We start from the raw sequence: 226,736 nt of genomic DNA, 5'->3' as shown, positions 1-226,736 counted from the left end.
GCAGTCGCGCGACCTGGTGTTGAACGTGATGACGCCGGCGCAGCGCGAGGAGTTCGAAAAGACCCACGAGTGCAACTTCGCCATCGGCGTGGCCGGCGTGGGCCGCTTCCGTGTCAGCTGCTTCTACCAGCGCAACCAGGTCGGCATGGTGCTGCGTCGCATCGAGACGCGCATCCCGACCATCGAGGAGCTGAACCTGCCGCCGGTCATCAAGACGCTGGCGATGACCAAGCGCGGCATCATCCTGTTCGTCGGCGCCACCGGCACCGGCAAGTCGACGTCGCTGGCGGCGATGATCGGCTACCGCAACCAGAATTCGACCGGTCACATCATCACGATCGAGGACCCGATCGAATTCGTGCACAAGCACGAAGGCTGCATCATCACCCAGCGCGAGGTCGGCATCGACACCGACAGCTGGGAAGCGGCGCTGAAGAACACGCTGCGCCAGGCGCCTGACGTCATCATGATCGGCGAGGTGCGCACCCGCGAGGGCATGGACCACGCCATCGCCTTCGCCGAAACCGGCCACCTGGTGTTGTGCACGCTGCACGCCAACAACGCCAATCAGGCGATGGACCGCATCATCAACTTCTTCCCGGAAGACCGCCGCACGCAGTTGCTGATGGACCTGTCGCTCAACCTAAAGGGCGTGGTCGCGCAGCAGTTGATTCCCACCCCGGACGGCAAGGCACGCCGCGTGGCGATGGAAATCCTGCTGGGTACGCCGCTGGTGCAGGACTACATCCGCGACGGCGAGGTGCACAAGCTGAAGGAAGTGATGAAGGAGTCCACCAACCTCGGCATGAAGACCTTCGACCAGGCCCTGTTCGAGCTGTACCAGGCCGGCGAGATCAGCTACGAGGACGCGCTGCGCTTCGCCGACTCGCAGAACGAAGTGCGCCTGCGCATCAAGCTGGCCCAGGGCGGCGACGCCCGCACGCTGGCGCAGGGTCTGGATGGCGTGGAGATCGCGGAAGTCCGCTGATCCAGCATGCCCGGCTGCAACCAGGAAGGGGCGGGCGACCGCCCCTTTTTTTGGCTGAGAAGCAGCGTAGGTCGCGTCGCGGCTGGCGTGCCGGGCACTGCCATCAAGGCAAATAGCCTCGACGCCAAGGCTCGTTGCCTTGTCATCGACTCTCAATGCCTTGCTGCGCTGGGCTGAAAGCCTCGACGCCGAGCAAAATAGCCTCGTCATGGCACAGTAGAGCCTTCCCATCGAAGCAAGTTGCTCTGTCATGGAACATAAGCGCCTTGCCTTCGAGGTAACGTGCTTTGCCGCCGCACCAGAATAGGTCGATGGCGAGGCAATCTTGCTTGCTGTCTCGTGGGAGTTTTCAGGTGTCGAAGGATTGCAGTGAACAAGCCCAGTAAGCCATTCGATCCTAGTCATGAGGATATCTCGCCGGGAGACATCTACGAAGACGTCTTCTTCCATCCATGCCTATGCATCGGGGTGGAGCAGGGTGCTGCGTGGGGGATATCCCTGATCGACGGTTCCCAGCCCCGTACCGTCGATCTCGGGGTCAGTGGCGTTCGCAAACTGACCGTCCAGCAGGCTTGGGAATGGAAACTCAGGGGGCCGGATGCCATCGCGAAGGAGTGGACGGAAACACTTGGCCTGGATGACGTTGAATGAACGCGTGTCCGCATTGCGCCGAGAAGAGCATCAGCATGTGGCGCAAGGTCACGGCGACGCCGTTCTGGCCTGCCATCTGCCGTCGCTGCGACAAGGCCAGCCATGTGTCGGTCTGGAGTGGGGTTCTTGCTACGGTCGCCACGGAGGTGCTGCTTCTGGTGGGAATGGTCGTGGTCATCCTGTACGGCGGCGCATACGGTCTGCTGGTGTCTTCGGTCGGTGTAATTGCATTGTTCGTCTTGCTTGCGCGGCTGTTTCCGCTTGTCCCGGCCAGGTATGAAGTGCGGGAGGTGCGCCGCCGGACGGTACGGCACACCACTATTCTCGCGGGCGTCGTGGTCCTGGTGTCCGCAGCCCTGATGCTGGCGATCCGCTAGGTAGGACAGTACAAGCGATGGAGGAGGGGAGTCTTCAGGCCTTCCTGCACGCCAAACTGGTGACTTCCGGCACCTAAGTTCCCGCGACACCGGCCGGAAGATGTTCCTGACCCGGCATGGTGTCGGAATTCCAGGAACCCCTCCGTGATCACGCAGATACTCACGCACACCCCGCTCTGGGTCTTTGCCCTGTTCTCCGGACTGGTCTACCTGGGTTACGTCCAGAGCAGGACGCGGCAGGTCTCGCGCAACCGGCTGATCCTATTGCCGGTCGCGATGCTGGGCTGGTCGCTGTACTCGGTGTGGTCGACCTTCGATGCGCATCTCACGTCGCTGGTCGCGTGGGCCTGCGCGTGGGGTGCCGTGGTGGCCATCAGCCTCGCTCGTGGACCGTCGCGCACCGCGTCCTACGACGCAGCGACCGCGCAGTTCACGGTGGCCGGCAGTTGGCTGCCGCTGGCGCCGATGATGGGCATCTTCTTCTTCAAGTACGCGGTGGCCGTGGCCCATGCCATCAAGCCTGGCGTCCTCGACACGACGATGGCGGTGGCCATGGTTTCCGCAACGTACGGACTTTTCAGCGGGTTGTTCATGGCGCGTGCCGTGCGCGTGTTGGGAACGATGAAGGGACAGCGCCTGGTCGAGCGCAGCGCCTGAATAGAAACGCAGGATGGGTTGAGCCGAAGGCGATCCCATCATGAAGAACCGACGAGTCAGCCGATGATGGGTATCGCCTTCGGCTCAACCCATCCTGCAAAGGCGCTGGTTCAGGCCTTCATGCTGCCGGTGTCCAGCCAGCGCTGGTGCCACGACAGCGCTTCCGGCAGCAGGTGCGGGGTGTGCTTGCCGTAGCTGTGGTGCAGGGCGCGGTCGAAATAATCCTGCAGCGCGTCGTGGTAATCCGGATGCGCGCAGTTGGCGATCAGCAGGCGGGCGCGCTGCTTTGGCGTAAGGCCGCGCAGGTCGGCCAGGCCCTGTTCGGTGACGATGACCGAAACGTCGTGTTCGGTGTGGTCCACATGGCTGACCATCGGCACCAGTGCGGAAATGCTGCCGCCCTTGGCGGTGCTGGGACTCAGGAACACCGACATGAACCCGTTGCGCGCGAAGTCGCCCGAGCCGCCGATGCCGTTCTGGATGCGGCTGCCCATCACGTGGGTGGAATTGACATTGCCGTAGAGGTCGGCCTCGATCATCCCGTTCATGCCGATGCAGCCCAGGCGGCGCACGAGTTCCGGATGGTTCGACATTTCCTGCGTGCGCAGGATGATGCGCTCGCGGTAGAAGGCGATGTCGCGCTTGAACGCTTCATTCGCCTCGGGGCTGAGGGCGAAGCCCGTGCATGACGCCACGTCCAGCACGCCGTCGCGCAGCAGGTCGAGCATGCCGTCCTGGATCACCTCGGTGAATGCGGTCAATCCACGGAAGCCGCTTTTTGCCAGCCCCGCGAGCACGGCGTTGGGGATATTGCCGACGCCGGACTGCAGCGGCAGCAGGTTCGGCGGCAGGCGGCCCAGCGCGACTTCGTGCTTCAGGAAGTCGATCAGGTGCCCGGCGATGCGCTCGCTGGTGCCGTCGATGGGCGTGAACGGACTGTTGCGGTCGGGGCCGTGCGTGCGGACGACCGCGACGATCTTGTCCGGATCGCAGCGCAGCGCAGTGTCGCCGATGCGGTCGTGCACATGTTCCAGCGGGATCGGCTTGCGGTGCGGCGGCAGCGCGGTGCCGTAGTAGATGTCGTGCATCCCTTCGATGTCGGCGGGCTGCCAGTCGTTGACCTCGACGATGACCTTCTTCGCCAGGTCCAGCCACGTCTTGTTGTTGCCGACCGAGGTGGACGGCACCAGCGTGCCGTCTTCGCGGATGGCGGAGACCTCGATCACCGCGGTATCTATGGGGCCGTAGAAGCCGAACCACACGTGCTGCGCGACATGGCTCAAGTGGATGTCGATGTAGTCCAGCGTGCCCTCGTTGATGCGCTTGCGTGCGTCCGGATCACTCTGGAACGGCATGCGCAGTGCGATGGCGTCGGCCTTGGCGAGGGCGCCGTCCAGCTCCGGAGCCGTCGATGCACCGGTCATCAGCTTGATCTGGAAGGGCAGGCCGGCCGAGTGGGCTTGTTCGATGCGCGTCGCCAACGCCAGCGGCACCGCCTTGGGATAGCCGGAGCCGGTGAAGCCGCTCATGGCGACGGTCTCGCCGGGCTGGATGAGGCTGGCGGCGTGCTCGGCGCTGATTACGCGGCCGCGCAGGCCGGCGTGGCGGATACGGTCTTCGTGCATCGGGAGGGGCATCGGCTTGGCGAAACGACGATTATCGCCCGCAGGGTGGCGCGGCAGCATACGACCATTGTGGCGCGCGCGGATTGCGCCGGATCAATGCCCCGCGGCTGCCATCCACGGCGGGCGCTGCTTCGATGCACGCTTGAAGGCCGGGCAGTCCGCGCGGTGCGCGCCCGGCAGGTAGCCCAGGCTCATCAGGAATTCGTTGGTGATCTCGCCGCCGGTGAAGCGGAAGGTCTTCTTGAACAGCCTGACCCAGTCGGCCTTCGGCAGCGGATGGTGCGCATCCAGCCACGCGGCGAAGCTGCCGTGCGTCTTGCGAAGTTGCTGGATCACCTGCGCGTTGTGGATCGCGGCCTCGACCTTCAACCGGTTGCGGATGATGCCGGGGTCGGCGAGCAGGCGGGTGCGGTCCTTGTCGCCGTACCGGGCGACCTTGTCCACATCGAAGCCGCTGTAGGCGGTGCGGAAGCCCTCGCGCTTCTTCAGCATCGTTTCCCAGCTCAGGCCGGCCTGGTTGATCTCCAGCAGCAGGCGTTCGAACAGCACGGCTTCGTCGCGTTGCGGGAAGCCGTACTCCCGGTCGTGGTAGGGGCCGTGCAGGGGATGGCCGGGAGCGATGTCGCAATAGCCTGACATGGGCGGATATCCTGAAAAGAGAGGCCGATTCTAGGGCGTGTTGCGGACAGCACGTGTCCGCGCAGGCGCGGCATGCGCGGCGGCGGGCTAGAATGGCGGCCATGCACGATGTCGCCACGCCCCTGGCCAACCAACTGCTGATCGCCTCGCCGGCGCTGTCCGATCCGAATTTCGCCCGTGCCGTCACCCTGATCTGCCAGCACGACGACGAAGGCGCCATGGGCGTGGTCGTCAACCGCCCCTCCGAATACACGCTGGGCGAGGTGCTGCGGCAGATGAACCTCGCCTCGCACGATCCGCGGCTGGACGAGCAGATCGTGCTGGCGGGCGGACCGGTGCACCCGGAGCGCGGCTTCGTGTTGCACGACAGTGCCCGCGCCTGGGAATCCACGCTGGAAGTCGCCAGCGGCCTGTACCTGACCACCTCGCGCGACATCCTCGAAGCGATGGCGGAAGGCGAGGGGCCGGCGAATGTCGTGGTGGCGCTGGGCTGCGCAGGCTGGGGTGCTGGTCAACTGGAATACGAACTGGGCGAGAACAGCTGGCTGACCGCACCGGCGGACGCCGAACTGCTGTTCACCGTGCCGCTGGAACAGCGCTGGCAGGCGGCCGGTCAGCGCATCGGCGTCGACATGACCCGGTTGACGGATTACAGCGGCCACGCATGAGTGCGCGCGCGCCGACGTCGCGTCTACGCCCGCCGTCGCAGGATGGCGCGGCCCGTATCGAACGGAGGCACTGGTCATGAAGCTGGATGGCACCGTACTGGGATTCGACGTGGGTTCCCGCCGCATCGGCGTCGCCGTCGGCAGCGCCTTCGGCACCGGCGCGCGTGCGCTGGCGGTGATCGACGTGCATGGCCATGGCCCCGACTGGCCGGCGATCGACAGGCTGCACGCGGAGTGGAAGCCCGATGGCCTGGTGGTCGGCGACCCGATGACATTGGAGGGCGGCGACCAGCCGATTCGCAAGCGCGCCCATGCCTTCGCACGCGAGCTGCGTGCGCGCTACCAGTTGCCGGTGGTGCTGGTGGACGAACGCACCAGTTCGGTGGAGGCGGCGGAACGCTTCGCGCTGGACCGTGCCGAAGGCCGCAAGCGCCGCCGCGACGCTGCCGCGCTCGATGCCGTGGCGGCCGCCGTGATCATCGAGCGCTGGCTGGCCGCACCGCAAGACGCCACTCTCCTGACCTGATTCTTTCCCGACGACGCCCCATGACCCCACAACTCGATTCGGCTGGACGCCTGCAGCACCTGTTGACCCTCGATGGCCTGCCGCGCGAGACGCTGTGCCGGCTGATCGATCGCGCCGGCCAGATCCGCGACGCCGCGCTCGGGCGCACGCCGCGGCGGCAGGTGCTGGACGGCACCACCGTGTGCACGCTCTTCTTCGAACCGTCCACGCGTACGCGCAGTTCGTTCCACATCGCCGCGCAGCGGCTGGGGGCGGACGTGGTGAATGTCGATGCCTCCACCTCGTCCACCCGCAAGGGCGAAACCGCACGCGACACGCTGCGCAACCTGGAGGCGATGGGCGTGCGCGGTTTCATCGTCCGCCACGCGGAAGACGGCGCGGTCGCCGCGCTGGCCGCCGAGGCGGGCGAGGGCACGGCGCTGATCAATGCCGGCGATGGCCGCAGCGCGCACCCGACCCAGGGGCTGCTGGACGTGCTGACGATCCGCCAGGCCAAGGGAGCCGACTTCTCGCGCCTGAAGGTGTTGATGGTCGGCGATGTGAACCACTCGCGCGTGGCGCGTTCGGACCTGCATGCATTGAAGACGCTGGGTGCGGGCGAGATCCGCGTCTGCGGTCCGCAGTCGCTGCTGCCGGACGACGGCACTCTGGCGGGCTGCGAGGTCGGGCAGGACTTCGATGCGATGCTGGACGGCGTCGACGTGGTGATGATGCTGCGCCTGCAGCGCGAGCGCATGGAAGAAGGGCTGGTCGCGTCGATCGAGGACTACCACCGCGATTACGGACTCACCGCCATGCGCCTGGCGCGTGCCGCGAAGGATGCGGTGGTGCTGCACCCCGGGCCGATCAACCGCGGCGTGGAAATCACCGACGAGGTGGCCGACGGCCCGCAGTCGCTGGTGCTGCGCCAGGTCAGCAACGGTGTCGCCATCCGCATGGCGGTGCTGGAGATGCTGCTGGGCTGAGGGGTGTCGTTACGTTGCGCACGCGATGTCTGCTCGATGTGCGACGAGTATCCGGATACCGTCATCCAGGCCCAGGCCGGGACCCAATGCCGGTGGTTCTTCAGTCGAGCCGCGCCCTTGGCGCTTTGTCGGGGTGGATAAAGTCGCTGGGTCCCGGCCTGCGCCGGGATGGCGGGTTCATTCTTTGCGAGGCGAGTGTGATCAAGGCCGTTTCGCGCCCGCATCCGCGGGTCACTCCGGCGCGGCGATCACGCGGTCCTTGCCTGCCTGCTTGGCCTGGTACATGGCGCGGTCGGCGCGGGCCAGCAGTTCGTCCTGCGATTCGCCCGGGTGCCAGCGCGCCACGCCGGCACTGAAGGTCACCAGGATGCCGCGGCCGTCGTAGACCAGCGGCTTGTGCGCCAGCCGGTCGCGCAGGCGCTCCAGCGTGCCCATGGCTTCCAGGAAGCTGGTTTCCGGCAGCAGCAGCACGAATTCCTCGCCGCCGAAACGCGCCACCGCGTCGGTGGCACGCAGGGTGGCGCGCGCCAGCGTCACGACGTGGCACAGCGCCGCGTCGCCACCGAGGTGTCCGTGCGCGGCATTGATGTGGCGGAAGTCGTCGAGGTCCAGCAGCGCCAGGCTCAGCGTCTGGCCGCTGCGCAGGGCACGCACCGATTCGCGCTTGAACAGTTCGTCGAAGCCGCGGCGGTTCAGCGCTTCGGTCAGCTGGTCCACGCGCACCAGTTCGGAGACCGACTGCAGTTCCTGTTCGAGGTCCTGCACGCGCCGTTCGGCTTCCTCCACCTCGCGCCGCGCTTCCATCAGGCTGTCGCGGGCACGCAGCGCCTGCGCCTGCACCTGCGCGGTGTCTTCCAGGATGTCCTCCATCCGCTTGCCCAGTTCGGCGATGCTGCGGCTGTCGCGCACGGCCTGCGCGTGGAAGCTGATGCGGTCGTGGAATTCGCCGGTGCTGCTGGCCATCCCATCGAGCCGCTCGACGAAGGTCACCATCATCTCCTTCATCGACGCCTTCGATTCGGCCAGGCCCTGCTTCAGCAGGCCCTGCTTGTAGATGACTTCGCGCAGGCCGGCGCGGGTCTGCTCCAGCGCGGTGCGGTCGAGCGGACCGGCGAGCAACTGGCGCACGGCGCCGATCTGGTCCTGCAGCCAACTGCCGTCCTCGATCAGCTCGCCGACGTTCTCCAGCAGCAGGTCGAACAGGCTGCGCATCAGCTCTTGCGCGTCGTCCACCTCGTGCGTGCGCTGCCCGACCTGCAGGCAGAGCTCGCGCAGGTCGGTGTCGAGGTCGCCGATGGGCTGGTTGGCCTGCCACTGCCGCACCCGGTCCGCCAGCGCGTGTGCCTGGGGCAGCAGCGCGCCATCGTCGCGCAGCAGGTGTTCCATGCCGCCGACCAGCAGGTGGTGCAGCAGGTCGCGGAGCTGTTCGGCTTCGCCGGCCAGTGGTTCGTCCTGGATCGTGCGGATGTATTTGTCGATCAGCTGCCGCAGCGCGCGGCCGTAACGCGGCCAGTCGCCTTCGGCGTGCGCGGACTGCAACCGCTCTCCCATGCCGTGCAGTTCGCCGGGCAGGCCGGCGACACCGTCGGCGAAGGCGGACAGCAGGGTGGCGGGTTCCTCCGCGTGCACGAACAATGCCTGCAGCTGCGCGCTGCTGATCGCCGGCCGCTGGCTCGAGGTCTTGGTCGTGGCGAGTTCGCGCGATGCGGGCGCGACGGCCTCGCGGCGACGCGGCCACAGCCGCCGCAGGCCACCAGCAATACCGGAATTGTCATCGGCCACGTCAGCCATCGCGTGTCGCTCTCACGGCCATGGGCGGATGCCCGTCGGCCACCAGGGATGCCGTGTTATCGGCCGCGATGGGGGATGGTTGAGGGAAGCCGGGCGTGCCGGGGTGGTGGGAGGCGGGAAGCGTGACGCAGGCCGCGTGGTATCAGCCGGCGCCGGACGGGAAGCGGACGCGCGCTTCCTCGATGATGGCCAGCTGGGCCGCGGCCTCCTGGTGGCCGGTCGCGGCGGCGGCGCGGACCTGGTCCAGCGACGGGTGCGACACGATCAACAGCAGGTTGCCGCACTGCGGGCAGGCGTAATCGGTGACTGCGTCATGCAGTTCCATGGCCATCGCACGGCTGTCGCCCTGCCAGCCGCAGGCGCAGGCCAGTTCGCGCTCGCGCCAGCCGGCGATGAAGTAGTCGGGGACGAGTTCGGCCACGGCTCAGTGCCCGCGCTTCTGCGCGAACAGCCAGTCCCACATCGGCGTGTAAGCGTACGTGGCATCCCAACTGTTGTGGTTGGCGTCGGGGAATTCGGTATAGCGCGCATCACGTGCGCCGGCGGCCTTCAGGGCGGCACCCATGCGGCGCGACTGCGACGGCGGCACCACGTTGTCCTGGCCGCCATGGAAGATCCACACCGGGATGTCTTTCAGCCGCTGCGCGGTGGCGGCGAACGGGTCGGCGGCATTGCCGACACTGTGCGCGCGCAGGCCCGGACGCGCATCCGTCCAGTCCACGGTGATGCCACCGCAGACCGGCACCAGCGCGGCGAAGCGGGTGGGTTGCTGCAATGCCAGTTCCCAGGTGCCGTAGCCGCCCATCGACATGCCGGTCAGTGAGACGCGGTCCGGATCGCCGTTGAATTCGCGCATCGCCGCGTCCAGCGTCGCAAAGGCGATCGGCCCCGCGACTTCGGTCCATTCGGTATCGTCCGGCGCCTGCGGGAACACCACCACGCCCGGGAACGTATCGGCATGCTGGCGCAGGTACGGTCCCAGGCCGGCCATCGTCTGCTTCACGCCATCGTCGCCGCGCTCGCCGGAGCCGTTGAGGAACAGCACCACCGGCGGCTTGCCGCCGCGGAAGCGCGCGGCCGGCACGAACACCTGGTAACGGTAGGTCTTGCCTTCCAGCGCGACCTCACGCGAGACGAACTCGCCGGTCGGGTTCATGGAGGACGTGGTGGCGCAGGCGGTCATCAGGATCAGCAGCAGGCCCAGGCAGGCGGTGGCGAGAAAGCGCATGGCGGTCGCGGTCCAAGGGTAACGGGCGGCAGCATACCCCGTGGCGCCGGTCCACCGCGTCAGCGCTTCGGGTCGGGAGGTGGCATCTCGTCGCGCATCCGCATGAAGCGGGCGAAGCGCGGCAGCCCGGTCGAGGTGAGGCCGTTGTAGCGATAGGTCAGCCATGTGCCGGGTGGCGGTGGCCTGGCCCGTTGGGCGTCGGTGAAGCCGGTGCCGAGGCGGAAGCTGCGCCCGTCCGGTGTGCGCACCTGCAGTGCGCCCATCATGCCTGCGTACTTGCCCTTGCCGGGCAGGTGCGCGACGACCTGCGCCTCCGCGTCCTCATGCGGCTTGTACTTCAGCAGGTCTTCGCTGCGTCCCGCACGATAGAACGCGTCGCGTCGATGCAGCATCAGGCCTTCGCCCCCGGCGGCGACCACGCGGGCCAGTTCCGCATCCAGTGCCGCAGCGGTATCGAAGCGTCGTTGTGGAATCGTCTGCAGGTGCGTGTTGCCTGCGGCCGAGGTCATGGAACGCATGCGTACGACGCGCTCGGCGAACGGTCCCGGATGCGTCGGCAGGTCGAAGACCATGAAGCGCACGTCGCGCCAGGCCTGCGCATCGGTGCCGACGCGGCGGACAAGGGCACTGACGTCGTCGAAGCGGCCACGCGCGATCCACAGTTCACCCTCCATCGGGTCGATCGGCCAGCCGCGCGTGAAGGCCGACGGCGCCGCGATCCGTGCGCCGCCGCGGGTCCACAGTGCCCGGCCATCCCAACGGGCGCGCACGCCGTCCAGCTTTTCGCTGACCAGGAAGGCGTCGACGGGGACACCTTCGCGATACGTGGTCGCCAGCATCGGATCGGGCAGTGGCGCCGACAGGCCAGGCCAGGCCAGCGAGCAGAGAAGGAGGAAGAGCAGCAGGCGCATGGCAGACAGTGGGGCCGAGGGGTGTCCAGCGTCGTGCCTGTGGAGGGACGTCCGGAATCAGCACCTGCCGTTGCGATGCGTAGGAAAGCCCGCATCGGCGATGTCGGCGCTCATGCCGTCGGGCCGTGCGTATTGCCGGAAAGGCCGCCCCGCGCCGCATGGCGGCCCCGTCCCTTAGAATCACGCCTCCACGCCAGGGAAAGGTCGGGCAAGGTCGCACGACCCAAGGCGTGGAGCGCATCACCACGAGAAAATGGGGAATTACTACATGAAGATGGATATCAGGACCGGCTGCGCCTGTGCAGCCCTGTTGGTCGCGTTGGCGTGGTCGTCCGATGCGGACGCCCAGCGCTCTCCGTGGTGGGAGCGGCAGAAGGCGGCGACCGCCGAGTCGACCGGGACTCCCGCCCAGGGACAACCCGCAGTGCCGGCCGCGCAGGCGCCGCAGTACACGCCCGCGGTGCAGCGGGAAACGATCGAAGGACCCGCCTATACATACGTGGAAGCGGGCATCGGCCGCGCGGACGTGGATCTTTACGAAGTGGATGAAAGCGTCGACGGCGGCTACATCCGGGGATCGGTGGCAGTGACCGACAACCTGTACGTGTTTGGTGGTTACGACCAGGTATCGGAAACCTGGAGCCTCGATGCAGAGAGGCTGAAGGCCACGATCGACCAGACCGAACTGGGCCTGGGAGCGAGCCTTTCCCTGTCGCCGCGCGCCGATTTCATCAGCGAGCTGTCGTTGGTGCGGCTGGGCGTCAAGCTGGATTACGACGATGCCGCCAGCGGCGACAGCCTGAGCGGCAGCGACCACGTGTATGCCGGCAAGCTGATGCTGGGCATCCGTGCCCGGCCGGTGTCCGGTCTGGAGCTGTGGGCGAAAGCGGGTTACCTGCGCGTGGACGACAACCTGGTGGTCGACCATTCCATGATCGGCAACCTGGGCCTCCAGTACCGCGTGACCCCGACGTGGGGGCTGGTCGGTGAAGCGGAGTTCTACGAGGACGTGCGCTTCTATCGCCTGGGCGTGCGCGCCAGCTTCTGAGTAGGGCGACGGCGCCCGTCTTCCTGACGGCCTGACCGGGACCGCATGCGGTCCCGGTTTCGTTTCCACCCCATGGTGGCCGGCCTAGTGCAGCAGGATCAGCGTGGCCAGGCCGAGGAAGCAGAAGAAGCCCATCACGTCGGTCACGGCGGTGACGACGACGGTACCGGCGACGGCGGGGTCGATGTTCATGCGCTTCAGCAGCAGCGGCAGCAGCACGCCGGCGGTGGCGGCGGCGCAGAAGTTGATGATCAGCGCGAGCGCGATCACCAGCGACAACAGCGGATTGCGGAACCAGGCGAATGCGATCACGCCGACGATGCCGCCGATCAGCAGGCCGTTGATCAGCGCGACGCGGATTTCCTTCCACAGCAGGATGCGCGCATTGCTGGAACCCACTTGCCCCAGCGCCAGACCGCGCACCATCAGCGTCAGCACCTGCACCGCCGCATTGCCGCCGATGCCGGCGACGATGGGCATCAGCACGGCCAGCGCAACGATCTTCTCCAGCGTCACTTCGAACTGGCCGATGACCGTCGCCGCCATGAACGCGGTGAACAGGTTGATGCCCAACCACACCACGCGGCCACGCACGGCACGCTTGACGGGCGAGAACAGGTCCTCGTCCTCGTCCAGGCCGGCGGCGCCCAGCGCCTGGTGCTCGGCCTGCTCGCGGATGATGTCGACCACGTCGTCGATGGTGATGCGGCCGAGCAGGATGTTGTTGTCGTCCACGACCGGTGCCGACACCCAGTCGTGGTCGGAGAACTGGCGTGCCACTTCCTGCGCGCTCTCGCCCACGTCGATGGCCGGCTGCTCGTCGTCGATCAGCCGGTTGATCGGCGTGGTGTCCTCGTGCGTGACCAGCGCGGCCAGCGGCACGCGGCCCAGGTACTGGTGGCGGCGGCTGACCACGTAAAGGTGATCGGTGTGGTCGGGCAGTTCGCCGCGCAGGCGCAGGTAGCGCAGCACCACGTCGACATTGACGTCGGCACGCACGGTGACCACGTCCGGGTTCATCAGGCGGCCGGCGGTGTCCTCCGCGTACGACAGCACCTGCTCCAGGCGCTCGCGATTCTCCCGGTCCATCGACTTGAGGACTTCGTCGATGACGGTGTCGGGCAGGTCTTCGACCAGGTCCGCGAGATCGTCGATGTCGAGGTCCTCGACCGCGGCCACGATCTCGTCGGTGTCCATGTCCGCCAGCAGGCTCTCGCGCACTTCGTCGCCGACATGCACCAGCACCTCGCCGTCGTCCTCGGGATCGACCAGTCCCCACACGACCTCGCGCTTGCCGGGCGGCAGCGATTCCAGCAGGTTGCCGATCTCCGCAGGCGACAAGGTGTTGACCAGCCGGCGCACGGGACCCAGCCGACCGCTGTCGAGCGCGTCGGAGAGCAGGCGCAACTGACGTGCGGTCTTGTCGTGGCGGATGGTCTCGACCATTCGGTACTCCGGAATGGGGCCGATCCGTCAGGCGGATGCGACCGGGGCATCAGGTGTTCATTGCGCCATTATCGCCCGGGCCGCGAGTTATGGACACCCTCTGGAAGCGCAGTGGGGAGGTGCAGTGGGAGCGACGTGAGTCGCGATGAGGCTTTCCCGGTGGCCCATCGCGACTCACGTCGCTCCCACCTCGGGCTTCCACTCCGGGGGTGGGTGGTCAGCTCGCGGTAGCGGCCTTCAACCAGCGCTCGATGCCGGCACGGTCGCGTGCCTGCAGCAGCTTTTCGGTGCGTGCCTGCAGGGCGGCGAGATCCACATCGCGGATCGCCTTGCGCAGTTCCAGCAGCGTGGCCGGATGCAGGCTGAATTCGCGCAGGCCCAGTGCCAGCAGCATCGGCGCGAGGGTGGCGTCGCCGGCGATCTCGCCGCACATCGCCACGGGAATGCCGTGCTCGGCGCCGGTACGGATCACGTGCCTGAGCAAGCGCAATACGCCGGGGTGGAAGGGCGAATAGAGTTCGCCGAGCGCATCGTTGTTGCGGTCCGCGGCCAGCAGGTACTGCACCAGGTCGTTGGTGCCGATGGAGACGAAGTCCACCACGTCGACGAACCCGTGCAGGGCGATCGCCGCGGCGGGCACCTCGATCATCGCGCCGAGTTCGACCTGCCCGGCGATCTCGTGCCCCTGCTTGCGCAACTGCAGCGCGACGCGCCGGAGCCGGCGACGGACCTCGAGGATTTCCTCGCGGCTGCTGACCATCGGCACCAGGATGCGCACGGGTCCATAACCTGATGCGCGCAGGATGGCGCGCAGTTGGGTATCGAACACGCCCGCATGCGCCAGCGACAGGCGCACGCCACGCAGGCCGAGCGCCGGGTTGTCCTCGTCGCTGACGACCAGGCCGGCCCGGTCCGCCTTGTCGGCGCCCAGGTCGAGGGTGCGGATGGTCACCGGCCGCCCTCCCATGCCGAGCACAAGGTCGCGGTAGACCTGGAACTGCTGCTCTTCGCTGGGCAGCTCGCGCTGCTGCAGGAACAGGAATTCGGTGCGGTACAGGCCCACGCCGGTGGCGCCGAGGGTATGGGCGTTCGCCACGTCCTCCAGCGACTCCGCGTTGGCCCACAGGGCGATGTCGACGCCGTCGCGGGTGCGGCTGGGCTTGGAACGCAGGCGGCCGAGCTCGCGGGCTTCGCGTGCGGCGTCGCGCAATCGTTCGCGGTAGCGGCGCAGGTCGTCCGGGTCGGGATTGACCACGACCACGCCGGTGGCGCCATCGACCAGCAGCACGTCGCCATCGTTGATCTTCTGCAGTGCCTGCGCATTCCCCACCACCAAAGGCAGGTGCAGGCTGCGCGCCAGGATGGCGCTGTGCGAAAGTGTGCTGCCGGCGGCGGTGACCACGGCGACGACGCCGTGCTGCTGGAGTTCCGCCAGTTCCGACGGCGCCACGTTGTCGCTGACCAGGATCTCGCCGGCCACCGCGGGCGCGTCGGGCGCGCGCTGGTGCAGGTGCGCATGGATACGGCCGATCACATGGTCCAGGTCGTCCATGCGGCTCTTGAGGTACGCGTCGTCCATGCCATCGAAGACGGCGGCGAGCCGGTCGCGCTGCAACCGCAGCGCGTAGTCGGCCGCGTAGCGGCCGGTGCGGATCAGTTCGTCGAGGCCATGCAGCAGTTCGGGATCGTCCAGCAGCAGGGCATGCAGGTCGAGGAACTCGCCGACTTCCTTCGCCAGCGCGCCATGCAGGCGCGTGCGCAAGCGGTGCATCTCGCCGCGGGTGGCATCGACGGCGGCATGCAGCCGGGTGACCTCATCGTCGACCTGGTCCGCGCGGATGTGCTGCTCGGCGACCTCCAGCACGTGCGGCAGCCGGACCCGGGCGCGTCCCAGCGCGCTGCCGCGCGAAGCCCCATGGCCCGGCAGCAGCGCCCGCATCAGGATTCCTCGTCGAACCGCCGCTCGAACAGCGAGACGACTTCCTGCATGGCGGCGGCTTCCTCCTCGCCCTCGATGCGGACGGTGACCGGGGTGCCCTGGCCGGCGGCGAGCAGCATGACGCCCATGATGCTTTTCGCATTCACCTCACGGCCCTTGGCCGCCAGCGTGGCGTTGCAGCGGAAACCGGACAGCGTCTGTACCAGCTTGGCGGTGGCCCGCGCATGCAGCCCGAGGCGGTTGGAAATGATGAGTTCGCGTTCAAGCATCGTCGTGAATGACTCCATTGCGTGCGCCCGCCGCGGCCGTGGCGGGCAGGTCGTCCAGTCCCTGTTCCGGATAGTTCATCACCCTCAGCAGCATGGGCAGGCTGAGCGCCGAGACGCGGCGCACCGGCGTGCCCAGGCGGGCCAGCTTGCCGGCGAGGTTGCTGGGGCTGGCGCCGTAGAGATCCGTCAGCACCAGCACCCCGTCGCCGCCGTCCACACGCCGAAGCGCCGCCGACGCCTGCGGCAGCAGGACGTCCAGGTCGGCATCGAACGGCACCTCGAAGGCCTCCGCCTTCAAGGGCAGTTGCCGCAGCAGCGCGGTGGCGACGGTCAGGATCGCCGCACCTACGCCAGGATGAGTCACAAGAAGAATGCCACAGGCCATGCCGAACGTTAACAGACGGGCATGACGCGCTGGAAGCCGCGTCGGTGGAACGGAGCGGGTGGGGTCGGGTCACTTTCCCCGACCGGAGGCGCGGGCCGGCTCAGTCCAGTTCGCGGTGGAAGGTGGCGACCTCTTCCCAGCCCTGGTCGCGGGCATGCCGTGCGAGGGTTTCGGCCAGGTAGACCGAGCGGTGCTTGCCACCGGTGCAGCCGAACGCGATGGTCACGTAGCTGCGGGTTTCACCGCGCAGGCGTGGCAACCAGGTGTCGAGGAAGCCGCTGACCTGGCCGACGTACTCGGCCACGTCCGGCTGCGCATCCAGGAAGGCTCTCACCTTCGGGTCGCGACCGGCGTAGGGGCGCAGGTCCGGGTTCCAGTGCGGGTTGGGCAGCACGCGGGCGTCGAACACGAAGTCCGCATCCGCCGGCACGCCACGCTTGTAGGCGAAGGATTCGAACAGCAGCGAGAGCTGCGTGCCCTTGTTGAAGGCGAACTCGGCGATGATCCGGCGCCGCAGCTGGTGCACGTTGAGCTGGCTGGTGTCGATGACGACGTCGGCTTCGTCGCGCAGCGGCTGGACGATGGTGCGTTCCTGGCGGATCGCCTCCTGCAGCGACAGGCCGCCATGGCCAAGCGGATGGCGGCGGCGCGTGTCGGAGTAGCGCCGCAGCAGTACCTCGTCGTCGGCGTCGAAGAAGATCAGCCGCCCTTCCAGCCCGAGCTGCGCCAGCGCCGCGCGCCATTGCGCCAGCTTGGACAGGTCGCTGTGGCGGCTGCGCACGTCGATGCCCACCGCGATCTTCGGCGGCAGTTCGTCCTCGCGCACCAGGCTGCGGACGAACGACGGCAGCAGGTCCACCGGCAGGTTGTCGACGCAGTAGTAGTCGAGGTCTTCGAAGGTCTTCAGCGCCACCGACTTGCCGGAACCGGACAGCCCGCTGACGATCACCACCGTGGCGGGCGTGGCCATGCCGCTGTCCTCTCGCGCCGGTGCGTCTCCCGTCTGCGTCATGGCGTGCTGCGCTCGAGCAGGTTGCTGTGGCGGGCGATGAACATCGCGGCCGGGTCGATGCCCTTGGTGCGCAGGATGTGCAGGCGGGTGGCGGCTTCGGTCAGCACGGCCAGGTTGCGGCCCGGCATGACGGGCAGGGTGATCAGCGGCACGTCCAGGTCCAGCACGTGGCGCGTGCCGGAATCACCGGTCAGCCGTTCGTAGCCATGCGGATTGGGTTCGGTCATCGGCCGGGTCAGGTGCACGATCAGGCGCAGGTACTTGTTCTTCTTCACCGCGGTGTCGCCGAACATCTCGCGCACGTTCAGCACGCCCAGTCCGCGCACCTCCAGCAGGTCCTGCAGCAGTTCGGGGCAGGTGCCGTCCAGCACGTCCGGCGCGATCTGGGTGAACTCGGGTGCGTCGTCGGCGACCAGGCGATGGCCGCGGCTCAGCAGTTCCAGCGCCAGTTCGCTCTTGCCGGAGCCGGCCTCGCCGGTGATCAGTACGCCGATGGAGTAGATCTCCATGAAGACGCCATGCAGCGTGACTCGCGGGGCCAGCGTGCGTGCGAGGTGGTAGGAGAGGTGGTTGAGCAGTTCGTGGCCGCGCTTGGGCGATGCCCACAGCGGGGTGTCGTTCTCATTGGCGGCTTCGCGCAGGTCTTCCGGGCAGGATTGGCTTTTGCTGATCACCAGTGCCAGCGGCTTCGCCTGCACGATCTTCTCGATCGTCTCCCAGCGCTGGCGCGAGTCGAGCGAGTCCAGCCACGTCAGTTCTTCGGTGCCGAGGATCTGCACCTTGTTGGGATAGACCGCATTGAGGTAACCGGCCAGCGACGGGCGGCGCGAGACCGTGTCGCCGGATTCCAGCACGCGCTTCTCGCCCTTCTGTCCCGCCAGCCAGCGCAGTGCCAGCTTGTCCTTCTGCTGATCGAACAGTTCACGGGCGGTGATGCTGGTGTTCATCATGCGAAGGCAACCGACGGGGAAGGGAGGGCATCGCAGGCGGGGTGCGAGGAGCGCCGACGCAGCGTCGGCTGCGTCGGCTGCGTCGCCCGGGATGCAGCGCGTACGAGTGTAATGTCCCTGTCCGACGTGCGCGACCCGCGGGGCGTGGCGGCCATGCGCCGCGCCGGTGTCGCCTTGACGTGCGAAGGGCCGCTCCGCATCGCGAAGCGGCCCTTCGCACGGTATCAACCGATCAGTTCGCCGCGCATGCTGTGGCGCTGGACGTCGGTGCGTTTTTCCTTGTGCTTGACCAGCAGGCGGTCGAGCTTGTCGGCCAGGATGTCGATGGCCGCATACATCGTCTGCGCGCCGGCATCGGCATGCAGGGTGCGCCCGGACACGTTGACCGTGGCCTCGGCAAGGTAATCGGGTTTGCGGGTTCCCAGTTGCGTACGGACTTCGCAGGGTTGCTCGAAGTGGCGCTCCAACCGCTTCAGTTTGGTTTCAACGTATTCGCGCAAGGCGGGAGTGACTTCGATTTCATGGCCGTAAGTCTCGATACGCATGTGTGCCTCCTTCTGGTCGGTAGAACCGCGCTTGGCGCGGAGAGCGTGTCATGTGACAACGCGGCAGGGGTCTGGGTTCCGGCGATTCTCCTTTACGGGTTGCAAGGGAAGGCGATGCCTTCGAGGACAAGATGGACCCGTCCGCGGCAACTATCAACCGTTGCGGCGTGTTTTTTTGCGCGAAGGACAGGGGTGTTAGAAAAGCGTTTCGCGCGTGCGGAACGGAGTCACGGAACAGGTGCGACGCGTGGGCGCTTCAGGCGATGCGCACGCGTTCGTGCGAGGACAGGATGTTGAGGGCCTCGCGGTACTTTGCGACGGTGCGGCGGGCCACCGGAATGCCGGACGCCTTGAGCAGGTCGGCCAACTTCGCGTCGGACAGCGGCTTGCGCGGGTTCTCGCCGTCGACCAGCCGCCGGATCATCGCCTGGATGGCGGTGCTCGACGCCTCGCCGCCGCCGTCGGTATCGATGCCCGACGCGAAGAAGGCGCGCATCGGCAGCGTGCCGCGTGGTGTCCGCACGTACTTGCGGGCGATGGCGCGCGACACGGTTGATTCGTGAAGGCCAACCTCTTCGGCCACGTCCCGCAGGGTCAGCGGTCGCAGCGCCTGTTCGCCGAACTCGAGGAAACCCGCCTGCTGGTGCAGCAGGCAGCGCATGACCTTGAGCAGCGTGTCGCCGCGCGCCTCGACGCTCTTGAGCAGCCAGCGGGCTTCCTGCAACTGCGTCTTGAGGTAACCGGCATCGCGGTCGCCGCACTGCCGGATCATCTGTTCGTACCCGCGGTGGATCGTGATGCGCGGCAACGTGTTGCCCGCCAACGCCGCACGCCAGATGCCGCGTTGGCGCCAGACGACGCAGTCGGGCACCACGTAGGTGTCGTGCGACAGGTCGCCGATCTGCGCGCCCGGCTTGGGGTCGAGCGTGCGCAGCAGCTGCACGGCTTCCTCCATCTCGGCCACGGGGCGTTTCATTTCCTGCGCCAGTCCCGCCACGCCGCTGCGCGGAAGGCGCTCGAGTGCGGTGTCGGCGATCTGCAGCGCCAGCGCCCTGCCGGGCGTGTCGTCGCTCAGCACGGCCAGTTGCAGGTGCAGGCATTCGCCCAGCGTGCGGGCGGCGATACCGACCGGATCGAAACGTTGCACCTGCCGCAGGACGATGAGGATTTCGTCCTCCTGCGCCTCGACATCCGGGCGCAACGCCTGGGCGATCGACGCCAACGGTTCGCGAAGGTAGCCGTCGTCTTCCAGCGCATCGATCAGGGTGGCGCCGATGCGGCGGTCGCGCGGGGACAGGTGGGACAGATGGAGTTGCCACAGCAGATGGCCATGCAGTGTGTCGGCCTCCGCCACGCGTTCCGCGGGACTGCCGCCATCATCGTCGTCGAACGAGCCGCCACCGCCGGACGACGTCCACGGCCCCTCATCGGGCGACCAGTCGTCGCGATCATCGCCAGCATCCTGTTCGACCTGCTGCACCGGCTCGGCGGGCGGCTGATCGTCGTCGTTGCCCCGGACCTGTGCGGGTTCTTCCTCGGGTTCGCTCCAGTCGAGCAGCGGATTGGTTTCAACCGCCTCGGTCAGTTCGATCTCGAGTTCGGCGGTGGACATCTGCAGCAGCCGGATGGCCTGACGCAACTGCGGCGTCATGACCAGATGCTGTCCCAGCGATGTCTGCAGGCGTGGCTTCATTCCCGACCTTGGAACCCGTGAGGCGGCCGACCGCCGCCGACGGGGATCACAGGCGGAAGGTTTCGCCCAGATAGACCCGGCGTACGTCCGGATTGGCCAGCAACGCGTCCGGGGCCCCCTGCGCCAGAACGCTACCGGCATTGAGGATATACGCCCGGTCGCAGATTCCCAAGGTTTCGCGCACGTTGTGGTCGGTGATAAGCACGCCGATGCCGCGGTCCTTGAGGTGCTTGACGATGCGCTGGATCTCGCCGACCGAGATCGGATCGACGCCGGCGAACGGCTCGTCCAGCAGCATCAGCCGCGGGCGCGCGGCCAGCGCACGTGCGATTTCCACGCGCCGGCGCTCGCCACCCGACAGGCTGGCGCCGAGCTGGTCGGCGACATGGGTCACCTGCAGTTCGTCCATCAGCGAACTCAGTTCGCGCTCGATGCCGGCCTTGTCCAGGTCCTCGCGCAGTTCCAGCACCAGGCGGATGTTGTCGGCGACGCTGAGCTTGCGGAAGACCGAAGGCTCCTGCGGCAGGTAGCCCACGCCGAGCTTGGCGCGCTGGTACATGGGCTGCGCGGTGATGTCCTGGCCGTCCAGTTCGATGCTGCCGGCGTCGGCGGCCACCAGGCCGACGATCATGTAGAAGCAGGTGGTCTTGCCGGCACCGTTCGGACCCAGCAGGCCGACCACTTCGCCCGGCTGCAGGGTCAGGCCGAAGTCGGCGACGACTTCGCGCTGCTTGTAGCGCTTGCGCAGTCCCTTCGCGGTCAACATCAGTTCTTGCCCTGCGCCGGCTGCGCGGCTTTCGGCTGGATCACGGTGCGGACGCGGGTGCCGTCGCCGCCGCTCTGCATGTTGCCGCTCTTGGTGTTGTAGACCATGCGCTGGCCGCTGTTGGAGCCGCGGTCGGACTTCACCGTGTAGTTGCCGATGAAGGTGATGGTTTCTGTCTTCATGTCGTATTCGACGCGGTCGGCCTGCGCGTCCATCCAGGTACCGTCGTCCATCTGCTGCCGCATCTTCACCTGCTTGCCGGTGAAGATGGAGCGCGAGATCTCGCCGTCGGCCATGTGGATCTCGGCCGCGGCGGACTTGATCTCCAGCGAGCCCTGGGTGACCACCACGCCGCCGCCCAGCAAGGTCTTGCCATTGCCTTCCATGTTGCCGTTCTGGCTGCCGGAATCGATGGTCATCGCCTGGTTGCGGTCGGTGGACTTGGCCACGGCGCCGGCGGCGGGCAGCAGGAGCAGCAGTGCGGCACTAGCGAGCAGAGCGCGGTTCATAGATGGATCTCACCTGGGATTTGAATGTGTATTCCTTGGTCTTGAGGTTCGTCTCAAAACCGCGCCCGCTCAGTCTGGAGCCGGGCTGCGTGACGGTCACCACGTCGTCGGTCTGGGCGAGGTCGCGATCGGGAAAGACGTTGAGCGTCTCCGTCCGGAACTCCGCCTTGCGCGCGCTGCCTTCGGGCGACACGCCGTGCACGTCGCCCTTCAGGCGCAACTCCTCGCCTTTCGCACTGAGCCAGCCGGTCTTCGAGCGCAGCTCCCACGAACGGCCCTGCTCTTCAGGCAGCAGGAACAGCGGGGTGGTGATGGTGTACGTCTCGTCCTGCGGATTGCGCGCCATTTCCGGCGCCCGCACCGCGACGGCCTCGGTACCTTCGCCATTGAGGGCGATCATCTCGAAATCGCGCATCACGTAGTCCGAGCGGTCGGCGACCACCCGGTTGGGCGGGGGGACATCGCGGTTCTTCCAGGCCGACCAGCCGCTGACGATGGCCGCGAGCAGCAACACCAGGCCCAGCGTGGTGCGCCAGCTCATGCCATCCCGCCTTCGAACGTGGGCGCATGCCCCTGCGTCCCCAGCAACAGGTCGCAGGCCTCGCGCGCCGCGCCCTGGCCGCCGGAGCGCCGGGTGCGCCAGTGCGCGTGCTGCGCCGTCCAGGGGTGGGCGTCGGCCGGGGCGATGGCCAGGCCCACGGCGCGGAACGGCGGCACGTCGGGCAGGTCGTCGCCCATGAAGGCGACCGCCTCCAGTCCGATGCCCAGCCCGGCGCCGAGTTCGCGCACCTTGGCCAGCTTGTCCTTGACGCCGGTGAAAACCTGCACGCCCAGCTCGCGGCCACGGGCGACCGCGACGGTTCCGCCGCGTGCGGTGACAAAGGCCACCTCGATGCCGGCGCGCTTCAGCAGCACTAGGCCCTGGCCGTCCTGCACGTGGAAGGCCTTCTGTTCGCGGCCTTCGCCGTCCAGGTACAAGCGGCCGTCGGTCAGCGTGCCGTCCACGTCGAAGCAGGCCAGCCGGATGCGTGCGGCGCGGGCCAGCACGTCATCGGTCAGGTCGTGGAGATGGCGGAGAGACATGGGGACAGGATGGGATCCGAAAGGGAGTGCGGCAAGGGCGGACGGCGGCGAACCCTTGCGGGTTACACCACGCGGGCACGCAACAGGTCGTGAATGTTGAGGGCGCCGACCGGGCGTTGCTCATCGTCGACGACGACCAGGCCGCTGATCTTGTGGGTCTCCATCAGGCGCGCGGCCTCGACGGCCAACTGGTCGGCATGGATGGTCTTGGGCTGGCGCGTCATGACATCGACGATGCGGGCCGCGCGGACATCCAGCGCGGGGTTGTCGAGCGTGCGGCGCAGGTCGCCGTCGGTGAACAGCCCGGCCAGGTGGCCTTCGGCATCGATCACGGCGGTCATGCCCAGGCGCTTGCGGCTCATTTCCACCAGCGCGTCGCTGAGGGTCGCATCCACCCGCACGCGCGGCACGTCGTCGCCGGCATGCATGACATCGGTGATGTGCAGCAGCAGGCGGCGACCGAGGCTGCCGGCAGGATGGGAGCGGGCGAAGTCGTCGGCGGTGAAGCCGCGCGCGTCCAGCAGTGCCACCGCCAGTGCATCGCCCATCGCCAGCGAGGCGGTGGTGCTGCTGGTCGGCGCCAGGTCCAGCGGGCACGCCTCGGCGGGAACGCTGACATCGAGGTGGACATCGCTTTCGCGGGCGAGGGTGGACTGGGGGCGCCCGGTCATGCCGATGACCGTGTTGCCCTGGCGCTTGAGGACGGGCAACAACATCAGCACTTCGTCCGACTCGCCCGAATACGACAAGGCCAGCACCACGTCGGCGTCGGTGATCATGCCCAGGTCGCCATGCCCGGCTTCGCCCGGATGCACGTAGAACGCGGGCGTGCCGGTGGAGGCCAGCGTCGCGGCGATCTTGCGGGCCACGTGCCCGGACTTGCCCATGCCGGTGCAGACCACGCGGCCGGGACTGGCCAGGATGGCCTGGCAGGCGGCGGAAAACGCGTCGTCGATACGGGCTGCCAGCGCGTCCAGCGCACGCGCCTCGATCTCGACGACCCGACGGCCGCTGGCCGCCAGGCTGGCGGGCGACACGGACGGCGTCAGGGGCAGTGGCTGGGACATGCGGACGGGGCGCCGGCGGGTAGAATGGCCGGGTATTTTATTAGGAAAGCCCGTTGGACGCCGAAACCATCCGTAAACTGATCGAATCCGGCCTGCCAGGCGCCCGTGCCGACGTGCAGGGCGACGATGGCGTCCATTTCGAGGCGACCGTGGTGTCCGACGCCTTCCGCGGCAAGCTGCCGCTGGCCCGGCACCGCATGGTGTACGCCACGCTGGGCGAATTGATGGGTGGCGCCATCCATGCATTGCAGCTGAAGACCGTCACACCCGACGAGGCCGGCACCGCGCGCTGAGGCCTTCCCTCACGGCCGCCCGGTTCCCGCCTCGCCCTCCACCCGTCCTTCCATTCCGGATTTCCATGCAGAAGATCATCGTCACCGGTGGCAACACGCTCAACGGCGAAGTCACCATCTCCGGCGCCAAGAACGCCGTGCTTCCCATCCTGTGCGCGACGCTGCTGGCGGACGCGCCGGTGGAGATCACCAACGTGCCGCACCTGCACGACGTGGTGACCACCATCAAGCTGCTGGGCGAACTCGGCGCCGGCATCACCATCGACGAGGGCACGCTGGCGAAGGGGCGCGGCATCACCGTCGATCCCACCACCGTCAGCCGTTTCGTCGCGCCGTACGAGCTGGTGAAGACCATGCGCGCCTCGATCCTCGTGCTCGGCCCGCTGGTGGCGCGCCACGGCGCTGCGGTGGTGTCGCTGCCCGGCGGCTGTGCGATCGGTTCGCGCCCGGTCGACCAGCACATCAAGGGCCTGCAGGCGCTGGGCGCGGAGATCACCGTCGAGAACGGCTACATCAAGGCGCGTGCGGCACGCCTGAAGGGCGCGCGTTTCGTGTTCGACATGGTCACCGTGACCGGCACCGAGAACGTCATGGCCGCCGCCACGCTGGCCGAAGGCACCACGGTGCTGGAGAACGCGGCGATGGAACCCGAAGTCACCGACCTGGCCGAATGCCTCAACGCGCTGGGCGCGAAGATCGAAGGCGCGGGTACCTCGCGCATCGTCATCCACGGCGTGGAGCGGCTGGGTGGCGGTCGTCATTCGGTGGTGCCCGACCGCATCGAGACCGGCACGTTCCTGGTCGCGGCGGCGATGACCGGCGGCAAGGTCACCGCGCGCAATGCACGTCCCGACACCCTGGAAGCGGTGCTCGACAAGCTCACCGAAGCCGGCGCGAAGATCGAGACCACCGCCGACAGCATCACGCTGGACATGCAGGGCAAGCGTCCGAAGGCGGTCAGCCTGACCACCGCACCGTACCCGGCGTTCCCGACCGACATGCAGGCACAGTTCATGGCATTGAACTGCGTGGCCGACGGCGTGGGCGTGATCAACGAGACGATCTTCGAAAACCGCTTCATGCACGTCAACGAACTGCTGCGCCTGGGCGCCTACATCCGGGTCGAGGGCCACACCGCCATCGTGCGGGGCGTGGAGCGGCTGGGTGGTGCGCCGGTGATGGCGACCGACCTGCGCGCGTCGGCGTCGCTGATCCTCGCCGGCCTGGTGGCCAATGAGGACACCACGATCGACCGCATCTACCACCTCGACCGCGGCTACGAGAACATCGAGGAGAAGCTGGGCGGCCTGGGCGCGAAGATCAGGCGCGTGTCGTGAGGAAGTCCGATCCCGCGCTTTCGGGGATCCGTCCACGCTTTCCGCTGCGCCGCAGGATCCTGCTGGGCATCGTGGCGGCACTGCTCGTGCTGGTGGCCTGGCTGCACTACACCGGCTCGGCGGCCACGCACGGCATCACCACCCGCGACATGGACTGGAACGGCGACGGCACGGTGACGCAGGGCGAGATCGCACAGGCCATCTTCACCGTGGTGGTGGAACAGAAGCAGGACGGCAATCGCCAGTGCAACACCTTCGCGTGGCGCAATGGCAGCGGGACCATCCGCATGGATTGCAAGACGGTGTTCCAGCCCGACGCGGAATGAAAAAGCCCGGCATTCGCCGGGCTTTTTCATTCCCGACTCAACGCCAGGAAGTCAGTTGCAGGCGGAAGACCTCGCTGCCGTCTTCGCGCTGCACGATGCGCACCGGCGCAGGCACGCCGGCGGCGATCCAGGCGGTGGTCTGCTTCCCGCCCGCGCTCTGCACGACCTTCGTCGTGTCCAGGGCACGACCACCCACCGTGATCTTCTCGCGACCGGCGACGCGGTAGGTCATCGACTTGGCCTTGCCGTTCTCCAGCAGGCGGTAGTTCATCGACGTGCGGCCAAAACCCACGTCGCGGACGAGCGCCAGATTGACCAGCAATGCGTCCATGTCGCCGGGCTGCATCGCCACCGGACCGGCCCGCTGCGGTTTCACGTCACCGGTCCAGCGCGCCTGCAGGCCCTTCCAGTTGTAGTGCGTGACGACGGACCGCGTCTTCATCAGGTAGGTCGAACGGTCGCTGCCTCCCAGCGGCCGATAACGACCCGCGGCATCCTCGAACACGGTGGCCTGGCTCAGGTTGGCCATCGCGTTGCGGATGCCCATCGAATACGTCCAGCGGTTGCCCTGCTGCGACAGCGACATCGCGCCGCTTGCGGAAATGCCCTTGAAGGAGGCGTCGTACCGGGCGGTGAACGGCTCCAGCGCGTGGGCTGGCGCGGCGATCACCGCCAGCATGGCGGCGGCGATCGCCGGCAGGGCGGACGTCCTTGTCATTGCAGGAGTTCCCTTGAAAGATCAGCGCCAGGACTTGAGCGTCAGGTCGATGGTGTCCTGTCCCTTCTCGCGCTGCAGGATGCGTGCGGGCACCGGCGCATCGGCCACCACCCAGACGATGGTCTGCCTGTCGCCGTCGGTGCGGACCACCTTGGTGGCTTCCTGGGATTTGCCGCCGATGGTGATGCGTTCCTTGCCGGCGACCTGGTAGGTCATCGCCTTGGCGCGCCCGTTCTCCACCATCCGGTAGGTCAGCGGCTTGCCGGCGGCCACGTCGCGCACGATGGCCAGGTTGACCAGCAGGGCATCCAGGTCGCCCGCCGCCAGCTTCACCGGGCCGGCGCGGTCGGGCTTCACGTCGCCGTTCCACGTGGCCTGCGCCTTGCCCCAGTCGTAGACCGTGTTGACGGTCTTCTTCTTGATCAGCAGGCGCGAGCTGTCGCTGCTGCTCAGCGGCCGCATGCGTCCTTCCTGCACGTCGAAGACGGTCTTCTGGCTCAGATCGACGGCCTGGTTGCGCACGGACAGCGAGTACTGCCAGCGGTTGCCGGCTTGCGGCGCCACCGACATCTGGCCTTCGCCAACCATGCCCAGGGCGCTGGCGCTGTATTGCGCCGTGAATGCCTCGACGGCGAGCGCGGGGACGCTCGCACCCGCCAGGAGCGCGGCGGCGAGCAGCAGGCGTGGAGTGGGGAACGCGGTCTTCTTCATGTCAGGGTGCTCCTTGGTATTCGACCAGGCGGAGATCCACGCCGTCCTGACCGTTCTCCCGTTGCAGGATGCGCACGGGAGTGGGGACGCCATCGGCGACCCAGAAGATGGTTTCGTCGTTGCCGCCATTGGCGCGGCTTACGCGCAGGGCGCTGTAGCTGAGGTCCTCGACGGTCACCGTTTCGGGTTCGGGCGACACGACGTACTGGTACTCGCGGATACGCCCGTTGTCCACCACGCGGTAATCGAGTCGCCTGCCCGGCGCTGCGTCGCGGATCACCGCCAGATTCATCAGCAGCGCGCTCATGTCGCCGGGCTGCAGGGACAGGGGGGCGCGGCGGTTCTTCTTGATGTCGCCCTGCCACTGGGCCGTGTGGCTGCCCCAGTCGTAGGTGCCGACCATTTTCTTGCCCATGAACAGCGCATGGCGGACCGTGGCCTGGCTGAGCGGACGGAATTGCCCGCCTGTTGCATCGAAGACGGTGCTCTGCTCGATGTTCAGGCCGGCCAGCCGCGCGAAGCCGCGCGTGCCCTTCACGTTCAGGTCGATCTGCCACTGCCCGCCGCTTTTCGGCGCGACTTTCATGCTGGCGCTGCCGGCCAGCTTGCCTTCGTTGTAGGCCTGATAGCTGGCCACGAACGGCTCCAGCGCCAGCGCGGGCGCAGTGGGTCCGGCCAGAAGCACCAGGCCGAGGAGCAGGGGGCGGAGAGGGGCAAGCATCAAGGGACGCGCGAAGGTCAGGGCAGCAAACGGTCGGCTGAATCTAGGGACAGCGCATTTAATAGGGGCTGACCGTGACAGAGCGTGATGTCGCCCTGTTCAGCCAATTGGCCGGTGCTCGCCAGCGCCAGCACCGCCAGCAGCAGGGCGTGCTCCCGCGGCAGCAGACGCGCGGCCAGCGCTTCGGGGGTATCGCCCGGCAGGATCGGCACCCTTACCTGGGCGATCACCGTGCCGGCATCCAATTCAGGAATCACGAAATGGACGCTGGCGCCGTGTTCGCTGTCGCCCGCCTCGATGGCACGGGCATGGGTGTGCAGTCCACGGTACCGGGGCAGCAGCGATGGGTGGATATTGAGCAGGCGGCCGCGGAAGCGCGCGATGAAAGCCTCGCCAAGGATGCGCATGTAGCCCGCGCACACCACCCAGTCCGGGCGGGCGGCGGCGACTGCGTCCGACAGTGCGGTTTCGTAGGCGGCGCGATCGGGAAATGCGGAAGGCCGCGCACTCCAGCGCCGGGCCGGTGGTACCTGCTGCAGGGCGGGCGCGGTCGGCTTGTCGGAGAACACGCCCACGACTTCCGCGTCCAGCATGCCCTCGCGGATCGCATCCAGGATCGCCTGCAGATTGCTGCCGCGACCGGACGCCAGCACGGCGATGCGCGCCGTCATGCCATGCTCCCGCGCCGTTCGGCACGCGCCAGCGGCCACGCCAGCAGCGCGCCGAGCGTGGCAAGCAGCATGTCGGCGTGCGCGTCCCACCCATCGCCCTGCTGGCCGTTGTACGACTCGGCCGCCTCCGGGGACATCGTCAGTGCGATGCCCCATTCCAGCCATTCGTACACCAGGCTGGTGCACATGATCAGCATCACCGCCAGCCCGAAGGCCTGCCCGGGCGACAGCATCGGCCAGCGCTGGCGCAGCCAGTGCCAGACGGCGGGCGTGAAGCACACGCCGTAGCTCAGGTGGATGAAACGGTCGAAGTGGTTGCGCTGCCAGCCGAACGCCTCCGCCGGCGACCAGCCGGTCGCTGCCTGCAGCCAGGCGTCGTAGGGCACGTAGGAATACAGCCAGCGCGCGCCGATGCAGTGCGCGACGATGAAGGCGCAGATCAGTGCGAAGTGCACCGGCCGCAGCGGCCAGCGGCGGTCATGCCACCACAGCCAGGCCAGGCCGAGCACGGTCAGGCTGCTGTGCATGGCCTGTTCGATCGGCCAGCGCGGCGCGATCCAGCTGGCGGCGAACACCGCCAGCGTCAACCCGAAGGCGATCGCCTTGCTGCGCGGCATGCCGCGCTCAGCCGATGCGGACGCGTTCGCCGCCGCTGGCGGTGACGACTTCGCCGATCTGCCAATGGGTCAGCTGCAGACGGGCCAGGTCGGACTTCACCGCGGCCAGCTGGTCGGGCGCGACCACCAGCACGAAGCCGATGCCGCAGTTGAAGGTGCGCCACATCTCGGCGTCCGCCACGGCGCCTTCGCGCTGCAGCCAGTCGAACACCGGCGGCAGCGTCCACGCGCTGGCGTCGATCTGCAGGCCCAGGCCTTCCGGGATGACGCGGATGATGTTTTCGGTCAGGCCACCGCCGGTGATATGGGCCATGCCATGCAGGTCGTGCGCCTGCAGCAGTTCCAGGATCGGCTTCACGTACAGCGTGGTCGGCGCCATCAGCGCATCGGCCAACTTCACGCCGCCCACATCGAGATCGGCCGGCCGGCCGGCGCGGTCGTAGATGCGCCGCACCAGCGAATAGCCATTGGAATGCGGGCCACTGGAGGCGATGCCGACCAGCACGTCGCCGGCACGGACCTTGGCGCCGTCCAGCAGGCGGGATTTCTCCACCGCCGCCACGCAGAAGCCGGCCAGGTCGTATTCGCCCGGGCCGTACATGTCGGGCATCTCGGCGGTTTCGCCCCCGATCAGTGCGCAGCCGGACAGCTCGCAGCCCTTGGCGATGCCGCCGACCACGGCGACCGTGGTGTCCACGTCCAGCTTGCCGGTGGCGAAGTAGTCGAGGAAAAACAGCGGCTCGGCACCCTGCACCAGCACGTCGTTGACGCACATGGCGACCAGGTCGATGCCGATGGTGTCGTGGCGGCCCAGCTGCTGGGCCAGCTTCAGCTTGGTGCCCACGCCGTCGGTGCCGGAGACCAGCACCGGCTCGCGGTACTTGCCCGACAGATCGAACAGCGCGCCGAAGCCGCCCAGTCCACCCATCACTTCCGGCCGGAAGCTGCGCTTCACCAGCGGCTTGATGCGTTCGACCAGTTCGTTGCCGGCGTCGATGTCGACACCCGCGTCGCGATAGGTCATCGGGGTGGGGGCGGAAGGCGTCGGCTGGGTCACGGGCGGTCGTCGGCGGGGCAAGAGGCGTGATTTTAAAGGAATCGGCGCGCCGAGCGACCGTCCTGAACGGGTGCCGTTGGCGGTATCGGGTCATTCGGGCAACAATTCGCCGGGTCTGTAGAGCTCAAGGACGCTCGATGCGCCGGATCCCAGGTATCGCACTCGCCACCGCACTGCTGGTGGCGGCACTGACCACGACACCCGCCGTGCAGGCGCAGTCCGGCCTGCGCACGGAAGGCGACGCGGTGTCCGCGCGCGGGCTGTACCAGGCGGAAGTGCCGGTCAACGGCCAGGGCGAGGCGGAGCGCCAGGGCGGCTTCGCGCGCGCGCTGGGCACCGTGCTCGGCAAGCTGTCGGGCGACCGTTCCGCGATGTCGCGTCCGGGCGTCGGCGCGGAACTGCGCAATGCCAAGGACTACGTGGACGGCTACGACTACCGCCAGGACCAGGGCACGTCGGCCACCGGCGCGCCGACGTTCCGCACCACGCTGGTGGTGCGCTTCGACGAAGACCAGGTCAACGGGCTGGCCGGCGCACTTGGCCTGCCGGTGTGGCCGCAGCCGCGTCCCAAGCCGGTGGTCTGGCTGGCGATCAACGATGGCAGCGGGCCGCGCCTGGTCGGATTGCCGCAGTCCAATGCCGCGCGACCGCTGCTCAACCGCGCGATTGAACGCGGTTATGGCCTGGGCCTGCCGGCCGGCGGCGCGGCGGAGCAGGCGCTGGTCGGCGCCATCTGGCGCCAGGACACGGCTGCGGTCGCGCGGGCATCGGCGCGGTACAGCCCGCCGATGCAGCTCATCGGCAAGCTGTACCGCGATGCCAAGGGCGGCTGGACGGTGGACTGGGTGTTCGTCGATGCCGGCAAGGTGCTGGCGAAGTGGTCGGTGACCGACGCCGATGCGCGCCGCGCGATGGCGTCCGGTGCCGACGGCACCGCCGATGCCCTGGTGAAGCGATACGGCAAGCGCGGCAGTGCAGGCCCGGCCGGCACCTACCGCGTGCTGTTCACCGGTATCCGCACCACCGACGATTACCTGCGCCTCACCGGCCACCTGCAGAAGATGGCCGTGGTCCGTCGCATCACCCCGGTGCGCGCCAGCGGCGACGTGCTGGAACTCGATCTGGAACTGGTCTCGGGCCTGGCGGGCTTCCGTCGCACCATGGGTGACGAGGCTCCCTTCACCGGCGGTGAAGGCGAGCCGCCCGCCTACCAGATGCGCTGACACAAGGACGCTGCATGGACCTTTCTTCCACGCCAGCCGGCACGCTGGCCCGCCGATGGCAATGGCTGCTGATCGCACTGATCGTCGGCTGGCTCATCTGGCTGCTGGCGCCGGTGCTGACGCCGTTCGTGTGCGCCGCACTGCTGGGCTGGCTGGGCGATCCGTGGGTGGATCGGCTGGAGCGCAGCGGTCGTTCGCGCACCACCGCCGTGGTGCTGGTGTTCACGCTGATGCTGCTGTTGCTGACGCTCGCGCTGGTACTGCTGGTGCCGATGATCGAGCGGCAGGTGGTCACGGTGATCGAGTCGTTGCCGGCCTATCGCGACTGGTTCGTGCAGACGGCATTGCCGTGGGTGGAGCGACGCACCGGGCTGGAACTGGTCGCGTGGCTCGATCCCGACCGCCTGACCGAATGGGTACGGAGCCACTGGCAGCAGGCCGGTGGCGTGGCCGCCACGCTGTTCGGCTATTTCTCGCGTTCGGGCTTCGCCGTGATGGCGTGGGTCGCCAACCTGGTGTTGCTGCCGATCCTGACGTTCTACTTCCTGCGCGACTGGGACGTCCTGGTCGAACGCATCGCGGCGCTGGTGCCGCGCGACCACATCGCCACCGTCACGCGGCTGGCGCTGGAATCGAACGAAGTCCTCGGGGCGTTCCTGCGCGGTCAGTTCCTGGTGATGCTGGCGCTGGGCGCGATCTACGCCATCGGCCTGTCGGTCGTCGGCCTGAAGGTCGGTCTGCTGGTCGGCATCATCGCAGGCCTGATCAGCTTCGTCCCGTACCTGGGTACCGCGACGGGCATCGTGCTCGGCGTGATCGCGGCACTCGTGCAATCCGGCGGCGACTGGTCGCTGGTGGCACTGGTGATGGGCGTGTTCGTGATCGGCCAGATGCTGGAAGGCTATGTGCTGACGCCGCGCATCGTCGGCGACCGCATCGGCCTGCACCCGGTGGCGGTGATCTTCGCCATCATGGCGGGCGGACAATTGTTCGGTTTTCTCGGCATGCTGCTGGCCTTGCCGATCGCCGCGATCGCCAACGTGCTGCTGCGGTTCGCGCACGAGCGCTACACGCAGAGCCGCCTGTATGCCGGTGATCGGCCGTCGATCGTGCTGGATTCCTACCTCGACAAGGGCAGCCTCGAACAGGCATCGCCTCGCGCCGATTCCGATACGCCGTGAGCCGCGACGAGCAGGGCGCGGGCCTGGGTCCGCAGTTGCCGCTGGCGCTGCGGTATCCGCCGGACCAGCGCTTCGACAGTTTCATCGCGCCCCCCGAAGGCGCCTTGCCGGCGTTGTCGGCGCTGGCCGCGACGACAGGCGCGGACTGGGTGTACCTGTCCGGTGCGTCCAGGACCGGCAAGACGCATCTCGCGCTTGCGGTGTGTGCGGCGGCCGAGCAACAGGGAAGGCGCGCCGCCTACCTGCCGCTGACGGCGGCGGCAGGACGCGTGCGCGATGCGCTCGATGCGCTGGAAGGCCATGACGTCGTCGCGCTGGATGGACTGGACGCGATCGCGGGTGCCCGCGAGGACGAAGTCGCGCTGTTCGACTTCCACAATCGCGCCAGGACTTCGGGATTGAACGTGCTGTACACCGCGCGCGGCATTCCCGACGTCATCGGCCTGGTGCTGCCCGACCTGCGTTCGCGCCTGCAACAGTGCCTGCGCTTCACGCTGGATCCGCTCGACGATGAAGGCCGCCGCGATGTGTTGCGCGATCGCGCGCAGCGGCGCGGCCTGGTGCTGGAGGATGCCGCGCTGGACTGGCTGCTGACGCGCACCGACCGCGACCTGGGCGCGCTCGTCGCACTGTTGGACCGGCTGGATCGCGCGTCGCTCGCGGCCCAGCGCAGGATCACCGTGCCGTTCCTGCGGCAGGTGCTGTAAGCGCGGGTCGTGCCAGAGACGTGCTTCCAGGGCGGACCGAAGAGCGATGCTCTCCTCGGAATGTCGTCAGCGCGCCACTAAGTCAGGCCGCCGCGCAGCCTCGTTTCCAGTTCGGCCAGCCGTTGCGGCGTGCCGACGTCGGTCCAGCGCCCCGCATGACGTTCGCCGCGGATGCTGTCCCCATCCATGTGCGCTCGCAGGATCGGGGCAAGACGGAAGCGCGGCTTTCCATTGGCGGTGATGCCCGCGTGGTCGTCTACATGGTTTCGCCAATCATCCAGCAGCGCGGCCCTGTAAACACCGATGCCGGCGTAGGTCAGACGATTCTTGCCTTCCTTGCGGACGTTGCCGGCGTCATCCAGGGCGAAGTCTCCGTTCGTGGCATAGCCGGGTGGATCGATCATCACAAGATGCGCCAGTCCCGCCGGCTCACGTGGCAGTCGGGCGAAATCGAAGTCGGTCCAGATGTCGCCGTTCACCAGCAGGAACGGCGCCTCGCCGAGGACCGGGCGCGCGTTGAGCATGCCGCCGCCGGTTTCAAGCGGCGTATCGCCTTCGTGCAGGTAGTGCAGTCGCAGGCCCCAGCGCGCGCCGTCGCCGAGCACGGCAGGAAAACGGTCGGCCAGCCAGCTGGTGTTGACCACGACGTCTTCCACGCCCAGCGCCGCGAGTTTTTCCAGATGCCAGACGATCAACGGCTTGCCGCCCGCCTCGATCAGCGGCTTGGGCGTGTGGTCGGTCAGCGGGCGCATGCGCTCGCCGAGGCCCGCCGCGAAAATGAGGGCCTTCATGCGATTTCACCGCGGGCATGCAGCACGGGCTTGACGCGGGCGTCGAGCAGGGTGCGCAGGCCGGCCAGTTCCGGATACCGCGGCAGCACCTCGTCCAGGTAGCGGATGAAGCGCGGCACGTCGGGCAGATAGCGGGTCTTGCCGTCGCGGTAGTGCAGGCGCGAGAAGATGCCGAGGATCTTCAGGTGCCGCTGGATGCCCATCCAGTCGGCATCGCGCAGGAAGACCTTGAGTTCGGGTACCGGTACGCCGGCACGCGTGGCGCGCGCGTGGTAACGGGCCAGCCACCCATCCACGCGTTCGATCGGCCAGCTCAGGAACGCGTCCTTGAACAGGCTCATCGCATCGTAGGCCACGGGTCCACGCACGCAGTCCTGGAAATCGAGCACGGCCGGGCCGGGCGTCACCGGCATCAGGTTGCGCGGCATGAAATCGCGGTGCGTCAGCACGCGCGCCTGCGTCAGCGCGTTGTCCATCAGGCGGCGCTGCGCCAGTTCCAGTCCGTCGGTCTCGCCACAGTCCAGCGTCAGGCCGAGATGACGGCGCAGGAACCATTCGTCGAACAAGCCGGCATCGCGCTGCAGCAGCGCCTCGCCGAACTCGCCCATGCCGTCCGGAGGCGCGATGGCCTGCAGGCGCAGCAGCTGTTCGATGGCGGCGTCGAACCAGGTGTCGGCGTTGTCCTCGCTGATCACGTGCGCGAGCGTCGGACCGCCGAGATCCTCCAGCAGCAGGAAGCCGAGGTCGACGTCGATGGCCAGGACTTCCGGGACGCGCACGTCGCCGCCCATCAGCAATTCGCGCATCGCCAGCCACGGCCGGACGTCCTCCAGACCGGGCGGCGAGTCCATCACGATCCGGCCTGGCCCGTCGCCCAGGCTGCGCCAGTAGCTGCGGTAGCCGGCATCCATCGAGGCGCGTTCGAGCTGCGCATAGGGGTCGCCGAGCGCGCCGCGCGCCCATTCCAGGCGCTGGGCACCGCGCCCGGAAGGGTCCTGAATCGTAGGGTTCATGCAGGGGCGACCACACACAGGCGACAAAGGCCTACAGGGTAAACTGGCGCCCTACCGACTTGCGAGGCTTGCATGGCCAAACTCCAACCCGTGCTGCTCTCCGGTGGCTCCGGCACGCGCCTGTGGCCGCTGTCGCGCGAGGCTTATCCGAAGCAGTTCCTGCCGCTGGCCGGCGACGACACGATGGTGCAGGCGACGTGGCGTCGTGTCGCGGCCATCGCCGATCTCGCTCCCCTCGTGGTCGCGAACGAGGAACACCGCTTCCTGGTCGCCGAACAACTGCGCCAGGTCGGCGCGCCGGAACCGGCCATCCTGCTAGAGCCGGTCGGACGCAATACCGCCCCGGCGATCGCCGCTGCGGCGTTGCAGGCGATGGCGGATGGTGCGGATCCGTTGCTGCTGGTGCTGCCTTCCGACCACGTGGTCCGCGACGACGCCGGGTTCCGGCGCGCGGTACATGAGGCGTCGGCGGCGGCGGAGGCCGGTGCGCTGGTCACCTTCGGCATCGTGCCCGATGCGCCGGAAACGGGCTTCGGCTACATCCAGGCGGACGTCGGTGAAGGCCTGCGCAAGGTCTCCCGCTTCGTCGAAAAGCCCGATGCCGCCACTGCGCAGTCCTACCTCGATGCCGGCGGCTATTACTGGAACAGCGGCATGTTCCTGTTCCGTGCCAGCCGGTATCTCGAGGAACTCGCACGCTTCCGTCCCGACATCGTCGAAGCGGTGCGGGCAGCGCACGCAACCGCGCGGCACGACGGCGATTTCATCCGGCTGGACAAGGACGCCTTCGCGGCCTGTCCCTCCGATTCCATCGACTACGCGGTCTTCGAGAAGACCGGCCACGCGATGGTGCTGCCGGTCGACATCGGCTGGAACGACGTCGGCAGCTGGTCGGCGCTGTGGGATGTCGCGGAGCGCGATGCCGACGGCAATGCGCACCATGGCGACGTGATCGCCGTCGACAGCCGCAACAGCTATGCCTACGCGCAGCGCCTGGTCGCGCTGGTGGGCGTCGACGACATCGTGGTGGTCGAAACCGACGATGCCGTGCTGGTCGCGCGCAAGGACAGGGTGCAGGAGGTCAAGCAGGTGGTCGCACGCCTGAAGCAGGAGCAGCGGAGCCAGGCCGTCCTGCATCGCGAAGTGCATCGTCCGTGGGGCAGTTACGACTCGGTCGACAACGGCAGCCGGCATCAGGTGAAGCGCATCAAGGTCAAGCCGGGCGCGGCGCTCAGCCTGCAGATGCACCATCACCGCGCCGAGCACTGGATCGTGGTCAGCGGCACCGCCAAGGTGACGCGCGGCGACGAGACGCTGCTGCTGTCGGAGAACGAAAGCACCTACATCCCGCTGGGCGTGAAGCACCGCCTCGAGAATCCAGGCAAGGTGCCGCTCGAGCTGATCGAAGTGCAGTCCGGCAGCTATCTGGGCGAAGACGACATCGTGCGCTTCGAGGACGTCTACGGCCGCAGCCAGTAAGGCGGCCTGCGGTCAGGGCGTGGACGTCACGCGGCGCCAGACTTCGCGCTCGACGCGCTTGCCGTCTTCATGGCGTTCCAGCGTCCAGGTATCGCCTTCGAGCGTGTAGCGGAAGCGGTAGCTGCCGCCCTCGGTCACCGGGTAGGACGCCATGCGTGGCGTCTCCACATACGTGTCGGCGTCGGCCGTGAACGTCCCCGAGCCACCCGCCCAGAAGCGCCCGTCCTGCGAGGTGGTGAAGGAAAAGTGGCCATCCGCCAGCAGCTTGGTGCCCTGCAGCTTCAGGCTGCCGTAGTCCTTTTCCTGACCTTGTTCGTCGACGAAGCTGCCCGACGCAAGGCGCCATGCGCCGTCGAGGGGCGATGACGCCGCTGCAGGGGCTGCCAGCAGGCAGGACATGGCGAGGATCGGGCGAAACAGGGCCATGGGTACGAAGCTCCCGGACGGTGGTGGAGAAAAAAGAATGCCCCCATGCGGGGGCATTCGATCGCGTTGCCGCACATGGGCGTCAGCGCTTCTTCCGGACCATCGCATAGATCACCAGCAGCACGATGGCGCCGACGACGGCGGCGATGAAGCCCGCCGGTTCGCCGGGACCGTACCAGCCAAGCTGGACGCCGACGAAGCGCGCCAGCAGCGCGCCCAGAATGCCGAGCACGATGGTCATGAAGAAGCCGAGCTTGTCGTTGCCGGGCTTGATCGCCCGTGCGAGCAGGCCGGCCAGGAAGCCGATCAGCAAGGTCCAGAGGATGCCGCCGCCAAAGATCTGTTCCATTGAAACGCTCCGGTTATGAGGATGTGGGGCGATGCGCAGCGTAACCCAGCTGTCAGCGGAGTGGGGCAGCGGCAGGCAGAGGTGGGGAGACCGGATCCGGACGTTGTGGGAGCGACGCAAGTCGCGATGAGCTTTCCAGTGACGGCTCCATCGCGACTTGCGTCGCTCCCACAAGTACGCTAGACCTTCATGAGCCGTTGTGAGCATGAGGCCGGAACCGAAGAAGGCCGGGTCGCCCCGGCCTCCATCGCGGTTCAACCGGCGCACTGGCATCAGCAGCAGCCGTGATCGCCGTGCTGTTCGCCACCCGCCACCGCGGCCACGCCCGTGGTCTCGCCACGCACGCTGGCGGCGTGGTGTTCGGCGATCACGCGCGCGACGCAGGCGGTGACTTTCTTGCCCATCGGGATGTGCAGGAACTCGTTCGGGCCGTGCGCGTTGGAATGCGGACCCAGCACGCCGGTGATCATGAACTGCGCACCGGGGAACTTCTCGCCCAGCATGCCCATGAAGGGAATGGTGCCGCCTTCGCCCATGTACATCGCCGGCTTGCCGAAGAACTCGCGGCTGGACGCGTCGATAGCGTTTTCCAGCCACGGCGACATCGCCGGTGCATTCCAGCCGGTGCTGGCCTTCTCCAGATCCAGGCTGACCTGCGCGCCGTTCGGCGGGTCCTGTTCCAGCAGGTCCTTCAACAGCTGGCCGGCCTGCTTGCCTTCCAGCGTCGGCGGCAGCCGCAGCGACAGCTTCACCGAGGTGTACGGGCGCAGCACGTTGCCGGCGGACGACAGTGGCGGCATGCCATCCACGCCGGTCACCGACAGCGCCGGGCGCCAGGTGCGGTTGAGCACCAGTTCGGCCAGGTCTTCCGCCATCGGCGTCATGCCGGGCAGGAACGGGAACTTGTCGAACACCGCCGTATCCAGCACGCGCGCCGCTTCCTTCGCCTGCGCCAGCCGGGCGTCGGGAATCTCGGCCTGCAGGCCATCCGGCAGGATGCGGCCGGTCTGTTCGTCCTCCAGTCGCGACAGCAGCTGACGCAGCAGGCGGAAGCTCGAAGGCACAACGCCGGACGCGTCGCCCGAGTGCACACCTTCCTCCAGCACCTTGACGGTGAAGTTGCCGCCGGCCAGGCCACGCAGCGAGGTGGTGCACCACAACTGCTCGTAGTTGCCGCAACCCGAATCCAGGCAGACCACCAGCGACGGCTTGCCGATGCGGTCGGCCAGATGGTCCACGTAGGCGGGCAGGTCGTAGCTGCCGGATTCCTCACAGGCCTCGATCAGCACCACGCAGCGCGCATGCGGCACGCCCTGCTGCTGCAACGCCTGGATGGCGGCCAGCGAACCGAAGATCGCGTAACCGTCGTCGGCGCCGCCGCGGCCATACAGCTTGTCGCCCTTGATCACCGGCACCCACGGGCCGAGGTCGTCGTCCCAGCCGGTCATCTCAGGCTGTTTGTCCAGGTGGCCGTACAGCAGCACGGTGTCGGCGCCGGTCTCCGGGCCGCTGGCCGGGATTTCGATGAGGATCAACGGCGTGCGGCCCTCCAGGCGCACCACCTCCACCTGCATGCCGGGCACGGACTGCGCCTTCGCCCAGCGCTCCATCAGCTGCACGGCCTGCTCCATGTAGCCGTTGGCCACCCAGTCCTTGTCGAACATCGGCGACTTGTTCGGGATGCGGATGTATTCGACCAGTTGCGGAACGATGTCGTCATCCCACTTCTCTGCAACGTAGCGGTCGACTTTGGCGGTATCCATGGCAACTCCGGGCACTGAAAGACAGGCCGTCATTCTACGCCCTGGACAGGGGTAGGACTTTTCCTACAAACACTCGCGGCGTTTACGGGCAGATTCTCCCGCGTACGGGCGATACCTTGCTCCCTGTCGGAGTTGGACACTTTCCCTACCGTCGCAGGCCAAGGGCCATGTGCGGAAACATGAAGGATGCCGCGACGCATCCCTCATGCATGGAGAGTCCAATGCCACAAGGAGAGTCGTCATGAAGTCGTTCATCCACATCGTGTTTGCCGCCGCCCTGTCGCTGCTGTTCGCCGTGCAGGCGATGGCCGCGGAGAAGGTCAACATCAACACCGCCGATGCGGCCGCGCTGGATCGCGTGCTTATCGGCGTGGGGCCGGCCAAGGCCGCCGCCATCATCGAGTACCGCAAGGCCAACGGGCCGTTCAAGAGCGCCGAGGAACTGGCGATGGTGAAGGGCATCGGCCTGAGCACCATCGAGCAGAACCGCGACCGCATCGAACTGCGCACCGGCACCGCACCGGCGGGCAAGCCGGCAGGAAAGCCGGCGGCTGCCGCAGCGACGCCCGCCAAGCCGGTGGCGCGACGCTGATCGAATCCCGTGCCGGGCGCCTCCACAGGACGTGGGACGCCGGGTACAGGGGCAGGATGCCAGGGGAGACAGGCAGGAAGCCGACAAGGACGTATCCACACCGCGCAGGACGCGCAAAGGTCGGGAGCAGGCAGGAGGGCCTGCTGCTGGCAGGATGCCGACACGGAGGTGGACATCGCCCGGGCGTGCAGGATGCGCGTCCGGGCGATGTCGTTTCTGCGCCCCGCAGCTCGCCTCACGGCGGACGGGCTAGAATCGCGCCGCGTCCCGACAGGTCCACCCCATGCCCGCATCGTCGCGCCTCATTCCCGCAAACGAGTACCGGCGGGAGCGCTGGAAGAATGGTCTCGGTTGGACGCGCGAGATCGTGCGGGTGCCGGACAACGAGACATGGGACTGGCGGCTGTCGATCGCTGAAATCGAGCGCGACGCGGCGTTTTCCTCGTTTGCCGGCATCGACCGTGAACTGGTGTTGCTTGGTGGGAATGGCCTGCGCCTGAAGTTCGGCGACGGGCGCGTGGTCGAACTGATGCCGCCGCACGATCGTCTGCGCTTTGCCGGCGAGGAGGTCGTCACGGGTGAACTGGTCGACGGCATGACGCACGATTTCAACCTGATGTGGCGGCGCGACCGTGTCCGCACGGAGTTGCTGCATCGTCCGCTGGTGGGTCCGATGCTCTTCTTTACCGAGCCGGGCGTGCACTGGGTTGTCCATCTGATTGCCGGACAGGCGGTATTCGATGCGGCCAGCGGCCTTGGCCATCTCTGGAGTGGCGACACCGCCCTGCTGATGCCCGGAGATGCGCGCACGCGTCATGCGCTCCAGGGCGGGGGCGAGCTGCTGGTCATCCGCATCGAGGATGTCGCCGGCTGACGGTTCCGTTTCAGTAGACGTCGCGGCGATAGCGGCCGTTGCCGCGCAGTTCCTCGACGCGTTCATCGCCAAGGATGCTGCGGAGCGCGGCATCCACGTCGGGAGCCATGCCGGCCAGGCTGCCGCAGACATATATTGCGGCCCCGCGTTCGATCCATTGCCGCAGCCGGTCGGCCTGTGCGAGCAAGGCGTGCTGGACGTAGCGGAGTTCGCCGCCATCCCGGGAAAACGCCAGGTCGAGGTGCTCAAGCGTTCCTTGGGCCTGCCAGGCGAGCAGTTCATCGGCATGGAAGAAATCATGCGTACGCTGGCGCTCGCCGAACAGCAGCCAGTTGTGCGTAGCTCCTGCTTGCGTTCTGGTCTTGAGATGGGCGCGCAAACCGGCGAGGCCCGTACCGTTGCCGATCAGGATCATCGGCGTTTCGGCGGCAGGCGGGTGGAAATTGGGGTTGGGTCGGATACGCAGGGCGATGGAATCTCCAGGTCGTGCATGCGTGCAAAGCCAGCCGCTGCCCAGGCCCGGCGTGCCATCCGTGCGTCGCATCAACCGCACCAGCAGATGCAGTGCGCCATCGGAGGGGAGCGAGGCGATCGAGTATTCGCGATGCGGAAGCGGCGTGCATGCGTCCGCCAGCGCCTGCGCGTCCGCGAATCCCGATGTTGAAGTCAGGTCAGGCCAGTGGCTGCATGCCAGCACGGTTGCGAGTGCCTGCGCTTCGCCATGCCAGTGGACCTGCACATCGCCGGCCATGCCGAGGCGATGCAGGCAATCCGCGACGAACCCTTCGGCATGCCGCGGCCCGATTTCGGCGATGTCGCCCGCGGTCCAGTGGGGCAGGGTGTCGTCGGTGGGTTCAAGCGCGAGATGGAAGACGGGGCCGCCCAGGCTTCCCGGATTCAGCTCCCGCCGTTCGCGCAGACACCACGACGCGTAACGAGGCGCCGACCAGTCCGGCGCCTCGTCGCCGTTGCCGAGTTGCCCGATGTGGTGTTGCCAGTGGCGCAAGGCACTGTCGTCCGCATTGTCGACTTCCACCAGATCGAACAGCGAACGCGCGTTCTGGCGCCGCAACCAGTCATCCAGCCGGTGCCCGAAGGCGCAGAACTGCGTGTATTCGCGGTCGCCCAATGCAAGCACGGCATATTGCAGATTGGCCAGTGACAGTGGCTTCGACATGACCTGGCGAACGAAACCAAGCACAGGGTCGGGCGGGTCACCCTCGCCGGTGGTGCTGACCACGAACAGGACACGCGCAATGCCTTGAAGCCGCGCCGCATCCAGGTGCTCCAGCCCCGCGCGCTGCACCGTCACGCCACTGTGCCGGAGCGACGCGGCGGTCATGTCGGCCAGTTCCATCGCGAAGCCGGTCTGGCTGGCATGCACCACCCACACCGCATCCGGTTCGACGAGTGCCGTCGGTTGCGTCGCCTGTTCGCGCACGCGTGCGCGATGCAGGAATGCGGCCACGAGTCCGGCGTAGGCCAGTACCGCGATGATGGCGGCGTAGCCCCGCATCGCCGATGGCGTCGCCTGCCACCAATCGCCTTCGTGCAGGCCGGCGAACCACCCTGCGCATGCGGCGAGCAGCAGCATGACGCAGGCGTTGCCTATTGCGGGGGCGATACTGCGGGGCGGGGCGGTGGGCGAAGTGCTCATGCCGCCAGGTGCGCTTCGAAGGCAGGCGTCATCGTTTCCCGCAAGCCGTCGGCGGTGCGTTGCAGGAAGCGCGCAGCCAGCCCGTTGCGAACGGCGAACGCATGACCGGCGACGGTACCCATGACGGTGAGCGCGGTGGCCCAGGCATCGGCATGCATGGCATCGGAGGCCACCACGGTGACTGCGGCGGCGGCATCGGTGACCGGCTCGCCGCTGCGCGGATCGATCGTGTGCGAATAGCGTCGTCCATCCTGCGCATAGGCATGCCAGCGGTCACCGGAGGTAGCGACGGCCACGCCATCGAGCGCCAGCACGCGCGGCTCCAGTGCTTCGCTGTCGGCCTCCTCGTCCGGCGAGGATTCCACGAGGACGCGCCACGGCTGTCCGTCGCCCTTGCGGCCATGGCCGTAGAGTTCTCCCCCGACCTCGACCAGGGCGGCGTGGATGCCACGACGGCGCAGCAGGTCGGCGACGACATCCACTCCGTAGCCCTTGGCGATCGCCGAAAGGTCCAGCATCACGCCGCCCGGCTGGCGGATGCGACGCTGTGCTGGATCGAACCGCAGGTGCTGCCAGCCCACGCGCGAACGCGCCTCGACCAGGTACACCTCGGCCGGCCGGCCCCGGTGGGCGGCATGCGCGCCGAAGCCCCATGCCGCCACCAGCGGCGACACGGTGGGATCGAATGTCCCTTCGCTGGCGGATGCGATGTCGAGTGCTGCCGTGAGCACCCGCAGGACATCGTCCTTCAGCGCGAACCAGTCCCCCGCCGCGCAGCGGTTGAAACGCATGATGTCCGCGTCCGCCTCCCACGTACTCATCTGCGCGACCACCTGGTCGAGGCGCGCTTGCACGGCATCGTGCAAGGCATGCGCGTCGATGCGGGTCGCATGGGTGTACTGGACGGACCAGGTCGTGCCCATGGTCTTCCCGTGCAACGCATGCACGGGCGCCGCGAATGCAGGAGGCGAAGAGAGGGAGATGTTCATGTGCGGTGCACGCCGCCGGACAGGCGCCCGGCGGCACGAGGCTGCCTTACTGGGGCAGCACTTCCAGCGTGGCGACGTAGCTCAGCCGACGCTGCTTGGCCTGCGGGACCGTGGTCTTCCCGTCCTGCGTGCCGGTTTCCAGCCAGTACATGCCGGCTTCGGGCCAGGTCACGCTGAACTGGCCAGCGGCATCGGTGGTGACCTTGATCTCTTCCTGGGCGTTGCGATAGCGCGTACCGCCGCGGGTGATCTCGAACTCCAGGCCCGCCGCAGGCTTGCCGTCCACGAGCAGCTTGAACGTGGCGGCTTCGCCGGCGAACAGGTCGTTCGGGTGGGTGACCGGCAGCAGCTCGATGCCTTCGCCCGTCGCCTTCAGCGCGGTGTCGTTCGGCGAGCCGTTGGTCACGAAGGTTTCGACGCGGCCGATCGACTGCGAGACCTGGAGATTCTTCGCATCCTTCGGCACCTTGGTCGCCAGGTCCTCCGGCTTCGCGCCACGCAGGCCGCCCGGCTTGCCGTCGGCGCCGTCCCAGCGAACCGTCAGGCCCTTGTTGACCGTGGCGATGCGGTAGGTGCCCTGCTGCGTCAGTTCGACGTCGAACACGGTGCGGTACTTGCCGGTGGCCACGTTCTGGGCGTCGACGGTGCTGCCATCCGGCGCGGTGATGACCAGGCCTTCGGTACGCAGCGGCACGTGGTTGAAGTAGAAAAGGTCGTTGGACACGGCGGCATCCACGGTGATCCACGGATGGGCGCCGGCGATGACGGTCTGCGACGGCTGCAGCCATGCCTTGTGCGCCAGCGCGGTGGCGGGAATGACGGAGGCCAGGGCGATGGCCACGGCAAGGGAACGCTTCATCGGAATCTCCAGCTCGGTACGTGGAAGGGGATCAGGGTTTGACGGTCAGCGTGACGGCACCGAGTTCGGTGCTGCCCTGCGTCTTGCCCGATTGCGGCGCGCCCTTGGCGGGCCAGGTGAAGGGGATCTTCAGCAGCTCACGCCCACCCACTTCACGCGCGGCTTCGACGACCAGCGTGTAGTCGCCCGGCGCCAGCTTCGCCAGATGCTGCTTGTCGGTGAAGCTCAGCGCATGCTTGCCGGTGGGCTTGGTCGGGCCGGTGATGCCATCCACCGGTACCTGCAGCGAGCGTCCGGACTTTCGCCACCACTGGCGCAGGTCGGGCAGCCACTTGGTGCCATGGCCTTCGGAGTTGCTGGTCTGCTGGTACCAGACGGAGAGGTTGGCGGCGACCTTCTGGTCGGCGCCTTCGATCCACACCGCGACGTAGGGGCGGTGGTACTCGGCCACGTCGAGCTTGGGGATCTCGACATTGATGTCCAGCGTGGCGGCGTAGGCCGGCGTGGCCAGCAGGCCGCTGAGCGCGATGGTCAGCGTGGTGTGGACGGCGATCTTCGACATGCGAGGTTCCGGATGGGGGAGGGAGTCAGTGGATGAAAAGCAGCGCGATCAGCAGCGGCACCAGCAGGCCCAGGCCGACCATCGGCCAGGTCATGCGGCGCTGCCGTCCGTGCAGGTAGAGCAGGAACAGGCCGGTGATGCAGAACACCAGGCAGGCCACGGCGAAGATGTCGAGGAACCATCCCCATGCCGGGCCGGCATTGCGGCCCTTGTGCAGATCGTTGAAGTAGGAAATCCAGCCGCGCTCGGTGCGTTCGTACTCGACCGCGCCCGTCTCCCGATCGATGTTCAACCACGCATCGGTACCCGGCCCGGGCATCGAGAGATAGACCTCCATGTCCGACCACTCCGCTTCACGCCGACCGATCGAAACGGACAGTTCGCCCTCCAGCCAGCCGACCACGGTGGGAGGCAGCGGCGCATTGCCTTCCTGGCGATCGCCCAGGGCCGCCAGCACGCCAGCCGGCAGCGTGGCCGTGAGGTTGCTGACGGCGGGCTTGGCCTCGATCTTCGACGCGTGGTTCAGCGTGATTCCCGTGATCGCGAACAGCAGCATGCCGATCAGGCAGACCGCCGAACTGATCCAGTGCCACTGATGCAGCGTGCGCAGCCAGAAGCCGCGGCGTTGTTGCTGGATCGCAGGAGAGGCGGAAGAGGACAACGGCGGTCTCGACGCAGGGTGGAGCGGTTCGCCATTACATCACGAATGAGAATGGCTCTCAATTGAGGGGGGGGTGTTCCCCTCCCGCGAGGGAGGGAAACGCCTGTCGGCATCAGAAGTTGACGTTGAAGCTCAGCCACACGTTCCGGGCCTTGTCCTTGTTGTTGTAGTCGTCGAGCGAGGTCGGCGTCCACGTACCGTCCCCGTTGTCGGCGAACGTCGTCCGGTAGCTGGTGAAGTCGCGGTCCAGCAGGTTGTTGATGCGCGCGTTGATCGTGAGCCAGTCGGTGGCCTTGTACGACGCGCCCAGGTGGAACACCTCGTAATCCTTCCAGTACAGGTGCTCACCCGTGGTCGCATCCACGCCGCGATAGCGCTTGGAACGCACTTCGGCCGTCAGGAACACGTTGAACCTGTCCGTTGCCGCCCAGTCCAGCGTGGCATTCGCCATGTGCTTGGCGCTGTTGCCCAGCGGCTGGCCCCGTGACGGGCCGCTCTTCTGCTCGCTGTCGGTGTAGGTGTAGTTGGCGCGGAAGCCGAAGCGGTCGCTGATCTCCCAGCGTCCCGCCAGTTCCGCACCCTGCACGACGGCTTCATCGATGTTGACGGGTACGTTGCCGGCGACGTACCCGATGTCGGCGTACTCGCCGGTCGGGCACGCCAGCGCCAGGCCGATGCCGCAGGCTTCGGTGGAGAGCTTGTCGTCGAACTCGTTGCGGAACACGGTCGCATTGAAGTTGTGCCCGTCCGGATGCTGCCAGTACACGGCAAGTTCGGTGCTGGTGCTGGTTTCCGGCTGCAGGTCCGGATTGCCGAACAACGGCGTGGTGCCCTGCCCGCCGAAGCCGGTGATGCCGTTGTACAGCTGGGTGGTCTTGGGTGTCTTGAAGCCGGTGCTGATGCCGCCCTTCACGGTCCACTGTTCATTCACGGTGTAGACGCCGTAGAGGCGCGGACTGATCTGGTCGCCGAACACGTCATGGTCGTCGTAGCGCACGCCGGCGGTGACCGCCAGGGGCTTGATCACATACCAGGTGTCCTCGGCGAACACCGAGTGCATGTTGTGCTCCTGCACCGCGCTGGGCGTACCGGCCTCCATGCCGAAGACGCCGTCCTCCAGTTCGCCGCGGATCACCTGCGCACCGACCACGGATGTGTGTTCGCCGCGCCACTGCCAAGGCAGGTCGAGCTTGGCATCCAGCGTGTACTGGCGGCTTTCCAGCGTGCGCTTGGGACGTGGCAGGAAGGTGGATTCCGCCAGCGCACGACGGTCGGCCAGGCTCATGCCGGCGTACTGGCCCGTGCCGTCGAACATCGCCAGCAGTTGCTCGCGCTCGCTCACCGTGAACGGCAGCGTGCGGCCATCGTTGTTGGTGGCGATGTGGGCCAGCGAGACCAGGCTGTTGCCGAAAGACCACTTGCCTTCATGCGTCAACGACCAGCTTTCGCGGGTGAACTCCTGCGTGGGGCCATAGCCCACGCGCGGGTTGGCGCGGCGGCCCCACGTGCCGCCATTGGCGCGGCATGCGGCTGCATTGGCCCCGGCCGCGCCCAGGCATGCATTGCCTGCCATCCAGATGCTGGCGATGCTGTCCACGGTGCCGACCGGGTACTCCTCCACACCGGCATCGTTGATCTTCGTGCTGTTGTCGTACTCCTGCCTGGAGGTGTCGTAGTCCAGGGTCAGGCTCTGATTGTCGGCAGGCATCCATTCCAGACTGAAACCGCCGGCCTTGTTGGTGTTGTCGACGGTCTTGCCGCCAACGCCGAAGCCCAGCACACGGGTATGCGTCACGCCGGATGGATCCGTCGCCGGGGCATACACGGGGTTGGAGGCGTCGCGTTCGTACCAGCTGCCGCGCGCGCTGAAGTTCAGGGTGCCCGCGACGAGAGGCCCCGTGACATAGACATCCACGGTGGCGTCGTCGCCGAACTGGTCGTCGGTTTCGATGGTGCGGCCGAGCGTGATCGAGCCGCTCCAGTTGTCCAGGTTGCGCTTGGTGATGACGTTGATCACGCCCCCCATGGCATCCGCGCCGTAGAGCGTTGAGGCAGGTCCCCGGATCACTTCGATGCGTTCGATCGCATCCAGTGGCGGAATGTGGTTGAACTGGTTGCCGCCGAAGTTGTTCGGGTAGATGTCGCCGTGGTTGTTCTGGCGCTTGCCGTTGACCAGGATCAGCGTGTAGTCCGATCCCATGCCACGCATGGAGATGGTGCCCTGGCCGGTCTTGTCGCGTGTCTCGCCGACGTCGACGCCCTCCAGGTCGCGCACCGCGTCGAGCAACGTCATGTACGGTCGCTTGGCCAGTTCTTCGCGCGTGATCACGCTGATGCTGGCGGGCGCATCGGTGATCTTCTGCTCGAAGCCGGCCGCGGTCACGACCACGGTGTCGAAATCGGTGGCATCGGCCGCACCATTCGGCGACACCTGCGCGAAGACAGGGGCCGAGGTAAGGGCGAGCAAGGCGATGGCAAGGCGATGGCGGCGCAGGCGCAGGCGGCCTCGCCCGGAGAAGCGGGTCTGGGTCATGGGATTCACGGAAGGGGGAGAAACGGAAGGCGTGGTGCAAGCATCGGCGCTTGCACGAACGGGATCAGCGGAAGGCGTCCGGCAATGCGCCGGACACGGACGTCAGGCGACGCGCGGAGGTGCCTGGCCCGGATGCAGGCGCAAGAGGGAGTCTTCGCGACGCATGCCCGACATTGAGTCGTCAGGCAGCGGCACGTACAGCGTCGGCGGCGCCTTGCCCGTGTTGCGGAGATGGAAGGCCAGCGGTCGTGCGGGATCTGCAACTGGTGCCGTCCGGACCAGCAAGGCTTTCACGCGGGGCTTCTTGGCCGGCGATAGGTGATGCGTTGGCGGCTGCGGAGGATCGTCCTCAGTCAGCTGCTGGACGCCGCTGCCGGCGAAGGTCTCCGCATCCTGTTGATCGCCGCCTCGCCGTAGCGCGGCGACAGACACCACCATCACCAGGGCGCACAGGAATACCGTCCAGACCGCCACGCGCCACCCTGCACGTGCGCGAATCGGCGCACGTTCATGAGGGCAGACAATGGTCGAAGGGTGGCGCACGTCGATCCCCGGAGCGGCCTTGGCGGCCGCTGAACGGGACCATTGTAGTTGAGAATACTTATCAAGTGCAAACAGGGATGAGTCCTATTTGCGAGGTCGTCAGACCTCCGTCCATTGCCTGAGAAGGTTGTGGTACACGCCGGTGAGCTGCACCAGCGCAGGATGCTCCGGAACGTCCTGGGTCAGTCGGCGGATGGATACGTCCAGCTCGAACATCAGCCGGCGCTGGCTGTCGTCGCGCACCATGCTCTGCATCCAGAAGAACGAGGCGACACGCGCGCCTCGCGTCACCGGCGTGACCTTGTGCAGGCTGGTGCCGGGATAGAGCACCATGTGGCCGGCCGGCAACTTCACGCTCTGCGTGCCGAAGGTGTCCTCGATGATCAGTTCGCCGCCGTCGTACTCGTCGGGGGCGCTGAGGAAGAGGGTGGCCGACAGATCGGTGCGTACCGGATCCACGCCGCCACGGCTGCGGTCGTAGCGGATGGCGTTGTCGACGTGGTAGCCGAAGGACTGGCCTCCGCCGTACCGGTTGAACAGCGGCGGATAGATGCGTCTGGGCAGGGCGGCCGAAAAGAACGTGCTGTTGCGTGCCAGTGCATCCAGTACCAGTGCGCCGATCTCGCGTGCCGCAGGAGCGTCTTCGGGCAGTTGCGCATTGTCCTTGGCTTTCGCCGACTGATAGCCGGCGGTGATGCGACCGTCGGCCCAGTTGGCGGCGTCGAGCGCGGCCCGCGCCTGCGCGACCTGGGCGGGAGTGAGGACATCGGGAATCGCCAGCAGCATATCGGTCCACCTCGCAACAGGAACGCCCCGCCCATTCTGCACGGGCGGGGCGCATAGGGACTACGGCATCATGCGGATCAGAACTTGAACGTCGCGGTCAGCACGGCAGAGCGCTCATCGCCGGGCGTCGCCCAGCCGTTGTTGCGGATGCGCGTGTAGTACTCCTTGTCGAACAGGTTGTTGACGTTCAACTGCAGTCCGATCCGGCGGTTGAGCTGGTAACCGACCATGGCGCGGTGGGTCACGTAGTCGGGCGACTTGTACAGCACTGCCGGCGTGGTGTTGGTGATCGGGCTGGTGGTCGGCAGGACGTTGTTGTTGAGATGGATCTCACCGAGGTAAGTGACGCCATAGCCGAGCGTCCAGCTTCCCAGTTGATAGGTCGTCCACAGATTGGCCGAGTGCTCGGGTGTAGCCGTCAACGGATTGCCCTTGAGAGGATCCGGGAAGTGGGTGCTGTTGGCGCAGTTCACGTTGTCCACGTTGACTGGAGCGCCATTGAGCAGGTGGTTGTTGGGATTGGCGGCGCAGTAGTCCGATACGCCGTTGAGGACTTCGCTGTCCAGATAGGTGTAGTTGGCGAAGACCGACCACTCGCGCGTGATGTTGCCGGCGATGCCCAGAGCCAGCCCTTGCACGCGCGCTTTGCCGTCCAGTTGCTGTTCGCCAGAAGGATTCAGAGGGTTGATGGGATCGGCGACCTTGTAGTTCTGTCGCTCATTGCGGAACAGTGCTGCTGTCAGCGCCAGGTGGTTGTCCAGCAGATCCCACTTGGTACCCAGCTCGATGTTCACCGCAGTTTCCGGATCCACATCGCAGGTCTGTACGGTGCAGGCGCCGTTGACCGACGCCTTGGAGGGCGTCTTGGCATTGGCGTACGACAGATAGATCGAGCTGTTGTCTGTGGGCTTGAACACCAGGCCGGCACGGTAAGAGAAAAGGTCGTCTTCGTTCCGGAACGTGGTTCCCTTGCCCAGGACATTCCCGATGCCGCTGTTGTCAGGATTCGGATTGCCTGTCGTAGGCGCGGTGTACAGCTTGATGTTCCACGTGGCCGTATCGCCTTCGTTGTGTTCATAACGCGCGCCGAGGTTCAGCGATACGCGCTCACCGAACTTCAGCGTGTCGAACATGTAGACCGCCTGATTGCTCAACGTGCCCTCCGTTCGACCGGTCAGGGTGTAGTTGACCGGGCCGGTCCAGGTCGAGTCGGGATTGTGGAGATCCATCCTCGGCAGCGTCGCGGGAACACCGGCGGACGTGCGCAGCAGGCTGCCGACATCCAGATCAAACGTTTCGCGCGAGAAGGACACGCCGGTAATCAATGCATGCTCTACCGCGCCCGTGCTGAAACGGGTGGTGAGGTCGGTCTGGCTGATGGCGATCGCATTGCTCGTATCGCGCGAGTAGCCGCGCGGGCCGCTTGGTTGGTAAGTGCCTGCGGGCGTGCATGTTGCGCCGGTGGCGGGATTGATGCCGTTTGCCAGGCACCATGTGCCCTGGGTGGCGTCCACCACCGAGAGTTGATCGACCTTCTGGAAGCGGGCGAGGCTGCGCAAGGTGGTCGCGCTGCCGAAATCGCGCTCAAGCAAGCCGGTCACCATGTCCACATCGATCTCCTGCGTGTCGATGTTGTGGTAGCCGTAGTAGTTGCTGGTATCCACGCCGGGCAGCGGACCCTTGTTGAACGCGTTCATGTAGTACGGCACGCCGTACTGCGGCAGATTCTCATCGTGCTGGTGGAAATAGCTCAGCGTCAGCCGGGTGTCCGAGCCGATGCCGAAGGCCACGGAAGGCGCGAAGCCCCAGCGCTTGAACTCTTCGAAGTCCCGGCCCGGTGCGTCGTTCTGGTGCGCCATCGCATTGAGGCGCACGGCAACCCCGTTGTCGAGAGAAAAATTGCTGTCGGCGGTCGCACGCCCGTAGCCGTCCGTGCCGGCGCCGACCGTATAGGTCTGGAACGCGCCTTCGCGGGCGGACTTGCTGACGAGGTTGATGTTGCCGCCGACCGAACCTGCGCCGGACATGGCCGAGTTGGCGCCATTGATGAGTTCGATGGCGTCCAGGTTGAAATTGTCGGTACGCGTGTATTGCGCGCTGTCGCGTACGCCGTCGGTGGTGATGTCGCTGCTGGCGGTGAAGCCGCGGAGGTTGATGCTGTCCCCATAACCGCCGCCGCCTTCGCCGGCGCCGAAGGTGATGCCGGGCAGTGTGCTGAGCACGTCGCGCAGGCCGAGCAGGTTCTGCTGCGCCATGACTTCGCTGGTGACCACGGTGATCGTCTGTGGCGTGTCGACCAGTGCCTCGGTGTATTTCGGCGAACTGGCCTTGCGCACGCGCTCGCCGTGGACTTCGACGGTATCGAGCTGTTTGGCCTGGCCCCCGGCTTCGGCGGGCGCGTCGCCGGTGGGCGCGGCAAGTACTGGAGTGCTGATCGCCAGCATCAATGCGGCGGCAAGCGGGGAATAACGAAGGTTCATGAGCATCCTCAAGGTGATGGAAGCACCCGTTGGCGATGGCTGGCGGGGGATAAGGGAACGATCTCTGGCGCGGCTGCCGTCGAACGACGACAGTGGCGGGCAGAACGGATCGCGGAACGTGGTCGCGCGCGTCAGCGGCGTGCGGGTTCTCAGGCCTGGCGCGGGGGGCCGCGACCCAGCGGTGCGGTGCGGCGTGCGGCGCGGACAGGCCCGTGGAAGGGCCTTGGCTGGCATGGCGCCAGCCCGGCGGCCCGGATGCGATAGCCACCCAGCGAGGTCCCGGGTTCGGTTTCGCTGGCGGCCAAGCCGGGCTCGTGGATAAGCGGGGTCGGCGGCGCCATCAGGCAGGGGGCAGCGTTGTCGTCGGCCTGGCTTGGCGCGTCGATCGCCGTCAATGCTGCGGATAGTGGCGGGGCTGAATGTCCCGACCCGGCGGGGTTCTTGCCTGCGACCGTCGCGACACCCATCACCAGCAACGCCATCGCCAGCAACAGGCGTGTGGCGATCCGGAGGCGGATGGAGGGCTGAGGGGCCAAGGGGCTCTGGGCGTGAGGCTGCGACAGGGCGTCGCAGGCGGGGCGCCAGAATAATGAGAATTATTCGCGATTACAACAAAGAATTCACACGCGCATCCGACGCAGGCGAGTCGGCTCGAACCGCCTACTCCCGGTCATCGCGGGTCCAGATCCCGCCGTGCTCGTGCTTGGTCGGAAACTTCGCCACGGGCGAATACGCAGGCGCGCACAGGGCGCGGCCGTCGCGGACATCGAAACGGGCGCCATGCAGGACGCACTCAATGCTGGCCTCGCCCGCGTCGAAGCTGCCCGAGGACAACTCGAAATCCTCGTGGCTGCACTTGTCTTCCAGCGCAAACAGGCTGCCGTCGTGGTTGAAGACGACGATGGGCGTGCCGGTGACTTCATCGAACACGGTCTTCATTTCACCGGGCAGCAGTTCGCCGGTGGCGCAGACGAAGGTCCATGCCCCGCTCACGGGGAGACTCCCGACAGCGATTTTTCCAGCACTTCGAAACACAGGTCGTCCCGCTTGGGGATGCCGTAGCGCTTGTCGCCATAGGGGAACGGCTTCTTGATGCCGGTCCGGGCGTAGCCGCGACGCTCGTAGAACGCGATCAGTTCGTCGCGGATGTCGATCACGGTCATCCGCATGGCCGGCAGTCGCCATTCTTCCCGGGCGACGCGTTCCGCCTCGGTCAACGCGGCCTTGCCGACGCCACCGCCCTGCAGGTCGGGCCGGACCGCGAACATGCCGAAGTAGCCGGCACCTTCCTCTTCTGCAACATGGGCGCACGCGACCAGCACGCCATCGCGCTCGATAAGCAGGATGCGGCTGCCGGGACGGTCGATGTCGCGACGGAGGACGTCGGCATCGATACGCTGGCCGTCCAGCATGTCGGCTTCGGTGGTCCACCCCTGCTTGCTGACATCGCCGCGGTATGCGGACGTCACCAGTTCGACCAGGGAGGGGATGTCGTCGGCCGTGGCGGCGCGGAAGGCGAGTGTGCTCATGCCGCGATTTTACGGAAAACCGGATTGGCGTGGACGCTGCGTCAGGCCAGCAGGCTGCGGGCCTTCTTCAGGGCGGCGACGAAGCGCTCCACTTCCTCATGCGTGTTGTAGAACGCGAACGAGGCGCGCAGGGTCGCTGCCACGCCGTAGAACTGCAGCAGCGGATGGGCGCAGTGCTGGCCGGAACGGACGGCGACACCTTCCAGGTCCAGCAGCGTCGCCAGGTCGTGCGCATGCGCGCCTTCGATCAGGAACGAGATGACCGCCGCCTTGTCCGGCGCGCGGCCGAAGACGCGCAGGCCGTCGATCCGGTCGAGTTCTTCGGTGGCATGCGCGAGCAGTTCGGCTTCGCGTGCCTCCACGTTCGCCATGCCCAATGCGCTTAGGTAGTCCACGGCGGCGCCCAGGCCGATGAAGCCGGCGATGTTCGGCGTACCGGCCTCGAACTTGTGCGGCGCGTCGTTGAACACGGTGCCGTCGAAGCTGACTTCCTTGATCATTTCGCCGCCGCCGATGAAAGGCGGCATGGCCTGCAGGTGTTCCCTGCGCGCCCACAGCGCGCCGGTGCCGGTGGGGCCGCACATCTTGTGGCCGGTCAGCGCGTAAAAGTCGCAGCCGATCGCCGCGATGTCGACGGTACGGTGCGGCACGGCCTGCGAGCCATCCACCACAGTGACGATGCCGCGCTTGCGTGCCTCGCGGCAGATCTCGCGCACCGGGTTCACCGTACCCAGCACGTTCGAGGTATGGGTGATGGCCAGCAACTTCACGTCGCCGCTCATCGCTGCATGCAGCGCATCCAGGTCGAGGGTGCCGTCTTCGTGGATCTCGGCGACCTTGATCGTGGCACCCGTGCGCTGCGCGACCAGTTGCCAGGGCACGATGTTGGCGTGGTGCTCCATGCGCGACACGAGGATCGTGTCGCCAGCCTTCAACCGCGGCAGCGCCCACGAATACGCCACCAGGTTGATCGCGAAGGTCGTGCCGCTGCACAGCACCAGTTCGTCCGGCCGCACGTTGAGGAAGCGCGCCAGCTGCCTGCGCGCGCCTTCGTACGCCTCGGTCGCCTCGGTGCCCAGCGTGTGCACGGCGCGGCTGACGTTGGCGTTGTGCAGGCGGTAGAAATCATCCACGGCCTGGATGACCGACGCCGGTTTCTGCCCCGTGTTCGCGCTGTCCAGATAGACCAGCGGCTTGCCGTTGACCTGCCGCGTCAACAACGGGAAGTCGGCGCGCACGCGATTCCAGTCGATGGCGGCATCCGCGCCCGCCGAGGCGCCGGCTTCGTGCTTCATGCGACGCCCAGCGTCGCGAGCGCGGCGTCCACGCGCGCGACCAGCAGGTCGCGCAGGCCGGTGTCCTCGATGGCGGACAGCGGTTCGCGGCAGAACGCGGCGGTCAGCAACTGTTGCGCTTCCGCCTGCGGCAGGCCGCGCGAGCGCAGGTAGAACAGCGCATTGGTTTCCAGCTGGCCGACGGTGGCGCCGTGCGCCGCCTTCACTTCGTCGGCATGGATCTCCAGCACCGGCTGCGTATCGATCTCCGCGTTGGCCGACAGCAGCAGGTTCTTGTTCGACAGCGCCGCATCGGTACCGTCCGCGCCTTCACGGATCAGGATGCCACCGTGGAAGACGGCACGACCGCGGTCCGCACCCAGGCCACGCCACGTCAGCTCACAGGCGGTGTCCCGCCCGATGTGGTCGATGCCGAGCCGTGTGTCGACATGGCGACGGCCATGCGCAAGCAAGACGCCGTTGGCCACCAGGCGTGCGTTGTCGCCTTCAAGCCGGACGTTGAGCTCGTGACGGGACAGGGCGCCGCCGAGCTCCAGGTCCACGCGACGGTATTCGCTGTCGCGTGCCAGCACGGCATCGGTACGCAGCAGCGTGGTGGCGCGTTCGCTGTCGGACTCGATGCGGGCGTGCGTCAGGCGTGCATCCTTGGCCAGGTGCACATGGCTGAGGGCGTTGATGAAGTGGGCGTGGCCGTCGATGGCCAGATGGTGTTCGACCACCGTCAGTGCGGCACCGGCACGCAGTTCGATCAGGTTGCGCAGGTGCCAGGCGCGATCCACGCCATCGCCGGTGCCGATGAACACCAGATGCAGCGGCCGGTCGCTGCGCATGCCCGGTTCGGCGCGCAGCAATACGCCTTCGGTCGCCAGAGCAGCGTTGAGGCGCGCAAACACTTCGTCCGTGCGCTCGAAACGGCGCTGCAGGAAGCGCGCCGCATCGCCGCCTTCGGCGAGCGCCTCCGACAGCAACTGCAGGCTGACGCCATCCGGCAGGTCGGTCGTCAGCGACAGCGCCACCGAGTAGCGGCCGTTGACGAAGACCGCGCGCGGCGCGGGAATGTCCGCCAGCAGCATCGGGTCCAATAACGGTAGCGCGTCGACGGCGGCGAAGCTGCGACGCTCCAGCTGCCGCAGCGAGGTGTACTTCCAGGCCTCGGTGCGCGGGCCTGGCAGGCCATCACGCAGCGCTTCATCAAGCACGGTGCGACGTGCGGCATCGCCGTGGAAGGTGGAAGCCAGTGAATCGAGCAAGATGTTCATGCTGTCACGGAGAAGAAGATGGGCGTCATCCCGGCGCAGGCCGGGACCCAGTGCCTTTGCCCGTAGTGCATCCGGAACCCAGTCGATAAAGTCGCTGGGTCCCGGCTTGCGCCGGGATGACGGCGGTAAGCGCGCAGGGCGATGGTCGGACTCACGCTGCCGGCTCCGGCGCGACACGGTCCTTGATCCATGCATAGCCGTGCTCTTCCAGCTCCAGCGCCAGTTCGGGGCCGCCGCTCTCGACGATGCGTCCGCCGGCCAGCACATGCACCACGTCGGGCTTGATGTAGTCCAGCAGACGCTGGTAGTGGGTGATGACGAGGAAGGCGCGCTCCGGCGAGCGCAGCGCGTTGACGCCGTCGGCGACGTTCTTCAGCGCATCGATGTCGAGGCCGCTGTCGGTTTCGTCGAGGATCGCCAGCTTCGGCTCCAGCACGGCGAGCTGGAAGATCTCGTTGCGCTTCTTCTCGCCGCCGCTGAAGCCTTCGTTGACGCCACGGTGCAGCAACTCGTCCTTCAGGTGCAGCACGGCCAGCTTCTCGCGCACCAGTTTGAGGAACTGCATCGAATCCAGTTCCGGCTCGCCACGCGCCTTGCGCTGGGCATTCAGTGCGGCGCGCAGGAAGTAGGTGTTGTTCACGCCGGGAATTTCGACCGGATACTGGAACGCCAGGAACACACCGGCGGCAGCGCGCTCTTCCGGCGCCAGGTCCAGCAGCGGCTTGCCATCGAATTCGACGCTGCCGGCGGTGACTTCGTAGCCTTCGCGACCGGCCAGGATATTGCCCAGCGTGGACTTGCCGGCGCCGTTGGGGCCCATGATGGCGTGCACTTCACCGGGCTTCACGTCCAGCGAGAGGCCTTTCAGGATGTCCTTGCCGGCGACGCTGGCGTGGAGGTTGTCGATCTTCAGCATGTTCGTTCCGATTCGTTGATCTGCTCCCTCCTCCGCTTGCGGGGGAGGGCTGGGGTGGGGGCATCACGGTACGTCCGCCCCCATCCGCCCTTCGGGCACCTTCCCCCGCAGGCGGGGGAGGGGTTTGGTTTCGTCAGCCGACGCTGCCTTCCAGCGACACTTCCAGCAGTTTCTTGGCTTCCACCGCGAATTCCATCGGCAGTTCGCGGAAGACCTGCTTGCAAAAGCCGTCGACGATCATGCTGACGGCGTCTTCCTGGCCGATGCCGCGCGCGCGGCAATAGAACATCTGGTCGTCGCTGATCTTCGAGGTGGTGGCCTCGTGCTCCAGCGTCGCCGTCGGGTTCTTCACCTCGATGTAGGGGAAGGTGTGGGCGCCGCACTGCTTGCCGATCAGCAGGCTGTCGCACTGCGTGTGGTTGCGCGCGCCATCGGCATTGCGGTCCACCTTCACCAGGCCGCGATAGGTGTTCTGGCCACGGCCGGCGCTGATGCCCTTGCTGACGATCTTCGACTTGGTGCGCTTGCCGATGTGGATCATCTTGGTGCCGGTATCGGCCTGCTGGCGATGGTGGGTCAGCGCGACCGAGTGGAACTCGCCCACGGAGTCGTCGCCGAGCAGCACGCAGGACGGATACTTCCAGGTGATCGCCGAGCCGGTTTCAACCTGCGTCCACACCACCTTGCTGCGGGCGCCACGGCATTCGGCGCGCTTGGTGACGAAGTTGTAGATGCCGCCACGGCCTTCCTCGTCGCCGGGGTACCAGTTCTGCACGGTGCTGTACTTGATGTCGGCATCTTCCAGCGCCACCAGTTCCACCACGGCGGCATGCAGCTGGTTCTCGTCGCGCATCGGCGCGGTGCAGCCTTCGAGGTAGGACACCGACGCCTTGTCTTCGCAGATGATCAGCGTGCGCTCGAACTGTCCGGTGTGGCCGGCGTTGATGCGGAAGTAGGTGCTCAGCTCCATCGGGCAGCGCACGCCCTTGGGAATGAACACGAAGCTGCCGTCGGAGAACACCGCCGAGTTCAGCGCGGCGAAGTAGTTGTCGCCGACCGGCACCACGCTGCCAAGGTACTGCTTGACCAGTTCCGGGTGCTCCTTGACGGCCTCGCTCATCGAGCAGAACACGATGCCCTTCTCGGCCAGTTCCTTGCGGAACGTCGTGCCGACGGACACCGAATCGAACACGGCGTCTACCGCCACGCCGGCCAGCTTGGCGCGCTCGTGCAGCGGTACGCCCAGCTTGTCGTAGGTGTCCAGCAGTTCCTGCGGCACTTCATCCAGCGAGGCGTACTTGGCCTTCGGCGCGGAGTAGTAGCTGATGGCCTGGAAGTCGATCGGCGCGATCTTCAGCTTGGCCCAGTGCGGTACCGGCATGGTCAGCCAGTGGCGGTAGGCCGCCAGGCGCCATTCGGTCATCCATTCCGGCTCGTCCTTCTTGGCGGACAGGGCGCGCACCACGTCCTCGTCCAGGCCGGGCGGCAGCGAATCGGATTCGATGTCGGTGATGAAGCCGGCGTCGTAGCGACGTCCCAGCTGTTCCAGGATTTCAGCGTTCTCGGTGGCCATCGGGCTGCCTACGGTTCAGCGGGTCGCGACCTGCACGGCGATGGGTCGCCTGCGCACGTCGTCGGAAGAGGGGGGTGGAGCGATCATCTGCGCCAGCGTGAAGCCTCGCAGGGCATCGGACACCACGTCGTTGATCAGCCGCCAGTTGGCGCGCGCACCGCATTTCTGCGCGATGCCGCACTGGCTTTCGCTCTGGCTGCACTCGGTCATCGCCAGCGGACCTTCCATGGCCTCGACGATCTCCACCAGGCTGATCTCGGCGGCGTCGCGGCTCAGGCGGTAGCCGCCGTGCACGCCACGCAGGCCTTCCACCAGTCCGGCCTGGGCCAGCGGCTTGAGCACCTTGCTGACGGTGGGCGTCTCCAGGCCGGAGTGCTCGGCCAGGTCGGATGCGCTGAGCACCTCGCCCGGACGGGCGGCGAGCACGGTCAGGACCACGGTGGCGTAGTCGGTGAGTTTGGTGACACGGAGCATCGGGGAGGGGGTGGTCCGGAAAACGTACCGAAATTGTACGCTTTTGTTCTGTCCGGCTCAAACCCGCGGGGATTTCCCCGTTCAGCCGCGTCGATGCGGCTGACGAATGTCACCCGCGATGGCTGACGGCTGCGACTGATGCCGCCCCGCCGCGATCCGGAAGATGGGCTGCGTCCACTCCCGGACGGTCAGCGACCCCAAGGCATTCGCCATGAACACCTCCCACGCGCACACCGAATCCACTTCCGCCGGCCACGGTGTCGACCAACGCTTCCTGTGGCGCGTATTGCTGGCGGCGGGCGGCATCTATCTGGCGGTCAAGCTGTTCCGCGGCCTGGGCGGCCTGTTCTGGACCGTGTTCGGCCTGGCGTTCGGTCTGGTCTGGATGCTCAACGGCCGCGGTTTCCCGTGGTGAATCCGGCCCGGTCGCTCATTTCGCGACCGGCGCTTCGGGGACCGCCGGCAGCACCATGTTGAAGTAGGGCGCGGGCGGGGTCTTGCCTGGTGGCAGCGCCTCGGGTGCCGGCTGGCCCGCCGGTCCCAGCGCATGCACGAAGCGGTAGATCGCGCGGCGGTCGTCTTCGCTCATGGCGCGCACGGCGAAGTCCGGCATCATCGGTCGCGTACGCAGGGTGGCGCTGTATTCCAGCCACTGCGCTTCGGTCAGCTGTTGCATGCGCAGGCGCAGGTTGCTGGCGTACGTGGTGCCCCACGGGCCATGGAAGCCCATCGGCGAACCCGTCAGCCACGCGTCCTTGGCCAGGGTGCCGCCCGACTCCCCGTACCCGGGCGTGTGGCAGTCGTTGCAGCCGCTGATGCGCATCAGGTATTCGCCGCGTGCCAGCAGGTCGGCGTTGGAGGCCGTCGGCGCGGGCAGCGGCGCCACCGTGCGAGGGGTCTCGGACTGGCAGGCAGCCAGCACCAGCGTCAAGGCGATGAGCGGCAAGGAACGCGTCGGCTGCATGGCGAAGGCTCTGCACGGGGGATTGCGGCTTTGAACGCACCGTCCCGCAGCAACCGGCCACCGTGCGGGGGCCGCGATGCAGCCCGCGGATTTGGGAATCCCGCTGGCATCGGCGAGAATCCCGCCTCCACTTCCCCTCTGGATGCCGCATGCCCCGCAAGATCGAAGCCCGTCAATCCGACATCCACGGCAACGGCGTGTTCGCCATCGCCCCGATCGAGAAGGGCGAGCGCGTGGTGGAATACAAGGGCAAGCGCCGCACCCACGACGAAGTGGACGAGGACGACACCGGCGACGCCGACTCGGGCCATACCTTCCTGTTCACGCTCAACGACGACTACGTCATCGACGCGAATCACAAGGGCAACAAGGCGCGCTGGATCAACCACAGCTGCGATCCGAACTGCGAAGCCGTCATCGAAGAGCACGACGGCAAGAACCGCAAGAAGGACAAGGTGTTCATCGAGACGATCCGCGCGATCAAGCCCGGCGAGGAACTGACCTACAACTACGGCATCGTGCTGGCCGAGCCGCATACCGCCCGCCTGAAGAAGATCTGGGCCTGCCGTTGCGGCAGCAAGAAGTGCACCGGAACGATGCTGCAACCCAAGAAAGGCCGCTGAGCTTCCGGCGCGTCGTTCTCCAGGCACGGATGCCACAGGAAGCCAGAAGGTTGAAATGACCGAAGGCAGGTGTGGCCCGTGCCTTCCGCCGCTACTTTGCGCGCACCGGACCACCACCCGCCTGCCATGACCCTCTCCCGTTTCACCGGCCTGCTCGCGCTGGCCCTGCCGTGTACTGCCTTTGCCGTCGAGATCGATGGCCGCATCGATCCTGCCGAATGGCAGGACGCGCGCCACATCACCGACTTCCGCAAGACCCAGCCGCTGACCGGCGAACCAGGCTCGCTGCCGACCGAGGCCTGGATCCTGGCCACGCCGGATGGTCTGGCCATCGCTTTCCGCGCCACGCATCCGGCCAGCGTGCCGCGCACGCGGCAGAAGGTGCAGCGCGACTTCGACGCACAGGTCGACCGCGTCAACGCCTTCATCGACTTCGACGGCGACGGCCGCACCGGCTATGCCTTCACCGTCAGTTCCACCGGCGGCATCTCCGACGAGATCATCACCAACGAAAACCGGTTCAGCAACGACTGGGACGGGCAGTGGCGCCACGCCGTCAGCGAGGACGAGCAGGGCTGGTCGGTGGAACTGCTGATTCCGTGGCATACCGCGCCGATGCGAGACGGCACCGATGGCCAGCGCACCCTGAAGGTCTTCCTGGCGCGCGTCATCGGCGCCACCGGCGAACGCATGGCGTGGCCGCAGGCGAGCTTCGAGCGCCCGCGCTTCCTCTCCGACTTCGCGCCGGTCACGGTGCCACGCTACGACCAGTCGCTGCTCGCCATCACGCCCTATGTGTCGGGGTTGTACGACAACGTCGGCGGGCGCGGGGACTTCAATGCCGGCGCCGACCTGTTCTGGAAGCCGAACGGACGCTTCCAGCTGACTGCGACCGTGAAGCCCGACTTCGGTCAGGTCGAGGCCGACGACCTGGTGGTCAACTTCAGCGCCACCGAGACCTTCATCAGCGACAAGCGCCCCTTCTTCACCGAGAACCAGGGCATCTTCGAACTGACCACGCCGTCGGACGACAGCCAGCAGCTGTATACGCGGCGCGTCGGCAGCACCGGCGACATCACCGCGGCGGTGAAGTTGAACGGCAGCCTGGGCCAGGTGAACTACGGCCTGTTTTCCGCCGACGAGAATGGCGCCACCGGTCGCCGCTACCACGCGTTGCGCGTGGTGCGCGATTTCGACAAGCAGAACCTCGGCGCCATGCTGACCCGCGTGGACGATCCATGGCGCGACCGCGACGCCACCGTGCTGGGCGTGGACCACAACTGGCGGCCCACCGCACGCTGGAACGTGCGCACGCGCCTGCTCGCCAGCCGCATCGAACAGGCAGGCGGCGAGGTCGACGATGTCGGCGCCACCGTGTGGGCCGATTACGAGATGGACGGGGGATGGCGCCAGCAGTGGATTGCCATGCACTTCGGCAACGACCTGCAGCTCAACGATTTCGGCTATCTGTCGCGCAACAGCACCAACTACCTGCACTGGGAAGTACGCAAGCGTTTCACTGGCCTGCCGGACGACTCGCGCTATTCGTCGAAGGACTGGCGCTGGCGTGTCAGCAGCAGCCACAACAACCACGGCGACAAGCTCAACGACCAGTTCCGCGTGAGCCGCGAAGGGCAGCTGCGCAACGGCAGCTACGAGTACGCGCAGATCAACGTCAACAGCGCCGGCCTGACCGACACGCTGCTGCGCGGCAACGGCGTGGTGAGGCTGCCGTCGAACTTCAACACCTATTTCGAGTACGAGCGGCCACGCCAGGGCGACTGGGCGCACGAGACGGAAATGGAGATCGTCAGCGGGGGCCTGGCGGGCAACCGCAAGCTGGGCGGCGGAGGCGGTTACACCGGGACGTACTTCATCAACGATGCCTTCAGTCTCTACGGCGGCTTCTACGCGCTGTACACGCCAGACTGGCTGGTCTGGCAGCGCGAGAACCTGGTGGGCGGCTTCCAGCGCCGGCAGGTCAGCCTGGATGCGGGCGTGGACTGGGTGATGTCGGACCGCCACGAACTGCGGGTGAAGATGCAGGCGATCGCCCTCGATGCGCGCGTGCAGGATGCGTGGCGCTTCGATCCGCTGGGCCATGCGCTGGCCGCGTCCGATACGGTGGAAGACTTCAGCGTGCGCAACCTGGGTTTCCAGGTGCGCTACCGCTACGAACTCGCACCGCTGTCCTACCTGTACGTGGTCTATGCCCGCGGCGGTTACGAGCGGCGCACCGGCACCGACGGCATGGACGACCTGCTGCAGGACAGCTTCCGGCTGCGCGACGACGAGCAACTCGTGGTCAAGCTGAGCTACCGCTTCGAGATCTGACGGGGCGGTTTCAGCGAGTGACGGCGGGTTGCAGCGTGATCACCACCTGGCCGTCGTCGATGCGCACCGCGTCGGCGGCCAGCGTACCCGGCACCTGCGCCAGGTCATCATCGGTCAGCCGGTACAGGGGGCGCGTGTTGGCGTACTCGCGGATCAGGTCCTGCAGTGCCTCGCGCGAACCGCCGGGCAGGCCACGCCCGGCTGCGCCGGTCCCGATGTGTTCCAGCACCGGGTCCACCAGGTGCAGGCCGCGCGTGCCGGGGTCGTAGCGCAGGCCGCTGCTGACCACCACGTTGCCGTTCTCCAGGCGATCGCCGTTGGCCAGCACCACGGCGTAGTTCATCCGCAGGTTCAGCCGTTCGCCCGGCACCGGGATGCGCACCTGCGGATCGCTCAGCGTGATCGATGCGAAGCCTTCCAGCAGCGCATGTTCCACCGGGAAGCCGCTGCCGGCCGCGGCTTGCAGCTGGGTGGCATTGAAGCGCAGCACGTTGCCGGCATCGGCGAAGGCCATCGGCGGCAGCGACACCAGGGCGAGCAGGGCGAGTCGGGAGAACAGGGATTTCATCGGGGATTGCCTCATTGCAGGTGGATGACCACGCGGCCGTTCTCGATCTGCGTGCTGCCGATCCGCTTGCTGGCCGGCAGGCGTTGCAGGATGTCGTTGTCGATGCGGTAGACCGGTTCGCTGCGTGCGTACTCGGCCAGCACCGTGTTGACCAGCTGGCGCGTGCCGCCGGACATCAGCGAACCCGATCCCGGCACGTCGACCGACAGGATCTCCGGGTTGTCCAGGTGCAGGCCGCGCGTGGCAGGGTCGTAGCGCAGGCGGCTGGCGAGCGCGAAATGACCGCGGCTCACGTCGCGTGCGCCCAGCGCACTGACGCCGATGTCGAAGTCCAGGCGCAGGCGGTCGTCGTTCGACGGCATGCTCAGGCGCGGATTGGTCAGTGTGGCGGACACCAGTCCACCGAGCTTGTCGAACTCGCGCGGGAAACTCTGGTTGAGGTAGCGCTGCAGTTGCGGCTGGGTGAAGTTGATCTGGTTGCCGAACAGGCCGGTGACCGTGTTGAGCGTTTCGCAGCCGGCAAGGGCGAGCGTGGCGGTGGTGGCGAGGGCGACGACCAGGAAGCGGCGGCGGGTGCGCATGGAAGGCTCCGTGACGGATCGCCGCACCATAGCGGGCGGTGCCTGTCCGACGGCTAACCGGGGAGCGACGGATCGTCGTGCCAGCGCTGCTTGCGCTCTGCGGTGCAGTGCCACCATGGCGCCGGTCCACCGCCTTCCATGAAGCGCACGGCGGCAATGAAGCAATCGCAGAGGCAGGGGTCGTGGCGCTGGCCGGTGGCGGCGTTGACGCGCCGATAGAGCGCATGCGGATCCTGGCCGACGAGCTGATGCGGCTGGACGATGCCGATGCCGCGCAGGTCGCTGGCGGTGGACGGGCCGACGTTGGGGATGTCTTCGAGGTCCCGGGCGTCGTCGGGGTGGCGTGCTTTCATCGCGCCAGCCTGCGAAAGCTCGATCGTGGTGTCAGCTGGCGGCGCGCCCGCGTTCCTTCAGTGCCGCCATGAAGGTGTCCATGTGCGGCCGCAACGGCGCGAACACATCGTCGGTGTCCTTGCGATGGTCGACCATCAGCCCGCCCAGCAACTGGGTGCCGATGACCAGCGCGGCACGCTCGTCGCCGCTGAACCCGCGCTGGCGCTGGACGTTCTCGAGGATGCGCATCCAGTCGTCGTGACAGGCGTGTTCGAACTCGATGGTGCAGCGGCCGCTGCAGGGCAGGCCGTCGCGCTCGATCGGCGTGACCGTGATGCGGTAGCGGTGGGTGTCGTTGGGCATGGCGGCAGGCGCGGAAGCGGTTGGGGGATGCCCTCAAGATAGGCGCGCGCGATGGAGTGGACGAGGTCCGTCGCCGCGATGGACTGTTCCGTCGAACGTCGCCGCGGTTCAGTCAGCGGATCGCGCCGGCCTTGAACAGCGGCAGCGGGTCGTGGGCGCCATCACGACCATAGATTCCGTAGTGCAGATGCGGTGGCGTGCCCCGCGCATTGCCGGTCGTGCCGACGAAGCCCAGGACGTGGCCTGGCTGCACCACCTGCCCGGTCGCCAGCGCAGCCGCCCAGTCGTCGAGGTGCGCGTAGTAATGCCGCTCTCGGCCCGGGCCGAGGACCCACACCTGCCTGCCACCGAGGCCGCCCTCGCGCACGGAGACCACCAGCCCGCGCGTGGCGCTGACGACCGGCGTGCCGCGCTTGGCGAAGATGTCCACGCCCTGGTGCGTGCGGTCGGTGCCGCGTGGCGCGCCGAACGTGTCCGCGATCTGCCGCGCACGCACACCTTGCACGGGCACTGGAAGTGCGAGCGGCGGTGGTGCGCGTGAGATATCCCACAACATGCGTGCGGACGCCATGAAAGGCTGGCCACACGCCCAGGCGAGCAGTACGACGAGTACCGCCAGCCACAGCAGCGACCACGCCAGGCGTCGCAGGCGGAGGGCGGCCGCTCGCATCGCGCGGATCAGGCCTGCGACTGCGGCAGTTGGCTTTCCAGCCGTGCTTTCAGCGCGGGGTCCAGCTTCAGCTGCTTCGCCAGTTCGTCCAGGTAGGCCCGTTCCATGAAGTTCTGTTCATCGGCCACCAGCAGGCTGGCCAGGTACATTTCGGAGGCGATCTCGGGCGTGCTGCCGGCGCGCGCGACTTCGGCCGGGTCCAGTGGCTTCTCCAGTTCGGCATGCATCCACTGCTGCAGGTCGGCATCGGTGCCGACGCGGGAGAATTCGCCTTCGATCACCTCACGCTCGCGTGCATCGATGTGGCCGTCGGCCTTCGCCGCAGCGACCAGCGCCTTGAGGATGGCCTGGCTGTGCAACTCGGCCTGCGGCGGCGGCAGGCGGTCGACGGTCTGCGGCGTGGCGCCGGCGGCGAATCCGCCCTGTTGCTGCCTGTACTCGCCATAGGCGCGGTAGGCCATCACGCCGATCGCGGCCAGGCCCCCGTACGTGGCCAACTTGCGCGTGGTCTTGTGCTTGCCCAGCAGCAGGCCGAGCGCGCCACCGCTGATCGCGCCCTTGCCGAAATCGGCATTGAGCACACTGCCGGTGCCGCTGGAGGATTTCAGCAGATGGTCGAGGAAGCCCTGGATCTTCATGCGTGGCGCACCTTGCGTAGGGGATGAAGGACTATCTGCGGGCGCGCCTGGCGGTTCGCAATAGTGACCGATGGCACGCCAAAAAAAACGGGACGGCATGGCCGTCCCGTTCGGGTCACGCGAGGTGCGCAGCGATCAGGCTGCGGCGTCCTTCAGCTTCTTCAGCGGACGGACCTTGACCTTCACCGTGGCCGGCTTGGCGGCGAACCACTGCTCTTCCTTGGTGAACGGGTTGATGCCCTTGCGCTTCGGCTTGGCCGGCACATTGACGGCCGTGATCTTCAGCAGGCCCGGCAGCGTGAAGGCGCCAGCGCCCTTCTTGTTGACGGAGGCGTGCACGGCGCTTTCCAGCGAGGCCAGCACGGCGCGGACGTCCTTGGCGGCAACGGCGGTGGCTTCGGCGATGTGGGCGACGAGGCCCGACTTGCTCAGCGCTTCCTTGATCGGCTTCGGCGCGGCCGGCTTGGCGGCGGCCTTCGGTGCAGCTTTCTTGGCGGCCTTCTTCGGCGCGGCCTTCTTGGTGCTCTTTGCCATGTGTCCTGTCTCTACTGTCGAGTGGTTGGGTAATCGGGCCGATCGCATCGGCAAGCGAAATGTAGGGCAAAGAACTGGCGGCGCCAAGAGCAGGAAGCCCCTGAAATGCCTTTTTTTTCGCTTTTTTCCCGTTTTTCCGTCGCCGCGCGTCGGAAATCGCCTGTCGGCATGACGAAATCACCTCGCGTGCACGTGCGGCAAGCGGTATCCGCCACGGTCGGCCGCGACCGGATGCCGCACCCCTGCGACGCTCAATCGTCCTCGTGCCGCGGCTTGTACGCCTCCACCAGTTTCTGCTGCACGCCGGGCGGCACGGGTTCGTAGTGGCTGAAATCCAGGCGGTAGCGGCCCTGGCCGGCGGTCATCGACTTCAGTTCCGCCGCGTAGCCTTCCAGCTCCGCCAGCGGCACCTGCGCCTTCACCACGATCTCGCCGCGCGCGGCATCGGTGCCGTTGATGCGTGCGCGCTTGCCGGCCAGGCTGCCGGTGATGTCGCCCACCTGCGTTTCGGGCACCGTGACTTCCAGGTCGACCACCGGCTCCAGCACCTGCGGCCGCGCCTTGGCGATGGCGTCGAGGAAGGCTTTCTTGCCGGCAGCGACGAAGGCGACTTCCTTGCTGTCCACCGCATGGTGCTTGCCGTCGTGGACGACCACCCGGATGTCCTGCAACGGATAGCCGGCCACCGCGCCGCTCCCCAGCACCTGCCGCACGCCTTTCTCCACCGCCGGCAGGAACTGGCCCGGAATGGTGCCGCCCTTCACTTCGTCGACGAATTCGAACCCACTGCCGCGCGGCAGCGGTTCGATGCGCAGGGACACTTCACCGAACTGTCCCGCGCCGCCGGTCTGCTTCTTGTGGCGATGGTGGCCCTCCGCCCTGGCGCCGATGGTCTCGCGGTAGGCGATGCGCGGCGGTCGCGTCTTCACTTCCACCCCATGCCGTTCCTTCAGCCGCTCCAGCATCACCCGCAGGTGCAGGTCGGACAGCCCGCGGATGACGGTTTCGTTCAGCTCGGGCTGGTGTTCGACGACGAAGGCAGGATCCTCTTCGGCCAGCTTCTGCAGGGCGATGGACAGCTTCTGCTCCTGCCCCTTGCTGGCGGCCTCGATCGCCAGCCCGAACATCGGTTTCGGGAAGGACACCGGCGCCAGGTGGATATGGTCCTCGTCGTGGCTGTCGTGCAGCACCGCATCGAAGTGCAGGTCGTCGACCTTGGCCACGGCGGCGATGTCGCCGGGGATGGCCTGGTCGACCTCCACATGGTCCTTGCCCTTGAGTTTGAACAGGTGGCCGACCTTGAACGGCTTCTTGCCGTCGTCGACGAACAGTTGCGTGTCCTTCTTCAGCGTGCCCTGGTAGACGCGGAAGATGCCGAGCTTGCCGACGAAGGGGTCGTTGACGATCTTGAAGACGTCGGCGATGACGTGCGCGCGCGGGTCGGGAACGGCCTCGATCGGTTGCGTACCGCTGCCGTTGGACTTCACGAAGGGCGGCGGATTCGCTTCGGCGGGATTCGGGAACAGGCGCTCGGCCACGTCCAGCAGTTCCTTCACGCCGACGCCGGTGCGCGCGGAGGCGAAGCACACCGGCACCAGATGTCCTTCGCGCAGGCACTGCTCGAACGCATCGTGCAACTCGTCGCCGGACAGGCCGCCTTCGCCGAGGTCCAGGTAGTGCGCCATCGCGGTCTCGTTGACCTCGACCACCTGGTCGATGATCTTCTGGTGCCAGTCCGCGACCGCCCCGAGATCCGAGTCGCCGGTCGATTGCCAGAAGCAGTCGATCACGGCCTTGCCGCCCTGTGCGGGCAGGTTGAGCGGCAGCACTTCCGCGCCGAATTCCTCGCGCAGCGCCGCCAGCACGCCGGCCGCATCGGCGCTTTCGTTGTCGATCTTGTTGATGACGATGGCGCGGCACAGGCCGCGTTCGCGGGCACGCTCCATCAGGCGGCGCGTGCCATGGGCCACGCCGGTGTCGGCATCGACGACGATCAGTGCGGTTTCCACGGCGGAGAACGCCGACAGCGCGGGGCCGCGGAATTCCGGATAGCCGGGCGTGTCGATCAGGTTGACGTGCATGCCGCCGTGATCGGTGCTGGCGATGGCGGTGTCGATGGAATGGCCGCGGGTCTTTTCGATCGGATCGTGGTCCGACACGGTGGTGCCGCGCTCGATGGTGCCTGCCACCTGGAGGGCGCCGCCGGCATGCAGCAGGGCTTCGAACAAGGTTGTTTTGCCGGCGCCGGGGTGGCCCGCCAGGGCCACGTTGCGGATCTGTTGTGTGCTGTACGACATGAGGCCGTTCCTCCCGAGGGTTGGGGTCGAAGGGCCGTCATGGCTGTCCGGGCTGAGCGCATCCCGTGAGCGTGGCGCTCGGCGGGCGGTCATGGCGGACGGCCAGCATCGGCATGCGTCCGGGCGGGGTCAAGCCGCACTGCGGTACATGCCGTGAACATCCGCGGGTGTACCCTGCGCATCCCTTGACCCGATGGAGCACGACCATGGCTTTGAAGCGTTATGCGGATGCGGTGTGGAGCGGCGATCTGCAGTCCGGCAAAGGCACCTTGAGCACGCCGCAGAGCGGCCTGTTCGAAGGACAGAACTATTCCTTCAAGACACGCTTCGGCGACGAGAAGGGCACCAACCCGGAAGAACTGCTGGCGGCGGCGCATGCCGGCTGCTTCACCATGGCGCTGTCGGCGGTGCTGGGCAAGGCCGGCTTCACCGCGGACAGGCTGCAGACGCGCGCCGAGGCGACGATGGAGCCGGGGATGGATCCGGGACCGACGGTCACCGCGATCAAGCTGACCGTGTCGGCCAGCGTGCCGGGCATCAGCGCGGCGCAGTTCGAGGAGATCGCCCAGCAGGCCAAGGCGGGTTGCGTGATTTCGCGCGCGCTGTCGGTGCCGGTATCGCTGGAGGCAACGCTGCTTTGACGGGAATCCGGGCCGCGCTGCTGGTGCATGGCGCCGGTGGCGGCGGCTGGGAATGGAATGTGTGGCGGGGCGTATTCGAGGCGGCCGGTATCGCGGCTGTCGCGCCCGATCTGCAACCGGTGGCCGCGGGACTCGCGTCCACCGTTTTCGATGATTATGTACGGCAAGCTCGCGAGGCGCTGCTCGCGTTGCCGCGACCGCGCGTGGTGGTCGGTGCCAGCCTGGGCGGGCTTCTGGCGCTCCATGTCGCGGACGCGGCCGATGCGGTGGTGCTGGTGAATCCGCTGCCGCCCGCGCCCTGGCATTCGTCGCTCGTGCCGCGTGCCTGGCCGGACATCGTGCGCTGGCAGCGGCATGCGCGCCTCGATGGCACACGCCGCGCACTGCCGGATACCGACGAAGCGACGGCCTTGTTCGCCTTCCGCCACTGGCGCGATGAATCCGGTGCCGTGCTGCGCCATGCGTACGCCGGTACCGATGCCGCACGCCCGGCGTGTCCGGTGCTGTTCGTGCTGTCCCGGGCGGATGACGACATCCCGTCGGCGGTTCCAGTGGCGATGTCGGCCGCCTGGGACTCCGATGTGCTGCAAACGGTTTCTCCGTCCCACGTCGGGCCGTTGCTGGACCTGCATGCGTCCGGCATCGCCGCACAAGCTGTCGAATGGCTAAACCGTGCCGGGCCTGCGGACTGAGTTCAGCCCGATTTCACCCGGCGGGGCCGAGCATGCGCCCACGCCACTCCGGCGTGGGGAGTACCCGACATGAAGCGTCTTTCCGCCGCCGTGGTGGCCGTGGGCCTGCTGGTTACCGGCGTGGCATCCGCGCAGTCCTCGCGGCACTACGGCACGTCCGACCGGTACGGCGACGAACCCTATTACGACTATGCGCGCGTGGTGCGCGTGGATCCCGTCATCGATGGCGGCTATCGCGATATGCGAAGCACGACGTCGCAGCAGTGCTACTACCGCGATGCAGACGATGTCTATGCCCGCGACGGTTATCGCGAGGACGCCTACGGCAATCGCGGCTACGGCGACGTGTACGACAATGGCGACTATCGCGGTGCCTACGGGCAGGACCGCTACGGCGAGCGCCGCGTGTCCAATGGCGGCACGGAAGCCGGCCGCACGGTGGCGACGGTGATCGGCGGCATTGCCGGTGCGGTGCTCGGCAGCAAGGTCGGCGACGGCAGTGGCCGTTATGTCGGTACCGCGGTCGGCTCGATGGTCGGCGGCATGGCGGGGCGGTCGGTCTACGACAACTCCCAGCGCAACCGCCAGGTGCAGCGTGGCCGGGTGCGCGTCTGTGATCCGGTGCCGGTGAACGATGGTCGGTATGGTGACGACTATTACGGCGACGGGCGCGTCTCCGGCTATGACGTGACCTATGAATACGGTGGCCGCACCTACCGTACCCGCACCGACCATCACCCCGGCGACCGCATGCGCGTGCGCGTGGACGTACGTCCCGAATGAGGTCCGCGTTTGGCGGGAGCCCTGGGCGGTAGCCGGGGAAGTGCCGCGACGAGGGGCCGCAAGGCCCCTTTTTTGTGGGCGTTGCCGTCATGCGCGCCACCGCGCATAGTCCTGCGCTGGATCAACGCAGGAGTGCGGCATGCGGCGTCTGGCTTGGGGAATGGGCGGGTTGCTGGTGTGTGCGGGTGCCGTGCAGGCGCAGGTGCAGGTGATCACGGCGGCACGCGTGCATACCTCCGATCCCGCACGACCGGTGGCGGACGCGATGGCGTGGGATGCGCAGGGGCGCATTCTCGCGGTCGGTAGCGCCGGCGAATTGCAGGCACGCTATCCGGATGCGACACGTATCGACGCCGCCGGCAAGACGGTGATTCCCGGCCTGATCGATGCGCACGGCCACGTCATGGGCCTGGGCTACGCGCTGATGCGTGCGGACCTGGTGGATGCGCAGGACAAGGCCGACGTGATCGCGCGCCTGCGCGCCTTCGAGAAGCAACTGCCGCCGGACGCCTGGTTGCTGGGCGGCGGCTGGGACCAGAACGACTGGCCGGAAAAGACCTTCCCGACCGCTGCCGATCTCGACGCTGCGTTCCCCGATCGTCCCGTCTGGCTCGAGCGCGTCGACGGCCATGCCGGCTGGGCCAACAGCGCGGCCCTGCGTGCGGTGACGGCGAAGGCCACACGCCCACTGGATGGCGACTGGCAGCCGGAAGGTGGACGCATCGAGCGCGTCGATGGCAGGCCGAGCGGTGTATTCGTCGACGCGGCGATGTCGCTGGTCAACGCCGTGGTACCGGCGCCCGATGCGACCTACCGTCGGCAGGCGCTGGAGAAGGCGACGCAGGCCGCCGTGCGCAACGGCCTGACCGGCGTGCACGACATGGGCGTGTCGCGCGAGGACCTGGCACTGATGAAGCAGTTCGCCGACGAAGATCGCCTGCCGCTGCGCATCGACGCCTATGCCGACGGCGATGGCGCCGCGCTGGCCGACCTGTGCGCGCAGGGGCCGTACCGCCATGCTGGCGGCCGCCTGCAGATGCGCGGTGTCAAACTTTATGCCGACGGCGCGCTGGGTAGTCGCGGTGCCGCGCTGCTGGAGGACTACAGCGACGATCCCGGCAACCGTGGCCTGCTGGTGACCGAGCCGACGGCGCTGGAGGCCGCCATGCGCAAGGCGCGCGACTGCAAGGTACAGGTGGCGACGCATGCGATCGGCGACCGCGGCAACCGTCTGGTGATGGATGCGTATCAGCGCGTGCTGGGCGATACCGCGAAGACCGACCACCGCTGGCGCATCGAACACGCGCAGGTGGTGGCGCCTGAAGAGTTCCCGCGCTTCGCCGCGCTTGGCGTGATCGCCTCGATGCAGCCGACGCATGCGACCTCGGACATGCCATGGGCGCAAGACCGGCTTGGACCGGTGCGCATCACCGGCGCCTACGCCTGGCAGCGTTTGCAGGCCAGTGGCGTGAAGCTGGCACTCGGCTCGGATTTTCCGGTGGAATCGGTCGATCCGCGTCGCGGGCTGCATGCAGCGGTGACAAGGCAGGACGGCAAGGATCACCCCGACGGCGGGTGGATGCCGGACCAGCGGCTGAGCGCTGCCGAGGCATTGCGCGGATTCACCGCGGATGCCGCATGGGCAGGGCACGACGAGAAAGCGGTGGGCCGGCTCGCGCCTGGTCTGCGCGCGGATTTCGTCATCCTCGACGAGGATCCGCTGGCGATTCCCGGCGAACAGCTCGATGACCTGCATGTCCGCTCGACCTGGGTGGACGGCGAGCCGGTCTACCAGGCGAAGTAGATCTCTGGCTTCTGTAGGAGCGACGTAAGTCGCGACCGTGCAGTCGAACGCATCCGGGACAGGGCTGAACTGCATGCGCTTGTCCCATGAGTCTGCAGCAGAGAGGGTCCGCGGTCGCGACTTACGTCGCTCCTACAAAAAACCGGATGCCGCTACCAGTCGATCTCACCGGTCACGATGGTGCGCACATGGCCGCCAGACCAGACGTCGCCCGCATCGTCCACGCGCAGTTGAAGGCGTGCGTCGTAGCCGACTTCGCGGCCCTGGCTGACGATATAGCGGCCGTCGCGACCGGGCAGCGCGTCGCGCGAGGCCAGCCAGGCGGCCAGCGTGGCGTTGGCGGCGCCGGACGCGGCATCCTCGAAGGCAGCAGGTGCACCCACGAAAGCGCGTACCGCCAGGTCGTACTCCTGGCCCGGCGTGCGTGCGTAGGCGCACACGCCCATGCTGTCGGTGGCCTTGGCGAGCGCGCTGATGGCGTCCCAGTCCGGTGTGGCGCCACGCAGGGCGGCTTCGTCGCGTACCTCGGCCAGCCACCAGCGGCGACCGCCATCCATCAGCGCGGTCGGCAATTCACCGGCCGGCAGGCAGGCGAGGGCGGCGCGCAACACGTTGTCTTCGGCCGGATCGCCGATCTTCACCACGTGGGCGCGTGGCGTGCGAACGGCGATGGTGCGGTCGATGCCTTCGCCCTCCACGCGCAGCGGCAGTACGCCAACCGCGCCTTCCTGCATCAGCAGGTCGTCGACCGGCGTGGCGAGACCGGCACCGAGCACGACATGCGCCGTGCCGACGCTCGGATGTCCGGCGAACGGCACTTCGCGGCGTGGACTGAACATGCGCACGGCATAGCTCGCGCCCGGCTGCGTGGGGGCGAACACGAAGGTGGTTTCCGGCAGGCGCGTCCAGCGGGCGATGGCCTGCATGGCGGCGTCATCCAGGCCGGCGGCATCGAGCACGACGGCCAACGGGTTGCCGGCGCCGGGGCGATCGGCGAAGACGTCCAGCTGGACGTAGCGGCGGAGGGTCATGGGGATGTTGTTGCGTGGGGGCCGCGCAGCTTACCAAGTCGTGGACCGGTGACGGCGGGTCTCGCCGGCCCTCGCTCCTCCGGCAGGACGGTCGGGTGTTCGTTGCAAGCGGTACGGTCCGGTCGTGTCCGGGAGCTTGGGCTAGAATCGACGGCTCACGCCCGAAGGGTTCGGGCATACCTCGCCAACCTATCCATGCCCTCTGCCACCCCCGCGTCCGATCGTTGGATCGTCCTCAAGTTCGGCGGCACCTCGGTGTCGCGTCGCCATCGCTGGAACACGATCGGCACGCTGGCGAAGAAACGCGCGGAGGAGAGCGACGCCCGCATCCTCGTGGTGGTCTCGGCACTGTCCGGCGTGACCAATGAGCTGACCGCGATCGCCGACGGCGCCGCGGACAGCGCCGAGCGCGTGGCGACGCTGGAGCAACGGCATCGCGAATTCATCGCCGAACTGGAACTCGATCCGGATACGGTGCTGGGCGACCGTCTCACTGCGCTCCGCAACCTGCTGGCCGATCCGCGAGCGGCCACCCGCTCGCTGGATTGGCAGGCCGAGGTGCTGGGGCAGGGCGAACTGCTGTCCTCGACGATCGGTGTCGCCTACCTGCGCGCGCAGGGCCTGGACTTCGGCTGGGTCGATGCGCGCCACTGGCTGCAGGCCAACTTCCTGCCCAACCAGAGTCCGTGGGCGCAGCGGCTGTCGGTGTCGTGCAACACCGCGCCCGACCAGGACTGGCGCCGCGCGTTCGCCGGCCAGGCGAGCCGGATGCTGCTGACGCAGGGCTTCATCTCGCGCCATGCGGACGGCGGCACCGCCATCCTCGGCCGCGGTGGTTCGGATACCTCGGCCGCCTATTTCGGTGCGCTGCTCGGTGCGCAGCGCGTGGAAATCTGGACCGACGTGCCCGGCATGTTCAGCGCCAACCCGCGTGAAGTGCCCGACGCGCGCCTGCTGACGCGCCTGGACTATTACGAAGCGCAGGAAATCGCGACCACCGGCGCCAAGGTGCTGCATCCGCGTTCCATCAAGCCCTGCCGCGACGCGGGCGTGGCGATGGCGATCCTCGACACCGAGCGCCCCGAACTGCCCGGTACCACCATCGATGGCACCGCACTGACCGTGCCCGGCGTGAAGGCCGTCAGCCGCCGCAACGGCATCGTGCTGGTGTCGATGGAAGGCATCGGCATGTGGCAGCAGGTCGGCTTCCTGGCCGACGTGTTCGCGCGTTTCAAGAAGCATGGCCTGTCGGTGGACCTGATCGGTTCGTCGGAGACCAATGTCACCGTGTCGCTGGATCCCAGCGAGAACCTGGTGAATACCGACGTGCTGGCCGCGCTGTCGGCCGACCTGGCGGAGATCTGCCGGGTCAAGGTGATCGCGCCGTGCACGGCGATCACCCTGGTCGGCCGCGGCATGCGCTCGCTGCTGCACAAGCTGTCCGACGTCTGGGCGATGTTCGGCCGCGAGCGCGTGCACCTGATCTCGCAGTCGTCGAACGACCTGAACCTGACCTTCGTCATCGACGAGGCCGACGCCGATGGCATGCTGCCGCTGCTGCACGAGGCGCTGATCGACAGCGGTGCGATGCCGGCCGACGAAACCAGCGTGTTCGGCCCCAGCTGGCGCGAGATCAACGGTGCCGTGCGTCATCGCGGCGTGCGCTGGTGGAACGCTGCGCATGCCCGCGAACGGCTGCTGTCGCTGGCGCAGGCCGGTACGCCGCGCTACGTGTATGACGTCGACGTGGTGCGTGCCCGTGCCCGGGCGTTGGCGGGCATTGCGGCCGTCAACCGCCGTTTCTTCGCGATCAAGGCCAACTCCCACCCGGACATCCTGCGCGCGCTGGTGGACGAGGGCTTCGGCCTGGAATGCGTGTCGCGAGGCGAACTGGAGCACGTGTTCGCGGTGGCGCCGTCGCTGCCGATGGAGCGCGTGCTGTTCACGCCGAGTTTCGCGCCGCGCGCCGAATACGCCTTCGCGCTGGAGCGTGGCATCAACGTCACCCTCGACAACGTCGAAGCATTGCAGCGGTGGCCGGAGGTGTTCCGTGGCCGCCGCCTGTGGCTGCGCGTGGACCTGGGGCGCGGCGATGGCCACCACGACAAGGTGAAGACCGGCGGCAAGAGTTCGAAGTTCGGGCTGCCGCTGGCCAAGCTGGATGAGTTCCTCGCGGCCGCGCGCACGCTGGATGTGCGCATCGTAGGCCTGCACGCCCATCTGGGCAGTGGCGTGGAAAGTCCGCAGCACTGGAACCAGATCGCCGACGAGCTGGGCGGACTGGCCGACCAGATCGGCACCATCGAGACCATCGACATCGGCGGCGGCCTGCCGATTCCGTATGCGGAAGGCGACGAACCGTTCGATCTGGTGGCATGGGGCGAAGGCCTGGCTGCGATCAAGGCGGCCTATCCGGCATACCAGCTGGTGATCGAACCCGGGCGTTACCTGGTGGCGGAGTCGGGTGTGCTGCTGGCGCAGGTCACGCAAGTGGTCGAGAAGCTCGGCATCCGCCGCGTCGGCAGCGATGCCGGCATGCATACGCTGATCCGCCCCGCGCTGTACGACGCCTGGCACGACGTGGCCAACCTGTCGCGGTTGGACGACACGGCGCAGGAACCGTTCGATGTGGTCGGCCCCATCTGCGAGTCGAGCGACATCTTCGGCAAGCGCCGCAAGCTGTCCTCGGCGACGGCGGAAGGCGATGTGCTGCTGTTCTCCGATGCCGGCGCGTACGGCTTCGTGATGGCGAGCCACTACAACCTGCGTGGCCTGCCGGCGGAAGACGTGATCGAAGGAGTATCCGGCGATGTCGCCACGGGCTGAATTCATCGGATCCAGCCTGCTGGTCGCGACGGTGCTGACGGTCGGCGTCGCGCTGCTGCTGGGCGCGGAGCGTCAAGCCGGTATGCGTGACGTGGCATCCGCGCTGCGCATCGCGCCCGCAGCGCTGCTGTCGGCAGGCATGGGTGCATGGTTCGCCACCCGCTGGCATGCACGCGCCTTGTCGACTGGCCGGCACTGGAAGGCAGGTGGCATGACGCTGCGCACCTTGCTGCTGGTGTTCCTGCTGTTCCCGGTGGCGCTCGTTGTCTGGGCGCTGGTCGCCCTGGCCATCGACCAGTTGGCTGCCGCGAGTCCCGGCAATCCACGGGAAACCCTGGCGTGGTTGCCCGTCATCATTTTCTATGGCTCGCTGGCCGCACTCGTGTTCGGCGCCGCGCCCGCTTTCATCCTTGAATACTTCGCCTGCCGGCGCTACCTGCGGCGCCAGGCCGTTCCTTCCACGGATCACGCATGACGAACTTCGACAAATCCACCATCCGCACCTTCCGTTTCGTCCGCTGTTCCTTCGAGGCGGAAACGGGTGTCGCGCGGCTGGTGTACGCCTTCGATGAAGGCCCGGAGCTGACGGAAACCGTCACGATTCCCGGCGCGCCTTTCACCCTCGACGCCACTCGGGCGCAGGCGGTCGAACAGGCGGTGCGGTTGCTGCACCTGATCACCGGCGTCAGCTACTACAAGGCGGCGGTGCCGAACGAGATCCGCATCGACGGATATGCCATCGATGCAGCGACGGCGGTGCTGCTGGAACAGGTCTACGTGCACGGGCTGGGCGAGTTCGCCTACCGCAATGGTCTGAGCCTGCACGGTCGCGTGCGCTTCCCGGTCGGTGCGCCGCCGCAGCCGGCCGCATCCGCCACAGGGCTGGGTGCGCATGCGCTGGTCGCCATCGGCGGCGGCAAGGATTCGCTGGTCAGCATCGAGGCGTTGCGTGGTGCCGGCGTTGACCAGACGGTGACGTGGATCGGCGGTTCGCAGCTGATCGCCGCCTGCGCCGCGCGCACCGGCCTGCCGACGCTCAACATCGGCCGCGCGCTGGCGCCGGAGTTGTTCGAGTACAACCGCCAGGGTGCGTGGAACGGGCATATCCCGGTCACCGCGATCAATTCGGCCATCATGGTGCTGGCCGCGCTGCTGCACGGCGTTGACCAGGTGGTGTTTTCCAACGAGCGCTCGGCCAGTTACGGCAGCATGATCCCCGGCACTGGCGAGGTGAACCACCAGTGGTCGAAGGGCTGGGCCTTCGAGCAGGCGTTCGGCGAGTACGTGCAGTCGCATGTCGCTGCCGACCTGCATTACTACTCGCTGCTGCGTCCGCTGTCGGAACTGGCGGTGGCGCGGCAGTTCGCGCGCACCGACCACTACGACGCGCATTTCTCCAGCTGCAACCGCAACTTCCACCTGCTCGGCGAACGCCCGACCAACCGCTGGTGCGGCGTGTGTCCGAAGTGCCACTTCGTGTTCCTCGCGCTGGCGCCATTCATGCCCAAGCCGCGCCTGGTCGGCATCTTCGGCCGCAACCTGCTGGATGACATGAACCAGACGGCAGGCTTCGACGCGCTGCTGGAGTACCAGGACCACAAGCCGTTCGAATGCGTCGGCGAAGGCCAGGAATCGCGCGCGGCGATGGCGACGCTCGGAGACCGGCCGGAATGGCGCGAGGACGCGATCGTCGCGCGCTTCAACCACGAGATCCGCCCGCAGCTCGACGCGGCGGAGCTGGCGGTGGCGCCGCTGCTCGAGATCGCCGGCGAGCACCGGATTCCCGCCGCGCTGTGGGAGCGCCTGCGTGCGAATTTCGCAGCTTGAGGGCAGGCGTGTCGCCCTGTGGGGCTGGGGTCGTGAAGGCCGTGCCGCGCATCACGCAGTCCGTTCGCGTCTCGCTTCGCTGCCGCTGACGCTGTTCTGCAGCGAGACCGAAGCGGTCGACGCCGCTGCGCTGGGCGATGCGCATCTCTTCATTGAAACGCTAGTGACCGGCGAGCGGTTGTCGGCGTTCGAGATCGTCATCAAGTCGCCGGGCATCAGCCCCAACAGCCCTGCGGCGCTGTCCGCTGCTGCATCGGGCACGCGCTTCATCGGTGGCACCGGGCTGTGGTTCGCCGAACATGCGGGCGACGACGGTGTCGTTCCGCATACGTTCTGCGTGACCGGCACCAAGGGAAAGAGCACGACGACATCGCTGCTCGCGCATCTGCTGCGCGCGTCGGGTCGTCGCACGGCATTGGTCGGCAATATCGGCGTGCCGCTGCTGGAAGTGCTGGATCCGCAGCCGGCGCCGAACGCGTGGGCCATCGAACTGTCGAGCTACCAGACCGGCGATGTCGCGACGAGCGGTGCACGGCCCGATGTGGCAGTGGTGCTGAACCTGTTTCCCGAGCACCTGGACTGGCACGGCAGCGAGGCGCGCTACATCGAGGACAAGCTGAAGCTGGTCACGGAGGCGCATCCGCGCATCGCCGTGCTCAATGCGGCTGATCCGCGGCTGGCTGCCCTCGACCTGCCGCGCAGCGAGCTACGCTGGTTCAACCGCGCGGATGGCTGGCACCTGCGCGGGGATGATCTCTATCGCGGCGACGTATTCGTGATGGATACGCGTCCGCTGCCGTTGCCGGGCCGCCACAACCGCAGCAATCTCTGCGCGGTGCTGGCCGCGCTGGAAGCAACGGGCATCGATGCGCTGCCGTTGGCGGCGCATGCGCAGTCGTTCCGGCCGCTGCCGAACCGGCTGCAGTCGATGGGCGCGCGCGACGGCATCATCTGGGTCAACGACTCCATCAGCACCACGCCGCATGCCACGCTGGCGGCGCTCGACTGCTTCACGGGACGGCGCATCGCGCTGCTGGTCGGCGGCCACGACCGTGGCGTGGACTGGTCGGATTTCGCGGCACGGATGCGGGTGCATGCGCCGCATGCCATCGTCACGATGGGCGCCAACGGACCTCGCATCCACGAGTTGCTGGCGCCGGTGGCGCAGGAAGCGGGTTTCGCACTGATCGCCGCAGAGACGTTGCCGTCGGCGGTGAAGGCTGCGCGTGCCGCCCTGGGGGGCGAGGGCGTTGTCCTGTTGTCGCCAGGAGCGCCCAGCTTCGGCCAATACAAGGACTACGTGGCGCGCGGCCGTCATTTCGCTGAACTGGCGGGTTTCGATCCGGACGCCATCACGGCGATTCCCGGCCTCGGCATCGCCTGACGTCACTTGCCGTCGACGCCATCGCAAGCATCCGGTCTTACACTCGGCAGATCCCCCACGAGGAGCCTGCCATGCGCAGCCTGTTAATGCCCTGCCTGCTGTCCCTGCTGTGGTCGCCCGCGCTGTTCGCGGCACCCGTCGCCAAGCCGGTCGAGTGGAAGATCGGCAGCGATACCTTCTCGGGCTACCTCGTCTACGACGACAGCGTGACGAAGCCACGCCCGGGGCTGGTGATGGTACCCAACTGGAAAGGCGTCAACGACGCCGCCATCGAGAAGGCGCACCTCGTCGCCGGCGACGACTATGTGGTGCTGGTCGCCGATGTTTACGGCAAGGGCATCCGTCCGAAGACCGACGCCGAGGCCGGCCCGGTCGCCACGGCGATGCGTGCCGACCGCCCGAAACTGCGTGCACGCGTGCAGAAGGCGGTCGAGGTGCTGAAGCAGCAACCGGCCACGCTGGTGGATCACGCGCGGATCGGCGCGTTCGGCTATTGCTTCGGCGGCAGCACGGTCCTGGAACTCGTGCGCGCGGGCGATGCGCTGTCCGGCGTGGTCAGCCTGCATGGCGGACTGGCCACCGATCTGCCCGCAACGGGCGCAGTGAAGGCGCCCGTCCTGGTGCTCAACGGCGGCGACGATACCTATGTCTCGGCAACGGAAATCACCGCTTTCCAGGACGAGATGCGCAAGGCGGGAGCGGACTGGCAGTTCGTCAACTTCAGCGGCGCGGTGCATTGCTTCGCCGAGTCCGACGCACAGAATCCGCCGGGTTGCGTCTACCACGAGCGCTCGGCCAAACGCGCTTACCGGATGATGGCGGATTTCTTCGGGGACATGTTCGCGAAGTGACGCGTCGCGCGGGTCAGTGCCCGCGCTCTACCGCGTAGCGCGCCAGGCCGCGCAGTGCGGCCAGCGCATCGGATTCGGGCAGGCCATCGAGGGCCTGCTCGGCCAGGGTGGCGTAGGCATGCGCGCGTTCTCGGCTGTACGCCAGGCCGCCGGTCGCGTGGATGGCGGCGAGGACCTCAGGCATGGCATCCGCCTCGCCTTCCTGCACGATGGTGCGCAGGCGGTCCGCCGTTGCGGCATCGGAGTGGCGGATCGCGTGGATCAGCGGCAGGGTCGCCTTGCCTTCGGCCAGGTCGTCGCCCAGGTTCTTGCCCAGCGCGTTGGCATCGGCGGTGTAATCGAGCACGTCGTCGGCGATCTGGAAGGCGTAGCCCAGCGCCATGCCGTAGTCGTAGAGCTTTTTCTGGATGTCCCGACCGGCGTCCGATGCCAGCGCGCCCAGCTGCGTGCCGGCGGCGAACAGGACGGCCGTCTTGCGCTCGATCACGCGCAGGTAGGCGGCTTCGTCGGTATCCGGATTGTGGACATGCAGCAGCTGCAGCACTTCGCCTTCGGCGATGCGATTGGTGGTGTCCGCCAGCAGGCGCATCACGTCCATGCGGTCCAGTTCCACCATCAGCTGGAAGCTGCGCGAATACAGGAAGTCGCCGACCAGCACGCTGGGCGCGTTGCCCCATAGCGCATTGGCGGTGCTGCGGCCGCGGCGCAGGTCGGATTCGTCCACCACGTCGTCATGCAGCAGGGTGGAGGTGTGGATGAATTCGACGATGGCCGCAAGCTGGTGGTGGTCCTGCGTGGTCGGGCCGCAGGCCTGGCCGGCCAACACCACCAGCATCGGTCGAAGGCGCTTGCCGCCGGCGGAAATGATGTGGTCGGCGATCTGGTTGATCAGCACGACGTCCGAGGCCAGCCTGGCCCGGATCAGGGCGTCGACCGCCGCCATGTCGGGGGTGGCGAGCGACTGGATCCCGGGCAGGGCCAGGGCGGGGCGGGAGGATTCGACGACAGGCATGGGACAAGGGGCCGGGAAGTCCCTGAATTATAGGCGCTGGGCGCGGCAATACCCTACATGTGAGCCGGCTTGGGGCCGATGGCGGAGGCCCGGCGGGTATACTCCCATGGTCTATGCCCGCGCTCGGCGGGCATCCCTGAACGGATATCGATATGGCCCGCGGCATCAATAAAGTCATCCTGGTCGGCAACCTCGGCAACGACCCCGAAACCCGCTATACCCAAGGCGGCATGGCGATCACCCGGATCAGCCTGGCCACGACCAGCGTGCGCAAGGACAAGGACGGCAACCAGCAGGAGCGCACCGAATGGCACCGCGTGGTGTTCTTCGGCAAGCTCGGCGAGATCGCTGGCGAGTACCTGCGCAAGGGCAGCTCGGTGTACGTCGAGGGCTCGATCCGCTACGACAAGTACACCGGCCAGGACGGGCAGGAGAAATATTCCACCGACATCATCGCCGACGAGATGCAGATGCTGGGCGGCCGCGAAGGTGGCGGAGGTGGCTCCAGTGGCGGCGACCGCCCGGCCCGCGCGCCGCGACAGGATTACGGCAACCAGGGCGGTGGTGGCGGCGGGCAGCGTCGCCAGGCGCCAGCGCCAGCCTCGCAGCCGGCGCCGATGGATGACTTCGCGGATGACGATATTCCGTTCTGATCCGCCATCGGTCCGTAGTAGCGATTTGACTCGAATCTGGCGTGGTTAGGATTAATTTCAGAAGGAGCAATACATGCCGACTTGGCTTGTGACCGGCGGCGCCGGTTTCATCGGTGGTAATTTTGTGCTGCGCGCGGTTGCGAGCGGCGTCAAGGTGATCAATCTCGACGCGCTGACGTACGCCGGCAATCTGGATACGTTGGCATCCATCCAGGACAGCGCCTCACATGTCTTCGTGCAAGGGGACATAGGGGATCGCGAGCTCGTGGCACGGCTTCTCGCTGAGCATCAGCCCGATGCCGTAGTGAACTTTGCCGCGGAAAGCCATGTCGACCGATCCATTGACGGTCCCGGTGCGTTCATCCAGACCAATGTGGTCGGCACGCTGGGTTTGCTGGAATCGGCGCGCGACTACTGGAAGGCGCTGGAAGGTGAGCGCCGCGAGCGGTTCCGTTTCCTGCATGTGTCCACCGACGAGGTCTACGGCTCCCTCGGAGACACGGGCAAATTCACGGAGACCACGCCGTACGCCCCCAATTCGCCCTACTCGGCATCGAAGGCGGCGTCGGATCACTTGGTCCGTGCGTTCCACCACACGTATGGGTTGCCGGTCCTGACGACCAACTGCTCCAACAACTACGGTCCGTATCACTTCCCCGAGAAGCTGATACCCCTGATCATCGCGCGCGCACTGGCGGGTGAACCCCTGCCGGTGTACGGCGACGGCAAGAATATCCGTGATTGGCTGTTCGTCGGCGATCACTGCAGCGCGATCCGCAGGGTCCTCGAGAAGGGCCGTATCGGTGAAACGTACAACGTCGGCGGCAATGCCGAAATGCAGAATATCGAGGTCGTGCACACGATCTGTGCGTTGCTTGACGCGCGCGTGCCCCGCGACGACGGACTGCCGCGTAGCAGCCAGATCACCTTCGTCGCTGATCGGCCGGGGCATGATCGCCGCTACGCGATCGACGCCTCCAAGCTGCGCGACGAGCTGGGTTGGGAGCCGGCGTACAGCTTCGAGAAGGGTATTGCCGAAACGGTCGAGTGGTACCTGTCCAACCAGGACTGGGTGAAGCGCGTCCTGGATGGCAGCTATCGCCTGGAACGTATCGGCACTGCAGCCTGAGGAGTTGGCAAGACTTATGACGACACGCAAGGGCATCATCCTCGCGGGCGGCTCCGGTACCCGTCTTTATCCGTTGACACAGGCCATCAGCAAGCAACTGCTGCCTGTCTACGACAAACCGATGATCTACTACCCGCTCAGCGTGCTGATGCTGGCCGGCATCCGTGAAGTGCTGGTGATCAATACCCCGCACGAGCAGGCCCTCTTCAAGGCGTTGCTCGGCGATGGGTCACAGTGGGGCATGGATATCCAGTACGCGGTGCAGCCGAGCCCGGATGGATTGGCGCAGGCGTACCTGATCGGGCGGGATTTCGTGGGTGGGAAGCCCAGTTGCCTGGTGCTGGGCGACAACATCTTTTACGGGCATGGTTTCACCGACATGTTGCGGAAGGCCGATGCGCAGGCCGAGGGCGCTACCGTGTTCGGATACTGGGTCAACGACCCGGAACGTTATGGCGTGGCGGAGTTCGACGGAAGCGGACGGGTGGTCGGCATCGAAGAGAAGCCGCTTGTGCCGCGCTCCAACTACGCCGTTACCGGCCTGTATTTCTACGACGGTCGAGCAAGCGATTACGCTGCGTCACTGAAGCCTTCGCCGCGTGGAGAACTGGAGATCACCGACCTCAATCGGCTATATCTCGATGCGGGGAGCCTGCACCTGCAGCCCTTGGGTCGCGGGCATGCGTGGCTCGATACGGGTACGCACCAGTCGCTGCTCGAAGCCTCGAACTTCATCGAGACCATCGAGGCTCGGCAGGGATTGCGCGTCTGCTGTCCCGAAGAAATCGCCTTTGGCAACGACTGGATTGATGCCGCCCAAGTGGAGAAGCTAGCGGCACCGCTGGCCAAGAACGGATACGGTCAATATCTGTTGTCGCTGGTCGCACGGGGTGTCGTGCGATGAAGGTGATTGAAACCAGGCTGCCGGGCTGCGTCGTCATCGAGCCCGCGGTGTTCGGTGACGAGCGCGGCTTCTTCTTCGAAACCTGGAACGCCGAACGTTTCGGTGAGCGCGGATTGCCGACGACGTTCGTCCAGAGCAACGTGTCTTCGTCGTCCCGTGGCGTGCTGCGCGGCCTGCATTACCAGTGGCCGAACCCGCAGGGCAAGCTGGTCAGCGTGCTCGAGGGCGAAGTCTATGACGTCGCCGTCGACATCCGCCGCGGGTCGCCCACGTTCGGTCAGTGGGAAGCGGTGATGCTGAGCGCCGGGAACAAGCGCCAGCTCTGGATTCCCGAGGGATTCGCGCATGGCTTTGCGGTCGTCTCGGAGCGCGCAGTATTCAGCTATCTCTGTACTGCCGTCTATGACAAGGTCGCCGACGCGGGGGTCCGCTGGGATGATCCCGCCATCGGCGTCGACTGGCCGGTCAGCGCCCCTCAACTGTCCGGGAAGGATGAAGCGGCTCCCCTGCTGGCGGATGTTCCGCTCGATCGGTTGCCGGTGTTCATGCCATGACCATCCTGCTGCTGGGGGCCAATGGCCAGGTCGGCCATGAGCTCAGGCGCAGCCTTGCATCGCGGGGGAATCTGGTGGCGACGACGCGATCCGGCGAACTGCCGGACGGCGAGCGTTGCGAGATCGCAGACTTCGACCAACCCGCAACCCTTGCCGCGCTGGTGGAGCGCATCGCGCCCACGCTGGTCGTCAATGCTGCCGCGTACACGGCCGTGGACAAGGCCGAAGACGATGAGGCTGCCGCGTTCCGGGCGAACGCGGAAGCCCCGGGTGTGCTGGCGAAAGCCTGCGCGTCGCTCGGTATTCCGCTGGTGCACTACTCGACCGACTACGTGTTCGACGGGCAGGGGACGCGCCCTTATCGTGAAGACGATGCCACCGCGCCATTGGGGGTCTACGGGGCCAGCAAGCTGGCTGGCGAAGAGGCGGTGCGAGCAGCGGGAGGCGACCACCTGATCCTCCGGACGGCATGGGTGTACGGTGCGCGCGGACACAACTTCCTGCGCACCATGGTGCGCTTGGGGGCGGAACGGGATGAGCTGCGCGTGGTGGCCGACCAGGTCGGCACGCCAACGCCCGCCTACCTGATCGCCGATACGACCGCTCGCCTGCTCGGCACCCATGAACAGGCACGGGGCACGCTGCATCTGACCGCCTCCGGCGCCACCTCCTGGCATGGCTTCGCCGAGGCCATCGTCACCGGTGCTGCCGCGCGCGGACTGCTGGCGCGGGCACCACGCGTCACGCCGATCACGACCGCGGACTTTCCGACGCGTGCACAGCGCCCCGCGTATTCGCGCATGGAGGTGGCCAGGCTCGAGTCCGTGCTGGGTGAGCCGATGCCGGGCTGGCAGACAGGGCTGGACCACGTGCTGGACCAGATGGCGTCGCGCTAGCCCTTGGGACAAACGCACGCCGGTCCAGCACACCGAGCTGATGGAGCGTCGCCTCAAGGCAGCGGGCATTCCGGTTGAGACGCTGTACTACAAGACCGAGGGGCACGGCTTCTACAAGCTGGAGCACCAGAAGGCGTACTACACGAAGCTGCTCGCGTTCTTCAGCAGGCATCTCGGCGGCGCGACTGCGAAGTAGCGCCGGTCTTCGGATGTGCAATCCCGCAACGGCGCCTTCGGGCGCCGTTGCTTTTCATGCGCGGCGCATCATCCGCTTCAGCAGGGGAGAGGCCGCCAGCGCGATCGCGCCGCATCCCAGTCCGATCCACATCATCAGCCAGAACAGGTCGGCATAGCCGGCAGCGGCCTGTGCGAGATCCCAGGTTCCACCTTCCGGTACATCGAGCGCGGCCAGCTTGCCGAACTGCGCGGCCAGCGTTTCCGAAAACGCGGTGGCGAGCAGCCACATGCCCATCATCAGGCCGACCACGCGCGGCACCGACAGTTCGGTGACGGCGGCGAGGCTGACCGGTGCCAGGCACATCTCGCCGACCTCCAGCAGCAGGTAGGCCAGCACCAGCCACCACACGCTGGCCATCACGCCGGTGTCGCCGACCTGCTGCGCGGCGAGCGCGAGTGGCACGAACGACAGACCGCCGAACACGAGACCCAGCGCGCCCTTCAGCGGTTTGGGGGGATCACGTCCACGCCTGGCGAGCGCGGCCCACAGCCACGCGAAGACGGGTGCCAGCACTACCAGGAACAGTGCGCCGAGATAGGTCAGCGAGCCGGCCGTCTGCGGCAGCACGACCGAGTCGCGCAGGACCAGCAGCACCATGACGGTGGCGGTCGCCAGGAATATGGTTCGAGGAAGCGGCGAGCCTGCATGACGTTCGCTGGCCCGCACGGCGATGACGAAGGCGATCGGCATTGCCAGCAAACCCCAGGTTGACCACGGTGCCGTGCCGACAAACAGACGCGCGTTCTCCAACAGGCCGTCCGACCACACCAGGACGCCTGGCGCATGCACCAGCGACGGGAACAGGTCCTTGGTCAGCAGGCGGTCGGTGAACATCACCCACGAGCCATAGGTCTGCTCGTACAGGGTGAAGAACACCAGGCACATGAAGATCATCGCCATCAGCGCGAGCATCTGCCGCCGCTGCGTCGCGGTGCATTGCGTGGTGATGAACCAGGTGAACCAGCCGAGTACCAGCATCAGCACGACGAGCATCAGCACCAGCGCCAGCGACAACTCGCCGCCCAGCGCGAACGCACCGTTCGCTGCGGCCCACATCAGCCAGGCGACGGGCAGCACGCCCAGCAATGCGCCCAGATAGATGGCCCATTCACGGGGTACGCCGAGCCATGGCGTGCGCAACATCGCCGGCGATGGCGGTTCCGCGTGACCCTGCAGGTAGCGCTGGCCCCATAGGAACATCGCCAAGCCCAGCAGCATGCCGATGCCGGCCGCGCCGAACCCGTACTTCCAGCCCAGCGTTTCGCCCAGGTAACCGCACACCAGCGAGGCCAGCAGAGCGCCGAGGTTGATGCCGGCATAGAACAGGCTGAAGCCGCCATCGCGGCGCGGATCGTCCGGCGGGTACAGGCGGCCGACGATGCCGGTGATGTTCGGTTTCAGGAAGCCCACGCCCATGACGATCAGCGCCAGCGACAGGTACATGGTGCGCAGCGCACCTTCATCGCGCGTCACCACGCCGCCGTCGGACACCGCGGCCACGCCCTCGAGTGCCATGCCCGCGTGGCCGGCAACCAGCAGCAGCCCACCGAAGACCACGGCCTTGCGCATGCCCAGCCAGCGGTCGGCCAGCAGGCCGCCGATCACCGGGATGCAGTAGACCAGGCCGCCGTAGGCGCCGATCAGGTCATAGCCGGCGCCATCGGCGAACAGGTGGTATTTGGTCAGGTAGAGCAGCAGCAGCGCCTTCATCCCGTAGAAGGAGAAGCGCTCCCACATCTCGGTGAAGAAGCAGACGTAGACACCCTTGGGGTGGCCGAGGAAGTCGTCGCGGCCGGGAACGGCGGGGGAAAGAACGCTCAAGCACCGCTCCGGGCAAGGAAAATCCGTGGCGAGTATAGCGGCCGGTCCGGGAGGCCCTGCGGCAGCTGGACTTGCCGGGCAGCGGACGCTAGCGTGTCCGCTTTCCGCCTTTCGGGAACACGCAATGACTCCGCCGGAGACCCCGCAACTTACCTTCCGTGCCGTCGTGCTGGCCATCGTGCTGGCCGTCGTGCTGTCGGCCGCCAACGCCTACCTGGGTCTGTTCGCCGGCCTGACCGTGGCCACCGCCATTCCGGCGGCCGTCGTCTCGATGGGCGTGCTGCGCCTGCTCGGCGGCGGCACCATCCTGGAGAACAACATCGTGCAGACCGGCGCGTCGGCCGGTTCCTCGATCGCGGCGGGCGTCATCTTCACCATCCCCGCGCTGATCATCCTGGGCTACTGGCAGGACTTCCAGTATTCGTGGGTGCTGGCCATCGCCGGCCTCGGCGGCCTGCTGGGCGTTCTGTTCTCGGTCCCGCTGCGCCGCTCGATGATCGTCGAGGAGCCGCTGCCGTTCCCCGAGGGCAAGGCCGCGGCCGAAGTGCTCAAGGCCGGCGAGAATCCCGGTCCGGGCCTGAAGATCCTGGCCTTCTCCGCCGCCATCGGCGCCGTATTGAAGGTCGCCGCGTACAGCGGCATGCGCCTGATCCCGGATACCGCCGCAGGCGCGGGTTTCTTCGGCAAGTACCTCGGCTACCTGGGCACCAACCTGTCGCCGGCGCTGCTCGGCGTGGGCTACATCGTCGGCCTGAACATCGGCATCGTGGTGCTGTCGGGCAGCATCCTGTCCTGGCATATCGCCATCCCGCTGTACCACATGTTCTTCATGGGGACGGATCCGGCCCTGGCGCAGAGCATCGCCGGTGCAGGTGCGGAGGACATCGCCGGCGCCATCTGGTCGGCCAAGATCCGTTACCTCGGTGTGGGCGCCATGCTGATCGGTGGCGTGTGGACGCTGTTCTCGCTGCGCAAGTCGCTGCTGTCGGGCGTGAAGAGCGGCATCGCCGCCGCGCGCGCGGGTTCGGGCGGCTCCGAAGTGGCCGAAACCGACCGCGACTTGCCGATGAAATGGATGCTGGTGGCGCTGGTCATCTTCGTGTTGCCGCTGCTGCTGCTGTACCAGGCCATCGTCGGCATGTGGCATGTCAGCATTCCGATGGCGATCATCATGATCGTCGCCGGCTTCCTGTTCGTGTCGGTGTCCGCGTATCTCGCCGGCCTGGTCGGCTCGTCCAACAACCCGGTGTCGGGAATCACCATCGCCACCATCCTGTTCGCTTCGGTCGTGCTGCTGTTGCTGCTCGGCGAGAGTGGACGCATGGCAGTCGGTGCCGGCGGCGCACCGCTGGGCGCGGTGGCCGCGATCATGATCGGCGCGGTGGTGTGTTGCGCCGCCGCGGTGGGCGGCGACAACCTGCAGGATCTCAAGGCGGGGTACATCGTGGGTGCAACGCCGTGGAAGCAGCAGCTGATGCTCGGCATCGGCGCGTTCTCCTGCGCGCTGATCATGGCGCCGGTGCTGAACATCCTGTCCGAGGCCTACGGTATCGGCGCACCCACGGCCGAGCATCCCAATCCGCTTTCGGCGCCACAGGCCACGCTGATGGCGTCCGTCGCCAAGGGTCTGTTCGGCGGTGAGCTGCCGTGGGGCATCATCGGCATCGGTGCGGTGATCGGCGCGGTCATCATCGCCATCGATGAAGCGCTCAAAGCCAAGGGCAGCAGCTTCCGCGTGCCGGTACTCGCTGCGGCCATCGGCATCTACCTGCCGCTGGAGCTGATGGTGCCGATCTTCCTGGGCGGCCTGCTGGCCTACCTGGTGGAGAAGCGCCACGGCATGGTGGGGACCAAGGACGAAGAGGCGCGCGATCGCATCCATCGTCCGGGCACGCTGTTCGCCGCCGGCCTGATCACCGGCGAGGCGCTGATGGGCATCGCGGTGGGCGTTGCCATCTATGCCACCAAGGACCGCGACGTGCTGGTGCTGCCGGAGGCCTTCCAGCAGGGCGAGATCGTCGGCCTGGTGGTGCTGGCCATCGTCGGCTGGCTGCTCTACCGCACCGGCGCCAAGTCGAAGGCGCCGGGCGAGGTCGAGCCAGGCCCCAAGTGAACTGACACACGGCGCAAAGACGTGACCTGACGCCTTTGCGCCGCGGCGCGCTTAGCGCCTACCATCGGGGTTTCCCTGTTGCCGGAGCCCCGGATGAAGCTGAAATCCGCCCTGTTGCCCCTTTGCCTGCTGGCGGCGCTGCCGTCGCTGGCCGCCGCCCGCGGCCTGGACGTGCGCGATCTGCAGAAGCTGGACCGTGTGTCGTCGCCCACGCTGTCGCCGGATGGCAGCACCGTGGTGTTCGCCAAGCGCGTCGTCGATGCCGACGTGGTGAAAGCCAGCAGCAGCCTGTGGATCCGCAACCTGCTGACGCGCGACCTGGCACCGCCGAAGCGGCTGACCCCGGAAGGCTGGAGCGTCAATTCGCCCTCGTTCTCCCCGGATGGCAAGACCGTCTATTTCCTCAGCGCCAAGTCCGGCACGCAGCAGCTGTACGCGCTGCCGGTCGCCGGCGGCACACCGCGCCAGCTGACCGACTTCGCGCTGGACGTGGCCAGCTACAAGCTCTCGCCGGACGGTGCGCGCGTGCTGTTCAGCACGGACACCTTCGCCGACTGCAAGGCCGACTTCGCCTGCACGAAGAAGCAGCTGGACGACACCGCCGCGAAGAAGAGCACCGGCGTGGTCTACGACGGCCTGTTCGTGCGCCACTGGGACACGTGGTCGGACGGCCGCCGCAGTCGCCTGTTCGTCGCCGCGCTGCCGACAGCCAAAGGCAAGCCCGTCGCCAGTGCGACCTCGCTGACGGATACGCTGGATGGCGACGCGCCGTCCAAGCCGTTCGGTGGCAATGACGAGTACACCTGGTCGCCGGATGGCGCCTCGGTCGTCGCTGCTGTCCGTGTGGCCGGCAAGGGTGAAGCCTGGTCGACCAACTTCGACCTGTACCAGATCGCCGCCGACGGCAGCAGCGCGCCGGTGAACCTGACGGCGTCCAATCCCGCCTGGGACACCGGGCCGGTCTTCAGCGCCGATGGCAAGACGTTGTTCTACCGCGCGATGAAGCGCCCGGGTTTCGAAGCCGACCGCTACGGCTTGATGTCGATGGACTTGGACAACGGGAAAGTCCGCGAGATCGCACCGGAGTGGGATCGCTCCGCCGATGGCATCGTGCTGTCGCAGGACGGCGCCACGATCTATACCAGCGCGCAACATGTCGGCCAACATCCGCTGTTCGCCGTCGACATCGCCAGCGGTGCGGTCAAGCAGGTGGTGGGCGAGGGCAGCGTCTCGGCCTTCGATATCGCCGGCGACACGCTCGCGCTGACCCGCAACACGCTGAAGAGCGGCGACCAGCTGTTCACCACCAGCCTCGGCGGCGCACCGCTGCGCGCGATCACGCCCAGCGCCGGCGACGTGCTGGCGGACGTGAAGTTCGGCGACTACGAGCAGTTCAACTTCAAGGGCTGGAACAACGAGACCGTGCACGGCTACGTGGTCAAGCCGCACGACTACGTGGAAGGCAAGCAGTACCCGGTCGCGTTCCTGATCCATGGCGGCCCGCAGGGCAGCTTCGGCGATGGATGGAGCTATCGCTGGAATCCGCAAACCTATGCGGGCCAGGGCTATGCGGTGGTGATGATCGATTTCCACGGTTCCACCGGCTACGGTCAGGCGTTCACCGATGCGATCAGCCAGCACTGGGGCGACCGCCCGCTGGAAGACCTGCAGAAGGGCTGGGCGGCGGCGCAGAAGAAGTACACGTTCCTCGACGGCGAGAATGCTTGCGCGCTGGGCGCCAGCTACGGCGGCTACATGATCAACTGGATCGCGGGCAACTGGAACGAGCCGTGGAAGTGCCTGGTCAACCACGACGGCGTGTTCGACACCCGCTCGATGGGCTACGTGACCGAAGAGCTGTGGTTCACCGAGTGGGAGAACGGCGGCACGCCGTTCGATGCGCCGAAGAACTACGAGAAGTACAACCCGGTCAACCATGTCGCCAAGTGGCGCGTGCCGATGCTGGTGGTGCAGGGCGAGAAGGACTACCGCGTGCCGGTGGACCAGGGCCTTTCCACGTTCACCGCGCTGCAGCGCAAGGGCATCGAGTCGAAGCTGCTGTACTTCCCCGACGAGAACCACTGGGTGCTCAAGCCGCAGAACAGCATCCTGTGGCACGACACCGTCAACGCCTGGCTGAAGCAGCACATCGGCCGTTGAGCCATCGGGAGGGCCGGCGGGTGCCGGCCCTCTTTCCTGAACCCGACGGAGATACCCGCCGATGGCGATCGAATCCACTACGCCTGCCGATCCCGCACTCATCACCAACGACATCGTCCTGTTCGGCCTGATCGCCGGTACGCTGGGACTGATTTTCTGGCTCTCAAGCGGCCCGACACCGTTCTGGAAGAAATTCTTCACCTGGGTGCCAGCGTTGCTGCTGTGCTATTTCGTCCCGGCGCTGTACAACACGGTCGGCCTGATCGACGGCGAGAACAACAGCCTCTACAACCCGGTGGCCAGCCGCGTGCTGCTGCCGGCGGCGCTGGTGCTGCTCACCCTGTCGGTCGACCTGAAAGGCATAGCGAAGCTCGGCCCCAAGCTGCTGTTCGTGTTCTGTGCGGGCACGCTCGGTATCGTGCTGGGCGCCATCGTGTCGTTCCAGCTGATGGAATGGCTGCACCCGCCGGCGGTGGCCGGCGATACCTGGAAGGGCATGGCGGCACTGTCCGGCAGCTGGATCGGCGGCGGCGCCAACATGGTCGCCATCCGCGAGGTCTATGCGGTCGACGCCACGCTGTTCGGTCAGTTCGCTGTGGTCGACGTGGCCATCGCCAGCACCTGGATGGCCACGTTGCTGTTCCTGGCCAACCGGGCACCCCAGATCGACGCCCGTAGCGGTGCCGACACCAAGGCGCTGGACGAGATGCAGGCGCGCATTGCGGCTTACGAAGCGGCCAATTCCCGGATTCCCAGCCTCTCCGACCTGATGGTCATTATCGGCGTCGCGTTCGGCATCGTCGGGCTGGCGCATGCGATTGCCACGCCGCTGGCGGCGTGGTTCGCTGCCAACGTGGCCAACGCGGCGCAGTTCAGCCTGGACTCGTCGTTCGTATGGGTCATCGTGCTGTCCACGCTCTCGGGCTTGGGATTGAGCGCGACGCGGGCGAGGCAACTGGAGAATGCGGGTGCCTCGCGACTGGGAACGGTGTTCCTGTATTTCCTGATCGCCTGCATCGGCATGCAGATGGACTTCCTGAAGCTGGCCAGCCGCCCCGAGTTGCTCGCCATCGGCCTGATCTGGATGCTCACCCACATCCTGGTGATCTGGGTGGCCGCCAAGCTGGTGCGCGCGCCGCTGTTCTATTTCGCGGTCGGTTCGCAGGGCAACATCGGCGCCGCCGCATCCGCGCCCGTGGTCGCGGCGGCGTTCCATCCGAGCCTGGCGCCGGTAGGCGTGCTGCTCGGCACCGTGGGTTATGCCACGGGCACCGTGATCGCCTATGGCCTGGGCCAGATCCTTCGGTTGATGGCCGGGCAGTAGCCCGGTGGCCTGTGGTCTGGCGGTGCGCCGCGCATCGCCGGACCTCTCTTCCCGCGGCGAACTCGAACCAGCGGGATTTCTTGCATGGCCACGCCTTCCGACGCCGTTTCGACGGCGGTGATCCAGAACGACATCGTGCTGTTCGGCCTCATCGCCGCCACGCTGGGCCTGGTGTTCTGGTTGTCCAGCGGCCCCACGCCGTTCTGGAAGAAGTTCTTCACCTGGGTGCCGGCGCTGCTGCTGTGCTATTTCATCCCGGGTATCTACAACAGCGTCGGCCTGATCGATGGCAGTGCGAGCGCGCTCTACAACCCGGTGGCCAGCCGCGTGCTGTTGCCGGCCGCGCTGGTGCTGCTCACGCTGACCATCGACCTGCGGGGCGTGCTGCGGTTGGGGCCGAAGCTGCTGGCGATGTACGCGGCCGCTTCGGTCAGCATCATGCTTGGCGCGTTCGTCGCCTTCTGGATCATGAGCCTGCTGCACCCGGCCACCGTCGCCGGCGATACCTGGGGCGGCATGGCGGCCCTGGCCGGCAGCTGGATCGGTGGCGGCGCGAACATGCTGGCGATGAAGGAGATCTTCGCGGTCGACGAGACCACCTTCGGCCAGTTCGTGGTCGTGGACGTGGGCGTGGGCTATGTGTGGATGGCGGTGCTGATCTTCCTCGCCAACCGGGCGTCGGCGATCGACGCGCGCACCGGTGCGGACACGCGCGCGATCGAGGCGCTGCAGGAGCGGCTGGCCAGCTACCAGAAGCAGCACGAGCGGATCCCGTCGCTGACCGACCTGATGGTGATCATCGGCATCGCCTTCGGCACGGTAGGCCTGTGCCATGCCATCGCGGGGCCGGCCTCGGCGTGGTTCGCGCAGAACGTGTCCTGGGCGCGGCAGGTCAGCCTGCACGAGCCGTTCGTGTGGGTGGTGGTGCTGTCGACGCTCATCGGCCTGGGCCTGAGCCTGACCCGCGCGCGCACGCTGGATGGCGCCGGCGCCTCGAAGATCGGCACCCTGTTCCTGTACATCCTCATCGCCTGCATCGGGATGCAGATGGATATCGGCTCGCTGGCCAGCAAGCCCTGGCTGCTGGCGCTGGGCCTGATCTGGATCATCGTCCACATCGTGCTGCTGGCACTGGTCGGCAGGCTGTTGCGGGTGCCGTTCTTCTATTTCGCCATGGGATCGCAGAGCAACATCGGCGGCCCGGCTTCGGCGCCGGTGGTGGCGGCGGTGTTCCATCCCTCGCTGGCGCCGGTCGGCGCGTTGCTGGGTGCGCTGGGCTATGCGACCGGCACCGTGGCGGCGTATGTCGTCGGCGTAGTGCTGCGCGGGATGGCGGGGCAGGGCTGATGCAAGCTCTTCTGTAGGAGCGACGTAAGTCGCGACCGGAAACATCAACGTCGCGACTTACCGGTGTCGGCATGCCGACACCACTCCTACAGGAGGACGATAAAAAAAGGGCGAAGCCGATGGCTTCGCCCTTTCTGTTGTACCTGACCGGTTCCGGTCAGCAACAGCGGAACCCGCTCTTGCCGCCGAACCGCGCTTCCTGACGTTCCCGGAAGAACGTCTTGTAGTCCATCGGCTCGCGGTCGGGATGCTTCTCCAGGATGTGCCGGACGTAGTTGTCGTAGTCCGGCACGCCGCAGCACAGCCGTGCCGTCTGTACCAGCCTCCGCCACACACGCTTGTGCGTGGCGAAGTGCGAGAGCGGGACGAGTTCCGTACCCATGGCTTACAGCCACACCTTCTGCTGTTCTTCCGTCAGTGCGACATACGGCGACTCGCGGTCGGTGCGTTCGCTGCTGCGGCGGGCCTTGAGGATCGCCTTGACCGCGTAGAACAGCACGCTGAACACCACGAAAAGGAACAGCACCGTCAACGCGGTGTTGACGTAGCTGTTGATCACCACCTGGTGCATCTGGCTCATGCTCTTGGCCGCGCCGAGCAGCTGGCCGTCGACGATGGACGCCTGGTACTTCTTGGCCTGTGCGACGAAGCCGACTGCCGGGTTGCTGTCGAAGATCTTGATCAGGCCCGCGTAGGTCGTGCAGATCAGCAACCAGATCGCCGGCACGACGGTGACCCAGGCGTAGCGGTCGCGCTTCATCTTGAACAGCACCACCGTGCATAGCATCAGCGCGATGCCCGCAAGCATCTGGTTGGCGATGCCGAACAGCGGCCACAGGGTGTTAATGCCGCCCAGCGGATCCACCACGCCCTGGTAGAGGAAGTACCCCCACAGGGCGACGCAGCCGGCGGTACCGATGACGTTCGCGCCCCAGGAATCCGTCCTGCGCAGCGGCGGAATGAAGTTGCCCAGCAGGTCCTGCAGCATGAAGCGGCCGGCACGCGTGCCCGCATCCACCGCGGTCAGGATGAACAGCGCTTCGAACAGGATGGCGAAGTGGTACCAGAACGCCATCATCGCGTCGCCGCCGGGCAGGGCGTCGTGCAGGATCACCGCGATGCCGACCGCCAGCGTGGGAGCGCCACCGGCACGCGAGATGATGGTGTGCTCACCGATGTTGTGAGCCGTCTGCTCCAGCATTTCCGGCGTCACCACGAAGCCCCAGCTGCTGACCTTGGCGGCCACGTCGACCGCGGTCGTGCCGATGGCGGCTGCGGGGCTGTTCATGGCGAAGTACACGCCCGGCTCGATGATCGAGGCCGCGACCAGCGCCATGATGGCGACGAACGATTCCATAAGCATGCCGCCGTAACCGATGTAGCGGGCATGGGTCTCATTGGCCAGCAGCTTGGGCGTGGTGCCCGAGCTGATCAGCGCGTGGAAGCCCGACACGGCGCCGCAGGCGATGGTGATGAACAGGAACGGGAACAGGCCGCCCTTCCAGACCGGGCCATCGCCGGTGCTGGCGAATTGGGTGAAGGCCGGCATCTTCAGCGAGGTCACCTCCGGGCTGGCGATGACGATGCCGATGGCCAGCGCCACGATCACGCCGATCTTGAGGAAGGTCGACAGGTAATCGCGCGGTGCCAGCAGCAGCCACACGGGCAGCACGGCCGCGACGAAGCCGTAGCCGATCAGCATCCAGGTGATCTGGGTGCCGGTGAAGGTGAAGGCCGGGCCCCAGGTGGGGTGCGCGCCGACCTTGCCGCCGAACCAGATGGCGAGCAGCAGCAGGACGATGCCGACCACCGAGATCTCGCCGATCTTGCCCGGGCGGATGTAGCGCATGTAGATGCCCATGAAGATCGCGATGGGCATCGTGGCGATCACCGTGAACATGCCCCACGGACTTTCCGCCAGCGCCTTCACCACGATCATCGCCAGCACCGCCAGGATGATGATCATGATCAGGAAGGCACCGAACAGCGCGATGGTGCCGGCCACCTGGCCCATTTCCTCGCGCACCAGGTCGCCGAGCGAGCGGCCATTGCGGCGGCTGGAGATGAACAGGACCATGAAGTCCTGCACCGCGCCCGCCAGCACCACGCCGGCGATCAGCCACAGCATGCCGGGCAGGTAGCCCATCTGTGCGGCCAGTACCGGGCCGACCAGCGGGCCGGCGCCGGCAATGGCGGCGAAGTGATGGCCGAACAGCACGTGCTTGTTGGTGGGCACGTAGTCCAGGCCGTCGTTGTTCAGGTGCGCCGGCGTGGCCCGAGTGGGGTCCAGCCCCATCACGTTCTTCGCGATGTACAGGCTGTAGTAGCGGTAGGCGACCAGGTAGATGGACACCGCCGCCACGACGATCCACAACGCACTGATCTGTTCGCCCTGACGCAGCGCCACCACGCCCAGGCATACCGCACCGAGCAGCGCGAGCGCGGCCCAGCCGATCTTGGAAAAACCGTTCATTCGGGAACCCTCCGGCAAGTCGTGCCAAGGGTCACCCCATGCAGGAGGCCGGTCAATCCGTAATGCCGGATTCAGCCTTCGACTTTGGTCGCAGTCCGCCGGCGTACTGGCGTCAGAGCCAGCGCGCGCGCTTGAACAGCCGGTACAGGCCGAAGCAGGCCAGTGCCACGCCGGCGATCAGCATCGGGTAGGCGAAGCGTCCGCCCAGTTCAGGCATGTGCTCGAAGTTCATGCCGTACCAGCTGGTGATCAGCGTGGGCGCGGCGAGCAGGGCGGCCCAGGCACCCAGGCGCTTGACGATCTCGCCCTGCGCCAGCGTCACCAGCGACAGGTTGACGCTGAGCGCGGTGGTCAGCATCTCGCGCATCGTGTCGGTGTATTCGTTGACGCGCAGCACGTGGTCCTGCACGTCGCGGAAGTACAGCCGCACTTCCTCGGGGATCAGCGCGCTCTGCGAGCGCGTCAGTTGCGCCAGCACGTCCTGCAGCGGCGCGACCGCGAGCCGCATCTGGGTGAGTTCGCGCTTCAGCTCGTACAGCTTCACCACCGTCACCCGCCGGTAGGTGTCGGCGAAGATGTCCTTCTCCAGCGTGTCCAGGGTCCGCTTGAACTGGTCGATGATCGGCCGGTAGTTGTCGACGATGTAGTCCAGCACCGCATACAGCCCGTACGACGGCCCGAGTGCCAGCAGGTCCGGCTCGCGCTGCACGCGTTCGCGCACCGGCGCGTACGACAGCGAGGCGCCATGGCGGACCGTCACCAGATAGCGCGGACCGAGGAAGGCATGCGTCTCGCCGAACTTGATGCGGTCGTCCACCACCTGCGCCGTATGCACCGCCACGAACAGCGAGTTGCCGTAGGCCTCCAGCTTCGGACGCTGATGCGCGTTCTGCGCGTCCTCGACGGCGAGGTCGTGCAGGCAGAACTCCTCCTGCAGCTTCTCCAGGATCGCGTCGGCCGGCTCGTACAGACCCACCCAGATGAAGCTGCCGTCGTCGACGGCGAGCACATCGCTGATCTCGTCCAGGCCGATATCGCGCCGCTTGCCATCCTTGTCGTAGACCACGCAGTTGATCACGCACTGCGGCAGCGCGGGCTTGGTATCGACGGCGGCGAGATCATTCATGGCGGGAATCGTGCGCCACGGGGCCGCATCCGACAAGCCCGCGCCTCTCCTGTAGGAGCGACGTGAGTCGCGACCACGACAATGACAAGCCTTGATGGCCCGTCACGCACGGATCCTGTGGAAGGCGCATCGGCGCTTCCTCAGGATCCGTGCTGCGTCAGTTCGCCTGGTTGTTCCATTTCTGCGGTCGCGACTCACGTCGCTCCTACAGAAAGCCGCATCGTCATTGCGCCACGAACCGGATCGCCTGGCCGCCACCCGGCGCCAGCGTTAGCGTCAGGGTATCGCCACGGGTAACGCTGCGCTCCTCGATCACGATGTCCTGCGGCGCGGTCTTCCAGTTGGCCTTGTCGCCGTCGCGGTAGATCTGCGCGGTGTAGCGGCGGCCCTCGTCGAGGAAGGTCAGGGGCACGCTCAGGGTGCGGCCATCCTCGTCGGTCAGCGAACCGAGATACCAGTTGTCGCCGCCACGCTCCTTGCGGGCGATGGTGACGTAGTCGCCGACTTCGCCGTTCAGCACGCGGGTGTCGTCCCAGTCGACCGGCACGTCCTTGATGAACTGGAACGGCACCGGGTTCTTCTCGTAGTTCTCCAGCAGGTCGGCCGCCATCTGCAGCGGGCTGTAGATCGCCACGTACAGCGACAGTTGCTTGGCCCAGGTGGTGGCGATGCCGTCGGTGGAGCGCGTCTTCATGCCGAAGATGCCGGGTGTGTAGTCCATCGGGCCGGCCAGCAGGCGGGTGAACACCAGGTTGGCTTCGTGCTCGGGCGGATTGCCGGGCTGCCCCCACGCGCTGAACTCCATGCCGCGCGCACCCTCGCGGGTGATCCAGTTCGGATAGGTGCGGCGCAGGCCGCTGTCCTTGATCGGTTCGTGCGGGTTGACGGAGATATGGCGCTTGGCCGCTTCGGTCACGACCTTCATGTGGTGGCGGGCCATGTCCTGCCCTTCGTGCCACGCGTAGTGGCGCTTGCCGTCGGTGCCGGTGACCTTGGCCTGGCTGGCATCGGCGACATAGCCGGTCTTCACCGCCGGCACGCCGACGCGCTGGTACAGGTCGAAGGCGTCGCCCAACTGCGTCTCGTAGTGCGCGGCGTTGCCCGAGGTCTCGTGGTGGCCGATCAGCACCACGCCCTTGGATTTCGCATAGGCCGCCAGCGCGGGCAGGTCGAAATCCGGATACGACTTGGTGAAGCTGAAGTCCTCGCCGTTGCCGAACCAGTCGCCGTCCCAGCCCACGTTCCAGCCCTCGACCAGCACGCCGCCGAAGCCGTGCTTGGCGGCGAAGTCGATGTGCTTGCGGACGTTCTCGTTGGTGGCGCCGTGCTTCGGGCCGGAGGCCCAGCTCTTCAGGTCCAGGTGCATTTCCCACCACACGCCGACGTACTTCATCGGCTTCACCCACGACACGTCGCCCAGTGCATTCGGCTCGTTGAGGTTCAGCGTCAACGCGGACATCGCCAGGCCGGCCGCGTCGTCGCTCAGCAGCAGCGTGCGCCACGGCGTATCGAACGGCGCCGCACGCACCACCTTGCCTTCGCCGATGCCCGGCGTCAGGTCTGCCTTCAGGCGGCGGTCCTCGACGCGGGTCAGGTTCATGCCGCTGTAGTCGACCAGTGCGGCCTCATGGATGGACAGATGGGTGCCGTCTTCGAACTTGAAGGTGATCGGCGTCTGCGCGTCGCCGACTTGCTGCACCGGCGTGCGGTGGTACAGGTACTCCTCGCGGTTCCATTCGCCGGCCGGGATCCACCACGCCGTCGCATCGCGCGCCAGCGAGAACTCGGTCAGTTCCTCGCCGATCTTCACCTGCTCCAGGCCGGCCTGCTTCGGGAAGCGGTAGCGGAAACCGACGCCGTCGTCGAACACGCGGAACACCACGTCGAACTGGCGGAACGGCTTGGCCTTTTCCTTCAGCGTGACGGTCAGTTCGTTGTAGTGGTTGCGGATGAAGCGGCGCTCGCCCCAGGGCTGCTCCCAGGTCTCGTCGAAGCTGCGCGTGCGCGGCTGCACGATCTCGATGTTGCGTTCGAACTTCGGCGCATCCAGCAGCAGGAAGCCCAGGCGCGACGGGGTGATGACCGGTTGGCCCTTGCGCGAAACCGCGTAGGCGGGACGGCCATCGTTGTCGGTGGACAGCTCGACGACGATGGAGCCGTCAGGCGAGGCGACGCGTGGGCCGGGTCCGGCATGCGCCGATGCGGCGACGGCGAACACGACCAGCGTGGAGAGGAAACGGAGCATGCGACCCTCGCGATAGGCAGAGGGCCGCATCGTGCGTGGCGTGGCTCAGTGCGACAAGCGTCGCGGCATGAATACGTATGCAAGCGCCAAGTGGATCGGCAGCAGCAGGGCGATCCAGGTCTGGTTGTATTGCAGGCGTAACGGCAGCCAGTGCAGGAACCACGCTACCAGCGCGCCCACCGCAATGGCCACCAGCAGCCATCCGAACCACACCGGCGGCGTGCGGCGGCGCAACACGGCGATTGCGCCGGGAATCAGCAGCACGCACAGCGGGTTCAGCAGCAACAGATTGCGGTTGGCCCATGCGGCCCAGTGCTCGGTGAAGCCCCACAGATAGACCAGCAGCGCGCCGCCGATGAAGCAGACCAGCCAGAATGGCAACGCGATGGCCGTGATCGCACGCGGCCAGCGCCGGCCGGCCAGTACGATGGCGATGGCGATCAGTACACCGGCACCCAGCCACGGCAGCCAGCGGCGCGGCGTTTCCGCAGGTTCGGCGGCAATGCGGTGCGGCAGCAACTGCATGTCGGACTGCACCAGCGGGCGTCCGGCCGCGTTCTTGGCTTCACGCAGGCTGTCGGCCAGCCGCATCGGCACGTAGGCCTCTTCCCAGCGCGACATCGGCTTGTCGGCATTCGGGCCGAGGCCCAGGTCGAAGCCCAGCCACATCCATGTCGCCGGTGATGCCAGGCGCACCGCCTCGCTGCGGAACGTGTTGCCGCGCGAGCGGCCCGCGAGCTGAGACTTCAGCCTGCCGCCGAGCGCGGCATCCAGCGCGTCGCGCACCTGCGTCGAACAGTTGGAGGTGAAGTAGTCGTAGCGGTAGCGCGCGTTCTCGGGCTTGGCCCGCTCGGCCAAGGCGTCCGCCAGGGCTTGCGCCTGCGCTGGCTCGATGTCCAGCCACTGCAGCGACACGCCGCGCCCGCTGTCGCGGTACTGCATCAGGTCCTGTTCGAACGGCAGTGCGACCAGGTAATACATCATGTGGCCGAGGGCGAAGTTGCCGACGAAGTCCGCTTCGCCCGGATCGAAGAAGCCGAAGTTGTACGAGATCGCATCGCCGCTGGCGGGATCGACCACGACGATCGCGTTGTGGCCGAAGCGCTCGAAGAAGACCTCGCCCGGCGCCATCGTCGCCACGCCGATCCGCGGCGCCGCCCATGCCGCCGACGCCAGCAGCCACAGCACGCCCAGCAGTGCCAGGCGCGCGGCCGCGTTACGCATCGGCCAGCACTCCGACGTGGAAGGCGTGCACGCGGCGGGCATCGGCGCGGGCGACGCGGAACATGAAGCGGCCCAGCGTCAGTTCCTCGCCGGTTTCCGGCAGGTGGCCGATGGCCGCGGTGATCAGACCGCCGACGGTGTCGTACTCGTCGTCGAGGAAGTCGGCGCCGAAACGGTCGTTGAAGTCGGCGATCGGCGTCAGCGCATCGACCACAAACTGGCCGTCGGCCTGCGCCGCGATCAGCGCCGCGCCGTCCTCGGCCTCGTCGTGCTCGTCGTCGATCTCGCCGACGATCTGCTCCAGCACGTCCTCGATGGTGACCAGGCCGGCCACGCCGCCGTATTCGTCGACGACGATCGCCATGTGGTTGCGCGACAGCCGGAATTCCTTCAGCAGCAGGTTGAGCTTCTTCGATTCCGGAATCAGTACCGCCGGCCGCAGCAGTTCGCGCACGCTGCCCGGCCCGTTGTCGGCGACGACGCCGCGCAGCAGGTCCTTGGCCAGCAGGATGCCGAGGATCTCGTCCTTGTTCTCGCCGTGCACCGGGAAGCGGGAGTGGCCGGATTCCACCACGTCCCTCATCAGGTCGAGGAAGCGCGCCTCCACCGGCAGCGAGACCATCTGCGCGCGCGGCACCATGACGTCGCCCACGGTGAGGTCGGCGACCGCAATGGCGCCTTCCATCATCTTGAGGGTGTCGCCCGCGATCAGGCCGTCGGACTGCGCGTCGCGCAGGATGGCCACCAGGTCGTCGCGTGTGCTGGGTTCGCCGGAGAACGCCGAACTGAGGCGGTCCAGCCAGGTGCGCCGTTTCTCCGACGGTTTGTCGGAGCCTTCCGGCGCGAGGGTACTGTCGTCTTCTGACATCTCGGGGGAATGTGCGCCCTGCGGGGGGCGTGGCGGCCAGTCTAACCCGGTTGGGTGCCGGACGCAGGCGGAGCGGCGCCCTGGGGCGGTGCGTCCTCGTCCCCGGTTCCGTCGTCCTCTTCCGGCAGGTCCAGGCTGTAGGTGCAGCCCACCAGCGTCTTGCCGGGATGCGAGGACACGTTGCTGACGTTCAGCACGATCGACTCGATCAGGACCTTGCCGGAGTCCGCGTCGCGGATTTCCTCGCGGTGCAGTTCCTTGCCGAACATCGCCTTGGCCGGTGTATCGATGGCGGTCTCGAGGTCCAGTTGCCTGGCCAGCGGGCGCGGGTCGGGCAGGTCGAGCAGCGCCATGATGCTGCTGCCGGAAAAGGCGATGTGGTCGCTGTCATGGCCAAAGACGCGGATCGGCGTCGCCAGCCGGTATTCGCTCATGAACATGTTCGCCTGCGGCAGCGGTTCCCAGCCCAGCACGGCAGCGGTGAGCGGGCTTTCCAGTGCCGGCGCGAGCGCGGTGAACCCGGCGATGTCGCCACGGCATTCGATCAGGGTGGCCAGGTCGGCCGGAGCCTCCTGGGCGGCCGCATTCCACGACACGGCGAGCGCCAGGCACGGTGCGAGCAGCAACCACTTCAACATGCCGTCACTCGTCCGCATACGGGTCGGCGATGCCGAGGTCGGCCAGGATTTCGCGTTCCAGCTGTTCCATGCATTCGGCTTCCTTGTCGTCTTCGTGGTCCCAGCCGAGCAGGTGCAGGGCACCGTGCACCGTCATGTGCGCGTAGTGCGACGCCAGCGGCTTCTTCTGTTCCTTCGCCTCGCGCGCGACCACCGGCGCACAGATCACCAGGTCGCCGAGCAGCGGCATCTTCACGCCCTTCGGCAACTTGACGCCCTCGGCCATCTCGGCCGGGAAGCTGAGCACGTTGGTCGCGTAGTCGCGGCCACGGTAATGCCGGTTGAGCGCGCGACCTTCCTTGCTGTCGACGATGCGGATGGCGAGATCCGCTTCGCGGATGCGGCCCTTCAGCGCTGCGGCCACCCACTTGCGGAAGCTCACCGCGGACGGAATGCCGGCACGCGGCAGCGCGTAGTTCACGGCGACTTCGAGACGGACAGGACCTTGGGTCATGGGGTGTGGTCAGCGTAGGGGAATCAGACGGTGCCGGACTCCGTTTCCGGATCCTTGCCGTCACGCGCATCGTAAGCCCGCACGATCTTTGCCACCAGCGGATGACGCACCACGTCTCGGCTGGTGAAGAAATTGAACGAGATGCCGTCCACGCCGCGCAGTACCTCCAGCGCGTCCTTGAGGCCCGATTTCTGGTGCTTGGGCAGGTCGATCTGGGTCAGGTCACCGGTGACGACGGCGGTGCTGCCGTAGCCGATGCGCGTCAGGAACATCTTCATCTGTTCGATGGTGGTGTTCTGCGCTTCGTCGAGGATGACGAAGGCATCGTTGAGCGTGCGCCCGCGCATGTAGGCCAGCGGTGCGATCTCGATGACGTTCTTCTCCAGCAGCTTGACCACCTTTTCCACGCCCAGCATTTCGTACAACGCGTCGTACAGCGGGCGCAGGTAGGGATCGACCTTCTGGGTCAGGTCGCCGGGCAGGAAGCCGAGCTTCTCGCCGGCCTCCACCGCCGGGCGCACCAGGATCAGGCGCTGCACGCGTGATTCGTTCAGCGCCTCGACCGCGCTGGCGACGGCGAGGAAGGTCTTGCCGGTGCCGGCCGGGCCGATGCCGAAATTGATGTCGTGGGTGGCGATGGCATGCAGGTACTTCGCCTGGTTGGCGCCACGGCCGCGCACGGTGCCGCGCTTGACCTTGATGGCGACATCCTGCGGCTGGTAGTCCGCATCGGCGATGCGGTCGACGTTGGCCGCGTTCAGGCGCAGGTGGATGGCTTCGCTGTCGAAGGTCTCGCTGGCGGTTTCCTCATACAGCGCGTGCAGCAGCTTCTCCGCGGCGGCGGCGGACTTCTCAGGCCCGGTGACGCGGAAGATGGCGCCGCGGTTGGCGATCTCCACGCCCAGGCGCAGTTCGATCTGGCGCAGGTGCGCGTCGAACGGCCCGGCCAGGTTGGCGAGGCGCTCGACGTTCTCGGGCTGCAGGGTGAATTCGTGTTGGCTGGGGGCAGTCATGGGGCGGGGCAGGGACTCGTTGCGTGAAATCAATGGCGGGTCTGGTCGTCCGCGTCGTCGACCGGCCACTGGTGGAAAACGTAGACCTCGTCATCGACGAGGGCCTGGTCGAAGTGTTCGCCTTCGGGCGCGTCGTGGCGTTCGATCTGCAATGGCTCGTCCTCCACCGCGATGACCTCCCACCCCTGTTCGCGGACGAACTCGACCGCGCGTCGCATCGGATCCGCGGCGAAGCCGGGTTGCAGGTAGCAGGTGACGAAGGCGCCACCGGCTTCGGCGAAATCGGGGCTGTCGGGCAGCGGACGGGCTTCCAGAGTGAACACCCACACGCGCGGGCTATCGAAGGAAATGGCGGCGATTCCTGGCAGCACAAGGCGGGCGAGCAGCGTAACCCGGGCCTGTGGCAGGGAACAGCCGGCCCGTTCGTCGGAGCGGTCTTGAAATTTAATTAATTCATAAATTAAATAAGCACATGAAGACCTCCAGATCCGCCACCGTGGATCGGCCGCGATCCTCCACGCCCCCCTCCGCAAAGAAGCCATCCGCCACGCCGCGCAAGCGTGCGCGCGGCCGTCGCCCGACCGCGGAGTCCGCCGACCTGCGCGCCACGCTGCTCGATGCCGCGCTTGCCTGCTTCGTCAGGAAGGGCATCGCCGCAAGCTCGCTGCGCGACATCGCCAGCGAAGCCCATGTCACGCCGGCGCTGGTGCATTACTACTTCGGCGACAAGGCGCAGCTGCAGCAGGCGGTGGTGGCCGAGCGCCTGCTGCCGGTGGTGGCGCAGATGCGTGCGCCGGTGATGCAGGCAGGCGAAGGCGATGTCGCCGCGCTGGTCGCAGGCTTCGTGCACGGCATCGGCGGCGTGGTCGCGCAGCATCCCTGGTTGCCGACGCTGTGGGTGCGCGAAATCCTCTGCGAAGGCGGCGCGCTGCGCGAGATGATGATCAAGCAGGTCGGCCCGATGCTGCCGAAGATGATGGCGGGGCGCTTTGCGGCCGCGCAGCAGGCAGGCCAGCTCAATCCGGACCTCGATCCGCGGCTGCTGATGGTGTCGCTGATCGGGCTGACCATGTTCCCGATGGCGAGCGCGCCGATCTGGCGCCAGCTGTTCGGCGCCGACGACATCGACTTCAACGACCTGCGCCGGCACACGCTGGTGCTGCTGGACCGAGGACTGGAGCTGGACCATGCGGAATGAACTGACGGGTGCAGCCCTTGCGGCCGCAATGTTCCTGCTGGCCGGCTGCAAGGCCGAGGCGCCGCGGGCGCTGGGTACGCTGGAATGGGACCGGGTGACGCTGCCGTCGCCGGTCGCGGAGAAGATCGTGCGCATCGACGTGCGCGAAGGCCAGCAGGTCGCTGCTGGCGCCCCCTTGCTCCAACTGGAACTCACGCGCACGCAGTCGCAGCTGGCCGCCGCGCAGGCGCAGGCGACGCAGAGCCGCGAGGCGTTGGCGGAACTGCGCGCCGGTCCGCGCAGCGAGGACATCGCGCAGGCGCGCGCCAGCCTGGCCGCCGCGCAGGCACAGGCGCGCGATGCCGATGCCTATTACGCACGCCTGCAGCCGCTGGGGCGCCAGCAACTGGTCGCCGCGTCCGAGGTGGATCGCGCGCGCGCGGCATCGCAGAGTGCGCAGGCGCAGGTGCGACTGGCGCAAGCGGCGCTGCTGGAACTGGAGCGCGGCACGCGCAGCGAGCAGGTCGCGCAGGGCGAGGCGGCCGTCGCTTCCGCCGACGCGCAGGCCAGCGTGCAGGCCGTGACGCTGGACAAGCTCAATGTCGTTGCGCCGCGTGCGGGCCGCATCGACAGCCTGCCGTACAAGCTGGGTGACCAGCCTGCCATGGGTGCGCCACTGGCGGTGCTGCTGGTCGGTGAAGCCCCGTATGCGCGTGTCTACCTGCCACAGGCGCTGCGCAATCGGCTCAAGGTCGGCGACGCGGTGCAGGTGCGGCTGGACGGGCAGGACAAGACGTACGGCGGCCAAGTGCGGATGATCCGCAGCGAACCCAGCTTCACCCCGTACTTCGCGCTGACCGGCCAGGACGCGGCGCGGCTCAGCTATCTGGCCGAGATCAGCCTGGGCAGTGAAGCGGCCGACCTGCCGGTCGGTGCGCCGCTGCAGGTGGTGTCCGATGGCGACGAATGACGACAGCCTCGCGATCCGCGTGCGCGGACTGACCAAGCGCTTCGGCGCGCTGGTCGCCGTCAATGCCGTCGATCTGGACGTCCCGAAGCGCAACGTCTACGGCTTCCTCGGTCCGAACGGCTCCGGCAAGTCCACCACCATCCGCATGCTGTGCGGCCTGTTGACACCGACGGCGGGCGAGATCGATGTGCTGGGCCTGCGCATTCCCGAGCAGGCGGAGCAGCTGCGCACGCGCATCGGCTACATGACCCAGAAGTTCTCGCTGTTCGAGGACCTGACGGTGCGCGAGAACCTGGAGTTCCTCGCCGCCGTGCAGGACATCCCGCGGGCGCAGGCGAAGCGGCGCATCGACGAACTGGTCGAGCAGTACCACTTCCGGGACCGTCAGAAGCAACTGGCTGGCACGATGAGCGGCGGGCAGAAGCAGCGGCTGGCGCTGGCAGGCGCGGTAATCCACGAACCGGAACTGCTGTTCCTCGACGAACCCACCAGCGCGGTCGATCCGGAGTCGCGTCGCGACTTCTGGGAAAAGCTGTTCGAACTGGCCGATGCCGGCACCACGCTGCTGGTGTCCACCCACTACATGGACGAGGCCGAGCGTTGCCATCGCATCGCGATCCTCGACCGCGGCGTGCTGGTCGCGGACGGTACGCCCGAAACCCTGACCGGTGAACTGGCCGGACGCACGCTGGTCGTGGCGGCCAAGCAGCCGCGGCAGGCGCAGAAGGTCCTGGTCGGCCTGCCCGGCGTGATCAGCGTCGCGCAGATCGGCAACGTGCTGCGCGTGTTGCTGGCGGAGAACGGCGACGCCGCCGGGCGCATCACGCAGGGCCTGCGCGCCGCAGGCATCGAAGCGGACGTGTCCGCCTCGCAGGCCAACCTCGAGGATGTCTTCGTGTCCGCCACGCGTGGCCAGCCGGCTCGCGAGGAGGCGGCATGAAGCTGCGCCGCCTGATGGCCGTGATGGTGAAGGAACTGCGGCAGATGCGCCGCGATCGCATCACCCTGGCGATGATCGTCGGCATCCCGGTGATGCAGCTGCTGCTGTTCGGCTATGCGATCAACACCAACCTGCGCGATCTGTCCGCCGGCATCGCCGACCAGGCACGTACGTCGGCATCGCGCGCGCTGGTGATGGACATCGTCGCCACCGGCGTGGTGAAGCCGGTACGGGAAGCGGCGACGCCGCAGGAACTGGTGGAAGCCATCCGGCGCGGCGAGATCAGCCTCGGTATCGTCATCCCGCCGGACTACGCGCGGCGTCGCGCCGAAGGCCGCGAAGCGGTGCAGATTTTCGTCGACGGCAGCGACAACGCCGTGCAGAGCGCCGCCGCGCAGCTGGCGCAGATGCCGCTGGACGGCAGCAGCACGCCGCTGGCGACGCGGACCATCAGCGTGGTCGGTTTCTACAACCCGCAACGGCGCTCGGCGGTGAACATCGTGCCGGGCCTGATCGGGGTGATCCTGACCATGACCATGGTGCTGTTCACCGGCGTGGCCATCGTGCGCGAACGCGAGCGCGGCAACATGGAGCTGCTGATCGCCACGCCGGTCAGCAGCGCCGAACTGATGATCGGCAAGGTACTGCCCTATGTCGCCATCGGGCTGGTGCAGACGACGGTGGTGCTGGCGCTCGGCATGTGGCTGTTCCAGGTGCCGCTGGGTGGCAGCCTGCTGCATGTCTACCTGGCGGCCTGCCTGCTGATCGTCGCCAACCTGACGCTGGGCCTGTTGATCTCCACGCGCGCGCAGTCGCAGTTCCAGGCCATGCAGATGACGTTCTTCATCTTCCTGCCCTCGATCCTGCTGTCGGGCTTCATGTTCCCGTTCGCGGGCATGCCGCAGGCCGTGCAGTGGATTGCCGAAGCGCTGCCGCTGACCCACTTCCTGCGGCTGATCCGTGGCGTGATGCTGCGCGGCGCCAGCCTGTGGGAACTGTGGGCCGATGTGTTGGCGCTGCTCGCCTTCACCACGGTGATGATGACGGCGGCGATCCTGCGCTTCCGCAAGCGGTTGGACTGATACGCTGGGGCATCAATCCGGACGATGGGGCGAGCGATGGACGAAGCTGCGATCGGTGCGGTGGTGGATGCCATGTACGCCATGATCTCCGGTCCGGCGGGTCCGCGGGACTGGTCCACGCAGGACGCGGTCTTCCATCCGGACTGCCGGCAGGTCCGCACCGGTGTCGATGCGGCCGGCAAGCCGTGGCGGCTGTCCTTCACGCTGGCCGAGTACCGCGCCAATGCGGACGAACTGCTGGCGAACGTGGATTTCTTCGAGGTCGAGACCGGGCGGGAAATCCGCGTGTTCGGCAACATCGCCCACGTCTGGAGCGCGTACGAGGCGCGCACCGCGCCCGGCGATGCCGTGCCGGAGCGGCGCGGCATCAACAGCATCCAGCTCTACCAGGGCGGGGACGGCTGGAAGATCCTCCACATGATCTGGGACAACGAGCGCGACGGCGTGCCGTTGCCCGCCGTCGGCTAGCTATCCTCAGTCGGTGCCAGCGACGCGGCCGCGCAGTGAATTCGACAATGCCTCGGTGATCACCACGTCGACGAACTGGCCGACCAGCCGCGGATGCCCGGGGAAATTCACCGGACGCATGTTCTCGGTCTTGCCGGTCAGCTCGTTCGGATTCTTCTTCGACGGCCCTTCCACCAGCACCGACTGCACCGTGCCGACCATGCGCTGCGAGATGCCGGCGGCATGGGCGCTGATGTGCTGCTGCAGGCGATCCAGGCGCGCATGCTTCACCGCGTCGGACGTGTCGTCCTCGAGGTCCGCGGCGGGCGTGCCGGGGCGGCGCGAGTAGATGAAGCTGAAGCTCTGATCGAAGCCGACGTCCTCGATCAGCTTCATCGTCTTGTCGAAATCGGCATCGGTCTCGCCGGGGAAGCCGACGATGAAGTCCGAGCTGATCGAGATATCGGGCCGCACCGCACGCAGCTTGCGGATCTTCTGCTTGAACTCCAGCGCGGTGTAGCCGCGCTTCATCGCCGACAGCACGCGGTCGCTGCCCGCCTGCACGGGCAGGTGCAGGAAGTTGGCCAGCTGCGGCACGTCGCGGTAGGCGTCCACCAGCGAGTCGCTGAATTCCAGCGGATGCGAGGTGGTGAAGCGGATGCGGCCGATGCCGTCGATCTCGGCGATGGTGCGGATCAGCAGGCCGAGGTCCGCGACTTCGCCGTCGCCCCCGCTTTCATCAGACGCGTAGCGGCCGCGGTAGGCGTTGACGTTCTGGCCCAGCAGGTTGATCTCGCGCACGCCCTGGGCGGCGAGTTGCGCCACTTCCACCAGCACGTCCTCGAACGGCCGGCTGACTTCGGTGCCGCGCGTATACGGCACCACGCAGAACGAGCAGTACTTCGAGCAGCCTTCCATGATCGACACGAACGCCGACGGGCCTTCGGCGCGGGGTTCGGGCAGGCGGTCGAACTTCTCGATCTCGGGGAAGCTGATGTCGACCTGCGGCCGGTTCTGCTCGCGGCGGGCGCGGATCAGCTCCGGCAGGCGGTGCAGGGTCTGCGGGCCGAACACCAGGTCGACGTAAGGGGCGCGCTTGACGATCGCTTCGCCTTCCTGCGACGCCACGCAGCCGCCGACGCCGATGATGACGTCGCGGCCGCCGGCCTTCAGTGCCTTCCAGCGGCCGAGCTGGCTGAACACTTTCTCCTGCGCCTTCTCGCGGATGGAGCAGGTGTTGACCAGCACCACGTCGGCTTCTTCGGGGTTGTCGGTCAGTTCAAGGCCGTCGGAGGCGGCGAGCACGTCGGCCATCTTGGCCGAGTCGTACTCGTTCATCTGGCACCCGTGGGTCTTTATGTACAGCTTGCCTCGCACCTGGTCCGGCGCACGGGGGCGGCCGACGGGCAGGGGAACGAGGGCGGGGTCGGTCATGGCAGGGCCGGCCGAGGTCGGCAGTTCGGGGGCTTGCGTCCCGGTCATGGCGCTTAATCCAGTCGGGTGGGCGGGCAGGGGGCGCGTAGTTTACGCGCTCACCCGGCGGCCGGACGCGGGGCCGGATGGCGTTGATACGGGGTATCAGGCCCCCCGCGGGCCGCCGTGGGGCCGATGCGTCGAACTCCGACCGGCCGCACAGATTGGAGGAAACCTTTGTTGGACAAGGACTTGGCAATCATCAGGGAATTCGGGACACTGCGCGGCATGAGGGGGACTCTGACGCTTCTGGCCGTGCTGGCCGCGTTGACCGCACTGCCGGCCAGCGCGGGCACGCTGTACAAGTGCACCGGCGCGGACGGTGTGCCGGCCTATGTCAGCAAGCGCGTCAGCGGTTCCAGCTGCGAGATCGTCAGCCGCTACACCCCCGACCGCAGCCGTCCGGCGCAGGTCGCCTCCGTGTCCCGTCCCGCCGAGGCGTCCTCGCCTGCCCTTGGGGCGGCCACCACGCCCGCCCTGTCGGATTCGGCCGGCGCCATCGTGCCGGCTGCCGTCCCGGCACCTGCGCCCGCCGCGACCGGTCCGCGCCGCGTGGTCAGCGGTCAGGTCTACTCCTATATCAAGGACGGCGTGCGCCACTACACCAGTGCCCGCCCGCAGGGCGGCACCCAGGTCGCCAGCCTGCGCACCATCAAGTACAGCTATATCGAAACCTGCTTCGCCTGCGGCAATCCGAGCGTCGATTTCGGTCGGCTGCGCCTCAATACCTCCGCCTACCAGGCCGAGATCGCGGCGGCGTCGCGCGAGTTCGGCGTGGAGGAGTCGATCCTGCGCGCGATCATGCACGCCGAGTCGTCCTACAACCCGCTGGCGCTGTCGCACGCCGGCGCGCAGGGTCTGATGCAGCTGATGCCGGCCACGGCGCGCCGCTTCGGCGTGACCGATTCCTACAACGCCGGCCAGAACATCCGCGGCGGCGCGCAGTACCTGTCCTGGCTGCTCAAGCGCTTCAACGGCAACCTGACCCTGGCCGCCGCCGGCTACAACGCCGGTGAGGGCGCAGTGGACCGCCACGGCGGCGTGCCGCCGTACAAGGAAACCCAGCGCTACGTCGAACGCGTCGCCGTACTCGCCGACCGTTACCGCCAGGTGGTTGCCGCGCGCTGAGCCGCGGCGTGCGGGCTGATTGCCCGCTTCTTGATTGCGCGCTTCCTCTTCAATCACGACATCGGCATAAGTGGCGCCCGCGCGGCTTTGCCGCGCGGGCGCGCGCGGTCATTGCGCCTCAAAAATGTTAATTGCGAGCCGGATTGCTTGCGATGCAGGATGCATCGCACAGCGGCGTGTCCGGCGCTGTGGCATCGACAGGGAGGTCGCATGGAGATCCAGCGAAGGCTCGAATGGTGGAGAGCAGGTGCGCGAGCCTGTGCAGGAACGTTGGCGCGCCGAAGCGCGTGTGTCTGTTTCGTCTTGGGGCTGGCGGCAGGGTGTAGTGGGGCGAGGGTTCTGGCACAGCCGCCCTCAGTCACCCTCGATCCCGCGTTGGATCTGTCGATGTTGCCCAGTGGCGCTTTGCCGGCATCCAATCCGTGGCGCCCTTACGTGGCCGAGCTTCAGTTGGGAGCTGAGCGATGCCCCGGTGTGCAGCACGATCGTGAGGGGGAGATGGGATTCGCCGGCCTGCATCGCCCTTGCTTCGGGCTGATGCCGCGCGCGCTGGCGGAGGTGGTGCGGGACATTCCCGTGGCGGATATCCATCTGCCAGCGGACGTGCGCGTCAAGTATCTGCGCCAAGCACAGCACTACCTTGCGTTGCCTGGATTCGGTCGGCAGCCGGACTTCATGGTGCATGTCGAGGCAGGTGGAACCTCCTTCGTCATTCGCTCGTTCGAGGGGAAAATGCCCGCCGACACGGTGTACTTCGTGGAGGGGCCTTACATCTGCATGGATGAAGAGGCACGCAATCGACTCGAGTTCGATGGCGGATACGATGAGTTGGAGGCGGGAGATTGTCCGCTTACGTTCAGGGACCATCGTTTGTATCGCAGGCGCGCGGATGGAGTGCTTCAGGATGTCACGGTGCTACTGCTGCCGAAGCCCAAGATTCCCAGACGCGAGCGCTACCAGTACTCGAAGCATGGTCTTGTTCTCGACAGTACGAAGTTGACGTATGCGCCTGTGTTTCGCTGGTACGCGACATCGGTCGATGGTGAGGAGTTTCCGCCGACGCACGCCAAGAGGTACCCGGGCTGGGGTCGGCTTACCGCCCATTTCGGCTTTGTAGTCTGGAATGGTGAGCGATTTGTTCTGCGAGATCGCGTCTCGGATGCACTTTGGCCAAGGCCGAAGTGCAGTCTTTCACGGCCGGATTTCGGCTGTGATGGTGCGCTGGCAAGGCGCTATCGGGATGATCCATTCCTTGACTACGACACAGAGTGGCCAGCGCCGGGGACGCCATGACGAATCCGCACATTGCCAACGGGACGGACATCGACATCCGCGCCAGCGCCGATCGGGTGATCACGGGGTTGCAGCAAGGGCGGCATGCGGAGGCCTTGCTTCTGCTGGCGCAGGAACGGCAAGGCGAGCGTCCCGTGGTCCAAGAGGCGCTGGATCGCTACGTTGCGGTGGGGGCACGTGACGCGCTTGCCGGAATGCGGCGAGCGGGAGTGCCCGAGCATGCGGAGACGCTGGACCGCCTCGGCGATGCCTTGGCCGCGCCGCGCATGCCGGTGTTCAGCTGGAGTACCGATCCAAACGTGCCAAACGAGTTGACCAATCTTTCGCCGACCCAACAATTCGATGTTTATGCCAGCATCGTGGAGGCACGTGGCAATCAGGCGGCCTTTGATGCATTGCGTCGCAACGATCACAGCGTGCTGCTCGGCTTGCGTCAGGAGAACTCCACCCTGGCGTCCCATGACGGTCGCAACGCGGGCACTGGCGTATACGACGATCATATGGTCGCGCTACACCGTAACGCGACTGGCGAGCGGAGCCTGTATATCGCGGACCTGGCCAACACTGAGCCTACGGCGCAGTATGATCATCATGCGGGTAGCGATGGGACTCGGCCCTATGCGGATTCAATGCGACCGTCACCTGTCAGCGCAGCTTCACCGAGATTCGAAAGTGTGACGCGGCCGCGGAAAATCGAAGGCGTTGATCGGAACGGTGACGGCATACGGGATCTTGGGCGATTGGAGGCCGGCACTTACGAGATGATTCGCGCCTGGCATGGAGGTGAGGAGCCGAGGCATCGCTCTTTGCGGCCTAGTGACGCGGCCGTCGCGCAGGGACAAGGGCAAGTGAGAAGGGATACCAACGGAGACGGCTACTTCACGGCGGCTGACATCGGAGGCGTAGACGCTCTCAACAGATCGATGAAAGTCCACATCGGGTCCTCATTCAATACGGATTCCGCCGCCTGCCAGACGCTTCATCCGGCGCGCTTTCATGGGTTCATGGACAAGGCGTTTGCCGGTCATCAGGACCGCTGGCAATACGTCCTGACCGACACCACCACCGGGCTGTTCCGCGATGTCCGGGTAGAGGTGCAGCGCGATCAGGCCCCGCAGCGCGAAGCGCCCAATCCCCGGCGCCCCGAGATTCCTGACGAAGAGCGTCGTCCGCCTGCTCAGCGCCCACATGGACCGCCGGAGTACCCGCGTGACCGTCCCCAGGCATCACGGATCCCTGAGACGGCGGAGGACGCATACCTGGAGCGCTTCTTTGCCACCAGCGAGCGTGGCGACCTTGCAACTCGCAGGTTCGCCACCCACGAGTACGGCTCGCAACCGCAGGTGCAGGAGCTCGATCGGCAAGGCAGGGAATCGCTGGCTTTCGAGCGCGCTCTGGAAGCTGCGGCCCGAGAAGTGACGACAAGCCCTGCCATGACGCAGGACACGCAACCTGCTCTCGCACGGGGCGCATGAGGAAAGGGAGGAGCGTATGGAAGCGCAGGAGTGGCGACAGACCCGGGACGTGCTGCTGGAGGTGGTGGACACACAGAAGCGGCAACTCGCGCAGATGGCGCGCATGCTGGAAATCCAGCGGCAGGAGCACGAGCAGATGCGGGAACGTATCAGTCAGGCCCACGAATTGCTGCTGGCAGGTGCGCGTGAGGTGGGTGAGGGCGGGCAGCGACTCGCCCAGGATGTGATGCGCACGCTCGCGAGTCTGGGCCGGCAGTCGATCGGCGATGCCCTTGGGCTGCCCCTTGAGGATGCCAAGCAAGGCATCGATCAAGCCGCCAAGCGGATGATCCAGTCAGGCGAACAGGCTGAAAGGCAGTTGGAGAGTCTTGCGCGTTCGCAACGTACGTTCGCCCGGGTGAGCCTGGTCTGGCTGGGCGTCGGGGGAGTATTCCTGCTACTGGGGACCTCGCTCTGGGCATGGCATATGGGGCGCGAGGCGCGCCAGCACAGCGTCGAGGCTGATCTGGGCGCCAGGATCGGCCGGGCCGACCTGGTGAAATGCGGCGCAGGCCTTTGCGCCAACGTCGATATCTCCGTCCGCGGGCAAGGCGAGCGCCAACAGTATCGGCCCGTCAGGGCCAGGTCCGGAGCGACCGAAACTCCCGTAAATCCTTGATTGCGCGGCTTCGGCCTTCCCTTCCGGGCAGGCTGGATGCTCAGGCCGGCGGCAGCGGCAGATTGTCGGCCCATTAAGCCATCCGTTACACTTCGACGTCTTTTGCGGCCTCCCCCGTGTCTGGGGTGTGGCCTTGGCAGCCTTTTCAGCTACCTATTGTTTTGCGGAGTGCCGGATGGCCATCGATGGGGTCAATGGGCCTGTGAATACAGGCCGACGCCGGTTCCTGACTGCAACCACCGCGGTGGTGGGTGCAGTGGGTGCCGGTATTGCAGCAGTACCTTTTATCAAGTCGTGGAATCCGAGTGCACGGGCCAAGCTGGCCGGTGCTCCGGTGACCGCCGACCTTACCGGCCTGCAGGAAGGTCAGCGCCTGATCCTGGAATGGCGCGGCCAGCCGATCTGGATCGTCAAGCGTTCCAAGGCGATCCTGGATGCGTTGCCGACCCTGGACAGCCACCTGCGCGATCCGCAGTCGGCCAACAAGGACCAGCAGCCGTCCTACATCACGGGTGAATTGCGCTCGCTGAAGCCGGAGATCTCCGTGCTGGTGGGTCTGTGCACCCATCTGGGCTGCTCGCCGGAAATGGCTGCCGAGATCAAGCCGGAGCCGTACGACCCGGACTGGAAGGGCGGCTACTTCTGCCCCTGCCACAAGTCGCGCTTCGACATGGCTGGCCGCGTGTTCCAGGGTGTGCCTGCGCCGACCAACCTGGTGGTGCCGCCGCATTTCTACCAGGACGACAACACCATCGTGATCGGCCTCGATCCGCAAGGGGGCGCGTAAGCCATGGCGAACATCATTACCCGTACCGCCGATGGCGTCATGGACTGGTTCAATGCGCGCGCACCGGGCTTCATGCCCGTGTACCGCAAGCACATGAGCGAGTACTACGCGCCCAAGAACTTCAACATCTGGTACATCTTCGGCGTGCTGTCGATCGTGGTGCTGGTCAACCAGATCCTGACCGGCATCTTCCTGACGATGCACTTCAAGCCGAGCGCGGCGGAAGCCTTCGCCTCGGTCGAATACATCATGCGCGACGTGGAGTGGGGCTGGCTGATCCGCTACATGCACAGCACCGGCGCCTCGCTGTTCTTCATCGTCGTCTACATCCACATGTTCCGCGGCCTGATGTACGGCTCGTACCAGAAGCCGCGCGAGCTGGTGTGGATCCTCGGCATGCTGATCTACCTGGTGCTGATGGCCGAAGCCTTCCTGGGCTACGTGCTGCCGTGGGGCCAGATGTCGTTCTGGGGCGCCAAGGTCATCATCTCGCTGTTCGGCGCCATCCCGGTGATCGGCAACGGCCTGACCGAGTGGATCATGGGCGACTACCTGCCCAGCGACGCCACGCTGAACCGCTTCTTCGCGCTGCACGTGATCGCACTGCCGCTGGTGCTGCTGCTGCTGGTCGTCCTGCACATCTTCGCGTTGCATGAGGTCGGTTCGAACAACCCCGACGGCGTCGAGATCAAGAAGGGGCCGAAGGGCAACCGCTGGTCGCCGACCGCGCCGGCCGATGGCGTGCCGTTCCATCCGTACTACACGGTGAAGGACGGCTTCTACGTCGGTGGCTTCCTGATCCTGGCGGCCTTCATCATCTTCTTCGCGCCGGCGATGGGCGGCTGGTTCCTGGAGCACGACAACTTCACCGAGGCCAACCGCCTGGTCACGCCGGAGCACATCAAGCCGGTGTGGTACTACACGCCCTACTACGCCATGTTACGCGTGGTGCCGGACAAGCTGGGCGGCGTGCTGGTGATGTTCGGTGCGATCGCGATCCTGTTCTTGGTGCCGTGGCTGGACCGTGCGAAGGTGAAGTCCTACCGCTACCGCGGCGTGCTGTCGAAGGTGCTGCTGGGCCTGTTCGCCGTCTGCTTCGTCTGGCTGGGCAAGATCGGCGCCGGCCCAGGTACGGATCCGGTGGAAACGATCATCGGCCGCTTCCTGACCGCGTTCTACTTCCTGTTCTTCCTGACCATGCCGATCTGGACCAAGATCGACAAGACCAAGCCAGTGCCCGAGCGGGTGACGACGCATGACTAAGATTTTCGCCTCTCGCCTAGCTGTCTTCGCCAGCGGGTTGCTGATTTCGTTCTCCGTGTTCGCCGCCGGCGGCGGCGAGAAGCTGCAGGCCGGCAACGACCTGGGCGACCGCGCCTCCCTGCAGCGCGGCGCGCAGCTGTACATGAACTACTGCGCCGGCTGCCACTCGCTGAAGTACATGCGCTATTCGCGCATGGCCGAGGACCTGGGGCTGACCGAGGACGAGGTGATGAAGAACCTCAACTTCACCGGCGCCAAGTTCGGCGAGCAGATCCAGGTGTCGATGCCGCACGACCCGGCCACCAAGTGGTTCGGCAAGATGCCGCCGGACCTGAGCGTCATCTCGCGCGTGCGTGGCAGCGACTGGATCTACACCTACCTCAAGTCGTTCTACCTCGACGAGTCGCGTCCGCTGGGCTGGAACAACAAGCTGTTCCCCAACGCCTCCATGCCCAACCCGCTGTGGGAGCTGCAGGGCATGCAGCACGCGGAGTACGGCCAGGCCGACGCGACCACCGGCGAGCGCCACGTGGAAAGCCTCAAGGTCACGCAGGCCGGTCGCCAGAATGCGCAGCAGTTCGACCAGACCGCGCGCGACATCACCAACTTCCTGGAGTATGTCGGCGAGCCGGCGGCCCTGAAGCGCCAGAGCATCGGCGTGTGGGTGATCCTGTTCCTGTCGGCGCTGACGTTCCTGGCCTACCTGCTGAAGCAGGAGTACTGGAAGGACGTCCACTAAAAGGCGTCGCGTCCGACGCCACGGAGGCAGGCCGGAAGGCCTGCTCCGGCAGGGGAAAAGCCGGGCGGGGGCTGCTTGGCTTTTTCCGGCGGGGATTGCACACTCAGGGACCGTGGCGACCGTCAGCAAGGGGCTGGCGGCGTCGGTGCGATCGGCGGATTCCGATCGTCGGAGAGCCGTGAATGGCTGCGAGTCCACGTATGCGCAATACACTGACGTTGTTTTCCTCCACCGATGACGTGCTCTGCCACCGCGTGCGGCTGGTGCTCGCCGCGAAGGGCGTGAGCTACGACCTGGTGCCGGTGGATCCGCAGAATCCGCCCGAAGACCTCATCGATCTGAATCCCTACCATTCCGTGCCCACGCTGGTGGAGCGCGACCTGGTGCTGTATGCCGCCTCGGTGGTCAGCGAATACCTGGACGAGCGCTATCCGCATCCGCCGCTGATGCCGGTCGATCCGCTGTCGCGTGCGCGCCTGCGCCTGGCCATGCTGCGCATCGAGCACGACTGGGTGCCGCAGGTGCAGGCCATCCAGCTGGGCAACAAGCAGCAGGCCGAAGCCGGCCGCAAGCGGCTGAAGGAACTGCTGACCGCCTCGGTGCCGCTGTTCAAGGCGAGCAAGTTCTTCCTCAATCCCGAAATGAGCCTGGCCGACTGCGCGATGGCGCCGATCATCTGGCGCCTGCCGTCGCTGGACGTGCCGCTGCCGAAGGACGGCAAGGCGATCGACGACTATGGCAACCGCATTTTCCGCCACCCCGGTTTCCTGCGCAGCCTGACGGATGCGGAAAAGAAGCTGCGCGAGATCCCGACCTGACGGTGGCGGATCAGGGCCGGATCGGCCGCGATACCGTGCCGCGACCGACCGTCGAGAAGTGAAATGACCGAAGCCTCTTCCCGCATGACCAGCCATCGCCCTTACCTGTTGCGGGCGTTGAACGAATGGATCGCCGACAACGGCATGACGCCGCACCTGCTGGTGGATGCCACCCAGGCTGGCGTGCAGGTGCCGGCCAGCGCGGTCAAGGAAGGCAAGGTGGTGCTGAACATCGCCGAGCGCGCGGTGGTGCGGCTGATGATCGACAACGACGCCGTCAGCTTCACCGCCCGCTTCGGTGGCGTCAGCCATGCGGTCCACGTGCCGGTCAGTGCGGTGCTGGCGATCTATTCGCGCGAGACGGGGCAGGGCATGGCGCTGCCCGACGACGTGCCGCACGACACCGATGCCGGTGGCGATGACGGAGAGGCCGCGTCTTCGCAGGACACGCCGCCCGACGACGATGCCCCGCCGCCCGCAGGCAAGCGTCCGCCGTTCCTGCGCGTGGTGAAGTAAGCCGCCGGCAGTGGACGCATCACCGCACGGGCGATGCGGGATGCGTCATTGCAGGTCGATCGGCGTCACCGAAGGCGCGACCGGACCGACGAACGACACCAGTTGTCCTTTCCTCAGCACGATCCGTCCGACGTGGCGGTCGATGCCGTCGTGCGAGTACTCGAAGCGGAAGCTGCGTTCGAATCCCAGCCAGCCGTCCTCGCCACGGCGCAGGCGCAGGCCATTGGCATGTACGCTCTGGTCCAGCCAGATGACGCCCGCCGCCTTGCAGGCATTGCGGCCCAGCACGCCGGCGCGTTCGGCGGCGGCGCGTGCGGCGTTCCAGTAGGCGAACGCCGCCCCGCCCGCGATCAGCCAGAGGAGGGCGCTCAACGGCGACATGCGTTCCTCATGGCACAGGGCCGAGTTTCATCGAGAGATCGATGGCGCGTACGTGCTTGGTCAGCCCACCGATCGACACGAAGTCCACGCCGTCCTCCGCGATGCCGCGCAATGTCGTCAGGTCCACGCTGCCGGAGACTTCGAGCGGGATGCGGCCGCCGTACGGTGTCGCCTTCGCACGGCGCACGGCTTCACGGCGCGTATCCACGTCGAAGTCGTCGATCAGGATGCGTTCGCAGCCTTCCGCGAGGGCCTCGTCCAGCTGTGCGAGGGTTTCCACTTCGACGATGAGGGGCAGCGACGGTTGCGAGGCGCGTGCCGCACGGATGGCGGCTGCCAGCGAGCCGGCGGCGCGCACGTGGTTTTCCTTCAGCATCACGGCGTCGTACAGGCCGATGCGATGGTTCTGTCCGCCACCGCAACGGACGGCGTATTTCTGCGCCAGCCGCATTCCGGGCAGCGTCTTGCGCGTGTCCAGGATGGTGCAGCCGGTGCCGCGAACGGCATCGACATACTCGGCCGTGACGGTGGCGGTGCCTGACAGCGTCTGCAGGAAGTTCAACGACGAGCGCTCGGCCGTGACCAGCGCACGCGATCGGCCGGCCAGGGTGGCCAACACAGTGCCGGCGGACACGCGATCACCGTCCTGCACGCGCCAGTCGATCCGCACGTCCGGATCGAGCGCGCGATGGCAGGCATCGAACCATGGTCGCCCGGCGATCACGGCGTCTTCCTTGCACAGCAGGTAGGCGATGTCCGGCGCGTCGGGCAACAGCGCCGCGGTCACGTCGCCGGCACCCACATCCTCGGCCAATGCGCGTGCGACGTCCGCCTCGATGACGTCAACCGGCGGCGGTGTCGGACGCGGGCTCATCGGACAGGGAAGTCGGCGGCCTGCGCGGTGGCGATCGCTTCCTCGGCGAGCAGCACCGGGATGCCATCCTCGACGCGATAGACGGTCTTGCGGTCGTGCGTGACCAGGGCCTCGCGCAGCGCTTCGGTCTGCGCGGTGTCATCGGCGCGTTTGATATCGCCGGCAGCGATCGCACGGTTCAGCGCCTCCAGTCCGCGCGCGTCGAGCGCGGCGAGCGGTTGGCGGGTGGTGGGGCAGCACAGGAGGTCGAGCAGTTTGCGGTCCATATGGGGGACTCGATCAGCGGTTCGGTCAGGAGGGTAGAATACGTCTTTGCGACCGAGGACGGCCATGACCGCCAGCGTTTCCAGCCCCGTGGTGGGCATCGTGATGGGTTCCCGATCCGACTGGGAGACCATGCAGCATGCCGCGCAGAAACTGGACGCGCTGGGCGTTCCGTACGAAGTGAAAGTCGTGTCGGCGCATCGAACGCCCGATGTGTTGTTCTCGTACGCAGATGCAGCGTCCTCGCGCGGACTGCGCGCGATCATCGCGGGCGCGGGTGGCGCCGCCCACCTGCCTGGCATGCTCGCCGCAAAGACGGCGGTACCGGTGCTCGGCGTGCCGGTGCAGTCCAAGGCGCTCAATGGCATGGACTCGCTGCTGTCCATCGTGCAGATGCCCGCCGGCATCCCGGTGGCGACGTTCGCGATCGGCAATGCGGGCGCCGCCAATGCCGGCCTGTTCGCTGCGGCGCTGCTGGCGCCGGAGTATCCGGCGATCGGCGCTGCGCTCGATGCCTTCCGCACGCGCCAGACCGATGACGTGATGGCGCACGACGATCCCCGCCAGCCGCTATGACCACGGTCGGCATTCTTGGCGGGGGACAACTCGCGCGCATGCTGGCGCTGTCGGGAGCGCCGCTGGGTCTCCGCTTCCTGGTGATGGACACGGCGCCGGACGCCTGCGCGGGCCAGTTCGCGCCGCTGCTGGTGGGCGACTACCGCGACGAGGCGGCGCTGGCGGAGTTTGCATCGAAGGTCGACGTGGCCACGTTCGATTTCGAGAACGTGCCGGCGGAAAGTGCGGAATGGCTTTCGCAGCGCGTTCCCGTGTTCCCGAATCCGCGCGCGCTGGCCGTGGCGCAGGATCGCCTGGTCGAGAAGACGTTGTTCCGCGACCTCGGCATCCCGGTCGGCGCATTCGCCGACGTGAACAGCATCGACGCGCTGCGCACCGAAGTCGCACGGCTGGGCGGCACGTGCATCCTCAAGACGCGTCGCCTGGGTTACGACGGCAAGGGCCAGTTCCGCATCAAGTCGCCGGCGGATGTCGACGCGGCATGGCAGGCGCTGGGCGCCCAGGCGACCAGCGTCGGCCTGATCGTCGAGGCCTTCATCCCGTTCGAGCGGGAACTCTCGGTGGTCGCCGTGCGCGGTCGCGATGGCGAGTTCCGCACGTGGCCGTTGACCGAGAACTGGCATGTCGACGGTGTCCTGTCCGCGAGCCTGGCGCCGGCACGTGCCGACGCCGCGCTGGCCGACGCGGCATGTGCGCATGCACGCCGCCTGGCCGAGGCGCTCGACTACGTGGGCGTGTTCGCACTGGAGCTGTTCTATCGGGACGGCGAACTGCTTGCCAACGAAATGGCGCCGCGCGTGCACAACTCCGGGCACTGGACGATCGAAGGCGCGGAAACGTCCCAGTTCCAGAACCACCTGCGTGCGGTACTTGGCCTGCCGCTGGGCGACACGCGCGTGCTCGGCCACGCCTGCATGCTCAACTGGATCGGCGAGATGCCGGATGCGGCCGCCGTGCTGCACGAGACCGGCGGTCACTGGCACGACTATGGCAAGGAGCCGCGGGCCGGTCGCAAGGTCGGCCACGCCACGCTGCGCGCGGACGATGCATCGCCGCTGGCGAACGCGTTGGCGCGCGTGGGCGGCGCGCTGGGACGGCAATCGCAGGTGGCGCCAGTGGTGGCCCGCCTGTCCGGTTGACGCGGAAAGGGCAGGGAAAAGAAAACGGCCGGGTTTCCCCGGCCGTTTCACTATGACGCGGAGGACGTTGCTCAGCGCAGGTTGCCGGCCACGAAGTCCCAGTTCACCAGCGCCCAGAACGATTCCACGTACTTCGGGCGGGCGTTGCGGTAGTCGATGTAGTAGGCGTGTTCCCACACGTCGATGGTCAGCAGCGGCTTGTCCTCGCCGGTCAGCGGGGTGGCGGCGTTGGAGGTGCTGGCCAGGGCCAGCGAACCGTCCGGGCGCTGCACCAGCCAGCCCCAGCCGGAGCCGAAGGTGCCGATGGCGGTCTTGGTGAACTCTTCCTTGAACTTGGCGAAATCGCCGAAGGCCTTGTTGATCAGTTCGCCCAGCTTGCCGGTCGGCTCACCGCCGCCATTGGGCTTCAGGCAGTTCCAGTAGAAGGTGTGGTTCCAGACCTGCGCGGCATTGTTGAACATGCCGCCCTGCGACTTGCGCACGATCTCTTCCAGCGACGCGTCGGCGAACTCGGTGCCTTCGATCAGCTTGTTGAGGTTGTCGACGTAGGTCTTGTGGTGCTTGCCGTAGTGGAAGTCGATGGTTTCACCGGAGATGTGCGGTTCCAGTGCGGTGCGGTCGTAGGGCAGGGGGGGCAGTTCGATGGCCATGGCTTGGTTCCTTACGCTAGGCGGGTCAAAGGGGTATGCCGGCATCGGCGGGCGATGCAAAGGCTTACACTATGCAATCCGCAGGCGTGGCCGGCGGAACGGACCGAAAGTGTACCCGACGGTGGTTGTCAAACCGTCAAGGAAGGAGAAATCAGCATGCCGGTGATGGAACGCATCCAGGCCGAAGTGGATGGCCACCCGATCGTCCTTTTCATGAAGGGCACGCCGCAGTTCCCGATGTGTGGTTTCTCCAGTCGGGCCATGCAGGCATTGCGCGAAGCGGGCGCCGAACATCTCTACACCATCAACGTGCTGGAAGAGCCGGAGATCCGCGCCAACCTGCCGCGTTTCTCCAACTGGCCGACGTTCCCGCAGCTTTTCATCAACGGCGAGCTGATCGGCGGCTGCGACATCACGCTGGAACTGCATGAGTCCGGCGAACTCCAGCGCATCGTGGCGGAGGCGTTCGCGCCGTGAGCCTGGTCGGACTGCCGATGCGCGCCCCGCGCGTGCTGGACCAGCGCGTCGTCCTGGTCAGCGGTGCGCATGGCGGCCTTGGCAGTGCCGCCGCAGTCGCCTGCGCGGAGGCGGGCGCGACCGTCGTGCTGCTGGGCCGCAAGGTGCCGAAGTTGAACCGGGTGTACGACGCGGTCGCGAAGGTCGGTGCCGAGCCGCTGCTGTATCCGCTCGACCTCGAGGGCGCCACGCCGGACGACTACGCCGAGCTCGTCGATCGCCTGCATGCCGAACTGGGCCGCCTGGACGGCGTGCTGCACTGCGCGGCCGAGTTCAAGGGGCTGACGCCGCTCGAACATACCGACCCGGCCGCATTCGCGCGCGTCGTGCACGTCAATCTCACCGCGCCATGGTGGCTTTCGCAGGCCTGCCTGCCGCTGCTCAAGCAATCGGACGACGCGGCGTTGGTCTTCAGCGTCGACGACCTTGCGCGGGTCGGGCAGGCCTACTGGGGCGCCTATGGCGTTGCGCAGCACGGGCTCACCTCGCTGGTAGGCATGCTGCACGCCGAGGTGGCCGCCAGCAGCGTGCGGGTTTCCGCACTGCAGCCGGGGCCGATGCGTACCGGGTTGCGTTCGCGGGCCTACGCCGACGATACCGATACCCTGGCACGCGAAGCCGCCGACTATGCGGCGGCCTGTGTCACCCTGCTGTCATCTGCGGGCGCCACGCACAGGGGGCAGATATGGAAGGTGCGGGCATGACGGTGCTGTCGGCGGCCTTGCTGCTGTTCCTGATCCTGGACCCGCTGGGCAACATCCCGGTGTTCCTCAGCGTGCTCAAGCCACTGGCGCCGCGTCGCCAGCGCATCGTGGTGGTGCGCGAGCTGCTGATCGCATTGGCGGTGCTGATGCTGTTCCTCTGGGGCGGCAAGTACGCCCTGGAAATGATGCACCTGCGGCAGGAGTCCGTGGCCATCGCCGGCGGCATCGTGTTGTTCCTGATCGGTGTGCGGATGATCTTCCCGCGGCCGGAGGGCTTGATGGGCGAGATGCCGGGCGGCGAGCCTTTCATCGTGCCGCTGGCCATCCCGCTGGTGGCCGGACCGTCAGGCATGGCGGCGGTCATGCTGATGGGCAGCAACGACCCTTCCCGCCTGGGCGACTGGAGCCTGGCGCTGCTGCTGGCGTGGAGTGCCACGGCGGTCATCCTCTTCTCGGCCACGGTCCTCTACAAGTGGCTGGGCCGGCGCGTACTGACCGCGATCGAGCGGCTAATGGGCATGCTTCTGGTCGCCATTTCCGTGCAAATGGTGCTGGACGGCATCGGTACGTACCTGAAGCTCGCGCCGCCCAATATCTGACCGAACGGGACGGGCCGCGGGGCGGCTGGATCGTCGTGCAAGGACTTCCGCGTCGGTGACCTCCAGGCTGTGCTGCACTGCGGAAATTTTGTCATGCCGCGGTCACAAATTGGTCCTATCGTGTTAACCTGTTATTAACCTCCGCGGACGTCGCGTGGGCCATGGGAACCCCTAGCACGCCTTTCGAAACGACCTTCCGGGTCGCTTCCGCGCACGTCCGTCAGCCAGCTTCGCCACATCACTCCCGTACCTGAGGTTTATCCGATGAACCAAACCCGTCGTCTTCGCCTGTCCAAGCTCAGCCTTGGCCTCGTCGTCGCGCTCGCCGCCGCTCCCGCCTTCGCGCAGAGCACGTCGGCTGGTGTGGGCGGCCTAGTCACCGACAATGGCGGCCAGCCCGTCGCCGGCGCCGAGGTGACCATCACCCACGTCGAATCCGGCACGGTCAGCCGCGCCACCACCGACGGCAGCGGCCGTTACAACGCGCGCGGCCTGCGCGTGGGCGGTCCTTACCAGATCGTCGTGACCAAGGCCGGATCGGGCACCAAGACCGAAGATGGCGTCTTCCTGAACCTCAACCAGGTGAATACTGTCAACGCCGCTCTGGCGGGTGACATGACGACGCTGGAGACCGTCACGGCGGTCGGATTCTCTGGCGGGTCGGACGTATTCAGTTCCACCAAGATGGGCACGGGTACAACCGTATCGCGCGAGGCGATCGCCGCCGCGCCGTCGATTGGTCGCAACATCCAGGACATCATGCGAATGGATCCGCGCGTGTCGCAGATCAGCAAGGCGGACGGCGCGATCTCGGCCGGTGGTCAGAACACCCGCTACAACGCGATCCGCATTGACGGTGTGAGCACCAACGATCCGTTCGGTCTGGAGTCGAACAACCTGCCGACGGAGCGTCAGCCGGTGTCTATCGACGCCATCGAGGAAGTTAAGATCGATCTGGCCAACTACGACGTCACGACCACCGGCGGAACCGGTGCGGTCGTCAATGCCGTTACCAAGTCGGGCACCAACGAGTTCCACGGTTCGCTGTACGGCGTGTACCGCAGCGACGACATGGTCGGCGACGACCGCAATGGCAACCCGTTCACCGGTTTCAACAAGGAAGAGACCTACGGTTTCACGCTGGGTGGTCCGCTGGTAAAGGACAAGCTGTTCTTCTTCGCCAATTATGAGAAGTTCAAGCGTGGTGCGCCGGGACCGGATCTGGAGAATACGCCCTACGGCCGTGGTCAGATCACCGATGCCAACATCGCCGCCATCCAGACCGCCGCGCAGACGTGGGGCTTCGATGCCGGCTCGCTGCTCGGCGCCGAATCGCTCGATACCGATATCGAGGAGTACGCGGTCAAGCTGGACTGGAACATCAGCGACAACCATCGCGCCAACATCCGTTACAGCAAATTGACTCAGGATGTCGCCAAGCTGCCGCCAAGCAGTTGGAATAGCGCCATCTCGCTGAGCTCGCACTGGTACAACCAGAACAAGACCTTCGAGAGCACTGTCGCCCAGTTGTTCAGTGACTGGTCCGAAAATTTCTCCACGGAAGTGAAGGTGTCGCGCCGCGAGTACGACGCGATCGCCGAACCCACCTCGCGCCTGCCACACATCCGCATCGACTTCGGCAACAATCAGGTGCTTCTGGGTACAGAGCAGAACCGTCACGTCAACGTGATCAAGACCAAGGAGAACAGTCTGTTCTTCGCAGGCAACTGGTTCGTAGGCGACCACACCTTCAAGTTCGGCGTCGACTACGCCGAGAACGACATCTTCAACTATTACGGCCGCAACCAGAACGGCTACTATCGTTTCACCAGCTTGGCGAACTTCATCTCCGGCAATCCCAGCGAATACGACTATCGCGCCCCGCTACCGGGTGGTAGCTACGCCGACATCCCCGCGGAGTTCACCATCAAGAACACCGGCTTCTTCGCGCAGGACACGTGGGCGGTCAACTACAACCTGAGCCTGCTGTTCGGCGTGCGCGGCGACAAGCCGTCCTTCGGTAGCGAGCCGATCTACAACGAGTGCATCTCCTCGGCGCCAAATCCGGCCGGCACTGGCCCTGTTGGCTGCAACTTCGGAGGGTTCGGCTACAACAATCGCCAGCTAATCGACGGCATCCTGTGGCAGCCGCGCTTCGGATTCAACTACACGTTCGACAGTGATCGCCCCACCCAGTTGCGTGGTGGCGTGGGTCTGTTCATGGGTGCGGCCCCGAATGTGTGGCTGTCCGGCGCTTACCAGAACACCGGTCGCCAGTACGTCGAATACTCGATCCGCAACAGCACCGGCATCGGTCCGATCTTCAGCCCGGATCCGGACAATCAGCCCACCAACTTCGCGACAGGTACGCCGCGTCAGAACGTGGACATCATCCATCCCGACCTGGACCAGCCGTCCGTCTGGAAGGCGAACCTGGCGTTCGACCACGAACTGCCCTGGTACGGCCTGGTTGCTTCTGCGGAGTTGCTGTTGACCAAGGTCAAGGACGCGATCTACCTGGAACGCCTGGATCTGGGTGCGCCGAACAGCACCGTGGGTCCGGATGGCCGCGTCATGTACTGGAACAACAACGGTCTGGATGCGGCGCGCTGGTTGACCAGCCTTAGCTCCGCGACGGGTGGTACGCAGCGCTTCAATCGTCGCTCTTATGTGGGTGACGTCATGCTGCTGCGCAACACCGACAAGGGGCACAGCCAGCAGTTCACCGTGAGCCTCGAGAAACCCATGGCCGAAAACTGGTCGTGGATGGTGGGCTACACCTACACGGCGGCCAAGGAAGTCAGCCCATTGACCAGCTCGCAGAACACGTCGAACTGGAACAACAACCCGATGTTCAACGCCAACGAGGACGCGCTGGTCAATTCGCGCTATGCCATCAAGGACCGCATCAGCGGAGCCCTGACCTTCAAGAAGGCGTTCTTCGGCGACTACGCGACTACGGCCTCCGTGTTCTATGAAGGCCGTAGCGGCCGTCCATTCAGCTACGTCTTCTGGAACGACGCCAATGGCGACAGCCGCACGTTCAACGACCTGTTCTACGTGCCGAAGGGTCCAGGAGACGTGGTGTTCACCAACCTCACCCAGAATGGCGTCACCACTACCGGTGCACAGCAGGAGGCAGCGTTCTTCGAGTGGCTCGCCAAGCATCCGGAGCTCCAGCGGTATGCCGGCAGCTACGCGCCTGCCAACGAGTTCCGCGCCGGTTGGACCAACAGTTTCGACCTGCGCGTCAGCCAGGAACTTCCGGGCTTTTGGAAGGGACACAAGTCGTCGCTGACACTGGACGTTATGAACGTCGGCAATCTGTTGAACAAGAAGTGGGGCCTTATCGAGGACGCTGGCTTCAACTCCAATCTGGCCGTGGCCAATTTCGCGGGCATCTGCAACATCGCCTCCATCAACAGCGGTGTATGCCCTGCGGGTTCGGAAGGCAAGTACGCCTACCACTTCACTGGTGCGCAGGATTTCCAGGTCCAGGAAGTCAACGGCGACGGTGTGAATACAGGTGTATCGCGCTGGGCGGCGCAGGTGACGTTCCGCTACGAGTTCTGATCCAAGGGACTCGGTGCCAGTACCGTAGGAACGGCCGGGGCAACCCGGCCGTTTTCTTTTGGCCGGACTCCTCTTGCCTCCGCGACTGCGCTAAAGTCCCGCCTCTGACGAATGAATGACAGGAATTCCCATGAATCAAACGGCATCGAGGGCGTTGCCGGTGCAGGACGCGCGGATCTACCCGCGCGGTGGCCTGGACGTACTTTCCCGCGCCGAAGTGGCGCGCCTGCGTGATGCGTCCAGCGGCGGCATGCACGAACTGCTGCGCCGTTGCGCGCTGGCCGTGCTGACCAGCGGCAGCGCGTCCGACGATCCGCGCGCGGCGCGCGATCTCTACCCCGGCTTCGACATCCAGGTCCTGCAACAGGACCGCGGCGTGCGCATCGACCTGATCAACGCGCCTGCGATGGCCTTCGTCGATGGCGAGATCATCCGCGGCATCGCGGAGCTGCTGTTCGCGGTGGTGCGCGACCTGGCATACACCGCCATCGAACTCGGTCCGGAATACGCGGCCGACCTGGAATCGTCCGCCGGCATCACCAATGCGGTGTTCGGCCTGCTGCGCAACGCACGCATCCTCAAGCCCAGCGATCCCAACCTGGTCGTGTGCTGGGGTGGTCATTCGATCTCGCGCGACGAGTACCTCTATACCAAGCAGGTCGGCTACGAGCTGGGCCTGCGTGGCCTGGACATCTGCACGGGCTGCGGCCCGGGCGCGATGAAGGGGCCGATGAAGGGCGCGACCATTGCGCATGCCAAGCAGCGCCGTGCGAAGACGCGCTACATCGGCGTGACCGAGCCGGGCATCATCGCGGCCGAGTCGCCGAACCCGATCGTCAACCACCTGGTCATCATGCCGGATATCGAGAAGCGCCTGGAGGCCTTCGTCCGCATCGGCCACGGCATCATCGTGTTCCCGGGTGGCGTGGGTACGGCGGAAGAGATCCTGTACCTGCTCGGCATCCTGCTGCATCCGGACAACGCGCACCTGCCGTTCCCGCTGATCCTGACGGGGCCGACCATCGCGGCGCCTTACTTCGAACAGATCGACCGCTTCATCCGCCTGACGCTGGGCGACGCCGCGGCCGAACGCTACGAGATCATCATCGGCGACCCGGTGGCGGTGGCCAAGAAGATGGGCGCCGGCATCCGCCGCGTGCGGGAGAACCGGATCGAGCACAAGGATTCGTTCTTCTTCAACTGGGCCATCCAGATTCCGGAGGACTACCAGCAGCCGTTCATTCCGTCGCATGAAGCGATGGCGGCGTTGCAGCTGCGCCCGGGACGCGCCGTGCATGATCTCGCCGCAGACCTGCGCCGCGCGTTCTCCGGCATCGTTGCCGGCAACGTCAAGGAAGACGGCATGCGCCGCATCGAGGAATTCGGTCCGTTCGAGATCCATGGCGATGCCGCGATGATGCAGGCGCTGGACGAATTGCTGCGCGCTTTCGTCGAGCAGCGCCGGATGAAGATCGCGGGCGAATACAGGCCCTGCTATCGCGTGGTGACCTGAGGCATGCGCTAGCGCGACGAATCGAGGGGCAGGTGGATGACGGCGGAGTAGACGCCGTCTGCAGTTTGCGTGTCCACGCGTCCGTCGCCCTGGGTCGCCGCGTGGATGCGCGCCCGCACCGAACTCAGGCCGACCTGGTGGCCCGGGGCGGGCCGCGCCGATGCGGGAGGCAAGGTGTTGGTCACGGATATCTGCAGGTAGCTGCCGGCTATTCCGACGCGGATGCTGACTTCGCCGCCGGATGTCGAAGGTTCGATGCCATGGCGAATGGCGTTCTCCGCCAGCGGCTGGATGGACAGCGTAGGGACCTGCAGCGCCGGAAGCTCATCGGGAACCTCCCACTGCAGGCTGAGGCGGTCTCCCAGGCGAAGCTGCTCGATTTCCAGATAGCGGCGCGCCAGCGACAGATCCTCCTTCAGCGGGATGGAATCACGCTGTGACAGCGCTGCCCGGAACAGGTCCGACAGGTCCAGCAGCAACTGCTCCGCCAGGTCTGGCTTCGCATGCAGCAGTGAAATGCCGGTGTTGAGCGTATTGAAGAGGAAATGCGGCTGGATACGCGCCTGCAGGGCCTGCAGCTTGGCGTGCTCGGCCGCCACCGCCAACTGCCTCGCTCGCCACTGCGCTTGGAATGCCCCCAACCCCAGCGCGCCCATGATCAGGGCAATGGCAGTGATGCGCAGCGAAAGCGTCAACCAGCCGCCTTCGGGCGGCGGCATGAGGTCCCGCAGCGCCAGCCAGCCGGCCAGCAGCACGATCCAAGTGCTGGCCAGCAGCGCGCCAAGACCGACCTGAGCGACGAAAGGCGGGCTGGTCCGAGAAAGCCGCAGGCGCAGCAGATACAGCAAGCCCAGCGAGGTCAACACGATCCACTGGATTGCGAGCGAGGCTACGCCGAAGTAGGTCAGGCGATCGCCTTCTCGGCCCGGGGTGATCGCCAGGATCGCGGCCAGTGCCTCCCCAGCCAATAGCACCCACACCAGGGTTCGGGCCTGCCAGAGGGTGTCGAGGGGACTCAACACGGGGGACGGAGTGGCCATGTCGTAAGGCGTGGATCGGAGGGAAGGAGGGCGGTTGTGGCCGCAGGCGGGGTGGTCACCGGCCCAAACTCGCCATTGAGGCGGCGAATCGTGCCGTTCATTCGGGAAGAGCTGGTCGGTGTCCGGGGTTGAGGCTAGGGTAAGCCGTCAACAAGGGGAAGGGTATGTCCGTCTCACACCCGAGCGATGCCGGCGGCGCATTGCGCAGGCAGCGCCAGCGTGGCTTCACGCTGATCGAGCTGATGGTGACCATCGCGGTGATCGCCATCCTCTCGGCCATCGCCGCGCCGTCGATGGTCGCGTTGATGAATTCCAACCGTCTTTCCAGCACGGCTGGCGAACTGACCGCTGCCGCGCAGTTGGCGCGTGCGGAGGCCATCCGGCGCAATGCGCCTGTGCGCCTGTGTCGCAGTACCGATGGCACGACCTGCTCGAACGGTGCCGAGTGGGGTGGCTGGGCCATCGTCGGTAACAACAACCTTGACGCTGGCGAGGACGTCGTGCGCGGCGGATTGTTCCCAGGCAATGTGCAGCTTGCCGGGCCAGTGGCCGGCATCACGTTCAATTCGGCCGGCCTGATTCCAGCGGCGGAGGTACTGACCGTCTGTATTCCGACCACCCGTCCAGCCGACAACCAGCGGGTGATAACGATCAGTGTGGCGGGACATGTCAGGACCGAACGGGCCGACGGCGGAGGTATTTGCTCATGAATCAATGTTCCAGCAGTGGTGCAGGTGTGCGTCGCAGCTCATCGCACGGCCCGCGCTCGGTGCGTGGCATCAGCCTGATCGAAGTGCTGGTGGCCGTGGTGGTGTTGAGCATCGGCCTGCTCGGCGTGGCTGCCATGCAATCCGTTGCCCTGCGAGGCGGACAGAGTTCGCTTGAAACCAGCCAGGCGGTCATGCAGACCAACGCCATCCTCGACGCCATACGCGCCAATCGCGCCAACGCAGCGGCCTACAACACCGACGCCATGGTGTGTACCGCGGTGGCGGGCAGCGATGTGGCCGGAAGTGATCTGCAGACCTGGATCACCGACCTGAAGAACAACATCGCCAATAACGATGCCGACACAACCACCTGTGGCGAGATCAGAGGCTGCCCCGAGGCCTGCGTCATCACCATTCAGTGGGATGACTCGCGTGCCGGCGGCGGCAACGAGCGGCAAGTGGTGACGAGGACGACCATATGACATCGCGCCGTCCTGCCGCCGGCTTCAGCCTGATCGAACTGATGGTGGCCTTGGTGCTGGGCCTGCTGGTCACCGGCGCTGCCTTTGCGATCCTGCAATCCAATCAGGCGACCTATCGTTCGAATGAAGGTTTGAACCGCATCCAGGAAAACGCCCGCATCGCTTTCGAATTGATGTCACGCGATATCCGCGCGGCCGGAGGCAGCGCCTGTTCACGGTATTCGGAGATCGTGGGCGGCAATGCGGAGGCCGCCCAGTTCAGCACCTCGCCTATCCAGGGTGATGCCACGTCGTTGCGGGTGTTTTCCGGCGACGATACTGCCTACCGGGTGGAGAGCACGACTTCCAGTTCCGTTACGCTGGATGACGGGGAGCTCGACGCGGCCTCCGATGCGTTTTCCGTTGGCAACCTCATCATGTTGTGCAACAGCAGTCGTACCCACGTGGTCGCCGCCACCGGTGTGACGGGAATGACGGTCAGTTTCGACGGATTGCCGGACTACCCGGTGACCGATGCCGCGTTGCTGCCGTCGGTCGTCTTGGCACGTTTCCGCGACGTGCAGTGGTTCGTACAGGAGAATGGTCGCGGAGGAGGCAGCTCCCTTTATATGTCGCGCTTCGATGGTGCGGCAGAGGAAGTGGTCGATGGCGTGCAGGACATCGACTTCAGCTATCGCCAGCGTGGCGAAGCCGACTACACCGATACGCCGGGCGACGATGTGGTCGCCGTGCGGATCAACATGACGCTGCAGGGCGCGGACGTCGATGGCCGCGCCCTGACGCGGCAGGTATCCAACGTCGTCAGCCTGCGGGGACGCACGCTATGAAATCCTCTCTTACCCATTCCGCAAAAACCGGGCGCGATCAGCAGGGTATCGCCCTGATCGTGGTGCTGGTCCTGCTGGTGGTGACGGCTATCCTGGGCTTGGCCATCATGCGCAGCTCCGCCATGCAGGAGCGCATGGCCGCCAATCTGCGTGACCGCAGTGTCGCTTTCCAGGCGGCCGAGGGCGCGCTTCGTTTCGCGCAGGACCAGGTGCTTGGTGCGGGAGACTGGGACCGCCGGATTCCCACCGCGGCTGACTGCGCGTCTGACAGCATCTGTCCCAGCGGCTCCGTGCCGGTATGGCGCCAGGTGCCGGACGATAGCTACGACAACCGGATGGTCGCGGAGAATCCCGAGTACTGGATCGAGTACGTCGGTACCGGGCCGGGCCAGCCTGGTGGTTGCGATACCACCTCCGGTTCCACCCTCAACTGCGCCAACCCCTTGTACCGCGTGACCGCGCGCAGCCGTTCCGCAGGCCGCGCCGACGTGCTCGTGCAAGCCACCGTCATCAGCCGCATCCCGGATGAGCCATGAACACTCCTTCTTCCCTGCATCCGCGTCGTCAACATGCCGCTCACCGCCCCTGGTGGAGCGCGCCGGCTGCCTTTCTGGTCACATTGCTGGCGCTCCCGGTCAATGCCGGCGTCACGATTCCGCCTGAGCCGATGACCACCGGCGCGCGGATACCGCCGAATATCCTGATGGTGCTGGACAATTCCGGCTCCATGCAGTGGGACTACATGCCTGACAGTGTTCCCAGTGTCAGCGGTCTCAACATCGCAAGGCAGGCTTACACGCGCAACACGATCTACTACAACCCGTTCAAGGACTACCGGCCGTGGGTGAACCCCGACGGTTCTGAGATGACGGGCGGTATGTCATACACCGCCGCGTATTCCCATGTTGCGCTGGTGCCGCCCTTCGATACCGGCACCATCAATCTGTCGGGTGCAACACAGACCTACTATGTGCCGAAGAATACCGGCGATGCCACCACCTTCGGCAATGTCGCCAACTACTGGCGTTATCAGATTCTGACCAATGGCACGGTGGAACGCTCCGAATGGTCGGGTGGGTATCCGGTGCCAGGCTATCCCCAGACGGGTCTGACCGGAGGATTGGCTCAGACGATGGTCACGGGATTCCCGACGTTCACGGTCCCGGCCAATACGGTAAACGTCACGATCACGGTGACAGGCTCAAATGCAGAGCTCTATTACCGGTATGGAGCTGAGCCCACCACGACAGACTATGAGAATAGGAACACGGGGTCTGGCGCGACCAAGACAAGGTCGATAAGCAACCCGGCTGCAGGAACGGTGATCCACCTCGGCTTGCGGGGCAGGGTGGCGACAGGCTTCATCGGCGCCAGCCTGACGATCACGTATTACACCAGCAACGAAGATGGATGCGTCGGCACACGTTGGACGAACTGCACCGCAGCCACGCCCACCAGCGCAACGAGACCTGCGGGTCGTTCGGCGGCTGACGAGCGGACCAACTTCGCGACCTGGTATTCCTACCACCGGACCCGTTTCAAGGTCGCCAAGTCGGGCGCGGGGCGTGCGTTCTCGCAGATCGGCTCGAATTATCGTGTCGGCTACCGGAATATCTGGAACGACATGTCTCAGAGCAATACGGTCATTCCTGGTGGCGGTGTGTGGCCAACGGGCGGCAGATGGAATACCCATCCCTTGTCGCGCGCCAAACCCATTCCGGTCACGCGCAACCAAGGCTTGTTCGACGATCCCAACGGCACCACGGGCGCCGACAACAATCGTACTGCGTGGTTCCAGCGACTGTATTCCGAAAATGGCTCCGGCTCCACGCCGTTGCGCTCCGCAATATGGAACGCGGGCAATTACTTCAAGACTGACCATACGGCCACGGGGCCTTGGGGTCCTGGTGCGCCGGTGGAGCAATTCAGCTGCCGTCAGAGCTACATGATCCTGACCACCGATGGCTACCGTAACGACAACGATAATGCGGCTTACGATTACACGGGCGTAAATGAGAAGGTCGGCGAGCAGGATGGTACCTTCCCCCTGCCGTACAAGGGCGATAACCAGGCCGACACGCTGGCCGATATCGCCATGTATTACTGGAAGACCGATTTGCGCGAGGACATGGTGAACAACGTCCCGGCGTCGATCGACGACCCCGCCAGTCACCAGCATATGGTGACCTTCTCTGTGTCGCTGGGTGCGGCGGGCAGCCTGGATCCTGAAAACGACCTGCCGGCCATCACGGCGGGTACCAAGAGCTGGCCGATCTCCGTCAACAATACCGCCAGCAGCATCGACGATCTGTGGCATGCGGCGGTGAACGGGCGTGGCCGCTACGTGCTGGCCAACGATTCGGACAGGTTCACCAAGGCGTTGCAGGATGCCTTGACCGAGATCGAACGGCGCAGCAGTTCCTATTCCAACGTCGTGTCCACCTCCGTATCGCCGGAGGCCAGCACGCTGGTGTTCAACGCCAGCTACGAGCAGGGCAGCTGGAAGGGCGGCCTGAGGGCCAGCAGGGCGTCGGATGGCGCGGAAATGTGGAATGCGAGCATCGGGGACTGGAGCACCCGCAAGGTCTTCACCTCCGAAGGTGGCACGGGGCGTACGTTCCCCACCACGACCCAGACGGCAGTGCTCGCTCGAACCGGCGACACGTTCAACTATCCGGTGACCGGCGCGCGGAATGTCGACTACATCAAGGGCGACACGAGTCTGGAAGGCAACGAGGCACCCCACCTGCGCAGACGTACCGGCCTGCTGGGCGACATTATCAATTCCTCGCCCGCTTATGTCGCGGACACCAATACGCTTTACGTAGGCGCCAATGACGGCATGCTGCATGCTTTCAACGCGAGTAATGGCGAGGAGTTGTTCGCCTACATCCCCAACATCATCAATTGGGGACTGTTGTCCACGTTGAGCCGTGGCGACTACGCGCACCGGTACTTCGTGGATGGCCCCATCGCGGTCAGTCCGCGCACCTTGACCTCCGCCAGCACGAACATCTTGGTGGGAAGCCTGGGGCGTGGCGGCAAGGGGCTGTATGCGCTGGATGTCACTAGTCCCGCAGCGATGGCGGCGACCAACTTCAAGTGGGAGCGCGCGGACACGCCTGGCAGCAACATGGGTCTTGTCCTCAGCAAGCCGCTGCTGGCCAATGTGAATGCCGGCACGCGCAGGGCGGCCGCGGTGGTTGCCAATGGGCCGAACAGCAACAACGAGCGCGCCGTGCTCATCGTTCTGGACATGAACACAGGCGCCGTGATTCGTGAAATCGATACCGGCGTTGGAAGCGTGCTCGTGCCCAACGGCCTGTCTTCGGCGACGGGCATCTATGGCATCGACGGCAGGACGCTGGCCTATGTCTATGCCGGCGACATGCAAGGCAACGTCTGGAAGTTCGACCTGACCTCGGCTACGCCGACAGACTGGACCGCCACGCGCCTGTTCACGGCGCAGGACGCTGACGGCAAGGCGCAGCCCATCACCGGCGGTGTGGCGGTGGGTGTCCATCCGCTGACCCGGAAGCGCTGGGTCTTCTTCGGTACCGGTCGCTACCTGACCGCCGAAGACGCGCAGCCCGGAAGCACCGACGTGCAGAGCATGTACGGTTTCATCGACGAGAATGCGACCCGCACGCGTGACGATCTGACCGAGCGCGCCGTACAGGTGACGGAAGGCAATGTGCGCGCTTTTGAGCCGCGCGCAACATTGCCTCCCGCGTCGAAGGGGTGGTATCTCGATTTGCCGGTCGGCGGCGAGAGGATCGTGCAGGACGCGCAGTTGGCAGGCCGTTTCCTGCTTACCGCCAGCATCATCCCCTCGGGCGGTGCCTGCAGTTCCAGCGGCACCGGCTATATCAACGCACTGGATGCTTTCACTGGTACCAGTGGCAGCCTCTCGTATTTCGACCTCAATGGTGACGGGATTACCGAGGACACGGCGGTGACCGGCAACCTGCCGGTGGGCTCGGTGAACCTGGGCAACGGCATGCCGACCTTGCCGAATCTGTTGCGTGGTCTGCTGGGGGTCGGTGGCAGCGGTGGCGCCGGATTGAATACGGTGCGTACGGCGGCGCCGCGTTGGGACCGCGCCTCGTGGCGTGAGATCCGCAGGGACTGACACATGGAGAACGGACAGATGATGGTTTCCGCCAAGGCCGCGCCCCGTGCGCTGGCTGGTTTCACCCTGATCGAACTGATGGTAGTGGTGGCGATCATCGGCATCCTCGCCTCGATCGCCCTGCCCAGCTACCTCGAGCATGTGCGCAAGGGTCGTCGCGCAGGTGGCACCGCCTGCCTCTTGCAGGCGGCGCAGCAGATGGAGCGCTTCTACACCACGCGACTGGCGTACAACGCTGACGGCACTCCGGAGGTCTTTACCTGCGATGCGGACGTGAGCAGGTTCTACAGGGTCGAACCCGTTACCTCCAGCCTGGAGGCCAGGGCTTTTTTGCTGACCGCTACGCCGCAGGGCAGCCAGGCGGATGACCGCTGCGGTACCCTGTCAATCGATCAAGCCGGCAATCGCTTACCTGCCACGGATGGCTGTTGGTGAAGAGTATAAAGTGCCTGAGCATGTGTTACTGCGATAGGCACGCGTGCGACTGACCAAAGCGCCGAGAGCCTTCGCAGAGGGCAGAATCTCTTCCTGGCGCAATGGGCGAGAAGGGCAATAAAAAAAGCCGCATCCAAGGATGCGGCTTTTTTCGATCTGGCGCCCGAAGTTGGACTCGAACCAACGACCCCCTGATTAACAGTCAAGTGCTCTAACCGGCTGAGCTATTCGGGCGGGGCGCGTATTGTAGCCAGCGATTCCGGCGGGAACAAGCCTCGGGACATGAAGGCCGGGTAGGGCGTGCGGAGCCGGGGGGTGCGGTGCGGGAATCAACACGGTGTGGTCAGGCTGCCGCGCACGGTGCGCGCGCGGCCCGTGTTGTTCAGTATGACGCTGGTGGCCACGCGGCCGTCGTAGCAGATCCGGATGGTCAGGTTGGTGCCGTAGCTCATGCCGGTCGGCTGATAGCGGACATGCCGGCGGCCCTGTGTGGACACTACGCGGATACTCGGGTTGTCCGGCACGGTGTCGTTCCGGTAGATGTCGTCGCCGTCGTCGGGCTGGCGGTTTCCATCCGGGTCGCGGAACGACAGCCAGTGTCCTCCCCAGTCGGTGCCCTGGCGGCATGTGCCGGCACCATCGCTGGGGCAGACCATGACCGGGACGTTGTGGCTGATGGCGGTCATCCGGGCCGAGGCGAAGTGGGACACCAGCAGATTCGCTATCGCACCGGCCTGCTGGCGTGCCCGGAACTCCCGCATCGACGGCAGGCCTATGGCGACCATGAGTGCCAGGACGGACAGGGTTACCGCGGTTTCCACCAGCGTGAAGCCACGCAAGGGTGCGGCGCGTTGGATATGACTCCCCTGACGGGGAGACGAAGGCATCCTTGCCATCGACAGTTCCTTGTGAAATGGGCGCGATCAGGTTCGCGGCCGTTTGCTTTTCTCGCCATCAGGTCTGGACCTGTCCGCGTGTAGGAATTCGCCTCGGTCCCTGTCACGCGCCCATCGCTATACTCGTTCGCTTGTCTCAGGTGTGCGCCATGACCGACCGTTTCCAGCTCGTTTCCCCTTACTCCCCGGCCGGCGACCAGCCGCGGGCCATCGAGAAGCTCGTGGAGAATTTCGAGGCCGGCCTGGCGAAACAGACGCTGCTGGGCGTGACGGGTTCCGGCAAGACCTACACCATCGCCAACGTGGTGCAGCGGGTGCAGAAGCCGACCCTGGTCATGGCGCCCAACAAGACGCTGGCGGCGCAGCTGTATGGCGAATTCAAGGCTTTTTTCCCGCACAACGCGGTCGAATATTTCGTCAGCTACTACGACTACTACCAGCCCGAAGCCTACGTGCCGTCGAGCGACACCTTCATCGAGAAGGACAGTTCGATCAACGAGCACATCGAGCAGATGCGGCTGGCGGCGACCAAGACCCTGCTGTCGCGCCCGGATGCGCTGGTGGTCGCTACGGTATCCGCGATCTACGGCCTCGGTGCGCCGGAAGACTACCTGTCGCTGCGGCTGATCCTGTCACTGGGTGAGCGCATCGACCAGCGCGAACTGATCCGCCACCTGACCCAGTTGCAGTACACGCGCAATGAATACGAGCTGCAGCGCGGCACCTTCCGCGTGCGCGGCGAGATCATCGACGTGCATCCGGCGGAAAGCGATGCCGAGGCCGTGCGCATCGAGCTGTTCGATGGCGAGGTCGAGGGCCTGAGCCTGTTCGATCCGCTCACCGGCGAGTCGCTGCGCAAGCTGCAGCGTTACACCGTCTATCCCAAGACCCACTACGCCACCACCCGCGAGCGCGTGCTGGCTGCCATCGACACGATCAAGGTGGAGCTGAAGGATCGGCTGGAGCAGCTGTACGCGCAGAACAAGCTGGTGGAGGCGCAGCGGCTGGCGCAGCGGACCCAGTTCGACGTGGAAATGATGGCCGAGGTCGGCTTCTGTTCGGGCATCGAGAACTACTCGCGCCACCTGACCGGCAAGGCGCCGGGCGAGCCGCCGCCGACGCTGTTCGACTACCTGCCGGCGGATGCGCTGCTGGTGATCGACGAATCCCACGTGACCATTCCCCAGATCGGCGCCATGTACAAGGGCGACCGCTCGCGCAAGGAAACGCTGGTGGAGTTCGGTTTCCGACTGCCATCGGCGCTGGACAACCGGCCGTTGCGCTTCGAGGAATGGGAAGCGCGTTCGCCCCGCAGCATCTACGTCTCCGCAACGCCTGGACCGTACGAACTGCGCGAGTCCGCCGGCGAGATCGTCGAGCTGGTGGTGCGTCCCACCGGCCTGATCGATCCGGAAGTCGAGATCCGCCCGGTCGGCACGCAGGTGGACGACCTGCTGTCGCAGATCAACGAGCGGGTGTCGTGGGGCGATCGTGTGCTGGTCACCACGCTGACCAAGCGCATGGCCGAGAACCTGACCGAGTACCTGGGCGAGCACGGCATCAAGGTGCGCTACCTGCACTCGGACGTCGATACCGTCGAGCGCGTGGAGATCATCCGCGACCTGCGGCTTGGCAAGTTCGACGTGCTGGTCGGCATCAATCTGCTGCGCGAGGGCCTGGACATGCCGGAAGTGTCGCTGGTGGCGATCCTCGACGCGGACAAGGAGGGCTTCCTGCGTTCCACCGGCTCGCTGATCCAGACCATCGGCCGGGCGGCGCGCAACCTGCGCGGCAAGGCGATCCTCTATGCCGACAGGATGACCCGCTCGATGCAGGCGGCGATCGATGAAACCGGACGGCGCCGCGAGAAACAGGTGGAATACAACCTGGAGCACGGCATCACACCGAAGTCCGTGGCCCGTCCCATCGTCGACATCCTGGAGGGCGCGCGCAGCGAGGCCGCCAACGATGGCAAGGCCGGGCGGGGCAAGGTGCGTCGCGTGGCCGAGGAGTCGGCCGAGTACGGCGTGATGGATCCGGCGAAGGCGGTGGCCAAGATCAAGACGCTGGAACAGCAGATGTACCAGCACGCCCGCGACCTGGAATTCGAGGATGCCGCGCGCCTGCGCGACCAGATCCAGCGGCTGAAGGAGGCCAGCCTGGGCGGCTGAGCCGAAGAAATCCTTGCCCGGTTGTCGACGACCCCGCTTCCGGGCTAGAATTCGCGCCCCTGCAAAGGGCAGACCGGGCGGTTAGCTCAGCGGTAGAGCACTACCTTGACATGGTAGGGGTCACAGGTTCGAACCCTGTACCGCCCACCACGCTTCCACAGCGTGGATTCCGGAACCACGGGGCCTTCCCTTCGCGCCATCCGCATCACGAGGTGGCCCGCGGAAACGCCGGCCGAGCGTGCGACATGAGCACTACCATCGCCTGAACCTGTTTTTGCCCGAGGCACCGCATCCCGTAGGCGCCCTCGTGGCGCTTTTTTCATGTCCGCACTCCCGCCCGGCCGCTCCTGCGCCGGCGTCATCCAGATCGAGTCCACGCCTCCGATGATCACCATCACGCTCACCGACGGCAGCCGCCGCGAGTTCGAGAACCCCGTTTCCGTCATGCAGGTGGCCCAGTCCATCGGCGCCGGGCTGGCCAAGGCTACCGTGGCCGGTGCGGTCGACGGCGTGCTGGTCGATGCCAGCGACGTCATCGACCACGACGCCGCGCTGCGCATCATCACGCCGAAGGACGAGGAGGGCGTCGAGATCATTCGCCACTCGGCCGCGCACCTGGTCGGCCACGCGGTGAAGCAGCTGTATCCGGACGCGAAGATGGTCATCGGCCCGGTCATCGCCGAAGGCTTCTACTACGACATCCACAGCGAGCGCCCGTTCACGCCCGAGGATCTGGCGGCGATCGAACAACGCATGCAGGAACTGATCGCGCAGGACTACGACGTCATCAAGAAGATGACGCCGCGCGCCGAGGTCGTCGAGGTGTTCAAGGCCCGTGGCGAGGACTACAAGCTGCGCCTGATCGACGACATGGGCCCGGATGTCACGGCGATGGGCCTGTACTACCACCAGGAATACGTCGACATGTGCCGCGGTCCGCACGTGCCGAACACGCGCTTCCTGAAGGCGTTCAAGCTGACCCGCATTTCCGGCGCCTACTGGCGCGGCGACGCCAAGAACGAGCAGCTGCAGCGCATCTACGGCACGGCCTGGGCCGACAAGAAGCAGCTGGAGGCCTACATCCAGCGCATCGAGGAGGCCGAGAAGCGCGACCACCGCAAGATCGGCAAGCAGCAGGAGCTGTTCCACCTGCAGGAAGAGGCGCCGGGCCTGGTGTTCTGGCATCCGAAGGGCTGGGCCATCTGGCAGGTGGTCGAGCAGTACATGCGCAAGGTCTACCGCGACAGCGGCTACCAGGAAGTGCGCTGCCCGCAGATCCTCGACGTCGCCTTGTGGAAGAAGTCCGGCCACTGGGACAACTACAAGGAAAACATGTTCTTCAGCGAGTCGGAGAACCGCACCTACGCGGTCAAGCCGATGAACTGCCCGGGCCATGTGCAGGTGTTCAACCAGGGCCTGCACAGCTATCGCGACTTGCCGATCCGCTATGGCGAGTTCGGCGCCTGCCACCGCAACGAGCCGTCGGGCGCGCTGCACGGCATCCTGCGCGTGCGCGGCTTCACCCAGGACGACGGCCACATCTTCTGCACGGAAGACCAGATCGAGGCCGAGGTCACCGCGTTCCACCAGCAGGCGCTGAAGGTGTACTCGGACTTCGGGTTCGAGGACATCCAGATCAAGATCGCCCTGCGACCGGAGTCGCGCCTGGGCGATGACGCCACCTGGGACAAGGCCGAAGCCGCCCTGCGTGCCGCCCTGCGCAGCTGTGGGGTGGAATGGCAAGAGCTGCCGGGCGAGGGCGCCTTCTACGGGCCGAAGATCGAGTACCACCTGAAGGACGCGATCGGCCGGACCTGGCAGCTGGGGACGATGCAGGTCGATTTCATGATGCCGGGCCGACTGGGCGCGGAGTACGTGGACGAGAACAGCCAGCGCCAGCACCCGGTCATGCTGCATCGGGCCATCGTGGGGTCGATGGAACGCTTCATCGGCATCCTGATCGAGCACCATGCTGGTGCATTCCCGTCCTGGCTGGCCCCCCAGCAGGCCGTGGTGATGAATATCACCGACGCCCAGGCCGATTATGTGGCCGAGGTCCGGAAAACCCTTGCAAATCAAGGCTTCCGGGTGGCTTCCGATTTGCGGAACGAGAAGATCGGTTATAAGATTCGCGAGCACACGCTGCAGCGGGTGCCATACCTGCTGGTGGTCGGCGACCGCGAGAAGGAGAATGGCGCCATCGCCGTGCGCACGCGTTCAGGGGAAGATCTCGGCAGCATGTCCGTCGCTGCCTTCGCCGAACGTTTGCGTAACGAGCACGCCGCGCAATAATTGGTTCCGGTCCGTCCTTCGCGGGCCGGCGCACCCCTCCCTGGAGACTGCAACATCAGCATTCCTGACAACAAGCAAAACCGAAAGAACCTCGAAATCCGCGTTCCGCGCGTGCGCGTGATCGGTTCCGACGGCGAGATGATCGGCGTGCTCACGCGCGACGAAGCCTTGGCCAAGGCGGAAGAAGAGGGTCTCGATCTGGTCGAGATCCAGCCCAATGCCGAGCCGCCTGTCTGCAAGATCATGGACTTCGGCAAGTTCAAGTTCGAAGCGCAGAAGAAGGCGAACGAGGCCAAGAAGAAGACCAAGCAGGTCGAGATCAAGGAACTCAAGTTCCGCCCCGTTACCGACGAGGGCGACTACCAGATCAAGATGCGCAACATCCGCCGCTTCCTGGAAGAAGGCGACAAGGTCAAGGTCAACATCCGCTTCCGTGGCCGCGAAATGAGCCACCAGGAACTGGGTCGCGAAATGGCCGCGCGCATCGAGGCCGAGCTGGGCGACGAGATCGTCATCGAGTCCCGTCCGCGTCTGGAAGGCCGTCAGATGGTCATGATGATCGCCCCCAAAAAGAAGTGAAGTCAGCGGCTTGGCCGCTGACGCCTACTGTTCCCCTCGCCCCGCGTGCGGGGAGAGGGCAAAGGGTGAGGGGAAGGCGCCGCAAGGCGCCTTCCGCTTTTCCGCACTCCGGTCCAAGCCAGGCCTAAGTGGCCGGATTTGCAAGAGAAATCGGCAGCGGGCATAATACGCGGCCCGGTACGCCGGGAGACTGTTCGCAGTCGATGGACCCGTCGCAGGTTCCGTTACGGAATCAACGACTTACAAGCCGATATGGGCACGGATGGAAAGACCACGAACGTGGCGCCCGGATCAGTGACATAACCCCGTCAAGGACATAGCAATGCCCAAGATCAAGACCCACCGGGCGGCGGCGAAGCGTTTTCGCAAGACCGCCTCCGGCAAGTTCAAGGCTGGCCACGCCAACCGTAGCCACATCCTCACCAAGAAAGCGACCAAGCGTAAGCGCGGCCTTCGTGCGACGAACATCATTCGCGCCGAAGACAGCGGCCGTTTGAACCGCATGCTTCCCTACCTCTGAGGACTGAGACATGGCACGAGTTAAGCGTGGCGTGACGGCGCGTCGCCGTCACAAGAAAGTCCTCCACCTCGCCAAGGGCTACTACAACGCCCGTCGCAAGGTATTCCGCGTCGCCAAGCAGGCGGTGATCAAGGCGGGTCAGTACGCCTACATCGGCCGCAAGCAGAAGAAGCGCAATTTCCGTTCGCTGTGGATCACGCGTATCAACGCGGCTGCCCGCCTGAACGGCCTCAGCTACAGCCGTTTCATGAATGGCCTGCTGAAGTCCGGCATCACGCTGGATCGCAAGGTGCTGGCGGACATCGCCGTGCATGATGCGGTCGGCTTTGCGGCCCTGGCTGAAAAGGCGAAGGGCGCACTCGCGGCGTAAGCCGCGTCTCCACCGTAAAGCACTCCGGCAGTCCATCGCCGGGAACACGTGGGGAAGGGCGCGAGTCCTTCCCCATTGTTTTTTGTGGTTCTTGTTCCTGTAGGAGCGACGTGAGTCGCGATGAAGTGCCCGGTCGGCCCATCGCGACTCACGTCGCTCCCACGAGAAGACACCCACTCATGGACCTCCAATGAGCGAAATCGAATCCCTGTCCACACAAGCGCTGGCCGACATCGCCGCCGCGCAGTCGCCCGACGTGGTGGAGCAGCTGCGCGTCGCGCTGCTCGGCAAGAGCGGCAGCATCACCACGCAGCTGAAGCAGCTGGGCACGTTGCCCGCCGACCAGCGCAAGGCGGCGGGCGAGGCCATCAACCGTGCGCGCGACGCCATTGGTGAAGCCTTGTCGATGCGCAAGTCCGTGCTGGAGGACGCCGCCCTCGATGCGCGCCTGGCTGGCGAAACCATCGACATCACGTTGCCGGGCCGCAACGGCGCGCGGGGTGGTCTGCATCCGATCAGCCGCACCCTGGAACGCATCGCCGACATCTTTGGCCGACTCGGCTACGAACTGGCCGACGGTCCCGAGATCGAGGACGACCAGCATAACTTCGAAGCGCTGAACTTCCCGCCGCACCACCCTGCGCGCGCCATGCACGACACGTTCTACTTCGGCGACGGTCGCCTGCTGCGCACGCATACCTCCGGGGTGCAGGTGCGCTACATGGACGCCCACCAGCCGCCGCTGCGCATGATCGCGGCCGGCAAGGTCTACCGCAGCGACAGCGACCAGACCCATTCGCCGATGTTCCATCAGGTCGAAGGCCTGCTGGTCGACGAGCACTCCACGTTCGCCGATCTGAAGGGGACGCTCGCGGAGTTCGTGCGCGCGTTCTTCGAGCGCGATTTCGAGATGCGCTTCCGCCCCAGCTACTTCCCGTTCGTCGAACCAGGCGCGGAAGTCGATATCGCCTGGCAGCAGCCCGACGGCAGCACGCGCTGGCTGGAAGTGCTGGGCTGCGGCATGGTGCATCCGAACGTGCTGCGCAACTGCGGCATCGATCCGGAGCGCTACACCGGCTTCGCCTTCGGCCTCGGCGTGGAGCGCTTCGCGATGCTCCGTTACGGTGTCAACGATCTGCGTGCGTTCTTCGAGAACGACGTGCGGTTCCTGAAGCAGTTCGCGTAGGCGTACCCACGCCCGCTGCTGTTCCGGCATCTCGACACCTGATACATGGCAATGGCGGGCCCGGGCCCGCCCTACGGATCACGAACCATGAAATTCTCTGAAAACTGGCTGCGCAGCCACGTCCCTACCCAGGCCACCCGCGACGAACTGTCCGCCACGCTGACCGCCATCGGCCTGGAGGTCGAAGAGGTCACGGCGCTGGGCGATGGTCTGGCGAACGTGGTCGTGGCGCGCATCGTCGAATGCGCCAGGCATCCCGAGGCCGACCGCCTGCAGGTGTGCCAGGTCGATGCAGGGCAGGGCGCGCTGCTGCAGATCGTCTGCGGCGCGCCGAATGCGCGCCCGGGCCTGCTGGCGCCGCTGGCGATGGTGGGCGCGAACGTCGGCGGCATCGCCATCAAGGCCGCCAAGCTGCGCGGCGTCGAATCCAACGGCATGCTGTGCTCGGCCAAGGAACTCGGCATCGATGCCGATGCGTCCGGCCTGCTGGAACTGCCGTCCGACGCGCCGGTCGGCACGCCCGTCGCCGACTATCTGCAACTGCCGGACGCCAGCATCGAGATCAAGCTGACGCCGAACCGTGCCGATTGCTTCAGCGTGCGCGGCATCGCCTATGACGTCGCGGCGTCGCTGGGCAGCGAAGTGAAGCCGCTGGACTCCACGGCCGTGCCGGCGCAGGGCACGGCGGCCATGGAAGTCGTGCTGGACGCGGGGGCGAAGGTGCCGCGTTTCGCCGGCCGCGTCATCGAAGGTGTCGACGCGCGTGCGGCTACCCCCGTCTGGATGGCGGAGCGGCTGCGCCGCAGCGGCGTGCGACCGATCAGTTTCCTGGTGGACGTCACCCAGTACGTGATGCTGGAGCTGGGTCAGCCGATGCACGCATTCGACCGCGACATGCTGGAAGGACCGGTCGTCGTGCGCGATGCCCGCGCCGGCGAGCGGGCCACGTTGCTGGATGGCCGTACCGTCGCGCTGGACAGTGATTTCCTGGTGGTGTCCGACAGTCGAGGCGGCCGTGGCGAACGCGCCGTCGCCCTCGGCGGCATCATGGGTGGCCTCGACACGCGCGTCACGGACACCACGACCACCGTCTTCCTCGAGGCAGCGCACTGGATTCCGTCGGCCATCATCGGCCGCAGCCGCAAGCTGGGCCTGCACACCGATGCCGGCCATCGCTTCGAGCGTGGCGTCGATCCCGAGTTGCCGCGTATCGCCGTGGAGTACGCCACCCGCCTGATCCTCGATGTCGCCGGCGGAACGCCTGGCCCCACCACGGTGGCGGAACACCTCGAACACCTCCCGAAGCCCATCGCCATCCTGCTGCGCCGCGCGCGGATCGCCCGTGTGCTGGGGGTCGACATTCCGGACGCCGAGATCGAGCGCATCCTGCGCGCGCTGGGCCTGCAGGCGTCCGCCGTCGCCGAGGGCTGGAGCGTGGTCGCGCCCAGCCGGCGCTTCGATATCGCCATCGAGGAAGACCTGATCGAGGAACTCGCGCGCATCCACGGCTACGACCGCGTGCCCACCACGCTGCCGGGTGGCGCGATCCGCATTGCCTCGCCGAGCGAGACCCGTGTCGAGCCCGGCGCCGTACGCCGGCAGCTGGCGGCGCGCGATTATTTCGAAACGGTCAACTTCGCGTTCGTCGACGCCCAATGGCTCGCGCAGTGGGGTGCCGCCGAAGGTGCCGTGCCGCTGGCGAACCCGCTCAGCGCCGAACTGGCGATCATGCGCACGCAACTGCTGCCGGGCATCGTGGCTGCCCTGCAGCGCAACGCCGCGCGCCAGGCGGGTCGCGTACGCCTGTTCGAGATCGGCAACGTGTTCCATGCGTCGGCGCAGGCGGGTGATGCGCCCGTCGAGTCGCTGCGCATCGCCGCCGCGATCACCGGCGAGGCGGTTGCCGAGCAATGGGGCTTGCCGTCGCGCAAGGTCGATTTCCATGACCTCAAGGGCGACCTGGAAAGTGTCGCCGCCCTGGCAGGTGCATCGCTCGAGTTCCGTCCTTCCCAGGCCGCCCATGGCCATCCCGGCCGGTCGGCGGACGTGTACCGCGATGGGATCCGCATCGGCTGGATCGGGCAGTTGCATCCGCGTCTCCAGCGCCAGCTCGACCTGGATGCCGACGTGATCGCGTTCGAACTGGACCTCGCGCCATTGAGCGTCCGGCCGCTGCCGCGTGCCACCGAACAATCCCGCTATCCGTCCGTCCGCCGCGACCTCGCATTCGTCGTTGCCGAGCAGGTGTCGTGGGCGGATCTCGTCGCCACGGTGAAGGCCGCTGCGGGGCCGCTGTTGCGGGACGTGCAGCTGTTCGACCGTTATGTCGGACAGGGCGTCGAATCCGGTCAAAAGAGTCTCGCTATGGGCTTGATTTTGCAGGACAACTCACGCACTCTCGCTGAGGGCGACGTGGCGCAGGTGGTGGCCGCCGTCGTGACCGCGATCGACAGCGCGCACGGCGCGAAGATCCGCGGATGAACGGTATGAGGGCAGTGGCTGGGCCGGCGACGGCCGCAATGGGGACGCAGTATCCATGGCATTGACGAAGGCGGAGATGGCCGAGCGTCTGTTCGACGAGGTCGGCCTGAACAAGCGCGAGGCGAAGGAATTCGTCGACGCGTACTTCGACGTGCTGCGCGAAGCCCTTGAACAGGGCCGTCAGGTGAAGCTGTCCGGCTTCGGCAATTTCGACCTGCGGCGCAAGAACCAGCGCCCGGGCCGCAATCCGAAGACGGGCGAGGAAATCCCGATCTCGGCGCGGACGGTGGTGACCTTCAGGCCGGGACAGAAACTCAAGGAGCGGGTGGAAACCTATGCTGGATCCGGGCAGTAACCGCGAGCTTCCGCCGATTCCGGCCAAGCGCTACTTCACCATCGGTGAGGTGAGCGAACTGTGCGACGTGAAGCCGCACGTGCTGCGGTACTGGGAAACCGAGTTCCCCAGCCTGGAACCGGCCAAGCGCCGCGGCAACCGTCGCTACTACCAGCGCCATGACGTACTGATGGTGCGCCAGATCCGCGGCCTGCTGTACGAGCAGGGCTACACCATCGGCGGTGCGCGTTTGCGCCTGGAAGGCGAGGGTGCCAAGCAGGAGTCCGCGATGAGCGCGCAGATCGTGCGCCAGGTGCGCATGGAACTGGAGGAAATCCTCCAGTTGCTGCGCCGGTGACCTCCGGCGGCGCTCCTGGTGGGAGTCGCCGAAGAATTCCGGCTATAATGCGCGGCCCGTCGAAAGGCGGGCCGATCCGCGAGATTCGGGGCGTAGCGCAGCCTGGTAGCGCATCTGCCTGGGGGGCAGAGGGTCGTCGGTTCAAATCCGGCCGTCCCGACCAATCGCGGTTCGACATCAAGCCTGCGCGCGAGCGCGGGCTTTTTTGTGTCCGTCGTCGCGCGCTGCCGGCGGCGACCCATCCCGGCCGTCGCCAGCAGGAAATCCCATGAATCCCGTGACAGAAGCGTTGATCCGCGACCTGCAGCTGTCACCGCACCCCGAAGGTGGCTTTTTCCGCCGCGTGTACGAGTCGGCCAAACGCACCGAGGTCAACGGGATCGAGCGGCCCACACTCACCGCGATCAAGTTCCTGCTGCCGGAAGCCGTGGTGACCCGCTGGCACCGGGTCGACGCGACCGAGGTCTGGGACTGGCACGACGGCAGTCCCATGGAGCTGTCGATGTTCGATCCGGAACAGCGCACGCTCACGCGGGTGCAACTGGACACCTCCGCCCGTGGCGGCCAATCGAACCAGGTGGTGCCGGCCGGCGTCTGGCAGAGCGCACGCTCGCTGGGCGACTTCACGCTGGTCGATTGCTCGGTGTCCCCAGGCTTCAGCTGGAAGGGGTTCGAGCTGATGCAGAGCGGCAGCGACGACGCACGCACATTGCGCGAAGCGGGCGGCAAGGTGGCCTGAACGGATTCCCCCACGACTGCGCGCAGTCGCACGCCGCTCCCTCGCTCCACGGGCACACTCTCGCGATTCTTCCGCACTGGAGTCGCCGGAATGCGTTTGTCTCTCGGGATGCTGTGGCTGTCGCTGCTGGCCTGGTCGGGTCCGACGGGTGCGCAGGCGATACCGGAGAGCGAGCCGGCGCAGGCGACCGTCGAAGACGGTGTGGTCGACATGGATGCCGTGGTCGTTGCCGGTGTCCAGACGGGTCCCGGGCTATGGAAAGTGCGGCGTGGCGAACACCTGCTCTACATCCTGGGCACCCAGTCGCCGTTGCCGAAGAAGATCACCTGGCGTTCGAATGAGGTCGACCAGGTGCTGCAACTCGCCGACGAAGTCCTGGCCTCTCCGGGCATCATGGTCGATGCCGACGTCGGTTTCTTCCGCGGGCTGACGCTGCTGCCGTCTGCCTTGAAGGCATCCAGGAACCAGGACGGTCAGAGGCTGCAGGATATCCTGCCCGCCGACCTCTATGCCCGCTGGAGTGTGCTGAAGCAGCGTTACGCGCCACGCGACGGCGGCATCGAAAAGAAGCGCCCGCTGATCGCGGCCTACCAGCTCTATGTGGAAGCCTTGTCGGATGCCGGCCTGCGCGAGGGTGGCGTAATCGAGCCGGTCATCGATGCCGTGCTGAAGCAGCGCAAGATGAAACGCACGCCTACCCTGTTGAAGGTCAAGCTGGAGGATCCGCGCGAGGCGCTCGCGGATTTCCGCAAGGAGACCCTCAAGCCCGAAGATCTGGTGTGCTTCGCCAAGACCATGGACGTCATAGAGCGCGACCTTCCGCACGTCGCAGCGCGCGCCAATGCATGGGTGGTCGGTGACTGGCCGGCGCTGCGCTCCGGTTCGCGCCAGGACTGGCTGCAGGCCTGCGCCGTAGCGTGGTTCAACACCGAGACGGCGCGCAAGCGCGGCATTGCCGACATCGAAGCGCGCATGCAGGCGCGGTGGATGGAGGTCGTGGAGGGGGCGCTGCAGAAGAACCGGATCACCTTCGCCACGGTGCCGGTCTGGCAACTGGTCAGGCCGGACGGCTACCTGGCGGCATTGCAGGCGAAGGGATACGAAGTGGAAGCGCCGGAGTGATCCGGCGCATGGATCGCCGATTCAGCCCGCCGCGGTCATCGGTGGCTGCGTGGCCGCCAGCGCAGGCCAGCGCTTCAGCACGCTGGCACGGATGCCGGCCGCATCGATGCCGGCTTCGGCCAGCAGGTCCTCGCGGCTGGCGTGGTGCTGGAACTCGTCCGGCAAGCCCAGGTGCAGCACTGGCAGCGAAATGCCGTCGGCGTTGAGCAATTCGGCCACGCCCGAGCCGGCGCCGCCCATCACCACGTTGTCCTCGATGGTGACGAACCCCTGGTGCGTCTTCGCCAGGTCGAGCAGCAGGTCGCGGTCCAGCGGTTTCACGAAGCGCATGTTCACCACGCTCAGGCCCAGTTCGCGGCCGACCAATTCGGCGGCGGCGACAGTGGAACCGAAAGCAAGCAGCGCCACGCGATTGCCGCGCATGCGCAGGTCGGCCTTGCCGATCGGCAGCGTGTCCAGCGTGCCCTGCAATGCGACCCCGGGGCCGGTGCCACGCGGATAGCGCACGGCAGCGGGGCCGCCGAAGTGGTAGCCGGTGCTCAACATCTGCCGGCACTCGTTCTCGTCCGCCGGTGCCATCACCACCATGTGCGGCACGCAGCGCAGGTAGCTCAGGTCCAGGTTGCCGGCGTGCGTGGCGCCATCCGGCCCGACCACGCCGCCGCGGTCGATCGCGAACAGCACATCGAGCTTCTGGATGGCGACGTCGTGCACCAGCTGGTCGTAACCGCGTTGCAGGAACGTGGAATAGATGGCCACGACCGGCTTGCTGCCTTCGCAGGCCATGCCGGCGGCCAGCGTCACCGCATGCTGCTCGGCGATGGCGACGTCGAAGTAGCGGTCCGGATATTCCTTGCTGAAGCGCACCAGGCCGGAACCTTCGCGCATCGCCGGGGTGATGCCGAGCAGCTTCGGCTCGACCGCCGCCATGTCGCACAGCCACTCGCCGAACACGTCGGTGTAGGTGGGCTTCTTCGCGCCCCCCTTGCTGACCAGGCCTTTCTCCGGATCGAACGGGCCGACGGCGTGGTAGCCGATCTGGTCGCCTTCGGCGAGTTCGTAACCCTTGCCCTTGGTGGTCAGGATATGCAGCAGTTGCGGACCCTTGAGCGTCTTCAATGTCTTCAGCGCGCCGACCAGCGCTTCGACATCATGGCCGTCGATCGGGCCGGTGTAGTGGAAGCCCATCTGCTCGAACAGCGTGGACGGCACGAACATGCCCTTCCAGTGCTCTTCCCAGCGGCGCATGAAGCGTGCTGGCGGCTTCTTCTTGTCGCCCAGCAGCTTCTTGCCGCCTTCGCGCAGCGCATTGAGCGTGCGGCTGCTGCTCAGCCGCCCCAGCATCTTGGTCAAGCCGCCGACGTTCTCGGAGATCGACATCTGGTTGTCGTTGAGGATCACCAGCAGGTTGGGTTCCGGCTCCATGCCGCCGGCATGGTTCAGCGCCTCGAACGCCATGCCGGCCGTCATCGCGCCATCGCCGATCACCGCCACCACCTTGCGGTCGTCGCCCTGCTGCGCGAGCGCGATGGCCATGCCGAGCGCGGCGGAGATGGAGGTGGACGAATGTCCGACGCCGAACGTGTCGTACTCGCTTTCCTCGCGCTTCGGGAATGGCGCCACGCCGTCCTTCTGCTTCACCGTGTGGATGGTGTCGCGGCGACCGGTGAGGATCTTGTGCGGGTAAGTCTGGTGGCCGACATCCCACACCAGCCGGTCGCGTGGCGTCTCGAACAGGTAGTGCAGTGCGACGGTCAGTTCGATCACCCCCAGGCCCGCACCGAAATGCCCGCCGCTCTTGCCGACCGACTCGATCAGGTAGCTCCGCAACTCCTCGGCGATCGCAGGCAGTTCGGATTCGTCGAACTGGCGCAGGTCGGCCGGGACGTGGATGCGAGAGAGGCGGGGATAGCGGTCGGGGGCGATCATCGGCAGCAGGCTTCTTCTGAGCCGTTATTGTCCTCCCCCGATGTGAAGCGGGGCAAGCAAACGGGTGAAGCCGGCGTGGGCCGCCGGGCCTGGGTGGTTCAGGAAGGGCCGCGCCCGCCCGGAGCGGACATCACGCCGAGAGTTTGGGCTTCTTCGGCAGCCGAGCCTTCAGGAAAGCCATCTGGTCGGCCAGGGTGAGCGGACGCGCTTGCGATCTGCCAGTGGCAGATCGCGCGTCAGCGAACGCACGCGCGCAAGCGCGGGCGGGGCATCCTGGCAATGAATCACGCCGAGAGCTTGGACTTCTTCGGCAGCTGAGCCTTCAGGAAAGCCATCTGGTCGGCCAGGGTGAGCGGACGCGCCTGCGATCTGCCAGTGGCAGATCGCGCGTCAGCGAACGCACGCGCGCAAGCGCGGGCGGAGCATCCTGGCAATGAATCATGCCGAGAGCTTGGACTTCTTCGGCAGTTGAGCCTTCAGGAAAGCCATCTGGTCGGCCAGGATGTTGCGGTTCGACAGGATCAGGTGCTCAATCCAGCTGGGCCGGTACGGCACCGCCAGCAACGGCATGTGCGCCTGCTGCGGGGTGCGGTTGCTCTTGCGCGAGTTGCAGTGGAAGCACGCCGTCACGACGTTTTCCCAGATGTCCCTGCCGCCCTTGGAGAGCGGCAGCACGTGGTCGCGCGTCAGGTGCGGGCGCGAGTATTCGTGGCCGCAGTACAGGCACAGGTGGGCGTCGCGGGCGAACAATGCGGTGTTCGTCAATGTCGGCGTGGGCGAAAGCGCATGCGCCCGAGCATGGCCGCGCGAGGCCACGATGGGATGCAGTTCGATCAGGCTCTGTTCGCCGGTCAGCCGCGAAAGGCCGCCGTGCACATGCAGGCACGGGTCACCGAGTGTCCATGCAACGGCGCCGCGAGCGTAGAGGCATGTGGCGTCCTGCCAGTTGATCCAGTCCAGCACGCGGCCATGCGCATCCAGCGACAGCAGTCGCAGGGCGGCAGGATGGGGACGGGGGGACGACGGCGACGGCGACGGGACCGGCGTGGATAGGGAACCGGTCTGGACCAGGTGAAGCTGAGCTCTGTCTGCTTCCATGGAGAAGCAGGTTATACCCAAATGTTGACGAAATGTGTATCCGGTGCGGCTTTTCGTCGGAGGAGCGCGGCAGCCGCGCTCCTCCTGCATCGGATCATTCGCCGAAGCGCGCGTCGTCCATCGCCATCAGCGTGTCCGCTCCGGACTCGATCGCGGCGGCATGGGCCAAGGTGCGCGGCAGGATGCGGGCGAAGTAGAAGCGTGCGGTTTCGCGCTTGGCCTGCTTGAAGGCATCGCCGTGCGTCGACGCATCGGCGGCGGCCACGCTGCGTGCCCACCAGTAGGCCAGCACCACGTAGCCCGAGTAGAACAGGTAGTCGGTGCTGGCTGCGCCGATCTCCTCGGGATTCGTTGCGGCCCGCTGCAGGATGTTCTTCGTCAGTCCGGCCCATTCGGCTGCCTTCTGCTGCAGCGGATCGATGAATTCGGTCAGCGACGCGTCGTTCCTGTGCTGCTGGACGAAGGCATGCACGTCGGCGAGGAACAACTTGAGGCCGGCGGCCTGCGTGGCTGCGGTCTTGCGCCCCATCAGGTCGAGCGCCTGGATGCCGGTGGTGCCTTCGTACAGCGTGGTGATGCGGGCATCGCGCGCCAGCTGTTCCATGCCGTGCTCGTGGATGTAACCGTGGCCGCCGAAACACTGCAGCGCGTGGTACGTGTTCTCGATGCCCCACTCGGTCTGGCACGCCTTTGAGATCGGCGTGAGGAAGCTCACCAGCGTGTCGGCGCGCTCGCGTTCGGCGGGATCCCCGGCGTGGTTGGCGATATCGATCAGTGTGCCGGCATGCAGCGCCAGCAGGCGGCTGCCCTCTACCAGCGATTTCACCGTCAACAGCATGCGGCGCACATCGGGGTGAACGATGATCGGATCGGCGGGTTTTTCGGGAAACCTGGCGCCGCTCAGCGAGCGCGTCTGCAGACGCTCGCGCGAGTAGGCAAGCGCGTTCTGGTAAGCGCGCTCGCTCAGTCCGATGCCCTGCAGGCCGACGCCGAGGCGCGCGGTGTTCATCATGGTGAACATCGCCTGCAAGCCCTTGTGCGGCTGGCCGACCAGATAGCCCTGCGCGCCGTCGAAATTCATCACGCAGGTGACGGACGCCTTGATGCCCATCTTGTGTTCGATCGAGCCGCACGCCACTGCGTTGCGTTCGCCCACGGTGCCGTCCTGCGCGACCTTGAACTTCGGGGTGACGAACAGCGAAATGCCCTTCGCGCCCACCGGTGCATCCGGCAGCTTCGCCAGCACCAGGTGCACGATGTTGTCGGTCAGGTCGTGCTCGCCGGCGGTGATGAAGATCTTGGTGCCGGTGATGGCATAGCTGCCGTCGGCATTCGGTTCGGCCTTCGTCTTCAGCAGGCCGAGGTCGGTGCCGCAATGCGGTTCGGTCAGGCACATGGTGCCGGTCCAGCGGCCTTCGACGAGCGGCTTGAGGAAGACCTCCTGCTGCCAGGGTTCGCCGTGATGCTTGAGCGCTTCCACCGCGCCGTGCGACAGCAGCGGGAAGTTGCCCCAGGCCAGGTTGCTGGCATTGACGAGTTCGTTGAGCGGCACGCCCATCGTGTGCGGCAGGCCCTGACCGCCGAGCTCGGGCGAGGCGGTCAGCCCGGTCCAGCCACCCTCCACGAACTGCGTGTACGCCGCCTTGAAACCCGGCGGCGTGGTGACCTCGCCGGTCGTCCTGTCGAGCTGGCTGCCGACTTCATCGCCGACGCTGTTCAGCGGTGCGAGGACGGTTTCCGAGAAGCGCGCCGCTTCATCAAGGACTGCATCGAGGATGTCGCGGGTCGCGTCGGTGTAGCCGAGGCGCTGGAACAGCGGCTCCACGCCCAGCACGTCGTACAGGGCGAAGCGGAGATCGGTGAGGGGAGCTTTGTAGGACGCGGGCATGCAGGTTCTCGGAATCGCGGATGAGGGGAAGGCGGTGCTCAGCGCAGCACGCCATCCAGGCCGGGGACGGGATTGAGGGTGTTGCGGGTATCGATGTCGAAAGTACGCAGCTTGGCGTCCTGCGGCGTGGCTCCGGCGCTGCCCTTCAGTGTGTACGGCAGGGTGCGACGGCCGGCGAGCGCGTCGGCCACCACGATGCGACCGGCGCTGCTGGGTGAGAAGGCCACGGTAACGACGTCCGCCGATTCCGGGCCGACCGACAGGCCGGGCGTCGCGCGCAGCTTGCCGGCCTCCTGATCGCCCACCTGCACGTCGACTTCCACGGTGTCGAAGCGCATCGGGATGCTGCTGTAGTTCTGCAGCCGCAGGTCCACGGCCCACTGGCCGTCGGCCTTCACCGTCAACTGCTGCACGCTCACGGCGGGATCGGAGACGCGGCGGACCACGCCGTCGCCGCAACCGGCCAGCAGGGCCGTCGCCGCCAGCAGTGCCAGCAGGGAAGTACGTCGCATCATGCCGCTGCTCCAGGAGGGGAGGCGGCAGGATACTACGGCGTATGGCGGGCCGGGCGTCTGCTGTCCGCCGGTCAGTCGTGCTGCATCGCGTCAGGATTCCACACGAAGGTGGCGACGCTGCGCGCCGGCAGCGTGTAGTGGAAGGCGCGTTCGCCGTGTCCAACGCTGAACCTGCGCCGCTGCGTTGCGGAGTTGGCGACCAGCAGCACCAGCGAGCCATCGTCGGCATTGCGGAAGGCGACGTTGTCCAGATCGCCGATCGCCTCGCTCGACGCGATCCGGTGCGCGCCGGGTCGCACGAACCGGCTGGCATGCGCGAGCGCGTAGTACTCGTCGGTGCGGGTGACGGTGCCCGTGCGCGAGTCGATGGTCACCACGCCGCGGCAGGTGTCGCAGCCACCGGCATAGGGGCCGTTGTTCTCGTCCAATGCCAGGTTCCAGAACAATGCGCCGCGCGCCCAGTGGCGCGCGCTGCGGATGATGATGTTCTTCATCTGCAGTGGCAGGCCGCCGCTGCGCACCGGCTCCCAATCGCCGCCCGAACACTCGGTCATGTAGGCGTCCTTGTCGGGGAAGGCGTCATGCACGGGCGATTGCGCGGCGACATCGCCGCCATAGCAGTGCCACGCCACGGCTGCGACGTACGGATTGGCTTTGGCATCGGCCAGCACGCCCAGTGGTTCCTCCGGCTTGTCCCAGTTGTGGTCCCAATCGAAGATCAGTGGACCGTCCCCGCGCGCCGCGATCATCGGACCGAGGTGGTCGCTGATGAGCCGCGCACGGGCCGGCGCATTGAGGCGCATGCCGGGATAGTCCTTCGGTTCGTAGTCCGGCTCGTTCTGCACGGTCAGCGCGAATACCGGCACGCCCTCGGCGGCATATGCATCCACGTACTTCAGCAGATAGCGCGAGAACGCGTCGTAATACTTCGGCAGCAACGTGCCCTGGATCAGGCTGTTGCTGTCCTTCATCCAGCCAGGCGCACTCCATGGCGAGGCCATGATCTTCAGTTGCGGATTGATGGCGAGCATCGCGCGCGCAACCGGAATCACGTCACCGCGATTCTCGTCGATGCTGAAGTGAGCGAGTTCGGGGTCCGGCTTGCCGTCCGGCGTATCGTCGAGACTGTAGTGGTGGCGCGAAAAATCCGATGCGCCGATGGTCAGGCGGGAAAAGCTCAGGCCCAGCCCGCCGTTTTCCCGGCCGAACAGTTCCTTCAGTAGCCCATCGCGTTGCTCGGGATCCAGCTTGTGCTGGATCAGCCAGGCGGAGGAGTCGGTCAGCGATGCGCCGAAGCCGACGATCTCCTGGAAGCGGCGCGTGTCGTCGACGAGGATGCGTTGCGTCTCGGTGCCGTCGTCGGCGATGAACCTCGCAGGCGCCGATGCTGCCAGCGCGGTCTTGTGGTCTGCGGTGGTGATCCATGCCGCGACATCCTGCGCCTTGAGCGGAAGCACAAGCGCCAACGACGCCAACAGCAGGCTGGTTTGTAGTGGTCGAATCAGTTGCTGCGTCATGGTGGATTCCTCTCGCGGGGGACTCGCGAATCCCTCCCGGAATCCACGCAAAGCGGGTGCTGCAATGCAGCGAATAATTCAGCGCCAACGTCCTTGCATCACGCAGATCCGATCCTGCACGCGCTGACAGGCGTCGATCGTTAGGAATTTGTTGACAGTGCATTGAAGCTTCTATATGACAGCGCTGTCAACACCGGTCGGAGAGGGACCAGATGAAGTACTCGAATCACATTGCGAACGCATCTTCGCGTCGCACACCGCGCAGGCAGCATCTGGCCGTCGCATGCTGCCTGGCATTGGCGCTACCTGTCGTCGCAAGCGCGCAGCAGGCAGCGGCTTCGGCCGAACCGTCCGTCGAGACGCTCGATACCGTCAAGGTGACCGGCATCCGGGCCGCCATCGCCAGCGCGGTGGAGACCAAGAACGAATCCACGTCCATCGTCGAGGCCATCTCCGCCGAAGACATCGGGAAACTGCCCGACATCAGCATTGCCGACTCGATTTCGCGCCTGCCTGGCCTGACCATGCAGCGTGTCGATGGACGCGCGCAGGTGATCCACATCCGCGGCATGTCGGAGCAGTTCGCCGGCACCCTGCTGAACGGCCGCGAGCAGGTCACGACCGGCGACAACCGCGGCGTCGAGTTCGACCAGTACCCGGCCGAGTTGGTCAGCGGCGTGACCGTGTACAAGACGCCGGACGCTTCGCTGGTCGGACAGGGCCTGTCCGGTACCGTGAACATGCAGACAGTACGTCCGCTGGATTTCAGCGAGCGCCGGATCGTGTTCAGCGGTCAGGGCGAGTCCAATTCGCTGGGCGACCTGACTGCGGGCGGCGACGACAAGGGCTACCGCGTTGCAGCGTCCTACATCGATCAGTTCGCCAACGATACGGTTGGCCTCGCCATCGGCGTGGCGCGAATGAATTCCCCCTTCCAGGAAAAACATTACAAGTCATGGTGGTGGGCGAATACCGACCTGTGGGGCACTCCGCAGGATGGCAAGCCGGCCGATGCGATCGCGCTGCAGGGTGCCGAGGCTTGGGTGAAGTCACGCGACATGACGCGCGACGGCGTGATGGCAGTGCTGGAATTCAAACCCAACGACACCTGGCACAGCGTGGTGGATGCCTACCATTCCAAGTTCAAGCAGGGCGAGTGGATGCGTGGCGTGATGTGGACCAACGATCCGTGGTGGAACGGCGGGGCTGCGGACTACTCCAACGTCGGCACGACGGATTACCACGGCACGCCGGTCGTCACCAGTGGTACCTTGAGCGGCATCCAGCCCCTGGTGCGCAACGACGACAATCGGCGCGAGTCCAAGCTCGACTCGTTCGGCTGGAACAACGAGTTCAAGTTGGGGGCGTGGACCCTGGCGGCCGATGCGAGTTATTCGCGCGCTGAAATCGAGGAGTCGAAGCTGGAAGCCTACGCGGGCATGCTGGGTGGCGTGAGCGCGGATTTCCGCATCCCGTTGTCGCCGGGCTATGCCAACTACGGGTTGCCTGACCTGTCCAATCCGAACGCCGTGTACCTGAGCGACCCACAAAGTTACGGACGCGAAGCACGCCTCGAGGACTCGCGGCAGAAGGACGAGTTGAAGGCCTTCCGGCTTTCCGTCAATCGTGCGGTCGAGTCATCCGATTTTCTTCGTAGCTGGGATGCGGGCTTCAACTACAGCAAGCGAACCAAGAGCAAGAGCGCTGACGTGTACTTCGGCCTCCTGCGGAATGATCGCTCGCCCACCCTGGTCGATCCGTCGCTGCTGCTGACGCCGACCGATCTCGGCTTCGCTGGAATGGGTCGCGTGCTGACGTTCAATCCTCGTGCTCTGCTGTCCCGTTACTACGATGTCGCCCTGAACGAGGACAACAACGACCTGCAGAAGGACGCGATCACCGAAGAGCAGATCAAGACCTTCTACTTCAAGGCCAACCTGGACATGGACATCACGGATGCCGTGCGCCTGCGCGGCAACGCCGGCGTCCAGTACATCCGCACCGAGCAGACATCCCAGGGCGTCTACTTCGATCCGACCGGCATGCATATCGGTTCGGCGGGTGCGTCGTACGGCGATATCCTGCCCAGCCTGAATCTGGTGCTGGATTTCGGCAACGGCTGGAATGTGCGTTTCGGCATGGCCAAGGAGCTGATGCGTCCGCGCATCAACGACATGGGCGCCTACGCCAGTGTCGGGTTGTCGGATGGCAGTACCGGTCCCCGTCGATGGTCTGGAAGCGGCGGTAACCCCACGTTGGAACCGTATCGTGCAAATGCGATCGATCTCTCGATCGAAAAGTATTTCGGTACCGCCAGTTACGTGGCCCTGGCCGGCTTCTACAAGAACCTGGATTCGTACGTCTACACCCGCGAGATCCCTTGGAACTTCGCAGGCTACGATTACCCGGTTTCTCCTGCCGGTCCGCCCGAATCGGACTGGGGTACGTTCTCCACGCCGGCCAACGGCACCGGAGGTTACATGCGCGGCGTGGAGGTCAGCACCGCACTCGGAGGCGACCTGATCAATCCGTCGCTGGATGGGTTCGGCCTGCTGGTGAACGCGTCGTACACGGAGTCGTCGATCGATCCCGATGGTCCCGACCAGGGGTCCAGCACCGACACGTTCCCCGGCCTCTCGAAGATTGTCGCCAATGCCACGCTTTACTACGAAAAGCATGGCTTCTCGGCGCGTGTCAGCCAGCGCTATCGCGACAAGTACCGCGGCGAATACAGCAGTCTGTTCGGGCAGCGCGTGTACCGTTACACGCTCAGCGAGCGTACCGTCGACCTGCAACTGGGCTACGACTTCCCGGAATCCAGCCGGCTGTCGGGACTGTCGATCCTGTTCCAGGTGAACAACGTCAACAACGAACCCTTCCGTACCGAAGTCAGTTCCGGCACGCATCCGGACCTGTTCTTCCCCGAGGAGTACACCGAATACGGCCGCCAGTACATGCTCGGCTTCCGCTACAAGCTGTGATCGAAGCCGATCGTCGATAACCGCAGTACCTGACGGGATGCGGGGCCTGGCCCCGCGTCCCGTCCGATTTTCATCAAGGCGCGGATCCTGTCGGGGATGTTGTGCGCGCCGCCATCTAGGGAGAAGCGAGTGAATCCGATCCGAGTGACCCTGCTGGGGGCCAGTCTGCTGGCCTGCCTGTCGTGTAGTGCCCAGAAGGAACCCGAACAGAAACCCGCCGGCGCAGCCGCGAACGATGCGGCAGAACTGAAGGACTGGCCGGCGCTGAAGAGCAGCTTCGCGCAGGATCCTGCCGTCGAGGCACGCGCCGCCGAAATCCTCGCCAGCATGACGCTGGAGCAGAAGATCGGTCAGATGGTGCAGCCGGAGATCAAGTCGATCGGACCGGACGACGTGCGCAGGTACTACATCGGCTCCGTGCTCAATGGCGGCGGCTCCTGGCCGGCGATGAACAAGCACGCCAAGGTCGAGGATTGGGTCAAGCTGGCCGACGCCTACTACGACGCGTCGATGTCCACTGACGCCAAGATCCCGGTGCCGGTGATCTGGGGCACGGATGCCGTGCACGGCCACAGCAACGTCTACGGTGCGACGATCTTCCCGCACAACATCGGCCTGGGTGCCGCGCACGACGTCGAACTGATCGAGCGCATCGCCGAAGCCACCGGCCAGTCCACGCGCGCCACCGGCGTCACGTGGACGTTCGCGCCCACCGTCGCCGTCGCACAGGACGCGCGCTGGGGCCGCACCTACGAAAGCTATTCCTCGCAGCCGGCACTGATCCGCGAATACGCGGCCGCCTACGTCAAGGGCATGCAGGGCCTGCTCGACAAGGACGGCAACGTCGTCGCCACCGCCAAGCACTTCATCGGCGACGGCGCCACCGACGGCGGCAAGGACCAGGGGAACGCCACGATCACCCAGTCGCAGATGATCAACATCCACGGCCAGGGGTACTACGGCGCCATCGAGGCCGGTGTGCAGACGGTGATGGCGTCGTTCAACAGCTGGGACGACGTCGCTGCCGGCAAGGACTACGGCAAGATGCACGGCACGCGCGACCTGCTGACGGTCGCGCTGAAGGAGAAGATGGGCTTCGACGGTTTCGTCGTCTCCGACTGGAACGGCATCGGCCAGGTCACCGGCTGCAGCGACGACAGTTGCCCGCAGGCCATCAACGCCGGCATCGACATGGTGATGGTTCCGGACAAGTGGAAGACCTTCATCAGCAACACCATTGCGCAGGTGAAGTCGGGCGAGATCCCGCAGGCGCGCATCGACGACGCCGTCACCCGCATCCTGCGCGTCAAGCTGCGCGCCGGCCTGTGGCAGCACAAGCCGTCGGCCAGCCAGCATGCAGGCAAGCTGGATTCGCTGGTGCACCGTGACCTCGCCCGTCGTGCCGCACGCGAGTCGCTGGTACTCCTGAAGAACGACGGCGGCGCGCTGCCGCTGAAGCGGGGCCAGCGCGTGCTGCTGGTCGGCAAGAGCGCCGACAGCATCTCCAACCAGACCGGCGGGTGGTCGTTGACCTGGCAGGGCACCGACAACACCAACGCCGACTTCCCGAATGCCGACAGCATCGCCGCCGGCCTGCGCGAGCAGCTTGGCGACGCGAACGTTGTGCTGCGCGACAGTGCCGAAGGCGTGGATCCCGCCAGCTACGACGTCATCGTCGCCGCCATCGGCGAAACGCCGTACGCGGAAACCAATGGCGACATCGTGCCGTCCGACACGATGGCGCACAGCCGTCGCCATCCGGAAGACCTGGCCACGCTCAAGGCGGCCGCCGCCACCGGCAAGCCGGTCGTCACCGTGTTCCTGTCCGGCCGTGCGTTGTACGCCAACGACCTGATCAATCTGTCCAACAGCTTCGTCGCCGCATGGCTGCCGGGCACGGAGGGCAAGGGCGTCACCGACGTGCTGGTCGCGGATGCGGAAGGCAAGCCAGCGCACGACTTCCGCGGCAAGCTGACGTTCCCGTGGCCGGCCGTCGCCTGTCCGAAGGCCGACAGCACGCCGCAGTTCGCGCTGGATACCGGCCTGCGCTACGGCGACAGCAGCAACGTCGGCAAGCTGCCGGAAGACAACGCCGCGAGCTGCGGTGAAGCCACGGCGATGGGCGTGTTCAACCAGTCCGACATCGCGCCTTTCACCCTGCAAATGGCAGCAGGCAGCGAAGCGCAGGCCGTTGGCCCGGACATGAACAACACTCAGCGCTGGCCGCAGGCCAAGCCCGCGCTGCAGGTCGCCACCGTGCAGGTCAACACGCAGCAGGATGCCAAGGAAGTGACGTGGCTCGCGCCGGCGCGTTTCTTCGCCCGCAACCCGTCGAAGAACAACCTTACTTCGATGGCGACGGCGCGCGGTGCCGTGCAGTTCGACGTGATCGTCAAGCAGGCGCCGACCAGGCCGGTGCAGTTCACCGTCGGCTGCGGCGCGAACTGCGGCGCCAGTCTCGACCTCACTGCCACCTTCTCCGGCGACGCCGTCGGCAGGAAGCAGACGGTGAAGGTTCCCCTGGCTTGCTTCGGCAAGCTGGGTGCGGACCTGAGCGGCGTGGATACGCCCTTCAGCATCACCGCCGATGCGCCCTTCGCCGCCGCCTTCACCAACATCCAGGTGGTGGCCGGTGCAGCCGACGCGCCGGATGCGGTGAAGTGCGCGCAGTAAGGTGGTCCACCCGGCGCCCCGCAGTTTCCCTGCGGGGCGCTGACGCAGTGCAAGTTGCAATCGCGCGGCGGCTCCGTAGGCTGGCCGTTCCGTCCGGATCCCATACCAGCAGGCATACCAATCCATGACCACCCAACCCACCCGATGGTCGCAGTTCAGCGTGCTGATCACCGTGTTCTTCTTCTGGGGTTTCGTTGCGGCCAGCAACGGCATCCTGATCCCGGTGTTCAAGAAGGCGTTCGACCTGACGCAGGCGCAGAGCATGTACGTCGCGCTGGCGTTCTATGTGGCCTATACCGTGGGCTCGTTGATCTATGTCGCCATCTCGAAGGCGATGGGCCAGGACGTGCTCAACAAGATCGGCTACAAGAACGGCATCTGCGTGGGCCTGGTGATTTCCGCGCTGGGTGCGTTGCTGTTCTATCCGGCCGCCAACACTGGTTCGTTCAACCTGATGCTGTCGGGACTGTTCATCGTGGGCCTCGGTTTCTCGCTGCAGCAGATTGCGGCCAACCCACTGGCCATCGTGATGGGTGATCCCAAGACGGGTGCGCAGCGGTTGACGATGGCCGGCGGCATCAACAACTTCGGTACCACCATCGGTCCGCTGCTGGTCAGTGTGGCGATCTTCGGCAGCGTCACTTCGGGCAACACCGAAGCGAGCATCGAAAGCGTCAAGACGCCCTACCTGGTGCTGGGCGCCGCCTTCATCCTGGTCGCGATCTTCCTGAAGTTTTCTTCGGTGCCCAACCACATCGACCTGGAAAAACTGTCTGAAAACGAAGCGCAGGACAGCAGCAAGCTGATCCACAAGAAGTCCGCGCTGTCGTATCCCCAGCTGGTGCTGGGCATGATCGCCATCTTCCTGTACGTCGGTGTCGAGGTCTCGACCATCGACAACCTGCCTGCCTACCTGGAGCTGCCGGTGGAGAAGGGCGGCCTGGGCATCGAGACCGCGTTGATCGCGCCGTTCGTGTCGCTGTACTGGGCCAGCCTGATGATCGGCCGCTGGAGCGGCGCGGCGGGCGCGTTCGACGTCGGCGCCGGTGCGAAGAAGATGCTGATGTTGATCCTGCCGTACCTCGCGTTCGGCGTGTTCCTGGCGGTCAACGCGATCACCGGCCACGATCCCTCGCAGTTCTTCGGCTACGCCGCGGTCATCGTACTGATGATCCTGGCCACGCTCGCCAGCAAGGGCAACCCGGCGCGCATGCTGCTGTACTTCGCCATCTGCGGCATCGCCGCGCAGCTGATCGGCATGTTCACCACCGGCATGACCAGCGTCATTGCGTTCATCAGCGTGGGCCTGTTCTGCAGCACCATGTGGCCGTGCATCTTCGCGCTGGCCATCACCGGCCTGGGCAACAAGACCAACCAGGGCAGCAGCCTGCTGATCATGATGATCATGGGCGGTGGCATCGTCAGCTGGGCGCAGGGTGCGCTGGCCGACAAGGTCGGCATCCACTACAGCTTCATCGTAGGCGTGGTGTGCTTTGCCTACCTGGCGTTCTACGCCATCGCCGCGACGCGCACGCTGCGCAAGCAGGGTATTGATCTGGACAAGCTGGCCGCCGGCAGCGGCCACTGAGTGCGATGCGCGCCGGAGAGAGGCCGGCGCGCGTCCCCCTGGCCATCGGGCAATTCTCCTGTCCGGTGGCCTTTTCTTTTCGGGTGTCCCGCGAGTATCGCTGCATGACGTGGCTTGTCGGTGTCGGGCCAACTCAGCGATATGGTTTCGCCCTCAGTCGAAGCGCGTAGCGATGCTCAGGCTGCCGCCAATGCCAGCACGGGGGCGCTGTCCCCTGCGCTCGTGCGCTGCCGGGTGGCGTAGCGGTCCAGCAGTCCCGCGCGCTGGCAGGCCCACTGCGTGACCCAGGCGACTGCGCGTTCTTCGCAACGGATGGCCATGTCGAACGGGGCGATGTCGCCCATGTCCACCAGGATCCGCAGCACGAACTCGTCCTGTTGGCCGTGCACCTGGGCGACGGTCATCCCGCCCACGCACAGGTCATGGCCGGCGTCCGTGCGATGCCAGGCGAAATGGTCGGGAAGGGCAAGCGCTGCCGTCTTCATGACGATGTCCACGTCGCGTCTCCGGGAGGGGATGGAGCGACCTTGCAGCACGGTCCGTAGAGAGGACGTCAAGACGCGCTGTCGCTCCGTGCGAGCGACTGCCGGCCATCAGCGACGTCGCGGTGGCGTGACGGATGGGACATGGCCGGCGGGGTGCCCGGCGCAAGACTGCGGTTCCCGGCCCGGAGTGCCCCACCCATGATCCGCCTGACGTCCTGCCTGCTGCTATGCGTCGCCGCGTCCACCGTCCATGCGCAGGACACGCCCACGCGCGAGCATTTCGCCAATCCCGGCCATGAGGCCGCGTACCACGACTGGCACTACACGCCGGTGGTGAAGGTGGGCGACATGGTCATCGTCTCCGGCATTCCCGCAGCGGGTGACGGTACGTACGAAGAAAAAGTGCGGCGCATGTTCGTGGTGCTGGGCAGGCAACTCGCCGAGGCCGGCGCGACCTACGCCGACGTGGTGGAACTGACCACCTTCCACACCGGCCCGACCGATCCGAAGAGTTTCCAGGACGAATTCGCCCGTTTCGCGCCCATCCACCACGAATACTTCCCCTCGCATTACCCCGCGTGGAGCGCGGTCGGTACCAGCGCGCTGCTCGCACCCGGTGCCGTGGTGGAAATGCGTGCCGTCGCGATGATCGGGTCCGGCCGCGCTCCGAAGGCGGACATTCCGAAACCCCGCCCGCGACCGGTGACGCCGTGACGCGACGTCGCGTCGGTCGATGTCCGTTACCGTGTCGCGCTTCGCCAGCATTCCTTCGACCAGATCCAGGGTCGCCGCCAGGTTGATCCCGCAAGTTTGCGTGGCCGTCGTCGAAGACCTGCCTCCACTGGCGATAGCCTTCCGGGCAGTTCGGCGCGGCTGCGCTCCAGGACGGCGACGGGGGTGACGAAGCCCTCGCGCAGGCCTGGATGGCGGATCCGGGCGCGGGTCCGCGCTGGCATGCAGGATCCCGCTGCCGAGTGGATGCCGGTCGATGGTGAGCGCCGGCATTCCAGCCGCACTGCAGCCCTGGCGGTGCCAACGTTGGCCGATATCAGGGCGCGACGGATTCGGCTTGCGTCGATGGGCGCGGAATTCCGCAAGCACTGCCCGGCACCTCGTCCTTTGCGTGGCGGCTGTCCGGATACCTGCGCGCGTGGCGATATCAGATAGCAACGTCCTACCGGCACTGCATGTGTCCGCCTTCGGCGCCGCACGCCCCAACGAGTTCCCATCATGCCGCTAGATGCAAATTCCCGATCCATCCTCGGGTGGTGCGTCCTCGCCGTCATCGTATTGGCGACGTGGCTCCATGGCCATGGCAAAGGCCTCGATCATCGCCTGCCCAGCTGCGAACCCGTGTCGGCGTCGACGGAATGGCAACGTGTGTGCGAGGCGCCTTGTCGTCCGCAGCCTGCATCCCGTGACGCAGTGCCGAGGGCAGGCGACGAGATACCGCCGCAAGCAGCAGGCATCGTCGGCACGGCGCCGCGCGCCTAGCCCTGTGGACAGCGGCCAGCCGTCTGCGCGGCCTGCGCCGCATCGAGCGAGGCGGTAGCGGCAGCGGATTCGATTGCAGCGGCCGCGAGTTTCCGCTGGTTCTTCTCGGTCGGCGACGCAACGGTGCGCTGCCGGATGTCTTCGTAGTCCTTGTCCACGTTCTCCGCCGCGCGCTGCTTGGCGGCCACGCTGGCGCATGCCGGTGCGCCTTCGCCACGCACAAGGCCATTGCCGCCGCAGGCGGCCAGCAGGAGGACGGGCGCCAGGATGAGCGGTCGCATGCGTGCTTTTCGGAAGGTGGGGATCGGCGCAGCCTACGAGGCGCGGCTCTACCACGATGTGAAACGCGCGGCCGGACGATCGGGAAGAGGGAGCACGAATGCCGCGTGCGCCTCGGAAAACGGGGCGATCTAGAAGCGCGCGCCGGCCGGCAGGTAGCGCCATTGCCCGACCGGCACTTTCGCCAGTGCGATGCGACCGATGCGGAGGCGGCGGATCGACACCACGTCCAGTCCGCCTTCGCGGCAGCGGTGGCGCAATTCGCCCGGTTGCACGTCCTTGATCGCGAAGCGCAACCGGACCTCGTTCTGCCAGCTCACCTTGCAAGGAGCGAGGCCCCGGCCCTGATAGGTGGTCACGTGGCCGATGCGGCTGAGCGTGTAGGGGTCGGTGGTGCCGCGGATCTCGACCACGAACTCCTGTTCGATCTGCGCATGGTCCTCGGTCAGGCGCCGCCACACGCGGCCATCCTGGCTGAGCACCATCAGACCGCTGGCGTCGGTGTCCAGCGGCATCAGCGGGGTCAGGCGTTGCAGGTGGCGCTTCAGCGGACGCACGCCGCTGTCGTCTTCCACCATGCGCGTGGCCGGTACGGCCAACGGTGCCGCGTCCTGCCAGGCGATGCCTTCCGGCTTGTGGAGCAGCAGCGTGGCGGGCTCGCTGGCGGTGAGTTCGGCGGCCGGGTCGATCTCCACGCGCTCGTCGGTGACGGGATGCTGTGGCGCTTCGATCGTCTCGCCGTCCACGGTGACCCAGCCGCCTTCGATGTAGTGCTCGGCCTCTGCGCGCGAACAGCCGGTGAGTTCGGCAACACGCTTGGCCAGGCGGATGGGGTCAGGCATTGGAGGGCACCGGGGTTGTCGAAGGAGCGCGCGGAGGCTGCCTGGCAGGGCAGGGATGCAGGAACGAAAAAGGCCTGCATCGCTGCAGGCCTTTCGTGAACGATATGGTGGCCCGGGGCGGATTCGAACCACCGACACGCGGATTTTCAATCCGCTGCTCTACCAACTGAGCTACCAGGCCAGGATCTTTCGCGGGTCGGCAAGCCGGTGCGAAGGCCGCAGATGATACGGATCGGGGCAAGGGAAGGCAAGCTGCACCCTCGGCTGAATGCCCGTCCACGACGCCCTGTCCGTCATCGGTGACGGGCGCATCATGGGCCGGCGGAGAGAGTGCCCCATCACACCGAACCGGAGTTCCCCATGAAACGCCTGATTCCCCTTGCCCTGCTGGCTGCCACCGCCTTGGCCGGCTGTGCCACCGCCGGCAAGCAGACCGACGCCGAAAAACTCGCCTTCTACCGCGGTCATGCCGGCGAGCCCGTCAAGGATTTCCAGTACTTCGGCCGCCTCAACGGCTGGACGCCCCTCGGCGACGGCGCGCTGGCGGTCTGGACCAAGCCCAGCGAAGGCTATCTGCTCGAGTTGTCCGGTCCCTGCCAGGACCTCGACTACGCCATGGCCATCCGCATCACCCAGTTCGGCAGCCGCGTATCCGCGCGCTTCGACGACGTGGTGCCACTGGGCGCGGGTACCGCCAGCATCAAGATCCCCTGCCGCATCCAGACCATCCGTCCGCTCGACGTGAAGGCGCTGCGGGCCAGCCAGAAGGAACTGCGCGAAGCCGCCGCGGTGGAGCGCGACGCGAAAAGTTGAGGGTGACGCCGGCCCGGTCTACGGCGAGGGCACGTAACCGGCCGGCTTGTCCGCACCGCCGCCGAACAGGAATTTCTCCAGTTCCGTTTCCAGGAAGGCGCGGTGCTTGGGATCGCGCGGCGACAGCCGGTTTTCGTTGATCAGCATGGTCTGGTGCGCCAGCCATGCCGCCCAGGCGGGCTTGCCGATGTTCGCGTAGATGCGCTTGCCCAGGTCGCCGGGATAGGGCACGAAGTCGAGTCCTTCCGTATCGCGTTGTTCGTACTGGCAGAAGACGGTGCGCGACATCGTGGAAGTCCTGTTGTAGGTCAGTGGATTACCGGCCATGCGGCCGTCGTGGAGCGCTTCCCGCCTGGGCGGGGGTGATGGCAAAGAGCAGTTTGCGGATCGGCGCCGGCAGGCCCAGCGCGGCAAGATCGCAGCGCGCCACCCAGCGCAGGCCGTCATTGTCGCGCACCGCGTCGCGCAGGGCGACCTTGCGCAGCCGCAACGGTTGCAGGTGCAGGCGATAGTGGCTGAACGTGTGCACGATCAACGGAAGCTCTTCGGCGGCGTCGTAATCGCCCTTCATTTCGCGGGCGAACCAGTCGCGCATGCCGGCGTCGGTGTCGGCTTGTGGCAGCGTCCACAACGAGGCCCAGATGCCGGTCTCCGGACGCCGTTGCAGCAGGATCTCGTCGTCGGCGTTCTCCAGCCATAGTGCGACGGCTTCGCGTTCCGGCAGCACCTTCGACGGCTTGGGCGTGGGCAGCACGCCAGTGAGTCCGTCGCGACGCGCCACGCAGTCTTCCTGCACGGGACACACCACGCAGGCCGGTTTCGCGCGCGTGCACAGCGTGGCGCCGAAATCCATCTGCGCCTGCGTGTAGTCGGCGAGCCGGCCATCGGGCACCTGACGCAGGTGCGTTTCGGCCAGCGCCCACAGCTGCTTTTCCACTGCAGGCAGCGCGGGCCAGCCGGCGATGCCGTGGAAACGCGTCAGCACGCGCTTGACGTTGCCGTCGAGGATGGGGAAACGGTCGTTCCACGCCTGCGACAGGATCGCGCCGGCCGTGCTGCGGCCGATGCCGGGCAACGCGTGCAGCGCATCGACATCGCGCGGCAGTTGGCCACCGTGGTCGGCGACGCAGGCCTTCGCGGCAGCATGCAGGTTGCGGGCACGGGCGTAGTAGCCCAGTCCGGCCCAGTGTGCCATTACGTCATCGGTCGACGCGGCGGCGAGATCGGGCAGGGTGGGGAAGCGCTCGACGAAGCGCAGGAAATACGGCGTCGCCGTGGCGACCTGCGTCTGCTGCAACATGATCTCGGACAGCCACACGCGGTAGGGCGTGCGCGGATGCTGCCATGGCAGGTCATGGCGGCCATGGCGGTCGAACCACGTCAGCAAACGCTGCGCGAAGGGAGCGGTGCTGCTCACGCCGGACGGTCTGTGGGAGCGACGTCAGTCGCGATGACGCCGCCGCGGTGGTCGATCGCGACTGACGTCGCTCCCACAACCGCCATGGAGCTGATGTCAGCCGCCACCCAGCGCTTCCGGCAACAGTGCATCGACGAAGGACTCCGCATCGAACACGCGCAGGTCTTCCACGCGCTCGCCGATGCCGGCGTAGCGGATCGGGATGCCGAACTCGCGTGCCAGCGCGAACAGCACACCGCCCTTGGCCGTGCCATCCAGCTTGGTGACCACCAGGCCGGTGACGCCGACCGCGGCATGGAACTGCCGCAACTGCGAGAGCGCGTTCTGGCCGGTGGTGCCGTCGATGACCATCAGCACTTCGTGCGGCGCGTTTTCGTCGATCTTGCCGAGCACGCGGCGGATCTTTCCCAGTTCGTTCATCAGGCCGGTCTGCGTGTGCAGGCGGCCAGCGGTGTCGGCGATCAGCACGTCGATACCGCGCGACTTGGCCGACTGCAGCGCGTCGAACGCGACCGAGGCCGCATCCGCATCCTGGCCCTGTGCGACCACGGGAACGCCATTGCGTTCGCCCCAGGTCTGCAGCTGTGCGACGGCGGCGGCGCGGAACGTGTCGCCGGCGGCCAGCATCAGGCTGTGGCCGTCCTGCTTGAAGCGGCGCGCCAGCTTGCCGATGGTGGTGGTCTTGCCGACGCCGTTGACGCCGACCGTCAGCACGACGAAGGGTTTGCGGGTTGCATCGATGACGAGCGGCTTCGCGACCGGCGCGATCAGCGCGATCAGGTCCACGCGCAGCGCCCTCAGTAGCGCCTGCGCGTCGGCGAATTCGCGTTCCTTCATGCGCTTGCGCAGGTCTTCGATGAGCGCGGTGGTCGCCGGTACGCCGACGTCGGCGGTCAACAGCGCGGTTTCGATTTCATCCAGCAGGTCGTCGTCCAGGCGCGGATTGCGCGTGAACAGACCGGCCAAGCCCAGCGCGGCGCTGGTGCGGCGCAGGCGGTCGCGCCAGCCGGACTTGCCGGCCGCAGCGGCGGGCGCGGCATCGGCTTCGGCGTCCTGCACCCTCTCGACCGCCTGTGGGGGAGAGGGCTGGGGCGAGGGGGCGAGTGGGGCAGCTTCAGCCTTTACGACGAGCGGATTTTCCCCCTCATGCGCCTGCAGCACCTTCTCCATCGCAGATGGGGCAGAGGGGGGGGCGGCATCCGCCGGCAACGGCTCCGACGGCGCGCGCGGGAAGGCGGCGGCGAGCTCTTCGGTGCTGGGGCGGGTCTGGGCGGCGTCCGGGCCGTCCTGGGGCTTCTTGCGGCGGAAAAAACCGATCATTGCAGGGGGGGGTCTCGAAGAGGGCGACATGCTACCACCCGGCCGTCGGACGCCCGGGCACAGGACTCAAGTGGGGCCGGCGGCGGCCGATATCGAGGGCGGAAAACCCGGAATCCAAGCATGAACGCCATTACCGGCATCGCGACCTCGGGCCTGCGCGCCGCCTCGATCGGCTTGCAGGCTGCCGCGCACAACCTCGCCAACCTGGCCACGCCCGACGCCACGCGGCAGTCGTTAGCGCTGTCGGCCGAGGGGGCGGGGGGCGTATCCGCGACGGTGGTCGACGCGCAGGCCGATCCGGCCGCGCCGCTTGAGGACGTGGCCGCGATGCTGACCTACAAGGCGATGGCCGGCGCCAACCTGTTCGTGCTGAAGGTGGCGGACGAGACACTGGGCGGGTTGCTGGATGTCAGTGCTTGACGTCCTTCTCCCTGCGCAGCGGGGAGAAGGTGCCCGAAGAGCCTGCCCCGTACTTGATACGGGGGCGGATGAGGGGCGCTTTTTTCCCAGTCGCACGCTGCGGCCTGAAGAAGGGCGCGTCCGGCGCCTATCAAGGCTTTCTGAGCGGACTGCCTCCGTTCGCCCCTCACCCGCCTTCGGCACCCTCTCCCCGTTCCACGGAGAGAGGGGAGTAGCTGGGAGCGCGCGACTTTCGATTACGCCGACAACTCCAGCAGCAGCGCATTGAGGCGCTTCACGTAACCGGCCGGATCCTTGAGGCTTTCGCCGGCAGCCAGCGCTGCCTGGTCGAACAGCACCCGGGTCAGGTTGTTGAAGCGGTTCGCATCGCTTTCGGCATCCAGCTTGGCGATCAGCGGATGCTCCGGGTTGAACTCGAACACCGGCTTGCTCTCCGGCACCTGCTGGCCGCTGGCTTCCAGCAACTGGCGCATCTGCAGGCCCAGGTCGCCCTGGCCGATGGCGAGGATGGCGGGCGAGTCGGTCAGGCGGTGCGAGACGCGCACGTCGGCCACGTCCAGGCCGAGCACGGTCTTGATGCGGCCGGCGAGGGCTTCCTTTGCCTTGGCGGTTTCTTCCTGCGCCTTTTTGTCGTCCTCGCTGTCCAGCGCGCCCAGGTCCAGGTCGCCGCGGGCGACATCGACGAAGGATTTGCCGTCGAACTCGGTCAGGTAGCCCATCAGCCATTCGTCCATGCGGTCGGTGAGCAGCAGCACCTCGATACCCTTCTTGCGGAAGATCTCCAGGTGCGGACTGTCCTTGATCTGCGCATGCGACTCGCCGGTCAGGAAGTACAGCTTGTCCTGGCCTTCCTGCAGGCGGCCCACGTAGTCGACCAGCGACACGCTGGGCGCGCCGGAGGCATCGTGCGTGGAGGCGAAGCGCAGCAGGCCGGCGATCTTCTCGCGGTTGGCGTAGTCCTCGGCGGGGCCTTCCTTCAATACCTGGCCGAAGTTGCTCCAGAACGCCTTGTAGTCCTCGGGTCTGTCCTTGGCCAGCTTCTCCAGCATGTCGAGTGCGCGCTTGGTCAGCGCCGAGCGCATCGAGTCGACCACCGGGCCGGACTGCAGGATCTCGCGCGAAACGTTGAGCGACAGGTCGGACGAATCCACCACGCCGCGCAGGAAGCGCAGGTACAGCGGCAGGAACTGTTCGGCCTGGTCCATGATGAAGACGCGCTGCACGTACAGTTTCAGGCCCTTGGCACCGTCGCGGTGGTACAGGTCGAACGGTGCGCGGCCGGGGACGTACAGCAGCGAGGTGTATTCCAGCTTGCCTTCGACCTTGTTGTGGCTCCACGCCGCCGGGTCGGTGAAATCGTGGGCGATGTGCTTGTAGAACTCGGTGTATTCCTCGTCCTTGATCTCGGACTTGGCGCGCGTCCACAGTGCGCTGGCCTTGTTGACGGCTTCCCACTCGACGGCAGTCGGCGTCTCTTCGCCGTGCTGTTCCTTCGGCATCTCGATCGGCAGGCCGACATGGTCGGAATACTTCTTGATGATGCCGCGCAACTTCCATCCATCGGCGAAGCCTTCCTCGCCTTCCTTCAGGTGCAGCACGACGCGGGTGCCGCGCTCGGGCTTGTCGACGGTGGCGACTTCGAAATCGCCTTCGCCGGCGCTGGACCAGTGCACGCCCTCGCTGGCCGGCAGCCCGGCGCGACGGCTGAATACGTCCACGCGGTCGGCCACGATGAAGGCGCTGTAGAAGCCCACGCCGAACTGGCCGATCAGGTTGGCGTCCTTCTTCTGGTCGCCGGACAGGGCGCGCAGGAACTCGCCGGTGCCGGATCTGGCGATGGTGCCGAGGTGGGCGATGGCCTCGTCGCGGCTCATGCCGATGCCGTTGTCGTCGATGGTCACCGTGCGCGCGGCGGCGTCGAAGCCGACGCGGATGCGCAGGGTGGGATCCTCTTCCAGCAGCCCGGGTTCCTTCAATGCCTCGAAGCGCAGCTTGTCGGCGGCGTCGGCGGCGTTGGAGACCAGCTCGCGCAGGAAGATCTCCTTGTTCGAATACAGCGAGTGGATCATCAGCTGCAGCAGCTGCTTCACCTCGGTCTGGAAGCCCAGGGTTTCTTTGCGGCTCTCAACGGTCATCGCGGTCGTGCTCCATGGAATCGGTGTGCGGGCCGCGGGCGGCGGCCAATGCCTCCCGGTGTATGGGTCGGGGGCGGCTTTCTCAACCGTACGCCCTGCAGGAGGGGCTTCAGCCCCGACCGCAGCAACAGGGTCCGCGTCGGGCGATCACCGTGCCAGCGCGTTGCGGCGCGCTCTTCATTGCGGCATGTACGGGTCATTGCGGCATGTACGGGCTACCGGGGCGCGCACAAGGACGGGGACGTATCATGCGGGGCCTTCCGTTGCCGCCCTGCCGATGTCCCGCAGCTCTCGCCGCCATCCTCCCGCGTCCGCTCCCGCCATCCGCGGGACCGGCCATGTGCGGATCATCGGCGGACGCTGGCGTGGCACGAAGCTGGCCGTGCCGGACCGCCCGGGCCTGCGCCCCAGCAGCGACCGGGTGCGCGAGACCCTGTTCAACTGGCTGACGCCGGCGTTGCCGGGCGCGCGCGTGCTGGACCTGTTCGCGGGGACCGGCGTGCTGGGGCTGGAGGCGCTGTCGCGTGGGGCCGCACGGGCCGTGCTGGTGGAACGCGACCCGGGCCTCGCCGCAACGCTGCGCGAGGCGGTGACCAGGCTGTCCGCGCAGGCCGAGGTGCACGCGGCCGATGCGCTGGCGTGGATCGACGGTTGCCGCAACGCCTTCGACCTGGTCTTCCTGGACCCGCCCTTCGCCGATGGCCTGTGGGCGAAGGCGCTGGAGGGCCTGCTGCCGCGCCTCGCCCCCGGGGCCTGGGTCTACGTGGAATCGCCGACGGATCTCCCGCCGGATGTCCCGCCGTCCTGGGCGTTGCACCGCGAGGGGCGCACGCGCGAGGTCCGCTATGCCCTGTATCGCGCCCCGGGCCATCACGCCACTGTTACACTTCGGCCCGACGATCCGCCGGCGACGACTGAATGACTGTGGCGCGCAACCGGACGGCCGTGTACCCCGGCACGTTCGACCCCATCACCAATGGCCATATCGACCTGATCGACCGCGCTGCGCCGCTGTTCGAGCGCGTGATCATCGGGGTGGCGGAAAGCCCTGGCAAAGGCCCGGCGCTGCCGCTGGCCCAGCGCGTCGCGCTGGCCCGCGATGCGGTGGCGAAGCATCCGCATGTGGAAGTACAGGGCTTCGACGGCCTGCTCGCGCACTTCGTCAAGGACGTCGGCGGCGGCGTACTGCTGCGCGGCCTGCGCGCGGTGTCCGACTTCGAATACGAGTTCCAGCTGGCCAGCATGAACCGCCACCTGATCCCGGAGGTCGAGACGCTGTTCCTGACCCCTGCCGAGCAGTACGGCTTCATTTCCTCGTCGCTGGTGCGCGAGATCGCGCGACTGGGCGGCGATGTCTCCGGCTTCGTCCCGCCGGCCGTGACCGCAGCGCTGAAGGCGCAGTGGCAGAACAACAAGCAGGGCGCCTGAGCGCCACGATTCCGACAACCGTTTTACCAAGAGGGGGAATACCCATGAAGAAGTTCGCAAGCCGCATCATGCTCACCGCCTGCCTCGTGCTGCCGTTCGCGGCGTGCAAGAAGCAGGATGACGCCCCGGCCGAGCCGGCCGAAGTCGCGCTGGTCGCGCCGACCACGAACGAAGACGGCCCGTGGAAGGAATACCTGAGCAAGGTGGTCGACGCCAACATGGGCACGATCACCAATACGCCGTACGTGTACTACCTGCCGGCCGAGACGGATCCGGAGTTCGAGGCCAAGTACGGCCGCCAGCTGGACCAGGCCAAGGGTGCGGTTGCCCGTGGCGTGAGCAGCGGCAACCTGATCGCGTTCGGCTCGCCGAACAGCGCCAAGGTCGCCGACCTGGCCGTGGCCGCGTTCGAAGGCGTCGAGACGGACGCATTCAAGGGCGTGCGCGTGCTGTTCATCGGCAAGGCCGAGGACAGCGAGCGGGTGAAGGCCGCCGTTGCACCGAGCAGCGCCGAATACGTGTTCGTCGAAGCCAAGTGACCTTCCGGCGCGTGGCCGCCGCACGGCGGCCACGCCTCTGCCGGAAGATCATCCCCACGCAGGCGGGGATCCAGTGACTTTCAGTCGCGCGCCGCAGCCAGCCTGCAGCGACCGGGCATCGAATTGAGTGCTGCCGACGAATGCCAAGATGAAAGTCGCTAGCTTCCCGCCTTCGCGGGAATGACGGAACAAGATGTCCCTCAAGATCAACGAACTCTGCGTCAACTGCGATGTCTGCGAGCCGGCCTGTCCCAACCAGGCCATCTCGATGGGCGAGACGATCTACGTGATCGATCCGGCGCGCTGCACCGAATGCGTCGGCCATCATGACGAACCGCAATGTGTCGTCGTGTGCCCGGTCGAGTGCATCGACCCCGATCCGGCGTATCCTGAGACCCACGAAGCGCTGCTGGCGAAGATGCTGAGGCTGCAGGCCGGCTGATCGCCAGGCTACGCACGCGCTTCCTCCCGGTGTCCGTTTCAGGAGAAGTCGTGATCCATCGCCGTCTGTCCGCCCTGTTGTTCGTCGTCGCCTTCGCGCCTGCCGCGCTGGCTGCCGACGTCGTCCGTCCCAACATTCCCTCCCATCCGCCCGGTACCGCCATTGCCAGCGCGCACGCGCTCGCCACGCAGGCGGGCTTGGACGTCATCGCGCAGGGCGGCAACGCGTTCGACGCGGCCATCGCGGTGTCGTCGACGCTGTCGGTGGTGGAACCGATCAGTTCGGGCCTCGGCGGTGGCGGCTTCTTCCTGCTGCATGACGGCAACACCGGCAAGGATGTCTTCATCGATGCGCGCGAGACCGCGCCGGCCGCGTCGACGCCCGACAAGTATTTGTTGCCAAATGGCGACTTCAACCGCGACCGAGCCGAGAACGGCCCGTGGGCTGCCGGCATCCCCGGCCTGCCCGCTGCCTTCGTCCACGTGGCGGAGAAGTACGGCAGGCTGCCACTGAAAACGTCGCTGGCGCCGGCGATCCGCACGGCGCGCGACGGTTTTCCGGTCTATGCACGCATGGCGCGCGGCTACCAGGCGCGTCGCGACGTGATGGAGCGCTACAAGGGCACGCGCGCCGTGTTCCTGGCCAACGGCCAGCCGATCAAGGAGGGCGATGTCTTCAAACAACCCGATCTGGCGCGCACGCTTGAGCGTCTCGCCGCGCAGGGCTTCGATGGTTTCTACCGCGGCGAGACCGCCAAGCTGCTGCTGGCCGGCGTGAAGGCCGAAGGCGGGCAGTGGACGGCGAAGGAACTGGCCGGGTACACCGTGCGCGAGCGCGAACCGCTGACGTTCAAGTACAACGACTGGCAGGTGACGACGGCACCGCCGCCGTCGTCCGGCGGCGTGGCGCTGACGCAGATGCTGCAGATCCTCGATGCCTACGATCTGAACAAGCTCGACGAAGCGCAGCGCACGCACCTGATCGTCGAAGCAATGCGCCGCGCGTTCCGCGACCGCACCTTCTATCTCGGCGATCCGGATTTCGTCGAGATCCCGATGAAGACGCTGACCAGCCCGTACTACGCGGCCGGCCTGCGTGCGACGATCAATCCGCACAAGGCCACGCCGAGCGACCTGCTGTCGGGCCAGCAGACGCCGCTGGAAGACGAGGAAACCACGCACTTCTCCATCATCGATGCCGAAGGCAATCGCGTCGCCGGCACGCAGACCGTCAACCTGCTGTACGGCTCGGGCCTGGTGCCGCCCGGTACCGGTGTGCTGTTGAACAACGAGATGGACGATTTCGCGCTGAAGCCTGGCACGCCCAACGCCTTTGGCGTGATGGGCTACGACGCCAACGCGCCCAAGCCGGGCAAGCGCATGCTCAGTTCGATGACGCCGACCTTCCTGGAATCGCCGGACAAGGTGGCGGTACTGGGTACCCCGGGTGGCAGCCGCATCATCACCATGGTGCTGCTGGGCGTGCTGGGCTACGACGCGGGCCTCGATCCGCAGGCGGTCGCCGCGCTGCCGCGCTTCCACCACCAGTGGATGCCGGACCTGATCGAGATGGAAACCGACGCGCTGACGCCCGCGTCGCAGCAGGCGCTGGAAGCCATGGGCCACAAGTTCAAGGTCGCGGGTAACACCGCACAGGGTGGCCGTGGCTCCAGCCATGTCTGGGGCAACCTGCAGACGGTGGAGTGGGACAAGACCACCAACACCCTGCATGGCGGCAGCGATCCACGCAACGACGTCGGTGCGGCCAAGGTCGTCGAAACAACCGCGAAGCCCTGAATAGGGCGCTGTACTCCTGTAGGAGCGACGTAAGTCGCGACCGGAAAAGTCCGGTACACGAAGCAACGATAGTGCGTATTGATCGGATTGCCGCCTGATCCGACCGCAAGCGTGACCCAAGGATGGCGGTCGCGACTTACGTCGCTCCTACAGGTGAGCGCGCAGGCGTAGAATCGCCCCATGAAACTCTGGTCCCTGCTGGGCAATTCCCAGAAACTCGATGGGGGCGCGATGTTCGGCAACGCGCCGCGCGCCATGTGGGAGAAGTGGTCGCCGCCGGATGCGGAGAACCGCATCGAACTGGCCTGCCGCGCGCTGCTCGCGCAGCCACTGAACGGCAAGACCGTCCTGTTCGAGACCGGCATCGGCGCCTTCTTCGAGCCGAAGATGCGGGCGCGTTTCGGCGTGCAGGAAGACCGCCATGTGCTGCTCGACTCGCTGCAGGCGGCGGGCTTCTCGCACGAGGACATCGATGTGGTGGTGCTCAGCCACCTGCACTTCGACCACGCCGGCGGCCTGCTGGCGCCGTGGCAGGAGGGCATGGCGGCGACGCTTCTGTTCCCCAACGCCACGTTCGTCGTCGGTGCCGAGCACTGGCAGCGAGCATTGACGCCGCATCCGCGCGACCGCGCCAGCTTCATTCCCGAACTGCAACCCTTGCTGGAAGCGAGCGGGCGGCTGGAACTGGTCACCGGCGAACATTCGGTGGCGCTTGGCGAATCCGTGCGTTTCAGCCTCAGCGACGGCCACACGCCGGGCCTGATGCTGGCGGAGATCGTCGGACCGGAACGCGTGGGCGGGCAGGCGCACGGTGGCGTGGTGTTCTGCGCCGACCTGATCCCCGGCCGGTCGTGGGTGCACGTGCCGATCACCATGGGTTACGACCGCAACGCGGAACTGCTGATCGACGAGAAGCGGGCGTTCCTCGAAGACAAGCTGGCGCGCAACGTCCGCCTGTTCTTCACCCATGATCCGGGCTGCGCACTGGCGCAGGTGACCCGCGACGAGAAGGGCAAGTTCGGTGTCGCCCACGAGGTGGCTGACCTGCAGGCGCGCCCGTTGGCGGCGTGACCTCCGAAGCCGTGGGAGCGACGTAAGTCGCGACAGGACGATGTCTTCGCGACTTACGTCGCTCCCACGACAAGAATTTCGCTAGGACAGGCGAAGTTTCAGCCGATCCGCGTGCCGAATATGCGGTCGCCGGCATCGCCCAGGCCGGGCAGAATGTAGCCCTTGTCGTTGAGGCGCCCGTCGATGGCGGCGGTGTAGACCTCGACGTCGGGGTGCGCCGCTTCCAGTGCCTTCAAGCCCTCCGGCGCGGCGACCAGGAAGATGCCCTTGATCCGTTTCGCGCCGGCGCGCTTGAGCATGTCGATGGTGGCGATCAGCGTGCCGCCCGTGGCCAGCATCGGATCGAGGATCAACGCGTCGCGCTCCTCCAGCCGCCCGGTCAGTTTTTCGAAGTACGGCACCGGCTGCAGCGTCTCTTCGTCGCGTTGCAGGCCGACCACGCTGACGCGCGCGGTGGGGATCAGCGCCAGCACGCCCGGCAGCATGCCCAGGCCGGCACGCAGGATCGGCACCAGCGTGATCTTGGCACCGCCGATCTTCTTCACCTCCACCGGCCCGGCCCAGCCGGCCATCGTTTCGGTCGTCAGTTCGAGGTCGGCCGTTGCTTCGTACGCGAGCAGGGTGCCGAGTTCGGTGACCAGTTCGCGGAAATCCTTGGTGTTGAGGCCGGCGTTGCGCAGCAGGCCGATCTTGTGCTGCACGAGGGGATGGCGGACTTCGACGGTTTTCATGGGCGGGCGGAGGCGATGACGGCGATGCGGATAGTGTGACCGAAATATGACGTCACGGCGGTGTCACCTGCGCATCGCGCATGCGACCAATGTCGATGGGACTGTCATGCCAGTGAAAGATCGCGGACATAAGGTCTGCACCCGGTATTCACATCCTCCGGGACTCCCCCATGTCGTCCAAACATCCGCTCCACGTCGCCGTCGTGCTTGCGCTGGCGATGGCCAGCCATGCGTCGAACGCGCACGCACAGTCCTCATCCGCCACGTCACCCGACGGCAGCGCCGACGCCACCACGCTTGACCGCATCGAGGTGCGCCCGCAGCTGGAACAGCAGATGCGCGCGATCGACTTCAAGCGTGGTGCCGACGCCATCCAGGACACGGTGTCCTCCGATGCGATGGGCCAGTACCCGGACAAGAACGTTGGCGAGTCGCTATCGCGCCTGCCGGGTGTCAGCGCGACCCGCGACCAGGGCGAAGGCCGCTTCGTCGTCGTGCGTGGCCTGGATGCCGCCTTCAACAGCGTCAGTGTGGACGGCGTCGCCATCGGCACGCCGGAAGACGCCAGCCGCGCCGCGCCGCTGGACGTCATTCCCTCCGATTCCACCGAGCGCCTGACCGTGGTGAAGGCGCCGACGCCGGACATGCCGGGCGACGCCATCGGCGGCGCCATCGTGGTGGAATCCGCCTCGGCGTTCGACCGCGACGGCCGGAGCATCCGCGCCAAGGCCGAGATGAGCCACCAGAACCTGAGCGGCGAGACCAGTCCCAAGGCCTCATTCAACTACAGCGATCTCTTCGCCGACGGCACCTTCGGCCTGGCGCTGGGCCTGAGCTACCAGGACCGCAACTACGAGTCCGACAACATCGAAGTCGAGTACGACAAGCAGGATGAGCGCGACGGACTGACCCCGATCGAGGTCCAGCAGCGCAAGTACAGCATCAACCGCGAGCGCACGGGCGTGAACCTCAACCTCGACTGGCGCCCCAGCGAAGGCAACAGCTATTACCTGCGCACGTTGTACACCGACTTCACCGACGCTGAGACGCGCCAGAACAGCATCATCCCGGTGGGCGAGGGCGACATCAGCGTCAACGCAGACGGCACCTACACCGTCGACGGCATCGATCCGGGCGATTTCAGCCGTCGCGTCCGCTTCCGCACCAAGGAAGAAGACACCTTCACGATCAGTGCGGGCGGCGAGAACCGCTTCGGCGCCGGCTCCGTTGTCGACTACAAGCTCGGCTTCACCAAGACGCGCGAGCGCGTGGAAGACGAAGTGGAAGCGCGCTTCGAATACGAGGGCGACGACGACGTCTCCATCCTGATGGATGCGTCGTGCCCGATCCCGCGCTACACGATCTCCGACAATCCGTCGGGCGGCTGGCTGGACAACGACAACTATGCGTTCAACCGCTTCGTCATCGCACCGAAGTGGGTGGACGACAAGGAGCACAGCGCGCAGGTGAACTTCACCTTCGTCGGCGACACCGTCACCTGGAAGACCGGTCTGCTGGGTCGCTGGCGCGACCGCGACGTGGATATCGACGAGGCCGAGCTGCGCCGGGGACCGGACCCCAACCTGGGTAGCTGGACTACCGGTTCGCCGCGCTACACGCACGGCAACATGGGCGACGGCATCAGTTCGCGCGCCATGAACCGCTACCTGCGCGATCATCTGTCCGATTACACCGCGCGTCCGCGCGACGTGGCGGCCAACACCGAGGTTTCGCTGATCGAAGACTACACGGCGAGCGAGGACATCCTGGCCGGCTACCTGATGGCGACGATGGACTTCGACAAGCTGCGCGTTATCGCCGGCGCCCGCGTCGAGCGCACCGAGTTCGAGGCCACCGGCAACGTCGTCGACCTGGAAGACGAGGAGACGATCCGCGCCATCACCACCCGCGATGTTTCCAGCAGTTACACCAGCGTGCTGCCGGGCCTGCACCTGCGTTACGACATGGGCGACTGGGTGCTGCGTAGCGCCTACACCACCACCATCGCGCGTCCGTCGTTCGGCAGCATCTCGCCGCGCACTCGCATCAACCGCGACGAAGAAGAAGTCGAGCTGGGCAATTCCGAGCTGGATCCGTACACATCGCGCAACGTCGACATCTCGATCGAGCGCTACCTGGGCGAGACCGGCATCGTCTCGGCCGGCCTGTTCTACAAGAACATCGACGACTACATCGTCGACATGACCACGCGCGACAATCCGGACTACCAGGGTTTCGATGTGACCATGCCGGTCAACGGCGACAAGGCGACGGTATATGGTGCCGAACTGAACTGGCAGCAGCACTTCGACAGCGGCCTGCTACTGGGTTTCAGTGCGACCTGGCTGGACACCGAATACGGAATCAACGGCCGCAGCTTCACCCTGCCGAACGCCTCGGACCGCCTGTACAGCGCGCACATCGGTTACGAGAAGGGTGGCCTGAGCACGCGCATCGCAGCCGTTCGCCGCAGTGAGTACCTCGACGAGGTGGATGCCAGCGACAGCGATTTCGATATCTGGGTGGCAGCGAACACCCAGCTCGACTTCAGCCTGGACTACAAGGTCAGCGACCAGTGGGGCTTCTACTTCGAAGCCTCCAACCTGCTGGACGAGCCGCTGGAGCTGTACCACGGTTCGCCGTCCAACACGCTGCAGAACGAACTGTACGGCCGTACCTACACGGCCGGCGTCAAGCTGCGCTTCTGACGGCTGCGTGCGGTCCGTCGACACTACCTCGGCGGACCGTCGTCCGTTCACGCGTCGCCGAACTTCCAAGGAAACAACGATGATCCAAGCCCGCCTGCTGTTCCCCGCCTTGATCGCCAGCCTGCTGATCACTGGTTGCACCGGAAAATCCGCTGTGCCTGCCGCAGACATGCGCGATTCCGACGAGAAGGCGTCGCGCGCTGCGACGACGCCCGACGCGCGCGACATTCCGGTGATCAAGGAAGCCTTCCTGACGCCGATGACGCCGGCCGACAACATCGACTCGCCGGCCTCGTGGACGAACGCCGACGGCAAGCGCTGGCTGATCGCCACCGCGAAGGCGACCGACAAGCTGGTGGTCTACGACGGCCAGACCGGGGCACATCTGCGCGACGTCGGCACAGCGGGCGAAGGTGCGGGCCAGTTCAAGCGACCGAACGGCATCGCGGTGGTCGATGACCTGGTGTTCGTGGTCGAGCGCGACAACCATCGTGTGCAGGTGCTGTCTTTGCCGGATTTCACGCCGGTGCTCAGCTTCGCCGCCGAGCAGTTGCAGAAGCCCTATGGCCTGTGGGTCAACAGGACCGGCGAGGGCTACCAGGTCTACGTCACCGATGCCTACATGGCGGGCGAGGACGCGAAGGGCGACGACATCCTGCCGCCGCTCGACCAGCTGGACAGGCGCGTGTGGCGCTTCGAGGTCGCGCGACATGGCGATGCGCTGGCGGCGAAGGCCGTCGGCAGCTTCGGTGACGCCACGGCCGACGGTGCGCTGCGCGTGGTCGAGTCGATCTGGGGCGATCCGGCCAATGATCGCCTGCTGATCGCCGAGGAAGACGAGACCTACGCGAACGAGTTGAAGGTCTACGACCTGGCGGGCAAGTACGCCGGCAAGACCATCGGCCGCGATGTGTTCAAGGCGCAGTCCGAAGGCATCATGCTGAAGACCTGCGGCGACGGCAGCGGTTGGTGGCTGACCACCGAGCAGGGCAAGGGCCGCACGGTGTTCCACCTGTTCGACCGCAGGACACTGGCGCACACCGGCGCGGTGACCGGCGCGCAGGTTGCCAATACCGATGGCATCTGGCTGGACGCGTCCACGTCGGAGCGCTTCCCCGAGGGCGTGCTGTACGCCGTGCACGACGACCAGGGCGTCGTGGCGTTCGATTGGCGCGACATCGCCAAGGCGCTGCAACTGCCGGCGTGCCAGACCCCATGAGCCAGGGCCGAATGATGCGGCAATGCCTGCTGATCGTGCTGCTGCTGGGCGCCTGCGCGGGGGCAAGCGCACAGGACGCGGCGGCGCGTCCGCCGGAGCCGAACACGCGCGTGCCGGAAGGTGTGCTGCGCTATGCGCCGACGGGATTTCCGGATCGCATCGTGGCCTCCCCGGCGCAGGATGCGGGCACCGGTTTCGCCGTGGCGTGGCGCACGGACGCGAAGGTCGAGGCGCCGCTGCTGGAGATCGTCGTGGCCGGTGATTCGCCGGACATGGGCGAACCGCGCAGGATCACCGCCGCCAGCACCGTGCTGAAGACCGAGAACGGCAGTGCGCACCATCACCGTGCCGACGTCGATGGCCTGCAGCCTGACACGCTGTATGCATGGCGCGTGCAGGGCGACCGCACCTGGAGCGCGTGGCGCCACACGCGTACGGCGGCCGCGACACCAGGACCGCTGACCCTGCTGTACTTCGGCGATACGCAGAACAAGAACGTCAGCCTCACCACGCGCGTGGTGCGCGAAGCGATGCGCCACGCGCCTGACGCACGGCTGGCGCTTTACGCCGGCGACCTGGTCAGTGGCGGCGATGGCGAAGACGACAACGAGTGGGGCGAGTGGTTCGAAGCGAACGAGGTGCTGCCGACCTCGCTGGTCGTCGCGCCGGCACCGGGCAACCATGAGTACTTCGAGGAGTTCGAGGACACCCCGCAGGAGCGTCGCGTGCTGGGTGCGCATTGGCCGGTGACGTTCGCGCTGCCGGGCAACGGCGTGGCGCAGGCGAAACGGACGACGTACTGGTTCGACTACCAGGACGTGCGCGTGGTCGTGATCGATGGCACCTCGGCGCTCGATCTCGGCACGGCGAAAGCGCAGGCCGCGTGGCTGGACCGGGCGCTGGCGTCCAATCCGCACCGCTGGAGCATCGTGCTGACGCACCAGCCGTTCTTCTCGCCGCGCGAGGGACGCGACAACGTGCCGTTGCGCCAGCACCTGTTGCCGGTGATCCGTCGGCACAAGGTCGACCTGGTGCTGCAGGGGCACGACCATGTCTATGGCCGCCTGAAGGCGCCACCGCCGGTATTCGTGGTTTCGGTCACCGGCGCCAAGCAGTACCGGCTCTCGGACGAAGCACGCAAGACGATGCGGCCGGTCGCAGAGGACACCCAACTGTTCCAGGTACTGCGTTTCGACGGTCCGCGTCTGCGTTACGAAGCGCGTACCGCGACGGGACGTCTGTACGATGCCTTCGATCTCGTCGACGACGGGGAGAAGGGCAAGCAACTGGTCGAGCGCACGGAAGGTCGCATCGACGAACGCGCCTGCACGCGTGCCGAAACCCTCAAGGGTCGCGCCGACCGGTGCTGGGAATGATCGATGCCGCAGAGCCGAGCCTGCTCCGCTCATTGATGCGAAAGGAGCGCCGAGTAATTGCCGTCGTCCCCGCGCAGGCGGGGATCCAGCGATTCAAGCCATTGGAAGCAAAGACACTGGGTTCCCGCATTCGCGGGAATGACGAGCGAAAGGCGAGTTGTTCAGAGATTCCCTGATGCATCACCCATCCATTCAAGCGCAGTGGAGCAAGCTCCGCTCTACCGGAGTGACCATGAAACATTTTTCTGTCGGAGTACTGCTTCTCTTGTTTGCCGCGAGCGCGCTGGCCCGTGAGGCCCACATCCGCCATCCGTTTCTGGCGCAGCAACCGAAAGCGGCGCCGGACGAAGTCCTGCTGGCGGTGGAGATTCCCGCCGGCAGCTTCACCAAGTACGAGATCAACGACGAAGGGCTGGTCTACGTGGACCGCTTCCAGTCGATGCCGGTGGCGTATCCCGCCAACTACGGCTCCATGCCGCGCACGCTGGCCGGCGACGGCGATCCGCTCGACGCGCTGGTGCTGACGCGCGAACCGCTGCATCCGGGCGTGCTGGTGAAATTCCGTCCCATCGGCGTGCTGCGCATGCTCGACGACGGCCAGCGCGACGAGAAGATCATCGGCGTACCCGCCGACAAGGTCGATCCGACCTACGCCAACATCCGCGACCTGGCCGATCTGCCGGAGATCGAGCGCCAGCGCATCGAGGCGTTCTTCCGCGTCTACAAGGACCTGCCGAAGGGCCGCAATCCGGTGCAGCTCGATGGCTATGGCGATGCGAAGGAAGCGAAGGCGCTGATCCAGGCATCGCTCGAGCGCTTCACTGCACAACCGTAGGGTGGGCCTTGGCCCACCGGCGAAATCCAGACGGCGGGCCAAGGCCCGCCCTACGGAAAAGAAAAAAGCGAGCCGAGGCTCGCCTTCTTCGTCATACGGACCGCGAGGCTCAGGCCGCCGCAGCCTGACTGATCCGCGGACCTTCGCGCAGCGCCTTGCCGACCATGCCGACCAGCAGGTCCAGCTCTTCACCGTCCATCGCGAAGTGCGGGGTGAAGCGCAGCGAGTTCGCACCGCCGTGGATGACGTTCAGACCCTGCTGGCGTAGCCATTCCTCGGTGGAACCGGTGCCGTAGCACTTGAACGCTGGCGACAGCTCGCACGAGAACAGCAGGCCGGTGCCCTGCACGTTGGTGATCAGGCCGCCGAGTTCCGCCTGCAGCTGCTGCAGCTTCTGCACCGCTTCGACGCCACGCTTGCGGATGTTCTCGCGCACCTGCGGGGTCAGCTGGGCCAGGGTGGCGCAGGCCACGTCCAGCGCGCGCGGGTTGGTGGTCATGGTGTTGCCGTACACGCCCTTGCGGTACAGGCCGGCGGCGCGCTCGTTCACCGCCAGCACCGACAGCGGGTACTGCGCGGCGTTGAGCGCCTTGGAGTAGGTCTCCATGTCCGGCGCGTCCAGGCCTTCGAAGCCCGGGTAGTCGACGATCGACAGCACGCCGTGCGCACGCAGGCCGGCCTGGATGGAGTCCACCAGGAACAGGCTGCCGTGGCTGCGGGTCAGTTCGCGCGCGGCGGCGTAGAACGCCGGCGGCACCGAGCGGCCCGGATCGCCTTCGCCCATCACCGGCTCCAGGAATACGGCCTCGACGAACCAGCCCTTGGCGTCGGCATCGGCGAACGCCTGCTTCAGCGCGTCCACGTCGTAGGGCGGGATGGCGATGACCGAATCCTCGCCGCGGTAGCTCGCCAGGTGCTGCTGGTAGGACTTGCGCGAGGAATCCGAATACAGCGCCGGGCGTTCGGTGCGGCCGTGGAAGCTGCCCTTCACCACGATGCGCTTGATGGTGCGGCCGGCATGGCGACCGTCCGGATCGGTCATCAGCTTGCTGTTGATGTCGGCGATGCGCGCGGCCAGGCCGACGGATTCGGAACCGGAATTCAGGCACAGGAACTTGGCGAACGGGCAGCCGCCGCGGGTGTGGCCGATCTCGTTGCGCAGGGCGCGGTCGAAGCGCAGCTGCGACAGGCTGGGCGTCATGATGTTGGCCATCACCTGCGGGCGGGCCATCGCGTCCAGCACGGCGGCGGGGGTATGGCCGAAGCCGAGCATGCCGTAGCCGCCGGCGTCGTAGAGCACCGCGCCATTGAGCGTGACCACCCACGGCCCGCGACCGGCGAGGGCGATGTACGGGTTGATGGCGTCGTCGGCGTAGAAATTGACGTAGCCGGCCTGCACCGCGCGCAGCTGCTCGGCTTCGTCCAGGTCGAACAGCTCGGCGAACTCGTCCTGCAAGCGGGCGTGCTCGGCGGCGGCGGCTTCGATGGCGGCGACCAGGTCGGGGTGGCCCTTGGCGAGGCGTTCGACGGAGGCGTCGTCCAGGCCGACGGTGAGGCGCTGTCCCCTGTGGGCGCGGAGCGGGGCAAGGTGGTCGGTCAGGGCCATGGAAATCCTCCGGCGGCAAGCGGTAAACCCGTATTATCGGGAATAATTCGTCATTTGACAGTTGTGAACTGCGCGGATTTAGAGGATATTTCGTCGATTCGACGAAGCTCGTCCAAACAATCCCACTCAATGAAGCTCACCGACGCCGACCAGCAACTGCTCTCAATGCTCCGTGAGAACGCGAGGGCGTCCACCGCCCAGATCGCGCGTCGCCTGAGCCTGTCGCGGACCACGGTGCAGAGCCGCATCGAGCGGCTGGAACGCGAAGGCGTGATCAGCGGTTACACCGTGCGCGTGCACGACGAATACGACCGCAGCCACCTGCGCGCGCACATCATGATCGCCGTGCACCCGAAGCAGATGACCTCGGTGGTCGCGGCGCTGCGCGCGATGCCGGAATTGCGGGTGCTGCATTCGGTCAGTGGCGGCCACGACCTGATCGCCATCGGCGCGGTACCCACCGTCGGCGACATGGATCTGCTGACCGACCGCATCGGCGCCCTCGAAGGCGTGGAGCGCACCACCTCGTCGATCGTGCTGTCGACCAAGTTCGAACGCTGACGACGGGGCGTCCGGGCAGGCTCCCGTACAATGCACGCCCCCGCAAGGCCTCGACCGTGAAGAAGTCCGATTTCCATTTCGACCTGCCCGAGGCGCTGATCGCCCAGGCGCCGCTGCCGGAGCGTTCCGCCAGCCGCCTGCTGGTGGTGCCGCCGGGCGATGCGCCGTTCGCGGACCGGCACGTGCGCGACCTGCCCGAATGGCTGCAGCCCGGCGACCTGCTGGTGTTCAACGACACCCGCGTGATCCCCGCGCGCCTGTTCGGCCAGAAAGAGAGCGGTGGACGGGTGGAGATCCTGATCGAGCGCCTGCTGCCGGAAAACGCGGCGCGCGCGCAGATCGGCGCCAGCAAGTCGCCGAAACCGGGCAGCCGCATCCAGCTGGATGCCGGCGGCGAAGCGGAGGTGGTCGGGCGCGACGGCGAGTTCTACCAGTTGCGCTTCCATGTGCCCGGCGCACTGGAAAGCTGGCTGCAGAAGGCCGGTCGCCTGCCGTTGCCGCCGTATATCCAGCGAGCGCCGGGGCAGGACGACGACGAGCGCTACCAGACCGTGTTCGCACGCGAGCTGGGTGCGGTGGCGGCGCCGACCGCCGGCCTGCATTTCGACGACGCGCTGCTGGCGACGCTGCGCGACCGTGGCGTGGAATTCGGCCACGTGACGCTGCACGTCGGCGCCGGCACCTTCCAGCCGGTGCGCGTGGACAACATCCTCGAACACCACATGCACAGCGAGTGGCTCAATGTCGGGCCGGCGCTGGTCGAGCAGGTGCGTGGCGCGCGCGCGCGCGGCGGCCGTGCCATCGCAGTGGGTACCACCGTCGTGCGCGCGCTGGAGTCGGCGATGCGGGACGGCGAGCTGCAGCCGTTCGCCGGTGAGACGCAGATCTTCATCTTCCCCGGCTACCGCATCCGCAGCGTCGACGCGATGGTCACCAACTTCCACCTGCCGGAAAGCACGCTGCTGATGCTGGTCAGTGCGTTCGCCGGCAAGGACCGGGTCATGTCCGCCTATGCGCACGCGGTGCGCGAGCAGTACCGGTTCTTTTCGTATGGGGACGCGATGCTGCTGTTTCCGGAGCACGGGCAATGAGCCTGCCACTTTCCCTCTACCGTCATCCCGGCGCAGGCCGGGACCCAGCGACGTTCGCTTTCCCCTTGCCGAAGACACTGGGTCCCGGCCTGCGCCGGGATGACGGGCAAAAGCCTGCTTTCGGTGAGATGGAGCCGTGCGCATGAGTCGCATGTCCTTCGACCTGCTGACCACCGACGGCGCTGCTCGTCGTGGCCGGCTGACGTTCCCGCGCGGCACCATCGAAACGCCGGCGTTCATGCCGGTGGGTACGTATGGCTCGGTGAAGGGCATCCTGCCCGAACACGTCGAGGATCTCGGTGCCGAGATCATCCTCGGCAATACCTTCCACCTGTACCTGCGGCCTGGCCTGGACGTGATCGGCGCGCACGGCGGGCTGCACGGTTTCGCGCGCTGGGACAAGCCGATCCTCACCGACTCCGGCGGTTTCCAGGTGTTCTCGCTCGCGCACCGGCGCAAGATCACCGAGCAGGGCGTGACGTTCGCTTCGCCGGTCGACGGCAGCAAGGTGTTCCTCGGCCCCGAGGAGAGCATGAACATCCAGCGCGTGCTGGGTTCGGACATCGTCATGATCTTCGACGAATGCCCGCCGGTGAACGTCGACGGCAAGCCGGTGCACCCGCGGGTGATCGAACGTTCCATGGAGCTGTCGCTGCGCTGGGCCGAACGCTCGAAACGCGCCCACGAAGGCAACGACGCGGCGCTGTTCGGCATCGTGCAGGGCGGCGTGCACCACGACCTGCGGTCGCGGTCGGCGGATGGGTTGAAGGCGATCGGCTTCGACGGCTATGCGATCGGCGGCCTCGCGGTCGGCGAGACCGAGCAGGAGCGCAACCTCACGCTCGAACACACCTGCCCGCAGCTGCCTGCGGACCAGCCGCGCTACCTGATGGGCGTGGGCCGGCCGGAAGACCTGGTGGAAGCGGTGGCGCGCGGCGTGGACATGTTCGACTGCGTCATGCCGACCCGCAACGCGCGCAACGGCCACTTCTTCACCTCGACCGGCACGGTGCGCATCCGCAATGCGAAGTACGAGCACGACCTGCAGCTGATCGAGCCGGGCTGCGGCTGCTACGCGTGCCGCAACGGATTCACCCGCAGCTACCTGCGCCACCTGGACCGCTGCAACGAGATGCTGGCGCCGATGCTGGGTACCCTGCACAACCTCTGGTACTACCAGCAGGTGATGGCGCAGATGCGTGCGGCCATCGCGGAAGGGCGGTTCGAGGACTTCCGGGCGGCTTTCTATGCGGCCCGGGGCATGGACACGCCGGGCTGATCTTCGCCATGTCGTGGAGCCGGGTTCGCCCGGCTCCGCAGGGCGGCAGGCATCCGATGCCGGGACGAAGGGCATGGAGCGAGCGCCGCTCCGCGTGTTACCGGCGCGCGGGCCAGGTTTGCCGACCAGGGGAACCAAATCGGTCCGGAGCGGTCTTTTCCGGTCCGGGCCGTGGGGTGGCCCGGGCGGGGCTTCCCGACGCGTGGCATAATCCCCGGCTGCTTTTCATACCGAATGGACAAGTCCATGAATCTGCTTGATTTCTTCGTTGCCCCCGTGATCGCCCAGGCCGCACCGGCGCAGGGCATGGGCGGCTTCGGCCTGCTGATGCCGATCGCCCTGATCGCCATCATGTACTTCCTGATGATCCGCCCGCAGATGAAGCGCGCCAAGGAGCACCGCTCCATGCTGGACAAGCTGTCCAAGGGCGATGAAGTCATCACCTCGGGCGGCATCGCCGGCACCGTCACCGACATCGGCGACAACTTCGTCACGCTGGAAGTGGCCGACAACGTGCGCGTGCGCGTGCAGAAGGCCGCGGTGGGCAACGTGCTGCCGAAGGGCACGCTGAAGTCCGCCTGATCCGCCCGCTCCGGCCTGCCGCCCGCGTGGCGGGCCGGATCCCGCTGTTTCCGAACCACTGTTGAGCGCATGCCCGGGAAGGGCCTGCGCGGGTCGCCACGATGCTTGAATTCCCACGCTGGAAATACGTCCTGATCCTGATCGTCGTGTTGGCGAGCGCGCTGTACGCGCTGCCCAACCTGTATCCGCAGGATCCCTCCGTCCAGATCACCGCCAACCGCGGCTTCGCCGTCGATGCCGCGCTGCGCGGTCGCGTCGACGCCGCGCTGAAGGACGCGGGCGTGCAGGCGAAGGAGGTCGATACCGAGGCCACCAGCATGCTCGTGCGCCTGCCGAGCCTCGAGGCGCAGACCGCCGCCAACGACGCGTTGCGCAAGGCGCTGGGCGAGGACTACCTGGTCGCCCTGAGTCTGGCGTCCACCGTGCCGGACTGGATGGCCAACTTCGGCGCGCGCCCGATGGTGCAGGGCCTGGACCTGCAGGGCGGCGTGCACTTCGTGTTGCAGGTGGACCAGAAGGCGGCGCTGGACAAGCGCGTCGATGGCTACCTGGAAGACACCCGCGTCACCCTGCGCGACAAGCGCATCCGCTACACCGCCGTCGAGCGCCGTCCCAACAACAGCATCGTGGTCACGCTGGCGGACGGCGAGGACGTGGCTGCCGCCCAGCAGGCGCTGGCGCAGACCCTGAGCGCGCGTGGCGCCAATGCCGGCGCGCTGGCCGCGGGGTCGGGCCTGAGTTACCAGGCCGCAGGCCAGCAGATCACCATCGGCCTGCCGCAGGCCGAACTGGAGCAGATCGCCAGCGAGGCGATCGAGCAGAACCTGACCACGCTGCGCAACCGCATCAACGAGATCGGCGTGGCCGAGCCGATCATCCAGCGCCAGGGCAACGACCGTGTCGTCGTGCAGCTGCCGGGCGTGCAGGACACGGCCGAAGCCAAGCGCCTGATCGGCGCGACCGCCACGCTGGAGTTCCGCGCCGTGGTCGACGGCAATGCGGCCGATGCCGTCGCCAGCGGCCGCATCCCGCCGGAAGCCAAGGTCTACCAGCTGCGCGACAACGCCGGTCCGGTGCTGCTCAACAAGCGCGTGCTGGCCTCGGGCGACGAGATGGTCAACGCGCGCGTCGGTACGGACAACAACGGCCTGCCGGCGGTCGACGTGACCCTCAACAACATCGCCGGCCAGCGCATGTTCGACTACACCAGCGCCAACGTCGGCAAGCTGATGTCGGTGGTCTACATCGAGCGCGTGCCGACCGTGACCGTGGTCGACGGCAAGGAAGTGCGCAGCGTGCGCGTGCGCGAGGAAGCGCTGTCGCCGACCCGTATCGCCGGCGTGTTCGGCAAGAACTTCCAGACCACCGGCCTGGAGAAGACCGAAGCCGACAACCTGGCCAAGCTGCTGCGTGCCGGTTCGCTGGCTGCGCCGATGGACTTCATCGAAGAACGCGTCGTGGGCCCCAGCCTGGGTGCCGAGAACGTCGCGCGCGGCACCAAGGCGGTGGTGTACTCCTTCGTCTTCGCACTGGCGTTCTTCCTGGTCTACTACCGCATGTTCGGCCTGATCACCTGCGTGGCGCTGCTGCTGAACCTGGTGATGGTGGTGGCGGTGATGTCGCTGTTCGGCGCCACCATGACGCTGCCGGGCTTCGCCGGCCTGGCGCTGACCATCGGCATGTCGGTCGACGCCAACGTGCTGATCAACGAGCGCATACGCGAGGAGCTGCGGGCGGGGGTTCCGCCACAGGCCGCCATCGCGACCGGTTACGACAAGGCGTCGGGCACCATCTTCGACTCCAACATGACCGCGCTGCTGGCCGGCGTGGCGCTGTACGCGTTCGGCACCGGTCCGCTGAAGGGGTTCGCGGTGACGATGGTCATCGGCATCCTGACCTCCGTGTTCACCGCGGTCACCGTATCGCGCGGCATCGCCACCCTGATCTACGGCGGTCGCCGCAAGATCAAGTCCATCGCCATCTGACGGGAGACAGAAGATGAGCCTTTTCCCGTTGCGGCTGATTCCGAACACCACCAACTTCAACTTCATGCGCGTGCGCTGGATATCCATCGGCGTCGCGACGCTGCTGGCCGTCGCCGCGATCGGCGCCATCGCGTTCAAGAGCTTCAACTTCGCGCTGGACTTCACCGGCGGCACCGTGGTCGAGCTGCGTTTCCAGACGCCGCCGAACGTGGACAACGTGCGCCAGCGCCTGGAAACCGGCGGCTATGGCAGCGCGCAGGTGCAGACTTTCGGCACCGGCAGCGACCTGCTGGTGCGCCTGCAGCCGCGCGAGGACGCCGGTACGGCGGAAGGCGCCGAGGCCAGCAACCGCACCGCGCAGGACGTGCTGCGCCTGGCGTCCAGCGAGGGCAACACCGCGACGGTGATGCGCAGCGAGTTCGTCGGTCCGCAGGTCGGCAAGGAACTCGCGCTCAACGGCCTGTACACGCTGCTGTTCGTGGTGGTGGGCTTCCTGATCTACATCGCCGTGCGCTTCGAGTGGAAGTTCGCCGTCTCGGCGATCGTCACCACCCTGGCGGACGTGTTGATCGTGGCCGGCTTCTTCGCCTTCAGCGGCATCGAGTTCGACCTGACCATCCTGGCCGGCCTGCTGTCGGTGATGGGCTTCTCGATCAACGACAAGATCGTGGTGTTCGACCGCGTGCGCGAGAACTTCCGCAACCTGCGCGCCGAGCCGATGGAAATCCTGAACCGCTCGATCAACCAGACGCTGTCGCGCACGATCATCACCTCGTTCGTCGCGTTCCTCACCGTGTTCGCCCTGTACCTGTACGGTGGCGGCTCGCTGGAAGGCATGGCGTTGTCGCAGATGATCGGCATCGTGCTGGGTACCGTCTCGTCGATCTTCGTGGCCTGCCCGCTGCTGACGCTGGGCTTCCTGACGGTCACCAAGCAGGACCTGATGCCGAAGGCGAAGGACGATGCGCTGCTGGCGCGCCGTCCGTAAGCGCCTCGTTCCCTGGGTACGTACAGAAAGGCCACGCATTGCGTGGCCTTTTTCTTGAGCGTCATTTCTGTAGGAGCGACGTGAGTCGCGACCGCAACGGCCAGGTCGACAGGATCAAATGGCCTGGCGACGGTTGATCAGGCCAGGCTGCGCTTGCGGCCGACCGCTCCCGTGTGTTCCGGCTTCCGGTCGCGACTCACGTCGCTCCTACAGGCGCAAGCAGGCGATCAACCGTTGAACGCCGCCGCGTAACCCGAAGACACGATGGTCTTCTGCAGCGCCTCGGCCACCTTGAGGTTGCCGGCGACGATCTGGCGGGGCAGGGCGGTGCGGCCGTCGATCTTGCCGAGCGCGGCGCCACGGAAATCGCAGACCTTGCCACCGGCCTCGCGCACCAGCAGCACGCCGGCAGCGATGTCCCAGTCCTTCACGCCGGCTTCGAAGTAGGCATCGGAACGGCCACAGGCGACGTAGGCCAGGTCGAGCGCGGCCGAACCGGTGCGGCGGATGTCTTCCGCGTGCACCAGCAGCTCGCGCACGCATTCCAGCTGCGCGCCGGCGCGGGCGCGCTCGCGCGGCGGGAAGCCGGTGGTGATGATGGTGCCGGCCAGGTCCTTGCGGTCCGCCACGCGGATGCGGCGTTCGTTGAGCTGTGCGCCCGCGCCGCGGCTGGCGGTGAACAGGTCGTTGCGCAGCGGGTCGAAGATGACGGCATCGGTCGGCTCGCCGTTGTCCACCAGCGCGATGGACACGCAGTAGTGCGGGAAACCGCGCAGGTAGTTGCTGGTGCCGTCCAGCGGGTCGATCACGAAGGTGTAGCGGCCGTTGATCTGGGCGCCGCTTTCCTCGCCGACGAACCCGTAGTCCGGGTAGGCGCGGCGCAGTTCCTTGATGATGACCTTCTCGGCGTCGGCGTCGACTTCGCTCGCATAGTCCATCCGCTCCTTCTGCACCACGTTCAGCGCATCCAGCTTGTTGATGCTCCGCAACAGCACGTTGCCTGCGAGGCGGGCGGCCTTGGTCATGACGGTGACAACGGGCTTCTGCATGCGAACGGACCTCGGACAGGCGTAGGGCGGGGCGAACAAGTGGAAAAGAGCGGCACGGCGCGGAGACCGGCCCGCGCAGTTTACCATTCGACCCCATGAATACGCCTCTTTCCCCGCACGGTGCCGCCTTCGCGGACTCCGTTTCCCCCGGCGCTGCCGCCCGCCTGCGCGTGGTGCTGGTCGGCACGCAGCACCCGGGCAACATCGGCGCAGCCGCACGCGCGCTGAAAACCATGGGGCTGGCACGCCTGGTCCTGGTGGCGCCCGAGGACTACCCCGCCGACGAGGCCTACCGCCGCGCCGCCGGTGCCGACGACCTGCTGGGCGATGCCCTGGTCGTGGATACGCTGGCCGACGCCGTGGCCGATTGCCATCTCGTGCTCGGATGCACGGCGCGCAGCCGTCGTGTCCAGTTGGAGGAGCACGCGCCCCGGCAGGCGGCTGCGCTGGCGATAGGCCGGGCTGCGGCGGGCGGCGAGGTGGCGCTGGTGTTCGGCCGCGAGCGCACCGGCCTGAGCAATGAGGAGCTGCAGCTGTGCCACGCGGCCGTGCACATCCCCGCCAACCCCGAGTACAGCTCGCTGAATCTGGCGGCGGCCGTGCAGGTACTGGCGTACGAACTGCGGATCGCCTTGCTGGACGGGGTGCCCGTGGCCGAACCGGTGCCGGTGCATCCCGACGAGGTCCCCGCCAGCCACGCGCACCTGGAAGGGTTCTTCACCCAGCTGGGCGACACGCTGGACGCCATCGACTTCCACAAGGGACGTGCGCCGGATTCGGCGATGCGCAAGCTGCGGCGGCTGTTCGCAAAGGCCGACCTGAACGAGCAGGAAGTCCGCCTGCTGCGCGGCATCCTCGCCGACGCCCAGCGCATGGCGCGACTGGCGGGCGGCGGGGCCGGATCACTGTCTTGAACTCCCGTTTTCCGATAGGCTGCCGCCATCGTTCTGGCGGGCGCCTATCGTTGCGTACAACCTGGTTCCGCCTGGTGCTGGTCGCGATCGGCGCTGCACTGCTTCCCGCCACCGTCGCCCCGGCCAGCGCCGCCGGCGACGAACGCGTCCTCGTCCTGGGGCGGATCAGCGACGATCCCAAGGCGCATTACGAACAACTCAAGCCGCTGCTGGACTATGTGGTCCCGCGGATGCGCGACGTCGGCATCACCGAAGGCCGCATCCTGATGGCGCGCGATGCGCAGCAGATGACCAGTTACCTGCGCCGCGGCCGCGTGGACTGGGTGACCGAGACCGCCGGAACGGGCATGCGGCTGCAGGAACGCGCCGGCGCGCGTCCCCTGTTGCTCACCGAGCGCGGCGGCGTCAGCCGCTACCACGGCGTGTTCTTCGTCCGGCGCGACAGCGGCCTGGAACGCCTGGCGGACCTGAAGGGGCGCACCGTGGCGTTCCAGAACACCGCCTCGACCAGCGCATACTTCGCGCCGTCCGTGGCGCTGCTGGAGGCGGGCCAGCGGATGGAGATCCTGCTGTCGCCGATGGACCGTCCGTCCGCCGATGCGGTGGGCTATGTATTCGCGCGCTCCGAACTCAACATCGCCGCGTGGGTGCACAAGCGCCTGGTCGACGCCGGCGTGGTCAGCAACCTGGACTGGGAAGACGTACGTCGCATTCCGCCTGCGTTCCGCCGCGATTTCCGCGTGATCCACGAAACCCAGGATTTCCCGCGTGCACTGGAGATGGTCCGCGGCGATCTCGACCCCAGGATCGAGGCGCGCCTGCGCGAGGTGCTGCTGGAGGCGGCCGGCGATCCGGCTGCGCGTGACGCACTGAAGGTGTTCTTCCGCACGACCCGCTTCCTGCCCGTGGATCCGGCATCGCAGCAGGCGCTGGACAACCTGCGTCGCGGCGTGACCCGCGTCAGGGAGCAGGTCGAATGAAGGCCATGCGGTTCGGACTGCAGGCGCGCTTCCTCGCGGCCATGGCCCTGATGCTGGCGGTAGTGATCGCGCTGCTGGGCACGTTGCTGCACCGGCAGAAGGTGATGCAGCAGGAAGTCGCGGACCTCGGGCGCGAGGCCATGCATGGCATGGTCGAGGACAGCCTGCGCCGGCATGGCGAAGCGACCGTCGACCAGCTGGGCGATGCGCTCGCCAACCCGCTGTACTACTTCGACCTGGACACGATCGGCAGCATCGTGCGCTCGGCGCAGAAGGAGCCGGACGTCAGCTACGTGCTGGTGTACGACAACCAGGGCCGGATCATCCACGACGGCACCGCCGACATCGCGGTGTACGGACAGACGATGACCGATCCGCTGGCCTACGAAGCGGTGAACGCGCGCAGCATGCACACGCAGTGGTCGGCGCAGATCGTGGATGTGTCCGAGCCGATCATGATCGGCAGCGAGCGCATCGGTGGCGTGCGCGTGGGCTATTCCGTGGCCTCGGTGCGCGCCTACGAAGAGAAGGCGATCAACGCCGCGCGCGCGCGCCTCAACGAACTCGGTGCCCGCCATCTCGGCTGGATCGCGCTGCTGCTGGCGGCGCTGGTGGCGGCCTGCGTGGCGATCATGCTGTACGCGCAACGCACGCTGGTCAGGCCGATCCGGCAGCTGGCACGCGCGGCGCACGACATCGAGGTGGGCAACTACAACGGCGAGCGCATGGCCAGCGCACGCCAGGACGAAGTGGGCGAGCTGGTCCGGGCCTTCGGCACGATGAGCGACAGCATCGCGCGGCACGACCGCGACGTGCGGCGCATGGCCTACACCGATTCGCTGACCGGATTGACCAACCGGCTTGCGTTCCGCGAGAGCCTGGACCACCGCCTGATGATGCTGCGCGGCGCCGGCCGCCAGCTGGCGCTGCTGTTCGCCGACATCGACGACTTCAAGCGCGTCAACGACACGCTGGGCCACGAAGCCGGTGATGAAGTGCTGCAGCAGTTCGCGCACCGCATCCGGGATGCGGTGGAGCTGATGGGCGGCGACGACGCGCTGCTGGCGCGTTTCGGCGGCGACGAATTCGTCATCCTGATCCAGGACGGCGACGTGCGGGGCAGCGCCACGCGCCTGGCCGAAAAGCTGGTGGCGGAGCTGGGGCGCCCGATCGTGGTGCAGGACCGCCAGGTGTTCCTCGGCACGTCGATCGGCATCACCCTGTTCCCGGAAGACGCGTCCGGTGCCACCGCGCTGATGAAGAACGGCGACATCGCGATGTACCAGGCCAAGGTGGCGGGCAAGAACTGCTACCGCTTCTACAGCCGTGCGATGGACCAGGCGGTCGAGCGCCGCGTGCGCATGGAGCAGGAACTGCGCGGCGCCTGGGAGCGCGGCGAACTGAGCCTGATGTACCAGCCGGTGTTCCGCATGGCCGACAGCCGCATCGTCGGCGCCGAAGCGCTGCTGCGCTGGCAGCATCCGGAACTCGGCATGGTCGCGCCGTCGGTGTTCATCGACGTGGCCGAGCAGAGCGGGTTGATCGAGAGCATCGGTCCGCGCGTGCTGCGCGCCGCCTGCACCGCCGCCGCGCGCTGGGGTGCGGACCGCGAGGCGATGGATCCGCTGTTCGTGTCGGTCAACGTATCGCCGCGCCAGCTGCGCAACGGCGACCTGCCGGACGTGGTGGCCGAATGCCTGCGCGACACCGGCCTGGCCGCGTCGCGCCTGCACCTGGAACTCACCGAGACGGCCGTCATCAGCGACGAAGCGCATGCCAGCGCATTGCTGGCGACGTTGCACCGCACCGGCGTGAAGGTATGGCTGGACGATTTCGGTACCGGCTTCTCGGGCCTGAGCCACCTGCGCCGCGTGCCGGTGGATGGCGTCAAGATCGACCGCAGTTTCATCGCCGACATGCTGCGCGACCCGGACGACCTGGCGCTGACCACGGCGATCATCGCGATGGCGCACTCGCTCGGCATCACCGTCGTCGCCGAAGGCGTGGAGAAGGAAGGCCAGTTCAACCTGCTGCGCGAACGCGGATGCGACCTGGCGCAGGGCTACTGGCTGGGCTACCCGGTCAGCGCGGCCGAGTTCGCGCAGCTGGTGGCTTGAAGGGCGTGGTGCGGATGTAGGAGCGACGTGAGTCGCGACCGCTGCAATGAAACACCCGTGTGTCCTGGCATGCAGCTGATGCGGCGGCAACAGGCTGGGCTGTCGGCAGTGCATCCGTGCTTTCGGGGCATGCGGTCGCGACTCACGTCGCTCCTACAGGGTAAGACCCCTCAGGCTCAGAACCACTTCGCGATCAGCGCGCCCGTCGCTTCGACCAGGTTGCCGGACAGGAAGCCGAACACCACGACGGCGATGCTGCCTATCGCCCATGCCACCAGCAGCAGCGCGCCGTCGCGTTCGAGCAGCGCCAACGCGAACAGCAGCAGGAGAAAGCCGAACACGTAGTTGGTGAACGGGATGGGCAGCGCCAGCAGGATGCCCAGCAGGACCAGCAGCAGGCCGGTGAAGCTCAGCGCGATGCGGTTGTCGACAAAGCCGCCCATGCGGGGGCGTACCAGCTTCTCCAGGCGACGCAGCCACGGCGCCATGCGTTGGCGGAAGCGGATCATCGCGCTGCGATGCGGGCCACGCCTGGCAAGGAAGGCAGGCAGCCAGACCTTACGCAGGCCCAGCAGCAGTTGCACGCCGACCAGGATCACCATCGGGCCGCCGATCGCGCCGCCGACGCCGGGCACCGGGATGAAGGCCGGCAGCACGCCGATGAAGAGCAGCATGCCGAAGGCGGCGGGGCCGAAATCCTTCAGCAGGTCGCCCAGGCGCAGGATCTCGTCCGGGTCGCCGGCGGCGAAGCCGTCGAGCAGCGTGGCCGTGCTGGTGTGTTGCGGCGCGTCGTCGGAGGGCATGTCAGACCGCCAGGTCTTCGTCGGTCTCGGGCAGCCTCTGCAGCAGCAGCTTGTCGATGCGGGCACCGTCCAGGTCGACCACTTCGAAGCGCCAGCCTGCCCAATCCAGATGTTCGCCTACATGCGGGATACGGCCGAAGCGCTCGATCATCAGCCCGGCGACGGTGTTGTATTCGTCGTCATCGGGCAGTGCCATGCCGCCGAGCAGTTCGCGCAGGTCGTCGTTGGGCAGCGAGCCGTCCACCAGCAGCGAGCCGTCGTCGCGCACCACGACCAGCGGCGCGTCTTCGGTGTTCTCGCTCGCCTGCAGGCGACCGACCACGGCGCCCATCAGGTCGCTCAGCGTCACCAGGCCCTGGATCTCGCCGTACTCGTCGACGACCAGCGCCTGCGACTGCTGTTCCTCGCGGAAGATCTCCAGCAGCTTCATCGCGTGGGTGGATTCGGACACGAACAGGGGTTCGCGCAGTTTCACGAACAGGTCGGGCTTGGAGATGCCGAAGCGGTCCAGCAGCGATTTCACTTCCAGTACCCCGACCACGTCCTGGTCGCTGCCGCGGTACACCGGGAAGCGCGAGAACGCGGCGTCGTGCATCGTCCGCAGGTTGTCGTCGTACGGTGCCGCCGCATCCAGCCAGACGATCCTCTTGCGCGGCGTCATCAGGCTGTCGGCGGTGCGGTCGCCGAGCCGCAGCACGCGGTTCATCATGTTGCGTTCGTCGGCGTCGATCACGCCGGCCTCGTGCCCTTCGGACACGAGCATGCGGATTTCCTCTTCGGTGACCGCTTCCTTGTTGTCGTCGGCCAGTCCGAAGACGCGAAGCACCAGCCGCGTGCTGAGGGCGAGCATGGCCACGGCGGGCGCGGTGATCTTGGCCAGCCAGCCCATCGGCACGGACACGAAACCGGCAATGGTTTCCGGGCGCGTGATCGCGAGGCGCTTCGGCACCAGTTCGCCGAAGATCAGGGTCAGGTAAGTGATCAGCGCGACCGCCACGCCCACGCCGATCTTGGCCGCGTAGGGCGCGGAGGCGGGAATGGTGGAGGCGAGCCAGCCGCCGATGGCGCTGCCGATGGCGTCGCCACCGAACGTACCGGTCAACACGCCGATCAGGGTGATGCCGATCTGGACGGTGGAGAGGAAGTTCTCGGGCTTCTCCGACAGATCCAGCGCACGTTGCGCGCGATGGCTGGTCTGGGCCATCTGTTTCAGGCGGCTCTTGCGCGAGGTCATGACCGACATCTCGGACATGGCGAAGAAGCCGTTCAACAGCACCAGGGCGAAAACGATGATCAGCTCAAGCACGGGAGCCTCCGTTCAAAGCGGGGAGGGCCGGCAAGGCGGGCGGAGTCTGTCGCGGGGGACAGTGGGGGGAAGTAGGGTCGTCGTCCATAGGGTGCACCCGGGGGCGCCGGGCGAGTTTAGCAAACGGCCGGCGGGCGGAGACGCGAAGCTGAACAAGACATTCGGCCAATGCGGGGCGGTCGGGGGGCGCTCTGGCTGCCCGGGCTGTCCGGAATAGTCACGGAACGGTCATAATTCCGCTCCTGAAGCCGTCCATCCCGTGACGGTGGGACCGCCCGATGTTCTCCCTCCAGACGATCTTCGGCTCCGGCCAGCAGTTCTACACGCTGTTGGACGAGGCCGCCCAAGCCGCCCACGACAGCACCAAGGCCCTGCACGCCATGATGAAGGCGACCGACCGCCAGCCGGCGCTCGATGCCTTCAAGCTGGCGCGCCTGCGCGAGCGCGCGGCCTCGGACAAGATCGGCAAGGCGCTGGTGGACAGCTTCATCACCCCGATCGAGCGCGAGGACATCGAGGCGCTCGGCTCGGCGCTGTACAAGATCCCCAAGCAGGTCGAGAAGTTCGCCGACCGCTATTCGCTGGCCATCCAGCACCTGGACGGCATCGATTTCGCGCCACGCGCGGCGATGCTGGAACAGGCGGCGAGCGTGGTGGTCGACATGGTCCACGAGATCAAGAAGATGAACATCGATCGCATGACTTCGCTCAACGAGAAGCTGCGCGCGATCGAGAACGAGGCCGACCGGTTGATGCTGGAGCTGTACCGCGACATCTATTCCGGCCGCCTGGACCACTTGCAGATGTTCCTGCTGAAGGAGTTCTTCGAGATCCTGGAGAAGGCCATCGACCGCTGCCGCGAGGCCGGCGTGGTGGCGTACCAGATCGTCCTCAAGAACAGCTGACGGGTTTCCATCATGCTTACCCTCGTGCTGGTGGTGATCCTGGCCGCACTCGTCTTCGAGTTCATCAACGGCTTCCACGACACCGCCAACTCCATTGCGACCGTCGTCGCCACCAAGGTGCTGTCGCCCGGCCAGGCAGTGATGCTGGCGGCCGGCATGAACCTGGTCGGCGCGCTGATGGGCACCGCGGTGGCCAAGACGATCGCCTCGGGCCTGGTGAATACCGACGTGGTGCAGGTGACTTCGCAGGTCATCCTGTGCGCGCTGCTCGGCGGCATCGTGTGGAACCTGATCACGTGGTGGAAAGGCCTGCCGTCGTCGTCCTCGCACGCGCTGATCGGCGGACTCTGCGGCGCTGCGCTGGCCGCCGCCCACAACGACTGGGCCGCGCTGATCTGGTCCGAATCGCTGGGCGACTGGACCCACAACAAGGGCATCCTGTGGAAGGTCGTGCTGCCGATGATCACCTCGCCGGTGGCGGGCTTCGTGCTCGGCATCCTGGTGATGGTGGCGCTGTGGGGCCTGATCGCACTGCTGTCGCGCGCCGGAGGCTGGCTGGGACGCCTGGCGCGCCCGTATTTCGTCAACAAGTTCTTCGGCAAGGCGCAGATCCTGTCGGCCGCCTACATGGGGTACGCGCACGGACACAACGATGCGCAGAAGACCATGGGCATCATCGCGCTGACGCTGTTCGGTGCCGAGGCCAGCGGTGCGCTGGACGACCTGCCGGGCTGGCTGGCCTTCCTGCATCCGGGCGCGGCGGGCGAGCAGGACATCGCGATGTGGATCGTGATCACCTGCGCCATCGTGATGGCGCTGGGTACCGCGTCGGGCGGCTGGAAGATCATCAAGACGCTGGGCCACAAGATGGTGAAGCTGCACCCCATCAATGGCTTCGCGGCGGAAACCAGTTCGGCCACCATCCTCACCGTCGCTGCGCACTTCGGCATGCCGGTGTCGACCACGCACAGCATTTCCACCGCCATCATGGGCGTGGGCTTCGCGAAGAATCCGCGCGCGCTGAAGTTCAGCGTGATCGAACGCATCCTGTGGGCGTGGGTGCTGACGATTCCCGCCGCCGGCGGCATCGCCTACGGCCTGCTGCGCCTGCTGGAATCGATCGGCTGGGCTTGAAGGCCGTGATTCGTGACGGGTGATTCCTGATTGGTAGAAGCCAAAGCAAAGGGCGGGTCGTTGACCCGCCCTTCTTTTTGTCTGGAATCGAGTTCTTGAGGGATTCGATAGCGCCGCTCTTGCGAATCCCCAATCCCCAATCCCCAATCCCCAATCCCCTATCACGGCTCCTACAGCAGATCGCCCTCGGCAGACAGCGCACGCTCCATGCTGTCGCCAAGGCCACCGATTTCCAGCACCAGCCGGTCCACTTCGGCCGGGCTGAGGCTTTCGTAAGGACGGTTTTCGCACAGCTGCAGGTAGGGCACGCCATCCAGTTCGCCGATCGCCAGGTAGCCCACGCTGCTCTGCCAGTTGAACGTCAGCGCACGGCGTGCGTCGATGCCGGTCATCGGTGCGATCACCGTGCTCACGCGCAGGTAGCCGCGCTCGTCGTCGTTGCCGAGTTCGGACAGGTAGATGGCCTGGTGCCGCTTGCCGTTGCCCAGCGACAGCTCCACGCAGGCGACGTACGGGTCGTGCATGGTCACCTTGTAGCCGGAGGAATTCAGATGGCCGCGGACCTGCTCGAAGTTGTGCATGGGAAGCTCCCCCTGTTGCCGATGCCGCTATGCTAATCCCGCATGAGCGCCAAGTCTCCCGAAGATCGCATCCTTGCCGCAATCCGTGCGATACCGCACGGTCAGGTCGCGGGCTATGGCGAAGTGGCGCATCGCGCAGGGCTGCCGGGCCGCGCGCGGCTGACGGCGCGCATCCTCAGCCAGAACGACGATCCGGCGCTGCCGTGGCATCGTGTACTGCGCTCCGATGGCCGCATCGCGTTCCCGGAAGGTTCCAAGGCGTTCCGCGAGCAAAGCCAGCGCCTGCGCGCGGAAGGCGTGAAGGTGGAAAACGGACGCGTGAAGCGCCCGCGCAAGGAAGACGATCTGGATGCGGCGTTGTGGGGGCCGGGCGCGCGTTGATGCCGTCCGCTTATGATGTGAAGCGACCGTTTCGAGGATTGCCATGTTTCCCCCACTTCTCCCCGTCACCCGCAATCTGCTGATCGCCAACGTCGCCGTCTATCTGCTGCAGCTCATGCTGGGCGGGACATTGGAAGCGTGGTTCGCGCTGTGGCCCATCGGCCACGGGTTCATGCCGTGGCAGTTGCTGACGTATGGCTTCCTGCACGACACCAGCGGGTTCGCGCATCTCGGCTTCAACATGCTGGCGCTCTACATGTTCGGGTCCTCGCTGGAGCAGACGTGGGGGGCGAAGCGTTTCCTGACGTACTTCCTGGTGTGTATTGCCGGTGCCGGTCTACTGCAACTCGCCGTGGGCTGGTGGATGGTGTCGGCTGGTGCGCTGCCGTACCCGACATTGGGCGCATCGGGTGGCGTGTTCGGCCTGTTGCTGGGTTACGGCATGCTGTTTCCGAACAACCGCATGATCGTGTTTCCGTTGCCGATGGAGATCAAGGCGCGCACGCTGGTCATCTTCTACGCGCTGCTCGCCCTGGTGCTCGGCTTCACTGGCCTGCAGCCGGGTGTGGCGCACTTCGCGCATCTCGGCGGCATGGTGGTCGGCTGGCTGATGATCCGCTACTGGCGTGGCCAGCCTCCGTTCGGCAGGGGGCCGCGCAAGCCGAAACCGCCGCACCTGCGCAGCGTCAAGTAGAAAGAATCTGCAGGACAAAGAAAAACGGCGCGGAATCCCGCGCCGTTTTTTCATGCAGCAGGTGCGGAGCTCAGCGCCAGATGCGCACCTGATCCGCTTCCTTCGCCTGCATCGGCTGGCCGGCCTTGCAGGTGAAGGCCTGGGCGAACGAGGGCTGCTGGGTCAGCGGACCGTTGGTGCGCCACTGGCCGGGTGCGTGCACGTCGACGGCGGCCCGCTGTGCGGCTTCGGTCTCCGACAGGTTCTGCGCCCACAGCGTGGCCCAGGCCTTGTAGAAGGATTGCTTCGTGGCGGCGTTGGCCTGCGGCTCGGCAGTGGCGAAGGCGTCCCACGCCAGTTCCACGCCGGCCAGGTCGGCCAGGTTCTCGTCGCGCGTCAGTGCCCCGTTGACCTTGACGTTCTTCAGGTCCGGGAAGGCGTAGGCGTTGTACTGCGCGACCACCTTGTCGCCCAGCGCGTTCCACGCGGCGACATCGGCCGGCGTCCACCAGTCGCGCAGCTGGCCCTTGGCGTCGACCATGCGGCCCTTCACGTCGAAGCCGCGGCTCAGTTCGTGGCCGACCAGCGCACCGAACGCGCCGTACTGCACGGCAGCCGGCTGCTTCGCGTCGAAGATCTCTTCCTGCAGCACGGCGGCGGTGACGATCAGCCGGTTCTGCGCCAGATCGTAGGCCAGCGCGGGCTGCTGCGGCAGCACGTCCCAGCGACGGTCGGCGTTGCCCTTGCCGATGCGCTTCATCTCTTCGCGATGGCGCCAGGTGGACGCGATCAGCATATTGCTGCCGAAGCTGCCGCGGCCCATCGGCTGCACGCTGTAGTCGAGATCGCGCCTGGGCGTGCCGACTTCGATCTTCAGCTTGTCCAGCTTGGCCTTGGCTTCGGTCTTGGCGGCCTCGCTGAGCCAGGTGTTGCGCTCGATGCCGCGGCCCAGTGCGTCGCGCACCTGGCCGGCGATCTGCTCGGCGCGGCGCTTGTGCTCGGCCGGCACATAGCGCTCGGCGTATTCCTTGCCGAGCATCGGGCCGGCGGCGAGGTTGATCGCGTCCAGCACCTGCTGCCAGCGCGGCGCCGGCGCGGCTTCACCACGCAGCACGCGGCCGCGGAAATCGAACTCGGCATCGCGGAACGGCTTGGCCAGGTACGGCGCCATCGCGTCGCCCACGCGCCAGCGCAGGTAGGCCTTCCACTGGTCGGGCTTGAGCGAGCCGACCAGGCTGTCCAGGCGCTTGAATAGCTCGGGATCGGCCATCGACACCGTGTCGTCGCTGACGCCCTGCGCCTTGAGGAAGGCATCGAGCTGCAGGTTGCGGTATTGCTTGCCCAGGTCCTTGGTCGGCACCGGTGCGTAGTTGGCGAAGGGGCTGCGCAGGTCGACCAGCGGCTTGGATACCTGCGCCAGCCTGGTTTCCACGTCGATGACCAGCGCGGACTCGGCATCCAGTTTCGCTGCCGGCGTACCGGTCAGCGCCAGCACCTGCTTCACGTAGGTGCGGTAGCGGCCCAGCAGCTCGCGCGTGTCGGCGTCGGTGCGGGTGTAGTAGGCCGGGTCCGGCAGGCCAAGGCCGCCCTGCATGAAATAGCCGATGTGGCGGTCCAGTGCCTGCAGGTCCACGTCGGGGCTGAAGTTGAACGCCACTGGCACGCCGACCTGGTGCAGCGCGGCGATGGCCGGCGCGACGTCCTTCGGCTTCTTGATGGCGTTGATGCGGTCGAGCAGCGGCGCGATCGGCTTGGAACCATCGGTCTCGACCGCGGCTTCGTCCAGACCGCTGGCCCAGAAGTCGCCCAGCAGCTTCTGCACGTTGCCCTGCGGTGCCTTCATCGCGCCGTCGAGCAGGGTGCGCTGCTGTTCCAGCGTGCGCTCGCGGAACTCGCCAAGCAGGCTTACCGCGCCTTCTCCAGCCGAGACGGGGTTCTTCTTCAGCCAGTCCGCGTTGGTGGCGGTGTAGAAATCCGCGCATTGCGCGCTGACGGCCGGTGCAGCGGGGGCGCGCTTCTTGCGCTGCGCTTCGGCATCCGGGGCGCCCAGGGCAATGAGGAGGGCGAAGGCGATCAGGGTGGGGCGGCCGAGAGCGTGGCGCGGGCTGGGCATCAGGAACATCCGGGAGTTCAGGGGTCGGGCGATTCTAGCAAGGCTGCCGGTGACGGCCTGCAGGTCCGCAGGGGGAATCCCGCGCCGGGTGGCGGGTTTTGCGGGCGCGCGTCACAGCTCCGTCGTCGCTCCCGGAAAAAGAAAGGCCCGGGCATGCCGGGCCTTTCCACTTCACGACGTGGAGTATGCGGTTACCAGATCACGACCTGCTGGTCGCCGGCACGCACCATCGCGTCGCCGGCCTTGCAGGAGAACGCGGCCGCGAAGGTCGGCAGGTTCGACGGTGCGCCGATGGCACGGAACTGCGCCGGGGCGTGTTCGTCGGTGGCGATGCGGTTCTTCAGCTCTTCCGGGGTGAAGTTGCGGCGCCACACGGTGGCCCAGTTGAGGAAGAAGCGCTGGTCGCGGGTCAGGCCGTCGGTCTTGGGATCGGGCGTGTCGCCCGCCGCGGCCTTCATCGCGTCGTAGGCCGTGGCCAGGCCACCGAGGTCGGCGATGTTCTCGCCCAGCGTGTGCTTGCCGTTGATGGCCTGGCCTGCGTCGGTGCGGTAGCCGTTGAACTGCGCGATCAGCTTGTCCGTGCGCGAGGAGAAACCCTTGGCATCGGCCGGCGTCCACCAGTTCTCGAACTTGCCGGTGGCCCCGAAGCGGCTGCCCTGGTCGTCGTAGCCGTGGGTCATCTCGTGGCCGATCACCGCGCCGATGCCGCCGTAGTTCATCTCATCCGTGGCGTTCGGGTCGAAGAACGGCGGCTGCAGGATGGCGGCCGGGAACACGATCTCGTTCTGCAGCGGGTTGTAGTACGCGTTGACCATCTGCGGCGGCATGCCCCATTCGGTGCGGTCCACCGGCTTGCCGATCTTGCCCAGGTTCCACTTGTAGTTGAACTCGGTGGCGGCCTGCACGTTGCCGTAGTAGCTGTCGCGACCGGTGGACAGGCCGGACCAGTCGCGCCACTTGTCGGGGTAGCCGATCTTGGTGGTGAATGCGGCCTGCTTCTCCATGGCCTTGGCCTTGGTGTCGTCGCTCATCCACGCCAGGTTCTGGATGCGGGCCTTCAGCGCGGTGCCGAGGTTGGCGACCAGCGTTTCCATCTTCGCCTTGGATTCCGGCGTGAATGCCACCTTGACGTACATCTGGCCGAGGGCTTCGCCGCTCTGGTCCTCGATGGTGCCCAGCACGCGCTTCCAGCGCGGTTGGATTTCCTTCTGGCCGCGCAACGTCTTGTTGTAGAAATTGAAGTTCTCGTTGGCGAACGCGTCGCTCAGGTACGGCGCGGCGCCATCGATGGTGTGGAAGCGCAGGTAGGCCCGCCATGCTGCGGCATCGGTATCGCCCAGCATCTTGCTGACTTCCTGGTGGAACGCGGGCACGGCCAGCGAGAACTTCTCCTGCGGCACGACGCCCTGCGACTCGAAGAACTTCGTCCACGAGAAGTTCGGCGTCAGCTTGTCGGCATCGGCCAGCGTCACCGGGTTGTAGTAGATCGACACGTCGCGGGACATCTCCTCGCGCGACTTGGACACCTTCGCCAGGCGCGTCTCGAACGCCATGATGTCGCCGGCCTGCTTCTGCGCATCGGCCGCGGCGACGCCGGACAGCTCCAGCACCTTGGCCATGTGCGCAACGTAGTCCTCGCGGATCTTCTTCTTGTCGGCATCGAAGTAGAAGTTCTTGTCCGGCAGGCCCAGGCCACCCTGGAAGGCGTAGGCCATGTTGGTGTCGGGCTTCTGGAAATCGGCTTCGGCGCCGAAGCCGAACAGGAACGCCTGGCCCTTCGCGGCGCTGCTGTTGAGGTACGCCACGATGGCGTCCTTGTCCTGCAGGCCGTCGATGGTCTTCAGCTCGGGGGCGATCGGCTCGATGCCCTGCGCGTTGGCCTTGGCTTCGTCCATGCCGGTGGCCCACAGGTCACCGACGATCTTCTCGACGCCCGTGGCGCCCGGCATTGCGGCGGCCTGTTCGGCCAGCTGCTTCTGCACGGCGGTGGAGCGTTCGGCCAGCATCTCGAAGGCGCCCCAGCTGGTGCGGTCGCTGGGGATCGCATTGGCGGCCAGCCACTTGCCATTGGCGTAGCCGGCGAAGTCGGTACAGGCGTTCTTGGTGGTGTCCAGGTCGCCGATCTGGAAGCGGTTCACGCCCGGCAGGGCGCTCTCGTCCAGCTTCAGCTCCAGCGCGGCGGGCGCCTGGGCGGTGGCGGCGTCGGCCGGCGCGGCTTCTTCCTTCTTGGCGCAGGCGGCCAGCGCGGCGGCCACGGCGACGGACAGCATCAGGATCTGGGGTTTGCGGGCGATCACGGGTTACTCCGGCCCTGGACAGGGCAATGGAAAAAAGGAACCCCCGAGGCGGGGGCGTGGCCGGACTCTACGCCTGTCGGGGTGAGGGTAGGTGTGTCTAAGGTCATGGACGGTCGCGGGAACTTCGCACTGTGTGCCTGGTCCCGGCGGCGCCCGTGAACGGGCAGCCGCATCCGCAGCCGGGGGGCGGCGGCGCTACATCCGCGGGGCAGAGGACCCGGCCGGCTCGTGTTCGCCGGTATGGCTGAAGCTGCGGTTCCGCCCCGCCTGCTTGGCGCGGTAGAGCGCGGCGTCGGCGCGATCGAAGACATCTTCCGGCCCCGCATCGTCCCCGCTCACATAGGTATGGATGCCGACACTGGCGGTGAAGGGAGGCGGCGCACTGGTATTCGCGCCATGCGGTTTGCGCCCGTGGTGGGCCAGGTCCACGTGGATGGTCGTCGCGATGGTCGCCGCCGCCTGCGCGGAGGTTTCCGGCAGCAGCACCGCGAACTCGTCGCCACCGAGGCGGGCGACCAGGTCGCGCGGACGTCGCGCGCGGCTGCGGAGGATGCGGCCGAGCGACTTCAGCGCGGCGTCGCCGGCGGCGTGACCGCGAGTGTCGTTGAGCTGCTTGAAGTGGTCGATGTCCATCACCAGCAGGGACAGCGGCTGGCCACTGCGGCGCGCGATGCGCAGTTCCTGGTCCAGTGCGTGATCGAAGCGGCTGCGGTTGGCCAGCCCGGTGAGCGCATCCGACTGCGCCTGGCGGTGGGTGCGTCGCAGCAGCCTGTAGATCCACAGCGAGGCGCCCAGTGCCAGGACAATCATCGCGGGAGCCGGCGAGAACCAGACGTGGCCATAACGCAGCAGCAGCACGGACAGCACCAGCGTGCCGGCCATCGTCAGCACGGTCGGGCGCCAGATGCGGCGCAGGCCGGGCAACCGCGACAGCAGCAGCGGCAGCGCCGCCAGCACTGCGGCCAGCAAGGCCAGCCATCCTTCGGACATCGGTGTGATCGACGCGCGCTTCAGCAGCATGTTCAGCAGGTTGGCCTGGTAGTCGGTGCCGCTCATGCCGGCAGTCGGCGCCTGCCCGGGTGCGCGGGCCAGCGGCCCCATGCCGGTCGCGCTGACGCCCACGAGGATCCAGTTGCCGCGCAGCAGCGAGGCCGGGATGCGCTGGTTGAGGACGTCGGTGTACGACACGTGGCGGAAGGCATTGGGTGGCGAAGTGAAGGGGACCAGAACTTCATGGTCGCGCACCCATTCAAAGGGCGAGACCGGTTCCAGGCCGGTGGTCACCAGGCGGCGACCGGGCAGGTCGGTGCCGGCACCCGCGGCCTGGTCCAGCTGCAGGAGCGCCAGCGCCAGCGCGGGCCAGTGCGGCGAACCGAGCCCGGCGCGCAGGTAGGCGCTGCGCGCCACGCCGTCGTCGTCCAGCGCCATCTCCGCATGGCCCAGCGACGCCGCCGATGCGGCGAACTCGGGGATCGGCATCAGCTCCACGGTGGAGCCGTTGAGCTGGACGGGTTCGGCCAGCACCGGCAGCACGACGCGGCCGCTGCGGCTGATCGCACGGGCCAGCAGCGCATCGCCTTCCGGGTCGAACAAGGCCGGCTCCGACAGCAGCACGTTGAATGCGATGCCCTTCACGTCGGTCAGGCGCAGGCGGTCGACCAGTTGCGCGTGCGTACGCCGCGACCACGGCCAGCGGCCGAGTTCGGCCAGGCTTTTCTGGTCGATGTCGACCACCACGATGCGGGGATCGGCGTCGGGCGCGGCGCCCAGCACCAGGCGGTCGTAGATCCACGCGTCGAGCGGCGCGGTGATGCCCGACAGCGTCACCAGGATCGCGAGGGCAGCCGCGCCCACCGCCGTCAGCAGGCGGGGTTTCCATTTGAAAGAGGGCGCGGCGTTGCTCACAGGGCCAGCAGTATGAGCAATGCGCCCGCTCCGGCGCCAATCCGGCACCAGCGGCAGGGGACTTCGACGATCTGCGGAGCCGGGAGCGGTCCCTCGAAGCCGTCCACGTCGATGGTCTGCGCACGCAGGTACCACGTGCCGGCGCGCAGGCGGGGCAGGGTGATCTGCGCCTCATCGACAACCTGGTCGACCTGCGGCGTGCTGAAGTCGGGCGTGCGCGACATCTGGAAGCGGTAGCGCTGGCCGGGCTGGCCCGCAGGCCAGCGGAACGTCACCTCGCGGGTGTTGCCGGCGGCGGCCGAGCCGTCGATCCCGGTCACCTCCGCCACCGGACGCACGGTGAACGCCAGCCGGTCGCCGAAGGGACCGGCCTTGCCGGCACCGTCCACGCTGCGGATCCGCCAGGCGTATTCGCCGGGCGGCAACGGACCGGGCAGGCGGGCCGTTGCCGCGCCATCGACCCGCGCATGCGCGACGGGCTGCGCGAATCCGGCGGTACCGGCAACCTCGTAGTCGTATGCCGTGGCGCCGGGCGCCTGCGTCCAGCGCAGCACGACTTCCGGCGTACGCACCACGCTGGCTGCGGCAGGCGCGATCGAATAGGGCGGTGCCGGCTGATCGTCTATCCCCAGCTCGGTGACGGCATCGCGACCTTCCAGCCCGTTCGCCGCGATCGCACGCACGCGGATGAAATACAGGCCCGCGTCGAGCGCTGGCAGGGTGTAGGCAGGCATGTCGCTTTCGGCATCCACGAGCAGGCTGTCGAACGTGCGCATCGCGCTCACCTGGATGCGGTACTGCCGAGCCGACTCCACGGCAGGCCAGGCCAGCTCGGGACGGGCGCTCTGCGACAGCGGCGCGATGCACGAGAGGTCGGGTGCGGGCAGCAGCGTGACCGGAGTGACGGCCGACTGCCCGGCGGCCACGACGGCGCCGTAGCCCGGGCGCAACAGCGCGCCGCGCTGGCGGGGGGCGTGCATCGCCACGCGACCTTCCAGCACTTCGGTCTGGGTGTGGCCGTCGCCGGCTTCGACACGGAACCGGGTACCGCGCACCGCCGACGATGCGGTAGGGGTGTCGATGATGAAATTCGCCGCCGGCCCACGCAGGCGGCGCACGTCATTGCCGATCCTGCCGCGCTGCAGGCGCAAGCGTGTATCGACCATGCCCGAGCGGCCGAAGCGGGTCAGCCGGTCGAGCACCAGCTCGCTGTCGCCGAGCAACAGCAGGCGGGAACCATCGGCGAACTGCAGGCTGAGCGACGCCGTCGGCGCGGTCTTCAGCATCACGCCGCTGGCGAGGGACATGCCGGGCGTGACCGGTGCGTCATGGCCTGCGGCCGAGCGCGCGGTGGCATCGCCCTGCAGCGCGATGATCCTGGCGTTCGCGGGCTGGCGGTCCAGCCACTCCAACGGAATCCGCAACGTGCTGCCGGGCGGCAACTGGTAAGGGTTGGTGATGCGGTTGTGTTCCTGCAGTCGCTGCCAGGGGACCGACGGCTTGAGATAGGCGCCGGTCACGTCCCACAACGTATCGCCGGGTCGGACACGGTAGACCCACTCCTGCGCCTGGGCCGACCACGACACGAGCAGCAGGATCGCCAGTCCCCATCCCAGCCATCCCGTTCCCTGGAGTGCCCGCTTCTGCATCACCCGCTCCTGCGCCTGCCACTACGAAGTGTTGAATCGGTCACAATTATAAGCGTCCCGATGGGCGGACTGGCCGGCGGCGAACGGTTTTCTCGTCAAATCACATCGGGCCGTAGGCGTGCTTACGGCACCGCATCCCACAGGCCGGCGATGCGCCGCGCCAACCGGTACGGTTCGGGGTCGTCGCGGTTGCTCAGCACGACCACGGTCAACCGCTGCGCAGGGAAGCGCAGCAGGACGTTGCGGAAGCCGATGCTCTCGCCGGAATGCCATTGCATGCGCCCCTGCAGGCGCCAGCCGAAGCCGTAGTGCGCGACGTCCGGTTCGGTGGTCGCGGTGGCGGGAGCGAATGCCTGCGCACGCGACGCTGCCGACAGCAGGCGGTCGTCGTACAGCGCGGCGTCCCAGCGCGCCAGGTCATCCAGGGACGAATAGATGCCGCCGTCGCCAAGCACTGCGCTGGTGGTGCTCTGGTCGGTGCGCTGCCACTGGCCGTCGATGCGGCTGTAACCGAAGGCACGGTCCTTGACCGCGGGACCGTCGTCCTCGCGCGCCAGCGTTGCCGCCATGCCGAGCGGTCCGAAGATCCGCGCCTGCAGAAACGCCGCGAAGTTCCGGCCCGAGGCGCGTTCCACCACCAGCGCCAGCAATGCATAGCCGCTGTTGCTGTAGCGGTAGTCGCTGCCGGGCGGAAAATACAGGCGGTCCTCGCGTTCGAGCAGGCGCAGCACGTCGGCGTCATGCACCTGCCGGACCTGGTCCGCGGGTAGCAGGTCTTCGTAGTCGATCAGGCCGGAGGTGTGGCTGAGCAGGTGCCGCAGCGTGATGCCATCCGCAGCGGCCGGCAGCGACGGCAACCAGCGTCGCAGCGGGTCATCGACCGTCAGGGCGCCGTCCTCGGCCAGCAGCAGGACACTGGCGGCGGTGAACTGCTTGCTGACCGACGCAAGGCGATAGTTGGTCTTCGGTGACGCGGCGATGCCGGCCTCGAGATCGGCCATGCCGTAGCTGCGCCGGAATGCGGGCGCGCCGTCCTTCAGTACCAGCACCGACGCGCCGGGCACCTGGCCGGTGTAGTCGCGCATCCACCCGTCGATGGTGGCGTCGCGCGTGGCGGCGCCCGATTCACCCGTCGTCATCAGCAGGACTCCCAATAACCAGGCCGTTTTCATCGTGTTCTCCCGAGGCCGGCACCGCGTGGCGCATCGTTTCAGTCAACCGCAGCCTCGGCGCGCAACTGCCGCTCCCGTTCGTGACCCAGGTAGCGGCGGATGCCGTGGCGCATGAGGTAGAGCAGCGGGATCAGCGCGATCGCGGCCAGCATCTTGTAGGCGTAGTTGACGGTGCTGACCGCGAGGAACAGCGACGTCGGCCACTTCTGCGGACCCAGCACGAAGGCGATGTAGATCACCACGAAGCTGTCCACCAGTTGCGAGATCGCGGTCGAGCCGGTCGCCCGCAGCCACACCCAGCGCTCGCCGGTGGCGTTGCGGATGCGATGGAAGACGGACACGTCGATCAACTGGCCTGCGAGGAACGCGACGACCGACCCGGCGATGGTCCACATGCCCTGGCCGAAGATGGCGGCGAAGGCCTTCTGGTAGTCCGGCACGCCCTGCGACTGCGCCGCCTCCACCCACCAGCCGGCTGGCGCCAGCGCGATGGCGGCGAAGGCGAAGAGAAAGCCGTAGACGATCAGCGCCACCGCCAGCCACGAAATGAAACGCACGCCGCGCTTGCCGAAAAATTCGTTGATGGTGTCGGTCAGGATGAAGACGAACGGCCACAGCAGCGTGCCGGCGGTGAAACTCAGCGAGCCCGCCTGGCCGAACAGGTTCCATTCCAGCGGCGCGACGCCCAGCGTGTCTTCCAGCGCGAAGATCTTGACGCCGATGAACTCGGCCATCACCGCGTTGGCGCAGAACACCGCCGCCAGCACGATGAAGAGGCGGACCGCGCGGTCGTCCAGCGTGCGCGGTGCGTCCATCGGTCAGCGATCCCTTGCGCGGGTGAAGGGCATCGTCTCCGGTGCCACGGCGCCGCCGGAAATGATGAAGCTCATCGCCTGGTCCACCGTCCAGTCGGTCGGTGTCAGCAGTTCGACCGGCACGATCTCCAGGTAGCCGGAGGTCGGATTCGGCGTGGTAGGCACGTAGACGGCCGCGAGCTCGCGGCCGCTGCCCTCCTCGCGGATCACACGCGTCACCAGGCCGACCGACTTCATGTCCCGGTGCGGGAAGTCGATCAGCACCACGCGCTGCGTGCTGCCGGGCTTGGTCTCCAGCATGTCCAGCAGCTTGCGCGCGCTGGTGTAGATGACGTTCGCCAAGGGCACGCGCGCGATCAGCGCCTCGAACCAGCGCAGCAGCCGCTGCCCGATCACGCGCCGCGTCAGCGCGCCCACGGCGACGATGACGAACAGCGTGGCGACCATCGCGATGGTGTTCTGCACCCACAGGCCGTTGAACCAGCCCAGCGACTGCGGGAACGAGGCCGCGATCTGGTGCGACAGCGGCTCCACCCACGGCTTGCTGATGCCGGACAGCAGCACGAACACGAACTTGATGACGACCCAGGTCAGCCAGATCGGCAGCAGGGTCAGCAGGCCGGTGATGAAGAGCTTCTGCACCGATACGCGGTGCGCGGGATGGTCGGGGGGCATGGCGATATTGTAGGCCGCCGCGCAGTCCCGGCTATATAGTCGTCGGCAGGACGCTGTTGCAGGGGGAATGGAATGAGCGGCTTCTTCAGGTGGTTCGGGTTGGTCGTGTTCGGTACGGTGGTGGTCGCGGTGTCCCTGTACACCATCAGCCGGCTGATGCCGATCCCGGCGGAGGATGCCGAGGCGCTGGCCCTGATCGAGGCGCCCCGGTCGATGGAAGGTCGCAACGGCTTTGCGGCGCTGTGGTCGTTGCAGTACGACGTTCCCGTGGCGGAGGCCGAGCGCTTGCTGGTCCTGGAGGTCGAGCGCTTCCGGTCGCAGCCGATCCGGGCTGGAGCGGGTGTGGAACCGTCCCCTGCCTCCGCGCTCGATGCGTACCCGCGGATCGATGCCGAAGGTGGTGCTGATGTGCTCTGCAGCGGCCGGGAGGCGCATTGCCTGCGCCACGTCCGCGATCGCATGGAGGCCCTCGTGCCTGCCGTGGCGATCCGGAAGCCGCTCGCGGCGCGGGTCGCCGCGCTGGACGCCTACGATTATTTCCGCAATCCGTTTCCGGCACGGCCGGACACGCCGCTGCCCGCCTACAGCCCGCTGTTCCAGACGCAGACCCTGCATGCGTACGCGTTCGCGCGCGGAGAGCGCGAGGAAGGCCTGCGTGGCGTCTGCCGGAATGCGTCGATCGCCCGCAAGCTGGTCGCCAGCGGTGACATGCTGATTGGTGGCGTGGTGGGGACGGCGCTGATGGATATGTCCGCACGACTGTTCGTCGACATGCTGGCGGACCTCCCTGCCGATTACCAATTGCCGGGCGAATGCGCGGGGGCGTTCGACGCGGATGGCGCGATGGTCGCCGGTATCTGCCCCACCATGATCGGCGAAGGGCGCTATCTGCTGGAGGGCTTCAGCGCATTGAATGTCGACAAACAGCCGTGGCATCGCAGGTTCATGGCGGATCTCGTCCTCGACCAGCGCAAGACGATGGCGCGCGGCGCACGTCGCCACGCCTGGTTCTGTGGACCGCAGGCCGACGCGCTCGTCCAGGCGGATACGCCGCTCGGCAAGCACGCGCCGTTGTCCGGAGGATGGACGTTCTCCTGCATCGCGAACGCGACCGGCTGCATTCTCGACAACATCGCCGCGCCTTCGCTGGCGGGCTATGCGGAGCGCTTCCAGGATGCGGAGGCCCGGCTGCGTGGCGTGTCGGCCTGGCGGGCGTTGCGCGGGCAACGCAACGATGCGCGTCCGTTGAAGGAACGGCTCGACGAATGGCAGCGCGCGCATCCGGGCGGCCGCAGGATCCGTGTCGGTACCGACGGTGGCGGGCTGGAGATCGACCTGTTCAACGACAGGCAGGGCAGTGTGTTCGCGCTGCCCCTGCCTGCAAACCGGGCGGACCTGCCGGCCCTGTGATCAGCGCGGCCGGCGAGCTTCCGGCTTCAGTCGCACATAGATCTGCTTGCGCACGCGGGCGACGACTTCGTTCTGGGCGTTGAAGACGTCGGCCGGCATCCAGCGCAGGTACTTCTGGCCATCGGCGGCCTCGGTGCGGATCTCGTCGAGCACGCGTTGATCCAGGCGGAACTCGGCGTGCAGTGTGCCCTTGCCGGGCTTCACGAACTCGATCTCGGCGGCCTTGTCCCAGACGTAGTACTCGCTGCCCAGGCGTTCCTTGGCCAGGATCATCCAGAACGGATCGGTCATGGCGAACAGGCTGCCGCCGAAATGGGTGCCGACGTAGTTGCGGTTCCAGGGGCGCATGCGCAGTTCGACGCGCGCGAAGCTCCAGTCCGGTGCCATCTCGGTGACGTGGATGCCACTGAGCAGGAAGGGCGGCCACACATTGAAGATGTGCCGCAGGGTGCCGGGTTTCATGCGGGACTGCCGGGTTCGGTGAGGACGGAGGAGTATTCGCGGATCAGAACAGCAGGGAGGACATCTTCCTGCGGTACTGGCTGACCAGCGCGTCGTCCTCGATCACCCGGAAGGCGTCGATCAGGCTCTTGCGCGCCAGGCCGTCCTCATGGGCGCGATCGCGCTTGAGCATCTCCAGGAACTGCTCGAGCGCCGCTTCGGAGTCGCCGGCGACCAGCGCATGTACGCCGAGCAGATGGCGGGCGCGCAGGTCGTCGGCGTTCGCGGCGACGGCAGCGCGGAGGGCGTCCGGCGCCGGGGCGTCCTTGAGGGCGGCTGCGAAGCCCAGCCGGGCGCGCGCCTTGACCGCACGGTCGTCGGTGGCGAGGTTGGCGGGCAGGGCATCGAGCAGCCGCTCGGCTTCGGGCGCATCGCCGGTCTTCAGCAGCGCGAGGACAAGGTCCAGCTTCAGTTCGTCCTCGTCGGGTTCGGCGGCGATGGCCTCGCGCAGCGCGGCGACCTGTGCCTGCGGATCGAGCGGCACTTCATCGACGGCGGCGTCCGCGCCCTCGGCCGGCTGCACGCCGTGCGAGGCCAGGAACTCGCGCAGCTGGCCTTCCGGCAGCGCACCCGGGAACCCGTCCACGATCTGCCCGTCCTTGACCAGGAAGACGGTAGGGACCGAACGGATCTGGAACGCGGCCGCGATCTGCTGTTCCTTGTCGACGTCGACCTTGGCCAGCAGGAACGCGCCGTTGTAGTCGCCCGCCAGCTTTTCGAGGATCGGCCCCAGCGTCTTGCACGGCCCGCACCACGTGGCCCAGAAGTCGACGAGCACCGGCACTTCCATCGACTTGCGCAGCACGTCGGCTTCGAAGGTTTCGGTGGTGGCATCGAACACGTGGGGCAGATCGCTCATCGGGTCACTCTTGGGGCGGGGACGTGGCGTTCACATGGTGTCGCAGCCGGCAGGATACAAGGATATGTAAAAAGGATTTGACATCGTCACGCCAGAATGTAATCTAAAGCGGACATATTGTCTGGCAGGAGTGACGTCAATGTGGCTGCGGCGTATGAAGTGGTGGGTCCTGCTGGTTGGCGCGATGCTGGCGTTCTGGGCGCTGCTGGCCGGCCCCGACGTCCTGTTGGGGGTGGATCTGGGCAAAGGGGGCACGGCACTGCTGGTGACGGTGGCCTGGGTTTCCCTGTTCGCGGTCTCGCAAACGCCGCCCGGTGAGGTGGAGCGCGGCCTGTCGCCCGGCGAGTGGAAAGCCTGGGTGGGCGTGGCCTTCATGCTGGCGGCGACCGGCTATTTCCTCGCCAAGGTGCACGTATTCGCCGATGGCCCCGCCTGGGACAACCACGGCGCACGCGCGGTGGGACGCAACCTGGTACTGCTGCTGGTCGCATGGAGTGTGCTCGTCGGCGTGCTCGGCAAGCGCTGGAAGGGGCGGGTGCAGGAGGACGAGCGGGACCGCGAGATCGAGAAGCAGGCTGCGGGCTGGGGCCGGGGCGGGCTGACGTTCGTCGTGATCGGGCTGGCGGTGATGCTGGCGTTCTCGCCGGCGGACCGGCTGGCGTGGGCGTCGCACTTCATGATCGCCAACCTGCTGGTGTTCGCGCTGATGTGGGGCTGGCTGTGCGAATACGCGGCGACGGCGGTGATGTACTGGTGGGACCGCCGATGACCGGGACGCCGATCGCGAACGAGATCCGGCGGCTGCGCTTCGAGCGTGGCGAGATGACCCAGCAGGCATTGGCCGATGCCTGCGGGGTGACCCGGCAGACCATCATCGCGCTGGAGGCGGGACGCTACGCGCCGTCGCTGGAACTGGCGTTCCGTATCGCGCGGGCATTCGGGGTGGGTATCGACGAGGTGTTCCGGTGGGGGGACGCATGAGCAGGGCATGGCAATGGAGTGGACCATTGGCCTTGGTCGCGTTCATCGCGGCCGTGATCGGCTTCGGCGCGGCCTTGTCCGGCTATTCGCAGGTCTGGCATCCGGTGGCGGTGCTGGGCGCGAAGGACGTGCCGCACGCGCTTGGGTTCAATGTGTTCGGATTCCTGCTGACAGGCGTGCTGGCGGCGTCGGCTTCGTTGCACCTGCGGCGCCGTTTGCCGGACGACGCAGGGTGGCCGCTGCGCGTGGGCGCGCAACTGGTCCTGTTGTCGGCACTGGGTTTCGTCGGCATGGGCCTGTTGCCGCTGGATACCGCGGACCTCGACAACCAGGCCAGCAGCCTGCATGCCACCGCGTGGATGTTGTGGTGGGTGGCGTTCGTGCCGGGGGCGCTGCTGGTCGCGCTCGGCCTGCGCGGTCGCCCGCCGTGGCGCATGCTGGCGAGGGCCAGTGTCGTGGCGGCGTTGCTGGTGTTGTTCGTCGCCTTGCTGGCGGTGGCGCTGATGCCGGCGGGCATCGCGCAGCGGCTGGGCTACGCGGCGTGGCTGGCGTGGCTGTGCGTCGCTTCGCATCGTTCCGGCACGTAGCGCGGAGCGTGCTCCGCTGCTTGCCGACACGCAAACGACGATCCGACGCCCGCAGCAGCCGAGCGAACTCGGCTCTGCGGTCCGGTCCGCTTACGGTTGGCGATACACCTGGCCGTCCTTCATCACGAAGTCGACCTTCAGGGCCGCGTTGATGTCGGCGACCGGGTCGCCCGGCACCGCGACGATGTCGGCACGCTTGCCCACTTCGATCACGCCCTGGTCGTCCACGCCCAGCACCTCCGCGGCGCGGATGGTCGCGGCCTGCAGCGCCACAGCGGCGGGAATACCGGCTTCCACCATGTAAAGGAACTCGCGTGCGTTGTCGCCGTGCGGACCCACGCCCATGTCGGTGCCGAAGGCGATCTTCACGCCGTTGCGATAGGCCTTGCCGGCGGTCTCCTGGATCAGTGCGCCGATGCGCTGGGCCTTCGGGCGCACGACCGGCGGGAAGTAGCCGTCGATCTTGGCCTTCTCCGCCACGAAGCGGCCGGCGTAGATGGTCGGTACGTACCAGGTGCCGTGCTGCTTCATCAGCCGCATGATCTCGTCGTCCATGTAGGTGCCGTGCTCGATGCTGGTCACGCCGCCGACGATGGCGCGACGCATGCCTTCCTTGCCGTGCGCGTGCGCGGCCACGCGGAAGCCGTAGTCGCGTGCGGTGTCGACGACGGCCTTCACCTCGTCGACCACGAACTGCGGCGCATCGCCGGACTTGGCGTAGCTCAGCACGCCGCCGGTAGCGGTGATCTTGATGACGTCGCTGCCGTCCTTGTAGCGCTGGCGCACCGCCTGGCGGGCTTCCTCCGGCGAGTTGATGACGCCGTCGGTCGGGCCGGGCGGGCCGAGCAGGTGCGACAACCGGTCGTTGAAGCCGTTGGTCGGGTCGGCATGGCCTCCGGTGGTGGCGATGGACTTGCCGGCGGCGAAGATGCGCGGCCCCTTCACCATCCCCTGGTTGACCGCGTCGCGCAGGTGCGGCGCCACTTCGCCGCCCAGGTCGCGCACGCTGGTGAAGCCGGCCATCAGCGTCTTCTCGGCGTAACCCACGGAGCGGAAGGCGTAGTCCACCGGATCCAGGCGAAAGCCTTCGGAATAGCTCTGCGGGCTGGATTCGCTGCCCAGGTGCACGTGCAGGTCGGTCCAGCCGGGGGTGCAGGTGTGGTCGGCCAGGACGATGGAGTCCGCATCGGCCAGCTTGGCGCGGCCTGGGATGACCTCGGCGATCCTGCCGTCGCGCACCAGCACCGTGTGCTCGCCCAGCACCTTGCCGCTGCGGGCGTCGAACAGGCGCTCGCAGTGCAGGGCCAGCGTGGAAGGCGCTGCGGAATCGGCCGCGTGGACGGACAGGCTGGCGGCAGCCAGGGCAACGGCAAGCAAGGTCTTGGTCATCTGGAATCCCCGTTTCGACCCCGCCATGCTACCCGCTGGCGTGGCGGGGCATGGTGCGCTGCGGTACCCTTTGCGGCTTTGCCGTTGCAGCACCGAGCCGCCGCCCGCCATGTCCACAGCCGAACCCGCCGTCTACGATCCGAAATCCGTCGAAACCGCCGCCCAGGCATTCTGGGACCAGGCGCGTGCCTTCGAGGTCGACGAACGGTCGGACAAGCCCAAGTACTACTGCCTGTCGATGCTGCCGTACCCGTCGGGCGCGCTGCACATGGGCCACGTGCGCAACTACACCATCGGCGACGTGATCAGCCGCTTCCGGCGGATGACCGGGCACAACGTGCTGCAGCCGATGGGCTGGGACGCCTTCGGCCTGCCGGCCGAGAACGCCGCGCTCAAGCACAAGACCGCGCCGGCGAAGTGGACCTACGCCAACATCGAGCACATGCGCGGCCAGTTGCAGGCGCTGGGCTACGCGATCGACTGGTCGCGCGAGTTCGCCACCTGCCGCCCGGACTACTACGTGCACGAGCAGCGCATGTTCACGCGCCTGCTGCGCAAGGGACTGGCCTACCGCAAGAATTCGGTGGTGAACTGGGACCCGGTCGACCAGACCGTGCTGGCCAACGAGCAGGTGATCGACGGCCGCGGCTGGCGCAGCGGTGCGCTGGTCGAGAAGCGCGAGATCCCGCAGTGGTTCCTGCGCATCACCGACTACGCGCAGGAACTGCTGGACGGCCTGGACGACCTGCCGGGCTGGCCCGACGCGGTCAAGACCATGCAGCGCAACTGGATCGGCCGGTCGGAAGGCCTGGAGATCCAGTTCGCCGTGGAAGGCCATGACCCCCTGACCGTATTCACCACGCGTCCGGACACGCTGATGGGCGTGACCTTCGTGTCGATCGCCGGCGAACACCCGTTGGCGCTGAAGGCGGCCGCGTCGAATCCCGCGCTGGCGACGTTCCTGGAACAGCTGAAGCACGGCGGCGTGTCCGAGGCAGAACTGGAGACGCAGGAAAAGCGCGGCATGGATACCGGCCTGCGCGCCGTCCATCCGGTCACCGGCGACAAGGTGCCGGTGTGGGTCGCCAACTTCGTATTGATGGGCTACGGCACGGGCGCGGTAATGGCCGTGCCCGGCCACGACCAGCGCGATTTCGAATTCGCCACCAAGTACTCGCTGCCGATCCAGCAGGTGATCGCGCTGAAGTCGCCTAAGAACGACGCCGAGAAGACCTACGACGCCACCACCTGGCATGACTGGTACGGCGACAAGACGCGCGGTGACCTGGAACTGGTCAACTCGGGCGAGTTCGATGGCCTGGATTACCGTGGCGCCTTCGAAGCGCTGGCCGAGCGTTTCGAGCGCAAGGGCCAGGGCCAGCGCCGGGTGAACTACCGCCTGCGCGACTGGGGCGTGAGCCGCCAGCGCTATTGGGGCTGCCCGATCCCGGTGATCTACTGCGACGCCTGCGGCGCGGTGCCGGTGCCGGATTCGGATCTGCCTGTCGTGCTGCCCGAGAACGTCACCCTCGACGGCGTGAAGTCGCCGATCAAGGCCGATCCCGAATGGCGCAAGACCAAGTGCCCGCAGTGCGGCGCAGCCGCCGAGCGCGAGACCGACACCTTCGACACCTTCATGGAGTCCAGCTGGTACTACGCGCGCTATACCTCGCCGGGCGCGAAGGACATGGTGGACAAGCGTGGCAACTACTGGCTGCCGGTGGACCAGTACATCGGCGGCATCGAACACGCGATCCTGCACCTGATGTATTTCCGCTTCTACCACAAGCTGTTGCGCGACGCGCGGCTGGTGGACAGCGACGAGCCGGCCACCAACCTGCTGACGCAGGGCATGGTGATCGCGGAAACGTTCTATCGCGACAATGCCGACGGCTCGAAGGACTGGATCAATCCGGTCGACGTCGAGATCCAGCGCGACGACAAGGCGCGCATGGTCGGCGCCACGCTGAAGGCCGATGGCCAGCCGGTGAAGATCGGTCCGGTCGAAAAGATGTCGAAGTCGAAGAACAACGGCGTCGACCCGCAGTCGATGGTCGACAAGTTCGGCGCGGATACCGTCCGCCTGTTCTCGATGTTCGCAGCACCGCCGGAGCAGTCGCTGGAGTGGAACGAGGCCGGCGTGGAAGGCATGGCGCGCTTCCTGCGCCGGCTGTGGACGCAGGTGCAGAAGCATGTCGCCGACGGTGGCGTGCAAGCGCTGGACATTGCGGCGCTGACGGCCGACCAGAAGGCCGTGCGCCGCAAGACGCACGAGACCATCGACAAGGTCGGCAACGACTACGGCAAGCGACACAGCTTCAACACCGCCATCGCGGCGGTGATGGAACTGTCCAACACGCTGGGCAAGTTCGACGATGCCACGGCGCAGGGCCGCGCCGTGCGCCAGGAAGCACTGGAAGCGGCCGTGCTGCTGCTCAATCCCATCACGCCGCATGCGAGCCATGCGTTGTGGCAGGCGCTGGGCCACGAGGAAACGCTGATCGAGGACCTCGCCTTCCCGCAGGTGGATTCGGACGCGCTGGTGCGCGACTCGGTCACGCTGGCGGTGCAGGTCAACGGCAAGTTGCGCGGCACCATCGCCGTGGCCGCGGACGCGCCGCGCGATCTGGTCGAATCGCTGGCGAAGGCCGAACCGAATACGGCGAAGTTCCTCGAAGGGTTGTCGATCCGCAAGGTGATCGTGGTGCCGGGCAAGATCGTCAACATCGTGGCGGGCTGAGGACGCGGGGCCTTGCCTCCGCGTTCACCTGTGGGCCGGCTACGCTATTGCCGCCCATGACGGGCTCGTCCAGACTTCACCCATGACCCGATTCCGCCTGCCCGCCCTCGTCGTCGCCCTGGTCTTCCTGGCCGGGTGCGGTTTCCACCTGCGCAACAAGATCGCGCTGCCGGCCGATCTCGGCCCGGTCCGGGTCACGGCATCCTCGAAGTCGTACAGCGCGCTGGTGACCAGCCTGTCGCGCGGCCTGCAGGCGGCGGGCGCGACCCTGGCATCGGAGATCGGCGACGAGGAGCGCTCGGAGGCGACATCCGGCGCGCAGGTAGCCACGTTGCGCGTCGTTTCCGAGCGCTGGGGCGACCTGCCCATTGCGGTCGATCAGTTCGGGCGCGCACAGGAATTCAGCCTTCGCTATGCCGTGGTGTTCTCCTTCACCCGGGCCGACGGCACCGACCTGGTGCCGCAGCAGGTCGTCGAACTGTCGCGGGACTACGTGTCGCCGCCGCAGGACGCGACGGGTACCTCCACCGAGCGCGAAGTGCTCGCGGACGAGTTGCGTCGCGAAATGGCCGCTTCCATCCTGCGGCGCATCGACGGCGTGGTGCGCTCGGGTCCGGTGACTGCCGCACCCTGATGGAACTCAAGCCGGAACAGCTGGCCGCGCGCGGCGCGTCCGAACCGCTGCATCCGGTCTACCTGATCGCCGGGCCGGAGACCCTGCGCGTGCTGGAAGCGGCGGATGCCGTCCGTGCCCAGGCACGCGCGCAAGGCATCGGTGAGCGGGAAGTGTTCGATGCCGATGGGCGGGACTTCGACTGGGGCCAGCTGGAAGCGAGCTTCAACGCGCCCAGTCTGTTCAGTGCGCGGCGACTGGTGGAAGTCCGCCTGCCGGGCGGCAAGCCCGGCAAGGAAGGTGCCGAGGTCATCAGCGCGTTCTGCGCCAATCCGCCGCCGGACGTGGTGTTGCTGATCACCTCCGGCGAGTGGGGCAAGGCCTATCAAGGCAAGTGGAGCGATGCGGTCGCGCGCGTCGGCGTGCTGGCCGTGGCATGGGCGATCAAGCCGCATGAATTGCCGGGCTGGATAGAGAGCCGCATGCGCAGCAAGGGCCTGAGTGCGCAGCGCGATGCCGTGCAACTGCTGGCGGACCGCGTCGAGGGCAACCTGCTCGCCGCCGCGCAGGAGATCGACAAGCTGGCCCTGCTCAGCGATGGCCAGACGCTGGACGTCGAGCGCATGGAGTCGCTGGTGGCCAACGCGGCGCGCTACGACGTGTTCCGCCTGACCGACGCGGTGCTGGCGGGGCAGGGTGCGCAGGTCTCGCGCATCCTCGCCGGCCTGCGGGCCGAGGGCGACGTCGTCGCCGGGCTGATGCCGATGATCGTCAAGGAACTGCTGCGCACGGCGACGCTGGCGCGTGTGCAGGCGAACGGCGGCAACCTGGCCGCAGAGATGAAGTCGCAGGGCATCTGGGAGGCGAAGCAGGCGCCGTTCAAGCGCGCGCTGCAGCGCCACGCCGCGCCGGCGCGCTGGGACCGGTTCGTCGCCGAGGCCTCGAAGATCGACCGCACGGCCAAGGGCCGTGGCGACGGCGATGCCTGGGTCGGACTGGAGCGGCTGCTGCTGGCCATCGCGGATGCGAAGGCCGTGCGCCTGCTGGTCGCCTGACCGGCGATGCTGCAGCTTGTCTACGGCGGCACGTTCGACCCCTTCCATAACGGGCACCTGGCGATCGCGCGCGCCGCGCACGACGAGTTCGGTGTACCCGTCCACCTGATGCCGGCCGCGGACCCGCCGCATCGCGCGCCTCCCGGCGCCACCGCGTCGGAGCGGGCGCACCTGCTGGATGTTGCAGTGAAGGACATCCCCGGGCTGTGTGTCGACAGGCGCGAACTCCGGCGCGCGCAGCACGACCCCGCCGGTCGTTCCTACACGATCGACACGCTGCGGGAGTTGCGGGGCGAGCACGGCGATGCGGTTCCCATCGCCTTGCTGATCGGTGCGGACAGCCTGTTGGGCCTGCCGACGTGGCGTGCGTGGACCGCGCTGTTCGACCTCACGCATTTCATCGTCGCCGACCGGCCCGGCAGCGCCCTCGATACCGGCCTGCCGCCTCCGTTGGCGGAAGCGCTGGCGGGACGCTGGACCGACCGGCGCGAAGACCTGGAATACACGCCGGCTGGGCGGGTGTACCGCCTGAACCAGCCGCTCCAGCCGGAATCGGCCACGGAAATCCGCCGCCGCATCGCCGCTTGCGAGCCT

Annotated in this window: 216 protein-coding genes, 4 tRNA genes and 2 pseudogenes (2 of these 222 cut by a window edge); 116 read left to right on the top strand and 106 right to left on the bottom strand. The window is 66.7% G+C overall.

The annotated features are described in order from the left end of the window. The 4 genes from V7060_RS06290 to V7060_RS06275 form a co-directional block, all read left to right on the top strand. On the top strand, positions 1-988 hold the 3' portion of the coding sequence (locus V7060_RS06290; protein ID WP_334178385.1) for a PilT/PilU family type 4a pilus ATPase. It extends 143 nt beyond the left edge of the window; 988 of the gene's 1,131 nt are visible here — the last part of the coding sequence; its start codon lies off the left edge, out of view; its stop codon occupies positions 986-988. 369 nt (positions 989-1,357) lie between these two features. Continuing rightward, the gene (locus V7060_RS06285) at positions 1,358-1,639 is read left to right on the top strand and encodes a hypothetical protein (RefSeq protein WP_334178384.1); all 282 of its coding nucleotides are present in this window, start codon (positions 1,358-1,360) and stop codon (positions 1,637-1,639) included. Next, positions 1,636-2,016: a hypothetical protein gene (locus V7060_RS06280; protein ID WP_334178383.1), complete on the top strand. Its 381-nt coding sequence runs from the start codon at positions 1,636-1,638 to the stop codon at positions 2,014-2,016. The genes V7060_RS06285 and V7060_RS06280 overlap by 4 nt, the downstream gene beginning before the upstream one ends. A 144-nt stretch (positions 2,017-2,160) precedes the next feature. Further along, positions 2,161-2,673, top strand: coding sequence for a DUF6622 family protein (locus V7060_RS06275; protein ID WP_334178382.1), 513 nt, complete (start codon positions 2,161-2,163; stop codon positions 2,671-2,673). A gap of 110 nt (positions 2,674-2,783) precedes the next feature. Here the strand turns inward: V7060_RS06275 and V7060_RS06270 are convergent, their stop codons facing one another. Together V7060_RS06270 and V7060_RS06265 are read right to left on the bottom strand one after the other, a co-directional pair. Then, positions 2,784-4,298 (bottom strand): acetyl-CoA hydrolase/transferase family protein, encoded by a 1,515-nt coding sequence (locus V7060_RS06270; RefSeq protein ID WP_334178381.1) that lies wholly within the window; start codon positions 4,296-4,298, stop codon positions 2,784-2,786. A 93-nt stretch (positions 4,299-4,391) separates the two neighbouring features. After that, complete coding sequence (locus V7060_RS06265) at positions 4,392-4,937, bottom strand: DNA-3-methyladenine glycosylase I (protein ID WP_334178380.1); 546 nt, start codon at positions 4,935-4,937, stop codon at positions 4,392-4,394. Positions 4,938-5,038: 101 nt separating this feature from the next. Here V7060_RS06265 and V7060_RS06260 point away from each other — a divergent pair, with 101 nt between their 5' ends. The 3 genes from V7060_RS06260 to V7060_RS06250 all read left to right on the top strand — a co-directional run bounded on the left by V7060_RS06260 (position 5,039) and on the right by V7060_RS06250 (position 7,096). Then, positions 5,039-5,605 carry a YqgE/AlgH family protein gene (locus V7060_RS06260; RefSeq protein ID WP_334178379.1) on the top strand — a complete coding sequence of 189 codons (567 nt, stop codon included), beginning with the start codon at positions 5,039-5,041 and terminating at the stop codon, positions 5,603-5,605. 76 nt (positions 5,606-5,681) lie between these two features. Beyond that, positions 5,682-6,131, top strand: coding sequence for a Holliday junction resolvase RuvX (gene ruvX / locus V7060_RS06255; RefSeq protein ID WP_334178378.1), 450 nt, complete (start codon positions 5,682-5,684; stop codon positions 6,129-6,131). A gap of 20 nt (positions 6,132-6,151) precedes the next feature. Next, positions 6,152-7,096, top strand: coding sequence for an aspartate carbamoyltransferase catalytic subunit (locus V7060_RS06250; RefSeq protein WP_334178377.1), 945 nt, complete (start codon positions 6,152-6,154; stop codon positions 7,094-7,096). A gap of 231 nt (positions 7,097-7,327) precedes the next feature. Here the strand turns inward: V7060_RS06250 and V7060_RS06245 are convergent, their stop codons facing one another. The 4 genes from V7060_RS06245 to V7060_RS06230 form a co-directional block, all read right to left on the bottom strand. Further along, positions 7,328-8,887 (bottom strand): GGDEF domain-containing protein, encoded by a 1,560-nt coding sequence (locus V7060_RS06245; RefSeq protein ID WP_334178376.1) that lies wholly within the window; start codon positions 8,885-8,887, stop codon positions 7,328-7,330. Positions 8,888-9,029: 142 nt separating this feature from the next. Further along, entirely contained in the window at positions 9,030-9,308 is a 279-nt protein-coding gene (locus V7060_RS06240; RefSeq protein WP_334178375.1) for a hypothetical protein, read from the bottom strand. Between the two features lie 3 nt (positions 9,309-9,311). After that, positions 9,312-10,115: a prolyl oligopeptidase family serine peptidase gene (locus V7060_RS06235; protein WP_334178374.1), complete on the bottom strand. Its 804-nt coding sequence runs from the start codon at positions 10,113-10,115 to the stop codon at positions 9,312-9,314. 59 nt (positions 10,116-10,174) lie between these two features. Then, positions 10,175-11,026 (bottom strand): DNA ligase, encoded by an 852-nt coding sequence (locus V7060_RS06230; protein ID WP_334178373.1) that lies wholly within the window; start codon positions 11,024-11,026, stop codon positions 10,175-10,177. A 268-nt stretch (positions 11,027-11,294) separates the two neighbouring features. Here V7060_RS06230 and V7060_RS06225 point away from each other — a divergent pair, with 268 nt between their 5' ends. Next, entirely contained in the window at positions 11,295-12,074 is a 780-nt protein-coding gene (locus tag V7060_RS06225; RefSeq protein ID WP_334178372.1) for a hypothetical protein, read from the top strand. Between the two features lie 84 nt (positions 12,075-12,158). On the opposite strand, the gene mgtE is transcribed toward V7060_RS06225, so the two are convergent. The 13 genes from mgtE to V7060_RS06160 form a co-directional block, all read right to left on the bottom strand. After that, positions 12,159-13,520, bottom strand: a complete 1,362-nt coding sequence (gene mgtE, locus V7060_RS06220; RefSeq protein ID WP_162339172.1) for a magnesium transporter — start codon at positions 13,518-13,520, stop codon at positions 12,159-12,161. A 217-nt stretch (positions 13,521-13,737) separates the two neighbouring features. Next, the gene (gene ptsP, locus V7060_RS06215) at positions 13,738-15,459 is read right to left on the bottom strand and encodes a phosphoenolpyruvate--protein phosphotransferase (RefSeq protein ID WP_334178371.1); all 1,722 of its coding nucleotides are present in this window, start codon (positions 15,457-15,459) and stop codon (positions 13,738-13,740) included. Next, positions 15,459-15,728: an HPr family phosphocarrier protein gene (locus V7060_RS06210; RefSeq protein ID WP_334178370.1), complete on the bottom strand. Its 270-nt coding sequence runs from the start codon at positions 15,726-15,728 to the stop codon at positions 15,459-15,461. The genes ptsP and V7060_RS06210 overlap by 1 nt, the downstream gene beginning before the upstream one ends. Beyond that, entirely contained in the window at positions 15,721-16,113 is a 393-nt protein-coding gene (locus V7060_RS06205; RefSeq protein ID WP_334178369.1) for a PTS fructose IIA subunit family protein, read from the bottom strand. Before V7060_RS06205 ends, V7060_RS06210 begins: the two co-directional genes overlap by 8 nt. A gap of 100 nt (positions 16,114-16,213) precedes the next feature. Beyond that, the gene (gene rapZ, locus V7060_RS06200; RefSeq protein ID WP_334178412.1) at positions 16,214-17,083 is read right to left on the bottom strand and encodes an RNase adapter RapZ; all 870 of its coding nucleotides are present in this window, start codon (positions 17,081-17,083) and stop codon (positions 16,214-16,216) included. A gap of 38 nt (positions 17,084-17,121) precedes the next feature. Beyond that, a complete protein-coding gene (hprK, locus tag V7060_RS06195) occupies positions 17,122-18,072 on the bottom strand; it encodes an HPr(Ser) kinase/phosphatase (protein ID WP_055940856.1) in 951 nt (316 codons plus the stop codon). Positions 18,073-18,299: 227 nt separating this feature from the next. Then, a complete protein-coding gene (gene raiA, locus V7060_RS06190) occupies positions 18,300-18,620 on the bottom strand; it encodes a ribosome-associated translation inhibitor RaiA (protein WP_162339176.1) in 321 nt (106 codons plus the stop codon). A 256-nt stretch (positions 18,621-18,876) separates the two neighbouring features. Further along, a complete protein-coding gene (locus tag V7060_RS06185; RefSeq protein ID WP_334178368.1) occupies positions 18,877-20,313 on the bottom strand; it encodes an RNA polymerase factor sigma-54 in 1,437 nt (478 codons plus the stop codon). Between the two features lie 46 nt (positions 20,314-20,359). Beyond that, a complete protein-coding gene (gene lptB / locus V7060_RS06180) occupies positions 20,360-21,079 on the bottom strand; it encodes an LPS export ABC transporter ATP-binding protein (RefSeq protein ID WP_334178367.1) in 720 nt (239 codons plus the stop codon). Next, complete coding sequence (gene lptA / locus V7060_RS06175; protein WP_334178366.1) at positions 21,079-21,588, bottom strand: lipopolysaccharide transport periplasmic protein LptA; 510 nt, start codon at positions 21,586-21,588, stop codon at positions 21,079-21,081. The genes lptB and lptA overlap by 1 nt, the downstream gene beginning before the upstream one ends. Continuing rightward, positions 21,566-22,129 (bottom strand): LPS export ABC transporter periplasmic protein LptC, encoded by a 564-nt coding sequence (gene lptC / locus V7060_RS06170; protein ID WP_334178365.1) that lies wholly within the window; start codon positions 22,127-22,129, stop codon positions 21,566-21,568. The genes lptA and lptC overlap by 23 nt, the downstream gene beginning before the upstream one ends. Then, entirely contained in the window at positions 22,126-22,671 is a 546-nt protein-coding gene (locus tag V7060_RS06165; RefSeq protein ID WP_334178364.1) for a phenylphosphate carboxylase subunit delta, read from the bottom strand. Before V7060_RS06165 ends, lptC begins: the two co-directional genes overlap by 4 nt. 62 nt (positions 22,672-22,733) lie before the next feature. Beyond that, positions 22,734-23,738, bottom strand: a complete 1,005-nt coding sequence (locus V7060_RS06160; RefSeq protein WP_334178363.1) for a KpsF/GutQ family sugar-phosphate isomerase — start codon at positions 23,736-23,738, stop codon at positions 22,734-22,736. A 53-nt stretch (positions 23,739-23,791) separates the two neighbouring features. Here V7060_RS06160 and V7060_RS06155 point away from each other — a divergent pair, with 53 nt between their 5' ends. From V7060_RS06155 to V7060_RS06145, 3 genes are all read left to right on the top strand, one after another. Then, the gene (locus tag V7060_RS06155; RefSeq protein ID WP_334178362.1) at positions 23,792-24,031 is read left to right on the top strand and encodes a BolA family protein; all 240 of its coding nucleotides are present in this window, start codon (positions 23,792-23,794) and stop codon (positions 24,029-24,031) included. Positions 24,032-24,096: 65 nt separating this feature from the next. Continuing rightward, positions 24,097-25,368, top strand: coding sequence for a UDP-N-acetylglucosamine 1-carboxyvinyltransferase (murA, locus tag V7060_RS06150; protein WP_334178361.1), 1,272 nt, complete (start codon positions 24,097-24,099; stop codon positions 25,366-25,368). Continuing rightward, positions 25,365-25,694 carry an EF-hand domain-containing protein gene (locus tag V7060_RS06145; protein WP_334178360.1) on the top strand — a complete coding sequence of 110 codons (330 nt, stop codon included), beginning with the start codon at positions 25,365-25,367 and terminating at the stop codon, positions 25,692-25,694. The genes murA and V7060_RS06145 overlap by 4 nt, the downstream gene beginning before the upstream one ends. A 37-nt stretch (positions 25,695-25,731) precedes the next feature. Here V7060_RS06145 and V7060_RS06140 read toward each other — a convergent pair whose 3' ends face one another. The 6 genes from V7060_RS06140 to purM are packed head-to-tail and all read right to left on the bottom strand — an operon-like array spanning position 25,732 to position 30,189. After that, positions 25,732-26,412, bottom strand: a complete 681-nt coding sequence (locus tag V7060_RS06140) for a DUF3108 domain-containing protein (RefSeq protein WP_334178359.1) — start codon at positions 26,410-26,412, stop codon at positions 25,732-25,734. A gap of 21 nt (positions 26,413-26,433) precedes the next feature. Then, complete coding sequence (locus V7060_RS06135) at positions 26,434-27,123, bottom strand: DUF3108 domain-containing protein (protein WP_334178358.1); 690 nt, start codon at positions 27,121-27,123, stop codon at positions 26,434-26,436. Position 27,124: 1 nt separating this feature from the next. Then, positions 27,125-27,844: a DUF3108 domain-containing protein gene (locus V7060_RS06130; RefSeq protein ID WP_334178357.1), complete on the bottom strand. Its 720-nt coding sequence runs from the start codon at positions 27,842-27,844 to the stop codon at positions 27,125-27,127. 17 nt (positions 27,845-27,861) lie between these two features. After that, a complete protein-coding gene (gene purN / locus V7060_RS06125) occupies positions 27,862-28,515 on the bottom strand; it encodes a phosphoribosylglycinamide formyltransferase (RefSeq protein ID WP_334178356.1) in 654 nt (217 codons plus the stop codon). Next, a complete protein-coding gene (locus V7060_RS06120) occupies positions 28,512-29,132 on the bottom strand; it encodes a DUF2238 domain-containing protein (RefSeq protein ID WP_334178355.1) in 621 nt (206 codons plus the stop codon). Before V7060_RS06120 ends, purN begins: the two co-directional genes overlap by 4 nt. A gap of 7 nt (positions 29,133-29,139) precedes the next feature. Beyond that, a complete protein-coding gene (gene purM / locus V7060_RS06115; RefSeq protein WP_334178354.1) occupies positions 29,140-30,189 on the bottom strand; it encodes a phosphoribosylformylglycinamidine cyclo-ligase in 1,050 nt (349 codons plus the stop codon). Positions 30,190-30,326: 137 nt separating this feature from the next. On the opposite strand from purM, the gene V7060_RS06110 reads away from it, so the two are divergent. The 3 genes from V7060_RS06110 to hda are packed head-to-tail and all read left to right on the top strand — an operon-like array spanning position 30,327 to position 33,300. Beyond that, positions 30,327-31,412, top strand: coding sequence for a DUF2066 domain-containing protein (locus V7060_RS06110; RefSeq protein ID WP_334178353.1), 1,086 nt, complete (start codon positions 30,327-30,329; stop codon positions 31,410-31,412). 14 nt (positions 31,413-31,426) lie between these two features. Then, complete coding sequence (locus V7060_RS06105) at positions 31,427-32,593, top strand: AI-2E family transporter (protein WP_334178352.1); 1,167 nt, start codon at positions 31,427-31,429, stop codon at positions 32,591-32,593. A 23-nt stretch (positions 32,594-32,616) separates the two neighbouring features. Then, positions 32,617-33,300 (top strand): DnaA regulatory inactivator Hda, encoded by a 684-nt coding sequence (hda, locus tag V7060_RS06100; RefSeq protein WP_334178411.1) that lies wholly within the window; start codon positions 32,617-32,619, stop codon positions 33,298-33,300. Positions 33,301-33,377: 77 nt separating this feature from the next. Here the strand turns inward: hda and murU are convergent, their stop codons facing one another. Together murU and V7060_RS06090 are read right to left on the bottom strand one after the other, a co-directional pair. Then, positions 33,378-34,091, bottom strand: a complete 714-nt coding sequence (murU, locus tag V7060_RS06095) for an N-acetylmuramate alpha-1-phosphate uridylyltransferase MurU (protein WP_334178351.1) — start codon at positions 34,089-34,091, stop codon at positions 33,378-33,380. Continuing rightward, positions 34,088-35,104, bottom strand: coding sequence for a phosphotransferase (locus V7060_RS06090; protein WP_334178350.1), 1,017 nt, complete (start codon positions 35,102-35,104; stop codon positions 34,088-34,090). The genes murU and V7060_RS06090 overlap by 4 nt, the downstream gene beginning before the upstream one ends. Before the next feature lie 72 nt (positions 35,105-35,176). Here V7060_RS06090 and V7060_RS06085 point away from each other — a divergent pair, with 72 nt between their 5' ends. Continuing rightward, positions 35,177-36,583, top strand: coding sequence for a mannose-1-phosphate guanylyltransferase/mannose-6-phosphate isomerase (locus V7060_RS06085; RefSeq protein WP_334178349.1), 1,407 nt, complete (start codon positions 35,177-35,179; stop codon positions 36,581-36,583). Between the two features lie 12 nt (positions 36,584-36,595). Here the strand turns inward: V7060_RS06085 and V7060_RS06080 are convergent, their stop codons facing one another. The 3 genes from V7060_RS06080 to V7060_RS06070 form a co-directional block, all read right to left on the bottom strand. Further along, positions 36,596-37,009, bottom strand: a complete 414-nt coding sequence (locus V7060_RS06080) for a hypothetical protein (protein ID WP_334178348.1) — start codon at positions 37,007-37,009, stop codon at positions 36,596-36,598. 82 nt (positions 37,010-37,091) lie between these two features. After that, the gene (locus V7060_RS06075; protein ID WP_334178347.1) at positions 37,092-37,358 is read right to left on the bottom strand and encodes a GlsB/YeaQ/YmgE family stress response membrane protein; all 267 of its coding nucleotides are present in this window, start codon (positions 37,356-37,358) and stop codon (positions 37,092-37,094) included. A gap of 272 nt (positions 37,359-37,630) precedes the next feature. Further along, positions 37,631-39,121: a M20 family metallopeptidase gene (locus V7060_RS06070; protein ID WP_334178346.1), complete on the bottom strand. Its 1,491-nt coding sequence runs from the start codon at positions 39,119-39,121 to the stop codon at positions 37,631-37,633. A gap of 241 nt (positions 39,122-39,362) precedes the next feature. Here V7060_RS06070 and V7060_RS06065 point away from each other — a divergent pair, with 241 nt between their 5' ends. Both V7060_RS06065 and V7060_RS06060 read left to right on the top strand, forming a co-directional pair. Then, on the top strand, positions 39,363-39,713 hold the full coding sequence (locus V7060_RS06065) for a helix-hairpin-helix domain-containing protein (RefSeq protein WP_334178345.1): 351 nt from the start codon (positions 39,363-39,365) through the stop codon (positions 39,711-39,713). 283 nt (positions 39,714-39,996) lie between these two features. Next, positions 39,997-40,587, top strand: coding sequence for a HutD family protein (locus V7060_RS06060; RefSeq protein ID WP_334178344.1), 591 nt, complete (start codon positions 39,997-39,999; stop codon positions 40,585-40,587). A gap of 10 nt (positions 40,588-40,597) precedes the next feature. Here the strand turns inward: V7060_RS06060 and V7060_RS06055 are convergent, their stop codons facing one another. The 17 genes from V7060_RS06055 to V7060_RS05975 form a co-directional block, all read right to left on the bottom strand. After that, on the bottom strand, positions 40,598-42,181 hold the full coding sequence (locus V7060_RS06055) for a flavodoxin domain-containing protein (RefSeq protein WP_334178343.1): 1,584 nt from the start codon (positions 42,179-42,181) through the stop codon (positions 40,598-40,600). A gap of 59 nt (positions 42,182-42,240) precedes the next feature. Then, a complete protein-coding gene (locus V7060_RS06050) occupies positions 42,241-43,167 on the bottom strand; it encodes an FAD:protein FMN transferase (protein ID WP_334178342.1) in 927 nt (308 codons plus the stop codon). Positions 43,168-43,279: 112 nt separating this feature from the next. Further along, complete coding sequence (locus V7060_RS06045) at positions 43,280-44,092, bottom strand: DUF4198 domain-containing protein (RefSeq protein ID WP_334178341.1); 813 nt, start codon at positions 44,090-44,092, stop codon at positions 43,280-43,282. A 31-nt stretch (positions 44,093-44,123) separates the two neighbouring features. Continuing rightward, positions 44,124-44,654: a DUF2271 domain-containing protein gene (locus V7060_RS06040; protein WP_334178340.1), complete on the bottom strand. Its 531-nt coding sequence runs from the start codon at positions 44,652-44,654 to the stop codon at positions 44,124-44,126. Between the two features lie 25 nt (positions 44,655-44,679). Next, positions 44,680-45,315, bottom strand: a complete 636-nt coding sequence (locus V7060_RS06035) for a PepSY-associated TM helix domain-containing protein (RefSeq protein ID WP_334178339.1) — start codon at positions 45,313-45,315, stop codon at positions 44,680-44,682. 112 nt (positions 45,316-45,427) lie between these two features. After that, entirely contained in the window at positions 45,428-47,848 is a 2,421-nt protein-coding gene (locus V7060_RS06030; RefSeq protein ID WP_334178338.1) for a TonB-dependent receptor, read from the bottom strand. 102 nt (positions 47,849-47,950) lie between these two features. Then, positions 47,951-48,322: a hypothetical protein gene (locus V7060_RS06025; RefSeq protein ID WP_334178337.1), complete on the bottom strand. Its 372-nt coding sequence runs from the start codon at positions 48,320-48,322 to the stop codon at positions 47,951-47,953. 168 nt (positions 48,323-48,490) lie between these two features. After that, positions 48,491-49,177: a Fe2+-dependent dioxygenase gene (locus tag V7060_RS06020; protein WP_334178336.1), complete on the bottom strand. Its 687-nt coding sequence runs from the start codon at positions 49,175-49,177 to the stop codon at positions 48,491-48,493. A 77-nt stretch (positions 49,178-49,254) separates the two neighbouring features. Beyond that, positions 49,255-51,657, bottom strand: coding sequence for a TonB-dependent receptor (locus tag V7060_RS06015; protein WP_334178335.1), 2,403 nt, complete (start codon positions 51,655-51,657; stop codon positions 49,255-49,257). Between the two features lie 149 nt (positions 51,658-51,806). After that, positions 51,807-52,193: a hypothetical protein gene (locus V7060_RS06010; RefSeq protein ID WP_334178334.1), complete on the bottom strand. Its 387-nt coding sequence runs from the start codon at positions 52,191-52,193 to the stop codon at positions 51,807-51,809. A 124-nt stretch (positions 52,194-52,317) separates the two neighbouring features. After that, the gene (locus V7060_RS06005; protein ID WP_334178333.1) at positions 52,318-52,650 is read right to left on the bottom strand and encodes a non-heme iron oxygenase ferredoxin subunit; all 333 of its coding nucleotides are present in this window, start codon (positions 52,648-52,650) and stop codon (positions 52,318-52,320) included. Further along, complete coding sequence (locus tag V7060_RS06000) at positions 52,647-53,186, bottom strand: GNAT family N-acetyltransferase (protein ID WP_334178332.1); 540 nt, start codon at positions 53,184-53,186, stop codon at positions 52,647-52,649. Before V7060_RS06000 ends, V7060_RS06005 begins: the two co-directional genes overlap by 4 nt. Before the next feature lie 41 nt (positions 53,187-53,227). Further along, positions 53,228-54,481: a cysteine desulfurase gene (locus V7060_RS05995; protein WP_334178331.1), complete on the bottom strand. Its 1,254-nt coding sequence runs from the start codon at positions 54,479-54,481 to the stop codon at positions 53,228-53,230. Continuing rightward, entirely contained in the window at positions 54,478-55,740 is a 1,263-nt protein-coding gene (gene sufD / locus V7060_RS05990; RefSeq protein ID WP_334178330.1) for a Fe-S cluster assembly protein SufD, read from the bottom strand. The genes V7060_RS05995 and sufD overlap by 4 nt, the downstream gene beginning before the upstream one ends. 151 nt (positions 55,741-55,891) lie before the next feature. Continuing rightward, complete coding sequence (gene sufC / locus V7060_RS05985; protein ID WP_334178329.1) at positions 55,892-56,656, bottom strand: Fe-S cluster assembly ATPase SufC; 765 nt, start codon at positions 56,654-56,656, stop codon at positions 55,892-55,894. Positions 56,657-56,789: 133 nt separating this feature from the next. Next, complete coding sequence (gene sufB, locus V7060_RS05980) at positions 56,790-58,229, bottom strand: Fe-S cluster assembly protein SufB (RefSeq protein WP_334178328.1); 1,440 nt, start codon at positions 58,227-58,229, stop codon at positions 56,790-56,792. Between the two features lie 15 nt (positions 58,230-58,244). Continuing rightward, entirely contained in the window at positions 58,245-58,703 is a 459-nt protein-coding gene (locus V7060_RS05975) for an SUF system Fe-S cluster assembly regulator (protein WP_334178327.1), read from the bottom strand. Between the two features lie 211 nt (positions 58,704-58,914). On the opposite strand from V7060_RS05975, the gene V7060_RS05970 reads away from it, so the two are divergent. Further along, the gene (locus tag V7060_RS05970) at positions 58,915-59,118 is read left to right on the top strand and encodes a hypothetical protein (RefSeq protein ID WP_334178326.1); all 204 of its coding nucleotides are present in this window, start codon (positions 58,915-58,917) and stop codon (positions 59,116-59,118) included. A gap of 15 nt (positions 59,119-59,133) precedes the next feature. On the opposite strand, the gene V7060_RS05965 is transcribed toward V7060_RS05970, so the two are convergent. After that, positions 59,134-59,667, bottom strand: a complete 534-nt coding sequence (locus V7060_RS05965) for a cytochrome C (protein ID WP_334178325.1) — start codon at positions 59,665-59,667, stop codon at positions 59,134-59,136. A 149-nt stretch (positions 59,668-59,816) separates the two neighbouring features. Here V7060_RS05965 and V7060_RS05960 point away from each other — a divergent pair, with 149 nt between their 5' ends. Both V7060_RS05960 and V7060_RS05955 read left to right on the top strand, forming a co-directional pair. Next, positions 59,817-60,290, top strand: a complete 474-nt coding sequence (locus V7060_RS05960; protein ID WP_334178324.1) for an SET domain-containing protein — start codon at positions 59,817-59,819, stop codon at positions 60,288-60,290. A gap of 126 nt (positions 60,291-60,416) precedes the next feature. Further along, a complete protein-coding gene (locus tag V7060_RS05955; protein ID WP_334178323.1) occupies positions 60,417-62,624 on the top strand; it encodes a DUF5916 domain-containing protein in 2,208 nt (735 codons plus the stop codon). 10 nt (positions 62,625-62,634) lie between these two features. On the opposite strand, the gene V7060_RS05950 is transcribed toward V7060_RS05955, so the two are convergent. The 8 genes from V7060_RS05950 to fusA form a co-directional block, all read right to left on the bottom strand. Further along, complete coding sequence (locus V7060_RS05950) at positions 62,635-63,192, bottom strand: hypothetical protein (RefSeq protein ID WP_334178322.1); 558 nt, start codon at positions 63,190-63,192, stop codon at positions 62,635-62,637. An 11-nt stretch (positions 63,193-63,203) separates the two neighbouring features. Continuing rightward, complete coding sequence (locus tag V7060_RS05945) at positions 63,204-63,773, bottom strand: DUF1439 domain-containing protein (protein WP_334178321.1); 570 nt, start codon at positions 63,771-63,773, stop codon at positions 63,204-63,206. A gap of 53 nt (positions 63,774-63,826) precedes the next feature. Next, positions 63,827-64,126, bottom strand: coding sequence for a helix-hairpin-helix domain-containing protein (locus V7060_RS05940; RefSeq protein ID WP_334178320.1), 300 nt, complete (start codon positions 64,124-64,126; stop codon positions 63,827-63,829). A gap of 31 nt (positions 64,127-64,157) precedes the next feature. Then, positions 64,158-64,469, bottom strand: coding sequence for a DUF3861 domain-containing protein (locus tag V7060_RS05935; RefSeq protein WP_334178319.1), 312 nt, complete (start codon positions 64,467-64,469; stop codon positions 64,158-64,160). Between the two features lie 112 nt (positions 64,470-64,581). Continuing rightward, a complete protein-coding gene (locus V7060_RS05930; protein ID WP_334178318.1) occupies positions 64,582-65,139 on the bottom strand; it encodes a M23 family metallopeptidase in 558 nt (185 codons plus the stop codon). 8 nt (positions 65,140-65,147) lie between these two features. Next, positions 65,148-65,777, bottom strand: a complete 630-nt coding sequence (locus tag V7060_RS05925; protein ID WP_334178317.1) for a tellurite resistance TerB family protein — start codon at positions 65,775-65,777, stop codon at positions 65,148-65,150. Between the two features lie 135 nt (positions 65,778-65,912). Beyond that, the gene (locus V7060_RS05920; protein WP_062351169.1) at positions 65,913-66,311 is read right to left on the bottom strand and encodes an HU family DNA-binding protein; all 399 of its coding nucleotides are present in this window, start codon (positions 66,309-66,311) and stop codon (positions 65,913-65,915) included. A gap of 251 nt (positions 66,312-66,562) precedes the next feature. Next, a complete protein-coding gene (gene fusA, locus V7060_RS05915; protein WP_334178316.1) occupies positions 66,563-68,608 on the bottom strand; it encodes an elongation factor G in 2,046 nt (681 codons plus the stop codon). A 206-nt stretch (positions 68,609-68,814) separates the two neighbouring features. Here fusA and V7060_RS05910 point away from each other — a divergent pair, with 206 nt between their 5' ends. From V7060_RS05910 to V7060_RS05895, 4 genes are all read left to right on the top strand, one after another. Beyond that, entirely contained in the window at positions 68,815-69,249 is a 435-nt protein-coding gene (locus V7060_RS05910; protein WP_334178315.1) for an OsmC family protein, read from the top strand. Further along, positions 69,246-69,941 (top strand): alpha/beta fold hydrolase, encoded by a 696-nt coding sequence (locus tag V7060_RS05905; RefSeq protein WP_334178314.1) that lies wholly within the window; start codon positions 69,246-69,248, stop codon positions 69,939-69,941. The genes V7060_RS05910 and V7060_RS05905 overlap by 4 nt, the downstream gene beginning before the upstream one ends. Before the next feature lie 69 nt (positions 69,942-70,010). Next, complete coding sequence (locus tag V7060_RS05900) at positions 70,011-70,724, top strand: glycine zipper 2TM domain-containing protein (RefSeq protein WP_334178313.1); 714 nt, start codon at positions 70,011-70,013, stop codon at positions 70,722-70,724. Positions 70,725-70,863: 139 nt separating this feature from the next. Then, positions 70,864-72,528 (top strand): amidohydrolase, encoded by a 1,665-nt coding sequence (locus V7060_RS05895; protein WP_334178312.1) that lies wholly within the window; start codon positions 70,864-70,866, stop codon positions 72,526-72,528. Between the two features lie 152 nt (positions 72,529-72,680). Here V7060_RS05895 and V7060_RS05890 read toward each other — a convergent pair whose 3' ends face one another. Further along, the gene (locus V7060_RS05890) at positions 72,681-73,559 is read right to left on the bottom strand and encodes a PhzF family phenazine biosynthesis protein (RefSeq protein WP_334178311.1); all 879 of its coding nucleotides are present in this window, start codon (positions 73,557-73,559) and stop codon (positions 72,681-72,683) included. Between the two features lie 195 nt (positions 73,560-73,754). Here V7060_RS05890 and V7060_RS05885 point away from each other — a divergent pair, with 195 nt between their 5' ends. The 5 genes from V7060_RS05885 (at position 73,755) to V7060_RS05865 (ending at position 80,447) form a co-directional block, all read left to right on the top strand. After that, positions 73,755-76,385 (top strand): bifunctional aspartate kinase/diaminopimelate decarboxylase, encoded by a 2,631-nt coding sequence (locus V7060_RS05885; RefSeq protein ID WP_334178310.1) that lies wholly within the window; start codon positions 73,755-73,757, stop codon positions 76,383-76,385. After that, positions 76,369-76,860 (top strand): hypothetical protein, encoded by a 492-nt coding sequence (locus tag V7060_RS05880; RefSeq protein WP_334178309.1) that lies wholly within the window; start codon positions 76,369-76,371, stop codon positions 76,858-76,860. Before V7060_RS05885 ends, V7060_RS05880 begins: the two co-directional genes overlap by 17 nt. Continuing rightward, the gene (gene murL, locus V7060_RS05875) at positions 76,857-78,212 is read left to right on the top strand and encodes a UDP-N-acetyl-alpha-D-muramoyl-L-alanyl-L-glutamate epimerase (RefSeq protein ID WP_334178308.1); all 1,356 of its coding nucleotides are present in this window, start codon (positions 76,857-76,859) and stop codon (positions 78,210-78,212) included. The genes V7060_RS05880 and murL overlap by 4 nt, the downstream gene beginning before the upstream one ends. Continuing rightward, positions 78,193-79,596 carry a UDP-N-acetylmuramoyl-L-alanine--D-glutamate ligase gene (gene murD, locus V7060_RS05870; RefSeq protein ID WP_334178307.1) on the top strand — a complete coding sequence of 468 codons (1,404 nt, stop codon included), beginning with the start codon at positions 78,193-78,195 and terminating at the stop codon, positions 79,594-79,596. Before murL ends, murD begins: the two co-directional genes overlap by 20 nt. A gap of 86 nt (positions 79,597-79,682) precedes the next feature. Further along, positions 79,683-80,447, top strand: coding sequence for a dienelactone hydrolase family protein (locus V7060_RS05865; protein ID WP_334178410.1), 765 nt, complete (start codon positions 79,683-79,685; stop codon positions 80,445-80,447). Positions 80,448-80,460: 13 nt separating this feature from the next. Here V7060_RS05865 and V7060_RS05860 read toward each other — a convergent pair whose 3' ends face one another. Next, positions 80,461-81,459 carry a polyprenyl synthetase family protein gene (locus V7060_RS05860; RefSeq protein WP_334178306.1) on the bottom strand — a complete coding sequence of 333 codons (999 nt, stop codon included), beginning with the start codon at positions 81,457-81,459 and terminating at the stop codon, positions 80,461-80,463. A gap of 152 nt (positions 81,460-81,611) precedes the next feature. Here V7060_RS05860 and V7060_RS05855 point away from each other — a divergent pair, with 152 nt between their 5' ends. The 6 genes and pseudogenes from V7060_RS05855 to V7060_RS05830 all read left to right on the top strand — a co-directional run. Beyond that, positions 81,612-82,112, top strand: coding sequence for a single-stranded DNA-binding protein (locus V7060_RS05855; RefSeq protein ID WP_334178305.1), 501 nt, complete (start codon positions 81,612-81,614; stop codon positions 82,110-82,112). A 73-nt stretch (positions 82,113-82,185) separates the two neighbouring features. Beyond that, a complete protein-coding gene (rfbB, locus tag V7060_RS05850) occupies positions 82,186-83,241 on the top strand; it encodes a dTDP-glucose 4,6-dehydratase (RefSeq protein ID WP_334178304.1) in 1,056 nt (351 codons plus the stop codon). Between the two features lie 16 nt (positions 83,242-83,257). Beyond that, the gene (gene rfbA / locus V7060_RS05845) at positions 83,258-84,145 is read left to right on the top strand and encodes a glucose-1-phosphate thymidylyltransferase RfbA (RefSeq protein WP_334178303.1); all 888 of its coding nucleotides are present in this window, start codon (positions 83,258-83,260) and stop codon (positions 84,143-84,145) included. Next, the gene (gene rfbC / locus V7060_RS05840) at positions 84,142-84,699 is read left to right on the top strand and encodes a dTDP-4-dehydrorhamnose 3,5-epimerase (protein ID WP_334178302.1); all 558 of its coding nucleotides are present in this window, start codon (positions 84,142-84,144) and stop codon (positions 84,697-84,699) included. Before rfbA ends, rfbC begins: the two co-directional genes overlap by 4 nt. Continuing rightward, the gene (gene rfbD, locus V7060_RS05835) at positions 84,696-85,595 is read left to right on the top strand and encodes a dTDP-4-dehydrorhamnose reductase (RefSeq protein WP_334178301.1); all 900 of its coding nucleotides are present in this window, start codon (positions 84,696-84,698) and stop codon (positions 85,593-85,595) included. Before rfbC ends, rfbD begins: the two co-directional genes overlap by 4 nt. A gap of 7 nt (positions 85,596-85,602) precedes the next feature. Continuing rightward, positions 85,603-85,791 (top strand): annotated as a pseudogene (locus V7060_RS05830) (prolyl oligopeptidase family serine peptidase); the annotation flags it as partial. A gap of 54 nt (positions 85,792-85,845) precedes the next feature. Here the strand turns inward: V7060_RS05830 and V7060_RS05825 are convergent. Continuing rightward, complete coding sequence (locus tag V7060_RS05825) at positions 85,846-87,654, bottom strand: oligopeptide:H+ symporter (RefSeq protein WP_334178300.1); 1,809 nt, start codon at positions 87,652-87,654, stop codon at positions 85,846-85,848. Between the two features lie 124 nt (positions 87,655-87,778). Between V7060_RS05825 and V7060_RS05820 the strand changes: the two genes are divergently transcribed. The 4 genes from V7060_RS05820 (at position 87,779) to V7060_RS05805 (ending at position 94,598) form a co-directional block, all read left to right on the top strand. Further along, on the top strand, positions 87,779-89,767 hold the full coding sequence (locus V7060_RS05820; RefSeq protein WP_334178299.1) for an oligopeptide transporter, OPT family: 1,989 nt from the start codon (positions 87,779-87,781) through the stop codon (positions 89,765-89,767). Positions 89,768-89,860: 93 nt separating this feature from the next. Next, complete coding sequence (locus V7060_RS05815; RefSeq protein WP_334178298.1) at positions 89,861-91,927, top strand: S9 family peptidase; 2,067 nt, start codon at positions 89,861-89,863, stop codon at positions 91,925-91,927. A 61-nt stretch (positions 91,928-91,988) separates the two neighbouring features. Continuing rightward, positions 91,989-93,251, top strand: coding sequence for a DUF819 family protein (locus V7060_RS05810; protein ID WP_334178297.1), 1,263 nt, complete (start codon positions 91,989-91,991; stop codon positions 93,249-93,251). Positions 93,252-93,335: 84 nt separating this feature from the next. Then, positions 93,336-94,598, top strand: coding sequence for a DUF819 family protein (locus V7060_RS05805; RefSeq protein ID WP_334178296.1), 1,263 nt, complete (start codon positions 93,336-93,338; stop codon positions 94,596-94,598). A gap of 157 nt (positions 94,599-94,755) precedes the next feature. Here V7060_RS05805 and V7060_RS05800 read toward each other — a convergent pair whose 3' ends face one another. The 10 genes from V7060_RS05800 to V7060_RS05755 form a co-directional block, all read right to left on the bottom strand. Next, positions 94,756-94,980: a CstA-like transporter-associated (seleno)protein gene (locus V7060_RS05800; RefSeq protein ID WP_062351234.1), complete on the bottom strand. Its 225-nt coding sequence runs from the start codon at positions 94,978-94,980 to the stop codon at positions 94,756-94,758. Between the two features lie 3 nt (positions 94,981-94,983). After that, positions 94,984-97,071, bottom strand: coding sequence for a carbon starvation CstA family protein (locus V7060_RS05795; protein WP_334178295.1), 2,088 nt, complete (start codon positions 97,069-97,071; stop codon positions 94,984-94,986). A gap of 112 nt (positions 97,072-97,183) precedes the next feature. After that, positions 97,184-98,197 carry a magnesium/cobalt transporter CorA gene (corA, locus tag V7060_RS05790; protein ID WP_334178294.1) on the bottom strand — a complete coding sequence of 338 codons (1,014 nt, stop codon included), beginning with the start codon at positions 98,195-98,197 and terminating at the stop codon, positions 97,184-97,186. A 223-nt stretch (positions 98,198-98,420) separates the two neighbouring features. Then, the gene (locus tag V7060_RS05785) at positions 98,421-100,442 is read right to left on the bottom strand and encodes a glycoside hydrolase family 97 protein (protein ID WP_334178293.1); all 2,022 of its coding nucleotides are present in this window, start codon (positions 100,440-100,442) and stop codon (positions 98,421-98,423) included. A 45-nt stretch (positions 100,443-100,487) separates the two neighbouring features. Further along, a complete protein-coding gene (locus V7060_RS05780; protein WP_334178292.1) occupies positions 100,488-101,666 on the bottom strand; it encodes a DUF4105 domain-containing protein in 1,179 nt (392 codons plus the stop codon). Further along, a complete protein-coding gene (locus V7060_RS05775; RefSeq protein WP_334178291.1) occupies positions 101,659-102,534 on the bottom strand; it encodes a transporter associated domain-containing protein in 876 nt (291 codons plus the stop codon). The genes V7060_RS05780 and V7060_RS05775 overlap by 8 nt, the downstream gene beginning before the upstream one ends. Before the next feature lie 41 nt (positions 102,535-102,575). Then, complete coding sequence (locus V7060_RS05770) at positions 102,576-103,172, bottom strand: hypothetical protein (protein WP_334178290.1); 597 nt, start codon at positions 103,170-103,172, stop codon at positions 102,576-102,578. Positions 103,173-103,176: 4 nt separating this feature from the next. Then, on the bottom strand, positions 103,177-103,665 hold the full coding sequence (gene ybeY / locus V7060_RS05765) for an rRNA maturation RNase YbeY (protein WP_334178289.1): 489 nt from the start codon (positions 103,663-103,665) through the stop codon (positions 103,177-103,179). Positions 103,666-103,688: 23 nt separating this feature from the next. Then, positions 103,689-104,678, bottom strand: a complete 990-nt coding sequence (locus V7060_RS05760; protein ID WP_334178288.1) for a PhoH family protein — start codon at positions 104,676-104,678, stop codon at positions 103,689-103,691. 29 nt (positions 104,679-104,707) lie between these two features. Then, positions 104,708-105,007, bottom strand: a complete 300-nt coding sequence (locus V7060_RS05755; RefSeq protein WP_334178287.1) for a hypothetical protein — start codon at positions 105,005-105,007, stop codon at positions 104,708-104,710. A gap of 143 nt (positions 105,008-105,150) precedes the next feature. Here V7060_RS05755 and V7060_RS05750 point away from each other — a divergent pair, with 143 nt between their 5' ends. Genes V7060_RS05750 through V7060_RS05730 form a run of 5 tightly spaced genes read left to right on the top strand, consistent with a single transcriptional unit; the run spans position 105,151 to position 109,315 of the window. Continuing rightward, the gene (locus tag V7060_RS05750) at positions 105,151-105,876 is read left to right on the top strand and encodes a TetR/AcrR family transcriptional regulator (RefSeq protein ID WP_334178286.1); all 726 of its coding nucleotides are present in this window, start codon (positions 105,151-105,153) and stop codon (positions 105,874-105,876) included. Next, complete coding sequence (locus V7060_RS05745) at positions 105,866-106,825, top strand: HlyD family efflux transporter periplasmic adaptor subunit (protein ID WP_334178285.1); 960 nt, start codon at positions 105,866-105,868, stop codon at positions 106,823-106,825. Before V7060_RS05750 ends, V7060_RS05745 begins: the two co-directional genes overlap by 11 nt. A 13-nt stretch (positions 106,826-106,838) precedes the next feature. Beyond that, positions 106,839-107,765, top strand: coding sequence for an ABC transporter ATP-binding protein (locus V7060_RS05740; protein WP_334178409.1), 927 nt, complete (start codon positions 106,839-106,841; stop codon positions 107,763-107,765). After that, positions 107,762-108,847, top strand: a complete 1,086-nt coding sequence (locus V7060_RS05735; RefSeq protein WP_334178284.1) for an ABC transporter permease — start codon at positions 107,762-107,764, stop codon at positions 108,845-108,847. The genes V7060_RS05740 and V7060_RS05735 overlap by 4 nt, the downstream gene beginning before the upstream one ends. Before the next feature lie 36 nt (positions 108,848-108,883). Next, positions 108,884-109,315, top strand: a complete 432-nt coding sequence (locus tag V7060_RS05730) for a hypothetical protein (RefSeq protein ID WP_334178283.1) — start codon at positions 108,884-108,886, stop codon at positions 109,313-109,315. Positions 109,316-109,321: 6 nt separating this feature from the next. On the opposite strand, the gene miaB is transcribed toward V7060_RS05730, so the two are convergent. Then, the gene (gene miaB, locus V7060_RS05725; RefSeq protein ID WP_334178282.1) at positions 109,322-110,776 is read right to left on the bottom strand and encodes a tRNA (N6-isopentenyl adenosine(37)-C2)-methylthiotransferase MiaB; all 1,455 of its coding nucleotides are present in this window, start codon (positions 110,774-110,776) and stop codon (positions 109,322-109,324) included. Between the two features lie 219 nt (positions 110,777-110,995). On the opposite strand from miaB, the gene V7060_RS05720 reads away from it, so the two are divergent. The 9 genes from V7060_RS05720 to V7060_RS05680 all read left to right on the top strand — a co-directional run bounded on the left by V7060_RS05720 (position 110,996) and on the right by V7060_RS05680 (position 119,444). Further along, positions 110,996-111,895 carry a lytic transglycosylase domain-containing protein gene (locus V7060_RS05720; protein WP_334178281.1) on the top strand — a complete coding sequence of 300 codons (900 nt, stop codon included), beginning with the start codon at positions 110,996-110,998 and terminating at the stop codon, positions 111,893-111,895. Positions 111,896-112,330: 435 nt separating this feature from the next. Next, on the top strand, positions 112,331-113,188 hold the full coding sequence (locus tag V7060_RS05715) for a hypothetical protein (protein WP_334178280.1): 858 nt from the start codon (positions 112,331-112,333) through the stop codon (positions 113,186-113,188). After that, positions 113,185-114,663, top strand: coding sequence for a hypothetical protein (locus V7060_RS05710; protein WP_334178279.1), 1,479 nt, complete (start codon positions 113,185-113,187; stop codon positions 114,661-114,663). The genes V7060_RS05715 and V7060_RS05710 overlap by 4 nt, the downstream gene beginning before the upstream one ends. Positions 114,664-114,679: 16 nt before the next feature. Then, positions 114,680-115,321 (top strand): hypothetical protein, encoded by a 642-nt coding sequence (locus tag V7060_RS05705; protein WP_334178278.1) that lies wholly within the window; start codon positions 114,680-114,682, stop codon positions 115,319-115,321. Positions 115,322-115,496: 175 nt separating this feature from the next. Further along, a complete protein-coding gene (gene petA / locus V7060_RS05700) occupies positions 115,497-116,108 on the top strand; it encodes a ubiquinol-cytochrome c reductase iron-sulfur subunit (protein WP_334178277.1) in 612 nt (203 codons plus the stop codon). A 3-nt stretch (positions 116,109-116,111) separates the two neighbouring features. Next, positions 116,112-117,371, top strand: coding sequence for a cytochrome bc complex cytochrome b subunit (locus V7060_RS05695; RefSeq protein WP_334178276.1), 1,260 nt, complete (start codon positions 116,112-116,114; stop codon positions 117,369-117,371). Further along, a complete protein-coding gene (locus V7060_RS05690) occupies positions 117,364-118,110 on the top strand; it encodes a cytochrome c1 (RefSeq protein WP_334178275.1) in 747 nt (248 codons plus the stop codon). The genes V7060_RS05695 and V7060_RS05690 overlap by 8 nt, the downstream gene beginning before the upstream one ends. 182 nt (positions 118,111-118,292) lie before the next feature. Continuing rightward, entirely contained in the window at positions 118,293-118,928 is a 636-nt protein-coding gene (locus V7060_RS05685) for a glutathione S-transferase N-terminal domain-containing protein (protein ID WP_334178274.1), read from the top strand. A 63-nt stretch (positions 118,929-118,991) separates the two neighbouring features. After that, positions 118,992-119,444: a ClpXP protease specificity-enhancing factor gene (locus V7060_RS05680; RefSeq protein WP_334178273.1), complete on the top strand. Its 453-nt coding sequence runs from the start codon at positions 118,992-118,994 to the stop codon at positions 119,442-119,444. Positions 119,445-119,489: 45 nt separating this feature from the next. Here V7060_RS05680 and V7060_RS05675 read toward each other — a convergent pair whose 3' ends face one another. Genes V7060_RS05675 through V7060_RS05665 form a run of 3 tightly spaced genes read right to left on the bottom strand, consistent with a single transcriptional unit; the run spans position 119,490 to position 120,965 of the window. Next, positions 119,490-119,825, bottom strand: a complete 336-nt coding sequence (locus tag V7060_RS05675; protein WP_334178272.1) for a DUF3301 domain-containing protein — start codon at positions 119,823-119,825, stop codon at positions 119,490-119,492. A gap of 7 nt (positions 119,826-119,832) precedes the next feature. Continuing rightward, complete coding sequence (gene nadC / locus V7060_RS05670; RefSeq protein WP_334178271.1) at positions 119,833-120,699, bottom strand: carboxylating nicotinate-nucleotide diphosphorylase; 867 nt, start codon at positions 120,697-120,699, stop codon at positions 119,833-119,835. Continuing rightward, positions 120,696-120,965: a Trm112 family protein gene (locus tag V7060_RS05665; RefSeq protein ID WP_334178270.1), complete on the bottom strand. Its 270-nt coding sequence runs from the start codon at positions 120,963-120,965 to the stop codon at positions 120,696-120,698. Before V7060_RS05665 ends, nadC begins: the two co-directional genes overlap by 4 nt. 64 nt (positions 120,966-121,029) lie before the next feature. On the opposite strand from V7060_RS05665, the gene purE reads away from it, so the two are divergent. Both purE and V7060_RS05655 read left to right on the top strand, forming a co-directional pair. After that, entirely contained in the window at positions 121,030-121,539 is a 510-nt protein-coding gene (purE, locus tag V7060_RS05660; RefSeq protein WP_334178269.1) for a 5-(carboxyamino)imidazole ribonucleotide mutase, read from the top strand. Continuing rightward, the gene (locus V7060_RS05655; RefSeq protein ID WP_334178268.1) at positions 121,536-122,678 is read left to right on the top strand and encodes a 5-(carboxyamino)imidazole ribonucleotide synthase; all 1,143 of its coding nucleotides are present in this window, start codon (positions 121,536-121,538) and stop codon (positions 122,676-122,678) included. Before purE ends, V7060_RS05655 begins: the two co-directional genes overlap by 4 nt. A 71-nt stretch (positions 122,679-122,749) precedes the next feature. Here the strand turns inward: V7060_RS05655 and V7060_RS05650 are convergent, their stop codons facing one another. Further along, positions 122,750-123,328: a Fe-Mn family superoxide dismutase gene (locus V7060_RS05650; RefSeq protein ID WP_334178267.1), complete on the bottom strand. Its 579-nt coding sequence runs from the start codon at positions 123,326-123,328 to the stop codon at positions 122,750-122,752. Between the two features lie 156 nt (positions 123,329-123,484). On the opposite strand from V7060_RS05650, the gene grxD reads away from it, so the two are divergent. The 5 genes from grxD (at position 123,485) to ppnN (ending at position 130,233) form a co-directional block, all read left to right on the top strand. Then, the gene (grxD, locus tag V7060_RS05645) at positions 123,485-123,805 is read left to right on the top strand and encodes a Grx4 family monothiol glutaredoxin (RefSeq protein WP_334178266.1); all 321 of its coding nucleotides are present in this window, start codon (positions 123,485-123,487) and stop codon (positions 123,803-123,805) included. Between the two features lie 17 nt (positions 123,806-123,822). Further along, on the top strand, positions 123,823-124,548 hold the full coding sequence (locus tag V7060_RS05640; protein ID WP_334178408.1) for an SDR family NAD(P)-dependent oxidoreductase: 726 nt from the start codon (positions 123,823-123,825) through the stop codon (positions 124,546-124,548). Continuing rightward, complete coding sequence (locus tag V7060_RS05635) at positions 124,545-125,147, top strand: YhgN family NAAT transporter (RefSeq protein ID WP_334178265.1); 603 nt, start codon at positions 124,545-124,547, stop codon at positions 125,145-125,147. The genes V7060_RS05640 and V7060_RS05635 overlap by 4 nt, the downstream gene beginning before the upstream one ends. A gap of 264 nt (positions 125,148-125,411) precedes the next feature. Continuing rightward, positions 125,412-128,720, top strand: coding sequence for a carboxypeptidase regulatory-like domain-containing protein (locus V7060_RS05630; protein ID WP_334178264.1), 3,309 nt, complete (start codon positions 125,412-125,414; stop codon positions 128,718-128,720). 124 nt (positions 128,721-128,844) lie between these two features. Beyond that, complete coding sequence (gene ppnN, locus V7060_RS05625) at positions 128,845-130,233, top strand: nucleotide 5'-monophosphate nucleosidase PpnN (RefSeq protein WP_334178407.1); 1,389 nt, start codon at positions 128,845-128,847, stop codon at positions 130,231-130,233. Between the two features lie 8 nt (positions 130,234-130,241). Here ppnN and V7060_RS05620 read toward each other — a convergent pair whose 3' ends face one another. After that, on the bottom strand, positions 130,242-131,273 hold the full coding sequence (locus V7060_RS05620) for a histidine kinase (RefSeq protein WP_334178263.1): 1,032 nt from the start codon (positions 131,271-131,273) through the stop codon (positions 130,242-130,244). A 164-nt stretch (positions 131,274-131,437) separates the two neighbouring features. Here V7060_RS05620 and V7060_RS05615 point away from each other — a divergent pair, with 164 nt between their 5' ends. Genes V7060_RS05615 through V7060_RS05590 form a run of 6 tightly spaced genes read left to right on the top strand, consistent with a single transcriptional unit; the run spans position 131,438 to position 137,859 of the window. Continuing rightward, on the top strand, positions 131,438-131,983 hold the full coding sequence (locus tag V7060_RS05615) for a GspH/FimT family pseudopilin (RefSeq protein WP_334178262.1): 546 nt from the start codon (positions 131,438-131,440) through the stop codon (positions 131,981-131,983). Next, positions 131,980-132,465 (top strand): type IV pilus modification protein PilV, encoded by a 486-nt coding sequence (gene pilV, locus V7060_RS05610; RefSeq protein ID WP_334178261.1) that lies wholly within the window; start codon positions 131,980-131,982, stop codon positions 132,463-132,465. The genes V7060_RS05615 and pilV overlap by 4 nt, the downstream gene beginning before the upstream one ends. After that, positions 132,462-133,292, top strand: coding sequence for a prepilin-type N-terminal cleavage/methylation domain-containing protein (locus V7060_RS05605; RefSeq protein WP_334178260.1), 831 nt, complete (start codon positions 132,462-132,464; stop codon positions 133,290-133,292). Before pilV ends, V7060_RS05605 begins: the two co-directional genes overlap by 4 nt. After that, positions 133,289-133,828, top strand: coding sequence for a PilX N-terminal domain-containing pilus assembly protein (locus tag V7060_RS05600; protein WP_334178259.1), 540 nt, complete (start codon positions 133,289-133,291; stop codon positions 133,826-133,828). Before V7060_RS05605 ends, V7060_RS05600 begins: the two co-directional genes overlap by 4 nt. After that, positions 133,825-137,424 (top strand): PilC/PilY family type IV pilus protein, encoded by a 3,600-nt coding sequence (locus tag V7060_RS05595; protein WP_334178258.1) that lies wholly within the window; start codon positions 133,825-133,827, stop codon positions 137,422-137,424. Before V7060_RS05600 ends, V7060_RS05595 begins: the two co-directional genes overlap by 4 nt. Positions 137,425-137,427: 3 nt before the next feature. Then, positions 137,428-137,859: a type IV pilin protein gene (locus V7060_RS05590; RefSeq protein WP_334178257.1), complete on the top strand. Its 432-nt coding sequence runs from the start codon at positions 137,428-137,430 to the stop codon at positions 137,857-137,859. Positions 137,860-138,016: 157 nt separating this feature from the next. Here the strand turns inward: V7060_RS05590 and V7060_RS05585 are convergent. Continuing rightward, positions 138,017-138,093, bottom strand: a tRNA-Asn gene (locus V7060_RS05585). A gap of 95 nt (positions 138,094-138,188) precedes the next feature. Further along, complete coding sequence (locus V7060_RS05580; protein ID WP_334178256.1) at positions 138,189-138,755, bottom strand: GspH/FimT family pseudopilin; 567 nt, start codon at positions 138,753-138,755, stop codon at positions 138,189-138,191. Between the two features lie 149 nt (positions 138,756-138,904). On the opposite strand from V7060_RS05580, the gene uvrB reads away from it, so the two are divergent. The 13 genes from uvrB (at position 138,905) to V7060_RS05515 (ending at position 150,907) form a co-directional block, all read left to right on the top strand. Continuing rightward, positions 138,905-140,926, top strand: coding sequence for an excinuclease ABC subunit UvrB (gene uvrB, locus V7060_RS05575; RefSeq protein ID WP_334178255.1), 2,022 nt, complete (start codon positions 138,905-138,907; stop codon positions 140,924-140,926). 75 nt (positions 140,927-141,001) lie between these two features. After that, positions 141,002-141,076: transfer RNA gene (locus tag V7060_RS05570), tRNA-Val, on the top strand. 234 nt (positions 141,077-141,310) lie between these two features. Further along, on the top strand, positions 141,311-143,218 hold the full coding sequence (thrS, locus tag V7060_RS05565) for a threonine--tRNA ligase (RefSeq protein ID WP_334178406.1): 1,908 nt from the start codon (positions 141,311-141,313) through the stop codon (positions 143,216-143,218). Between the two features lie 54 nt (positions 143,219-143,272). After that, positions 143,273-143,797: a translation initiation factor IF-3 gene (gene infC / locus V7060_RS05560; protein ID WP_334178405.1), complete on the top strand. Its 525-nt coding sequence runs from the start codon at positions 143,273-143,275 to the stop codon at positions 143,795-143,797. 322 nt (positions 143,798-144,119) lie between these two features. Then, the gene (gene rpmI, locus V7060_RS05555; RefSeq protein WP_014160066.1) at positions 144,120-144,317 is read left to right on the top strand and encodes a 50S ribosomal protein L35; all 198 of its coding nucleotides are present in this window, start codon (positions 144,120-144,122) and stop codon (positions 144,315-144,317) included. Between the two features lie 10 nt (positions 144,318-144,327). After that, complete coding sequence (rplT, locus tag V7060_RS05550) at positions 144,328-144,687, top strand: 50S ribosomal protein L20 (RefSeq protein WP_334178254.1); 360 nt, start codon at positions 144,328-144,330, stop codon at positions 144,685-144,687. 190 nt (positions 144,688-144,877) lie between these two features. Beyond that, positions 144,878-145,873 carry a phenylalanine--tRNA ligase subunit alpha gene (gene pheS / locus V7060_RS05545; protein ID WP_334178253.1) on the top strand — a complete coding sequence of 332 codons (996 nt, stop codon included), beginning with the start codon at positions 144,878-144,880 and terminating at the stop codon, positions 145,871-145,873. Positions 145,874-145,960: 87 nt separating this feature from the next. Further along, on the top strand, positions 145,961-148,354 hold the full coding sequence (gene pheT, locus V7060_RS05540) for a phenylalanine--tRNA ligase subunit beta (RefSeq protein ID WP_334178252.1): 2,394 nt from the start codon (positions 145,961-145,963) through the stop codon (positions 148,352-148,354). Positions 148,355-148,409: 55 nt separating this feature from the next. Next, entirely contained in the window at positions 148,410-148,709 is a 300-nt protein-coding gene (locus tag V7060_RS05535) for an integration host factor subunit alpha (RefSeq protein ID WP_055936063.1), read from the top strand. Next, positions 148,690-149,046, top strand: a complete 357-nt coding sequence (locus V7060_RS05530) for a MerR family transcriptional regulator (RefSeq protein WP_055936060.1) — start codon at positions 148,690-148,692, stop codon at positions 149,044-149,046. Before V7060_RS05535 ends, V7060_RS05530 begins: the two co-directional genes overlap by 20 nt. A gap of 86 nt (positions 149,047-149,132) precedes the next feature. Beyond that, positions 149,133-149,209 (top strand) — tRNA-Pro (locus V7060_RS05525). Between the two features lie 105 nt (positions 149,210-149,314). Further along, the gene (locus V7060_RS05520) at positions 149,315-149,785 is read left to right on the top strand and encodes a cupin domain-containing protein (protein WP_334178251.1); all 471 of its coding nucleotides are present in this window, start codon (positions 149,315-149,317) and stop codon (positions 149,783-149,785) included. 90 nt (positions 149,786-149,875) lie between these two features. Continuing rightward, positions 149,876-150,907 (top strand): TraB/GumN family protein, encoded by a 1,032-nt coding sequence (locus V7060_RS05515; protein ID WP_334178250.1) that lies wholly within the window; start codon positions 149,876-149,878, stop codon positions 150,905-150,907. A gap of 21 nt (positions 150,908-150,928) precedes the next feature. Here the strand turns inward: V7060_RS05515 and dxs are convergent, their stop codons facing one another. The 5 genes from dxs to V7060_RS05490 form a co-directional block, all read right to left on the bottom strand. After that, entirely contained in the window at positions 150,929-152,836 is a 1,908-nt protein-coding gene (gene dxs, locus V7060_RS05510; RefSeq protein WP_334178249.1) for a 1-deoxy-D-xylulose-5-phosphate synthase, read from the bottom strand. 438 nt (positions 152,837-153,274) lie between these two features. Then, a complete protein-coding gene (locus V7060_RS05505; RefSeq protein ID WP_334178248.1) occupies positions 153,275-153,934 on the bottom strand; it encodes an HNH endonuclease in 660 nt (219 codons plus the stop codon). Positions 153,935-154,028: 94 nt separating this feature from the next. Next, positions 154,029-155,822 (bottom strand): acyl-CoA dehydrogenase C-terminal domain-containing protein, encoded by a 1,794-nt coding sequence (locus V7060_RS05500; RefSeq protein ID WP_334178247.1) that lies wholly within the window; start codon positions 155,820-155,822, stop codon positions 154,029-154,031. A gap of 38 nt (positions 155,823-155,860) precedes the next feature. After that, entirely contained in the window at positions 155,861-156,334 is a 474-nt protein-coding gene (locus V7060_RS05495; RefSeq protein WP_334178404.1) for an LEA type 2 family protein, read from the bottom strand. Between the two features lie 74 nt (positions 156,335-156,408). Continuing rightward, positions 156,409-157,854, bottom strand: a complete 1,446-nt coding sequence (locus V7060_RS05490; protein ID WP_334178246.1) for a glycoside hydrolase family 30 beta sandwich domain-containing protein — start codon at positions 157,852-157,854, stop codon at positions 156,409-156,411. Between the two features lie 212 nt (positions 157,855-158,066). Between V7060_RS05490 and V7060_RS05485 the strand changes: the two genes are divergently transcribed. The 3 genes from V7060_RS05485 to V7060_RS05475 all read left to right on the top strand — a co-directional run bounded on the left by V7060_RS05485 (position 158,067) and on the right by V7060_RS05475 (position 165,096). Beyond that, positions 158,067-160,835, top strand: coding sequence for a TonB-dependent receptor (locus V7060_RS05485; protein WP_334178245.1), 2,769 nt, complete (start codon positions 158,067-158,069; stop codon positions 160,833-160,835). A 129-nt stretch (positions 160,836-160,964) separates the two neighbouring features. Next, on the top strand, positions 160,965-163,508 hold the full coding sequence (locus V7060_RS05480; protein WP_334178244.1) for a glycoside hydrolase family 3 N-terminal domain-containing protein: 2,544 nt from the start codon (positions 160,965-160,967) through the stop codon (positions 163,506-163,508). A gap of 124 nt (positions 163,509-163,632) precedes the next feature. Further along, positions 163,633-165,096 carry an MFS transporter gene (locus V7060_RS05475; RefSeq protein WP_334178243.1) on the top strand — a complete coding sequence of 488 codons (1,464 nt, stop codon included), beginning with the start codon at positions 163,633-163,635 and terminating at the stop codon, positions 165,094-165,096. A 176-nt stretch (positions 165,097-165,272) separates the two neighbouring features. Here V7060_RS05475 and V7060_RS05470 read toward each other — a convergent pair whose 3' ends face one another. Continuing rightward, on the bottom strand, positions 165,273-165,593 hold the full coding sequence (locus V7060_RS05470; protein WP_334178242.1) for a hypothetical protein: 321 nt from the start codon (positions 165,591-165,593) through the stop codon (positions 165,273-165,275). Between the two features lie 186 nt (positions 165,594-165,779). Here V7060_RS05470 and V7060_RS05465 point away from each other — a divergent pair, with 186 nt between their 5' ends. Further along, positions 165,780-166,295, top strand: a complete 516-nt coding sequence (locus tag V7060_RS05465) for a Rid family hydrolase (RefSeq protein WP_334178241.1) — start codon at positions 165,780-165,782, stop codon at positions 166,293-166,295. A 776-nt stretch (positions 166,296-167,071) separates the two neighbouring features. Here the strand turns inward: V7060_RS05465 and V7060_RS05460 are convergent. From V7060_RS05460 to V7060_RS05450, 3 genes are all read right to left on the bottom strand, one after another. After that, on the bottom strand, positions 167,072-167,356 hold the full coding sequence (locus tag V7060_RS05460; protein WP_334178240.1) for a hypothetical protein: 285 nt from the start codon (positions 167,354-167,356) through the stop codon (positions 167,072-167,074). A gap of 129 nt (positions 167,357-167,485) precedes the next feature. After that, complete coding sequence (locus V7060_RS05455; protein WP_334178239.1) at positions 167,486-168,196, bottom strand: rRNA pseudouridine synthase; 711 nt, start codon at positions 168,194-168,196, stop codon at positions 167,486-167,488. A gap of 105 nt (positions 168,197-168,301) precedes the next feature. Next, positions 168,302-168,377, bottom strand: a tRNA-Phe gene (locus V7060_RS05450). A 179-nt stretch (positions 168,378-168,556) separates the two neighbouring features. On the opposite strand from V7060_RS05450, the gene V7060_RS05445 reads away from it, so the two are divergent. After that, positions 168,557-169,009, top strand: a complete 453-nt coding sequence (locus tag V7060_RS05445; RefSeq protein ID WP_334178238.1) for a DUF6491 family protein — start codon at positions 168,557-168,559, stop codon at positions 169,007-169,009. Between the two features lie 18 nt (positions 169,010-169,027). Here V7060_RS05445 and V7060_RS05440 read toward each other — a convergent pair whose 3' ends face one another. The 3 genes from V7060_RS05440 to ftsY form a co-directional block, all read right to left on the bottom strand. Beyond that, a complete protein-coding gene (locus V7060_RS05440) occupies positions 169,028-169,297 on the bottom strand; it encodes an oxidative damage protection protein (protein ID WP_334178237.1) in 270 nt (89 codons plus the stop codon). 28 nt (positions 169,298-169,325) lie between these two features. Beyond that, on the bottom strand, positions 169,326-170,426 hold the full coding sequence (gene mutY, locus V7060_RS05435; RefSeq protein WP_334178236.1) for an A/G-specific adenine glycosylase: 1,101 nt from the start codon (positions 170,424-170,426) through the stop codon (positions 169,326-169,328). Positions 170,427-170,522: 96 nt separating this feature from the next. Then, entirely contained in the window at positions 170,523-171,746 is a 1,224-nt protein-coding gene (gene ftsY, locus V7060_RS05430; protein WP_334178235.1) for a signal recognition particle-docking protein FtsY, read from the bottom strand. Between the two features lie 120 nt (positions 171,747-171,866). Between ftsY and V7060_RS05425 the strand changes: the two genes are divergently transcribed. Next, on the top strand, positions 171,867-172,166 hold the full coding sequence (locus tag V7060_RS05425) for a hypothetical protein (protein WP_334178234.1): 300 nt from the start codon (positions 171,867-171,869) through the stop codon (positions 172,164-172,166). Between the two features lie 236 nt (positions 172,167-172,402). Here V7060_RS05425 and htpG read toward each other — a convergent pair whose 3' ends face one another. Further along, a complete protein-coding gene (gene htpG / locus V7060_RS05420; protein WP_334178233.1) occupies positions 172,403-174,301 on the bottom strand; it encodes a molecular chaperone HtpG in 1,899 nt (632 codons plus the stop codon). Between the two features lie 277 nt (positions 174,302-174,578). On the opposite strand from htpG, the gene rsmD reads away from it, so the two are divergent. From rsmD to V7060_RS05390, 6 genes and pseudogenes are all read left to right on the top strand, one after another. Next, entirely contained in the window at positions 174,579-175,223 is a 645-nt protein-coding gene (gene rsmD, locus V7060_RS05415; RefSeq protein ID WP_334178232.1) for a 16S rRNA (guanine(966)-N(2))-methyltransferase RsmD, read from the top strand. Beyond that, positions 175,220-175,729, top strand: a complete 510-nt coding sequence (coaD, locus tag V7060_RS05410; RefSeq protein WP_334178231.1) for a pantetheine-phosphate adenylyltransferase — start codon at positions 175,220-175,222, stop codon at positions 175,727-175,729. The genes rsmD and coaD overlap by 4 nt, the downstream gene beginning before the upstream one ends. Positions 175,730-175,773: 44 nt before the next feature. Further along, the gene (locus V7060_RS05405) at positions 175,774-176,268 is read left to right on the top strand and encodes a hypothetical protein (protein WP_334178230.1); all 495 of its coding nucleotides are present in this window, start codon (positions 175,774-175,776) and stop codon (positions 176,266-176,268) included. A 193-nt stretch (positions 176,269-176,461) separates the two neighbouring features. Next, positions 176,462-176,710 (top strand): YfhL family 4Fe-4S dicluster ferredoxin, encoded by a 249-nt coding sequence (locus tag V7060_RS05400; protein WP_055940809.1) that lies wholly within the window; start codon positions 176,462-176,464, stop codon positions 176,708-176,710. Positions 176,711-176,850: 140 nt separating this feature from the next. After that, a pseudogene (ggt, locus tag V7060_RS05395) lies at positions 176,851-178,506 on the top strand (gamma-glutamyltransferase); the annotation flags it as partial. 180 nt (positions 178,507-178,686) lie between these two features. After that, the gene (locus V7060_RS05390) at positions 178,687-179,577 is read left to right on the top strand and encodes an MBL fold metallo-hydrolase (RefSeq protein ID WP_334178229.1); all 891 of its coding nucleotides are present in this window, start codon (positions 178,687-178,689) and stop codon (positions 179,575-179,577) included. Positions 179,578-179,675: 98 nt separating this feature from the next. Here the strand turns inward: V7060_RS05390 and upp are convergent, their stop codons facing one another. Continuing rightward, positions 179,676-180,308 carry a uracil phosphoribosyltransferase gene (gene upp / locus V7060_RS05385; RefSeq protein WP_334178228.1) on the bottom strand — a complete coding sequence of 211 codons (633 nt, stop codon included), beginning with the start codon at positions 180,306-180,308 and terminating at the stop codon, positions 179,676-179,678. A gap of 170 nt (positions 180,309-180,478) precedes the next feature. Between upp and V7060_RS05380 the strand changes: the two genes are divergently transcribed. From V7060_RS05380 to V7060_RS05365, 4 genes are all read left to right on the top strand, one after another. Further along, positions 180,479-183,016 (top strand): TonB-dependent receptor, encoded by a 2,538-nt coding sequence (locus V7060_RS05380; RefSeq protein WP_334178227.1) that lies wholly within the window; start codon positions 180,479-180,481, stop codon positions 183,014-183,016. Positions 183,017-183,095: 79 nt separating this feature from the next. After that, a complete protein-coding gene (locus tag V7060_RS05375; protein ID WP_334178226.1) occupies positions 183,096-184,235 on the top strand; it encodes a phytase in 1,140 nt (379 codons plus the stop codon). Next, positions 184,232-185,611: a metallophosphoesterase family protein gene (locus V7060_RS05370; protein WP_334178225.1), complete on the top strand. Its 1,380-nt coding sequence runs from the start codon at positions 184,232-184,234 to the stop codon at positions 185,609-185,611. Before V7060_RS05375 ends, V7060_RS05370 begins: the two co-directional genes overlap by 4 nt. Positions 185,612-185,843: 232 nt before the next feature. Then, complete coding sequence (locus tag V7060_RS05365; protein ID WP_334178224.1) at positions 185,844-186,446, top strand: inorganic diphosphatase; 603 nt, start codon at positions 185,844-185,846, stop codon at positions 186,444-186,446. 109 nt (positions 186,447-186,555) lie between these two features. On the opposite strand, the gene V7060_RS05360 is transcribed toward V7060_RS05365, so the two are convergent. Beyond that, the gene (locus V7060_RS05360) at positions 186,556-188,052 is read right to left on the bottom strand and encodes an aminotransferase class III-fold pyridoxal phosphate-dependent enzyme (RefSeq protein ID WP_334178223.1); all 1,497 of its coding nucleotides are present in this window, start codon (positions 188,050-188,052) and stop codon (positions 186,556-186,558) included. A gap of 129 nt (positions 188,053-188,181) precedes the next feature. Here V7060_RS05360 and V7060_RS05355 point away from each other — a divergent pair, with 129 nt between their 5' ends. The 6 genes from V7060_RS05355 to secF all read left to right on the top strand — a co-directional run bounded on the left by V7060_RS05355 (position 188,182) and on the right by secF (position 194,538). Next, positions 188,182-188,613 carry an Lrp/AsnC family transcriptional regulator gene (locus V7060_RS05355; protein ID WP_062350866.1) on the top strand — a complete coding sequence of 144 codons (432 nt, stop codon included), beginning with the start codon at positions 188,182-188,184 and terminating at the stop codon, positions 188,611-188,613. A 56-nt stretch (positions 188,614-188,669) separates the two neighbouring features. After that, a complete protein-coding gene (gene queA / locus V7060_RS05350) occupies positions 188,670-189,704 on the top strand; it encodes a tRNA preQ1(34) S-adenosylmethionine ribosyltransferase-isomerase QueA (protein ID WP_334178222.1) in 1,035 nt (344 codons plus the stop codon). A 142-nt stretch (positions 189,705-189,846) separates the two neighbouring features. Beyond that, on the top strand, positions 189,847-190,983 hold the full coding sequence (gene tgt, locus V7060_RS05345) for a tRNA guanosine(34) transglycosylase Tgt (RefSeq protein ID WP_334178221.1): 1,137 nt from the start codon (positions 189,847-189,849) through the stop codon (positions 190,981-190,983). Positions 190,984-191,229: 246 nt separating this feature from the next. After that, positions 191,230-191,565, top strand: a complete 336-nt coding sequence (gene yajC, locus V7060_RS05340) for a preprotein translocase subunit YajC (protein WP_334178220.1) — start codon at positions 191,230-191,232, stop codon at positions 191,563-191,565. A 101-nt stretch (positions 191,566-191,666) separates the two neighbouring features. After that, entirely contained in the window at positions 191,667-193,550 is a 1,884-nt protein-coding gene (gene secD, locus V7060_RS05335) for a protein translocase subunit SecD (RefSeq protein WP_334178219.1), read from the top strand. A gap of 13 nt (positions 193,551-193,563) precedes the next feature. Next, positions 193,564-194,538, top strand: a complete 975-nt coding sequence (gene secF, locus V7060_RS05330; RefSeq protein ID WP_334178218.1) for a protein translocase subunit SecF — start codon at positions 193,564-193,566, stop codon at positions 194,536-194,538. 227 nt (positions 194,539-194,765) lie between these two features. Here secF and V7060_RS05325 read toward each other — a convergent pair whose 3' ends face one another. Beyond that, a complete protein-coding gene (locus tag V7060_RS05325) occupies positions 194,766-195,587 on the bottom strand; it encodes an inositol monophosphatase family protein (protein ID WP_334178217.1) in 822 nt (273 codons plus the stop codon). A 95-nt stretch (positions 195,588-195,682) separates the two neighbouring features. On the opposite strand from V7060_RS05325, the gene V7060_RS05320 reads away from it, so the two are divergent. From V7060_RS05320 to V7060_RS05310, 3 genes are all read left to right on the top strand, one after another. After that, positions 195,683-196,501: an RNA methyltransferase gene (locus V7060_RS05320; protein ID WP_334178216.1), complete on the top strand. Its 819-nt coding sequence runs from the start codon at positions 195,683-195,685 to the stop codon at positions 196,499-196,501. A gap of 98 nt (positions 196,502-196,599) precedes the next feature. Beyond that, positions 196,600-197,481: a phosphate/phosphite/phosphonate ABC transporter substrate-binding protein gene (locus V7060_RS05315; RefSeq protein ID WP_334178403.1), complete on the top strand. Its 882-nt coding sequence runs from the start codon at positions 196,600-196,602 to the stop codon at positions 197,479-197,481. Further along, positions 197,478-199,598: a GGDEF domain-containing protein gene (locus V7060_RS05310; protein ID WP_334178215.1), complete on the top strand. Its 2,121-nt coding sequence runs from the start codon at positions 197,478-197,480 to the stop codon at positions 199,596-199,598. The genes V7060_RS05315 and V7060_RS05310 overlap by 4 nt, the downstream gene beginning before the upstream one ends. Before the next feature lie 176 nt (positions 199,599-199,774). Here V7060_RS05310 and V7060_RS05305 read toward each other — a convergent pair whose 3' ends face one another. Both V7060_RS05305 and V7060_RS05300 read right to left on the bottom strand, forming a co-directional pair. Beyond that, on the bottom strand, positions 199,775-200,401 hold the full coding sequence (locus tag V7060_RS05305) for an exopolysaccharide biosynthesis protein (protein ID WP_334178214.1): 627 nt from the start codon (positions 200,399-200,401) through the stop codon (positions 199,775-199,777). Position 200,402: 1 nt separating this feature from the next. After that, complete coding sequence (locus tag V7060_RS05300; protein WP_334178213.1) at positions 200,403-201,707, bottom strand: hemolysin family protein; 1,305 nt, start codon at positions 201,705-201,707, stop codon at positions 200,403-200,405. Positions 201,708-201,985: 278 nt separating this feature from the next. Between V7060_RS05300 and V7060_RS05295 the strand changes: the two genes are divergently transcribed. Further along, complete coding sequence (locus V7060_RS05295) at positions 201,986-202,612, top strand: DUF47 family protein (protein ID WP_062350899.1); 627 nt, start codon at positions 201,986-201,988, stop codon at positions 202,610-202,612. A 12-nt stretch (positions 202,613-202,624) separates the two neighbouring features. Beyond that, positions 202,625-203,746: an inorganic phosphate transporter gene (locus V7060_RS05290; RefSeq protein WP_334178212.1), complete on the top strand. Its 1,122-nt coding sequence runs from the start codon at positions 202,625-202,627 to the stop codon at positions 203,744-203,746. Positions 203,747-203,916: 170 nt separating this feature from the next. On the opposite strand, the gene V7060_RS05285 is transcribed toward V7060_RS05290, so the two are convergent. After that, a complete protein-coding gene (locus V7060_RS05285) occupies positions 203,917-204,327 on the bottom strand; it encodes a hypothetical protein (RefSeq protein WP_334178211.1) in 411 nt (136 codons plus the stop codon). Between the two features lie 42 nt (positions 204,328-204,369). On the opposite strand from V7060_RS05285, the gene V7060_RS05280 reads away from it, so the two are divergent. Together V7060_RS05280 and V7060_RS05275 are read left to right on the top strand one after the other, a co-directional pair. After that, positions 204,370-204,708 carry an MGMT family protein gene (locus tag V7060_RS05280; protein ID WP_334178210.1) on the top strand — a complete coding sequence of 113 codons (339 nt, stop codon included), beginning with the start codon at positions 204,370-204,372 and terminating at the stop codon, positions 204,706-204,708. A gap of 43 nt (positions 204,709-204,751) precedes the next feature. Continuing rightward, positions 204,752-205,402, top strand: a complete 651-nt coding sequence (locus V7060_RS05275) for a rhomboid family intramembrane serine protease (RefSeq protein WP_334178209.1) — start codon at positions 204,752-204,754, stop codon at positions 205,400-205,402. A 70-nt stretch (positions 205,403-205,472) separates the two neighbouring features. Here the strand turns inward: V7060_RS05275 and V7060_RS05270 are convergent, their stop codons facing one another. The 7 genes from V7060_RS05270 to V7060_RS05240 all read right to left on the bottom strand — a co-directional run bounded on the left by V7060_RS05270 (position 205,473) and on the right by V7060_RS05240 (position 216,007). Further along, positions 205,473-207,494 carry a M13 family metallopeptidase gene (locus V7060_RS05270; protein ID WP_334178208.1) on the bottom strand — a complete coding sequence of 674 codons (2,022 nt, stop codon included), beginning with the start codon at positions 207,492-207,494 and terminating at the stop codon, positions 205,473-205,475. A gap of 191 nt (positions 207,495-207,685) precedes the next feature. Continuing rightward, positions 207,686-209,767, bottom strand: coding sequence for a M13-type metalloendopeptidase (locus tag V7060_RS05265; protein ID WP_334178402.1), 2,082 nt, complete (start codon positions 209,765-209,767; stop codon positions 207,686-207,688). A gap of 219 nt (positions 209,768-209,986) precedes the next feature. Then, a complete protein-coding gene (locus V7060_RS05260; RefSeq protein WP_334178207.1) occupies positions 209,987-211,696 on the bottom strand; it encodes a CHASE2 domain-containing protein in 1,710 nt (569 codons plus the stop codon). After that, positions 211,693-213,345, bottom strand: coding sequence for a FecR domain-containing protein (locus V7060_RS05255; protein WP_334178206.1), 1,653 nt, complete (start codon positions 213,343-213,345; stop codon positions 211,693-211,695). The genes V7060_RS05260 and V7060_RS05255 overlap by 4 nt, the downstream gene beginning before the upstream one ends. A 122-nt stretch (positions 213,346-213,467) precedes the next feature. Continuing rightward, positions 213,468-214,484 (bottom strand): serine hydrolase domain-containing protein, encoded by a 1,017-nt coding sequence (locus V7060_RS05250; protein WP_334178205.1) that lies wholly within the window; start codon positions 214,482-214,484, stop codon positions 213,468-213,470. Between the two features lie 71 nt (positions 214,485-214,555). Then, positions 214,556-215,332: a queuosine precursor transporter gene (locus V7060_RS05245; RefSeq protein WP_334178204.1), complete on the bottom strand. Its 777-nt coding sequence runs from the start codon at positions 215,330-215,332 to the stop codon at positions 214,556-214,558. 3 nt (positions 215,333-215,335) lie between these two features. Further along, complete coding sequence (locus tag V7060_RS05240; RefSeq protein ID WP_334178203.1) at positions 215,336-216,007, bottom strand: DUF502 domain-containing protein; 672 nt, start codon at positions 216,005-216,007, stop codon at positions 215,336-215,338. Positions 216,008-216,079: 72 nt separating this feature from the next. Here V7060_RS05240 and V7060_RS05235 point away from each other — a divergent pair, with 72 nt between their 5' ends. After that, on the top strand, positions 216,080-217,417 hold the full coding sequence (locus tag V7060_RS05235; protein ID WP_334178202.1) for a hypothetical protein: 1,338 nt from the start codon (positions 216,080-216,082) through the stop codon (positions 217,415-217,417). On the opposite strand, the gene V7060_RS05230 is transcribed toward V7060_RS05235, so the two are convergent. Beyond that, entirely contained in the window at positions 217,418-217,879 is a 462-nt protein-coding gene (locus V7060_RS05230; protein ID WP_334178201.1) for a DUF4442 domain-containing protein, read from the bottom strand. It abuts the gene before it with no gap. Between the two features lie 43 nt (positions 217,880-217,922). Further along, the gene (gene trxA, locus V7060_RS05225; RefSeq protein ID WP_334178200.1) at positions 217,923-218,777 is read right to left on the bottom strand and encodes a thioredoxin; all 855 of its coding nucleotides are present in this window, start codon (positions 218,775-218,777) and stop codon (positions 217,923-217,925) included. Positions 218,778-218,931: 154 nt separating this feature from the next. On the opposite strand from trxA, the gene V7060_RS05220 reads away from it, so the two are divergent. The 3 genes from V7060_RS05220 to V7060_RS05210 are packed head-to-tail and all read left to right on the top strand — an operon-like array spanning position 218,932 to position 220,345. Continuing rightward, a complete protein-coding gene (locus tag V7060_RS05220) occupies positions 218,932-219,546 on the top strand; it encodes a hypothetical protein (protein ID WP_334178199.1) in 615 nt (204 codons plus the stop codon). Further along, positions 219,543-219,758 carry a helix-turn-helix transcriptional regulator gene (locus tag V7060_RS05215; RefSeq protein ID WP_334178198.1) on the top strand — a complete coding sequence of 72 codons (216 nt, stop codon included), beginning with the start codon at positions 219,543-219,545 and terminating at the stop codon, positions 219,756-219,758. Before V7060_RS05220 ends, V7060_RS05215 begins: the two co-directional genes overlap by 4 nt. Beyond that, complete coding sequence (locus V7060_RS05210) at positions 219,755-220,345, top strand: DUF998 domain-containing protein (protein ID WP_334178197.1); 591 nt, start codon at positions 219,755-219,757, stop codon at positions 220,343-220,345. Before V7060_RS05215 ends, V7060_RS05210 begins: the two co-directional genes overlap by 4 nt. Positions 220,346-220,435: 90 nt before the next feature. Here V7060_RS05210 and V7060_RS05205 read toward each other — a convergent pair whose 3' ends face one another. Further along, positions 220,436-221,734: an amidohydrolase family protein gene (locus tag V7060_RS05205; protein ID WP_334178196.1), complete on the bottom strand. Its 1,299-nt coding sequence runs from the start codon at positions 221,732-221,734 to the stop codon at positions 220,436-220,438. Between the two features lie 109 nt (positions 221,735-221,843). Between V7060_RS05205 and leuS the strand changes: the two genes are divergently transcribed. The 4 genes from leuS to nadD form a co-directional block, all read left to right on the top strand. Further along, on the top strand, positions 221,844-224,474 hold the full coding sequence (gene leuS, locus V7060_RS05200; protein WP_334178195.1) for a leucine--tRNA ligase: 2,631 nt from the start codon (positions 221,844-221,846) through the stop codon (positions 224,472-224,474). Positions 224,475-224,556: 82 nt separating this feature from the next. Continuing rightward, complete coding sequence (lptE, locus tag V7060_RS05195; protein WP_334178194.1) at positions 224,557-225,108, top strand: LPS assembly lipoprotein LptE; 552 nt, start codon at positions 224,557-224,559, stop codon at positions 225,106-225,108. Then, positions 225,108-226,142, top strand: coding sequence for a DNA polymerase III subunit delta (holA, locus tag V7060_RS05190; RefSeq protein ID WP_334178193.1), 1,035 nt, complete (start codon positions 225,108-225,110; stop codon positions 226,140-226,142). Before lptE ends, holA begins: the two co-directional genes overlap by 1 nt. A gap of 6 nt (positions 226,143-226,148) precedes the next feature. After that, positions 226,149-226,736: the 5' portion of a nicotinate-nucleotide adenylyltransferase gene (gene nadD / locus V7060_RS05185; protein ID WP_334178192.1), read on the top strand. Its footprint extends 90 nt past the window's final position; the window shows 588 of its 678 coding nt (coding positions 1-588); its start codon is at positions 226,149-226,151; its stop codon lies beyond the right edge, outside the window.

This window comes from Pseudoxanthomonas sp. (assembly GCF_036845285.1).
Lineage (GTDB): Bacteria > Pseudomonadota > Gammaproteobacteria > Xanthomonadales > Xanthomonadaceae > Pseudoxanthomonas_A.
This window is presented reverse-complemented; position numbering and strand designations above follow the sequence as displayed.

Coding starts and splice junctions, on each gene's coding strand:
- lptE (WP_334178194.1), top strand. CDS start 224,557: ATGACCCGATTCCGCCTGCCCGCCCTCGTCGTCGCCCTGGTCTTCCTG.
- V7060_RS05900 (WP_334178313.1), top strand. CDS start 70,011: ATGAAGCGTCTTTCCGCCGCCGTGGTGGCCGTGGGCCTGCTGGTTACC.
- V7060_RS06165 (WP_334178364.1), bottom strand. CDS start 22,671: ATGTCTCTCCGCCATCTCCACGACCTGACCGATGACGTGCTGGCCCGC.
- V7060_RS05475 (WP_334178243.1), top strand. CDS start 163,633: ATGACCACCCAACCCACCCGATGGTCGCAGTTCAGCGTGCTGATCACC.
- V7060_RS05285 (WP_334178211.1), bottom strand. CDS start 204,327: ATGCACAACTTCGAGCAGGTCCGCGGCCATCTGAATTCCTCCGGCTAC.
- lptC (WP_334178365.1), bottom strand. CDS start 22,129: ATGAGCTGGCGCACCACGCTGGGCCTGGTGTTGCTGCTCGCGGCCATC.
- V7060_RS05240 (WP_334178203.1), bottom strand. CDS start 216,007: ATGCCCCCCGACCATCCCGCGCACCGCGTATCGGTGCAGAAGCTCTTC.
- V7060_RS05745 (WP_334178285.1), top strand. CDS start 105,866: ATGCGGAATGAACTGACGGGTGCAGCCCTTGCGGCCGCAATGTTCCTG.
- V7060_RS05280 (WP_334178210.1), top strand. CDS start 204,370: ATGAGCGCCAAGTCTCCCGAAGATCGCATCCTTGCCGCAATCCGTGCG.
- murL (WP_334178308.1), top strand. CDS start 76,857: ATGACGAACTTCGACAAATCCACCATCCGCACCTTCCGTTTCGTCCGC.
- V7060_RS06270 (WP_334178381.1), bottom strand. CDS start 4,298: ATGCACGAAGACCGTATCCGCCACGCCGGCCTGCGCGGCCGCGTAATC.
- V7060_RS05655 (WP_334178268.1), top strand. CDS start 121,536: ATGACCACGGTCGGCATTCTTGGCGGGGGACAACTCGCGCGCATGCTG.
- V7060_RS05665 (WP_334178270.1), bottom strand. CDS start 120,965: ATGGACCGCAAACTGCTCGACCTCCTGTGCTGCCCCACCACCCGCCAA.
- V7060_RS05810 (WP_334178297.1), top strand. CDS start 91,989: ATGGCGATCGAATCCACTACGCCTGCCGATCCCGCACTCATCACCAAC.
- V7060_RS06000 (WP_334178332.1), bottom strand. CDS start 53,186: ATGAGCACACTCGCCTTCCGCGCCGCCACGGCCGACGACATCCCCTCC.
- V7060_RS05620 (WP_334178263.1), bottom strand. CDS start 131,273: ATGGCCACTCCGTCCCCCGTGTTGAGTCCCCTCGACACCCTCTGGCAG.
- V7060_RS06015 (WP_334178335.1), bottom strand. CDS start 51,657: ATGAACCTTCGTTATTCCCCGCTTGCCGCCGCATTGATGCTGGCGATC.
- leuS (WP_334178195.1), top strand. CDS start 221,844: ATGTCCACAGCCGAACCCGCCGTCTACGATCCGAAATCCGTCGAAACC.
- V7060_RS06160 (WP_334178363.1), bottom strand. CDS start 23,738: ATGTCCCAGCCACTGCCCCTGACGCCGTCCGTGTCGCCCGCCAGCCTG.
- V7060_RS05815 (WP_334178298.1), top strand. CDS start 89,861: ATGAAGCTGAAATCCGCCCTGTTGCCCCTTTGCCTGCTGGCGGCGCTG.
- pheS (WP_334178253.1), top strand. CDS start 144,878: ATGAGCGAAATCGAATCCCTGTCCACACAAGCGCTGGCCGACATCGCC.
- V7060_RS05375 (WP_334178226.1), top strand. CDS start 183,096: ATGATCCAAGCCCGCCTGCTGTTCCCCGCCTTGATCGCCAGCCTGCTG.
- V7060_RS05630 (WP_334178264.1), top strand. CDS start 125,412: ATGAACCAAACCCGTCGTCTTCGCCTGTCCAAGCTCAGCCTTGGCCTC.
- sufC (WP_334178329.1), bottom strand. CDS start 56,656: ATGCTGAAGATCGACAACCTCCACGCCAGCGTCGCCGGCAAGGACATC.
- V7060_RS05460 (WP_334178240.1), bottom strand. CDS start 167,356: ATGCGACCGCTCATCCTGGCGCCCGTCCTCCTGCTGGCCGCCTGCGGC.
- V7060_RS06040 (WP_334178340.1), bottom strand. CDS start 44,654: ATGTCGAAGATCGCCGTCCACACCACGCTGACCATCGCGCTCAGCGGC.
- purN (WP_334178356.1), bottom strand. CDS start 28,515: ATGACGGCGCGCATCGCCGTGCTGGCGTCCGGTCGCGGCAGCAATCTG.
- V7060_RS05780 (WP_334178292.1), bottom strand. CDS start 101,666: ATGCGTAACGCGGCCGCGCGCCTGGCACTGCTGGGCGTGCTGTGGCTG.
- V7060_RS05390 (WP_334178229.1), top strand. CDS start 178,687: ATGAAACTCTGGTCCCTGCTGGGCAATTCCCAGAAACTCGATGGGGGC.
- V7060_RS06210 (WP_334178370.1), bottom strand. CDS start 15,728: ATGCTTGAACGCGAACTCATCATTTCCAACCGCCTCGGGCTGCATGCG.
- V7060_RS05935 (WP_334178319.1), bottom strand. CDS start 64,469: ATGCCCAACGACACCCACCGCTACCGCATCACGGTCACGCCGATCGAG.
- pilV (WP_334178261.1), top strand. CDS start 131,980: ATGAATCAATGTTCCAGCAGTGGTGCAGGTGTGCGTCGCAGCTCATCG.
- V7060_RS05910 (WP_334178315.1), top strand. CDS start 68,815: ATGGCTTTGAAGCGTTATGCGGATGCGGTGTGGAGCGGCGATCTGCAG.
- V7060_RS06075 (WP_334178347.1), bottom strand. CDS start 37,358: ATGGAACAGATCTTTGGCGGCGGCATCCTCTGGACCTTGCTGATCGGC.
- V7060_RS05800 (WP_062351234.1), bottom strand. CDS start 94,980: ATGGGTACGGAACTCGTCCCGCTCTCGCACTTCGCCACGCACAAGCGT.
- V7060_RS05370 (WP_334178225.1), top strand. CDS start 184,232: ATGAGCCAGGGCCGAATGATGCGGCAATGCCTGCTGATCGTGCTGCTG.
- miaB (WP_334178282.1), bottom strand. CDS start 110,776: ATGACCGGGACGCAAGCCCCCGAACTGCCGACCTCGGCCGGCCCTGCC.
- V7060_RS05785 (WP_334178293.1), bottom strand. CDS start 100,442: ATGCTCCGTTTCCTCTCCACGCTGGTCGTGTTCGCCGTCGCCGCATCG.
- V7060_RS05235 (WP_334178202.1), top strand. CDS start 216,080: ATGAGCGGCTTCTTCAGGTGGTTCGGGTTGGTCGTGTTCGGTACGGTG.
- V7060_RS05360 (WP_334178223.1), bottom strand. CDS start 188,052: ATGGCCCTGACCGACCACCTTGCCCCGCTCCGCGCCCACAGGGGACAG.
- uvrB (WP_334178255.1), top strand. CDS start 138,905: ATGACCGACCGTTTCCAGCTCGTTTCCCCTTACTCCCCGGCCGGCGAC.
- V7060_RS05640 (WP_334178408.1), top strand. CDS start 123,823: ATGCGCGCCCCGCGCGTGCTGGACCAGCGCGTCGTCCTGGTCAGCGGT.
- V7060_RS05505 (WP_334178248.1), bottom strand. CDS start 153,934: ATGGAAGCAGACAGAGCTCAGCTTCACCTGGTCCAGACCGGTTCCCTA.
- V7060_RS05220 (WP_334178199.1), top strand. CDS start 218,932: ATGAAGTGGTGGGTCCTGCTGGTTGGCGCGATGCTGGCGTTCTGGGCG.
- V7060_RS05730 (WP_334178283.1), top strand. CDS start 108,884: ATGGACGAAGCTGCGATCGGTGCGGTGGTGGATGCCATGTACGCCATG.
- V7060_RS05960 (WP_334178324.1), top strand. CDS start 59,817: ATGCCCCGCAAGATCGAAGCCCGTCAATCCGACATCCACGGCAACGGC.
- lptB (WP_334178367.1), bottom strand. CDS start 21,079: ATGTTGACCGCGAAGGGACTGCGCAAGCGCTACAAGCAGCGCGAAGTC.
- V7060_RS05995 (WP_334178331.1), bottom strand. CDS start 54,481: ATGAAGCACGAAGCCGGCGCCTCGGCGGGCGCGGATGCCGCCATCGAC.
- V7060_RS05880 (WP_334178309.1), top strand. CDS start 76,369: ATGTCGCCACGGGCTGAATTCATCGGATCCAGCCTGCTGGTCGCGACG.
- V7060_RS06110 (WP_334178353.1), top strand. CDS start 30,327: ATGCGCCGGATCCCAGGTATCGCACTCGCCACCGCACTGCTGGTGGCG.
- V7060_RS06260 (WP_334178379.1), top strand. CDS start 5,039: ATGCACGATGTCGCCACGCCCCTGGCCAACCAACTGCTGATCGCCTCG.
- V7060_RS05865 (WP_334178410.1), top strand. CDS start 79,683: ATGCCCTGCCTGCTGTCCCTGCTGTGGTCGCCCGCGCTGTTCGCGGCA.
- V7060_RS06225 (WP_334178372.1), top strand. CDS start 11,295: ATGAAGATGGATATCAGGACCGGCTGCGCCTGTGCAGCCCTGTTGGTC.
- V7060_RS05590 (WP_334178257.1), top strand. CDS start 137,428: ATGGAGAACGGACAGATGATGGTTTCCGCCAAGGCCGCGCCCCGTGCG.
- V7060_RS05465 (WP_334178241.1), top strand. CDS start 165,780: ATGATCCGCCTGACGTCCTGCCTGCTGCTATGCGTCGCCGCGTCCACC.
- V7060_RS05210 (WP_334178197.1), top strand. CDS start 219,755: ATGAGCAGGGCATGGCAATGGAGTGGACCATTGGCCTTGGTCGCGTTC.
- V7060_RS05500 (WP_334178247.1), bottom strand. CDS start 155,822: ATGCCCGCGTCCTACAAAGCTCCCCTCACCGATCTCCGCTTCGCCCTG.
- V7060_RS05975 (WP_334178327.1), bottom strand. CDS start 58,703: ATGCTCCGTGTCACCAAACTCACCGACTACGCCACCGTGGTCCTGACC.
- V7060_RS05485 (WP_334178245.1), top strand. CDS start 158,067: ATGAAGTACTCGAATCACATTGCGAACGCATCTTCGCGTCGCACACCG.
- V7060_RS06185 (WP_334178368.1), bottom strand. CDS start 20,313: ATGAAGCCACGCCTGCAGACATCGCTGGGACAGCATCTGGTCATGACG.
- V7060_RS05455 (WP_334178239.1), bottom strand. CDS start 168,196: ATGCCTGACCCCATCCGCCTGGCCAAGCGTGTTGCCGAACTCACCGGC.
- rfbC (WP_334178302.1), top strand. CDS start 84,142: ATGAAGGTGATTGAAACCAGGCTGCCGGGCTGCGTCGTCATCGAGCCC.
- fusA (WP_334178316.1), bottom strand. CDS start 68,608: ATGTCGTACAGCACACAACAGATCCGCAACGTGGCCCTGGCGGGCCAC.
- V7060_RS06060 (WP_334178344.1), top strand. CDS start 39,997: ATGCCCGCATCGTCGCGCCTCATTCCCGCAAACGAGTACCGGCGGGAG.
- corA (WP_334178294.1), bottom strand. CDS start 98,197: ATGAATGATCTCGCCGCCGTCGATACCAAGCCCGCGCTGCCGCAGTGC.
- V7060_RS05820 (WP_334178299.1), top strand. CDS start 87,779: ATGACTCCGCCGGAGACCCCGCAACTTACCTTCCGTGCCGTCGTGCTG.
- V7060_RS06140 (WP_334178359.1), bottom strand. CDS start 26,412: ATGACAAGGACGTCCGCCCTGCCGGCGATCGCCGCCGCCATGCTGGCG.
- V7060_RS05580 (WP_334178256.1), bottom strand. CDS start 138,755: ATGGCAAGGATGCCTTCGTCTCCCCGTCAGGGGAGTCATATCCAACGC.
- V7060_RS05255 (WP_334178206.1), bottom strand. CDS start 213,345: ATGCAGAAGCGGGCACTCCAGGGAACGGGATGGCTGGGATGGGGACTG.
- V7060_RS05705 (WP_334178278.1), top strand. CDS start 114,680: ATGGAAGCGCAGGAGTGGCGACAGACCCGGGACGTGCTGCTGGAGGTG.
- tgt (WP_334178221.1), top strand. CDS start 189,847: ATGAGTCGCATGTCCTTCGACCTGCTGACCACCGACGGCGCTGCTCGT.
- rfbA (WP_334178303.1), top strand. CDS start 83,258: ATGACGACACGCAAGGGCATCATCCTCGCGGGCGGCTCCGGTACCCGT.
- V7060_RS06050 (WP_334178342.1), bottom strand. CDS start 43,167: ATGGGCACGACCTGGTCCGTCCAGTACACCCATGCGACCCGCATCGAC.
- V7060_RS05520 (WP_334178251.1), top strand. CDS start 149,315: ATGAATCCCGTGACAGAAGCGTTGATCCGCGACCTGCAGCTGTCACCG.
- V7060_RS06020 (WP_334178336.1), bottom strand. CDS start 49,177: ATGCTGCTGGCGATTCCCGATGTCCTCACTCCCGCCCAGGTCGCGCAG.
- raiA (WP_162339176.1), bottom strand. CDS start 18,620: ATGCGTATCGAGACTTACGGCCATGAAATCGAAGTCACTCCCGCCTTG.
- V7060_RS05720 (WP_334178281.1), top strand. CDS start 110,996: ATGAGGGGGACTCTGACGCTTCTGGCCGTGCTGGCCGCGTTGACCGCA.
- secD (WP_334178219.1), top strand. CDS start 191,667: ATGCTTGAATTCCCACGCTGGAAATACGTCCTGATCCTGATCGTCGTG.
- V7060_RS05400 (WP_055940809.1), top strand. CDS start 176,462: ATGTCCCTCAAGATCAACGAACTCTGCGTCAACTGCGATGTCTGCGAG.
- rapZ (WP_334178412.1), bottom strand. CDS start 17,083: ATGGCCACGCCCGCCACGGTGGTGATCGTCAGCGGGCTGTCCGGTTCC.
- V7060_RS05775 (WP_334178291.1), bottom strand. CDS start 102,534: ATGTCAGAAGACGACAGTACCCTCGCGCCGGAAGGCTCCGACAAACCG.
- V7060_RS05205 (WP_334178196.1), bottom strand. CDS start 221,734: ATGACCAAGACCTTGCTTGCCGTTGCCCTGGCTGCCGCCAGCCTGTCC.
- V7060_RS05595 (WP_334178258.1), top strand. CDS start 133,825: ATGAACACTCCTTCTTCCCTGCATCCGCGTCGTCAACATGCCGCTCAC.
- V7060_RS05445 (WP_334178238.1), top strand. CDS start 168,557: ATGAAACGCCTGATTCCCCTTGCCCTGCTGGCTGCCACCGCCTTGGCC.
- coaD (WP_334178231.1), top strand. CDS start 175,220: ATGACTGTGGCGCGCAACCGGACGGCCGTGTACCCCGGCACGTTCGAC.
- V7060_RS05245 (WP_334178204.1), bottom strand. CDS start 215,332: ATGGACGCACCGCGCACGCTGGACGACCGCGCGGTCCGCCTCTTCATC.
- htpG (WP_334178233.1), bottom strand. CDS start 174,301: ATGACCGTTGAGAGCCGCAAAGAAACCCTGGGCTTCCAGACCGAGGTG.
- V7060_RS06065 (WP_334178345.1), top strand. CDS start 39,363: ATGAAGTCGTTCATCCACATCGTGTTTGCCGCCGCCCTGTCGCTGCTG.
- V7060_RS06280 (WP_334178383.1), top strand. CDS start 1,636: ATGAACGCGTGTCCGCATTGCGCCGAGAAGAGCATCAGCATGTGGCGC.
- V7060_RS05855 (WP_334178305.1), top strand. CDS start 81,612: ATGGCCCGCGGCATCAATAAAGTCATCCTGGTCGGCAACCTCGGCAAC.
- V7060_RS05250 (WP_334178205.1), bottom strand. CDS start 214,484: ATGACGACGGGTGAATCGGGCGCCGCCACGCGCGACGCCACCATCGAC.
- V7060_RS05515 (WP_334178250.1), top strand. CDS start 149,876: ATGCGTTTGTCTCTCGGGATGCTGTGGCTGTCGCTGCTGGCCTGGTCG.
- V7060_RS05275 (WP_334178209.1), top strand. CDS start 204,752: ATGTTTCCCCCACTTCTCCCCGTCACCCGCAATCTGCTGATCGCCAAC.
- V7060_RS05760 (WP_334178288.1), bottom strand. CDS start 104,678: ATGACTGCCCCCAGCCAACACGAATTCACCCTGCAGCCCGAGAACGTC.
- V7060_RS06080 (WP_334178348.1), bottom strand. CDS start 37,009: ATGGCCCTGTTTCGCCCGATCCTCGCCATGTCCTGCCTGCTGGCAGCC.
- nadC (WP_334178271.1), bottom strand. CDS start 120,699: ATGAGCCCGCGTCCGACACCGCCGCCGGTTGACGTCATCGAGGCGGAC.
- rplT (WP_334178254.1), top strand. CDS start 144,328: ATGGCACGAGTTAAGCGTGGCGTGACGGCGCGTCGCCGTCACAAGAAA.
- V7060_RS05295 (WP_062350899.1), top strand. CDS start 201,986: ATGTTCTCCCTCCAGACGATCTTCGGCTCCGGCCAGCAGTTCTACACG.
- V7060_RS06245 (WP_334178376.1), bottom strand. CDS start 8,887: ATGGCTGACGTGGCCGATGACAATTCCGGTATTGCTGGTGGCCTGCGG.
- V7060_RS05290 (WP_334178212.1), top strand. CDS start 202,625: ATGCTTACCCTCGTGCTGGTGGTGATCCTGGCCGCACTCGTCTTCGAG.
- dxs (WP_334178249.1), bottom strand. CDS start 152,836: ATGATCGCCCCCGACCGCTATCCCCGCCTCTCTCGCATCCACGTCCCG.
- purE (WP_334178269.1), top strand. CDS start 121,030: ATGACCGCCAGCGTTTCCAGCCCCGTGGTGGGCATCGTGATGGGTTCC.
- murA (WP_334178361.1), top strand. CDS start 24,097: ATGCAGAAGATCATCGTCACCGGTGGCAACACGCTCAACGGCGAAGTC.
- murU (WP_334178351.1), bottom strand. CDS start 34,091: ATGAAGGCCCTCATTTTCGCGGCGGGCCTCGGCGAGCGCATGCGCCCG.
- trxA (WP_334178200.1), bottom strand. CDS start 218,777: ATGAGCGATCTGCCCCACGTGTTCGATGCCACCACCGAAACCTTCGAA.
- V7060_RS05955 (WP_334178323.1), top strand. CDS start 60,417: ATGACCCTCTCCCGTTTCACCGGCCTGCTCGCGCTGGCCCTGCCGTGT.
- V7060_RS05895 (WP_334178312.1), top strand. CDS start 70,864: ATGCGGCGTCTGGCTTGGGGAATGGGCGGGTTGCTGGTGTGTGCGGGT.
- V7060_RS05675 (WP_334178272.1), bottom strand. CDS start 119,825: ATGTCGCCGTTGAGCGCCCTCCTCTGGCTGATCGCGGGCGGGGCGGCG.
- secF (WP_334178218.1), top strand. CDS start 193,564: ATGAGCCTTTTCCCGTTGCGGCTGATTCCGAACACCACCAACTTCAAC.
- V7060_RS05635 (WP_334178265.1), top strand. CDS start 124,545: ATGACGGTGCTGTCGGCGGCCTTGCTGCTGTTCCTGATCCTGGACCCG.
- V7060_RS05270 (WP_334178208.1), bottom strand. CDS start 207,494: ATGCCCAGCCCGCGCCACGCTCTCGGCCGCCCCACCCTGATCGCCTTC.
- rfbD (WP_334178301.1), top strand. CDS start 84,696: ATGACCATCCTGCTGCTGGGGGCCAATGGCCAGGTCGGCCATGAGCTC.
- V7060_RS05530 (WP_055936060.1), top strand. CDS start 148,690: ATGCTGGATCCGGGCAGTAACCGCGAGCTTCCGCCGATTCCGGCCAAG.
- V7060_RS05320 (WP_334178216.1), top strand. CDS start 195,683: ATGAATACGCCTCTTTCCCCGCACGGTGCCGCCTTCGCGGACTCCGTT.
- V7060_RS05890 (WP_334178311.1), bottom strand. CDS start 73,559: ATGACCCTCCGCCGCTACGTCCAGCTGGACGTCTTCGCCGATCGCCCC.
- V7060_RS06090 (WP_334178350.1), bottom strand. CDS start 35,104: ATGAACCCTACGATTCAGGACCCTTCCGGGCGCGGTGCCCAGCGCCTG.
- V7060_RS05920 (WP_062351169.1), bottom strand. CDS start 66,311: ATGGCAAAGAGCACCAAGAAGGCCGCGCCGAAGAAGGCCGCCAAGAAA.
- lptA (WP_334178366.1), bottom strand. CDS start 21,588: ATGAACCGCGCTCTGCTCGCTAGTGCCGCACTGCTGCTCCTGCTGCCC.
- V7060_RS05440 (WP_334178237.1), bottom strand. CDS start 169,297: ATGTCGCGCACCGTCTTCTGCCAGTACGAACAACGCGATACGGAAGGA.
- V7060_RS06085 (WP_334178349.1), top strand. CDS start 35,177: ATGGCCAAACTCCAACCCGTGCTGCTCTCCGGTGGCTCCGGCACGCGC.
- V7060_RS05735 (WP_334178284.1), top strand. CDS start 107,762: ATGAAGCTGCGCCGCCTGATGGCCGTGATGGTGAAGGAACTGCGGCAG.
- V7060_RS06235 (WP_334178374.1), bottom strand. CDS start 10,115: ATGCGCTTTCTCGCCACCGCCTGCCTGGGCCTGCTGCTGATCCTGATG.
- V7060_RS05405 (WP_334178230.1), top strand. CDS start 175,774: ATGAAGAAGTTCGCAAGCCGCATCATGCTCACCGCCTGCCTCGTGCTG.
- V7060_RS05305 (WP_334178214.1), bottom strand. CDS start 200,401: ATGCCCTCCGACGACGCGCCGCAACACACCAGCACGGCCACGCTGCTC.
- V7060_RS05940 (WP_334178320.1), bottom strand. CDS start 64,126: ATGAAAGCACGCCACCCCGACGACGCCCGGGACCTCGAAGACATCCCC.
- V7060_RS05615 (WP_334178262.1), top strand. CDS start 131,438: ATGTCCGTCTCACACCCGAGCGATGCCGGCGGCGCATTGCGCAGGCAG.
- V7060_RS05650 (WP_334178267.1), bottom strand. CDS start 123,328: ATGGCCATCGAACTGCCCCCCCTGCCCTACGACCGCACCGCACTGGAA.
- V7060_RS05365 (WP_334178224.1), top strand. CDS start 185,844: ATGAAACATTTTTCTGTCGGAGTACTGCTTCTCTTGTTTGCCGCGAGC.
- mgtE (WP_162339172.1), bottom strand. CDS start 13,520: ATGGTCGAGACCATCCGCCACGACAAGACCGCACGTCAGTTGCGCCTG.
- V7060_RS05215 (WP_334178198.1), top strand. CDS start 219,543: ATGACCGGGACGCCGATCGCGAACGAGATCCGGCGGCTGCGCTTCGAG.
- V7060_RS06030 (WP_334178338.1), bottom strand. CDS start 47,848: ATGACCCAGACCCGCTTCTCCGGGCGAGGCCGCCTGCGCCTGCGCCGC.
- V7060_RS05750 (WP_334178286.1), top strand. CDS start 105,151: ATGAAGACCTCCAGATCCGCCACCGTGGATCGGCCGCGATCCTCCACG.
- V7060_RS05690 (WP_334178275.1), top strand. CDS start 117,364: ATGACTAAGATTTTCGCCTCTCGCCTAGCTGTCTTCGCCAGCGGGTTG.
- yajC (WP_334178220.1), top strand. CDS start 191,230: ATGAATCTGCTTGATTTCTTCGTTGCCCCCGTGATCGCCCAGGCCGCA.
- sufB (WP_334178328.1), bottom strand. CDS start 58,229: ATGGCCACCGAGAACGCTGAAATCCTGGAACAGCTGGGACGTCGCTAC.
- V7060_RS05495 (WP_334178404.1), bottom strand. CDS start 156,334: ATGCGACGTACTTCCCTGCTGGCACTGCTGGCGGCGACGGCCCTGCTG.
- V7060_RS05425 (WP_334178234.1), top strand. CDS start 171,867: ATGAACGCCATTACCGGCATCGCGACCTCGGGCCTGCGCGCCGCCTCG.
- V7060_RS05970 (WP_334178326.1), top strand. CDS start 58,915: ATGAACACCTCCCACGCGCACACCGAATCCACTTCCGCCGGCCACGGT.
- V7060_RS06205 (WP_334178369.1), bottom strand. CDS start 16,113: ATGGCCTGTGGCATTCTTCTTGTGACTCATCCTGGCGTAGGTGCGGCG.
- V7060_RS05860 (WP_334178306.1), bottom strand. CDS start 81,459: ATGCCTGTCGTCGAATCCTCCCGCCCCGCCCTGGCCCTGCCCGGGATC.
- V7060_RS05685 (WP_334178274.1), top strand. CDS start 118,293: ATGGCTGCGAGTCCACGTATGCGCAATACACTGACGTTGTTTTCCTCC.
- V7060_RS05695 (WP_334178276.1), top strand. CDS start 116,112: ATGGCGAACATCATTACCCGTACCGCCGATGGCGTCATGGACTGGTTC.
- V7060_RS05945 (WP_334178321.1), bottom strand. CDS start 63,773: ATGCGCACCCGCCGCCGCTTCCTGGTCGTCGCCCTCGCCACCACCGCC.
- rpmI (WP_014160066.1), top strand. CDS start 144,120: ATGCCCAAGATCAAGACCCACCGGGCGGCGGCGAAGCGTTTTCGCAAG.
- V7060_RS05310 (WP_334178215.1), top strand. CDS start 197,478: ATGAAGGCCATGCGGTTCGGACTGCAGGCGCGCTTCCTCGCGGCCATG.
- V7060_RS05770 (WP_334178290.1), bottom strand. CDS start 103,172: ATGTTGAAGTGGTTGCTGCTCGCACCGTGCCTGGCGCTCGCCGTGTCG.
- rfbB (WP_334178304.1), top strand. CDS start 82,186: ATGCCGACTTGGCTTGTGACCGGCGGCGCCGGTTTCATCGGTGGTAAT.
- V7060_RS05600 (WP_334178259.1), top strand. CDS start 133,289: ATGAAATCCTCTCTTACCCATTCCGCAAAAACCGGGCGCGATCAGCAG.
- V7060_RS05805 (WP_334178296.1), top strand. CDS start 93,336: ATGGCCACGCCTTCCGACGCCGTTTCGACGGCGGTGATCCAGAACGAC.
- V7060_RS05950 (WP_334178322.1), bottom strand. CDS start 63,192: ATGAAATCCCTGTTCTCCCGACTCGCCCTGCTCGCCCTGGTGTCGCTG.
- V7060_RS06250 (WP_334178377.1), top strand. CDS start 6,152: ATGACCCCACAACTCGATTCGGCTGGACGCCTGCAGCACCTGTTGACC.
- V7060_RS06265 (WP_334178380.1), bottom strand. CDS start 4,937: ATGTCAGGCTATTGCGACATCGCTCCCGGCCATCCCCTGCACGGCCCC.
- V7060_RS06055 (WP_334178343.1), bottom strand. CDS start 42,181: ATGCTGCTGCTCGCCGCATGCGCAGGGTGGTTCGCCGGCCTGCACGAA.
- ruvX (WP_334178378.1), top strand. CDS start 5,682: ATGAAGCTGGATGGCACCGTACTGGGATTCGACGTGGGTTCCCGCCGC.
- V7060_RS06070 (WP_334178346.1), bottom strand. CDS start 39,121: ATGGATACCGCCAAAGTCGACCGCTACGTTGCAGAGAAGTGGGATGAC.
- pheT (WP_334178252.1), top strand. CDS start 145,961: ATGAAATTCTCTGAAAACTGGCTGCGCAGCCACGTCCCTACCCAGGCC.
- V7060_RS05930 (WP_334178318.1), bottom strand. CDS start 65,139: ATGCGAGCGGCCGCCCTCCGCCTGCGACGCCTGGCGTGGTCGCTGCTG.
- V7060_RS06135 (WP_334178358.1), bottom strand. CDS start 27,123: ATGAAGAAGACCGCGTTCCCCACTCCACGCCTGCTGCTCGCCGCCGCG.
- V7060_RS06045 (WP_334178341.1), bottom strand. CDS start 44,092: ATGAAGCGTTCCCTTGCCGTGGCCATCGCCCTGGCCTCCGTCATTCCC.
- ybeY (WP_334178289.1), bottom strand. CDS start 103,665: ATGACCCAAGGTCCTGTCCGTCTCGAAGTCGCCGTGAACTACGCGCTG.
- V7060_RS05605 (WP_334178260.1), top strand. CDS start 132,462: ATGACATCGCGCCGTCCTGCCGCCGGCTTCAGCCTGATCGAACTGATG.
- grxD (WP_334178266.1), top strand. CDS start 123,485: ATGCCGGTGATGGAACGCATCCAGGCCGAAGTGGATGGCCACCCGATC.
- V7060_RS05680 (WP_334178273.1), top strand. CDS start 118,992: ATGACCGAAGCCTCTTCCCGCATGACCAGCCATCGCCCTTACCTGTTG.
- V7060_RS06230 (WP_334178373.1), bottom strand. CDS start 11,026: ATGCGCCTGCTGCTCTTCCTCCTTCTCTGCTCGCTGGCCTGGCCTGGC.
- rsmD (WP_334178232.1), top strand. CDS start 174,579: ATGTCCCGCAGCTCTCGCCGCCATCCTCCCGCGTCCGCTCCCGCCATC.
- V7060_RS05710 (WP_334178279.1), top strand. CDS start 113,185: ATGACGAATCCGCACATTGCCAACGGGACGGACATCGACATCCGCGCC.
- holA (WP_334178193.1), top strand. CDS start 225,108: ATGGAACTCAAGCCGGAACAGCTGGCCGCGCGCGGCGCGTCCGAACCG.
- ptsP (WP_334178371.1), bottom strand. CDS start 15,459: ATGCGGGCGCTGCTGCCGGGCCATGGGGCTTCGCGCGGCAGCGCGCTG.
- V7060_RS05380 (WP_334178227.1), top strand. CDS start 180,479: ATGTCGTCCAAACATCCGCTCCACGTCGCCGTCGTGCTTGCGCTGGCG.
- sufD (WP_334178330.1), bottom strand. CDS start 55,740: ATGAACATCTTGCTCGATTCACTGGCTTCCACCTTCCACGGCGATGCC.
- V7060_RS06120 (WP_334178355.1), bottom strand. CDS start 29,132: ATGCCGCGCAGCAAGGCGATCGCCTTCGGGTTGACGCTGGCGGTGTTC.
- petA (WP_334178277.1), top strand. CDS start 115,497: ATGGCCATCGATGGGGTCAATGGGCCTGTGAATACAGGCCGACGCCGG.
- ftsY (WP_334178235.1), bottom strand. CDS start 171,746: ATGATCGGTTTTTTCCGCCGCAAGAAGCCCCAGGACGGCCCGGACGCC.
- V7060_RS05925 (WP_334178317.1), bottom strand. CDS start 65,777: ATGAAGATCCAGGGCTTCCTCGACCATCTGCTGAAATCCTCCAGCGGC.
- upp (WP_334178228.1), bottom strand. CDS start 180,308: ATGAAAACCGTCGAAGTCCGCCATCCCCTCGTGCAGCACAAGATCGGC.
- V7060_RS05490 (WP_334178246.1), bottom strand. CDS start 157,854: ATGACGCAGCAACTGATTCGACCACTACAAACCAGCCTGCTGTTGGCG.
- V7060_RS05885 (WP_334178310.1), top strand. CDS start 73,755: ATGCCCTCTGCCACCCCCGCGTCCGATCGTTGGATCGTCCTCAAGTTC.
- V7060_RS05230 (WP_334178201.1), bottom strand. CDS start 217,879: ATGAAACCCGGCACCCTGCGGCACATCTTCAATGTGTGGCCGCCCTTC.
- V7060_RS06130 (WP_334178357.1), bottom strand. CDS start 27,844: ATGCTTGCCCCTCTCCGCCCCCTGCTCCTCGGCCTGGTGCTTCTGGCC.
- V7060_RS05795 (WP_334178295.1), bottom strand. CDS start 97,071: ATGAACGGTTTTTCCAAGATCGGCTGGGCCGCGCTCGCGCTGCTCGGT.
- V7060_RS05535 (WP_055936063.1), top strand. CDS start 148,410: ATGGCATTGACGAAGGCGGAGATGGCCGAGCGTCTGTTCGACGAGGTC.
- V7060_RS06105 (WP_334178352.1), top strand. CDS start 31,427: ATGGACCTTTCTTCCACGCCAGCCGGCACGCTGGCCCGCCGATGGCAA.
- V7060_RS05355 (WP_062350866.1), top strand. CDS start 188,182: ATGAAGCTCACCGACGCCGACCAGCAACTGCTCTCAATGCTCCGTGAG.
- hprK (WP_055940856.1), bottom strand. CDS start 18,072: ATGAACACCAGCATCACCGCCCGTGAACTGTTCGATCAGCAGAAGGAC.
- V7060_RS05965 (WP_334178325.1), bottom strand. CDS start 59,667: ATGCAGCCGACGCGTTCCTTGCCGCTCATCGCCTTGACGCTGGTGCTG.
- V7060_RS05325 (WP_334178217.1), bottom strand. CDS start 195,587: ATGCAGAAGCCCGTTGTCACCGTCATGACCAAGGCCGCCCGCCTCGCA.
- thrS (WP_334178406.1), top strand. CDS start 141,311: ATGATCACCATCACGCTCACCGACGGCAGCCGCCGCGAGTTCGAGAAC.